The organism is Streptomyces sp. CB02400 (assembly GCF_001905725.1).
GTDB classification, from domain to species: Bacteria; Actinomycetota; Actinomycetes; order Streptomycetales; family Streptomycetaceae; genus Streptomyces; species Streptomyces atrovirens.
This window is the reverse complement of record NZ_LIWB01000001.1, coordinates 574683-803261: the sequence shown is the minus strand read 5'-3', so window position 1 is coordinate 803261 and position 228579 is coordinate 574683. Positions and strand designations below refer to the sequence as shown.

General features: G+C 72.3%; 202 protein-coding genes and 5 pseudogenes (1 of these 207 cut by a window edge). 99 read left to right on the top strand and 108 right to left on the bottom strand.

Going from position 1 to position 228579, the window contains the following annotated elements:
* Positions 1–79: 79 nt before the first annotated feature.
* A complete protein-coding gene (locus AMK33_RS03410) occupies positions 80–298 on the bottom strand; it encodes a hypothetical protein (RefSeq protein ID WP_073931158.1) in 219 nt (72 codons plus the stop codon).
* A gap of 685 nt (positions 299–983) precedes the next feature.
* On the opposite strand from AMK33_RS03410, the gene AMK33_RS03405 reads away from it, so the two are divergent.
* Both AMK33_RS03405 and AMK33_RS03400 read left to right on the top strand, forming a co-directional pair.
* The gene (locus tag AMK33_RS03405; protein ID WP_073931157.1) at positions 984–2321 is read left to right on the top strand and encodes a hemolysin family protein; all 1338 of its coding nucleotides are present in this window, start codon (positions 984–986) and stop codon (positions 2319–2321) included.
* Complete coding sequence (locus tag AMK33_RS03400) at positions 2318–3343, top strand: hemolysin family protein (protein WP_073931156.1); 1026 nt, start codon at positions 2318–2320, stop codon at positions 3341–3343. Before AMK33_RS03405 ends, AMK33_RS03400 begins: the two co-directional genes overlap by 4 nt.
* Before the next feature lie 344 nt (positions 3344–3687).
* On the opposite strand, the gene AMK33_RS03395 is transcribed toward AMK33_RS03400, so the two are convergent.
* Together AMK33_RS03395 and AMK33_RS03390 are read right to left on the bottom strand one after the other, a co-directional pair.
* The gene (locus AMK33_RS03395; protein WP_073931155.1) at positions 3688–4176 is read right to left on the bottom strand and encodes a GNAT family N-acetyltransferase; all 489 of its coding nucleotides are present in this window, start codon (positions 4174–4176) and stop codon (positions 3688–3690) included.
* Positions 4177–4656: 480 nt separating this feature from the next.
* Entirely contained in the window at positions 4657–5046 is a 390-nt protein-coding gene (locus tag AMK33_RS03390; RefSeq protein WP_073931504.1) for a nuclear transport factor 2 family protein, read from the bottom strand.
* A gap of 80 nt (positions 5047–5126) precedes the next feature.
* Between AMK33_RS03390 and AMK33_RS03385 the strand changes: the two genes are divergently transcribed.
* Positions 5127–5927: a helix-turn-helix domain-containing protein gene (locus tag AMK33_RS03385; protein WP_201262950.1), complete on the top strand. Its 801-nt coding sequence runs from the start codon at positions 5127–5129 to the stop codon at positions 5925–5927.
* Positions 5928–5994: 67 nt separating this feature from the next.
* Here AMK33_RS03385 and AMK33_RS43610 read toward each other — a convergent pair.
* Positions 5995–6314 (bottom strand): annotated as a pseudogene (locus AMK33_RS43610) (hypothetical protein); the annotation flags it as partial.
* Positions 6315–6950: 636 nt separating this feature from the next.
* Between AMK33_RS43610 and AMK33_RS44660 the strand changes: the two are divergent.
* The 4 genes from AMK33_RS44660 (at position 6951) to AMK33_RS03360 (ending at position 17300) form a co-directional block, all read left to right on the top strand.
* A complete protein-coding gene (locus AMK33_RS44660) occupies positions 6951–12104 on the top strand; it encodes a DUF6531 domain-containing protein (protein WP_268817356.1) in 5154 nt (1717 codons plus the stop codon).
* Between the two features lie 10 nt (positions 12105–12114).
* Entirely contained in the window at positions 12115–12534 is a 420-nt protein-coding gene (locus tag AMK33_RS03375; RefSeq protein WP_073931154.1) for a DUF7919 family protein, read from the top strand.
* Between the two features lie 1326 nt (positions 12535–13860).
* Complete coding sequence (locus AMK33_RS03365; protein WP_073931153.1) at positions 13861–15687, top strand: glycoside hydrolase family 3 protein; 1827 nt, start codon at positions 13861–13863, stop codon at positions 15685–15687.
* A gap of 449 nt (positions 15688–16136) precedes the next feature.
* Complete coding sequence (locus tag AMK33_RS03360; RefSeq protein WP_143203800.1) at positions 16137–17300, top strand: hypothetical protein; 1164 nt, start codon at positions 16137–16139, stop codon at positions 17298–17300.
* Between the two features lie 37 nt (positions 17301–17337).
* Here AMK33_RS03360 and AMK33_RS03355 read toward each other — a convergent pair whose 3' ends face one another.
* Together AMK33_RS03355 and AMK33_RS03350 are read right to left on the bottom strand one after the other, a co-directional pair.
* On the bottom strand, positions 17338–17943 hold the full coding sequence (locus AMK33_RS03355) for a hypothetical protein (protein WP_073931151.1): 606 nt from the start codon (positions 17941–17943) through the stop codon (positions 17338–17340).
* Between the two features lie 94 nt (positions 17944–18037).
* Positions 18038–18622: pseudogene (locus tag AMK33_RS03350) on the bottom strand (hypothetical protein); the annotation flags it as partial.
* A 338-nt stretch (positions 18623–18960) separates the two neighbouring features.
* On the opposite strand from AMK33_RS03350, the gene AMK33_RS03345 reads away from it, so the two are divergent.
* Together AMK33_RS03345 and AMK33_RS03340 are read left to right on the top strand one after the other, a co-directional pair.
* Positions 18961–19335, top strand: a complete 375-nt coding sequence (locus AMK33_RS03345) for a hypothetical protein (RefSeq protein WP_073931149.1) — start codon at positions 18961–18963, stop codon at positions 19333–19335.
* A gap of 204 nt (positions 19336–19539) precedes the next feature.
* A complete protein-coding gene (locus tag AMK33_RS03340; protein WP_073931148.1) occupies positions 19540–19905 on the top strand; it encodes an ArsR/SmtB family transcription factor in 366 nt (121 codons plus the stop codon).
* Positions 19906–19940: 35 nt separating this feature from the next.
* On the opposite strand, the gene AMK33_RS03335 is transcribed toward AMK33_RS03340, so the two are convergent.
* The 8 genes from AMK33_RS03335 to AMK33_RS03300 all read right to left on the bottom strand — a co-directional run bounded on the left by AMK33_RS03335 (position 19941) and on the right by AMK33_RS03300 (position 30727).
* Positions 19941–22052, bottom strand: a complete 2112-nt coding sequence (locus AMK33_RS03335) for an SWIM zinc finger family protein (RefSeq protein ID WP_073931147.1) — start codon at positions 22050–22052, stop codon at positions 19941–19943.
* Entirely contained in the window at positions 22049–24964 is a 2916-nt protein-coding gene (locus AMK33_RS03330; protein WP_073931146.1) for a DEAD/DEAH box helicase, read from the bottom strand. Before AMK33_RS03330 ends, AMK33_RS03335 begins: the two co-directional genes overlap by 4 nt.
* Positions 24965–25059: 95 nt before the next feature.
* Entirely contained in the window at positions 25060–25638 is a 579-nt protein-coding gene (locus AMK33_RS03325) for a sugar kinase (protein WP_073931145.1), read from the bottom strand.
* A complete protein-coding gene (locus tag AMK33_RS03320) occupies positions 25635–26783 on the bottom strand; it encodes an ROK family glucokinase (protein WP_073931144.1) in 1149 nt (382 codons plus the stop codon). Before AMK33_RS03320 ends, AMK33_RS03325 begins: the two co-directional genes overlap by 4 nt.
* 175 nt (positions 26784–26958) lie before the next feature.
* Positions 26959–27753, bottom strand: coding sequence for an ATP-binding cassette domain-containing protein (locus tag AMK33_RS03315; protein ID WP_073931143.1), 795 nt, complete (start codon positions 27751–27753; stop codon positions 26959–26961).
* Positions 27750–28805, bottom strand: a complete 1056-nt coding sequence (locus AMK33_RS03310; protein ID WP_073931142.1) for an ABC transporter permease — start codon at positions 28803–28805, stop codon at positions 27750–27752. Before AMK33_RS03310 ends, AMK33_RS03315 begins: the two co-directional genes overlap by 4 nt.
* Complete coding sequence (locus AMK33_RS03305; protein ID WP_073931141.1) at positions 28802–29806, bottom strand: sugar ABC transporter substrate-binding protein; 1005 nt, start codon at positions 29804–29806, stop codon at positions 28802–28804. The genes AMK33_RS03310 and AMK33_RS03305 overlap by 4 nt, the downstream gene beginning before the upstream one ends.
* Before the next feature lie 171 nt (positions 29807–29977).
* On the bottom strand, positions 29978–30727 hold the full coding sequence (locus AMK33_RS03300) for a GntR family transcriptional regulator (protein ID WP_073931140.1): 750 nt from the start codon (positions 30725–30727) through the stop codon (positions 29978–29980).
* A 116-nt stretch (positions 30728–30843) separates the two neighbouring features.
* Between AMK33_RS03300 and AMK33_RS03295 the strand changes: the two genes are divergently transcribed.
* The gene (locus AMK33_RS03295; RefSeq protein WP_073931139.1) at positions 30844–31866 is read left to right on the top strand and encodes a Gfo/Idh/MocA family protein; all 1023 of its coding nucleotides are present in this window, start codon (positions 30844–30846) and stop codon (positions 31864–31866) included.
* A 2-nt stretch (positions 31867–31868) separates the two neighbouring features.
* Here AMK33_RS03295 and AMK33_RS03290 read toward each other — a convergent pair whose 3' ends face one another.
* The gene (locus tag AMK33_RS03290; protein WP_073931138.1) at positions 31869–32543 is read right to left on the bottom strand and encodes a response regulator transcription factor; all 675 of its coding nucleotides are present in this window, start codon (positions 32541–32543) and stop codon (positions 31869–31871) included.
* Positions 32544–32601: 58 nt separating this feature from the next.
* The gene (locus tag AMK33_RS03285) at positions 32602–33861 is read right to left on the bottom strand and encodes a sensor histidine kinase (protein ID WP_073931137.1); all 1260 of its coding nucleotides are present in this window, start codon (positions 33859–33861) and stop codon (positions 32602–32604) included.
* A gap of 170 nt (positions 33862–34031) precedes the next feature.
* Between AMK33_RS03285 and AMK33_RS03280 the strand changes: the two genes are divergently transcribed.
* Complete coding sequence (locus AMK33_RS03280) at positions 34032–34232, top strand: hypothetical protein (protein ID WP_073931136.1); 201 nt, start codon at positions 34032–34034, stop codon at positions 34230–34232.
* A 41-nt stretch (positions 34233–34273) separates the two neighbouring features.
* On the opposite strand, the gene AMK33_RS03275 is transcribed toward AMK33_RS03280, so the two are convergent.
* On the bottom strand, positions 34274–34900 hold the full coding sequence (locus AMK33_RS03275; protein WP_073931135.1) for a dihydrofolate reductase family protein: 627 nt from the start codon (positions 34898–34900) through the stop codon (positions 34274–34276).
* Positions 34901–35043: 143 nt separating this feature from the next.
* Here AMK33_RS03275 and AMK33_RS03270 point away from each other — a divergent pair, with 143 nt between their 5' ends.
* Positions 35044–35796, top strand: coding sequence for an SDR family oxidoreductase (locus tag AMK33_RS03270; protein WP_073931134.1), 753 nt, complete (start codon positions 35044–35046; stop codon positions 35794–35796).
* A gap of 259 nt (positions 35797–36055) precedes the next feature.
* Here the strand turns inward: AMK33_RS03270 and alc are convergent, their stop codons facing one another.
* Both alc and allB read right to left on the bottom strand, forming a co-directional pair.
* Positions 36056–37135, bottom strand: coding sequence for an allantoicase (alc, locus tag AMK33_RS03265; RefSeq protein WP_073931133.1), 1080 nt, complete (start codon positions 37133–37135; stop codon positions 36056–36058).
* A gap of 32 nt (positions 37136–37167) precedes the next feature.
* Positions 37168–38508, bottom strand: a complete 1341-nt coding sequence (allB, locus tag AMK33_RS03260) for an allantoinase AllB (RefSeq protein WP_073931132.1) — start codon at positions 38506–38508, stop codon at positions 37168–37170.
* A gap of 243 nt (positions 38509–38751) precedes the next feature.
* Between allB and AMK33_RS03255 the strand changes: the two genes are divergently transcribed.
* Entirely contained in the window at positions 38752–39558 is an 807-nt protein-coding gene (locus AMK33_RS03255; RefSeq protein WP_073931131.1) for an IclR family transcriptional regulator, read from the top strand.
* Positions 39559–39580: 22 nt separating this feature from the next.
* Here the strand turns inward: AMK33_RS03255 and AMK33_RS03250 are convergent, their stop codons facing one another.
* Positions 39581–39853, bottom strand: coding sequence for a DUF5955 family protein (locus tag AMK33_RS03250; RefSeq protein WP_235617977.1), 273 nt, complete (start codon positions 39851–39853; stop codon positions 39581–39583).
* Between the two features lie 233 nt (positions 39854–40086).
* Between AMK33_RS03250 and AMK33_RS03245 the strand changes: the two genes are divergently transcribed.
* Complete coding sequence (locus AMK33_RS03245) at positions 40087–40704, top strand: nucleotidyltransferase family protein (RefSeq protein WP_073931129.1); 618 nt, start codon at positions 40087–40089, stop codon at positions 40702–40704.
* A 207-nt stretch (positions 40705–40911) separates the two neighbouring features.
* Positions 40912–42537 carry a malate synthase A gene (aceB, locus tag AMK33_RS03240; protein WP_073931128.1) on the top strand — a complete coding sequence of 542 codons (1626 nt, stop codon included), beginning with the start codon at positions 40912–40914 and terminating at the stop codon, positions 42535–42537.
* Positions 42538–42540: 3 nt separating this feature from the next.
* On the opposite strand, the gene AMK33_RS03235 is transcribed toward aceB, so the two are convergent.
* Both AMK33_RS03235 and AMK33_RS03230 read right to left on the bottom strand, forming a co-directional pair.
* Complete coding sequence (locus AMK33_RS03235; RefSeq protein WP_073931127.1) at positions 42541–43467, bottom strand: HipA family kinase; 927 nt, start codon at positions 43465–43467, stop codon at positions 42541–42543.
* Between the two features lie 42 nt (positions 43468–43509).
* Complete coding sequence (locus AMK33_RS03230) at positions 43510–45006, bottom strand: IucA/IucC family protein (protein ID WP_079194749.1); 1497 nt, start codon at positions 45004–45006, stop codon at positions 43510–43512.
* Positions 45007–45118: 112 nt separating this feature from the next.
* Here AMK33_RS03230 and AMK33_RS03225 point away from each other — a divergent pair, with 112 nt between their 5' ends.
* The 3 genes from AMK33_RS03225 to AMK33_RS03215 all read left to right on the top strand — a co-directional run bounded on the left by AMK33_RS03225 (position 45119) and on the right by AMK33_RS03215 (position 48808).
* On the top strand, positions 45119–46642 hold the full coding sequence (locus AMK33_RS03225; protein ID WP_073931125.1) for an IucA/IucC family protein: 1524 nt from the start codon (positions 45119–45121) through the stop codon (positions 46640–46642).
* Between the two features lie 91 nt (positions 46643–46733).
* Complete coding sequence (locus tag AMK33_RS03220; protein WP_107424998.1) at positions 46734–48008, top strand: VWA domain-containing protein; 1275 nt, start codon at positions 46734–46736, stop codon at positions 48006–48008.
* Positions 48008–48808: a hypothetical protein gene (locus tag AMK33_RS03215; protein WP_073931123.1), complete on the top strand. Its 801-nt coding sequence runs from the start codon at positions 48008–48010 to the stop codon at positions 48806–48808. Before AMK33_RS03220 ends, AMK33_RS03215 begins: the two co-directional genes overlap by 1 nt.
* A gap of 58 nt (positions 48809–48866) precedes the next feature.
* Here the strand turns inward: AMK33_RS03215 and AMK33_RS03210 are convergent, their stop codons facing one another.
* A complete protein-coding gene (locus AMK33_RS03210) occupies positions 48867–49493 on the bottom strand; it encodes a winged helix-turn-helix transcriptional regulator (protein ID WP_073931122.1) in 627 nt (208 codons plus the stop codon).
* 83 nt (positions 49494–49576) lie between these two features.
* Here AMK33_RS03210 and AMK33_RS03205 point away from each other — a divergent pair, with 83 nt between their 5' ends.
* Positions 49577–50785, top strand: coding sequence for a pyridoxal phosphate-dependent aminotransferase (locus AMK33_RS03205; RefSeq protein ID WP_073931121.1), 1209 nt, complete (start codon positions 49577–49579; stop codon positions 50783–50785).
* A gap of 43 nt (positions 50786–50828) precedes the next feature.
* Positions 50829–51155 (top strand): hypothetical protein, encoded by a 327-nt coding sequence (locus tag AMK33_RS03200; RefSeq protein WP_073931120.1) that lies wholly within the window; start codon positions 50829–50831, stop codon positions 51153–51155.
* 9 nt (positions 51156–51164) lie between these two features.
* Here AMK33_RS03200 and AMK33_RS03195 read toward each other — a convergent pair whose 3' ends face one another.
* A complete protein-coding gene (locus tag AMK33_RS03195) occupies positions 51165–51620 on the bottom strand; it encodes an ATP-binding protein (protein WP_073931119.1) in 456 nt (151 codons plus the stop codon).
* 157 nt (positions 51621–51777) lie between these two features.
* On the opposite strand from AMK33_RS03195, the gene AMK33_RS03190 reads away from it, so the two are divergent.
* The 6 genes from AMK33_RS03190 (at position 51778) to AMK33_RS03165 (ending at position 55782) form a co-directional block, all read left to right on the top strand.
* The gene (locus AMK33_RS03190) at positions 51778–52605 is read left to right on the top strand and encodes a helix-turn-helix domain-containing protein (protein WP_073931118.1); all 828 of its coding nucleotides are present in this window, start codon (positions 51778–51780) and stop codon (positions 52603–52605) included.
* Positions 52602–52811 (top strand): DUF397 domain-containing protein, encoded by a 210-nt coding sequence (locus tag AMK33_RS03185; protein ID WP_073931117.1) that lies wholly within the window; start codon positions 52602–52604, stop codon positions 52809–52811. The genes AMK33_RS03190 and AMK33_RS03185 overlap by 4 nt, the downstream gene beginning before the upstream one ends.
* The gene (locus AMK33_RS03180; RefSeq protein WP_073931116.1) at positions 52808–53440 is read left to right on the top strand and encodes a hypothetical protein; all 633 of its coding nucleotides are present in this window, start codon (positions 52808–52810) and stop codon (positions 53438–53440) included. The genes AMK33_RS03185 and AMK33_RS03180 overlap by 4 nt, the downstream gene beginning before the upstream one ends.
* Positions 53441–53501: 61 nt before the next feature.
* Entirely contained in the window at positions 53502–53924 is a 423-nt protein-coding gene (locus tag AMK33_RS03175; protein ID WP_073931115.1) for an acyl-CoA thioesterase, read from the top strand.
* Between the two features lie 228 nt (positions 53925–54152).
* Positions 54153–55037, top strand: a complete 885-nt coding sequence (locus tag AMK33_RS03170) for a lysozyme (RefSeq protein WP_073931114.1) — start codon at positions 54153–54155, stop codon at positions 55035–55037.
* Between the two features lie 85 nt (positions 55038–55122).
* The gene (locus tag AMK33_RS03165) at positions 55123–55782 is read left to right on the top strand and encodes a peptidoglycan recognition protein family protein (RefSeq protein ID WP_073931113.1); all 660 of its coding nucleotides are present in this window, start codon (positions 55123–55125) and stop codon (positions 55780–55782) included.
* A 661-nt stretch (positions 55783–56443) separates the two neighbouring features.
* Here the strand turns inward: AMK33_RS03165 and AMK33_RS03155 are convergent.
* From AMK33_RS03155 to AMK33_RS03120, 7 genes are all read right to left on the bottom strand, one after another.
* Positions 56444–57829 carry a nucleobase:cation symporter-2 family protein gene (locus tag AMK33_RS03155; protein WP_073931112.1) on the bottom strand — a complete coding sequence of 462 codons (1386 nt, stop codon included), beginning with the start codon at positions 57827–57829 and terminating at the stop codon, positions 56444–56446.
* Positions 57830–58035: 206 nt separating this feature from the next.
* On the bottom strand, positions 58036–59418 hold the full coding sequence (locus AMK33_RS03150; RefSeq protein ID WP_073931111.1) for an 8-oxoguanine deaminase: 1383 nt from the start codon (positions 59416–59418) through the stop codon (positions 58036–58038).
* A gap of 111 nt (positions 59419–59529) precedes the next feature.
* Positions 59530–60426, bottom strand: a complete 897-nt coding sequence (gene pucL, locus AMK33_RS03145; protein ID WP_073931110.1) for a factor-independent urate hydroxylase — start codon at positions 60424–60426, stop codon at positions 59530–59532.
* 7 nt (positions 60427–60433) lie between these two features.
* Positions 60434–60838 (bottom strand): hydroxyisourate hydrolase, encoded by a 405-nt coding sequence (uraH, locus tag AMK33_RS03140; protein WP_073931109.1) that lies wholly within the window; start codon positions 60836–60838, stop codon positions 60434–60436.
* A 5-nt stretch (positions 60839–60843) separates the two neighbouring features.
* Positions 60844–61431, bottom strand: coding sequence for a 2-oxo-4-hydroxy-4-carboxy-5-ureidoimidazoline decarboxylase (gene uraD / locus AMK33_RS03130; RefSeq protein WP_079194721.1), 588 nt, complete (start codon positions 61429–61431; stop codon positions 60844–60846).
* Positions 61432–61563: 132 nt separating this feature from the next.
* A complete protein-coding gene (locus AMK33_RS03125; protein ID WP_073931108.1) occupies positions 61564–61932 on the bottom strand; it encodes a helix-turn-helix domain-containing protein in 369 nt (122 codons plus the stop codon).
* Positions 61929–62180 (bottom strand): hypothetical protein, encoded by a 252-nt coding sequence (locus AMK33_RS03120; RefSeq protein WP_073931502.1) that lies wholly within the window; start codon positions 62178–62180, stop codon positions 61929–61931. Before AMK33_RS03120 ends, AMK33_RS03125 begins: the two co-directional genes overlap by 4 nt.
* A gap of 161 nt (positions 62181–62341) precedes the next feature.
* Between AMK33_RS03120 and AMK33_RS03115 the strand changes: the two genes are divergently transcribed.
* The 5 genes from AMK33_RS03115 to AMK33_RS03095 all read left to right on the top strand — a co-directional run bounded on the left by AMK33_RS03115 (position 62342) and on the right by AMK33_RS03095 (position 66279).
* Positions 62342–63163 (top strand): TIM barrel protein, encoded by an 822-nt coding sequence (locus AMK33_RS03115; protein WP_073931107.1) that lies wholly within the window; start codon positions 62342–62344, stop codon positions 63161–63163.
* Between the two features lie 32 nt (positions 63164–63195).
* Complete coding sequence (locus AMK33_RS03110; protein WP_073931106.1) at positions 63196–64086, top strand: 2-hydroxy-3-oxopropionate reductase; 891 nt, start codon at positions 63196–63198, stop codon at positions 64084–64086.
* A gap of 424 nt (positions 64087–64510) precedes the next feature.
* Positions 64511–64750, top strand: a complete 240-nt coding sequence (locus AMK33_RS03105) for a hypothetical protein (RefSeq protein WP_073931105.1) — start codon at positions 64511–64513, stop codon at positions 64748–64750.
* Between the two features lie 161 nt (positions 64751–64911).
* Positions 64912–65598, top strand: coding sequence for a hypothetical protein (locus AMK33_RS03100; RefSeq protein WP_073931104.1), 687 nt, complete (start codon positions 64912–64914; stop codon positions 65596–65598).
* 48 nt (positions 65599–65646) lie between these two features.
* Positions 65647–66279, top strand: a complete 633-nt coding sequence (locus tag AMK33_RS03095; protein ID WP_073931103.1) for an HAD family hydrolase — start codon at positions 65647–65649, stop codon at positions 66277–66279.
* 57 nt (positions 66280–66336) lie between these two features.
* Here AMK33_RS03095 and gcl read toward each other — a convergent pair whose 3' ends face one another.
* Positions 66337–68121 (bottom strand): glyoxylate carboligase, encoded by a 1785-nt coding sequence (gene gcl / locus AMK33_RS03090; RefSeq protein WP_073931102.1) that lies wholly within the window; start codon positions 68119–68121, stop codon positions 66337–66339.
* A gap of 202 nt (positions 68122–68323) precedes the next feature.
* Between gcl and AMK33_RS03085 the strand changes: the two genes are divergently transcribed.
* From AMK33_RS03085 to AMK33_RS03065, 7 genes and pseudogenes are all read left to right on the top strand, one after another.
* A complete protein-coding gene (locus AMK33_RS03085; RefSeq protein WP_073931101.1) occupies positions 68324–68992 on the top strand; it encodes a hypothetical protein in 669 nt (222 codons plus the stop codon).
* A gap of 43 nt (positions 68993–69035) precedes the next feature.
* Positions 69036–69452, top strand: a pseudogene (locus AMK33_RS43580) (GNAT family N-acetyltransferase); the annotation flags it as partial.
* Positions 69453–69575: 123 nt separating this feature from the next.
* Positions 69576–70040: a GNAT family N-acetyltransferase gene (locus AMK33_RS43575; RefSeq protein ID WP_235617976.1), complete on the top strand. Its 465-nt coding sequence runs from the start codon at positions 69576–69578 to the stop codon at positions 70038–70040.
* 316 nt (positions 70041–70356) lie between these two features.
* A pseudogene (locus AMK33_RS43570) lies at positions 70357–70467 on the top strand (IS5/IS1182 family transposase); the annotation flags it as partial.
* 433 nt (positions 70468–70900) lie between these two features.
* On the top strand, positions 70901–71449 hold the full coding sequence (locus tag AMK33_RS03075; RefSeq protein ID WP_158075108.1) for a DUF2690 domain-containing protein: 549 nt from the start codon (positions 70901–70903) through the stop codon (positions 71447–71449).
* A gap of 41 nt (positions 71450–71490) precedes the next feature.
* Entirely contained in the window at positions 71491–74454 is a 2964-nt protein-coding gene (locus tag AMK33_RS03070) for a hypothetical protein (protein ID WP_073931099.1), read from the top strand.
* On the top strand, positions 74454–75152 hold the full coding sequence (locus AMK33_RS03065; RefSeq protein WP_073931098.1) for a hypothetical protein: 699 nt from the start codon (positions 74454–74456) through the stop codon (positions 75150–75152). The genes AMK33_RS03070 and AMK33_RS03065 overlap by 1 nt, the downstream gene beginning before the upstream one ends.
* Positions 75153–75247: 95 nt before the next feature.
* Here AMK33_RS03065 and AMK33_RS43565 read toward each other — a convergent pair.
* The 4 genes and pseudogenes from AMK33_RS43565 to AMK33_RS03045 all read right to left on the bottom strand — a co-directional run.
* A pseudogene (locus AMK33_RS43565) lies at positions 75248–75373 on the bottom strand (IS5 family transposase); the annotation flags it as partial.
* Positions 75374–75589: 216 nt separating this feature from the next.
* The gene (locus AMK33_RS03055; protein WP_073931097.1) at positions 75590–75949 is read right to left on the bottom strand and encodes a hypothetical protein; all 360 of its coding nucleotides are present in this window, start codon (positions 75947–75949) and stop codon (positions 75590–75592) included.
* Between the two features lie 181 nt (positions 75950–76130).
* Entirely contained in the window at positions 76131–77741 is a 1611-nt protein-coding gene (locus tag AMK33_RS03050; RefSeq protein WP_073931096.1) for an AMP-binding protein, read from the bottom strand.
* Positions 77738–79411 (bottom strand): AMP-binding protein, encoded by a 1674-nt coding sequence (locus tag AMK33_RS03045; protein WP_073931095.1) that lies wholly within the window; start codon positions 79409–79411, stop codon positions 77738–77740. Before AMK33_RS03045 ends, AMK33_RS03050 begins: the two co-directional genes overlap by 4 nt.
* Positions 79412–79562: 151 nt before the next feature.
* On the opposite strand from AMK33_RS03045, the gene AMK33_RS03040 reads away from it, so the two are divergent.
* The 3 genes from AMK33_RS03040 to AMK33_RS03030 all read left to right on the top strand — a co-directional run bounded on the left by AMK33_RS03040 (position 79563) and on the right by AMK33_RS03030 (position 84352).
* Positions 79563–80396, top strand: a complete 834-nt coding sequence (locus AMK33_RS03040) for a helix-turn-helix transcriptional regulator (RefSeq protein WP_107424997.1) — start codon at positions 79563–79565, stop codon at positions 80394–80396.
* Between the two features lie 156 nt (positions 80397–80552).
* Positions 80553–83363, top strand: coding sequence for a helix-turn-helix transcriptional regulator (locus tag AMK33_RS03035; RefSeq protein WP_073931093.1), 2811 nt, complete (start codon positions 80553–80555; stop codon positions 83361–83363).
* A 194-nt stretch (positions 83364–83557) separates the two neighbouring features.
* Positions 83558–84352 carry a S1 family peptidase gene (locus AMK33_RS03030; protein WP_073931092.1) on the top strand — a complete coding sequence of 265 codons (795 nt, stop codon included), beginning with the start codon at positions 83558–83560 and terminating at the stop codon, positions 84350–84352.
* Between the two features lie 101 nt (positions 84353–84453).
* Here AMK33_RS03030 and AMK33_RS03025 read toward each other — a convergent pair whose 3' ends face one another.
* The gene (locus AMK33_RS03025) at positions 84454–85548 is read right to left on the bottom strand and encodes a winged helix DNA-binding domain-containing protein (protein WP_073931091.1); all 1095 of its coding nucleotides are present in this window, start codon (positions 85546–85548) and stop codon (positions 84454–84456) included.
* A 101-nt stretch (positions 85549–85649) separates the two neighbouring features.
* Here AMK33_RS03025 and AMK33_RS03020 point away from each other — a divergent pair, with 101 nt between their 5' ends.
* The 3 genes from AMK33_RS03020 to AMK33_RS03010 are packed head-to-tail and all read left to right on the top strand — an operon-like array spanning position 85650 to position 87212.
* On the top strand, positions 85650–86579 hold the full coding sequence (locus AMK33_RS03020) for a polysaccharide pyruvyl transferase family protein (RefSeq protein ID WP_073931090.1): 930 nt from the start codon (positions 85650–85652) through the stop codon (positions 86577–86579).
* A 59-nt stretch (positions 86580–86638) separates the two neighbouring features.
* The gene (locus AMK33_RS03015) at positions 86639–86959 is read left to right on the top strand and encodes a DUF3040 domain-containing protein (RefSeq protein WP_073931089.1); all 321 of its coding nucleotides are present in this window, start codon (positions 86639–86641) and stop codon (positions 86957–86959) included.
* A gap of 52 nt (positions 86960–87011) precedes the next feature.
* Positions 87012–87212 carry a hypothetical protein gene (locus AMK33_RS03010; protein WP_201262949.1) on the top strand — a complete coding sequence of 67 codons (201 nt, stop codon included), beginning with the start codon at positions 87012–87014 and terminating at the stop codon, positions 87210–87212.
* Positions 87213–87401: 189 nt separating this feature from the next.
* On the opposite strand, the gene AMK33_RS03005 is transcribed toward AMK33_RS03010, so the two are convergent.
* The 12 genes from AMK33_RS03005 to AMK33_RS02950 form a co-directional block, all read right to left on the bottom strand.
* Positions 87402–88298: a glycosyltransferase family 2 protein gene (locus tag AMK33_RS03005; protein ID WP_073931087.1), complete on the bottom strand. Its 897-nt coding sequence runs from the start codon at positions 88296–88298 to the stop codon at positions 87402–87404.
* Positions 88295–89170, bottom strand: coding sequence for a glycosyltransferase family 2 protein (locus AMK33_RS03000; protein WP_073931086.1), 876 nt, complete (start codon positions 89168–89170; stop codon positions 88295–88297). Before AMK33_RS03000 ends, AMK33_RS03005 begins: the two co-directional genes overlap by 4 nt.
* Positions 89171–89324: 154 nt before the next feature.
* The gene (locus AMK33_RS02995; protein ID WP_073931085.1) at positions 89325–90335 is read right to left on the bottom strand and encodes a glycosyltransferase family 9 protein; all 1011 of its coding nucleotides are present in this window, start codon (positions 90333–90335) and stop codon (positions 89325–89327) included.
* Positions 90332–91822: a D-glycero-beta-D-manno-heptose 1-phosphate adenylyltransferase gene (gene rfaE2 / locus AMK33_RS02990; RefSeq protein WP_073931500.1), complete on the bottom strand. Its 1491-nt coding sequence runs from the start codon at positions 91820–91822 to the stop codon at positions 90332–90334. Before rfaE2 ends, AMK33_RS02995 begins: the two co-directional genes overlap by 4 nt.
* Positions 91819–92430: a D-sedoheptulose-7-phosphate isomerase gene (locus tag AMK33_RS02985; RefSeq protein WP_073931084.1), complete on the bottom strand. Its 612-nt coding sequence runs from the start codon at positions 92428–92430 to the stop codon at positions 91819–91821. Before AMK33_RS02985 ends, rfaE2 begins: the two co-directional genes overlap by 4 nt.
* Positions 92430–93647: a glycosyltransferase gene (locus AMK33_RS02980; protein WP_073931083.1), complete on the bottom strand. Its 1218-nt coding sequence runs from the start codon at positions 93645–93647 to the stop codon at positions 92430–92432. Before AMK33_RS02980 ends, AMK33_RS02985 begins: the two co-directional genes overlap by 1 nt.
* Positions 93644–94594 (bottom strand): glycosyltransferase, encoded by a 951-nt coding sequence (locus tag AMK33_RS02975; RefSeq protein ID WP_073931082.1) that lies wholly within the window; start codon positions 94592–94594, stop codon positions 93644–93646. The genes AMK33_RS02980 and AMK33_RS02975 overlap by 4 nt, the downstream gene beginning before the upstream one ends.
* On the bottom strand, positions 94591–95586 hold the full coding sequence (locus tag AMK33_RS02970; protein WP_073931081.1) for a glycosyltransferase family 9 protein: 996 nt from the start codon (positions 95584–95586) through the stop codon (positions 94591–94593). The genes AMK33_RS02975 and AMK33_RS02970 overlap by 4 nt, the downstream gene beginning before the upstream one ends.
* The gene (locus AMK33_RS02965; protein WP_073931080.1) at positions 95583–96308 is read right to left on the bottom strand and encodes a D-glycero-alpha-D-manno-heptose-1,7-bisphosphate 7-phosphatase; all 726 of its coding nucleotides are present in this window, start codon (positions 96306–96308) and stop codon (positions 95583–95585) included. The genes AMK33_RS02970 and AMK33_RS02965 overlap by 4 nt, the downstream gene beginning before the upstream one ends.
* Positions 96305–97309 carry a glycosyltransferase family 2 protein gene (locus tag AMK33_RS02960; protein WP_073931079.1) on the bottom strand — a complete coding sequence of 335 codons (1005 nt, stop codon included), beginning with the start codon at positions 97307–97309 and terminating at the stop codon, positions 96305–96307. The genes AMK33_RS02965 and AMK33_RS02960 overlap by 4 nt, the downstream gene beginning before the upstream one ends.
* Positions 97306–98943, bottom strand: a complete 1638-nt coding sequence (locus AMK33_RS02955; RefSeq protein ID WP_073931078.1) for a carbamoyltransferase family protein — start codon at positions 98941–98943, stop codon at positions 97306–97308. The genes AMK33_RS02960 and AMK33_RS02955 overlap by 4 nt, the downstream gene beginning before the upstream one ends.
* 171 nt (positions 98944–99114) lie before the next feature.
* Positions 99115–100077 carry an NAD-dependent epimerase/dehydratase family protein gene (locus tag AMK33_RS02950; RefSeq protein WP_073931077.1) on the bottom strand — a complete coding sequence of 321 codons (963 nt, stop codon included), beginning with the start codon at positions 100075–100077 and terminating at the stop codon, positions 99115–99117.
* Positions 100078–100213: 136 nt separating this feature from the next.
* Between AMK33_RS02950 and AMK33_RS02945 the strand changes: the two genes are divergently transcribed.
* Both AMK33_RS02945 and AMK33_RS02940 read left to right on the top strand, forming a co-directional pair.
* Positions 100214–100990, top strand: coding sequence for a polysaccharide deacetylase family protein (locus AMK33_RS02945; RefSeq protein WP_079194717.1), 777 nt, complete (start codon positions 100214–100216; stop codon positions 100988–100990).
* Positions 100991–101074: 84 nt separating this feature from the next.
* Positions 101075–101515 carry an SRPBCC family protein gene (locus AMK33_RS02940; protein WP_073931075.1) on the top strand — a complete coding sequence of 147 codons (441 nt, stop codon included), beginning with the start codon at positions 101075–101077 and terminating at the stop codon, positions 101513–101515.
* 14 nt (positions 101516–101529) lie between these two features.
* Here the strand turns inward: AMK33_RS02940 and AMK33_RS02935 are convergent, their stop codons facing one another.
* The 5 genes from AMK33_RS02935 to AMK33_RS02915 form a co-directional block, all read right to left on the bottom strand.
* Positions 101530–102681: an XdhC family protein gene (locus AMK33_RS02935; protein WP_073931074.1), complete on the bottom strand. Its 1152-nt coding sequence runs from the start codon at positions 102679–102681 to the stop codon at positions 101530–101532.
* A 50-nt stretch (positions 102682–102731) separates the two neighbouring features.
* A complete protein-coding gene (locus AMK33_RS02930; RefSeq protein WP_073931073.1) occupies positions 102732–104189 on the bottom strand; it encodes an NCS2 family permease in 1458 nt (485 codons plus the stop codon).
* A gap of 413 nt (positions 104190–104602) precedes the next feature.
* Positions 104603–106987 (bottom strand): xanthine dehydrogenase family protein molybdopterin-binding subunit, encoded by a 2385-nt coding sequence (locus AMK33_RS02925; protein ID WP_073931072.1) that lies wholly within the window; start codon positions 106985–106987, stop codon positions 104603–104605.
* 2 nt (positions 106988–106989) lie between these two features.
* A complete protein-coding gene (locus tag AMK33_RS02920; RefSeq protein WP_073931071.1) occupies positions 106990–107562 on the bottom strand; it encodes a (2Fe-2S)-binding protein in 573 nt (190 codons plus the stop codon).
* Entirely contained in the window at positions 107562–108452 is an 891-nt protein-coding gene (locus AMK33_RS02915) for an FAD binding domain-containing protein (RefSeq protein WP_073931070.1), read from the bottom strand. Before AMK33_RS02915 ends, AMK33_RS02920 begins: the two co-directional genes overlap by 1 nt.
* A gap of 344 nt (positions 108453–108796) precedes the next feature.
* Here AMK33_RS02915 and AMK33_RS02910 point away from each other — a divergent pair, with 344 nt between their 5' ends.
* Positions 108797–110485 (top strand): PucR family transcriptional regulator, encoded by a 1689-nt coding sequence (locus AMK33_RS02910; RefSeq protein ID WP_073931069.1) that lies wholly within the window; start codon positions 108797–108799, stop codon positions 110483–110485.
* A 145-nt stretch (positions 110486–110630) separates the two neighbouring features.
* Positions 110631–111407, top strand: a complete 777-nt coding sequence (locus AMK33_RS02905) for a hypothetical protein (protein ID WP_073931499.1) — start codon at positions 110631–110633, stop codon at positions 111405–111407.
* Positions 111408–111608: 201 nt separating this feature from the next.
* On the opposite strand, the gene AMK33_RS02900 is transcribed toward AMK33_RS02905, so the two are convergent.
* Positions 111609–112451 (bottom strand): GntR family transcriptional regulator, encoded by an 843-nt coding sequence (locus AMK33_RS02900; RefSeq protein WP_073931068.1) that lies wholly within the window; start codon positions 112449–112451, stop codon positions 111609–111611.
* Between the two features lie 167 nt (positions 112452–112618).
* Here AMK33_RS02900 and AMK33_RS02895 point away from each other — a divergent pair, with 167 nt between their 5' ends.
* Both AMK33_RS02895 and AMK33_RS02890 read left to right on the top strand, forming a co-directional pair.
* Positions 112619–113479 (top strand): (2Fe-2S)-binding protein, encoded by an 861-nt coding sequence (locus tag AMK33_RS02895; RefSeq protein ID WP_073931067.1) that lies wholly within the window; start codon positions 112619–112621, stop codon positions 113477–113479.
* 307 nt (positions 113480–113786) lie between these two features.
* On the top strand, positions 113787–114830 hold the full coding sequence (locus AMK33_RS02890) for a DUF2637 domain-containing protein (RefSeq protein WP_073931066.1): 1044 nt from the start codon (positions 113787–113789) through the stop codon (positions 114828–114830).
* A gap of 36 nt (positions 114831–114866) precedes the next feature.
* Here the strand turns inward: AMK33_RS02890 and AMK33_RS02885 are convergent, their stop codons facing one another.
* The gene (locus AMK33_RS02885; protein ID WP_073931065.1) at positions 114867–115274 is read right to left on the bottom strand and encodes an ATP-binding protein; all 408 of its coding nucleotides are present in this window, start codon (positions 115272–115274) and stop codon (positions 114867–114869) included.
* Positions 115275–115501: 227 nt separating this feature from the next.
* Positions 115502–116122, bottom strand: a complete 621-nt coding sequence (locus tag AMK33_RS02880; RefSeq protein ID WP_073931064.1) for a hypothetical protein — start codon at positions 116120–116122, stop codon at positions 115502–115504.
* 215 nt (positions 116123–116337) lie between these two features.
* On the opposite strand from AMK33_RS02880, the gene AMK33_RS02875 reads away from it, so the two are divergent.
* Positions 116338–117888, top strand: coding sequence for a helix-turn-helix domain-containing protein (locus AMK33_RS02875; RefSeq protein ID WP_443030901.1), 1551 nt, complete (start codon positions 116338–116340; stop codon positions 117886–117888).
* A gap of 6 nt (positions 117889–117894) precedes the next feature.
* Here the strand turns inward: AMK33_RS02875 and AMK33_RS02870 are convergent, their stop codons facing one another.
* Both AMK33_RS02870 and AMK33_RS02865 read right to left on the bottom strand, forming a co-directional pair.
* A complete protein-coding gene (locus tag AMK33_RS02870; protein WP_073931063.1) occupies positions 117895–119637 on the bottom strand; it encodes a pyruvate dehydrogenase in 1743 nt (580 codons plus the stop codon).
* 66 nt (positions 119638–119703) lie between these two features.
* Entirely contained in the window at positions 119704–121350 is a 1647-nt protein-coding gene (locus AMK33_RS02865; protein WP_073931062.1) for a protein phosphatase 2C domain-containing protein, read from the bottom strand.
* A gap of 150 nt (positions 121351–121500) precedes the next feature.
* Here AMK33_RS02865 and AMK33_RS02860 point away from each other — a divergent pair, with 150 nt between their 5' ends.
* Complete coding sequence (locus tag AMK33_RS02860) at positions 121501–121983, top strand: DUF456 domain-containing protein (protein ID WP_073931061.1); 483 nt, start codon at positions 121501–121503, stop codon at positions 121981–121983.
* A gap of 18 nt (positions 121984–122001) precedes the next feature.
* Here the strand turns inward: AMK33_RS02860 and AMK33_RS02855 are convergent, their stop codons facing one another.
* From AMK33_RS02855 to AMK33_RS02835, 5 genes are all read right to left on the bottom strand, one after another.
* Complete coding sequence (locus AMK33_RS02855) at positions 122002–122505, bottom strand: methylated-DNA--[protein]-cysteine S-methyltransferase (protein ID WP_073931060.1); 504 nt, start codon at positions 122503–122505, stop codon at positions 122002–122004.
* Positions 122506–122507: 2 nt separating this feature from the next.
* Positions 122508–123944, bottom strand: a complete 1437-nt coding sequence (locus AMK33_RS02850) for a bifunctional transcriptional activator/DNA repair enzyme AdaA (RefSeq protein ID WP_073931059.1) — start codon at positions 123942–123944, stop codon at positions 122508–122510.
* A 10-nt stretch (positions 123945–123954) separates the two neighbouring features.
* Positions 123955–125052 (bottom strand): ribosome small subunit-dependent GTPase A, encoded by a 1098-nt coding sequence (gene rsgA / locus AMK33_RS02845; RefSeq protein ID WP_073931058.1) that lies wholly within the window; start codon positions 125050–125052, stop codon positions 123955–123957.
* Positions 125053–125319: 267 nt separating this feature from the next.
* Positions 125320–126804, bottom strand: coding sequence for a cellulose-binding domain-containing protein (locus AMK33_RS02840; protein ID WP_073931057.1), 1485 nt, complete (start codon positions 126802–126804; stop codon positions 125320–125322).
* Positions 126805–127032: 228 nt separating this feature from the next.
* Positions 127033–128355: a radical SAM protein gene (locus AMK33_RS02835; RefSeq protein ID WP_073931056.1), complete on the bottom strand. Its 1323-nt coding sequence runs from the start codon at positions 128353–128355 to the stop codon at positions 127033–127035.
* A 155-nt stretch (positions 128356–128510) separates the two neighbouring features.
* Between AMK33_RS02835 and AMK33_RS02830 the strand changes: the two genes are divergently transcribed.
* The 6 genes from AMK33_RS02830 (at position 128511) to AMK33_RS02805 (ending at position 137278) form a co-directional block, all read left to right on the top strand.
* A complete protein-coding gene (locus AMK33_RS02830; protein WP_073931055.1) occupies positions 128511–129767 on the top strand; it encodes a D-arabinono-1,4-lactone oxidase in 1257 nt (418 codons plus the stop codon).
* 127 nt (positions 129768–129894) lie between these two features.
* On the top strand, positions 129895–131121 hold the full coding sequence (locus AMK33_RS02825; RefSeq protein WP_073931054.1) for an ROK family transcriptional regulator: 1227 nt from the start codon (positions 129895–129897) through the stop codon (positions 131119–131121).
* Between the two features lie 172 nt (positions 131122–131293).
* Positions 131294–132562 (top strand): ABC transporter substrate-binding protein, encoded by a 1269-nt coding sequence (locus AMK33_RS02820; protein WP_073931053.1) that lies wholly within the window; start codon positions 131294–131296, stop codon positions 132560–132562.
* 23 nt (positions 132563–132585) lie between these two features.
* The gene (locus AMK33_RS02815) at positions 132586–133536 is read left to right on the top strand and encodes a carbohydrate ABC transporter permease (RefSeq protein WP_073931052.1); all 951 of its coding nucleotides are present in this window, start codon (positions 132586–132588) and stop codon (positions 133534–133536) included.
* Positions 133533–134390 (top strand): carbohydrate ABC transporter permease, encoded by an 858-nt coding sequence (locus tag AMK33_RS02810; RefSeq protein WP_073931051.1) that lies wholly within the window; start codon positions 133533–133535, stop codon positions 134388–134390. The genes AMK33_RS02815 and AMK33_RS02810 overlap by 4 nt, the downstream gene beginning before the upstream one ends.
* Positions 134391–134413: 23 nt before the next feature.
* Entirely contained in the window at positions 134414–137278 is a 2865-nt protein-coding gene (locus AMK33_RS02805) for a glycoside hydrolase family 2 TIM barrel-domain containing protein (RefSeq protein ID WP_073931050.1), read from the top strand.
* Positions 137279–137284: 6 nt separating this feature from the next.
* Here AMK33_RS02805 and AMK33_RS02800 read toward each other — a convergent pair whose 3' ends face one another.
* Together AMK33_RS02800 and AMK33_RS02795 are read right to left on the bottom strand one after the other, a co-directional pair.
* Positions 137285–137794 (bottom strand): hypothetical protein, encoded by a 510-nt coding sequence (locus AMK33_RS02800; RefSeq protein ID WP_073931049.1) that lies wholly within the window; start codon positions 137792–137794, stop codon positions 137285–137287.
* Positions 137791–139518 carry a PHP domain-containing protein gene (locus tag AMK33_RS02795; RefSeq protein WP_073931048.1) on the bottom strand — a complete coding sequence of 576 codons (1728 nt, stop codon included), beginning with the start codon at positions 139516–139518 and terminating at the stop codon, positions 137791–137793. The genes AMK33_RS02800 and AMK33_RS02795 overlap by 4 nt, the downstream gene beginning before the upstream one ends.
* 170 nt (positions 139519–139688) lie before the next feature.
* Between AMK33_RS02795 and AMK33_RS02790 the strand changes: the two genes are divergently transcribed.
* Entirely contained in the window at positions 139689–140267 is a 579-nt protein-coding gene (locus AMK33_RS02790; RefSeq protein ID WP_073931047.1) for a TetR/AcrR family transcriptional regulator, read from the top strand.
* A gap of 51 nt (positions 140268–140318) precedes the next feature.
* Here AMK33_RS02790 and AMK33_RS02785 read toward each other — a convergent pair whose 3' ends face one another.
* The 9 genes from AMK33_RS02785 to AMK33_RS02745 form a co-directional block, all read right to left on the bottom strand.
* A complete protein-coding gene (locus AMK33_RS02785; RefSeq protein ID WP_073931046.1) occupies positions 140319–141071 on the bottom strand; it encodes an isocitrate lyase/PEP mutase family protein in 753 nt (250 codons plus the stop codon).
* Positions 141068–141529, bottom strand: a complete 462-nt coding sequence (locus AMK33_RS02780) for a hypothetical protein (RefSeq protein WP_073931045.1) — start codon at positions 141527–141529, stop codon at positions 141068–141070. The genes AMK33_RS02785 and AMK33_RS02780 overlap by 4 nt, the downstream gene beginning before the upstream one ends.
* 100 nt (positions 141530–141629) lie before the next feature.
* Positions 141630–142694, bottom strand: a complete 1065-nt coding sequence (locus AMK33_RS02775) for a rhamnogalacturonan acetylesterase (RefSeq protein ID WP_073931497.1) — start codon at positions 142692–142694, stop codon at positions 141630–141632.
* Positions 142691–144103 carry an RICIN domain-containing protein gene (locus AMK33_RS02770; protein WP_073931044.1) on the bottom strand — a complete coding sequence of 471 codons (1413 nt, stop codon included), beginning with the start codon at positions 144101–144103 and terminating at the stop codon, positions 142691–142693. Before AMK33_RS02770 ends, AMK33_RS02775 begins: the two co-directional genes overlap by 4 nt.
* A gap of 1 nt (position 144104) precedes the next feature.
* A complete protein-coding gene (locus AMK33_RS02765) occupies positions 144105–145199 on the bottom strand; it encodes a glycoside hydrolase family 43 protein (protein WP_073931043.1) in 1095 nt (364 codons plus the stop codon).
* 132 nt (positions 145200–145331) lie between these two features.
* Positions 145332–145880, bottom strand: coding sequence for an AAA family ATPase (locus AMK33_RS02760; RefSeq protein WP_073931042.1), 549 nt, complete (start codon positions 145878–145880; stop codon positions 145332–145334).
* Positions 145881–145963: 83 nt separating this feature from the next.
* Complete coding sequence (locus AMK33_RS02755; protein WP_073931041.1) at positions 145964–147790, bottom strand: PhoX family protein; 1827 nt, start codon at positions 147788–147790, stop codon at positions 145964–145966.
* Positions 147790–149910, bottom strand: a complete 2121-nt coding sequence (locus AMK33_RS02750) for a peptidoglycan-binding protein (protein WP_073931040.1) — start codon at positions 149908–149910, stop codon at positions 147790–147792. Before AMK33_RS02750 ends, AMK33_RS02755 begins: the two co-directional genes overlap by 1 nt.
* Positions 149911–150086: 176 nt before the next feature.
* The gene (locus tag AMK33_RS02745) at positions 150087–150482 is read right to left on the bottom strand and encodes a RidA family protein (protein ID WP_073931039.1); all 396 of its coding nucleotides are present in this window, start codon (positions 150480–150482) and stop codon (positions 150087–150089) included.
* 142 nt (positions 150483–150624) lie between these two features.
* Between AMK33_RS02745 and AMK33_RS02740 the strand changes: the two genes are divergently transcribed.
* Positions 150625–151599, top strand: a complete 975-nt coding sequence (locus tag AMK33_RS02740; RefSeq protein WP_073931038.1) for a helix-turn-helix transcriptional regulator — start codon at positions 150625–150627, stop codon at positions 151597–151599.
* 58 nt (positions 151600–151657) lie between these two features.
* On the opposite strand, the gene AMK33_RS02735 is transcribed toward AMK33_RS02740, so the two are convergent.
* Complete coding sequence (locus tag AMK33_RS02735) at positions 151658–152485, bottom strand: class II glutamine amidotransferase (RefSeq protein ID WP_073931037.1); 828 nt, start codon at positions 152483–152485, stop codon at positions 151658–151660.
* Positions 152486–153076: 591 nt separating this feature from the next.
* Here AMK33_RS02735 and AMK33_RS02725 point away from each other — a divergent pair.
* From AMK33_RS02725 to mmuM, 3 genes are read left to right on the top strand one after another with little or no spacing between them, the layout of a single operon-like run.
* Positions 153077–153967 (top strand): septum formation family protein, encoded by an 891-nt coding sequence (locus AMK33_RS02725; protein ID WP_073931036.1) that lies wholly within the window; start codon positions 153077–153079, stop codon positions 153965–153967.
* 56 nt (positions 153968–154023) lie between these two features.
* Positions 154024–154425, top strand: coding sequence for a hypothetical protein (locus tag AMK33_RS02720; RefSeq protein ID WP_201262961.1), 402 nt, complete (start codon positions 154024–154026; stop codon positions 154423–154425).
* A 21-nt stretch (positions 154426–154446) separates the two neighbouring features.
* On the top strand, positions 154447–155358 hold the full coding sequence (mmuM, locus tag AMK33_RS02715; RefSeq protein WP_073931035.1) for a homocysteine S-methyltransferase: 912 nt from the start codon (positions 154447–154449) through the stop codon (positions 155356–155358).
* On the opposite strand, the gene AMK33_RS02710 is transcribed toward mmuM, so the two are convergent.
* Entirely contained in the window at positions 155243–155788 is a 546-nt protein-coding gene (locus AMK33_RS02710; protein WP_201262948.1) for an ATP-binding protein, read from the bottom strand. The genes mmuM and AMK33_RS02710 overlap by 116 nt on opposite strands.
* An 82-nt stretch (positions 155789–155870) precedes the next feature.
* Here AMK33_RS02710 and AMK33_RS02705 point away from each other — a divergent pair, with 82 nt between their 5' ends.
* Positions 155871–156686, top strand: coding sequence for a helix-turn-helix domain-containing protein (locus AMK33_RS02705; protein ID WP_073931494.1), 816 nt, complete (start codon positions 155871–155873; stop codon positions 156684–156686).
* Complete coding sequence (locus tag AMK33_RS02700) at positions 156683–156889, top strand: DUF397 domain-containing protein (RefSeq protein ID WP_327378245.1); 207 nt, start codon at positions 156683–156685, stop codon at positions 156887–156889. Before AMK33_RS02705 ends, AMK33_RS02700 begins: the two co-directional genes overlap by 4 nt.
* A 35-nt stretch (positions 156890–156924) precedes the next feature.
* Here AMK33_RS02700 and AMK33_RS02695 read toward each other — a convergent pair whose 3' ends face one another.
* The 4 genes from AMK33_RS02695 to AMK33_RS02680 all read right to left on the bottom strand — a co-directional run bounded on the left by AMK33_RS02695 (position 156925) and on the right by AMK33_RS02680 (position 160977).
* On the bottom strand, positions 156925–157527 hold the full coding sequence (locus AMK33_RS02695) for an SMI1/KNR4 family protein (RefSeq protein WP_073931034.1): 603 nt from the start codon (positions 157525–157527) through the stop codon (positions 156925–156927).
* 2 nt (positions 157528–157529) lie between these two features.
* The gene (locus tag AMK33_RS42095) at positions 157530–158054 is read right to left on the bottom strand and encodes a hypothetical protein (protein WP_143203798.1); all 525 of its coding nucleotides are present in this window, start codon (positions 158052–158054) and stop codon (positions 157530–157532) included.
* A gap of 136 nt (positions 158055–158190) precedes the next feature.
* Complete coding sequence (locus AMK33_RS02685) at positions 158191–158814, bottom strand: hypothetical protein (RefSeq protein ID WP_235617952.1); 624 nt, start codon at positions 158812–158814, stop codon at positions 158191–158193.
* A 534-nt stretch (positions 158815–159348) separates the two neighbouring features.
* The gene (locus AMK33_RS02680; protein WP_073931032.1) at positions 159349–160977 is read right to left on the bottom strand and encodes an IS200/IS605 family element transposase accessory protein TnpB; all 1629 of its coding nucleotides are present in this window, start codon (positions 160975–160977) and stop codon (positions 159349–159351) included.
* Between the two features lie 142 nt (positions 160978–161119).
* On the opposite strand from AMK33_RS02680, the gene AMK33_RS02675 reads away from it, so the two are divergent.
* Positions 161120–161977 carry an MOSC domain-containing protein gene (locus tag AMK33_RS02675; protein WP_073931031.1) on the top strand — a complete coding sequence of 286 codons (858 nt, stop codon included), beginning with the start codon at positions 161120–161122 and terminating at the stop codon, positions 161975–161977.
* Positions 161978–161983: 6 nt separating this feature from the next.
* Here AMK33_RS02675 and AMK33_RS02670 read toward each other — a convergent pair whose 3' ends face one another.
* The 4 genes from AMK33_RS02670 to AMK33_RS02655 form a co-directional block, all read right to left on the bottom strand.
* Positions 161984–162361: a hypothetical protein gene (locus AMK33_RS02670; protein WP_073931030.1), complete on the bottom strand. Its 378-nt coding sequence runs from the start codon at positions 162359–162361 to the stop codon at positions 161984–161986.
* 293 nt (positions 162362–162654) lie between these two features.
* On the bottom strand, positions 162655–163026 hold the full coding sequence (locus AMK33_RS02665; protein ID WP_073931492.1) for a MerR family transcriptional regulator: 372 nt from the start codon (positions 163024–163026) through the stop codon (positions 162655–162657).
* A 28-nt stretch (positions 163027–163054) separates the two neighbouring features.
* On the bottom strand, positions 163055–163822 hold the full coding sequence (locus AMK33_RS02660; RefSeq protein ID WP_073931029.1) for an SDR family NAD(P)-dependent oxidoreductase: 768 nt from the start codon (positions 163820–163822) through the stop codon (positions 163055–163057).
* A gap of 142 nt (positions 163823–163964) precedes the next feature.
* Entirely contained in the window at positions 163965–165512 is a 1548-nt protein-coding gene (locus AMK33_RS02655; protein ID WP_073931028.1) for a carboxylesterase/lipase family protein, read from the bottom strand.
* A 170-nt stretch (positions 165513–165682) separates the two neighbouring features.
* Between AMK33_RS02655 and AMK33_RS02650 the strand changes: the two genes are divergently transcribed.
* The 3 genes from AMK33_RS02650 to AMK33_RS02640 all read left to right on the top strand — a co-directional run bounded on the left by AMK33_RS02650 (position 165683) and on the right by AMK33_RS02640 (position 168523).
* Positions 165683–166753 (top strand): LacI family DNA-binding transcriptional regulator, encoded by a 1071-nt coding sequence (locus AMK33_RS02650; RefSeq protein WP_073931027.1) that lies wholly within the window; start codon positions 165683–165685, stop codon positions 166751–166753.
* A gap of 96 nt (positions 166754–166849) precedes the next feature.
* Positions 166850–167605 carry a hypothetical protein gene (locus AMK33_RS02645; protein WP_073931026.1) on the top strand — a complete coding sequence of 252 codons (756 nt, stop codon included), beginning with the start codon at positions 166850–166852 and terminating at the stop codon, positions 167603–167605.
* 12 nt (positions 167606–167617) lie between these two features.
* Positions 167618–168523 carry a transporter substrate-binding domain-containing protein gene (locus AMK33_RS02640; RefSeq protein ID WP_073931025.1) on the top strand — a complete coding sequence of 302 codons (906 nt, stop codon included), beginning with the start codon at positions 167618–167620 and terminating at the stop codon, positions 168521–168523.
* Here the strand turns inward: AMK33_RS02640 and AMK33_RS02635 are convergent, their stop codons facing one another.
* Positions 168524–169180, bottom strand: coding sequence for a ThuA domain-containing protein (locus AMK33_RS02635; protein ID WP_073931024.1), 657 nt, complete (start codon positions 169178–169180; stop codon positions 168524–168526).
* A gap of 72 nt (positions 169181–169252) precedes the next feature.
* Here AMK33_RS02635 and AMK33_RS02630 point away from each other — a divergent pair, with 72 nt between their 5' ends.
* Together AMK33_RS02630 and AMK33_RS02625 are read left to right on the top strand one after the other, a co-directional pair.
* Positions 169253–170368 (top strand): NADAR family protein, encoded by a 1116-nt coding sequence (locus AMK33_RS02630; RefSeq protein WP_073931023.1) that lies wholly within the window; start codon positions 169253–169255, stop codon positions 170366–170368.
* Between the two features lie 24 nt (positions 170369–170392).
* Positions 170393–170797 (top strand): VOC family protein, encoded by a 405-nt coding sequence (locus tag AMK33_RS02625; RefSeq protein ID WP_073931022.1) that lies wholly within the window; start codon positions 170393–170395, stop codon positions 170795–170797.
* On the opposite strand, the gene AMK33_RS02620 is transcribed toward AMK33_RS02625, so the two are convergent.
* Entirely contained in the window at positions 170777–171466 is a 690-nt protein-coding gene (locus tag AMK33_RS02620; RefSeq protein WP_073931021.1) for a helix-turn-helix transcriptional regulator, read from the bottom strand. The two genes, AMK33_RS02625 and AMK33_RS02620, sit on opposite strands and share 21 nt — an antisense overlap.
* A 9-nt stretch (positions 171467–171475) precedes the next feature.
* A complete protein-coding gene (locus AMK33_RS02615; protein WP_073931020.1) occupies positions 171476–172411 on the bottom strand; it encodes an AraC family transcriptional regulator in 936 nt (311 codons plus the stop codon).
* A gap of 81 nt (positions 172412–172492) precedes the next feature.
* Between AMK33_RS02615 and AMK33_RS02610 the strand changes: the two genes are divergently transcribed.
* Entirely contained in the window at positions 172493–173326 is an 834-nt protein-coding gene (locus AMK33_RS02610; RefSeq protein WP_073931019.1) for an NmrA family NAD(P)-binding protein, read from the top strand.
* Between the two features lie 135 nt (positions 173327–173461).
* Here the strand turns inward: AMK33_RS02610 and AMK33_RS02605 are convergent, their stop codons facing one another.
* Entirely contained in the window at positions 173462–174601 is a 1140-nt protein-coding gene (locus tag AMK33_RS02605) for a YihY/virulence factor BrkB family protein (RefSeq protein WP_073931018.1), read from the bottom strand.
* Between the two features lie 89 nt (positions 174602–174690).
* Here AMK33_RS02605 and AMK33_RS02600 point away from each other — a divergent pair, with 89 nt between their 5' ends.
* The 15 genes from AMK33_RS02600 to AMK33_RS02530 all read left to right on the top strand — a co-directional run bounded on the left by AMK33_RS02600 (position 174691) and on the right by AMK33_RS02530 (position 189860).
* Positions 174691–176325, top strand: a complete 1635-nt coding sequence (locus AMK33_RS02600) for an acyl-CoA dehydrogenase family protein (RefSeq protein WP_073931017.1) — start codon at positions 174691–174693, stop codon at positions 176323–176325.
* 380 nt (positions 176326–176705) lie between these two features.
* Positions 176706–177995 carry a helix-turn-helix domain-containing protein gene (locus tag AMK33_RS02595; RefSeq protein ID WP_073931016.1) on the top strand — a complete coding sequence of 430 codons (1290 nt, stop codon included), beginning with the start codon at positions 176706–176708 and terminating at the stop codon, positions 177993–177995.
* A gap of 198 nt (positions 177996–178193) precedes the next feature.
* The gene (locus AMK33_RS02590) at positions 178194–179465 is read left to right on the top strand and encodes a hypothetical protein (RefSeq protein ID WP_073931015.1); all 1272 of its coding nucleotides are present in this window, start codon (positions 178194–178196) and stop codon (positions 179463–179465) included.
* Between the two features lie 95 nt (positions 179466–179560).
* On the top strand, positions 179561–180133 hold the full coding sequence (locus AMK33_RS02585) for a GNAT family N-acetyltransferase (protein ID WP_073931014.1): 573 nt from the start codon (positions 179561–179563) through the stop codon (positions 180131–180133).
* A 127-nt stretch (positions 180134–180260) separates the two neighbouring features.
* Positions 180261–180344: a putative leader peptide gene (locus AMK33_RS44855; RefSeq protein ID WP_310887545.1), complete on the top strand. Its 84-nt coding sequence runs from the start codon at positions 180261–180263 to the stop codon at positions 180342–180344.
* A 128-nt stretch (positions 180345–180472) separates the two neighbouring features.
* Entirely contained in the window at positions 180473–182188 is a 1716-nt protein-coding gene (gene sirA, locus AMK33_RS02580) for a sulfite reductase SirA (protein WP_073931013.1), read from the top strand.
* Positions 182185–182364, top strand: coding sequence for a hypothetical protein (locus AMK33_RS02575; RefSeq protein WP_006136538.1), 180 nt, complete (start codon positions 182185–182187; stop codon positions 182362–182364). Before sirA ends, AMK33_RS02575 begins: the two co-directional genes overlap by 4 nt.
* Positions 182361–183071 carry a phosphoadenylyl-sulfate reductase gene (locus tag AMK33_RS02570; RefSeq protein ID WP_073931012.1) on the top strand — a complete coding sequence of 237 codons (711 nt, stop codon included), beginning with the start codon at positions 182361–182363 and terminating at the stop codon, positions 183069–183071. The genes AMK33_RS02575 and AMK33_RS02570 overlap by 4 nt, the downstream gene beginning before the upstream one ends.
* A gap of 34 nt (positions 183072–183105) precedes the next feature.
* On the top strand, positions 183106–183642 hold the full coding sequence (gene cysC / locus AMK33_RS02565) for an adenylyl-sulfate kinase (protein ID WP_383454785.1): 537 nt from the start codon (positions 183106–183108) through the stop codon (positions 183640–183642).
* Positions 183639–184574, top strand: a complete 936-nt coding sequence (gene cysD / locus AMK33_RS02560) for a sulfate adenylyltransferase subunit CysD (protein WP_073931010.1) — start codon at positions 183639–183641, stop codon at positions 184572–184574. Before cysC ends, cysD begins: the two co-directional genes overlap by 4 nt.
* 172 nt (positions 184575–184746) lie before the next feature.
* A complete protein-coding gene (locus tag AMK33_RS02555) occupies positions 184747–186075 on the top strand; it encodes a sulfate adenylyltransferase subunit 1 (protein ID WP_073931009.1) in 1329 nt (442 codons plus the stop codon).
* 227 nt (positions 186076–186302) lie between these two features.
* Positions 186303–187406, top strand: a complete 1104-nt coding sequence (locus tag AMK33_RS02545; RefSeq protein WP_073931007.1) for an aliphatic sulfonate ABC transporter substrate-binding protein — start codon at positions 186303–186305, stop codon at positions 187404–187406.
* Positions 187407–187442: 36 nt separating this feature from the next.
* On the top strand, positions 187443–188231 hold the full coding sequence (locus AMK33_RS02540; protein ID WP_073931006.1) for an ABC transporter ATP-binding protein: 789 nt from the start codon (positions 187443–187445) through the stop codon (positions 188229–188231).
* Positions 188218–189114, top strand: a complete 897-nt coding sequence (locus tag AMK33_RS02535; protein ID WP_073931005.1) for an ABC transporter permease — start codon at positions 188218–188220, stop codon at positions 189112–189114. The genes AMK33_RS02540 and AMK33_RS02535 overlap by 14 nt, the downstream gene beginning before the upstream one ends.
* Before the next feature lie 8 nt (positions 189115–189122).
* Entirely contained in the window at positions 189123–189860 is a 738-nt protein-coding gene (locus tag AMK33_RS02530; protein ID WP_073931004.1) for a sirohydrochlorin chelatase, read from the top strand.
* Between the two features lie 2 nt (positions 189861–189862).
* On the opposite strand, the gene AMK33_RS02525 is transcribed toward AMK33_RS02530, so the two are convergent.
* A complete protein-coding gene (locus AMK33_RS02525) occupies positions 189863–190414 on the bottom strand; it encodes a DUF1697 domain-containing protein (RefSeq protein WP_073931003.1) in 552 nt (183 codons plus the stop codon).
* 270 nt (positions 190415–190684) lie between these two features.
* Between AMK33_RS02525 and AMK33_RS02520 the strand changes: the two genes are divergently transcribed.
* Positions 190685–192940, top strand: a complete 2256-nt coding sequence (locus AMK33_RS02520) for an MMPL family transporter (protein ID WP_073931002.1) — start codon at positions 190685–190687, stop codon at positions 192938–192940.
* 99 nt (positions 192941–193039) lie between these two features.
* Here the strand turns inward: AMK33_RS02520 and mgt are convergent, their stop codons facing one another.
* Positions 193040–194230: a macrolide-inactivating glycosyltransferase gene (gene mgt / locus AMK33_RS02515; protein ID WP_079194716.1), complete on the bottom strand. Its 1191-nt coding sequence runs from the start codon at positions 194228–194230 to the stop codon at positions 193040–193042.
* A 472-nt stretch (positions 194231–194702) separates the two neighbouring features.
* Positions 194703–195443, bottom strand: coding sequence for an NADPH-dependent F420 reductase (locus AMK33_RS02510; protein ID WP_268817347.1), 741 nt, complete (start codon positions 195441–195443; stop codon positions 194703–194705).
* Between the two features lie 148 nt (positions 195444–195591).
* Between AMK33_RS02510 and AMK33_RS02505 the strand changes: the two genes are divergently transcribed.
* Positions 195592–196440, top strand: a complete 849-nt coding sequence (locus AMK33_RS02505) for a LysR family transcriptional regulator (protein ID WP_073931000.1) — start codon at positions 195592–195594, stop codon at positions 196438–196440.
* Between the two features lie 199 nt (positions 196441–196639).
* Here the strand turns inward: AMK33_RS02505 and AMK33_RS02500 are convergent, their stop codons facing one another.
* From AMK33_RS02500 to AMK33_RS02490, 3 genes are read right to left on the bottom strand one after another with little or no spacing between them, the layout of a single operon-like run.
* Positions 196640–197920 (bottom strand): ABC transporter substrate-binding protein, encoded by a 1281-nt coding sequence (locus AMK33_RS02500; protein ID WP_073930999.1) that lies wholly within the window; start codon positions 197918–197920, stop codon positions 196640–196642.
* Complete coding sequence (locus tag AMK33_RS02495; RefSeq protein ID WP_073930998.1) at positions 197920–198753, bottom strand: carbohydrate ABC transporter permease; 834 nt, start codon at positions 198751–198753, stop codon at positions 197920–197922. Before AMK33_RS02495 ends, AMK33_RS02500 begins: the two co-directional genes overlap by 1 nt.
* Positions 198750–199688, bottom strand: a complete 939-nt coding sequence (locus AMK33_RS02490) for a carbohydrate ABC transporter permease (protein ID WP_073930997.1) — start codon at positions 199686–199688, stop codon at positions 198750–198752. Before AMK33_RS02490 ends, AMK33_RS02495 begins: the two co-directional genes overlap by 4 nt.
* A gap of 182 nt (positions 199689–199870) precedes the next feature.
* Here AMK33_RS02490 and AMK33_RS02485 point away from each other — a divergent pair, with 182 nt between their 5' ends.
* Positions 199871–200734 carry an aminoglycoside phosphotransferase family protein gene (locus tag AMK33_RS02485; RefSeq protein WP_073930996.1) on the top strand — a complete coding sequence of 288 codons (864 nt, stop codon included), beginning with the start codon at positions 199871–199873 and terminating at the stop codon, positions 200732–200734.
* Positions 200735–200756: 22 nt separating this feature from the next.
* Here AMK33_RS02485 and AMK33_RS02480 read toward each other — a convergent pair whose 3' ends face one another.
* Positions 200757–201479 (bottom strand): 3'-5' exonuclease, encoded by a 723-nt coding sequence (locus tag AMK33_RS02480; RefSeq protein ID WP_073930995.1) that lies wholly within the window; start codon positions 201477–201479, stop codon positions 200757–200759.
* A 108-nt stretch (positions 201480–201587) separates the two neighbouring features.
* A complete protein-coding gene (locus AMK33_RS02475; RefSeq protein ID WP_073930994.1) occupies positions 201588–202829 on the bottom strand; it encodes an SAV2148 family HEPN domain-containing protein in 1242 nt (413 codons plus the stop codon).
* 301 nt (positions 202830–203130) lie between these two features.
* Here AMK33_RS02475 and glgX point away from each other — a divergent pair, with 301 nt between their 5' ends.
* From glgX to AMK33_RS02460, 3 genes are all read left to right on the top strand, one after another.
* Positions 203131–205269, top strand: a complete 2139-nt coding sequence (gene glgX / locus AMK33_RS02470; RefSeq protein WP_073930993.1) for a glycogen debranching protein GlgX — start codon at positions 203131–203133, stop codon at positions 205267–205269.
* Between the two features lie 84 nt (positions 205270–205353).
* Positions 205354–207711: a malto-oligosyltrehalose synthase gene (gene treY / locus AMK33_RS02465; RefSeq protein WP_073930992.1), complete on the top strand. Its 2358-nt coding sequence runs from the start codon at positions 205354–205356 to the stop codon at positions 207709–207711.
* A 67-nt stretch (positions 207712–207778) separates the two neighbouring features.
* Positions 207779–209023 (top strand): M14 family zinc carboxypeptidase, encoded by a 1245-nt coding sequence (locus tag AMK33_RS02460; protein WP_073930991.1) that lies wholly within the window; start codon positions 207779–207781, stop codon positions 209021–209023.
* 309 nt (positions 209024–209332) lie between these two features.
* On the opposite strand, the gene AMK33_RS02455 is transcribed toward AMK33_RS02460, so the two are convergent.
* The 3 genes from AMK33_RS02455 to AMK33_RS02445 all read right to left on the bottom strand — a co-directional run bounded on the left by AMK33_RS02455 (position 209333) and on the right by AMK33_RS02445 (position 211765).
* Positions 209333–209746, bottom strand: a complete 414-nt coding sequence (locus AMK33_RS02455) for an SSI family serine proteinase inhibitor (RefSeq protein ID WP_073930990.1) — start codon at positions 209744–209746, stop codon at positions 209333–209335.
* Positions 209743–211086, bottom strand: a complete 1344-nt coding sequence (locus AMK33_RS02450; protein ID WP_073930989.1) for a M14 family zinc carboxypeptidase — start codon at positions 211084–211086, stop codon at positions 209743–209745. The genes AMK33_RS02455 and AMK33_RS02450 overlap by 4 nt, the downstream gene beginning before the upstream one ends.
* Before the next feature lie 127 nt (positions 211087–211213).
* Entirely contained in the window at positions 211214–211765 is a 552-nt protein-coding gene (locus AMK33_RS02445; RefSeq protein ID WP_073930988.1) for a DUF1707 and FHA domain-containing protein, read from the bottom strand.
* 174 nt (positions 211766–211939) lie between these two features.
* Between AMK33_RS02445 and treZ the strand changes: the two genes are divergently transcribed.
* The gene (gene treZ / locus AMK33_RS02440; RefSeq protein ID WP_073930987.1) at positions 211940–213685 is read left to right on the top strand and encodes a malto-oligosyltrehalose trehalohydrolase; all 1746 of its coding nucleotides are present in this window, start codon (positions 211940–211942) and stop codon (positions 213683–213685) included.
* Between the two features lie 91 nt (positions 213686–213776).
* Here the strand turns inward: treZ and AMK33_RS02435 are convergent, their stop codons facing one another.
* Positions 213777–215069 (bottom strand): MFS transporter, encoded by a 1293-nt coding sequence (locus AMK33_RS02435; protein ID WP_235617951.1) that lies wholly within the window; start codon positions 215067–215069, stop codon positions 213777–213779.
* Positions 215070–215928: 859 nt separating this feature from the next.
* On the opposite strand from AMK33_RS02435, the gene AMK33_RS02430 reads away from it, so the two are divergent.
* Positions 215929–216501, top strand: a complete 573-nt coding sequence (locus AMK33_RS02430) for a GNAT family N-acetyltransferase (RefSeq protein WP_073930985.1) — start codon at positions 215929–215931, stop codon at positions 216499–216501.
* Between the two features lie 8 nt (positions 216502–216509).
* Here AMK33_RS02430 and AMK33_RS02425 read toward each other — a convergent pair whose 3' ends face one another.
* Positions 216510–217469 (bottom strand): aminoglycoside phosphotransferase family protein, encoded by a 960-nt coding sequence (locus AMK33_RS02425; RefSeq protein ID WP_073931490.1) that lies wholly within the window; start codon positions 217467–217469, stop codon positions 216510–216512.
* Between the two features lie 50 nt (positions 217470–217519).
* The gene (locus AMK33_RS02420) at positions 217520–218647 is read right to left on the bottom strand and encodes an aminopeptidase P family protein (RefSeq protein ID WP_073930984.1); all 1128 of its coding nucleotides are present in this window, start codon (positions 218645–218647) and stop codon (positions 217520–217522) included.
* A gap of 189 nt (positions 218648–218836) precedes the next feature.
* On the opposite strand from AMK33_RS02420, the gene AMK33_RS02415 reads away from it, so the two are divergent.
* Positions 218837–219592, top strand: coding sequence for a metallophosphoesterase (locus AMK33_RS02415; RefSeq protein WP_107424993.1), 756 nt, complete (start codon positions 218837–218839; stop codon positions 219590–219592).
* Here AMK33_RS02415 and AMK33_RS02410 read toward each other — a convergent pair.
* The 5 genes from AMK33_RS02410 to AMK33_RS02390 all read right to left on the bottom strand — a co-directional run bounded on the left by AMK33_RS02410 (position 219585) and on the right by AMK33_RS02390 (position 226408).
* Positions 219585–220169, bottom strand: a complete 585-nt coding sequence (locus tag AMK33_RS02410; protein ID WP_073930982.1) for a PDZ domain-containing protein — start codon at positions 220167–220169, stop codon at positions 219585–219587. The genes AMK33_RS02415 and AMK33_RS02410 overlap by 8 nt on opposite strands.
* Positions 220170–220219: 50 nt before the next feature.
* Complete coding sequence (gene cyc2, locus AMK33_RS02405) at positions 220220–222379, bottom strand: germacradienol/geosmin synthase Cyc2 (protein WP_073930981.1); 2160 nt, start codon at positions 222377–222379, stop codon at positions 220220–220222.
* A 95-nt stretch (positions 222380–222474) separates the two neighbouring features.
* The gene (locus AMK33_RS02400) at positions 222475–223653 is read right to left on the bottom strand and encodes a damage-control phosphatase ARMT1 family protein (RefSeq protein ID WP_073930980.1); all 1179 of its coding nucleotides are present in this window, start codon (positions 223651–223653) and stop codon (positions 222475–222477) included.
* Positions 223654–223694: 41 nt separating this feature from the next.
* Positions 223695–224342, bottom strand: coding sequence for a ScbR family autoregulator-binding transcription factor (locus tag AMK33_RS02395; protein ID WP_073930979.1), 648 nt, complete (start codon positions 224340–224342; stop codon positions 223695–223697).
* Between the two features lie 254 nt (positions 224343–224596).
* Positions 224597–226408, bottom strand: coding sequence for a S8 family peptidase (locus tag AMK33_RS02390; RefSeq protein WP_073930978.1), 1812 nt, complete (start codon positions 226406–226408; stop codon positions 224597–224599).
* 370 nt (positions 226409–226778) lie between these two features.
* Between AMK33_RS02390 and AMK33_RS41080 the strand changes: the two genes are divergently transcribed.
* The 3 genes from AMK33_RS41080 to AMK33_RS02380 all read left to right on the top strand — a co-directional run.
* Positions 226779–226919 (top strand): hypothetical protein, encoded by a 141-nt coding sequence (locus AMK33_RS41080; protein WP_268817346.1) that lies wholly within the window; start codon positions 226779–226781, stop codon positions 226917–226919.
* Between the two features lie 263 nt (positions 226920–227182).
* A complete protein-coding gene (locus tag AMK33_RS02385) occupies positions 227183–228193 on the top strand; it encodes a substrate-binding domain-containing protein (protein WP_073930977.1) in 1011 nt (336 codons plus the stop codon).
* Between the two features lie 51 nt (positions 228194–228244).
* Positions 228245–228579, top strand: the start of a protein-coding gene (locus AMK33_RS02380) for a sensor histidine kinase (RefSeq protein WP_073930976.1). Its footprint extends 2038 nt past the window's final position; 335 of the gene's 2373 nt are visible here — the first part of the coding sequence; it begins with the start codon at positions 228245–228247; the stop codon falls past the right edge of the window.

The following is a 228579-nucleotide window of genomic DNA, read 5'->3' as shown; positions in this document are numbered from 1 at the left end:
TCCTTAAACGTGCGTGTGTTCCATGAGGGTGGTGCCGCCCAGCCGAAGGTGTGCGGCACCACGGTGGTTCGCGGGCCGGTTACCTGGCGGTGTCGAGTGCGGCGAGTGCCTGGGCCCAGCGGGCGTACTTCAACTCGGCCAGATCCGCTATGGTCTCGACCCCGAACGCCTCCTGCAGCAGTTCGCCGTCGCGGTCGGAGACCCCTTTCAGTGCCGCCACCGGGGCGGCCAGGATGTCGGGCAGGGGCTTGTCCGCCCATGCCTTGTCCAGCACCTTGTCCAGGTCGATCGAAGCCATGTGTGTCGTCTCCAAAGGCGCGGGCCCGGCTCACGCGGGCCTTCTACAAGCGAGTAGAAGCATAGGGCGGTCGGAACGGAGGAGGGGCCCGGTCCGGGCGGACGCGTCGGGAAAGGCTGAAAACGGGTTCTTGCGCCGGCAGGTGTCGCCGGTCCGGTCCTGGGCGCCTTCGGCATGGAGCCACAGGCGACGCGGGCGCCGGTGCAGCAGGCGCGGGCGTCCGGCGAGCAGGCGTCGCAGGAGCTGCGGCTCGTCGTTCCAGGGGTACCCGTCACCACGTGGCCGCCGACGAGGGCGGGGCGGGAGTTCTCGGCCTGCCCGGCCTCGAACCGATCCTCGACGCCTCCCGGCCGGGAGGACCCGGAGCATCCCCGCTGATGGCGTGATCTTGCTGATCGAGAGGCTGACGTACAGGTGAGCGCGTATTTCCACACCCGCACTCGCACCCCGGCGTAGTGGTGCCGGGAGCTGGACCGCGCCCTTCCCGTGCCGCTCAGGACACTGGGGCTGTGAGGTTTTTTGCTCCTCCTTTACAGTTGGTGTAGAGGCAGGCGATCCTGTTTCCACCCACTGTCTGCATATGTGTTTCGAGAAGGAGCGACGTTCCCCCGATGGGTGAGCCTCCCAGTACCAGCCGTGCCGTTCCCCGCCGGACTCATGCGATCGAGGGAGCGGGGGTGGCACGGTGACCGAGGTCCTGCTGCTCCTGCTGGCCCTCCTCCTCACACTGGCCTGCGCGGTGTTCGTCGCGGCCGAGTTCTCCCTGACCACCGTCGAGCGCGCCGACCTGGAGCGTGCCGCCGAGGCCGGTGAGCGCGGCGCGGACGGTGCGCTGAAGGCCGTACGGCGTCTCACGCTGCAACTCTCCGGCGCCCAACTGGGCATCACCGTCACCTCGCTGGTGATCGGCATGCTCGCCGAGCCGTCCCTCGCCGCGCTGCTGCGCGGCCCGCTGCGGGCGATCGGCCTGGGCGGTGCCGCCCTGGCGGTGGCGACCGTGCTGGGCGTGGTCGTCTCCACCGTCGTGCTGATGGTGGTCGGTGAGCTGGTGCCGAAGAACTGGGCGATTTCGCGTCCGGTGGCGGTCGCCAAGGTGGTCGCCGGTCCGCAGCGCGCGTTCACTGCCGCGTTCGGCCCGTTCATCGGGCACCTGAACGGCACCGCGAACCGTTTCGTGCGCCGCTTCGGGCTGGAGCCCGCCGAGGAGCTGGCCTCCGCGCGCACCGCCGAGGAGCTGGGCGCGCTGGCCCGTCACTCGGCTGCGGAGGGTGCTCTGGAAGCGGACTCGGCGGAGTTGTTCGTACGGACCCTTCATCTGAGCGAGCTGACCGCCGAGAACGTGATGACCCCGCGGGTCGACGTCAAGGCCCTGGAAATGCACGCCACTGCCGCAGACGCGGCCAACCTCTCCCACGCGACCGGCCTGTCCCGCTTCCCCGTCTACCGCGACAGCCTGGACGAGGTGGTGGGCACCGTCCACATCCGGGACGTGCTCGCCCTGGAGCCGGAGAAGCGGGCCGCCACGCCGGTCACGGAGCTGACCACGGAGCCCCTGCTGGTCCCCGACAGCCTCACCGCCGACCGGCTGCTGGAGCGGATGCGCGCGCACCGCACCATGGCCGTGGTCATCGACGAGTACGGCGGTACGGCGGGCGTGGCGACCGTGGAGGACATCGTCGAGGAGGTCGTCGGCGAGGTCCGCGACGAGCACGACCCCTTCGAGACACCCGACCTGATCCCCGCCCCGGCCACGCGGGACGGGCGCGCGGCGTGGGAGGCGGACGGCAGTGTCCGCCTCGACCAGCTCACGGACATCGGACTCACCGCGCCGGAAGGACCGTACGAGACCGTGGCCGGGCTGGTCGCCACCCGTCTCGCCCGCATCCCCGGCAAGGGGGACGTCGTGGACCTCGACGGCTGGCGGCTCGAGGTGCTGGAGGTCGAGCACCACCGCGCCGACCGGGTACGCATCACCGAACCGGCCGTCGCGATGACCGTCCGGCTCGTGGAGGAGGTCCGATGACCGCGCTGCAACTGGTCATCGGCGCCCTGACGCTGCTGACCAACGCGTTCTTCGTCGGCGCCGAGTTCGCCCTGGTCTCGGTTCGCCGCAGCCAGATCGAACCGCGCGCCCAGGCGGGCGACAAGCGCGCCCGGATGACGCTGTGGGCACTGGAACACCTCTCGGCGATGATGGCCACCGCTCAGCTCGGCATCACCGTCTCCTCGCTGGTGCTGGGCGCGGTCGCCGAGCCCGCCATCGCGCACCTGATGGAGCCCGGCTTCGAGGCGGTGCACCTCCCGCACGGTCTGGTGCACCCGGTCGCGTTCGTCATCGCGCTCACCCTCGCCACGTATCTGCACATGCTGGTCGGCGAGATGGTGCCGAAGAACATCGCGCTGGCCGCGCCCGTGCCCAGCGCGCTGCTGCTGGGCCCGCCGCTGGTGGCGCTCACCCGGGCTCTGCGGCCGTTCGTGTTCGGGATCAACGCCTTCGCCAACGTCCTGCTGAAGCTGCTGCGCGTGGATCCGAAGGACGAGGTCGAGTCGGTCTTCACCGACGACCAGCTCGCCCGGATGGTCATCGACTCCAGCGAGGCCGGCCTGCTCGGTCCCGCCGACGGCGAGCGGCTGCGCGACGCGCTGGAGCTGGGCACCCGCCCGGTGGGCGAGATCGCGGTCCCGGCGCAGCGGATGCGCACCGTCGACCACACGATCACCCCCGCCCGGCTGGAGCGGACGGCCTCCGAGGCGGGCTTCTCCCGCTTCCCGGTCACCGGCCCGGACGGCACAGTCCTGGGCTACCTGCACATCAAGGACACCCTCGGCCTGACCGACCGCGACCGGCCCTTCCCGCCCACCGCGCTGCACAAGGTCACTCGGGTCCGCATCGACACCCCGCTGGACGACACCCTCACCGCCCTGCGCGCCGAGGGCAGCCATCTGGCCGCCGTCGTGGGGGAGAGCGGCACGGTCATCGGCTTCGTGACCATGGAGGACGTATTGTCCGAACTGGTCGGACCGGCGGCTCCGGCCACCGCGTGACCGCCGGGCCGCCCCGTGCGCGCCCCCGCGCGGGGCGGCCCGGTTTGTGTGGCCCAACCGGCGTGGTGAAGCGGTGGCACAGAGATGTTTTCCAGGGTGCTGACGCGCGCTGCTCCACCACGCCCTGGAGTTCTCCGAACGGAAAACCTTCACTGACATCGTCCCCGGGCTGCCGCTTCGCTCGTCCACCGGATAGGCCGTACTCCGACTCCCCCGACCCGCCGGCGCAGGCGTCCCCCCGCCAGGGCAGAGGCGACGGCACGCATGGAGCGCGGCATCCAGCGGCTCTGCGTGCCGGTCACCATGTAAGCGAAGGCGGGTGCCCCGCCGACCGGCACACCGCGTCATTCCGAAGAAACGCGAAACTCGAATTCGGGACGGTCCCACGGCACGGCGGGCGGGTTCGCGAGCACGGTCCCGATCCGCACCGCACCGGCGCGGTGGTAGAAGCCCTCGGCGGGAAGGTGCGACACGACCTTGACACGGTCGAGCCCGGCGGCACGGGCCTCGGACTGCATGTGCGCGACGAGCAGCCGTCCGATACCCCGTCCTTGCGCTTCGTCGGCGACGAACAGCAGGTCGAGCTCCGGTGGAGCGAGGACGAGCGAGTAGAACCCGAGGACCCGGCCTCCATGCTCGTCGGCGCCGACGGCCACAAAGGCGCGGTGGGCCTCGATGTAATCAGGCCCGACCCGGTAGCCCGCGACTGCGGCTGCGTACTTACCCGTGTAGGCGCCTGAGCCACGCACGAGCCGCGTGAGCCGTTTGGCATCCCGCGCGACGGCCCTCCGTATCGTGATCGGCTGGCTGATCGGGGAAGTGCGTGAACCCATCGGGAGAGTATTTCGCACCGGGGCGTGCCGCCGTGCGGCGGGCCGGCTGCTCGGGCAGGATTCCTGCACCGCTCCCGGGAACCGCCTGCCCAGGCCCCGAGCGTCCAAGTCGCTGCCGCCGCATCGGCCGACCGTTGACAGCGACTGGGACGCCCGAACCGCTGCGGAGGAGCCGGAGAACGGGGTGGTCTACCGGTGCTCCCCCTGAGCCTGCCGCAGCGGGGGTTTGCCTGTGCGGGACGACTTCAGGCTGGCCTCGTGAGCCGCATCAGGAAACACTGCTCTTTGTGTCAGCAAACGGACGTGTCCTGGTTGGTCGCACCAAATCCCCGGGGCGTGTGTTGCGCATCGGCCGTATAACGCGTGCCAGGGTGCGGCTCTTCTGGAGGGACCTGATGAGTCGGGCGGACACGTGTCCTCCTTGAGGAGGAATCGCACCCTCGCCCGCTTGTCGTTCGACGGCGGAAGCGATAGCACCGGTCAGTGCTCAGCGGGCTCCCACCACACCAGATTGGCGGCCGCCTGGGCCACCGGCTCGATGATCTCCCAACCCTCGGCGATCAGCCCCTCGTCGATCCGCCAGATATCGACGACCGCGATCTCCGGCCCGGCATCGGGGAGCCGTCGCCGCGAGTGCATCACTACGTGATCGCCGTCGGCCAGCAGGTGGTGGACCTCGACCCGCATACCGGCGAGCGGGGTGAGTGCCGCCTGTACGGCGGCGAGCCATTCCGCTCTGGTCGAGGAAGTCGAGTCCGGCCTGTGATGGACGAAGTCATCGCTCAGCAACGGTTCGAGCGCGTCGACGCCGCCCGTCTCGATCAGTTCCGCCAGTGCCCGTTGAACGATGCTCCTGTTGTCTGTGGTCATGGACGCAGTGTTTCCGCGGTCGCAACGGTTGTCGATGAAGTCGGATTTCATGGCGTGCGGCTCCACGATGAGTACTCTCGATGACCGTGCATACGGTCGGGGAGCTCTTGCGGCAGTGGCGGCATCGCCGACGGCTCAGCCAACTCGATCTTGCGATCGCGGCCAGCGTCTCGGCTCGTCACGTCAGCCTGGTCGAGACGGGCAAGTCCAATCCGAGCGCCGACATGGTGCTGCGGCTCGCGGACCAGCTCGATGTGCCGTTGCGTGATCGCAACCGGCTGTTGCTCGCGGCCGGCTTCGCACCCCGGTACGCCGAGCGGCCACTCGATGACGGTGCGCTGTCGGCGGCCCGGGACGCGGTCGAGAGGGTGCTGCGCGCGCATGAGCCGTACCCGGCGGTGGCCTTCGATCGCCGGTGGAACATCGTGATGACCAACCGCGCGGTCGAGCCGTTCTTCGCGGACGTCGATCCCGACCTGCTACAGCCGCCGATCAACCTGGTGCGGCTGGGGCTGGACCCGCGTGGGTTCGCCCCTCTGGTCGTCAACCTGGCCGACGTGCGTGTGGTGTTCCGCTCCCGAATCAGGCGTCAGCTCGCCGTTGCTCCCGACGCTGAGCTCACCGCGCTCTACGAGGAACTGCTGGAGCCCGACTCCGAGGACGTGCCGAGCCGACCGGTCGAATCCGATGTCCTGATCCCGATGATCCTTCGCTTCAACGGACGAGAGCTGCGGCTGTTCTCGACCATCACCACGTTCGGTACCCCGATGGACATCACGCTGGACGAGGTCGCGATCGAGTCCTACTACCCGGCGGACGCGGAGAGCGCCGCCTACTTCGAGGAGTCCAACGGTGACGTTCGAGCAGCCGCCTGCCCCTGATCGGCGAGGATCGGGTGGCCACTGCCCCGGTCGGATCCGCAAGGCTGCCCCGTCCTCGCTCTCGGCCTCAGCCGCGCCCCTGTCGTCGAACGTACTGGCAGGGACCGGTCCTTCCAGGAAGGGTGTGGATCGCTTCGAGGGACGGTCCTGATAGGGGCCGGGCGTGTATTCGCCCCCGGCCAGGGGCCAGATAGACCCGTTCGTGCTCGCGGGCGAGGTGGAAGCGCCAGTAGCTCTCGAAATCGCCGCTGCTCATGACGGCACGGAGCTTGAGGACGGCCTCGGCTCCGGCGAGCCCCAACGAGCCCCGGAAATATCCGGCCGGTCGGCGATCAGATGGCGGCACGCACCCTCGATCACTCCGGTCGCGATCGGCCGGCCTGCCTCCCTCGACGGAACCGTCCTGCACAAGGCCACCGGAACCGACCAGGGCCTGGTCGTAGCGCAGGAACTCGCTCTTGCCGCGTAGACGTCGGGGCGACGGCTGTGAACGTCCAGCGGGCCGGCCATCAATCCCTCAGGTGCGGCAGACAGGTGTATCGCCTGCCCGAGGCCGGAGAAAGGCCCCGCTCAAGCAGCCTGTTCTTCCGTTTCCGGCCCGCTGCCTTCCCTTGGCTCTCTGTCGAGGGTCCGTTCACCCGCACCACCTCGCGCTCTGGATCACCTTCGCGCCAAAACGAGCGGCCGAGCGGAGCCCTTCGTCCACTCAGCCAGCACACTCATGGCCAGGGCGAGTGGGGACCCCGTCGCGTTTCGGCCCCGCTTCCCGTAGCGCGTTAGTTCGAGGTTCTCCTGATCATGCATCACCGCGACCTCTCTTCACCCCTGACCCACAGGTGATGCACTGTGCGCACACAAGCGCGAAGACTCGTCACGGCCTTTCTGGTCCTGGCTCTGCTGACCACAGCGGGTGTCGCCCCCTCCTGGGCGTCGCCCGGGAACCGGCCCCGCTCCACGGCCACCGCGGCCGTCACACAGGCGCAGGCCCGGACAGCCGCCGACCTGCCCAAGCCCCCCAAGGCCATGACACTGGCCGAGCGGCGCCAGCAGGTCGACGAGGACCGGCACGAACGGTCGCCGATGCGCGACTACATGGACGCGCCGGAGCGGAGGCCCAAGGGCGGGCCCCACAGCCGGCCGGACAAGAACCGCGTCGAACGCGGCCCCGCCGCCGAGTCGGGAGTAGCTTTGCAGCCCCTCACGGCGGCGGCCGAGAACCCGACCTGGGTGTCGTCCTGGGCCACCGCGTATCCCGGGATGCTGTCGATCGGCGGGCAGGTGAAGCTGCCCAAGCGGGGAGATTCGTATACCGGGATGTGGCTGTACGTCCTGGACGAGAGCGGCTACCCCGTCGTCCAGCAGGAGATCAAGAAGTCCACGGACGACCCCAGCGGCGACACCCCGGACACCGGGGCCTGGTGCTACGACTGGTGGTCGAGCAACTCCTACCCCACCGACCAGTGTTTCTGGTGGGCCGGCAGCGCCCTGGGCGGAATCCTCGAGGACGGCAAGGAGTACTACGCCTGGGTCTTCCTCAACAGCGCCGACGGGACGTCGAGTCCGGGCGGGACCACCTCACCGCTGGTGGAGGCGTTCTACACCCCGGTGATCCCCGGTGCGCAGGCGGGCATCTGCACCTGCTACGCACAGGCGCACCGCGCCGACCCGGTCAACACGGCCACCGGCATGTTCTTCGAACAGCTCACCGACGCCTCCTTGGTGAGCCCCGGCGTGCCTCTGACCCTGGAGCGCACCTACCGCTCCGACTCGAGTGCCGTCGGCCTGTTGGGGCGCGGCTGGGCCACCCCGTTCGACGCGAAGCTGACACTCACGACGGGGAAGGTGACCCACCGGACGGACGACGGGGCGTCGTTCGTCTTCACACAGAACAGTGACGGCACATACACCGCCCCGGCCGGGTCGGCGGCCAAACTGGTCAAGGGCGCGAGTACCTACACGATCACCACGCCGGACCACACCAGGCGGACCTTCGACAGCAGCGGCCGACTCACATCCGTGGTCGGCAGAGCCGGCAAGGGGCTGAGCCTGACGTACGCGTCCGGCACGCTCGCCTCCGTCAAGGACGCCGCCGGCCGCACCACCACGTTCACACCCGGCGCCGACGGACTGCTGTCCGAGGTGGGCCTGCCGGACGGCGCTTCGGTCTCGTACGGCTATACCGGCGGTCTGCTGACCTCGGTGACCGACCCGGCCGGCCGGACGTCGTCGTACGCCTACGACGCGAACAAGCGGCTGTCCTCCTACACCGACCCGGCGGGCGGCAAGGTCACCAACGTCTACGACACCGCGGGCCGCATCAAGTCCCAGACCGACCAGAACGACAAGACCACCACGTTCGCCTGGGACGGCAAGAGCGAGTCGCACACCACAGCACCGGACGGCGGCGTGTGGACCGACGTGTACGCCGGCAACGTCCTGATGGAGACGATCGACCCGTACGGCAAGAGCATCACCTACGACTACGACCGTCACCTGCGCCCCGTCGCCATCACCGACCAGCGCGGCAACACCACGGAGATGACGTACGACGGCGCCGGGCGGATGCTCACCCGCAGCGCCCCGTCGGTCCTCGGTCACTCGGAGAGCTGGACCTACGACGACGCGGGCAACATCACCAGTCACACCGACGGCCGCAAGAACAAGACGACGTACACCTACGACACGTCGAACCAGCTGACGTCCACCACGGACCCGCTGGGCGGCAAGACCGCCTACACGTACACCGCGCTCGGTTCGCTGGAGACCGTGACGACGCCGCGCGGCAAGGTCACCACCTACGGCTACGACACGGCCGGCAACCGGACGTCGGTCACCACGCCGCTGGGTGAGAAGACGACGTTCACCTACGACAAGGCCGGCCGGATCCTGACGAAGACGGACCCACGCGGCAACGTCTCCGGCGCCGACCCGGCCGACCACACCACGACGTACGCCTACGACGGCCGCGGGCTGCTCGACTCGGCCACCGATCCGCTGGGCCGCACCACGACCTACGAGTACAACGGCGCCGAGCAACTGACGTCGGCCAAGAACCCGGCGGGCGACACCACCACGTTCGCCTACGACGACGCCGGGCACCTGACCCGGACCACCGACCCGTCCGGCAACTCCGTCACCCGCGCCTACGACGCGAGCGGACGCCTGGCCTCCGAGACCGACGCCACCGGCGGCAGGACCACCTACACCTACGACAAGGTGGGCCGCCTGCTGAGCAGCGTCTCGCCGCGCGGCAACGTCTCCGGCGCCGACCCGGCCGCCCACACCACGAGTTACGCCTACGACGCGGCCGGCAACACCATCGAGGTCACCGGCCCGACCGGCGCGTCCACCACCACGACCTACGACGCGATCAACCGGCCCCTCGTGGTCACCGACCCGCTGGGCCACACCACCGGCTACACCTACGACGCCAACGACAACGTCACCAGGGTCACCGACGCCGCAGGCGAGACGGTCGCCTCGATCTACGACAAGAACAACCGGCTGACCAGCAGCACCAATCAGCTGGGCAAGACCACCTCCTACGCCTACGACGCCGACGGCAACCTGCTCAGCCGCACCTCCCCGCTCGGCCACAAGGAGAGCTGGACCTACGACGCCGACGGCCGCCGGGCCACCTCGGTGGACCCGCGCGGCAACACCACCGGCGCCGACCCGGCCCCGTACACGACCACGTACGGCTACGACCCGGCAGGCAACCCGACCACGGTCACGGACCCGCTGGGCGGTGTGACCACCACCGCCTACGACGCGGTGAACAACGTCGTCAAGCAGACGGACGCCGACAAGCGCGCCACCGCCTACGGCTACGACAAGCTGGACCGGCTGACCGAGGTCACCGCTCCGGGCGGCGCGGTCACCACGTACGGCTATGACAAGTCCGGCAACCTCACCGAGCGCACCGACGCCAACGGGCACGTCACCACGTACGGCTACGACGCGGCCCGCCGCCTCACCTCGGTCACCGACCCGCTGAAGCGGGAGACCACCTACGCGTTCGACGCCGCCGGCAACCTCACCGAGAAGACCACGCCCCGCGGATCCACCGGCTACACCTACGACCCGCGCGGCCTGCTCACCAAGGTCGACTACTCCGACGCCACCCCCGACGCGACGTTCGGCTACGACGACGCCGGACAGCTGACCGCCCGCGCCAACTCCAGGATCTCCGAGGACTTCGTCCACGACGCGGTCGGCAACCTCACCAGGACCCGCGGCTTCGCCTACACCTACGACGCCGCCGGGCAGATGCTCACCCGCAAGTACTCCGACGGCAACACGATCACCTACACCTACGACGACGACGGCCGCACCGCCACCATGCTGGCCGACGGCAAGACCACCGCGTACACCTGGGACCCGGCCGGCAACCTCACCAAGTCCGCGCTGCCCAACACCGAGTCCGAGGACCGCGCCTACGACCGGGCCGGCCGCCTCACCGCCGTCACCTCCGCCAAGGCCGGCACCACGGTCACCAAGACCGCCCTCACCCTCTCCCCCGCGGGCCTGCCCACCCACGTCGACGTCACCCGCGCGAGTGTCGGCACCGGCGGCTACGACCTGACCTACGACACCGCCGGCCGCCTCACCTCCGGCTGCTTCCCGCAGCCCTGGGTCACCGGCTGCGCCGCGAGCCGCACCACGTCCTACACCTACGACAAGGTCGGCAACCGCCTGACCTCCACCCTCGGCACCACCTCCACCGACTACGCCTACGACGCGGCCGATCAGCTCACCTCCACCACCACCGGCACCACGACCACCGCCTACGGCTACGACGCCGAAGGCAACCGGACCAAGAAGGGCGCCGACACCTACACCTACGACCTGGCCGGACAGATCTCCGCCGCCACCGTCGGCGGCAGCAGTTACACCTACGACCACGACGCCGGCGGCAACCAGGTCGTCGCCGCCAAGGACGGCACGGTCACCAGCCGTACCCAGTGGGATCCCAACGCTCCCCTGCCGATCCTGGCCACCGAATACGACAGTGCCTGGACCGTCAAGCAGTCCTACCGCTACGACCCCCTCGGCCAGCCCACCGCCACCGAGACCGGTGCCGGGACGCTCTTCTACTACCACCACGACACCCAGGGCTCACCGGTCGACGTCACCGGCAGCACCGGCACCCTCCACCAGCGCTGGGCCTACGACCCGTTCGGCACCCGCGTCCTGAACACCACCACCGGCGGCGCGCCCGCGAGCACCCCGTCGTACACCGGCGCCCGCTACGAGACCACCACCGGCAACCTCGACCTCCACGCCCGCCAGTACGACACCGTCACCGGCCGCTTCACCCGGCCCGACCCGGCCACCCGCGCCCGGACGACCCCGTACATCTCCCCCTACGCCTACGCCGACAACGTCCCCACCCTCCTGACCGACCCCAGCGGCCTGACCCCCGACGACCCGAACGACGACCGCGTCGACAGCCTCGGTGAGGCGGCGGGCATCTTCGGGGACGCGTTCGTCGACGTCCTCAAGTCGCCCTTCGTCCTCGCCGGGGACCTGCACGACGCGTTCACCGGCGAGAACGGCGGCGCCGGCGCCTTCGTCGACAAGTACCTCCCCGTCCGCCCCGCCTACCGCCTCTACCGCGCCGAGTACATGCTCCGCCAGCAGGGCTGCGACGCCCTCGCCGACCTGTACGCCGAAGCCGCCGAGGAACTGACCCAACAGATCGCCCTCGTGGGGATCGGCGGCCTCACAGGGTGGCGGCGGGCGGCCGTGGCACCCGAGGTGCGCGGACACGACATCCCCACGCACGGCAAGGGTGTCGGCCCGGCCGCCGAGCGACTCCCCGGTGGACGCCCTGACGGCCAAGCCGTCATCGCAGGTCACGGCTGGTACGTCCGTGGCACCGGCGACATGCAGATGCCGAGCGGCACCTGGGGCTACTTCTACGTGGAGGACGGCATAGGTCTTCGCCAGTCCGTCGGGCTCGCAGTCGAACAGGGAAAGAAAATCAAGCCCACAGAGATCGTCGGTCCCGGTAAGACGCTTCCCGACTACACCGTGGCTCCGGGCCACGACCTCAGGATGATGAACGGCTCGATCACGGTGAGCAAGGACACGCTGCTCAGTGAGATCCTCAAACCCAACATGGGCCCGGTACACCTGGCGATCTGCCGGAAGCACTGCGACCCCCGTCGTTGAGGAGCGACGCATGACCTACTACCCCGACCTGACCCGTTACTCCTACGACGAGTCGGACCAGGAGATGCTCAACGTCGGCTGGCTGGCGCCGGAGCACGACTACCGCACAGGAGTCGTGGATGAGCGCGTGGTGGACGCGTTGAAGGTCCTCAGCGCCGCCTACGACAACCAGATGCGCGGCGTCCACCACTGTGAGTTCTGCGACATCGACCGCCCCGTCGTCCTCGGCGGCCCCGCCAGGGACACCGAGGTGTGGCTCGGATCGGCGGAGATCCGGGTGCGGGGAGCCGACGGCACGCTCTACGCGGCGCCGAACCTGGTGATCCACTACATGACGGCGCACCATTACTGCCCACCCGAGAAGTTCTGCCGCGCGGCAGCACGGACGGCGGGGATCGAAACGGCTGGAGAACTGACCCTGGCCGACTGATCCGCGTCGGATCGTGGCCTCCGGCACCTGCGGAAAGGCCACGATCCGACGGCGGGCCCTGTGCAGCCTTCCGGGCACGGCGGCAGTACTACGGACCGGGCCCAGGACGCCGGGGCGATCGCGACCACGCGATCCGCGGCTGCAAGACGCGCGTCGTCGTCGCGTCCTGGCCTCCGTACTCGGAAGAGGAGAACCCGAGCGGATGGCGTCCCGCCGTGTGATGCAGGGGATCTTCGCGGTTGAGCGCACGGGTCCTGCTCCCGCGAGTGCGCCGTCTGCCGGTGACCGCTCCCTGCCCAACCGGCAGGCCACCGTGCAACTGTCCGGGGTGAACGGGCAGTTCGATCCCAGGGGATGCACGGTGGCCTTGTCCCGGCATGACCCGCTCCGTCTGCGGCCAGAACGGTCCCGGCTGTGTCCGCGCCACCAGGTCGAGCATCTCGGGCACGTCGTCCGCGGTGAGCTCGACCACTCCGGTGCCGGGCCGGACAGGAGGGTGTTCGAGCCGGCCCGCACCGCGCCAGAGCATCTGACGGCCCTCGAGTCGGAAGACCGGTTCCCAGCCGGACGGCGGAGTGGCCGGGCAGCTGAACATGCCGGCGAGTTCGCCCGGAGCGAGCAACTCGGCCGGGTCGTCCCACTCCGACGCGTCCGCGTCGGCGGACACCACGGAGAAGGTCGCCACCTCCGGCAGGTAGGTGACAACCCGGCCGAGTCGCCGGGCGAAACGTGCGTGCGGGCCACGGAGTGATCGGCCCACGGAGTGATCGGCCCACCGGGTCGTCGAGTGCCGAAGTGCCGTGAGTCACCGCCGTGTCGCACCTCCCGAGGCGTGCTCCGGAGCCCGGCACCACGGCACTCGGCGGCGGGGGGACCCGGCTTCCGCGGCGCAGCGGGCTCTCGTCGACCCGACCGTCTCCCGTGGGCCGGTGAGGCTTGCGATCACAAACGTGTGTCCCGCGGGAGACACGAGGCGGGCGCGACGGCACCTGCGCCGGACGCCGCGGCCCGCCGGCCCGGAAACCCCGCCGGCCCGCACCTGCGGGACCTCTCGTCGAACGCCGCCGTCACACGCCTGCCACCGAGATCACGGACTACGGCTGGAGCACCAGACGCCTCAAGGGTCACGGAAAGCGGCGAGGTTCACGTATCGGCCCAGCTCAGAGCACTCACGCATGCGACAGGAGAGCCCTCACTTTGTCTAGACCTTTTTTGTCTAGACCTCTTGCCCCGCCCGTGATCCGCGGGCTACGTTTCGCGCTGTTCGGAGTCCTTCACGTTTCCCCCAATTCCCTTGATGGGCAAGGCTGGAAGGAGCATGTCCGCATGCAGGACCGGAGTCTGTCCAGACGAACCGTGCTCGCCTCCGCGACCGTGGTCGCCGCGAGCGCGACGGGCGTCGTGGGCGTGGCGGCCACCCCCGCGGTCGCGCACAGACGCGACCACCGCCTCAAGAGGATCATCTCCAGGATGAGCGTCGAGGCGAAGATCGGCCAGTTGTTCGTGCCGTACTTCTACGGTACGTCGGCGACCTCTCCCAGCCAGTTCGACCAGGACCGCAACCTCAGGGAACTCGGCGTCCGCACCGTGGCCGAGCTCATCGCCAAGTACCACATCGGCGGTGTCATCTACTTCCACGGCTGGACGAACAATATCCAGGACCCCCGTCAGGTGGCGGACTTGACGAACGGTGTGCAGCGGGCCTCGCTCGCCCTGCCCACCCCCGTCCCGTCCCTGATCTCCATCGACCAGGAGCACGGGGTCAACGTCCGCATCGGCAGCGGCGCCACCCAGCTGCCGGGCGCGATGGCGCTCGGCGCGGGCCGCTCGCTCTCCGACGCGCGCACCGCCGGACGGATCTCGGGCACCGAACTCGCCGCCCTGGGCATCCATCAGAACTTCGCCCCGGTCGCCGACGTCAACGTCAATCCGGCCAACCCCATCATCAACGTCCGCTCCTTCGGCGCCGACGCCCGCGAGGTCGGCCGCATGGTGGCGGCCCAGGTGACGGGTTATCAGCACGCCGGCGTCGCGGCCTGTGCCAAGCACTTCCCGGGCCACGGGGACACCGGACAGGACAGCCACACCGGACTGCCCGTGATCACCCACACCCGCGAGGAGTGGGAGCGCATCGACGCCCCGCCCTTCAAGGCCGCGATCGCCGCCGGCGTCGACTCGATCATGACCGCGCACCTCCAGGTCCCCGCGCTCGACCCCAGCAACGAACCGGCCACCCTGTCGCCCGCGATCCTCCAGGGCGTGCTGCGCGGCGAACTCGGCTTCGACGGCGTGATCGTCACCGACGCCCTCAACATGCAGGGCGTGCGCACCAAGTACGGCGACGACCGCGTGCCCGTCCTCGCCCTCAAGGCCGGCGCCGACCAGTTGCTGTTCCCGCCGAACATCGACGTCGCCTACAACGGCGTCCTGGCCGCCGTCCGCAGCGGAGAGATCACCGAGGACCGGCTCGACGAGTCGGTCCTGCGCATCCTGCGGGTCAAGGACAAGGTCGGCCTGCTCAGCGGCAGCCCCTACGTCTCCCGGAGGGAGGTCGACCGGGTCGTCGGCGCCCGCAGCCACCGGCGCGCCGCCGCCCGGATCGCCGAGCGCACCACCACCCTGCTGGTCAACGAGGACGAGGCGCTCCCGCTGCGCCGCGGGCAGAGGAAGCTGCTCGTGGTCGGCGCCAGCCCGGCCTTCCCGACCGACGGCACCCGCACCACGGTGCCCGAGCTGGCCAAGGTGTTCGACGAACTGGGCTACAGCACCACCCACCTCGCCACCGGCCGGGCACCCGACGCGGCGAAGATCGACGAGGCCGTGGCCGCCGCACAGGGACGGGACGCGGTGGTGGTCACCACCGACAACGTCGGCGCCACCAGCGCCCAGCGCACCCTGGTGTCCCGGCTGCTCGCGACGGGCGTCCCCGTCGTCCACCTCGCGGTGCGCAACCCCTACGACATCGCCCACCTCGGCGACGTCCCGGCCTCACTGGTCTCCTACTGCTGGACCGAGGTCGAACTGCGCGCCGCCGCCCGGGTGATCGCCGGCCGGGTCGAGCCGCGCGGCAAGCTGCCCGTGCCCGTCCAGCGGGCCGACGACCCGGCCGAGGTCCTCTTCCGCTCCGGACACGGCCTGTCGTACGACGACTGACGCCCGCGTCCCCACACGGCCTTCGGCCCCGGTGCCCGCTCCCGTCGAGGGGAAGCACCGGGGCCGAGAGCGTCACCGCCGCTGAATTCGCCGCCCCGTCGCCGCCGCGGTCGGATCCGGGCCCGACGTCGGCGTGGGGCAAGAGGACCGACTTCGAGATGCCGCCGGCACCACGTCCTGGCCGGCGAGGTGCCGCACGACCGGACGGGCGACCTCCTTCCGGGTCCGGTCGTGGTCGAACGCCGCCCGTGACAGCAGGTGCCGCAGCCGGTGCGGCCCCGGAGCGGTTCAGCCACTCGCCGACCGCGCCCGGAGGGTTACCGGCGGACGTTCTGATGGGTATATGCCAGGTCCGGACGGGACTCCTGTCGAGTGACCGGACGTGATGCGGGGATTGGTGACGGCGGTTGTGCGTGGGGAGGGGGACGTCTCAGGTGGATACGCCAGACTTGGTCTCGGAAGTCCTGCACATCTTGGCCCAGGGGGCCGGCGGTGCCGCGTCGGCAGCGGGTGGCACGGCGGCGGAGACATTGATCGCGGCGCTCCGGGAACGGCTGAGAGGCACAGAGGACGAACTTGCCGCGCTGGACACGTTTCTGGGGAACCCGGGCGATGCGGCGGGCGCGGCGGCGGTGCGGGCGGTCCTGGAGCGGGAGGTGGCCGCCGACCCCGGTTTCGGCCGGCGTCTGAAAGCCCTTGCCGGGGCGGCCGCCGAGCAGCCGCCGCAGACGATCACGGGCAGTGTGGTGATCGGTGGCGGGGCCAGGGTCAGCCGCAACCAGATTTCACTGGGGCCACTGACCATCAACAACAACCGGCAGGGCCGATGGCTCCTCGCCGTGCTCGCCGTCGCTCTCATGTTCCTGGTCGCCCTGGCTGGATACGGCGGCGCCCGAGTGTTCATCGACGGGGGCGAGGGAGCGGGGCCGGGCACCTCGGGCCATGAGGGTTCGAAGCCGCCCGTCGCCACACCCGTCGCCGATCCGTTGCCCCCCACCCAGAAAACAGTCGACGCGATCCTCCCCGACCGGGCAGCCCTGGAAGGAACGCCCTTCGAGAGCTCCCCCGGCGATGCCTTCCCCGACGGCGAGCGGAGCGGCTACGAGGGCACGATCTGCGGCGACCACCCCGAACCCTGCGGGAATCGCGTCCGAGCCGGGGCCATAGCGGGCTACGCCCCCAACGATCTCTCGGAAGAGACGGGGTGGCATGCCGAGCTCCAGGTGCTGGCCCACGCGTCCGAGGGCGACGCCGAGCGAACCTTTGACGCGCTGGTGGACACCTTCGGGAACGACACCTCGACCGACATCAGGCCCGACCCTTCGGCGTACACCCCACCGGAAGATGCGCGACTCGGCGACGAACTCGCCAGCTACAGGACCTTCTGGGAGGGGCACGACATCGGGATCATGTGCGTGATACGCCGTGGACCGTACATCGCCCTGATCACACAAGAGAAGGACGGCTGGGAAGCGGTCCTGGACAACGGCACGCAAACACAGCTCAACACCCTGTTGCTGCGCCGTATGAATGAGGCGTCGTCCGGTGATACGCCGCACGCGGCGTTGCGCGACATCCGGAGCGCCTGGGCAGGTACGGGGCCGACGCGGTGACTGCCGTGACTAGACAGACCCCGGGGCGGGCTTCCGCTTACGTCGCGGAAAGACTTCGGCGTTCGGACCAACTTTCCACAAGAGCACGGTAGTCGGCGAAACGAGGGCCGGGAACCGTGTCCTGGACCGGCTGACCGTTCAGCCAGCATAGGTGGAAGGTGTCGCTCTCGGTGTCGAGCAGACAGCACACTCCGCCGCTGGCGGCGGTGAGGTCGGTGAACACGGCTCTGACGCTTGCGGATCGCTCGAACAGCCTGCTCATCCCCGACGTGGCCGCCATGAAGTCCAGCGACGCGAAGCGCGGGTGACGCTCAGGCGCGAACCGCACCGTGAGGTAGATGTACCCGATCTGGACTCTCCCGAGCTCGTCGGGTTCGGCGTCACTGTCATAGAATTCGCGCACCGCTTCGTCGACGCCGAACATGATCGAGGTGTCGAGTTCGAGGCTGCCGCTCGTGGAGCAGTCCACCGGTTCGCTCTTGAAATGGGATGTGAACGGGACGACGACCCGGTCACCGCCGGGCATGGTGACCGTAAGCGGCGTCACTCGACGGGTCGGCGGCGCCAGCTTGGTGAGCTCGTGCAGCGCCCTGGTGACGTTCTGGGCAGGCACAAAGATCTGGTAACTGTAGTCAAGCCCCATACGCATCATCCTTTTCCGTCGGACCGGAACTTCCCATGACATGCCCGTACGTGTTCGGGGCCTGAGCATCTTCTCGGAGACATGCGGGCTCCGGCTAGCAATTTTCCTTCCTGGCGCTCAGTCGAAGTCGTTCACGTCCTGGTGCGGCGGGCTCGGACAGGGCGCGGAAGAGGAGCCTGCTCAGGGCGGGCATGGCGATCAGGGGAGTCAAAGCCGTCTGCAGGGAGGTGGCGTCGGCCAGGCGTCCCAGCAGGGGGCTGATCAGGCCGCCGACGCTGACGGTGAGGCCGAGGGTCACGCCGGCGGCGGTGCCGACGGGCGCGGGCAGAACCAGCAGCGGGGTCCGGCGCAGCGAGCCGTGCCCGATGACGGCCGAGACCATGATCGGTGCCAGGGCGAAGCCGAGGGCGCCGCCCAGGGAGAACCAGCTCATGGCGCTGTGGCTGCCCCCGACCGGCACGTCTGGCGACGCGGGCGGACTCGGGGTGATAGGCGGCCACACCGGTCCCCCCGAGATCGCGACGAACGTCAGTGCGAACCCGCACGAGCCGCCCAGGCCGCTCAGCGCGATGCCCACGCCGTCCAGCAGCCTGCCGGCCGGCAGCAGCCACGGCATCGACCGCCGGTCGGTCAGCACACCGAAGACCGGCTGGGCGACCGACGACAGCAGCGAAGCCGCCCGCCCCGACCGCCACCGCCACTGCCTGCAACCCGACGCCGGCCTCCGTCGCCCTCGCCGTCCGAGGCGCCCGCTCGCTCGTGGACCACCTGCGCTCGGCCGCCGGGCACGGCGGAGCAGGCCGTCGGGCGGCTGCCGACACCGCGGTAACTTCTCGGACCGATCCCGGCCAAACAGCGGTTCCCTGACGCAAGCGTTCGGTCATTAGGGGTCACCACCGGAAACCCGTTCCCCCGGACCGGTGACACCTGCCTACGGTGCCACCGCGGCCGGGGCGGGAACCCACCGCCCCGTCGAGGCCGACGCAACCCGTGGAACAACAGATGAGGGAGACGTCCATGGCAACTGTCGAAGTGTCGCTGAAGGACATCATGACCGCCGTCGAAGGGTCGCTCGGAGCGGCCGTCGTCGACTACTCCAGCGGCATGGCCCTGGGGACGCTGGGCGGGGGCAAGGACCTGGATCTCACCGTCGCGGCCGCCGGCAACACGGATGTCATCCGGGCCAAGCTGCGCACCATGGAACTGCTGGGCCTGACCGGCCAGATCGAGGACATCCTCATCACGCTCGAAAGCCAGTACCACGTCATCCGGCCGGTCAGCGGGCGGAACGGCAACGGGCTGTTCCTGTACCTCGTGCTCGACAAGTCCCGGTCGAACCTGGCGATGGCCCGCCACCAGCTCAAGCGGATCGAAGAACAGCTGGAGGTGTGAACGACCCGGGAACCGGGCCGACGCGCGCCCATGATGTGAAGACTTCTTCAAGTCACCACATCAACATGGTCCCAATCCGTGGATGCGCGCCACGCCGAGCAAGAAGGATCGGCTCCGAAGGACAGCACATCGTGCGGCGGCGCGTCCGTGAGGGCGCCGCCGCACCGTGGAGAACATCCCCGATGCGGCAGGGAGTGCGCGCCCATGCAAGTCCCCCTCTACCAGGCCAAGGCGGAGTTCTTCCGCATGCTGGGGCACCCTGTGCGCATCAGGGTCCTGGAACTGCTGCAGCACGGACCCGTGCCGGTGCGGGACCTGCTCGCCGACATCGACATCGAGCCGTCCAGCCTCTCGCAGCAGCTCGCCGTGCTCAGGAGGTCCGGCATCGTCGTCTCGGTGCGGGAGGGCTCCACCGTCCGGTACGCCCTCGCCGGCGGCGACGTCGCCGAGCTCCTCCGCGCGGCCCGCCGGATCCTCACCGAACTGCTGGCCGGCCAGAGCGAGCTCCTGGCCGAACTCCGGCAGACCGACGTGCCCGTGGCGTCGGCCCCCACGAGCAGGCGGGGCTGAGAAGACCGCCGGACCCGTCGCCTCGCTCGTGTCCGTCACAGGTCGGCCGGTGTGTCCAGACCGGTCAGGGCACCCACGGGGTCCGGGTCGGGGGTGCCGCGGGGCCACCAGTCGTCGTGGTCCGGCTCGGACTCGTAGGCGTACCACAGGTGGTCGCGGCCGAGGCGGAGCTGGACGTGGCCCCGTGGGTGGGTGAGGCGGTTGCGCCAGGGGCGGAAGGAGGGGAGGTCGGCGGCGAGGAGGAGCGGGCGGGCACGGTCGAAGCGGCCGGCCGGCGGGTCCCAGGGCTCCTCGAGGACGGCGAGGCCCGCCGGGCCGCCCTGGCGCCAGGCGGCGACCGCGCGCGCCAGCTCGGCGGGGGTGCGGCCGGCGGCTCTGGCGAGGGAGGAGTACAGCGCGCGCGTCGCCGCGGTCAGGCCGGAGCCGGGGCGGGCGGCGGCGAGCCGCACCGCGTCCTGCCAGAGGGTGAGCCGGCCGACCGGGTCGCGGCCGGCCGTGAGCAGGGCGTGCGCGCGGGCGGCGGCGTCGGTGGCCAGCTGGTCCAGCGCGAACGGGTCGGGACCGCCCGGGGCCGCGGGATACACGGGCGGCTGCCCGGGATGCGGCGGCGGGGGCGACGGGGCCGGGAGCGGGGGGAGTTCGCGGTCGCTTCGGGCGAGGACATCGGCTGCCCGGATGCCGGGCAGCGGTTCCGGTTCCTTCCCCTGGGCGGCGCGGGCCGCGCGGGTGGCGCTGAGCCGGGACAGCGCGTCGATCACCTGGCGCTCACCGCGTCCGCGCAGCAGGAGCAGCACGAACGGGTCGGCGTCGAGCAGCCGGGCCGTCTGGTAGCAGAGGGCCGCGGCGTGCTTGCAGGGGTGGCCGGAGTCGGGGCAGCTGCACTGCGGGGCGAGGTCGCCGGGGCCGGGCAGCAGCGCTGCTCCGCAGTCGGCGAGGGACTGGGGCATCTCCTTGTCCAACAGCGCCGCGATGTGGCCGGGGCGGTCGGCGGCGGCGTCCAGGAACCGCTCCCAGTCGGCGTCCGTGAACGTCCGCAGCCGCAGCTGCACGCGGTACGGCCGCGGGCGGCTGCCCTGCACGTACGCGAGGACCAGTCCCGGCGTGACGGTGATGGCGTCCACATGGCCCCGCTCCGCGTATCCGCGTCCGCGGGCGAGTCGGGCGGCGTCCAGCGCGCCTTCCTCCAGCGCCGTGACCCATGCGTCACCCCACCAGGTCTCGGCGAAGCCCTCACTGTCCGAGGCCCGGGGCGGGAACGCCGGGAAGGTACGGCGCAGGTCACCGTCGCGGGAGGGGGCTGCCATGGAGCGGGGGGCGGCGGGTGCGGGCGGTGCGGTGTTCCCCGGCATGTCGAGGGGAGCCGAAACGCCGCTGCGGGAGCGCGAATTGCCGGATGACGCCGGCATGTCGAAGGGAGCCGAAACACCGCTGCGGGAGCGCGAATTGCCGGGTGGCGTCAGGGTGCCGCTCGGGCCGGGGGTGTCGTCGGTCTCCGCATCCGGTCCGGGCATGCGGAAGGCGTCCGTGAGCGACTCCCGTACCTCGCGGGCCCGGGCGTCGGCGGCGCGGTCGCCGCGGGTCGTGCGCGGGACGCGGGGTGACGGGGCACGCCGTTCACGGGGCTCGGCGCCCGCCGTACGGCCGTCCGGTGCCGGACGCGCCCGAGGCGCTTCCCCGCGCGCGGAGCGCAGCGCCTCCCGCGCGATGTCCCCGGGGCGCGGGACCGCGCGGTGTCCGGTGCCACCGCCGGCTACGGCCGCCGGGTCCCCGGACGATGTCTCGGCGGTGGGCGGCCCGTCGCCGTGGGGCCGCTCTTCACGGCGTGTCCTGTCCTCCGCGGGAGGGTGCGCCGACGGTGCGCCGGTGTCCTCACGGTCCGGGTCCGCCGCGTCGGCGGGCCCCGCCGTACCGCGCCGGGCCCGCACCGCCTGCCGCAGTGCCTCGCGGGCCACGTCGCCGGGGCGGTGCTCCCGGGTTTCGGGCCGAGCGGGCCAATGGGGGCGGTCGGGCTGTCCGGCGGCCGGGGCCGGGGCGGCCGGCTGGTCGGGAGCGGGCCGGTGTTCCGGTGTGGCCGTCGGCTCGCGGGTCGCCCGTGCGCGGGCCACGCGCAGGGCCTCGCGGGCCTCGTCGGAGGGGCGGGGAGTCATGCCGGCCTCCGCAGGGACACCAGGTCGGACAGGTCACGGTCGGACAGCTCCGTGAGGGCCGCCTCGCCGGAGCCGAGGATCGCGTCGGCGAGGGCGCGCTTGGACTCCAGCATCTCGGCGATACGGTCCTCGACCGTGCCCTCGGTGACCAGGCGGTGGACCTGGACGGGCTGGGTCTGGCCGATGCGGTACGCGCGGTCGGTGGCCTGCTCCTCCACCGCGGGGTTCCACCAGCGGTCGAAGTGGACGACGTGGCCCGCGCGGGTGAGGTTGAGGCCGGTGCCTGCGGCCTTGAGGGAGAGCACCAGGACCGGGGTCGCGCCGCTCTGGAAGCGGTCCACCATGTACTCCCGCTCCGCCACCGGCGTACCGCCGTGGAGGAGTTCGACCGGGACCGCGCGCTCGGCGAGGTGCGCGGTGATCAGGCGGGCCATCCCGACGTACTGCGTGAAGACCAGGGCGGAGCCGTCCTCGGCGAGCAGGGTGTCCAGCAGCTCGTCAAGCAGGGCCAGTTTGCCGGAGCGGGCCACGAGCCGGTCGCCTCCGGCGCGCGTGTGCTCCTCCTTCAGATAGAGCGCCGGGTGGTCGCAGATCTGCTTGAGCGAGGTCAGCAGCTTCAGCACCAGTCCGCGCCGGCCCATGCCCTGCGCGGTCTCGATGGCGTGCATCGACTCCCGCACCACCGCCTCGTACAGTGCGGCCTGTTCGCGGGTGAGCGGTACGGGGTGGTCCGTCTCGGTCTTGGGCGGCAGTTCGGGGACGATGCCGGGGTCGGACTTCTTGCGCCGCAGCAGGAAGGGGCGGACCAGGCGGGCGAGGCGCTCGACGGCCTCCTCGTCCTCGCCGGTCTCCACCGCGCGCGCGTGCCGGGCGCGGAAGGACTTCAGCGGGCCGAGGAGTCCGGGGGTCGTCCAGTCGAGGAGGGCCCACAGCTCGGAGAGGTTGTTCTCCACGGGGGTGCCGGTGAGCGCCACCCGCGCGGGGGCCGGGATCGTGCGCAGTGCCTTCGCGGTCGCGGAGTGGGGGTTCTTGACGTGCTGTGCCTCGTCGGCGACGACCATGCCCCACGTCTGCCCGGCCAGCTCCGGTGCGGCGGAGCGCATGGTGCCGTAGGTGGTGAGGACGAAGCCGCCGTCGAGGCCGTCCAGGGTGCGGTCGGGGCCGTGGAAGCGGCGCACGGGGACGCCGGGCGCGAACCGGGTGATCTCCCGCTGCCAGTTGCCGAGCAGCGAGGCCGGGCAGACCACCAGGGTCGGCTCGGTGCGGGCCCGCTTCAGATGCAGCGCGATGAGGGTGATGGTCTTGCCCAGGCCCATGTCGTCGGCGAGGCAGCCGCCGAGGCCGAGGGAGGTCATGAGGTCCAGCCAGGCCAGGCCCCGCAGCTGGTAGTCGCGCAGGGTGGCGTCGAGGCCGGGCGGCGGCTCGGCGGGCCGTACCCCGGCGGTCAGGCGGTCGCGGAGGGCGGCGAGGGCGCCGGCCGGGACCGCCTCGACCGTTTCCCCGTCGACCTCCGCGTGGCCGGTGAGGGCGACGGCCAGCGCGTCGACCGGGTCGAGCAGCCCCAGGTCCCGTTTGCGGGCCTTGCGGACGAGGGCGGGGTCGACCAGCACCCACTGGTCGCGCAGCCGTACGACGGGACGGTGGGCCTCGGCCAGGGCGTCCATCTCGGCCTCGGTGAGCGGGTCGCCGCCGAGGGCGAGCTGCCAGCCGAACCGCAGCAGGTCCTCGCTCTCGAAGAAGCCGGTGCCGTCCTTCGCCGAGCCGGGGGCGGGGCGGACCACCGCCGTGACGGTCAGGTCCTGGGCGAGGTCCCGGGGCCAGTGCACGGCGACGCCGGCGGCGGCGAGCCGGGTGGCCGCCATGCCCAGCAGGTCGTTCAGCTCTTCCTCGGAGAGGGCCAGCACATCGGGCACGTCCTGGTCGGAGAGCCGGTCCAGCGGCGGCCAGACCCGGGCCGCGCGGCGCACCGCGAGGGCGGCGTCCACCCGCGCGCGGGGGCCGAAGGCGCTGTCCGCCGCGCCCGCCCACAGGGCCGCCGCGTCGGCCACCAGGGTCGGGTCGGCGAGGCTGTGCACCTGGACGATCGCCGCGCCCGCGCCACGCGCGCCGCTTCCGTCCCCGCCGGCTCCCCCGCCGACGCCCTCGCCGGCGTCGAAGAGGTCGTAGGCGGACAGGTCGAGGCGGAGCGAGATCCGTACGCCGGCGTCCATGCCGGCGGCGACCTCGGCGGCCCAGTCGTGGGCGTCGGGCAGCCGCTGCGCCTTCCGCGCGGCGAACGGCAGCCCCGAGGCGTACGGCGCGGCCGGGGTGCGGGGCAGGGTGTCGGCGACCGCGTCCAGGAAGGCGCGCACCAGTGCCTCCGGCCGGGGCAGCCGGAGGGGGCCGGGGCCGGGCAGTGGGACGGCGTGGCCCTCGTGGGGCAGGGCGGCGGCCACCGCGCGCAGGTGCGCCACGTCGTCGGGGTCGAGCGGGCCGGCGCGCCAGGCGTCGTGGCCGGTGGCGGTCAGGCCGGGCAGCAGCCGGCCGCGGGCGGTGAGCCGCAGGGCGTGCAGGGCGGCGGCGCCCCAGCAGGCGGTGGCGGGGTGGGCCGCGGGGTCGTGCCGGGCGCGGACCAGCAGCGGCAGGGCCTCGTCGACGGGGAGGGAGAGCGCCGGGGCCGTCCGCCGCCGCACCCCCGTGCCGTGCGGGCGGACGACGGTGAGGTCGGTGCGTGACGCGGGCGCGGAGGCGTCGGGTGGTCCGGGCAGGCCTTCGCCGTCGGGGCCGCCCTCGGGGTCGTAGAAGGCGACGCGTCCCTCGCGCGGGAGGGGCGCCGGGAGGAAGACGGCCGCGAGCCGGACGGGGACGTCCGTCCCGCCCTCGCCGCCGGTCCCGGCGGTGTCCCGCCCGGCCGTCACGGTCCGCTCGCTCATACGTCCTGCCACCTCCCGCCCGCCTGTCGGACCAGTCGTCCCCGACTCTACGGGCGGGGTCTGACAATCGGCCCCGGCGGCCGGTGGGGGCGGGGTCAGGGCACGGTGCGGGAGACGACGTACACCCTCGGGTAGCCCGGCTTGTCGTGGTTGACGACGACGTCGTGGGTGGGCGCCGGGTCCTTCTGCTCGTGGACGAGGCCGGACCAGGTGCCGGGTCCGTCGAACGTCCAGCCGGTGATGTCCCGGTCGCGCTCGCTGATGGTGATGTCGTCCTGCTTCAGGCCGCTCTCCCGCACACCCATGCTGGTGAGGAAGGCGCTCAGGCCCGCGTCGGTGGTCTCGAACTCGACGTAGAGGCGGCTGGTCTTCCAGTTGTTGGTCTCGTAGGAGGCCACCCACCACGCGGGGTGCGGGATGGGCACCTGGTAGAGGCGGCGCTGGACCTTCGACGGCCAGCCCTCGGTGAGGCCGGTCGCGGAGTACTTCGCCTCCTTGTCCTTGCCGCTGGCCCGGCTCTGGTTCGCGGAGATCACCAGATACCCGGCCGGGACGCCGATGAGCAGCACGATGATCAGCAGGGTGAGTGCCCTGCGGCGGATCATGTGCCGCCGGTCCTCGGCCGGGCGGGGCGCGCCCGGGAGAGCCGGCTGCTGGGGGAACTCGTCGCTCACAGCGACTCCTGGGTGGTACGGCGGGCCTCCGCGTACCGCTCGTAGCGTTCGTAGCGCTCGACCCGGCGGCGCTTGGCGCGGCGGAAGCGGCGGGCGACCAGCCGGGCGAGGTCGGCGGCGCCGACCATGCCGGCCTCGGGGCCGAGCTGGGCGCGGACGATGTGGGCCTCGGGACGGTAGCCGCGACCGGTGAGGTGCCGCTTGAAGGCGTCCCGCGCGGGGCCGATCAGCAGGTCGTCGGCGGCGGAGACGCCACCGCCGATGACGAAGCAGGAGGGGTCGAGGGCGGCGGCGAGGTTGGCGATGCCGACGCCGAGCCACTGCCCGATGTCCTGGAGCAGCTCGATGCACATGGCGTCGCCCTCGCGGGCCAGCTCGGTGATCATCGGGCCGCTGATGTCGGCGATGTTGCCCTTGACGTGCTCGATGATCCCGTAGGCGACCGGTGAGTCGGCGGCGGCCAGCTCGCGGGCCTCGCGGACCAGCGCGTTGCCGGAGCTGTACTGCTCCCAGCAGCCGCGGTTGCCGCAGGGGCAGCGGTGGCCGCCGGGGACGACCTGCATGTGGCCGAACTCGCCGGCCACCCCGTACTTGCCGCGCTTGACCTGCCCGTCCTCCAGGATCGCGCCGCCGATGCCGGTGCCGAGCGTGATCATGACGAGGTGGTCCTCGCCGCGGCCGGCGCCGAAGCGCCACTCGGCCCAGGCGGCGGAGTTGGCGTCGTTGTCCACCAGGACGGGGACGGCGAGACGGTCGGCGAGGCGGTCGCGCAGCGGTTCGTTGCGCCAGGACAGATGGGGGGCGAACAGCACGCGGTTGCGGTCGGCGTCGACCCAGCCGGCCGCGCCGATGCCGACCGCGTGCACGTCGTGCCGGTCGGACAGGTCCAGCACCAGTTCGACGATGGTGTCCTCGACGACCCTGGGACTCTTGGACTTGTCCGGGGTCTCCGTGCGCAGCCGCTCCAGGATGTTGCCGTCGGCGTCGACGACGCCCGCCATCACTTTGGTGCCGCCGATGTCGATGCCGACCGTCGGGACACGGGGCGCCGTCAGGTGGGAGCGGCGCTCACGTGTGCCGACGGTTCTCAGGACCGGGGCGCGGCGGGAGCCGATGGGGGCGGTGAAGTCGCGGTAGGTGCTCATCGTGTGCGATTGTGCCGCACCGGTGCGGTGATTGTGGTGCGGGGCGGGTGGGGGGTGGTGCGGATCATGGCCGGGTGCGGGTGCGTCGGGGTTGATCGCGCAGTTCCCCGCGCCCCTGGGTTGTGGCTGGTCGCGCCCACGCGGCGGAGCCGCAAATCAACACAGACCCGCGCTCCTAAGAGGGGCGTTGCAGCTCATGGCGTAGGTCGTCCAGCTCTGTGCCGCCGGCCATTTGCCTTGTCAGCTCGTCCAGCGTGATGGAGTCACGTGTGTGGCTTCCCGCCATCGTGCCGCGTTTCAGCAGGACGAATCTGTCGCCCACCAGGTAGGCGTGGTGTGGGTTGTGGGTGATGAAGACGACGCCCAGGCCCTCGTCGCGTGCTGCCGACACGTACTTCAGGACCACGCCCGACTGCTTCACGCCCAGGGCCGCCGTCGGTTCGTCCAGGACGAGGACCTTCGCTCCGAAGTGCACCGCGCGGGCGATGGCCACGCACTGGCGTTCGCCGCCGGAGAGGGTGCCGATGGGCTGGTCCACGTCGCGGAGGTCGATGCCCATGCGGAGGAGTTCCGCGCGGGTGGTGCGGCGCATGTGGTCGACGTCCATGCGCTTGAAGGGACCGATGCCCTTGCGCGGCTCGGAGCCGAGGAAGAAGTTCCGCCAGACCGGCATCAGCGGGACGACGGCGAGGTCCTGGTGGACGGTGGCGATGCCCCGGTCCAGGGCCTCGCGCGGGGAGGCCAGGCGGGTCTCCTCGCCGTCGAGGGCGAGGGTGCCGCCGTCGTGGCGGTGCAGTCCCGCGATGATCTTGATCAGGGTGGACTTGCCGGCGCCGTTGTCGCCCAGCACACAGGTGATCTCGCCCGCGTGCACCTCCAGCGAGACGCCTTCGAGGGCACGGACGTTGCCGTAGTGCTTGCTGACGCCGGACAGCTCCACGAGGGCCGTACGGGAGTCGGTCCGTGTCATTTCGAGGCCTCCGCGCGGCGGCGTACCCAGGTGTTGAGCAGGGTGGCGAGGAGCAGCATCGCTCCGAGGAAGAACTTGAACCAGTCGGGGTTCCACTCGGCGAAGACGATGCCCTTGCTGGTCATGCCGAAGAGCAGCGCGCCGACCGCCGAGCCGACGGCGCTGCCGTGGCCGCCGGTGATCAGACAGCCGCCGATGACGGCCGCGATGATGTAGATCAGCTCGTTGCCGACGCCCTCGCCGGACTGGACGACGTCGTAGGAGAAGAGCAGGTGCTGGCCGCAGATCCAGGCTCCGAAGGCGACGCCCGTGTAGAGGGCGGTCTTGGTCCGGGTCACGGGGACGCCCACCGCGCGGGCGGCGTTCTCGTTGCCGCCGACCGCGAAGATCCAGTTGCCGGCGCGGGTGCGCAGCAGGATCCAGCTGCCGAGGGCGACCAGGGCGAGCCACCACAGGACGGTGACCTTGATGTGCGTGCCGCCGACGGTGAGGGTCGACGCGAACAGGGCCCGCGCGGTGGTGAAGCCCTCCATGTCGGCGATGGTCTTGGTGGAGACGGTGCCACTGACCAGCTTGGTGAGGCCGAGGTTCAGGCCGGTCAGCATCAGGAAGGTGCCGAGCGTGACGATGAAGCTCGGCAGCTTCGTGCGGGCCAGCATGATCCCGTTGAAGGCGCCGACGGCGAGCGTGACCAGCAGGGACACGCCGACGCCGACCCAGACGTTGGCGGTCATCTGGTAGCTGAACATCGACGACACCAGTGCCGACGACGTGACCAGGACACCGGCCGACAGGTCGAACTCGCCGCCGATCATCAGCAGCGCCACCGGGACGGCCATGATGCCGATGGTGGAGGACGCGTAGAGCACGGTGCCGAGGCTGGAGGCGCGCAGGAAGCCGTCGGCGGCGAGGGCGAAGCAGCAGAAGACGGCGATCGCGCCGACGAGGGAGCCGAGCTCGGGTCTGGTCAGCATCCGCTGGAGCGGCGAAGAGCTGCGCAGAAACCTTTCATCAGATGCACCGGGAGATACGCCGGGAGTCGTCGCGCTCATCGGGTGCCCCGCTGCGTGTAGTCCTCGAGCGCGGCGGCGTCGTCCTTGGTGACGACCTGCGGTCCGGTGAGCACGGGCCGGCCGCCGCCGAGGACGTCGGCGTTGTACCGGTACAGCCACAGCAGGTCGACCGCCTCGTAGCCCTGGAGGTAGGGCTGCTGGTCGACGGCGAAGCCGAGGCTGCCGTCCTTCAGGCCGGCGGCGACCTTGGCGTTGAGGTCGAAGGTGTCGATCTCGGCGTCGCTGCCCGCGCCCTCGCGGGCCTTCACGGCGGTGTCGGCGTAGGGGGCGCCGAGGGTGACGACGGCGTCCACGGCGGCGTCGGACTGGAGCCGGGCCTCGATCGCCGACTGCACGTCGGGCATGCTCGTGCCGTTGACGTGGAGGCGGACCAGCGTGCCGTCGAAGGTCTTCTCCACACCGTCGCAGCGCTGCTCGTGGCCGACGTTGCCCTGCTCGTGCAGGACGCAGAGGACCTTCTTGCGGCCCCGCTCGTTCAGCTCCTCGCCGACCGCCTCGCCGGCGATCGTCTCGTCCTGGCCGATGTGGGTGAGCGCGCCGAACTCCTTGGACTCGGCCGAGCCGCTGTTCACGGTGACGACCGGGATGCCGGCCTCGCGGGCGCGGGCGAGGGACGCCTTCATCGCGTCCGGCTTGGCGAGGGTGACGATGATGCCGTCCACCTTCTTGTCGACGGCCGCGTCCACGAGCTGCGCCTGCTGCTGGGCCTCGTCGTCGTGCGAGTAGAGGAAGTGGATGTTGTCCTTCACCGCGGCCTGCTCGGCGCCGCTGCGGACGATGTCCCAGAAGGTGTCGCCGTCTCCCGCGTGGGTGACCATCGCGAAGGTCCAGCGGGGGGTGTCCACCGCCGCCCGCCCCTGGGCCGCCGCGGCCGCGCGGGCGTCCTCCGCCCGTTTGCCGCCGGTACTGCTGCATCCGGCGAGCGAGAGACTCAACGCCCCCGCCAGCGCGATGCCCACCCAGGTCGAAAACCGTGACACGAGGACTTGCCCTTCTTGCTGTGCTCTTGCGTGTGCAAGGGGCTGATGACCGCACCGGCCCCAAACGCCCCATTCTCGAACACGGGCATCGGGCGTCCCCGCGCGGGGACCGAAAACCGGTCACATTGTCCTGACATTAAGACGGCACAGTGCGCGCGTCGCGTCGGATTGTCAGGACCGTACAAGCAGTTGGAACTCGAACGAGTAGCGGGAGGGCCGGTAGGTGTGGGTGCCGAACTCCACCGCGCGGCCGGTGTCGTCGAAGGTCACGCGCTGCATGGTGAGCAGCGGGGCGCCGGTCTGCTCGCCGAGGCGCTCGGCCTCGTCGGCTGTGGCGGCGCGGGCGCCGATGGTCTGGCGGGCGCTGTGCAGGGTGATCCCGGCGGCCCGCATCAGCCGGTACAGACCGGTGGCCTCCAGCCGGTCGGTGTCCAGGTCGAGCAGGCCGGGCGGCAGGTAGTTGCACAGGTACGCCATCGGCTCCCCGTGGGTGAGCCGCAGTCGTTCGATCCGGTGCACCTCGCTGCCCTCGGCCGCCCCGAGCGCGGCCGCGACCTCGGCGGACGCCGCCACGACGGTGTTGATCAGCACCTTGGTGGCGGGGCGCTGGCCGGCCGCCTCCAGGTCGTCGTAGAGGCTGCTGAGCTCCAGCGGACGTTTGACCTGGCTGTGCACCACCTGGGTGCCGACCCCGCGGCGGCGCACCAGCAGGCCCTTGTCGACGAGGGCCTGGATGGCCTGGCGGACGGTCGGCCGGGACAGGCCGAGCCGCGCGGCGAGTTCGATCTCGTTGCCCAGCAGGGTGCCGGGGGTCAGCACGCCGTGCTCGATGGCGGACTCCAGCTGCTGGGACAGCTGGAAGTACAACGGCACGGGGGAGCCGCGGTCCACGCTCAGCTCCAGCTGTACGGTCAGGTCCACTTCTGGTTTCGGCACGGGCCGAGCGTAGCCCCGTGCGCTGTTGACGGGAAGTTGTGTAGTTCGGTTGTCCGGACATACGCATTGACAGGGGGCGGCGCGGGCCCCACTTTGTTTCCATGCGCATCGGGGTCATCGGTACGGGCCGTCTCGGCACCATTCACGCCCACACACTCAGCAGGCACCGCGACGTCGGCTCCCTGATCCTCACGGACGTCGATCCGGCGCGGGCGCAGGCCCTCGCCCACCGGCTCGGCGAGACGGCGGCACCCGGGGTGGACGAGATCTACACCTGGGGAGTGGACGCCGTGGTCATCACGGCGGCCACGTCCGCCCACGCCGATCTGATCGGCCGGGCGGCCCGCGCGGGGCTGCCGGTGTTCTGTGAGAAGCCCATCGCCCTGGACCTGGCGGGCACCTTACAGGCGATCACGGAGGTCGAGACGGCCGGGACCGTCCTGCAGATGGGGTTCCAGCGCCGCTTCGACACCGGGTACACGGGCGCGCGGGAGGCGGTGCGCTCGGGCAGGCTCGGGCGGCTGCACACCGTACGGGCGATGGCCGGCGACGCGGAGCCGCCGCCGGCCGGGTATCTGCCGCAGTCCGGCGGGCTGTACCGGGACACCCTGATCCACGACTTCGACATGCTGCGCTGGGTGACCGGCCGGGAGGTCACGGAGGTCTACGCGGCCGGGTCCGACGCCGGGCCCGCGATGTTCCGCGAGGCGGGCGACGTGGACACCGGCGCGGCGCTCCTCACCCTCGACGACGGCACGCTCGCCACGGTCACCGCGACCCGGCTGAACGGCGCCGGCTACGACGTACGCATGGAGCTCGCCGGGGAGCGGGACCAGATCGCCGTCGGCCTGGACGACCGTACGCCGATCGCGTCCACCGAGCCGACCGGGCCGCCGGCCGCGGACAAGCCGTGGACCGGGTTCCTGGAGCGGTTCGGGCCCGCGTACGAGGCCGAGCTGATCGCGTTCGTCGAGGTGGTGCGGGGCGAGCGGGCCAACCCGTGCGACGGGCGGGAAGCCCTCCAGGCGCTGCTGATCGCGGAGGCGTGCGAGCTGTCCCGGCGGGAGCGCAGACCGGTCCGGCCGACGGAGCTGGTGAGCGGGGCGACGGCGGCGTACACCTGAGCTCAGCGGTCCCCGGGCTCCTCCAGGAGGCCTGCGTCGTGGGCGAGCAGGGCGATCTGCACGCGGTTGTTGAGGCCCAGCTTGGCCAGGATCCGGGAGACGTGGGTCTTGACGGTGGCCACGCTCATGTACAGCTCGGTGGCGATGTCGGCGTTGGCCAGGCCCCGGCCGACCGCGACTGCCACCTCGCGTTCGCGGTCGTTGAGACCGGCGACGCGCGCACGCGCGCGTGCGCGCCGTGTGTCGGCGGCGGTGCCGACCGCGTGTGCCATCAACTGCCGGGTGACGGTCGGCGACAGCACCGGGTCGCCGGCCGCGACCCGGCGCACCGCGGCGACGATCTCGGCGGGCGGGGTGTCCTTGAGGACGAACCCGGCGGCGCCCGCGCGGAGCGCGCGCAGCACCTGCTCGTCGGCGTGGAAGGTGGTGAGCACCACGACCTGCGGGGCGTCCTCGCGGCGGCGCAGCGACTCGGTGGCGGTGAGACCGTCCACCGTCGGCATCCGGATGTCCATGAGGACGACGTGCGGCCGGGTGCGGTCGACGAGCGCCTCGACCTCGCCGCCGTCGGCGGCCTCACCGACGATCTCGATGTCGTCGGCCCCGCCCATCATGAAGGACAGCCCGGCCCGCACCAGCGGGTCGTCGTCGACGAGGAGCACTCTGATAGCGGTCATGGCCCGTAGGTAATCACGGCCGGGCGGGGCGGGGACACACGCACCGGCCGCTCCCGGTTCACCCCCACGGCAGCCGGGCCCGTACCTCGAACCCGCCGTCGGGGGCGGGCCCGTGCTCCAGGGTGCCGCCCGCCAGGGTCGCCCGTTCGGTGAGGCCGATCAGGCCCTGCCCGGCACCGGGCACGTGCGGTACCTCCCCCTCCGGCGCGGGGTTGCGCACGGTCACGGTGAGGCCCTCCCCCGGGCCGCCGGTGACCGACACCGTGACCTCCGTGCCGGGGGCGTGCTTGCGGGCGTTGGTCAGGCCCTCCTGGGCGATGCGGTAGGCGGTGCGGCCCACGGAGGCGGGGACGGCGGCCGGGTCGGTGACCCGCTGGTCCAGGGTGATCTTCATGCCGGCCTGCCGGGACTCGGCGGCCAGGGTGTCGAGCGCCGCGAGCGTCGGCTGCGGCCGGCCCGCGTCGTCGGAGTCGCCGGCCCGCAGCACGCCGATGATCTCCCGCAGGTCCTGCAGCGCCTCGTGCGCGCTCTCCCGGATGACCCCGGCCGCCCGCGCGACCTCCTCGCGCGGGGCGTCGGGTCGGAACTCCAGGGCGCCCGCGTGCACGCTCAGCAGCGTCAGCCGGTGCGCGAGCACGTCGTGCATCTCCCGCGCGATGGCCTCCCTCGCGAGCCGCTGCGCCTGCTCGGCCCGCAGCCGCGCCTCGGTCTCGGCCCGCCGCGCGCGGTCCCGCAGGCTCAGCATGAGCTGCCGTTTGGACCGTACGAACATGCCCCAGCCGACGGTCGCGGCCGTCAGCACGACGAAGAGGACGAGCACGGCGAGATACGGCAGGTCGGGGTCGGGGCGCCACCAGAAGTAGAACGGCACCAGCAGCGCTTGCACACCGCCCACCCAGGCCACGTACCGGAAGGGCCGGTGCACGGCGAGCGTGAACAGGGAGATGATCGCCACGCCGCCGGAGGTCTCCGAGACGAAGCTGACCGGGATCATCACGGCGGCCAGCGCGAGCGGCCACCGCCGGCGCAGCCAGACCGCGGCGCACGACAGCGCGCCGAGCACCTGGTCGGCGACGGCCAGCGCGTGCGGGATGTCGTGGTTGTCGCGGAGCGTCTCGGCGCCCGCCAGGCCCACGAGCACGGCCAGCAGGAAGCAGGCGAAGTCGACGATCCAGTCGCGGGCGGTGCGCCGGGGCCGTCGCCCGGAGCGGGCCGCGTCGGGGTCGAGTTCGTGGATGAGGGCGGACGGGAAGAACCATCGGCGCCCCGTGAACACCGGGGCGGTCCGCGCCGCCTTGTCACCAGTCACGGTCGACAAATCTACGCAGGGGGCGGTCCCGGCACAGCCTCGCCGGCGGGATCGGCTACCGAAGTCGCGGCACCGCAGACTTTCGGCGCTCCGGGCGGCGCGGAGCGCCCCCTTCCGTCGGGACGGGCTCGCCCCGCGGCCGATGCGGGTGGGAGGTCCGCGGGGCGAGAGTCGGTGTTATGAAGCAATTGCTGGAGGTTCTGGGTTTCCTCGCCTTGGTGCAGGGGGTGGCGGGTCTGGTGAGCGAGCTCGCCGGCTGGGACTGGGGGCTCGTCCACCGGTTCTCGTTCCTCGACGGTTACGAACTCTTCGCGAGCATCGCCCTGCTGGTGCTGAGCGGCGCCCTGATCGCCGCCGCGGAGAGCCGGAAGCCCGGCTGACATCGCCGTCCGGGCGGCGGCGTCCACCGGTGCGGCCGGTGTCAGGCGTTCTCCGGGAGCTCGTACGAGCCGTACTCGGGGCGGCCGGAGAAGTCGTAGGTCTGGATGGACACGCCCGCGGCGGTGATCTCTCCGCCGGTGTGCCGGAAGGCGCTCGGCATCGAGCCCTCCGGGAACAGGCGGCGCCCGGCGCCGAGGACGACCGGGAAGGTCAGCAGGTGCAGGGTGTCCACGAGGTCGAGCGCGAACAGGGACCGGGCGAGGGCACCGCTGCCGTGCAGCTGGAGCTCGCCGTCGGTGCGCTCCTTGAGGGCGGTGACCTCCTTGGCGAGGTCGCCGCGGATCACGGTGGTGCCGGCCCATTCGGGGTCGGTGAGGCCGGCGGAGGCGACGTACTTCGGCAGCGCGTTCAGTTTGCCGGCGACCGGGTCGGCGGGGTCGGTCATCTTCGGCCAGTACGAGGCGAAGATGTCGTACGTACGACGGCCGAGGAGGAAGGCGCCCACGCGGGAGAAGACCCCGTTGACGAACCGGCCGAAGTCCTCGTCGCCGTAGGGGACGCTCCAGCCTCCCTGGTCGAAGCCGTCCCTGGTGTCCTCCTGGGGACCGCCGGGGGCCTGGTAGACGCCGTCGAGGGTGACGAAGGTGGTGACTACGAGCTTGCCCATGACGGGTTCCTGCCTTCCGGTGCGAGGGGGGGCGTGCCGTCATCAGCTCAGACCCCGGCGGGGCCCGCAACTCATCGGTGGTGCGTCAGGTCGACGTCCGTTCGCCGCCAGCGGCCGGGCGGCGGGGGCGCTGGGATGGGTGCATGACGACAGACACTTCTGTGAAGAACCTGCTCGGCAGGGTGGCGTTGGTGACCGGCGGCAGCCGTGGGATCGGCGCGGCGACGGCGCTGCGGCTGGCGCGGGAGGGCGCGGACGTCGCGGTGACGTACGTGAACGGCAAGGAGGCGGCCGAGGAGGTCGTACGGGCCGTGGAGGCGCTGGGGCGCCGCGCGGTGGCCCTGCGGGCGGACGCCGGTGACCCGGAGGAGGCGGCCGGGGCGGTGAGCGCCGCCGCGCGGGAGCTGGGGCGGCTGGACGTGCTGGTGAACAACGCGGGGGTCGGCGTGCTCGGGCCGGTGGAGACGCTGCCCCTCGCGGATGTCGACCGGGTGCTCGCGGTGAACGTGCGCGGGGTCTTCCTCGCCTCCCGCGCGGCGGTCGCCTTCATGCCGCGCGGGGGGCGGATCATCACCGTCGGTACGTGTATGACGCAGCGGGTGCCCGGGCCGGGCGGGACGCTGTACGCGATGAGCAAGTCGGCGTTGGTGGGGCTGACGAAGGCGCTGGCTCGGGAGCTGGGTGAGCGGGGGATCACGGCGAACATCGTTCATCCGGGGCCGATCGACACGGATATGAATCCGGCGGGTGGTCCTTATGCGGACGGGCAGGTGGCGATGACCGCGGTGGGGCGGTTCGGGAGGGTGGAGGAGGTCGCGGAGACGATTGCTCATCTGGCGGGGGCGGCGTATGTCACCGGGGCGGAGTTCTCGGTGGACGGGGGGCATGCGGCGTGATGTCTGCCTGGGCGTGGCGGCTGGGGCGACAGTCGCCACACCCGGGGGTTGCTCTGCCGGCGGTTGTGGGGTGCTGTGCGTAAGGGGTTGCCCTGCCGACGGCTGCCAAGTGCTGTGCGTAAGGGGTTGCCCTGCCGGCGGCTGCCGGGTGCCGCTGCGCCCACCCGTGCCGCCCCAGCGGCACGGGTGGGCGCAGTTACGGCGGCACGACTGCCCGCGGCTGCGGCGGTCTCGGCATGACCGCCGCAGCCGGGTAGGGCTAGCTGTTCTGTTCGGTCAGGGAGCCGAAGAGGTGGAGGCGGGAGATGCCTCCGTCGGGGTGGATGTCCACGCGGGCGTGGGTGGCGGTCGCCGGGGTGGGGAGGACGAAGCGGTGGTTGGTGTCGGGCTGGAGGCGGGTGCGGGGGAGGATCTCCCGCCAGTCGCCGTCGTCGCCGTCCTTCACCGAGACCGACGCCCAGCCGGCGCTGTTGCCCTTCAGGTACGCGGTGTCGATCTCCAGGGCGCGGATCTGCGACCGGCCGACCAGGCGGTAGCGGATCCAGTCGTGGCCCCGGTCGCGGCGGCGGCGGGTCTCCCAGCCGTCGTCCATCTTCTGCGAGCGGCCGGGCCGGATGGTGTTGGCGGCCGGTGAGTAGAAGCGGTCCGAGGCGTCCTCGACCCGGCCGCCGTTCTCCAGCGCGACGACGTCGAAGGTGCCGAGCGCCGCCAGCCAGGCCGGATCGGGCACGACCTCGCCGTACACGCGCAGCCGGGCGATGCCCCCGTCGGGGTGCTGCTTGAGGCGGAGGTGGGTGAAGCGCTGTTCGTCCGTGACGGCGAAGCCGTTGGCCGCATGGCCGCCGACCGGGGTGCGCGGGACCAGCGTCGTCCACTTCACGTCGTCCGAGAGCAGTTCCTCCGGGGACGGGGAGCCCGCCACCGACGTGCCCTCGACGGAGACGGCCTGCGGGTGGTTGCCGCGGAAGTGGGCGGTGTCCACGACGATCCCGCGGACGACTCCGGGGGCGCCGAGCCGGATCAGCGCCCAGTCGTGGTCCTCGTCCGTCGGCCAGGGGTGTTCGGCGGAGGTGCCGCGCCGGCGCCGGGTCTCCCAGCCGTCCATGATCTTGCCCTTGTGCCCGAAGTGCTCGGGGTCGAACTCGGCGCGCCCGGGCAGCAGGAGGTTCTCGCGCTGGGCGAAGAACTCGTCGTTGGCGGCGATGACACCGGCGCCGAGCCGGCGGTCGGCGAGGTCGACGTGGTGGGTGAAGGGGAAGTCGGCGGTGCGGTAGTCCGCGTACGGGTCGCCGCCGCTGTAGGGGTGCGCGTCGCCGGTGAAGCTCTCGATCGCCGTCACGGTGATCTGGTCCTGCCTTTCGGGAGTCGGTGTCAGTGGGAACGGGTGAGCAGTCGGCCCTTCGGTTCGGTGAACGCGCCGTCGGCGACGACGCGCCTGCCGCGTAGCCAGGTGGACTTCACGACGCCGTACAGGGTCCTGCCCGCGTACGCCGTCACCCGGTTGCGGTGCTGGAGCGCCGCCGGGTCGACGGTGAAGGTCTCGTCGGGGGCGAGGACCGCGAAGTCGGCGTCGTGACCGGGCGCGATGGCGCCCTTGCGCGCGTCGAGTCCGACGAGCGCCGCCGTGCGCGTCGACATCCAGCGCACCACGTCCTCCAGGCCGTGGCCGCGTCTGCGGGCCTCGGTCCAGACGGCCGGCAGGCTGAGCTGGAGGCCGGAGATGCCGCCCCAGGCGGTCGAGAAGTCGTCCGTCTTGAGGTCGGCGGTGGACGGGGAGTGGTCGGTGACGACGCAGTCGATGGTGCCGTCCGCCAGGGCCTGCCAGAGCAGGTCCTGGTTGGCGGCCTCGCGGATGGGCGGGCAGCACTTGAACTCGCTGGCGCCGTCCGGGACCTCCTCCGCGGTGAGGGTGAGGTAGTGGGGGCAGGTCTCGACGGTGACGCGTACGCCGTCCGCCTTGGCCGCGGCGATCACGGGGAGCGCGTCGCCGGAGGAGAGGTGGAGTACGTGCACACGTGCGCCGAAACGTTTCGCCTGATCGACGAGGTGCGCGATGGCGGTGTCCTCGGCGTCGCGCGGGCGGGAGGCGAGGAAGTCGGCGTACTTCGGGCCGCCGTGCTGCGGGGCGGCGGCCAGGTGGTGCGGGTCCTCGGCGTGCACGATCAGCAGGCCGTCGAAGGCGGCGATCTCCGCCAGGGACCGGGCCAGTCGCTCCTGGTCGAGGTGCGGGAACTCGTCGACGCCCGACGGTGACAGGAACGCCTTGAAGCCGAAGACGCCGGCCTCGTGCAGCGGGCGCAGGTCCTTGACGTTGTCCGGCAGGGCGCCGCCCCAGAAGCCGACGTCGATGTGGGCCTTGTCGGCGGCGACCCGCTGTTTGGTGCGCAGGTGGTCGACGGTGGTGGTGGGCGGGAGGGAGTTGAGCGGCATGTCGATCAGCGTGGTGATGCCGCCGGCCGCCGCCGCGCGGGTGGCGGTCCAGAAGCCCTCCCACTCGGTGCGGCCGGGGTCGTTGACGTGCACGTGGGTGTCGACCAGGCCGGGCAGCAGGACGTCGTCGCCGAGGTCCTCCAGGCGGGCGCCTTCCGGGACGGGTGCGTCGTACGGCAGGACGGCCGTGATCGTGCCGTCGGCGACCGTGACGGACGCGGCGCGCGTTCCCTCGGGAGTGATGACGCGCGTGGAGCGCAGCACCTGTTCGGCGTCGGACACCCGGATCCTCCTGACCTTCCGCCGGGATGGAATTCAACGTTCTGTTGAAGGAGTCTTCACCCGCGCTTCCGGCCCGTCAAGGGCCTGCCTCCCGTACGACCCCGGCCGGCGGCCAACTCTGGACGATTCCACAAAGTGAAATTAGACTTTCGTCAGGCAGAACGTGGCTACGCACAAGCGGGCGATCGACCGGCTGCCGGGTAGGCTTCTGCCCTTCCTGCCAGGCCTCGAAAGGAACGCGCCGTGCCGACGTCCAGCGCCAGCACCAACGACTCCGCCCGGTCCGCCGCCAGTGGTGGCGTGCAGTCCCTCGAGCGCGCCTTCGATCTGCTCGAACGGATGGCGGACGCGGGCGGCGAGGTCGGCCTGAGCGAGCTGTCCGCGAGCAGCGGGCTGCCCCTGCCGACCATCCACCGCCTGATGCGCACGCTGGTCGCCTGCGGCTACGTACGCCAGCAGCCCAACCGCCGTTACGCGCTGGGCCCGCGGCTGATCCGGCTCGGCGAGTCCGCCGCCCGGCTCCTCGGCACCTGGGCGCGGCCGTACCTGGCCCGTCTGGTGGAGGAGACCGGCGAGACGGCGAACATGGCGCTGCTCGACGGGGACGAGATCGTGTACGTGGCGCAGGTGCCGTCGAAGCACTCCATGCGGATGTTCACCGAGGTCGGCCGGCGCGTCCTGCCGCACTCCACCGGTGTGGGCAAGGCCCTGCTGGCCGGTTTCCCGCCGGAGGAGGTGCGGGCCCTGCTCGGCCGTACCGGCATGCCCGCCGCGACGGACAAGACCATCACCACGCCGGACGGCTTCCTCGCGGCCCTGGAGGACGTGCGCCGCCTGGGCTACGCGATGGACGACAACGAGCAGGAGATCGGCGTCCGCTGCCTCGCCGTGCCGGTGCCGGACTCCCCCACGGCGGCGGCGATCTCCATCTCGGGCCCGGCGGGGCGGGTCACGGAGTCGGCGACGGAGAAGATCGTGCCGGTGCTCCAGCAGGTCGCTGCGGAACTCTCCGAGGCGCTCGCCACGCCGGGCACCGCCCCGACCGCCTGATCACACCGGCACGGGCGTGCGTTCAGCCGCGTGGCGACGGGCCGAACAGGTCCACCGCCTCGCGCAGTTCCCGCACGCCCTGCCCCAGCGCGCTCACCGAGCCGATCGCGCCCGCGATCAGCAGCAGGGAGCGGCGCAGCCGGGGGATCTCGGGGTCGCCCGCGGCGGCCATCCCGGCCAGCGCGGCGAGTTCCTCCTCCGCGATGCTCCGGTCCCGGAAGTCCCCGGGATGGGCGGCGAGTTGACGGCGTAACCGGGACACGGCGGAGCGCAGCTCCGTCACTCGTGGGTCCATCTGACTGCCGGGCACACGCCTCTGCTCCACGCTGCGCAACACAGTCCTCCCCCTGGCACGTCGTTGTGCGCCTCCCCGACCGGCCGCGGCACCCCGCAGACCGGTCGCGCCAGTAAACGCCACCCCGGCCCCCTCGCGCCAGTCCGCTGCGTCATCGAGTTGCTCCGCAGCGTGACAAGGTGGCCCCGGGCATCCGTCCCGCTCCCCTACGACGGGTGCGGTATGCAGGACGTATGACGACACATCACAGGGGCGGGGACACCACCACGGAGGTCGTGGGACTGCTGCTCGCCGCGGGCGGCGGGCGGCGGCTCGGCGGGCGGCCCAAGGCGCTGCTCACGCACCGGGGCCGGCCGCTGGTGGAGCACGCGGCGGGGGTTCTCCGCGCGGGCGGCTGCGCACGGGTGCACGTGGTGCTCGGCGCGCGGGCGGACGAGGTGCGCGCCCGCGCCCTCCTGCCGGACTGCGCCCTCGTCGACAACCCCGCGTGGGAGCGGGGCATGGGCACCTCCCTGCGGGCCGGCCTCGACTCCCTGGCCGGGACGGGCGCGCGGGCCGCGCTGGTCTCGCTGGTCGACCAGCCCGGGATCGGTCCGGAGGCGGTCGCGCGGGTGCTCGGCGCCTACGACTCCCCCGAGTCGCTCGTCTCGGCCGCCTATGACGGCGTGCGCGGCCACCCGGTGCTGTTCGGCGCCGCGCACTGGGCCGGGATCGCCGCGACTGCGACCGGCGACCAAGGGGCACGCGCCTATCTGAAGGAGCACGCGGAACGGCTCGCGCTCGTCGAGTGCGGTGATGTGGCCGAGGCGTACGACATCGACACCGAGGCGGATCTGGCGCACCTTGAATGAACCGGGATGGCTGTGGGTGAGCGGGGTGGCACCGAGCGCCACCTTCCCTCGACCCGGAGAATCTCGACATCAACAAAACATTGAACTTCCACCATGAGGAAACTACTATCCACTGCTCAGAAGCGCCCGGCCTCCGTACGGGCGTCCCCAGCCGTACCCGGGTCGACCGGCACCCGGTGCCATGCACGCCGAAGGAAGTGACAGCTGATGTCCGCACCAGCGCCGTCCCCGCTGGCCATCGTCGACGCCGAGCCCCTGCCCCGGCAGGAGGAGGTCCTCACCGAGGCGGCGCTCGCCTTCGTGGCCGAGCTGCACCGGCGGTTCACGCCCCGGCGTGACGAGCTGCTCGCCCGCCGCGCGGAGCGCCGCGACGCGATCGCCCGTACGTCCACGCTCGACTTCCTGCCGGAGACGGCCGCGATCCGCGCGGACGACTCCTGGCGGGTGGCCCCGGCCCCCGAGGCCCTGAACGACCGCCGGGTCGAGATCACCGGACCCACCGACCGCAAGATGACCATCAACGCCCTCAACTCGGGCGCGAAGGTCTGGCTCGCGGACTTCGAGGACGCCTCCGCGCCCACCTGGGAGAACGTGGTCCTCGGCCAGCTCAGCCTGATCGACGCCTACACCCGGAACATCGACTTCACCGACCCGGCCTCCGGCAAGTCGTACGCCCTGCGCCCGGACGCGGAGCTGGCGACGGTCGTCATGCGCCCGCGCGGGTGGCACCTGGACGAGCGTCACCTCACCGACCCGGACGGCACCCCGGTGCCCGGCGCGCTGGTCGACTTCGGCCTGTACTTCTTCCACAACGCCAAGCGGCTGATCGAGCTCGGCAAGGGCCCGTACTTCTACCTCCCCAAGACGGAGTCCCACCTGGAGGCCCGGCTGTGGAACGAGGTGTTCGTCTTCGCGCAGGAGTACACGGGCGTGGAGCAGGGCACGGTCCGCGCCACCGTCCTGATCGAGACGATCACGGCCGCGTACGAGATGGAGGAGATCCTCTACGAACTGCGCGACCACGCCTCCGGGCTGAACGCCGGCCGCTGGGACTACCTCTTCTCCATCGTCAAGAACTTCCGTGACGGCGGGGCGAAGTTCGTCCTCCCGGACCGCAACGCGGTGACGATGACCGCCCCGTTCATGCGCGCGTACACCGAGCTCCTCGTCCGCACCTGCCACAAGCGGGGCGCGCACGCGATCGGCGGCATGGCGGCGTTCATCCCGTCCCGCCGGGACGCGGAGGTCAACAAGGTGGCCTTCGAGAAGGTGCGCGCCGACAAGGACCGTGAGGCGAACGACGGTTTCGACGGCTCCTGGGTCGCCCACCCCGACCTGGTCCCCATCGCGATGGAGTCCTTCGACCGGGTGCTCGGCGACAGGCCCAACCAGAAGGACCGCCTGCGTGAGGACGTGGACGTGAAGGCGGCCGACCTCATCGCCATCGACTCCCTGGACGCCAAGCCGACGTACGCGGGTCTGGTCAACGCCGTTCAGGTGGGCATCCGTTACATCGAGGCCTGGCTGCGCGGGCTCGGCGCGGTCGCCATCTTCAACCTGATGGAGGACGCCGCCACCGCCGAGATCTCCCGCTCCCAGATCTGGCAGTGGATCAACGCGGAGGTCGTCCTCGACAACGGCGAGCAGGTCACCGCGGAGCTGGCCCGCAAGGTCGCCGCCGAGGAACTGGCGAGCATCCGCGCCGAGATCGGCGAGGAGGCCTTCACGGCCGGCAACTGGCAGCAGGCACACGACCTGCTGCTGAAGGTCTCCCTCGACGAGGACTACGCCGACTTCCTCACCCTGCCGGCGTACGAGCAGCTCAAGGGCTGAGCCCTACGTGTCCGAGCGGCCCAGGTGCACCGACCAGTCCTGGGCCGCCGCCGGTTTGCCGTGCAGGTCGGGAACCCGCTTCAGCCAGTCCGGTCGGCCCCGCCGGGTCTTCGCCGCCCGCCGGGCGTTCTCCTCGGCGAGCTCGTCCGGGCCGGGGAAGTCGGTGGGCAGCCAGGCGCGGGAGGACCGCACGCGCGCGTGGAGGTACGTCACGTACGCCTCGCGGACCTCGTCGGGCGTGGCGAAGTGGGGGTCGTCGGCCAGCCAGGCGTCGGGGACCTCGGCGGTGATGGACCGCAGCAGCTCCTCGGTCACCTTCGGCGCGAGTTCGGCGTCCGCCGCCGGTACGTCGGGGCCGTAGTGGCCGAGGGCGTGGTGGCGGAAGTCGTACGCCTTGGCCGGGTCGGAGCCCTCCCAGCGGTGGTGGAAGACGAGCGCGGCCCCGTGGTCGATGAGCCACAGCCGCGGGGGCGCGACCCCGAGCGTCGGCCACACCACCAGGTTGGAACTGTGGACGGTGCGGTCCACGTTCACGGTGAGGGCGTCGAGCCAGACGATCCGCCCGGCCTCCAGCGGATCGACGGGGAAGACCTCGGCGACCTCGGGGGTGAAGTCCCGCGCGCCCGACAGGTAGTCCATGCCGAGATTCACCCCGGCGCTGGCGGCGTGCAGCTCCCGCACCTCCTGGTGCGGCTCGCTGTCCGCAACCGCCGGATCGAAGTGCGCCAGCACCAGCTCGGGAAACCGCAGTCCGAGGGCCCGCGCCAGCTCCCCCACGATCACCTCGGCGACCAGCGCCTTGCGCCCCTGCGCGGACCCGGTGAACTTGACGACGTACGTCCCGAGGTCGTCGGCCTCGAAGACGCCGGGGACGGACCCGCCCGACCTCAGCGGGGTCACATAGCGAACAGCCTTCACATCGCGCAGCACACCGGCCAGCGTACGGCAGGGCTCCCGCAGGCTCACCTGCCTTTATGGGCCGACCAGCGGATTGGGCAGCGGCCGGTAGCGGGCGTCGGCGCCGTCCGCGCCGGTCCAGCGGAGCAGGAGGTTGGTCTTGGCCGGGAGGGTCGGGGCGGTGAGCAGGGCGGGGATCTCGGGGAGGTCGTGGCGGGCCAGTTCGCGGCGGACCGCGGGCCAGGGGTCGAGGCCGGGGTGGTGGTCGGCGAGGGCGGCGGCGATCTCGGAGAGGTGGTTGACGAACAGGCAGTACACCAGGCGTTCCCAGCCCGCCTCCCTGGAGACCGCGGACAGGAGCTTCACGCCCTCCGCGTCCCGGTACAGGGCCCGTACCGGCATGCCGTCGGGGTCCATGGCGACGAGCGTGTTCTGCAGGTGCGCCTCCAGGACGACCCCGTGTCCGCCGAAGGCCGTCAGGGCCGGGGGGACCACCCGCGACAGGTAGGCCTCCCACCAGGCCACCGGATCGGGGGTGGTGGCCAGGGGGCTGCCGTCGAAGCCCTCCACCAGGGCGGCGGCCAGGTAGGGGGTCGCGCCGGGCGGGAGGTGGTCGCGCAGGCCGTCGCGTACGACCACGGCCAGTTGTTCGTAGGCGAAGTCCGCGGTGCGGTGGCCCCGGTCGCTCTGCCAGGCCGCGTCGGACCCGGCGAAGGCGTCGCGTACGGCCGTGTCGGTCGTACGGAGTCTCAGCAGGTCGTGGCGCCACAGGCGGCGGATGTCGTTGGTGATGCGCACGTCCAGGCTGAACTTCAGGAACAGGTCGCGCTCGGGCGCGTACACGGTGCGGATCGCCGCCGTGGGCCACACCGGGGAGGGGGTCGTGCCCAGCCGGATCAGGCGGCCGTCGGCGAAGGCGGGGGCGAGGTCACGGGCCGCGAGGTCCAGTTGCCAGGGGTGGGCGGGCAGCAGACGGTAGCCGGAGGGTGCGGTGCCCAGGCGGTCGAGGGCCGCGGTGTCGCCCTCGTCCACGACCGTGTCCTCGCGCAGCCCCAGCAGCGTCAGCGGGAAGCGGGCGTGCGCCTCGGGCGCGTACGGCAGCCAGGCCGCCGCGGGGCCGCCGCCGCGTGCCTTGGGGGCGGGGTGGTGGGTGTGGCCGGTGACGAGGGCCTGCTCGGAGCGCAGATACGGGTCGTCGGGCGGGGTGGACCGGGCGCGGGCGGCGAGCAGCGCGGCCACCGCCTCCCGGCTGTCGAGCATCTCGGCGGGCAGTTCGTGGTTGGGCAGGCCGGTGTGCCGGCGCAGCTCCTCGGCGACGAGTTTCACCAGCTCCGTGTGACCGAGGCGGTGCCAGGTGCCCGCCGCGTGGACCTCGGGTGCGGCGGGACGCCGGGTGCCGCGCACCCGCAGCAGACGGTCCGTACCGGGCAGGCGGTACGTCGAGTGCGCCCCCGCCCCCGATCCCGTCCCCGTCCCCGTTCCCGGTACGGGCTGGGCCACTTCGCGCAGCAGGCAGTTCAGCAGCGGCACCGCCGCGTACGCGTCGGCGTCGTCGTCCGCGGGCGGGGGCATGAGATCCACGCGTTCCTCTGGTTCCTTACGGTCTGTCCGGGCGGAGACGATCAGTATGTCTGTCATCGTCCAGCCATACGTCCCACCCCGTGCGTACCCGAGGAGCCCGCCCGTGCACCGTCCCCCCACCGCCGAGGCCGAGGCCGCCGACGAGTTGGCCGTCGTACGGCCCTCTCTCGTGCCCCGGTACACCGACGCGCTGCCCGGCGCCCGCGCGGCCGTGCTGACCCGGCTGTGGCGTGGCCTCGCGCACGATCCGCTGCCGTGGGTCGTCCGGCGGGAGACGCGGCGCGACGGGCTCGGCCTGCGGCTCGCGGACGGGCGGTGGCTGCGCGGCCCGCGGGCGGATCCGTATGCGACCGCCGCGTACGTCACGGCCGTACGGCTGGACGAGGCGGTGTACGACGATCCGGCGCGGCTGATGACGGAGCTGGCCGTACCGCACTCGGAGGTGTTCGCCGCCGAACTCGCTCACAGTGTCGCGTCGTTGGCGCTGTCGCGGGCGGGGCGGCGGGATCATCCGCGGGAGTGGCCCGCGCGGGACTGGGAGTGGGAGCGGAGGGTGGTCGACGGGCATCCGTTCCACCCCAACTGCCGTTCCCGGCCCGGTTTCTCGGTGGCCGAGCAGCTCGCCTACGGGCCCGAGCACGGGCCGGTGGTGGAGCTGGGGCTGCTGCCCGTGCCGGAGGCCGAGTGCCTGGTGTCGGGGGTGTGGCCGGGGTGGTTGCGAGAGGCGGGGCGGGTGGTGGTCCCGGTGCATCCGTGGCAGGCGGCGCATGTGCTGAAGCGGACGGGTGAGCGGCGGCTGGCGGCACATCCGCTGACGGCACATCCGCTGATGACGCTGCGCACCCTCGCCCTGCCGGACGGGCCGCACGTCAAGACGGCGCTGAGCGCCCGGCTGACGTCCTCGGTGCGGGACATCTCGCTCGGCTCGGTGGCCGCGTCGGCGGCGCTGTCGGACTTCGGGGAGGTGGTGGCGGCGCGCACGGACGGGCTGCTGCACACCACCCGCACGCTGGGCGCGGTGGCGGCCGGGTCGCCCGATCTGGCGGCGGTGCTGCGCGAGTCGCCGGAGGAGTACGCGGCGACCGGGGAGCGGGTCGTCCCGGTGGCGGCGCTGGCGACCACCGAACTGCCGCACTCCCCCGCCTGGTCGGTCCGGTTCGCGCGGCTCGCGCTCACGGTCGGGCTGCGGCTGCTGGAGCTGGGGGTGGCCCTTGAGGCGCACGGCCAGAACCTGCTCGTGGTGCTGTCGCCGGAGGGGGATCCGGTACGGCTGGTCTACCGCGACCTGGCCGATCTGCGGATCGGTCCCGCCCGCCTCGCCCGGCACGGCGTCCCGCTCCCCGAGGAGCTGCCCGCGCGCATGGTCACGGACGACGAACGCACGCTGCGGCGCAAGCTGTTCGGTTCGCTGGTGGCCGGCGCGCTGGCGGGGACGGCGGGGTCGGGACCGGCGCTGCGGACGGCCCTGGAGGGCGCCGTACGGGATCTGCCGCGCACCCCGGACCTGACCGCCCTGCTCGACGAGCCGCTGCCGGCGAAGGCGCTGACACTGATGCGGCTGTCACCGCGGACGTCGGGGGACCAATGGGCGGAACTACCCAATCCGCTCCGGTACGAGTCCTTGTGACATCCCGTTGCAAGTCCCTGTGACATCCCGTTACGAGCCCCTGTGGCACCTCGTTTTGGAGCGCGGCGCTCCTGATCAATAGGATCCGCCGATGATCAGAAGAAAACGGCCGGTGGCAGGCGCCTGTGCCCTGCTCGCCGCACTGACGGCCGGGCTCGCCTTCCCGGCCGGGGCGGCCGCCGGTGAACCCACGGGTCAGGACGCCCCCAAGGTGAACCTGGTCCTCGATGTGAGCGGCTCGATGCGGGCCAAGGACATCGACGGCCAGTCCCGGATGGCGGCGGCGAAGCAGGCGTTCAACGAGGTGCTGGACGCCACGCCGGAGGAGGTGGAGCTGGGCATCCGCACGCTCGGCGCGAACTACCCCGGCGACGACCGCAAGGAGGGCTGCAAGGACACCGCGCAGCTCTACCCGGTCGGCCCGCTGGACCGCACCGAGGCGAAGACGGCGGTGGCCACCCTCGCCCCGACCGGCTGGACCCCGATCGGCCCCGCCCTGCTGAAGGCGGCCGACGACCTCGAGGGCGGCGACGGCTCCAAGCGGATCGTGCTGATCAGCGACGGCGAGGACACCTGCGCCCCGCTCGACCCGTGCGAGGTGGCCCGGGAGATCGCGGCCAGGGGCATCGGCCTGACCATCGACACGCTGGGCCTGGTGCCGAACGCCAAACTGAGCCGGCAGCTCAGCTGCATCGCCGAGGCGACCGGCGGAACGTACACCTCGGTCGAGCACCAGGACGAGCTCACCGACCGGGTGAACGAGCTGGTGGACCGCGCGGCCGAGCCGGTGGTGACGCCGGTGGCCACCGAGGGCGCCGGCTCGTGCGCCAAGGCTCCGACGCTCGAGTCCGGCCTCTACACCGACCGTGAGGAGTTCGGCCAGCAGCGCTGGTACCGCGTGGAACTGCTCGCCGGCCAGGAGCTGCGCGCCTCGGTGAGCGTGGCGGCGGACCGCGCCGTGCGTCCGGACTACGGCGTGCTGCTGCGGGCCGTCACGGTGCACGACCGGGAGATCGTGCGCGGCGAGGCGACCGGCAACGGCCGTACGGACGCACTGTCCACCGGGCTGCGCTACCCGAAGCCCGAGCGGGACGACGACGACAGCGACAAGCCCGCGGCCGAGGTCGTGTGCCTGGCGGTGACCAACTCCTTCTCGGCGGACTCCGGGGTGAAGACCACGCCCGGTCTTCCGCTGGAGCTGACGGTCGACGTCGTGGACGGTCCGGACGGCGCGGACGACGTGGCCTCCTTCGGTCTCGGCCGGGGCTGGTGGCTGCTCGGCGCGCTGATCCTCACCGGCTTCCTCGCCGGTCTCGTCTGGGGCTGGCTGTCACGCTGGCGGGTCGCCGTCTGGAGGACCAACTGATGCGCGCCGTACGGGTACTGAGTGCCGCCCTCCTGACCCTCGGACTGGCCGCCGCCCCCGCCGCGGCCGACTCCTCCCCCTCCCCCGGCGCGTCCGACGACGACGGGGCGCCCACCCGCGCGGGCACCTCGTTCCGTACGGCGACGGAGGTCGAGCAGGGGCAGACCGCCACCGCACGTGCCTCCACGGGCGACTACCTGTACTGGTCGTTCCCGGCGGACGCCGGGCAGCGCCCCACCGTCCGCGCGACGGTGAAGCTGCCGGAGAGCCACGCGGCCGAGACCTGGCAGATCGACGTGTACGACGGTCTGCGCCGCCGCCAGGCCTGCCAGTACGGCGCGCAGACCCGCACCGCCGGGACGGACACGCCCTCCGTGGAGCTGGAGTGCGTGCTGCGCACGGTCCGCGCCTGGTCGGAGCCGTGGGCCAACGACCCGCTGCCGGGCACGTACTACGTCCGCCTCACGGCGCTGCGGCTGTCCACGGCCGACCTGGGCCAGCCGGTGAACGCCGAACTGCGGGTCGGGTCCAAGGACATGGGCGGTGCGGCGGCCGTGGACGGCGCGCTGTCCGAACCGCTGGTGCCGGGCATCGCGACGCGTGACGGGTCGGAGGAGGAGGACGACGACCCGGCGGTGCTGGCCGGTCTGGAGCCCGAGGACGGCTGGACCTCCGGCTGGTGGTCCGACCGCTGGACATGGACGGCGGCGGGCGGTGTGCTGGCCGCCCTGGCGGGTGTCGCCGGCTACCGGCTGACGCGGGGGTCCGGGCGTCCGCCCGGGGTACCACCGACCGCGTGACGTGACGTCCTTCCGGAAGGCCCGCCCCGTGCGGGCCTTCCGCCTTTCGTCTCACGTTTCACGTCTCCCGCAGGGTCTTGGCGAGCGTGCCCTCGCCCGTCACCTCGACCCGTCCCGCGCGGACCGCGTCGGCCAGGGTCAGTCCGCCGCGGCTGATCTCCGTACAGGTGGCGGTGTCCAGGGAGAGCAGGGCGTCGGGTTCCCCGGGGGCGGGTCCGTCACCGTACACGGGACCGTCCTCGGTACCGACGTGCAGGTGGAACCTGCCTTCCTCCAGGCGGACTTCGACGAGGCCCTCACCCTCCAGGGCGCGCAGCAGGGGCAGCGCGAACCAGTGGGCGCGGACCGCGTCCGTGGGGCGCCGCTCGCCCAGTTCGGCTTCGCCCCAGGTACCGAGGGACTGGAGCACGGGCAGCAACGCGCTCCCGCGCTGGGTGAGTTCGTACACGTACGCCGCTCCGGGCGGGGGCAGCCGGCGGCGGGTGGTGAGGCCGTCGCGCTCCATGTCCTTGAGCCGGGAGGCCAGTACGTCCGTGCTGACGCCGGGCAGGTCCGCGTGCAGGTCGGTGTAACGACGCGGTCCTGCGAGGAGTTCCCGGACGATCAGCAGGGTCCAGCGGTCGCCGACGACGTCGAGCGCGCGGGCGGCGGAACAGTACTGGTCGTAGCTTCGGCGAGGTGACATGCGACGCAGTCTAGACATGTCGTTGGACTTTCCAAGCTCCCACTTGGTAAAACCAAGCAACACCACGTGAGGGGAAGCGGCGCATGGAGTTCCGGCAGTCGAGCAAGCTCAGCGAGGTCTGCTACGAGATCCGCGGTCCGGTGATCGAGCACGCCAACGCGCTGGAGGAGGCGGGGCACAGCGTGCTGCGCCTGAACACCGGCAACCCGGCCCTGTTCGGTTTCGAGGCGCCGGAGGAGATCGTCCAGGACATGATCCGGATGCTCCCCCGGGCACACGGCTACACCGACTCACGGGGCATCCTCTCCGCCCGCCGCGCGGTGGCCCAGCGCTACCAGACCCTGGGCCTGGAGGTCGACGTCGACGACGTCTTCCTCGGCAACGGCGTCTCCGAGCTGATCTCGATGGCCGTACAGGCCCTGCTGGAGGACGGCGACGAAGTCCTGATCCCCGCCCCGGACTTCCCCCTCTGGACCGCGGTGACGAACCTCGCGGGCGGCAAGGCGGTCCACTACCTGTGCGACGAACAGGCCGACTGGTACCCGGACCTGGACGACATGGCGGCGAAGATCACGGACCGCACCAAGGCCGTGGTCATCATCAACCCCAACAACCCGACCGGCGCGGTGTACCCGAAGGAGATCGTCGAGGGCATCCTCGACCTGGCCCGCCGCCACGGCCTGATGGTCCTCGCCGACGAGATCTACGACCAGATCCTCTACGACGACGCCGTGCACCACTCGGCCGCCGCGCTCGCCCCCGACCTGGTCGTCCTCACCTTCTGCGGCCTGTCCAAGACCTACCGCGTGGCGGGCTTCCGCTCCGGCTGGCTGGTGGTCACCGGCCCCAAGCAGCACGCGAAGGACTACCTGGAGGGCCTGACCATGCTGGCCTCCATGCGGCTGTGCGCCAACGCGCCCGCCCAGTACGCCATCCAGGCCGCCCTCGGCGGCCGGCAGTCCATCCGCGAACTGACCGCACCGGGCGGCCGGCTGCGCGAACAGCGGGACGTGGCCTGGGAGAAGCTGAACGAGATCCCCGGCGTGAGCTGCGTGAAGCCGAAGGGCGCGCTGTACGCGTTCCCGCGCATCGATCCATCCGTGCACAAGATCCACGACGACGAGAAGTTCGTCCTCGACCTGCTCCTGCGGGAGAAGATCCAGGTCGTCCAGGGCACCGGCTTCAACTGGCCCTCCCCCGACCACTTCCGCATCCTCACCCTCCCCCGCGTGGAGGACCTGGAGGCGGCGATCGGCCGGATCGGACGCTTCCTGAGCGGATACCGGCAGTAAGGGACCAGGAACCGCCGACGGAACGATCGCATCCGATCAAGGTATGCAAGAAGAGAAACAGGGCTGTGCGGGCATCCTCCTGGCGGCCGTGGGGGCCGTCGCGGCGGTGCTCGCCTGGGCGCCGAAGGCGCGGGTCAGCATCCACGGCGGCTTCGAGGGCATGCACCGGGACCTGAGCGTCCTCTACGTCGACCTCCCCCTCATCGCCGCGGGCGGCGCGCTCGTCCCGCTCACCGCCTGGCTGCTCGTCCTGCGCACATCGCACCGCCCGTGGCTCGCGGCCGCGTTCGCCGTGGGCGCGCTCGGGCTCGGCATATGGGGGCTGCTGAGCTGGTGGACGCCCTACCAGCAGCCGGAGTTCATGGGCTAGCGGCACCGCTCAGCACAGGGCGACCTCGCACCACACCGTCTTGGTGTACGGGTCGCCGGCGGTTGTCCCCCAGTGGGACGCCAGCGCCTCGACGAGGAGGAGGCCGCGACCGGATTCCGTGTCGGATGCGGCGGGTCGCAGTGTGCCGGGTGCCGGTGGGCGGCGGTCGGGGCGGGCGTCGGTGAGTTCGATACGGAGCGTGGCGTCCTCCGGGTGGAGCGTCAGGCGGAGCCTGAAGTCACGGCCCGCCACCCGCCCGTGCACCGCCGCGTTCGCGGCGAGTTCGGCCACCAGCAGGGACACCGTGCGGTTGGCCTCGCTGTCGTACGGCCAGCCCCAGGAAGCGAGTTGCTCGGCCGACAGGTGACGGGCCAGGCGTGCGCCCCGGGCGGTGGCCGAGAGCCGGATGCCGAAGTGGCGGGCGGGGCCCGTGTGTCCGGCGGTCGGGGCGATATCGACGTTCATGTCACTCAGCGTGGCCGGTCGACCTTACTCTGCACAGTGACGACGCCAGTACGCAGGGTGACCGTGCGGATGCTGTCCGGGTCTGTCCGGGTCGCGACGCGTGACGCCCCGCACCGGCGGCGAGTTGGGCACGGGTGGCACATGGAGGTGTGGGGACATGAGTGTGGAACCTTACGGCGCGGACGAGGAGTCGGCGGCCGTCCTGCGGACCGTCGGCAGGGTGATCAAGATGTGCCGGGAGCGGGAGGGCATGACCCAGGCCGGTCTCGCCACGGCCATCAGGTACAGCGAGGAACAGGTGTCGTCCGTCGAACGCGGGCGCAGGGCTCCGGCGGAGGAGTTCCTGGAAGCGGCGGACCGGGCGCTCGAAGCGGGCGGGCTGATCTCGGGGCTGAAGAACGATGTGGCGAAGGCCCGGTTCCCCAAGAAGGTACGGGACTTGGCCAAGCTGGAGGAAGAAGCGGTCGAGCTGTGCGCCTACGCGAATCACGTCGTGCACGGCCTGCTTCAGACGCCGGAGTACACGCGGGCCATCTACGGCATGCGACGGCCTCCGTACACCGAGGAGCAGGTGGACGAGCTCGTCGAGGCCCGCTTGGCGCGCCAGAAGATCTTCGACCAGCAGCCCGCGCCGGTCTTCAACTTCGTCCAGGAAGAGGTGACGTTGCGCCGTCCGCTCGGGGGCAGAATGGTGATGCGCAAACAGCTCGAACACCTGTTGGCGGTCGGTCACCGGCGGAACGTGGAGATCCAGGTGCTGCCCACGGATCGCGAAGACCACGCGGGACTCGCGGGGGCACTTCAACTGCTGCGGCTGAAGGAGGGGGCCACCGTAGGCCACATCGAAGTACAGCTGATCAGTCGGCTGCTCTCCGATCCCAAGGAGATCCAGATCCTCGAGATCCGCTATGGCATCATCCGAGCCCAAGCCCTCACCCCCCGTGAGTCGCTGGCCTTCATCGAGAAACTGCTGGGAGAGACATGACGACCAACCGCCCGACCGGGAACGGTCCCGCGCTGGAGTGGTTCAAGAGCAGCTACAGCACGAACGACGGCCCCGAGTGCGTCGAGGTCGCCTCCACCCCCGAAACCATCCACGTCCGCGACTCGAAGCACATACAGGGCCCCCGCCTCACCTTCGCCCCCCAGCAGTGGGCCGCCTTCCTCCCGTACGCCTCCGGACGCCGATGACCCGACCGCTCACCGCCGCACAGCGCCGCATCGTCGACGCCGCCGATCCTGACACGGGACGACTGAGGGGTACGCCGGCACAGCTCGCCGCGCTGGTGAAGCGCGGGCTCGCCTTCCGGCACCCGAGGCCGCCGCACGATCACTTCCTGACCCCGGCGGGGCACCGGGCGCGCGAGGCGGAGGCGGAGGCGGCGCCCGAGCCGGTGAAGGCACCGACCGCGACCGGGGTGTTCGCCGCGCGCGTCGGCGGCGGCGAGCATCCCGCGCCGGAGTCGGGCCCCGCCCGGCTCCGGGAGGTGCGCGGCGCCTGGCAGGGCATGCTGGAGCTGCGCCGGATGACCAATCCCGACGGTGCGACGGACCGGCCGTGCGGCTGGGAGCGTTCGCATCTGGTGCAGGCCGCCGCGCTGGCCCTGGAGGCCGCCGGACATCGCCCGGCCACCGACGGAGAGAGCGGTTACCGCGTGCGGGAGACCCCCCAGCCGGAGGCGGTCGCCGTGTACGAGCCGGACGGCGCGGCGCTGCGGGCCTGCGCGGCCACGCTGGAGGAGGCAGGCTGGCAGGTCGGGGAGTACACGGAGCCGAGGACGCGGGCACGCTATCTGCTGGCCTCCCCGCGCCGGGTGTGAGGGGCATGCCAAGATCGGTGGGTCGAACAGCCTACCGAGCAGGCGTGAAGGGGACAGCGCAGTGAGCGAGCCGTTTTCCGTCCGTGTGACCGTGCGCGGATACGAGACCGACGTCCAGGGCCACCTCAACCAGGCCGTCTACCTCAACTACGCGGAGCACGCGCGCTGGTCGCTGCTCCAGGAGGCTGGGATCACCCAGTCCGGTCTCATCTCCCAGGGCGTGGGACCGGTCGCCCTGGAGACGACCATCCGCTACAAGCGTGAGCTCCTCGCCGGCGACGAAGCCGACGTGAGCTGCGCCTTCACCTGGAGCGGCGGCAAGGTCTTCACCATCGAGCAGACGATCACCAAGGCCGACGGCACCGTGGCCGCCGAGATCACGGCGGTCGGCGGGCTGATGGACCTCAAGCGGCGCAAGCTCGTGCCGAATCCGCAGGACGTCTTCCGGGACCTGGCGAAGGACCCGGGCCTGTTCGGGCTGTAGCCGAGGTTTCACGTTCTGAAAGTTTCCGCCGCCCGGTTACCAAGTTTCCAGGCCATCCGCTCCTACAGTGGACCAGACCACCAGAGAGGAACGAAGGCTCTTTACAGGCCCGGAATCTACGTGCGTAACTAATGACGCGCGCACGTCAATCAGTACGGATCTGCCCAGGTGGCAGCGGCCGACGTCACCTCCTTCGCTCATCCCCACATGTGTCAGGAGGCAGCCCCCATGTTCTCTGTCCCCCGCCCCTTAACCGGCCCCCGCAGACGGATCGCCACGGCGCTCGGCGTCCTCGGCGCCGCCCTCGCGCTGACGGCCACCACCGCGGGCGGCGCGACCGCCGCACCCCGGCCCGACCGGGACCGTGTCCACGTGGAACCCGGCGAGGCGTACATGGGTGTGGGCACCCGCGTCCACGGGGGCGGCCCGGCCGGGGCCCCGTCGCTGGGCGCCCTCGCCCCCACCGGCGGCGTCCAGGGCATCGACGTCTCGCACTGGCAGGGCTCCATCAACTGGACCTCGGTGCGGGGCGCCGGCATCCAGTTCGCCTGGATGAAGGCGACCGAGGGCACCACCTACAAGGACCCGAGCTTCAACACCAACTATCCCGCCGCCTACCGCGCCGGCGTGATCCGGGGCGCGTACCACTTCGCGCGCCCCAATGTCTCCAGCGGCGCCACCCAGGCGAACTACTTCGTCAACAACGGCGGCGGCTGGTCGCGCGACAACCTGACCCTGCCCGGCGTCCTGGACATCGAGCACAATCCGTACGGGGCCATGTGCTACGGCCTGTCCACCACGCAGATGCGCAGCTGGATCAACGACTTCTACAACACGTACAAGTCGCGCACGAGCCGTGATGTCGTCATCTACACGACGGCGAGCTGGTGGAACACCTGCACCGGCAACTGGACCGGCATGTACAGCAAGAGCCCGCTGTGGGTGGCGCACTGGACCTCGGCGTCGTCGCCGACCGTCCCGAGCGGATTCCCCACCTGGACGGTGTGGCAGTACACCAGCACCGGTTCGGTCAGCGGTGTCTCCGGCAACGTGGACCGCAACCAGTTCAACGGCTCCCGCGACCGGCTGCTGGCGCTCGCCAACAACACCTGACGCGCGATCACGCGGTGGAGCCGGCGGCCGTCCGTCGCCGGCTCCTGCGCCTCCCCCACCCCGCCTCCGTCCCCGAGGAGTGATCGTGCATCCCGAGAACGCCCTCCGGCGCCGTCTCCTGCTCGCCGGTGCGGCCGGACTGGCCGCCGCCACCGCCGTGCCGGGCACCGCGCAGGCGCGCGACACCGAGGCCATCGAGCCGGACATCGACTCCACCGGCACCTGGGACGCCCGTTCCCCGCAGGGGAACATCAGCGTCCTGCAGTACCGGCCGAGCAGGATCGTCGTCCACCACACGGTGAGCGGCAACACCTCCGACTTCTCCCGCGCCCAGGCGCACGCGCACGCCCACTGGGTGCAGGACCTGCACCTGGACAAGAACGGCTGGGTCGACACCGGCTACCACTTCCTGGTCAGCCGGGGCGGCTGGATCACCGAGGGCCGGCACGGCAGCCTCCAGGCACTCACCGGAGGCCGGAACTTCGTCCTCGGCTCCCACACCTCCGGGCAGAACGGCCAGGCCATCGGCATCGCGTGCGAGGGCGCGTACCACGCGGGTGCGGTACCGCCCGACGCGCAGTGGGAGGTCCTGGTGGTCCTGTGCGCGTACGTGTGCGCGCGGTACGGCATCCCCTCCGCACAGCTCTACGGCCACAAGGACTACGGCGAGACGCTGTGCCCGGGGGTGTACCACGACATGCTGCCCCGGCTGCGGGAGGAGGTGGCGGCGGCGCGGGCGGCCTGACCGGCGGCGGATTCCGGATGCGGGAGCGCGCCCCGGCCTGCGATCCTTGCGTCCCATGGCTCCACGACGCGTCAGACCCAGCCTCTACATCTCCGTCGACATCGAGGCCGACGGGCCCATCCCCGGGCCGTACTCCATGCTGAGCCTGGGCGCCTCGGTGGCCGGGACGCAGGATGCCGAGGGATTCCGGGCGGCCGATCCCGAGGAGCGGACGTTCTACCGGGAACTGCGGCCGATCAGCGAGGAGTTCGTGCCCGAGGCACTGGCGGTGAGCGGTCTCGACCGGGACCGGCTCGGTGCCGAGGGCGCCGAACCGGTCCGGGCGATGCGGGAGTTCACCGACTGGGTGCGTGAGGCGGCGGCCGGCGCCCAACCGGTGATGTGCGGTTACCCGGCGTCGTACGACTGGACGTTCCTGTACTGGTACCTGATCCGCTTCACCGGTTCCAGTCCCTTCGGGCACTCGGGCTGTCTGGACATGAAGACCCTGTACGCCACCAAGGCGGGGCTGCCGCTGCGGGCGGTGGCGAAGGGCACCATGCCGCGTGAGCTGCTGTCACGGCGCCGGCACACACTCCCCCAGTTCTCGGCTTCGCTCGAACCGGGGGCACCCCCATCGCCCTCGACGACGCGATCGAGCAGGCCGAGCTGTTCGCCAACCTCATGGTGTGGCCGGGGCCTTCACGCCCGTGAGTTCCCCGCCCGCCTCCATCGGGTGGGTGACGTCGGTGGCCTCGCGGCGGCCGTTGCCGAGGTGGTTGAAGACGAAGTTCAGGAGGACCGCCACCACGCAGCCCGTGGAGATGCCGGAGTCCAGGATGATCCGGGCCGTCTCCGGGGCGGAGTGGTAGAACTCCGGTGCGCTGATCGGGATGATGCCGACGGCCAGTGAGACGGCCACGATCAGGACGTTGTTGTCCTTCTCCAGGCCGGCCCGGACCAGGGTCTGGATGCCGCTCGCCGCGACCGAGCCGAACAGGACCACGCCCGCGCCGCCGAGCACCGGGCGCGGTACGACGGCGATCAGCGAGGCGGCCATCGGGCACAGCCCCATCAGGATGAGGAAGCCTCCGCCGGTGGCGACGACGTACCGGCTGCGGATCCGCGTCATCGCGACCAGGCCGATGTTCTGGGCGAAGGCGCTGCACATGAAGCCGTTGAACAGCGGGCTGAGGGCGGAGCCGAGGGTGTCGGCGCGCAGGCCGGCCGCGATGGTCCTCTCGTCGGCCGGGCGGTCGACGATCTCGCCCAGCGCCAGCATGTCGGCGGTCGACTCGGTCATCGACACCACCATCACCACGCACAGCGAGACGATCGCGGCGAGCTGGAACTGCGGTGCGCCGAAGTGGAACGGGGTCGGGAAACCGACGATGTCCGCGTCCGCCACCGGAGAGAAGTCGGTGACCCCGAACGGGATCGCGAGGAGGGTGCCGGCCACCAGGCCGAGCAGGACGGCTATCTGCTTGACGAAGCCGCGGGTGAAGCGGCGCAGGAGGAGGACGATCACGAGGGTGGCGGCGGCCAGGCCCAGATTGGTCGCCGAACCGAAGTCGTCGGCCGAAGGGCTGGGTCCCTGGGCCCAGCCGAAGGCCACGGGCAGCAGCGAGACGCCTATGAGCGTGATGACCGTGCCGGTGACGACCGGTGGGAAGAAGCGGACCGCCTTGCTGAAGAACGGTGCCGCGAGGAAGCCGAGGAGGCCGGCGACGATCACCGCGCCGAAGATGATCGGCAGGGCGTCGTTCCTGTCGTCGGTGGAGACGACGATCGCGGTCATCGGGGCGACACCGGCGAAGGTGACGCCGTTGACGAAGGGCAGCCGGGCGCCGATCCTCCAGACGCCGAGGGTCTGCAGGAGGGTGGCGAGGCCCGCGGTGAACAGACAGGCGCCGGTGAGGAAGGTGAGTTCGGTGCCGGTGAGACCGATGGCCGCGCCGACGATCAGGGGTGGGGCGACGACGCCCGCGTACATGGCGGCCACGTGCTGCAGGCCGGTCGTCGCCATCTTGAGTGCGGGGAGTTTCTCGTCAACGGGGTGGTCGGCCACTGCGGCTCTCCTCCGGTCGGGTACACGTCGGCTCTGACGCGGGTGTCAAGGAGGTGGTGCGGGTGGTCGTGCGGGACCGGGGACGGGGGAGGTGGGTGGCCGTCTCCGGGACGTACACGCCCCGGAGACGGCCGTCGCGGACCCCGATGGGCATCCGCGGACACCGGCCGGGAGCCGTCCCTCCCGGCCGGAGACTTCGACGGGGCTCAGCCCTGCGCGGTGATCCGCGCCAGCCGCTGCGCCTCCGCACGGGTGGAGCGGGCGATCTCGTCCTCGTCGGCCGTGAGCAGGCGGCCGTTCTCCACGATCTGCCGGCCGTTCACGAAGGACGCGGTGACCGGGGCCGCCGCGCCGAGGACCAGCGCGGTCACCGGGTCGGCGATGGAGGCGTGCGCGAGGGTGTCCATCCGCCACAGCACCAGGTCGGCGAGCTTGCCCGGCTCCAGGGAGCCGATCTCCCCCGCGCGACCCAGCACTCGGGCTCCGCCGTACGTGCCGAGGCGCAGCGCCTGCCGGGCGTTCAGGGCGGCCTCGCGGTGGGCGCCGAGGCGGTTGACGAGGAGGGCGTTGCGCAGTTCGGTGTGGAGTTCGCCGGACTCGTTGGAGGCGGTGCCGTCCACGCCGAGGCCGACCGGGACGCCGGCCGCGAGCATGTCGGGGACGCGGGCGATGCCGGCCGCGAGACGGGCGTTGGAGGAGGGGCAGTGGGCGACGCCCGTCCTCGTACGGGCGAAGGCGGCGATGTCGGAGTCGTTCATGTGGACGCAGTGCGCCATCCAGACGTCCTCGCCGAGCCAGCCGGTGGACTCGAAGTAGTCGGTCGGGCCCATGCCGAACAGCTCGTGGCAGAACTTCTCCTCCTCCACGGTCTCCGAGCCGTGCGTGTGCAGGCGTACGCCGAGCCGTCGGGCCGACTCGGCTCCGTCCCGCATCAGTTCGGTGGAGACGGAGAAGGGGGAGCAGGGGGCGACGGCGACCTGGGTCATGGCGTCGAAGGAGGCGTCGTGGTGTCGTCGTACCGTCTCCTCGGTGGCGGCGAGCGCGTCGTCGAGGGTCTCGACGGCGAAGTCCGGGGGCAGTCCGCCGTCCTTCTCGCCGCGGTCCATGGAGCCGCGGGCGAGGGTGAAGCGCACGCCCATGTCACGGGCGGCCCCGATGATGGCGCCGGACAGGTCGCCGGTGCCCCGCGGGAAGACGTAGTGGTGGTCCATGGCGGTGGTGACGCCGCCGCGGGCCATCATCGCGAGCGAGCCCCGGGCCGCCGCACGCACCATCGGCTCGTCGATGCGCGCCCAGGTCGGGTAGAGGGCGACGAGCCAGTCGAAGAGGTTGTGGTCGGTGGCCAGGCCCCGGGTGATCCACTGGTAGAAGTGGTGGTGGGTGTTGACCAGGCCGGGAGTCACGAGGTGCCCGGTGGCGTCGATCCGCCGTACGACGTTCTCCAGGCCCTCGGGGGCCGCGCCCGTGCCGAGCGACTCGATACGGTTGCCGACGAGGACGAGGTGACCGGAGGCGTACTCCGTGTCCTTCGCGTCGACGGTCGCGATCGCGCAGTTCTCGATGACGGTACGCCGGTGGTCTGCTGCCATGGTTCGTCCTTTTCGCGTACGTGGAGAGGGCACGGCAGGACCCTGGAGGTTTGAGTGCCGCGGCCGGTCGGCGGGCCGTCCGGCCGCGGGTGCCGAAAGGGAGTTGTGGGCTTACAGGTTGGTGAGGTCCACCGGTATCCGCGCCTCGCAGCCTTCCCGCAGGACGGTGGCCTCGATCAGGCCGTAGGGGCGGTCGGCGGCGAAGTACACCTCGTTGTCGTTCTTGAGGCCGAACGGCTCCATGTCCACCAGGAAGTGGTGGCTGTTGGGGAGGGAGAAGCGGACCTCGTCGATCTCGCCGCGGTGGTCGATGATCCGCGTGCCCATCTGGTACATCGTCTGCTGCAGGGACAGGGAGTAGGTCTCGGCGAAGGCCTGGAGCATGTGCTTCCTGGTCTCCTCGTACGACGTCTCCCAGTCGGGCATCTCCTGCTCGTCGTCGGTCCAGTTGAACCGCCAGCGGCCGGAGACCGAGGTGGCGAGGATACGGTCGTAGGCCTCCTTGAGCGTCGTGTACCTGTCCTTGACGTAGCCCCAGAACTCGGAGTCGGTGGAGTTGAGCACCGTCAGGTCCTTCAGGCCGGAGACGACCTCCCACTTCTCCCCGTCGAAGGTGATCTGGGCGAGCCGGGTCTCCTGACCCTTGCGGACGAAGGAGTGCTCGCCCTCACCGGCCGCCTCGATCCGCTCCCAGGAGTACTCCTCGATGCGGATGCGCGCCCGGTGTATGGGCTCCTGCGAGGTGACGAAGTGGCGGGCGAGGTGGATGCCGAACTGCTCGGCGGACTCGATGCCGTGCTCCTTGGCGAACGCGTACACCGTGTTCTTGGTGGTGTCGGTCGGCAGGACGTTGGCGTTGGAGCCGGAGTAGTGGACCTCGTCCATGTCGCCGGACAGGGCGACGGAGACGTTCAGGTCCTTGATGTGGTGGGTGGTGCCGTCCCGCGTGATCCTGACGACTCGGTTCTCTGCTTTGCCGTACTGGTTCTGGCCCAGAATCGTAGGCATGTGTCTGCTAGCTCCCTCGGTAAACGGAGTAGCCGAACGGGTTGAGCAGCAGCGGTACGTGGTAGTGCTCGCCCGGTACGACGGCGAACGTGATCGCCACCTCCGGGAAGAACACTCCGGTGCCGCTGTCCCGATGCGCGGGGGCGTCCTGCTGTGCCTCGGCTTGGTTCCTCGCTGATGGTGCGAAGTACGCCTCGACCTCGAAGTCGAGCCGTACGTGGGTGGTTCCCTCCGGCAGGGCCGGCAGGTCCTTGCACCGCCCGTCCGCGTCGGTCGCGGAGCCGCCGAGCGCCCGCCAGTCCGCGTCCCGGCCCGAGCGGGCGGCGAGGCGGACGGCGACACCCTCGGCGGGGCGGCCGGCGCTGGTGTCCAGGATGTGCGTGGACACGGAGGCGGTGGTGTCGGTGCTCATGTGGGTCAGTCCTCTTCGGCTTCGGCTTCGAATCCGGCTTCGGCTTTGCCTTCGGCTTCGGCTTCGTCTTCGGCTTCGGCTTTGCCTTCGGCTTCGACGAGACGGGCCAGCCGGATGCGGTTGATCTTCCCCAGTTCGGTGCGGACGATCTCGCGCTCCCGCTCCGGCGCGTTGCCGAGGCGTTCCCGGAGGGCGTCGCGCATCTGCTCGCCGGTCCGGCCGGTGGCGCAGATGAGGAAGACATGGCCGAACCTCTCCTGGTAGGCCAGGTTCAGTTCGAGCATCTCGGCCTTCAGCGCCTCCGGGGCGCCGGCCATGCCGCTCTGTTCCCGGGTGGAGGTCGGGTCCCCCGGTTTCGGGCGGCCGATCGGCGGGTGCCCGGCCATCGCCTCTTCCAGGTCGGCCGTGGTCAGGCCGGCCGTGGCGGCGTCACTGGCGGTGTACAGGTCGTCGGCGGTGGGGTACGGGCGGGCGGCGAGCAGTCGCCGGGCCCATGCCCTGGAGGCGCAGGCCTCGTGGAGTGCGGCGAGGGCCGCGTGCTCCTCCAGGGCGTTGAAACGGGCCAGGCCCGGAGGTGGGAAAGTCGACGTCACGGAAGCCTCCGTGGCCGCGAGCGGCCTTCGTGTCGAACGGGCGTGCCGACAGTGAACGCCGTCACGAACAACACGTCAACAGTTTGTTGAAAATTCGGCGTGAGAAAGAGGAGCGCCCGTCGTCCGGGAGGTTCAGGTGCCCTTCTCGCGGTTGAGGTAGTTGTAGACGGTGAAGCGGCTGACCCCCAGCGCGCTCGCCACGGTCTCCACACCGTGCCGCACGGCGAAGGCGCCGCGCGCCTCCAGACCGCGTACGATCTCCTGCTTCGTCCTGCGGTCCAGGTCCGCGAGCGGCCTGCCCTTCCCGCGCTCCAGCGCCGCGAGGATGTGGTCGAGGGAGTCCGCGAGCTGCGGCAGGCGTACGGCGACGACTGCGGCGTCCTCCCAGGAGAGCACCACGTCGTCGGTTCCGGCCTCGTCCGGCGGGACCATCTCGCCGCCCATGGCGTCGACCAGCGGTTTCACCGCCGCGATGAAGGCCTCGTCACCGGTGCCGGTCACCGGCCGTCCTCCTCGACGACGTTGACCTGGAGCGAGATCCGGGTGGCGCCGGCGGCCAGCGCCCTGCGCAGCATCGTGTCCACGGCGCCGAGCACCGCGTCGGCGCCGCCCTCGGCGGTGTTGCCGAACGGTCCGACGTCCACCGCGTCCAGCTCGGCCGCCTCGACGACCTCCCGCGCGACCACCGCGTGCGCGGGCGCCTCGTCGAGGTCGAAGGGCTCGGTCGTGAACTCCACTCTCAATCGCACGCGCACAACTTAACGCGCGGCGCGGTTCTCGGGACCGCCGGGAAGCCGGGCGGAGACTTCCGGCGGTCCGGCCCTCTTGACAAGTCCGAAGAGTCGACGGCAGTCTTCCATTAAGCAGAAAGAGACTTCCACTATACGGAATTTCAGGAAGGGCGCCTCCGATGGGATTCGCAGACCAGCGCTTCAACGTCAACCTGTCGATCCTCTTCACGGAACTCCCGCTCCTGGAGCGCCCCGCGGCCGCCGCCGCGGCCGGCTTCACCGCGGTCGAGCTGTGGTGGCCCTGGGTCGACTCCCCCGTCCCCGAGCGGTCCGAACTGGACGCGCTGCGGAAGGCGGTCCAGGACGCGGGCGTACGGCTCACGGGCCTGAACTTCTACGCCGGGCGGCTGCCCGGACCGGACCGGGGCGCGCTGTCCGTGCCCGGCGAGGAGTCGGAGCGGTTCCGTGCCAACGTCGACGTGGCCGCCGATTTCGCCGGGTCCCTGGGCTGTACGGCCCTGAACGCGCTGTACGGCAACCGGGTCGACGGCGTGGACCCGGCCGAGCAGGACGCGCTCGCCCTGGAGAACCTCGTCCTGGCGGCCCGGGCCGCCGACCGGATCGGCGCGGTCCTGCTGATCGAGGCGCTGAACAAGCCCGAGTCGCCGCTGTACCCGCTGGTGTCGGCGCCGGCCGCCGTGGGGGTCGTCGACAAGGTCAACGCGGCCACGGGACTGGGCAACGCCCGCTTCCTGATGGACCTGTACCACCTGGCGATGAACGGCGAGGACCTGCCGGCGGTGATCGACCGGTACGCCGAGAAGACCGGTCATGTGCAGATCGCCGACAACCCCGGCCGCGGCGCCCCCGGCACCGGCTCGCTCCCGCTGGAGGACCTGCTGGACCGGCTACGCAAGGCCGGTTACGACGGCTGGGTCGGCCTGGAGTACAAGCCCGGCGAGCGTCCGAGCGCGGAGGCCTTCGGCTGGCTGCCCCGCTGACCACATCCCCTTGCACCGAAAGGCACCCTCACATGAGCAACCTTCCCAAGGTCACATGGATCGGCCTCGGCATCATGGGCTCCCCCATGTCCGAGAACCTGATCAAGGCGGGCTACGACGTCACCGGCCACACCCTGGAGCAGGCGAAGCTGGACCGGCTGGCCGCCGCCGGCGGCACCGCCGCCTCCTCCATCGCCGAGGCGGTGCGGGACGCCGATGTGATCATCACCATGGTTCCCGCTTCCCCGCAGGTCGAGGCCATCGCGTACGGCCCCGACGGCATCCTGGAGAACGCCCGGCCCGGCGCCCTGCTGATCGACATGTCCTCGATCACCCCGGGGACCTCCATCGACCTGGCCGCCGCCGCGAAGGACAAGGGCATCCGGGTGCTGGACGCCCCCGTGTCGGGCGGTGAGGCGGGTGCCGTCGAGGCGGTGCTGTCCATCATGGTCGGCGGCGAGCGGGCCGACTTCGAGGAGGCGAAGCCGGTCTTCGAGGCGCTGGGCAAGACCATCGTGCTGTGCGGCCCGCACGGCTCGGGGCAGACCGTGAAGGCCGCCAACCAGCTCATCGTCGCCGTCAACATCCAGGCGTGCGCCGAGGCCGTGGTCTTCCTGGAGAAGTCGGGCGTGGACCTGACGGCGGCGCTCGACGTCCTGGGCGGCGGACTGGCCGGCTCGACCGTGCTGACCCGCAAGAAGGACAACTTCCTGAACCGGGACTTCGCGCCGGGCTTCCGTATCGACCTGCACCACAAGGACATGGGCATCGTCACCGACGCCGCCCGCGCCGTCGGCGCGGCTCTGCCCGTCGGTGCCGTGGTCGCCCAGCTGGTGGCGAGCCTGCGCGCACAGGGCGACGGCGGACTGGACCACTCCGCGCTGCTGCGGGCGGTCGAGCGGCTGTCCGGCGCGCGGGTCTGACCGGCCCGCTCCACTCACAGACCTCCGGGCGGCGCCGGCGCCGACACCTGTCCTGTCGCGCCCAAGGCGTCGGCGCCGCCCGGAACCCAGCGCGATGAGGCACAGCGACTCGCGTACGGCCCCTGACGGGAGGTCGGGGCCGTACGCGCGGCCCGCGGAGAGCTCGTACGGCCCGGATGAGGGGTGACCGTACGGGACACCGCGGGCGGGGCGAGGGCGCCGCGGCGGCGTGCGAGCCAGTGCGGTGGTGAAGGCCGCGGGACTCCTTCTTCGACCTGAGGGGAGGAGTCCCGGAGCCGTCGCAGCCGCCGCGGTCCCTGGCCCGTACCTCCTTGCAGCGCCCGGATGCGGACGGTCCCGCGTCCGGGCGCTTCTCGTCCGCATCCGGGGTGCGGATCCGTCCGGTGCGCAGCAGCCTGGGGGCATGGCACATCCAACGGAGCATCCGCACATCGTGGTGCACTCCCCGGCCCTGGACGGCTCCCGGCGGGTCACCTCCGGCGACGACACGCTGGGCATCGCCACGCACGTCGACGACGTGGGCGAGATCCTGCGGCTGGCCGATCTGTACGTCACCGATGTCGAGGAGACGGACCTGATCGAGTGGCAGGGCGGCGGCCCCGACGACTGGCCGGGACTGTCGGAGCACCACGAGACGACCTGAGCGCCGCTACAGCATCGGCTGTACGCCGGGTACGCCACCCTCAAATGAACCTCTGAAGGCGGCCCGAAAGGCTTGGACCACCACCGCGGGCGGGCACACTCCTGGCACACGGGGCCCGCCGGCACGGGGGCGGCGGGCCCCGGCCGAGGGGGTGTCATGCCATGACCGGCACCGGAGGCGTCCGGGGGACGCCGCACGAACTCGCCCTGCTGGCCGGCGGCCCGCGCGCCGCGGTCACGGTGGCCGTCGTCGCCCTGCATCTGCGGGGCGCGGTCGAGGCGGGCGCGCCGGGTACGGTACGGGCGGTCGACGGGGAGGCGGGGCGGGCCCTGCCCCCGCTGCCGCCGCCCGGGGTTCCGCTGGAGGACGTCCAGGGGCGGACCGAGCCCGTCACGGGCGCGATGCGGGCGTCGTACCTGGAGAGCGCGGTCCACCACTGCCTGGCCGAGCCCTCCGAGACACGGGAGCTGGTCCGGCACCCGGATGTCCGCTGGGCGGTGGCCGAGCTGCGGGTCGGGCTGGCGGAGGCGGGGATGCTGCGGTACCCGCTGCTGCTCGGACCGACCAGGGCCGCCCGCCGGCGGCTGAAGGTCCTGCGGAAGGCGTACCCGCTGCCGACGAGCCGGCACGGCCGGCCGGACCACGAGAAACTGCTCGCCGTCGCCCTGCACGGCAAGGACGCCCTGACCGTCCTCGTCCCACGCTTCGCCCTCCGGGCGGGCCTGACCGAGCGGATCGACCTCAGGGAGAAGGGCCTCCGCCACTCCCCGGGCGGCGGCACCTACGGGGGCGGCGGCGGCCACACCTACTGCGGCGGCGGAGGCGGCTGCGGAGGCGGCTCGAACTGAGCCCGCCTTCCCTCCGACGGTGGTCCGGCGCTGTGCTATTCAGGGGCGGTGACGGTTACCGACATATCCAGCAGACCCTTCGACGCGGTGCTGTGCGACCTCGACAACGTGATCCGCTTCTACGACATCGCTCCAGTGGCCGAGCTGGAGCGTGCCGCGGGACTGGCCGAGGGCACCACGGCGGAAGCGGCCTACGCCCCTGAAGTGGACCTGCCGCTCCTCCTCGGCAGGATCACCACGGAGGAGTGGGTGGATTCCATCGCGTCGGCGCTCTCCGACCGGGTGCCGCCGGCGTGCGCCCGCGAGCTGGGGAAGGCGCTCGCCGACGCCCCGTTCCGCGCCGATGACGTGGTGGTGGACCTGCTGCGTCAGGTGCGGGGGCACATGCCCTTGGTCCTGGTGACGAACGCGACCTTGGAACTGGAGCGCGACCTCGCGTCGATGGGGCTGGCGGATCTCGCGGACCACGTGGTCAGCAGCGCTCGGGTGGGAGTGGCCAAGCCCGACCGGGCGATCTACGAGATCGCAGCCGAGCGGGCGGGGGCAGCCGCCCACCGGTGCCTGTTCGTGGACGACCGGCTGGAGAACGTCGAGGCCGCCATCGCGCTCGGGATGACCGGTGTGCACTACCGCACGCCCGCCGACCTCCGGAAGGTGCTGAGCTTCCTGCCCGGCGCCTGACGGCGAGAGGGGCGGCTCCGTCACCGGGACGGGCCGCCCCCGGGCGGGTGCGGGTGGTCAGCTCTTCAGGGGCGTGATCGATGTCGGGGCGTGGGCCGGTTCCGTCGCGAGGGGCTCGAACTCGACGACGTTGCCGATGTCGTTGGTCGTCGACATGGAGATGTTGGTGACGCGTTCCAGGATCGCCTCGACGACGACCGGGACCCGGAACTCCGACGCGAGCTTCTTGGCCTGTTCCAGGGCCGCGCCCAGTTCGTTCGGGTCGGTCACCCGGATCGCCTTGCAGCCCAGGCCCTCGGCGACCTTGACGTGGTCGACGCCGTAGACGCCCAGCTCGGGGGCGTTGACGTTCTCGAACTCCAGCTTGACCTGGAAGTCGATGTCGAACGCCCGCTGCGCCTGCCGGATCAGGCCCAGGTAGGCGTTGTTCACCAGGACGTGGACGTACGGGATCCTGTGCTGCGCCCCGACCGCCAGTTCCTCGATCATGAACTGGAAGTCGTAGTCGCCGGACAGGGCGACGACCTGCGCCTCGGGGTCGGCCTTCGCCACGCCGAGCGCGGCGGGGACGGTCCAGCCGAGCGGGCCCGCCTGGCCGCAGTTGATCCAGTGCCGGGGCCGGTAGACGTGCAGCATCTGCGCGCCGGCGATCTGCGAGAGGCCGATGGTGGAGACGTACCGGGTCTCGGGGCCGAAGGCCTTGTTCATCTCCTCGTAGACGCGCTGCGGTTTGATCGGGACGTCGTCGAAGTGCGTACGGCGCTGGAGGGTGGCGCGCTTCTCCTGCGCGGCGGCCGCCCAGGCGGAGCGGTCGGGCAGCCGGCCCTCGGCCTTCAGTTCCTTCGCCACCTCGACGAACAGCTCCAGCGCGGCGCGCGCGTCGGAGGCGATGCCGTAGTCGGGGGCGAAGATCCGGCCGATCTGGGTGGGTTCGACGTCGACGTGCACGAAGGTGCGGCCGGCCGTGTAGACGTCGAGTTTCCCGGTGTGGCGGTTGGCCCAGCGGTTGCCGATGCCGAGGACGAAGTCGGACTCCAGGAAGGTCGCGTTGCCGTAGCGGTGCGAGGTCTGCAGGCCGACCATGCCGGCGTTGAGTTCGTGGTCGTCTGGGATGACGCCCCAGCCCATCAGGGTCGGCACGACCGGGGTGCCGGTCAACTCGGCGAACTGGACGAGCAGTTCGGCCGCGTCGGCGTTGATGACTCCGCCGCCCGCGACGATCAGCGGGCGTTCGGCGGCGTTCAGCATGCCGATCGCCTTCTCGATCTGGGCGCGGGACGCGGCGGGCTTGTAGACCGGGAGCGGCTCGTAGGTGTCCGGGTCGAACTCGATCTCCGTCAGCTGCACGTCGATCGGCAGGTCGATCAGGACGGGGCCGGGCCGTCCTGAGCGCATCAGGTGGAAGGCCTGCTGGAAGACGCCGGGGACCTGCGCGGCCTCCAGGACGGTCACCGCCATCTTGGTGACCGGCTTGGCTATGGAGGCGATGTCGACGGCCTGGAAGTCCTCCTTGTGGATCACGGCGGTCGGCGCCTGGCCGGTGATGCACAGGATCGGGATGGAGTCGCCGGTCGCGGAGTACAGGCCGGTGATCATGTCGGTGCCGGCCGGTCCGGAGGTGCCGATGCAGACGCCGATGTTGCCGGGGTGGGTGCGGGTGTAGCCCTCGGCCATGTGCGAGGCGCCCTCGACGTGGCGGGCGAGGGTGTGGGTGATGCCGCCGGAGGCCTTGAGCGCCGCGTAGAAGGGGTTGATCGCCGCGCCCGGGACACCGAACGCGTCGGTGACGCCCTCACGCCTGAGGATCTCAACTGCCGCGCGGGCAGCGGTCATGCGAGCCATCGAGTACTCCTGCTTCGGCTGTCGGATACGTACTCCCGTCGCGCCCCGCGGCGAGTACTTCCGTATGGTGGAAATTAATTTCTACTATCTGGAATGAATGTAGGGTGGGTGGCCGAGGCCGTCAAGAGAGGGGCAAGTGCCGGACACACGGCGGACCGGTGGAGGACGATGGGCACCGCCTCGAGAACACGGGAGTGGGACCATGCCCGAGAGCGTGCCGGTGCGCTGTCCTGCCTGTCGGCGCTCGCACCGCTACACGGCACCGTCGTATCCCTGCGCGTGCGGCGCGCCCGTCACACCGCCGCTGGACCTGGACGGGGTGGCCAGCCCGGTCGGACACCGCGCCTGGGACGAGGAGTGGGTCGCCGTGCGGTGCGGGCGCTGCGGACTCCGTGGCGAGTGGCCGCGGCCGGAACTGGGGTGCCCGTGCGGGACGGTGCTGCTGATCCCGGTGGCCGGGCCACGGGCGTCCGTCCCGGCGGTGCGGCCCGAGGCCTCCGCCGTCCGTTCCGCGCGGGACGCGGTCCGGGACGCGGTCACGGCCGCCGTGCTGCATCTGCGCCGGCTCGGCCACGAGGACGTCCGCCGCACCGACCGGCGCTCCCCGTCCGGTGTCGAACTGGCGGGCCGTGGCGTCCTCGCCCAGGTCGACCCGTCGGCACGTCCGGCGACCCCGCGGGACGTGGAGTGCCTGTGGCTGACGGCGATGACCGAGTCCGCCGTCTGCCTGTACTTCACCGTCGCCGGTTACACCGAGGAGGCGCGGGCCCGCGCCGACGCGCTGGACGTCCCGCTGTTCCTGCTCGGCCCCACCGGCACCCCGCAGCCGGTGAACGGCCCCGCCGAAGCGCTGGACGCCGACGGGGCCTGAAATCCCGGCGACGAGCCCGCCACCGGCATCCGATACTCGGCGGATGCGCATCCGTCCCGCCGAACCCGGTGAACTGCCCGCCCTCCAGGACATCGAACGGGCCGCCGGCACCCCGTTCCGCGACCTCGGCATGCCGGAGATCGCCGACGACGACCCGCCCGCACCGGACGTGCTGGAGCGCTACCGCCGGGCGGGCCGCTGCTGGGTGGCGGCCGACGAACGAGGCCGGCCCGTGGCGTACTTGACCGCCGAACCCGTGGACGACGCCCTCCACGTGGAGCAGGTCTCCGTCCACCCGGACGCCGCCCGCCGGGGAGTGGGCCGGGCGCTGCTCGACCACGCCGCCGCCCACGCCCGTGGACGGGGCCTGACCGCGCTGACGCTGACCACGTTCGCCGATGTCCCGTGGAACGCCCCGTACTACGCGCGCCTCGGCTTCCGCACGCTGAACGAGCCCGAACTCACACCGGGCCTGCGGCGGATCCGCGCCGAGGAGGCCGGACACGGACTCGACCGGTGGCCGCGCGTGTGCATGCGCCGGGACGTCCCCCCGCACCCGCGGCAGGAGAGCCGGACTGCCCGGATGACGATCAGACTGGCGCGTGAGCAGGACCTTCCCGGCTTCCTCGGCCTGGCGGCCCAGGTCGAGCAGTGGTTCGGCCCGATGGTCGAGGAGCCGGGCTTCCACGACGCGGTGCGGGAGCACATCGCCGGCTCCCTGGCGCTCGTCGCCGACTCCTCGGGGCCGGACCTCCTCGGCGGACTGCTGTTCGGTGGCGAGGCGCCGACGTATCACGTGCACTGGCTCGTCGTCTCGCACCAGGCCCGGGGAACGGGCGTCGGCGGCGCGCTGATGGCGGAGGCGACGCGCCGGTGGGTGCGCGGGCCGGGTGACATCGAGGTGGTCACCTTCGGGGCCGACCACCCCGGTGCCGTCGTCAGCGGCGCCCGTGTCTTCTACGAGCGGCTCGGCTTCACCCCCGCCGAGGCCGCCGCTCCGGGTCCGGAGGGCGGCTCACGGCAGGTCTTCCGGCGGGCCGTCGCCTGACACGACGTCACGAGACGCCCTCTCCGGGAAATACCGGAGAGGGCGTCGACAGTGAACTGATCCCGGCCTGAAGGCGATGTACGTCGGTCGGGCGACTCCGCAGCGCGACGAAGCTCCCGGCAGGAGCTGTCACGGCCAAGTTCCACCGTGTCCCGCCAGGAGCTCCACGCGTCCGCCCGCCGGCGGCGGCCGACCGCAGGGCGTCGAGCCCCGCTCGCCCCGGCCCGCCTGCGGTGCGGTGACACCTGTGCGCAGCTCGCGGCCGGGTTCGGTCTCGGGGTCGCCGCGGACCCGGCCCTGTTCCTCCGGCTGGAAGCGGCACCACGGCGTGAACGTCCGGGTCCTGGACGGCCCGCTCGGCAGACTGCTGCGGGCATCGCCCGCGCTGCCCGGCACGACGCACGACCTGACGGGGACGCAACACCGCTCACGCCAGGATCCGGCGCGCCGGTGGGCAGGTCACGGCCACGCTCAAAGGCCGGCGACTCCGCGCGGGCTCCGCTGCGGCACCAACAGGACCACGGGCACGGTGAAGGCGGCCCTCGCCCTTCACCCCGCTCCGGCGCGAGAGGGCAAAAGGCTCAACGGGCCATCCCTGTCGCAGGACCACTGAAATCACCTCCGACTACGGGAAACAGAGCCATCACGTCGGGAAATGCAACAACCTCCCGCCGTCCGCGAATAACTTGATCAACCCTTTACCGGCTTGGGTTTTCTTACGGGATCTTGATGGGCAACCTGTGGGCGGCGTGCGACCGAGTGCACCATGCATCGATCAACTCGGCGTCACATCAATACACAAACGGCAGGACATGCTGCGCTCGATGCGGCACGGAGAAGAAAAATCTGAGGTGATATGTGTGCAAGGCATACGTAAATGGGGGCTGTCGGCGGCTGCCCTGACGCTGCTGGCCGGAGCCTTCCAGGGAATCCAGGCGTCACCGGCAGCCGCAGCCGACTGCTGGCGGGCCACCTGTTCGGGCAAGGACCCCGTTCAGATGGGGTGTGACGACGACGCCGAGATTCTTCAGCAGGTGGCCGAGCCGGATGCGTCGGTCGTGGTGCGGCTGATGTGGTCACCGCAATGTCAGGGCGTATGGGCGAAGGTCTCACGCGATCTCGACACGTCGCCCGACTACGTGTACCTGACGCTGTGGTCGACACGTGATCCTGACGGCGGCATTCAGCGGTCCACCGCGTCGGGCCCGCTGCCCGACGGCGTGGCGGGCGACTACACCGTGATGCAGAACTGGAAGACCACGACAGCGAAGGCGTGCTGGAACGACGTCCACACGCAATACGACCCCGAGCCGCTGAAGTACATCATCAACAACCCCACCGCCACATCGGACAAACCGGTCGACGCGAGCCTCCCGACCACCCACGGCAGTTGTACGGATTGGCTGTGAGGAAGATTATGCGTATAAGAGGTCTCAGGAGATATTTCTCCATGAACCCGCTGATGGCTCTGAGCTTGGTGGCGGCGTCCGCGGTCGCGGTCCCGCTGGTTTCCTCGGACACCACGGTGCAGACGGCCCCTGCCGCCGCGGACGACACGGCGCCCAGTCTGTTCTCCACACCCGGCAAGGAACTGGGATCCGGTTACACCTCTTCGTCGGACGCCATCGTGCAGGCCACCGGCGACGCCGAGGGACTGCACATCCTCGCGGCGAGGGAGAGCGACGCGTTCTCCTTCTATGAGATCGCCCGCCTCAACCGCAAGGAGCTGTCGGACGTCGGCCCGTGGACGGGCTACGTCTGTACCACGGGGTCGGGGAACTACGCGGCAGCGGTGTACGCCCCGTCGATGTGGTCCAACGAGCCCGGCGCGTACGCGAGAGGCGCGTTCGCCGCGGTGATCCGTCTCTCCGACGGCAAGGTCACCGAGGTTCCCGAGCGGGTACAGCTGGCGTACTTCACGCCGGGCTGTGGAGCGGGCGACGAGGTGGCGTTCACCTCCAGTTCGGCCACCGACGAGTCCGTCGGCTCGACGACGGTCATATCGGTCGACGCGGCCACCGGAGCGGTGTCCTCCCGCCGCACGGTCAAGGGTTTCCTGACCCATGTCACGCCCACTCGGAAGGGCACGTTCGGCGTGCTCGACGGCAACCTCGTCGACCTCAAGGGCGACGGCAAGAAGCTGTCCGCCCGCAAGCTCGCCGCGGTGCCCGGCCCGATGTTCGCGCTGACCGCCTCGAAGAACGGGACCGTGGACATCGGCACGGTCGACGGCAAGAGCAGCGTCATCTCCCGCTTCAACGGCAAGGACTTCACCGAACTGGGCCGAGCCCCCAAGGGGAAGGTCGAACTCCTCCCCGTGGCCGACGGCGCCGCGGTCGTCGGGCAGGTGAAGGGAATCGACACCAGCGACGCCCCGGGGCTCTTCAAGCACGCCGTGGACGGACGCGTGACCGGAATCTCCCGCCACCGTCACCTGGTGACCCACTCGGTGTTCTCCGAGCAGATGAAGGGCCTCACCACCCGCATCGGCTCCGCCTCGAAGCAGGGCGCCGGAACACTGACCGTCAAGGCGACCGCGCTCAAGACCGGCGCGAAGGCCACCACGCTCGTCGACGCCGACCGCAGGCGGCCGAAGCCGGACACCTCGCTGCCGATGGACCCGGCCGCGTTCGTCACGGCCGATGACGACGATCCTCCCACCTGCGGCGAGGGCGGGCCGGAATCACAGTGCCTGTCCGGATCCGGTGTGGACCACTACGGCTTGATCGGGCAGATGGAAACCCCCTGCATCGTCAAGCGCAACGACCCCAAGCGCCAGGCTCTCCAGGCCAGCGCGAACCAGGTCGAGTGGGCGGTCGACCAGGCCGTTCACGGCACTCTGACAATCACCCGCCCGCAGAACTGGCACGACACCGGGCTTGCCGCCTACACCCCGCAGGGCCTGTTCCCCAAGCCGAAACTGACCGGCGGAGGCGAGATTCCCGCACAGGTCATGCTGGGCATCCTCGCCCAGGAGTCCAACTTCAAGCAGGCCTCCTGGCACTCCATGAACGGTGACTCGGGCAACGTCACCAGGTCGGACTGGTTCGGCAACGAGAACGGCATCCACTACTACCCCGACCGGTCCAAGGCCGACTGCGGCTACGGCATCGCCCAGGTGACGACCGGCATGTCCTGGGAGCACTCCACGCAGTACGACGCCCTGCGCGCCGGCGCCATCACCACCGACTACGCGGCGAACATCGCCGCCGGTCTGGAGATCCTGGCCGAGAAGTGGAACCAGCTCAAGGCGCTGGGCATGAACACCAACAACGGCAGCCCGGCCTACCTCGAGAACTGGTACACGGCGCTGTGGGGCTACAACTCCGGCGTCTACACCTCCGGCTCCGTCGGTCTGGGCTTCTTCAACAACCCGGTCAACCCGAGCTACCCCGCCGACCGGCACCTGTTCCTGCGCGACAGCTATGAGGACGCCTCCACCCCCAGCGAATGGAGTTACCAGGAAAAGGTCCTCGGCTGGGCCGAGACCCCGCAGCTGACCTGGAACGGGGAAGAGTCGTACTCCGAGCCGAACATGCCGCTCGGCCGCATCACGGACGCCCCGCACGACCTGTTCTGCGACCCCGGCATCAACGCGTGCGACCCGGACGCGGCCGACCCGTGCCCGAGCTGGGACGAGCAGTGCCGCTGGGACGGCTCGGTGAACTGGATGGGCAGCTCGCAGAGCACCAGTAACTCCACCACCGAGAAGCTCAGCTACTCGCTCGGCTCGGGAGAGCCCGCACTCCAGAGCAAGTACGGTCACGGCCCGTGCATCGACCACCCGAGCGTCTACACCGGTGCCATCATCGTCGACAACCTCGGAGAGCACGAGGACACCTACGGGTGCGGGGACTTCGAGGCAGCCGACGACGGCAAGTTCACCCTCCAGGTCGGCGACAACTTCACCATGCAGAGGGACGACGGCTCGTTCCGTGCGACCCCCTACATCGCCGGCATCGACCTCCACCAGCTCGGCGCCGGGTACGACCACCACGTCTACTTCACGCACAGCTACGAATACACCGAGCCCTTCCACAGGGTCACCGGCCGGTGGCAGGTCAACCAGGCCAAGCTCCCCTCCGGAGACCAGCCCGGCCAGCGCTACAAGGTCTACGTCCACCTGCCCGCCCACGGAGCGGAAGCGGTCGTCCGCTACGACTTCATCCCGGGTGACAACACGGCGGGCGCCAAACCCGACTACTGCAATGTCAACCAGGGAACCCGCAGCGCGGGGAAGGACACCTGGTTCGAGATGGGCACCTTCACCTTCTGGAAGGGTGGCCGGATCGAGATGGACAACATCCACAAGGGCGGCACCGGAGACGACAACGTGGTGTTCGACGCGATCGCCTTCGTTCCGTTCAACTACGCGGATCCCGGCCCGTGCGCCCTTGTCGACGGTGGCCTGTGATGCGCGCCGCCGTCCGTGTTCCCGCCGTGCTGATGACTGTCGTCATCGGCGCGGCGGGAGCCGCCTCCTGCGGCCAGAGCAACTCCACGACGGCAGCGTCCGACCGTTCGAAGGCCGCAGCGCCTCATCCCGAGGCATCCAGGACGCGGACCGCACCACGTGCCGCCGATCTGCCGAAGCACGCGGTGACCAGCGACAAGCAGCCCAGCTTCGGCGCGGCGGACACGATGGCCGCCGGATACACCGGTAAGGACTTCCTCACCGGGCTCTCGAAGGACTGGAAGCTGAAGCTGGACAAACCCGTCGAACAGGAGATGCCCGACGGAAAAGAAAGAACCTACGTCCACGGACGCGGCGGGAACGGGATGACGGTTTCGGCCGGATACGCCGATCACGAGAACATGTCGTCCCTTCTGTGCAGAGTCGGCGCGAACCGATCCGATGGTTTCGACTTCCTCGCCGCCTGTACCGGACTCGATGTGGCGGGAGTCGACCACAGCAAGGCGTCCTCGTGGCTCGAGCAGGCGAAGAAGGAGACCGATTCGCTGTATGCGAAAAGGGTCGCCGAGACGGGAAACAAGAAGGAGTACGTTGTCAGCGGGGTGTTCACCTCGGGGCCGGTGACGATGGTTCTGCACCGGGCGTATGACAAGTACTCGCTGAGAGTCCTCGGGGGCGCGGTGACGCAGAGCGAGTAACCGGCTTTCGGACGTGGAGGTCCCTGCTGTCCCCGGCAGGGACCTCCACCCCGCGAAAGGGCGTTCTGTCCCGGCAGGGTTGTCCGGTTCGAGGTTCAGGTGTCGCGCCGGTTCGGGGTGGATTCCCGGGTGAGCCGGCCGAATGTCCGCTCGACCACCCAACGCCGGGGAATCACTTTGAAGCCTTTGGCTCCTGGTTCACGCTGGACGACTTCGACGTCGATGCCGGGGCGGGCGCCGTGGTCGATGGCTTTGGTGCGGTAGCCGATGTCGAGGCCCTTGCCTCCGCGTTCCGCCCGCCAGGCGGTGAGCGCGGGTCCGATCAGCTCCCAGCCCGCAGCGGACAGGTCGCCGGGATACGGGCGCTGTCGCCTCAACAGCCTCACAGCGACCCGCCACCGAAGCGTCGCCGGACAGCCCCGCCCGGACAAGACGCTCTACAGGGGCGAGCAGATGAGTTCTTCGGTCTTCTGCTTGTACTCCTGCATTTCGCCTGCCTCGTAGCCCGCTTCCTTCAGGCTCTGCATCAGTGACGCCGTGTCGCCGCACAGGCGAGGACGCTGCTGATCAAGGTAGGATTTGACGCCTTCGGCGGTCAGTTCTCCCCACGCCTGTTTGATCTCGTCGTCCTTCTCGTGCGCATAGGAAAACTCGACCCATTCCTTTTCCCGGTCCGTCAGGCGGGACGTGTCGACAGACGTATCACTTCCGCTGCACGAGGCGGCCATGAGAGTGGCCGCCACCACCACGAGACATATGCGCGCTTTCTTCACAATGCCCTCTTCTGTGTAGATCACCAGAAGCGTATTGTATCCACCCGACCCCACTGACCGGTGACCGGAAGGGGGAGGGCCTGACGCACAGAAGTGCCTGCCGAGCTGGAATACGAGGGTTTCCGCACTTCTCTCGGCCCCGACCGGCAAGGCACCTCGTAAGTGAAACACCCCCGTAATTCAGAAGTACGAGTCCGTCCCGGCCTCACCTGCCGTACCGCTCCCGCAGCTCCACCTTGCGCACCTTCCCGGACACCGTCATCGGGAAGGTGTCGAGGAGCTGGAGCCGGCTCGGGATCTTGTAGTGGGCGAGGCGGTCCGCGCAGAAGGCGCGCAGTTCCTCCAGGGTGAGCGGGTCGGCCGGATCGCGCGGGATGACACAGGCGAGCACCTCCTCGCCGTACCGCTCGTGCGCGATCCCGACGACCTGGACGTCCGCGATCTTCGGGTGGGCGTAGAGGAACTCCTCGACCTCGCGCGGGTAGATGTTCTCCCCGCCCCGGATGATCATGTCCTTGATGCGGCCGACGATCTCCACGTAGCCGTCCTCGCGCATCACCGCGAGGTCCCCGGTGTGCATCCAGCGGCCCGCGTCGACGGCCTCGGCGGTCTTCTCCGGCTCGTTCCAGTAGCCGAGCATCACGCTGTAGCCGCGGGTGCACAACTCCCCTGCGGTGCCGCGCGGTCGGGTCACCCCGGTGGCCGGGTCGACGACCTTGACCTCGATGTGCGGCAGCACCCGGCCGACGGTGCCGGTGCGGTGTTCCAGGTCGTCGTCCATGCGGGTCTGGAGCGACACGGGAGACGTCTCGGTCATGCCGTAGCAGATGGAGACCTCCTCCATGTGCATCTCCGCGACCACCCGCTTCATCACCTCCACCGGGCACGGCGAACCCGCCATGATGCCGGTGCGCAGCGAGGTGAGGTCGTACGACGCGAAGTCGGGCAGGTTCAGTTCGGCGATGAACATGGTGGGCACGCCGTAGAGCGAGGTGCAGCGCTCCCGCTGGACGGCCTCCAGGGTGGCCTTCGGCTCGAAGGAGGGGGCCGGGATGACGATGCAGGCGCCGTGGGAGGTGGCGCCCAGGTTGCCCATGACCATGCCGAAGCAGTGGTAGAACGGCACCGGCAGGCAGACGCGGTCCTGCTCGGTGTAGCCGACGGTACGGCCCACCCAGTAGCCGTTGTTGAGGATGTTGTGGTGGGAGAGCGTGGCGCCCTTCGGGAAGCCCGTCGTGCCCGAGGTGTACTGGATGTTGACCGGGTCTTCGCAGCTCACCCCGGCGGCGATCGCGTCGAGTCGCTCGGCCGGTACGGCGGACGCGCCCTCGGTCAGCGCGTCCCAGGACGGGTCGCCGATGTAGACGGTCTCCCGCAGGTCGGGGCAGGCTCCGCGCACTTGGTCCACCAGTGCCCGGTAGTCGCTGCCCTTGTGGGCGAGCGAGGAGACCAGCAGCGAGATACCGGACTGCTTGAGCACGTACTCCAACTCGTGTGCCCGGTAGGCCGGGTTGATGTTCACCATGATGACGCCGATGCGGGCGGTGGCGTACTGCACCAGGACCCACTCGGGACAGTTGATGGCCCAGATGCCGACCCGGTCGCCCGTCTCGATGCCCTTCGCCAGCAGTCCGCGCGCCACCTCGTCGACGGCGGCGCCGAACTCGGCGTAGGTCCAGCGCCGTCCGGACTCCACGTCGACGAGGGCCTCGCGGTCGGGCCACGCGGTGACGGCCCGGCCGAGGTTGGCGCCGATGGTGTCGCCGAGCAGTGGGGTCGTACTGGTGCCGTGGCTGTACGACAGGGGTGCGGTCACCGGAAGTCCTCCTCGCGGTACTCGTCGGTGGAGCCGGCGGCCGTGGCCTCGCGCAGCTCGATGCGGCGGATCTTGCCGGAGACCGTCTTGGGCAGTTCGCCGAACTCCAGGCGGCGGATCCGCTTGTACGGGGCGAGCGCCTCGCGGGAGTGCTCGAAGAGCACCTTCGCGGTGTCCGGGCCGGGCTCCCAGCCCTCCGCGAGCACGATGTACGCCTTGGGCACGGCCAGCCGCAGCGCGTCCGGGGCGGGCACGACGGCCGCCTCGGCGACCGCCTCGTGCTCCAGCAGGGCGCTCTCCAGCTCGAAGGGGCTGATCTTGTAGTCGCTCGCCTTGAAGACGTCGTCCGCGCGACCGACGTAGGTGATGTATCCGTCCTCGTCGCGGGAGCCGATGTCCCCCGTCCGGTAGTAGCCGCCGGCCATCGCCTCGGCCGTACGGTCCGGGTCGCCGTGGTAGCCGGTCATCAGGCCCACCGGACGGTCGGAGAGGTCGAGCGCGATCTCGCCCTCGGTGGCGCCGGGCGCGCCGGAGACCGGGTCGAGGAGTTCGACGCGGTAGCCGGGGCTGGGGCGGCCCATGGAGCCGGTCTTGAGGACCTGGCCGGGGCTGTTGGAGACCTGGACGGCGGTCTCGGTCTGGCCGAAGCCGTCCCGGATGGTGACGTTCCAGGCCCGCCGGACCTGCTCGATGACCTCGGGGTTGAGCGGCTCACCGGCGGCTACGACCTCGCGGGGCGGGGTGCGCAGCCGGCCCAGGTCGGACTGGATGAGCATGCGCCACACGGTCGGCGGGGCGCAGAACGTGGTGACGCCGGCCTTGTCCATCTCGGCCATCAGGCGGGGCGCGTCGAAGCGGGTGTAGTTGTGCAGGAAGACGGTCGCCTCGGCGTTCCACGGGGCGAACAGATTGGACCAGGCGTGCTTGGCCCAGCCGGGCGAGGAGATGTTGAGGTGCACGTCACCGGGGCGCAGGCCGATCCAGTACATGGTCGCCAGATGGCCGACCGGGTACGAGGTGTGGGTGTGCTCGACCAGCTTGGGGCGGGCGGTGGTGCCGGAGGTGAAGTACAGCATCAGGGGGTCGTCGGAGAGGGTGGGCCCGTCGGGCGCGAAGTGCTCGGCGGCGCCGTAGGCGTCCGTGTACGGCTGCCAGCTCTCACCGGCCCCCTCCCCCACCGCGATCCGGGTGTAGTCGCCGGGCACCTCGTCGAACTTCGCGGTGTCGGCGGCGCGCGCGATCACATGGCGGACGCGGCCCCGGTCGACGCGGTCGCGCAGGTCGGCGGGGCCGAGCAGCGGGGTGGCCGGGATGACCACGGCGCGCAGCTTCATCGCGGCCAGGGCGGTCTCCCACAGCTCGGCCTGGTTGCCGAGCATCACCAGCACCCGGTCCTCGGCGGCCACGCCCCGCTGCCGCAGCCAGTTGGCGACCTGGTCGGAGCGGCGGGCCAGGTCGGCGAAGGACAGCCGGGTCTCGTCGCCGTCCTCCTCGACGAGGTGCAGGGCGGTGCGGTCGTTGCCGTCCGCGATCACGTCGAACCAGTCGAGCGCCCAGTTGAACCGGTCGGGCCGGGGCCAGGCGAAGTCCCGGTGGGCGGTGGCGTAGTCCTCGCGGTGTTCCAGCAGGAAGTCCCGGGCCCTGCGGAACGCCTCCGTCGCCGTCGTCATCTGCTCCTCCTCGTGCCGGACCGTGCCGGACCATTGCCGCGCGGCTCTTCCCCATCGTGTAATCCGTGATGCGTGTCTCACTACCCCCGAACGGGGGTGTGCGCCCGCGCGGAGGTCGTGGTGAAGGGGTGAACAGGTGACAGCTGACCCGATGAGGGCGGGCGACGCGGTGGAGATCCGCGGGGCGCTGGCCCGGCTGCGGCGCGCGACCGGGCTGCCGGTCGCCTTCGGCGGACTGGTGGAGCCCGGCCGGCGGCAGGTGCGCATCAGCGAGCTGAGCGGCACCGCGACGCCCGCGCTGAGCGCGCTCGCGGTGACCTCGGGCAACGGTCTGGGCGGCAAGGCGGTGGCGCTGGCCCGGCCGTGCGCGGTGACGGACTACTCCGTCTCGCGGCAGATCAGCCACGAGTACGACCTCCCGGTCGCCGCCGAGGGCCTGCGCGCCGTCGTCGCCGTGCCCGTGGTCGTACGGCGTCGGGTGCGGGCCGTGCTCTACGGCGCCCTGCGCGCGGCGCACCCGCTGGGCGACCGCACGCTCGGCGCGGCCGTTCAGGCGGCGCGGGACGTGGAGCAGGCGCTGGTGGTACGGGAGGAGGCGGCGACGCTGGTGGCGGCGGCCGGTCCGGGGGCGGGGCGGCCCGATCCGGTGGCCGGGGCGGCCCGGGAGCAGGTGCGGGAGGCGCACGCGGCGCTGCGGGCGCTGGCGCCGCGGATCGCGGATCCCGTGCTGCGGGCCGAGCTGCTCGACGCGTGCGCCCTGCTCACCGCGGGCACCGCCCCGTCCCCGGCGGTGCGGCTCGCGCCCCGGGAGGTGGACGTGCTCGCCTGTGTGGCGGCGGGGGCGACCAACGGGGCGGCGGCGGAGCGGCTGGGGGTGACGGCCGAGACCGTCAAGGCGTATCTGCGGTCGGCGATGCGGAAGCTGGGGGTGCGGACCCGGGGGCAGGCCGTGGTCGCGGCCCGCCGGGCGGGGTGGTTGCCGTAGGTTTGCGGTGTTTTCCCGAGGCGGGTATTACCAGCGGTACAACTTTGGATTTCACCGTCGCCCGGTCCGCTGTAATTTGCCTCACTACACGGTCCGTCCGGAATTAAGGAGCCTGTTGCCTAATATTGGCCAGGACACGCCACACGGAGGGGAGCGGTGACCGTGCGACGGGACTTCAAGGAGCCTGCCAGGAGCCGCCCCGACCTGGTCATAGGCCGGGAGGAGCTGTACTCCGAGGCACGGGAGCAGCTCGCCCGTGGGGGCAGCGTGCTGTTGCACGGCCCCGCGGGAATAGGAAAGTCGACCGTGCTGCGGGCACTCGCGGCGGAAAACGCCGGTGCGACGGGGACGGTGTTGCGCTGCTCCGCCACGGAGTCCGAATCCCATCTTCCGTTCCTGGCGCTGGCCGATCTGTTCGGTCTGGTCCTCGACAAGGTGTCCGCCCGGCTGCCCGCCGCCCAGCGCACCGCCCTGGAGTCGGCCCTCACCGGGCGCGGCGAGTCCAGCCTCCAGCGGGACGGCCTCGCGCTGCGTCTCGCGGTGCTGTCCATGCTGCGGGCGCTGGCCGCCGAGGGTCCGGTCCTCATCGTCGCCGACGACCTCCAGTGGCTGGATTCCGCCAGTGCCGAACTCCTCGGCTTCGCCGCCCGGCGGCTCGGCGACAGTCCGGTGCGGATGCTGTGCGCGGTGCGCACGGACGGCGAGGAGTACGACCGTCATCTGCGCGCCTGCCCGCCGGACACGCTCGCGGTGCGGCTGGGCCCGTTCTCCCGGACCCAGGTGTCCGCGCTCCTCGACCACCGCGGCTACACCGCTCTGTCCCGCTCCACGGCCCGTGACATCCACCGCACCAGCGGCGGCAACCCGCTGTTCGCCCTCGAACTGGGCCGCGCCCTCGCCGAGAGCCCCACCCGGCCCAGACCGGGCGAGCCGCTGCCGGTGCCGACCTCGCTGCGGGCCCTGGTGCTGAGCCGCCTGGAGATGCTGTCGGACGAGGCGCGCCGCACCCTGCTGGTGGCCAGCGCGGGCGCCCGCCCCACCCTGGCGCTGCTGCACGCGGCCGGCCGGGAGAACGCCGAGGCGGAGACGGCGCAGGCCGCCGCGCTGGGCCTGCTGGCGACGGACCACGAGGAGCCGGCGCTGCGGTTCGCGCATCCGCTGATCTCGGCCGCCCTGTACGCGGAGGCCCCGGCGCGGGAGCGGCGGGCCGTGCACACGGCGCTGTCCACGGCGGCCTCCGACCCCATCGAGCGGGCCCGGCACCTGGCGCTGGCCGCCACCGGCCCCGACCCGGAGGTGGCGGCCCGGCTCGCGGAGGCCGCCGCGCTGGCCCGGGACCGGGGGGCGCCCTCGGTCGCGGCCTCGCTCGGGCTGCTCGCCGCCCGGCACACCCCGGCCGACGGCGCTCCCGGCCCCGACGAGCGGCGGCTCCAGGCCGCCGAGGACGCGATCACCGCCGGCGAGGTCGACCTGGCCCGGGACATAGCGCGCGAGGTGCTGACCCGGGCGACGGTGCCGGCCGAGCGGGTGCGGGCGTGGATGGTGGTCATCGAGGCGGCCGGGCAGGCGCTCGGCGAGGTCGACGCCGTGTTCCCGCAGGTGCTGGCCGACGCCGGCGACGACCCCCGGCTGCTGGCCCTGGTCCACTACCAGCTCGCCTGGCGGGAGGTGGTGGTGGACGGCGACTTCGCCAAGTCCCGTCAGGAGGCCGCGCACGCCGCGGAGCTGGCCGCACGGGGCGGCGACCGGCGCACCGAGCTGATGGCGCTGGCCTTCCAGTCGTCCACCGAGACTTTGATGGGCCACCCCGACGCCCCCTCGACCATCCAGCGGGCGCTCCAGGAGCCCCAGGACCCCGATGTGGCCTGCCACCACAACGGCGCCGCGATGGCGAGGTTCCGCTGGCTGCTGATGAGCGACCAGTTGCCGGAGGCCCGTACGGCCGTCACGGCGCTGCTGCGGGAGGCGCGGCGGCGCGGCATGGTGGAGAGCGAGGTGCACTTCTCGCGGCTGCTCGCCGACACCGAACTGCGTTTCGGGCACTGCGGCCGGGCCCTGGACCTGGCCCGCGAGAGCCTGCGGCTGGCCCGGGACTCCGGGATCGGCGAGAGCGCCTCGGCCACGCTCGCCTCGCTCGCGGAGGCGTCGGGCGGGGACGTGGAGCGGGCGCTGGCACTGGCTCGCGAGGCGTCGGACCACGCCGAGGTGGACGGCGACCAGTTGTACCTCTCCCTCGCCCTGGCCGCCCTCGGGTACGCCCAGTTGGTGGCGGGGGACGCGCAGGCCGCGGTCCGTTCGCTGCGCCGGGTGCGGGAGCTGGAGCACGGCATGGGCGTCAGCGACCCGGCGCGGGGCCGCTGGCAGGGCGACCTCGCCGAGGCACTGGTGCGGATCGGTGAGCCCGGCGAGGCGCAGGAACTCATCGACGTCACCCGTGTGCACGCGCTGCGCCTGAACCGCGCGAGTGTCCTCGCGGTGCTCGACCGCGCCGAGGCGCTGGTGCGCGCGGCACGCGGTGAACACCAGGCGGCGCACGAGCAGTTGGCGTCGGCGCAGGAGCGGCTCGCCGGGCTGGGGTACGGCCTGGAGGAGGCGCGGGCCGCCTTCGCGCTGGCCCGGCTGCGCGGGCGGGGCCCGGCGCCGGCGGTGTACGACGAGGCCGCCCGGCTGTTCCGGCGCTGCCGTGCGCTGCCGTGGCTGCGCCAGGTGGAGCGGGCCGTGGCCGCCGGCCCCACGGAGGCGGAGACCGTGCCCGCCGCCACGCCGGGCGCCCTGGACGGGCTGGCCGCGATGGAACGGCAGGTCGCCGCGCTGGTGATGGAGGGCGCCACCAACCGGGAGATCGCCGGGCGTCTGTTCATCAGCGTCAAGACCGTCGAGGCGACCCTCACCCGGGTCTACCGCAAGCTGGGGATCCGTTCACGGGTCGACATCGTCCGGCTGGCGGCGGGCCGTCGCACGAAGTAGCGCCGGACCCGCCGGGCAACCGAGGGTTTTCCCTGCCCCAACTCCCTTAGGGGGTTCCCTCATTGGGACGATCGCGCTCCGGGCCGTAGCGTAACGGCGTGCCGCTCGCCGGGCACACGGGGGCCTGTCCCGAGGCCCTCGTGCTCGACCCCCACCCCGCGCGATCCCCCACCGGCCGTCCCGTGAGGAGACCCATGTCCGGGCTCACCCGTGCCAAGAAGGCCGCCGCCGTCTGCGCGGCCACCGCTGCCGCCGCCGCGACGGCGCTGATCGCCGCCCCCTCCTCCGCCGTCGCCGCCCCGCAGCCGATCGTCGGTGGTACGACGACCACGACGTCCGCGTACCCGTTCATGATGCAGATCACCGACGCCTCGCAGAACCAGTTCTGCGGCGGCACCCTCGTCTCGCCCACCAAGGTGGTCACGGCCGCGCACTGCATGGCCGGCGAGACCACGCGCAGCGTGCGGGTGGTCGGCGGGCGCACCTACCTCAACGGCACCAACGGCACGGTCGCCAGGGTCAGCGGGATATGGATCCACCCCGACTACAGAACCGTCACCCGGGGCGACGACGTGGCCGTGCTGACCCTGTCGACGCCGATGCCGTACGCCACGGCGCCCTACGTGTCCTCCTCCGACACCTCGGTGTACGCGGCCGGCACGACCACCCGCATCATCGGCTGGGGCACCACCTCCTCCGGCGGCAGCTCCTCGAACCAGCTGCGCACCGCGACCGTGCCGACCGTCTCCGACACGAGCTGCCGCGGCTCCTACGGCGGCCGGTACGTGCGGAGCGACATGGTGTGCGCCGGCTACTCCTCGGGCGGGGTGGACACCTGTCAGGGCGACAGCGGCGGACCGCTGCTGATCGGTGGCCGGCTGGCGGGGATCACCTCCTGGGGCGACGGCTGCGCGGCGGCCGGCTACCCGGGCGTCTACACCCGGCTGACCACGTTCTCCGCGGACGTGACGGCACAGGTCGGCGGGTGAGGGACACCCCCATGGATTCCTGAGTACCCCTCAGGTGGCAAACCAGGGGGCGTTGCGGGCTTCCACGAGCAGCCCGCAACGCCCCCTCTCCATGCCCGCGTTCACTCCCGTACGGTCCCGAAGCGGATGTCGTACGCCGTCCCCGGGTGCATCACGTGGAGCATCCGCTCCCCCTCCGCGACGACCTCTTCCCGCCGTTGCCCGTCGAGCCGGCCGAACGGCTCGATGACGAGGGCGTGTTCGTCCAGCCGCCACAGCCCCGCCAGGAACCCGTCGACGAGGAGGGTGCGGTAGGCGATGTTGCCCTGCCAGTGGCGGCCCCGGTACTCGGACGGTACGACGCGGGTGCGGTCGGCGTGGGAGAGGAGCAGGTTGTCGAACTCGGGCAGGAAGCGGGGCGGGGCGGGGGTGTCCGGGCCTGGGCGGGGCGCGTCCGGGAGGTCGAAGAGCTCGACGCCGGCTTCGTCGCGGAAGGTGACGAGGTCCGGGCGGAGGCGTTCGAAGGCCTCGCGCAGCCTGGTCAGTCCGGCCCAGGTCTGCATGTCCTTCACGGAGGCCGGTCCGAAGGCGGCGAGGTAGCGCAGCACTGTGGCGTCCGGCGCCGGCGCCGGCTCGGCGGGCCTGCCCAGCCAGTGCTCGGCGGTGGTGAGCGTGACCTGGCCGCTGCGGCCCCACAGTCCGCGCGGGGTGATCTGCACGAGGGGGAGCTTGCAGCGGGCGGCGACGGAGAGGGACTGCGGGTCGGCGTCGGGCCACTCCTTCAGCAGGGCCTCGCGCAACTGCTTCATGGTGCGCGGTTCGGCCTCGACGAGTTCCCGGGCGAGGGCGGCGAGCCGGTCCAGGTCGACGCCCGTGAGCCCCTTGCGGAACTGGTTCAGCTCGCGGTCGCGGGCGGGCTGCACCAGGGGCCGCAGGGTGAGGCAGTCGCGGGCGGTGTGGGTGTGGATGGTCGAGCGCATGGTGACGATGCGGGCGACCGCGCGGCCGGCCATCGGCCGGGACAGCGCCTCGGGCGTGAAGCCGTCGAGGCGGGCGGCGAGCGCGTAGTAGGGCGGCTTGACGTTCTGCGCCTGGAGACCGACGAGATGCCCGACCGCGTCCTCGGCGGACTTCGGTGAGCGGCGCAGCAGCAGTTGCCGTGCGAGGGTGGCCCGGTTCAGCGCCCGTGTGCCGAGCACCTGCTTCGTCGTCGTCATACCCGCACGCTAGCGGCCATCGCGGTCAGATTCTGTCCCCGATGGCCGCCGGCGTGCGGTGCTGATTGCCTCCCGCCGGAGCGGGGCACTCGGTGCGCACTGTGTACGGACGAGAGCGATCAGGACCGCGAAGGATCCTGCTGACCGGGTGGTTCAGCTTCCGCGACGGGGAGGCGACCGCCGGGGACGTGCTGGCGCTGCGCCGCGTGGAGGAGGTGCTGCGGGGCGCCGGGATGGCGTACGACGTCGTATGGAGCCCCGGGTTCCGGCCGGAGGCGCCGCACTTCGACGACGTACGGCCCGGCGACTACTCGCACCTGGTGTTCGTGTGCGGGCCGCTGCACGGGCCGCAGGTCGAGGAGCTGCACCGGCGCTTCGCGCACTGTGTGCGGATCGCCGTGGGGACGTCGGTGATCGACCCGGGCGACGCGGCCGTGACCGGCTTCCACCGCGTGCTGGCGCGGGACGCCCCCGGCAGCGAGCCGTCCGAGGACCTGGCGGCCCGCGCCCCGGCGGTGCCCGCGCGGCCCGTGGTCGGGGTGGTCCTCACCCACGGGCAGCAGGAGTACGGGGAGCAGCGGCGGCACGGGCAGGTCGCGGAGCAGGTGACGCGCTGGCTGGCCGGGAAGGACTGTGCCCGGCTGGAGTTGGAGACCCGGCTGGACACCCGTGACTGGCATCTGAGCGCGACGCCGGCGCAGGTGCAGTCGGTGCTGGCCCGGCTCGACCTGGTCGTCACCGACCGGCTGCACGGGCTGGTGCTGGCGCTGCGGGTCGGCACGCCGGTGCTGGCGGTGGACCCGGTGGCCGGCGGCGCGAAGGTGACCGCGCAGGCCAGGGCCTGCGGCTGGCCCGCGCTGCTCGCCGCCGAGCAGGTGGACGCGCGCCGGCTGGAGCGGTGGTGGGACTGGTGTCTGACCTCGGGCCGGGTGGCCGCCCGGCAGATGCGCGACGCGTTCCGCGAGGGGCGGGTGCCGGACGGGGCGGACCGGCTGGTGGCGGTGCTGGCGTCGCGCGCCGGCGCCGGTTAGGCCGGACGGCTCCCGGGCACCCGGACGTCCTTGCCCTCGCGGTCGTTGGAGGAGAGACGGTGTCCATCGGTCGGCTCCCTGATCACGAACAGCACATCCTCGACGAGATCGAGCGGTCGCTCAGCCGCGACCGTCGTCTGGCCCGGCGGCTGCGCACGCTCCGGGTCCGCCGGGGACCCGACGTGACGCGTCTGCTGGCGCGGATCACGTCCTACCGTCCACGCGGCCGGACCGTGGCGTTCCTGCTCGCGGTGTCCGTCGCGCTGATGGTGACCGGCATCGTCACCTCGGCGCCGTGGGCGATCTGGGCGTTCGCGGCGGTGTGGCCGCCCACGCTCTTCGCGGTGTTCCGGCTGCTGTGCCGGTGGTCCGGCGGCTGAGCGTTTGCCCTCCGAGGGCGGCGGGGACCCGGCGCGGCAGGAGGTGATGGTCGTGCCCGAACCCGGAAGCAAGAAGTACGACACCCGCCGGGCCCGGCTCCGCAAGGACGCCGAGGACTCCGGAGTCTCCGACCAGGACGCCAACACGGCCGCCAACGAGGAACTGCAGGAGGGCGAGGGCCTGCGCAGCCGCGGCCCCCGCACGGACCGCGGCCGCGGCCCCAAGGGCGAACGCCCGGGGAGCACGGACTGAGCCCACGCACACCGGGGCCCGCCCACCTTTGGTGGTGGGCGGGCCCCGGTGTGCGCGGCGCGGCTCGGCGCCGGCGGTGCGTGTGCCGCCCGGTGCGCGTGGCGCCTCTCGGCGCTGGTGTGGCGTTGAGCCCCGGTGGTGCGCATCGGTAGCGCCGGTGCGGCGCGAGCCCGGTGCGCGCGGCGCGGCTCAGCCGGTGTAGCGGCGGGCCGTGGAGGTGCGTTGGGTGGGTTCCAGGAGGCGTAGGCGGGACTCGACCTCGTACGGCAGGACCCGGCGTTCGCGCAGGACCCAGGGCAGGGCGGAGGCGGCTTCGGCGAAGGCGCGCAGGGAGGCGGTGTCGCGGGGGACGGTACGGGCCAGGTTCAGGGTGCGGCGCAGGGCGGGGCGGACCGGGCGGCGCAGCCAGGTGAACCACAGGGTGTTGCGGATGCCGTGCATCCGGCGCAGGGTGGCGTCCCGCGCGGCCGACGCCTGGTGGTGGATCGTCAGGTGATCGGCGTAGGTGAGCCACCAGCCGTCGGCCGCCAGGTCGGCGGCCAGCAGCTCCTCCTCGCCGCCGAGCCAGAGGCGCGGGTTGAAGCCGCCCGCGGTGCGGAAGGCATCGGTGCGCAGGACGGTCGCGGCGGCCAGGAAGGAGCCGAGGGCCGGGCCGGGCAGCCAGGGCGGGCCGGGGACGGGCGATTCGCGCAGTTCGCGGACGATCGGGTCGTCGGTGCCGTCCGGTTCGACGATGATCCGCGCCGTGACCGAGCCGAGCGCGGGGTGCCGGTCGAGCAGGTCGGCGGCACCGGCGAGGGAGCCGGGCGACCACCAGGAGTCGTCGTCGCAGAAGGCGACGTACGGCGTGCGGACGTCCCGTACGGCGAGATTGCGGCCGACGGCGCCGAGGTTGCGGCCGGGGCGCAGCAGGCGGACGTCCGGGTGGCGGCGGGCGACGGCCTCCGCGGTGCCGTCGGTGGAGCCGTTGTCGGTGACGGTCACCGGCGGCTCCTCGGGAAGGGCGGCGAGTTCGGCGAGGGTGCGCAGCAGTTCGGGGCGCCGGTTGTGGGTGATGACGACGACGGTCGTACGGGGGTCGGTCATGCGGTCGTCCTCTCCGGCTCCAGCAGACGGGCGGCCCGTTCCACGTGCGGGGGCAGCGGCCTGCGCTCGCGCAGGGCCGCCGGCAGGCGGGTGAGGGCCTCCCGCAGGGCGCGCCGGGCCTGGTCGTCGCCGCGCGCCTCGGCCGCGAGGGCCCCGGTGCGGGCGAGGGCGTACGGGACGGGGCGGCGCAGCCAGGCGGTCAGGACCGCGTTGCGGCGCTGGAGCGCCGGGCGGCGGGGGCGGGCCGCGGGGGCCGGGTGGTGGTGGGCGACGACGTCGGGGCAGTGGGTGACGCCCCAGCCGCGTGCGGCCAGGTCGTAGGCGAGCAGGGTCTCCTCGCCGCCGAAGAACAGCAGCCGGTGGAAGCCGCCCGCGTCGAGGTAGGCGTGCCGGCGGACGACGGCGCCGCAGGCGAGGAAGCCGAGCACCTGGGTGCCGGGGAGATCGGAGGCCGGGCCGAGGGGGGAGCCGGCGAGGACGTCGTTGAGCGGGTCGGGGGCGGCGGCCGGGCCGACGAGGGTGCGGGCGGCGATCAGGCCGAGCCGTGGGTGGGCGTCGAACAGCTCGGCCGCCCGGCCGAGGGCACCGGGCGCCCACCAGGAGTCGTCGTCGCTGAACGCCACGTACGGGGTGTCGAGGGCGCGGGCCCCGTGGTTGCGGGCGAGAGCGCCGTGGTTGACGGGCAGCGCCAGCACCCGCACCTCGGGAAAGTCCCGGGCGATCATGGCGCGGGTGCCGTCGGTGGAGGCGTTGTCGGCGACGAGGATCTCGGGCCGCTCGGGCAGGGAGCGCAACTGCCGGAGGGTGACGGCGAGCCGCTCGCAGCGGTCACGGGTGGCGATGACGACGCCGAGCCGCGGGTGATCGGTCATGGTGCGTACTCCCTTCCGCCGGCCGGCCCTGCACCGGGGACGGTCCCCGGCAACACCCGTCCGCAGTCTGCGGACGGGACGGTCAACGCGCGAACCCCTCCCAGAAGCAGGCCGCCGACCGGCCGCACACATCCGCGACCCGCGGGCGGGACGGTCATGGTGTGGCCCCTCGTGTCGAGGGCCGGTTGTCGGGGAGTCGGTCGAGGGCGTGCAGGACCTCGGCGGGGGTGATGCGGAGGAGGGCCGGGTCGGGGTGCCGGCCGTGGGGGTCGCCCTTCGGGCCGTGCCACAGGGGGAGGTGGCGGGGGTGTTCGGGCGGGCCCCACTGGGTGGGCGGGACGGGGCCGAAGAGGGTGACCGTCGGGGTGGCGTGGGCGACCGCCAGGTGGGCGATGCCGGTGTCGCCGCTGACGACGGCGCGGGCGCCGGCGACGAGCGCGGAGAGCCGGTCGAAGGGCAGGCCGCCGGCGAAGACGTCGGTGTCGGGCAGCCGGGCCTCCTTGGCGAGCCGCGCCACCAGGTCGTCCTCGTCCGCTCCCCCGGTGACCACCACCCGCAGCCCGCGCTCGTGCAGGGCCCCGGCGACGGTCGCGTACCGCTCCACGGGCCAGCACCGCGCGGGCGCTCCCGCGCCGGGGTGCAGGACGACCGCGCCGGGGGCGGGGGACGCGGCGTGCGGGCGGGGCAGCAGCAGGTCGGCGGGGTCGGCGTCGATGCCGTACGAGCGGAGCAGCCGGCACCAGCGGTCCCGTTCGTGTTCGTCCGCGTACCAGGGCGGGCCCTCGATCTCCGGGGCCTCCGGGTGCGCGAACGCGAGCAGCCGCAGGGGGCGCAGTTCCTGCAGCAGGCGGTGGCTGGGCGGCCCGTTGCCGTGCAGGTCCACGGCGACGTCCGGGGGCGGGCCGGTCCAGTCGAGGGCGCGGGGTACGGCCCGTCCGGGCGCGGCGGCGGGCAGCAGCCGGTCCACCGCTCCCGTGGCCTCGGCGACCGGGGCGAGTGCGGCGGGCGCCGCCAGTACGAGTTCGTGCCCGGGGAACCCCCGCCGCAGCGCCCGCAGCGCGGGAACCCCGGCGAGCAGGTCGCCGAGCCCGAGGGCCCGCAGGGCCAGGACCCGTGGCCGCTGTGTGTGCGTCTGTGTGTGCGTCTGTGCACGCGTCCCCTTCATCGCGGGGCCTCCGCGGCGCGGGTCAGCAGGCCGGTGGAGGAGCGGCCGTTCAGGTACGGCAGGAGGACCGCCTGGCCGCCCCACTCCTCCAGGAGGGGCGCCTCGGGCAGGTCGGTGGCGGCGTAGTCGCCGCCCTTGACCCAGACGTCGGGGCGCAGGCCGGACAGGAGGCGTTCGGGAGTGTCCTCGTCGAAGACGGCGACGGCGTCGACGCAGGCGAGGGCGCGCAGCACGCGGACGCGGTCGGTGAGCGGGTTGACCGGACGGCCCGCGCCCTTGCGACGCCGTACGGAGGCGTCGGAGTTGACGCAGACGACGAGGCAGTCGCCCAGCTCGCGGGCGGCCTGGAGCAGGCCGACGTGCCCGGCGTGCAGCAGGTCGAAGCAGCCGCCCGCCGCGACGACGGTGCCGTGGGCGGAGCGGACGCGGTCCGCGAGGGCGAACGGGTCGTCGCCGTCGGCCGGTCGTGGGGGCGGGGTGTCGGGCCGGGGCACGGCGCCCGCGCCGCCCGCCGCGACGAAGCCGGTCGCGGCGGCGACGGCGCCCTCGACGGCCTCCCCCACCAACGCCCCGTCGGCGAGCAGCCCGGCCGCGGTGGCGGCGAACCGGTCGCCGGCGCCGCAGCTGTCGTTGTGGTGGACGGACGCGGCCGGGACGAGCAGCGGGTGCTCGCCGTAGGAGAGGAGGGCGCCGCGCGCGCCGAGGGTGACCGCGACGGCTCCGGCCCGCCACTGCCGTACGAGCGTGGCGGCGCTGCGGGTGACGGCGGCGAGGTCCCTCCGTGGGGCGCCGTCCGCAGAGGTGACAGCGGCGGAATCACGACGCGGGATGCCGTCCGAAGGGGCGACGGCGGCGAAATCCCCGCGCGGGGCGCCGTCCGCAAGGGCGACGGCGGCGAGATCACGACGCGGGATGCCGTCCGCGGAGACGACGGCGTGTGCCTCCTTCTCGGCCGGGGTGACCAGGCGGGTGCCGGGCACCGGGGGGCCGCCGCGCGGGTGCGGGTCCCAGACCAGCGGGGGCCGGGCGGCCAGCACGTCGCGCAGCCGGTCGGCGGTGCCCCGGCCGTAGTCGGAGACCAGGACGTGGGGCGCGGCGAGAACGGCCTCGCGGGCCTCCTCGGTGGCCTCGCGGGCCCGCCCGTCCCCGCGGTCGAGGCGGGCCACGGGCCGGTCCGCCGCCAGTACCCGGGTCTTCTCCGGCAGCGGGCCGCTCAGCGGCAGTGGGATCAGCGTGACCCAGGGCGCCAGGAGCCGTTTCAGTTCCCGGCTCGCGGGGTCGTCGCCCGCACCGGCCACCAGGGTGACCTCGCGGCCGTCGCGGGCGGCGAGGTACGCGGTGAGGGCGGCGCCGCCGGGCCGGGTCGCCTCGCCGTAGTCGTCGACCACCGGCACGGGCGCGTCGGGCGCGAGCCGGGCGGCGTGGCCGGTCAGGTCGCGGTCGAGGAGGGCGTCGCCGACGACGAGCAGGGGTGCCTTGCCGCTCATGAGGCCTCCCGCCGGTCGGCCGGTGCGCGCCACCTTCCGCTCTCCAGCGCCGCGTCGAACGCCGCGCACACCATGTGCACCGCCACCAGGTGGAGTTCCTGGACGGTGGCCGACGTGGGCGCCTCCACGCACAGGGCCTCGTCGCTGCCCGCCGTCAGCGGGTTGGGGGCGGGTCCGGTGAGGGCCCACACGCGCACCCCGGCCGCGCGGGCGGCGTCGGCGGCGGACAGCAGGTTGGCGCTGGCGCCGCTGGTGGACAGCAGCATCAGGACGTCGCCGGGCCGGCCGTGGGCGCGGACCTGGCGGGCGAACACCGCGTCCACGCCGTAGTCGTTGGCGATGGCGGTGGTGCTGGAGGTGTCGGCGTGCAGGGCGATCGCGGAGAACGCGGGCCGGTCGTCGCGGTAGCGGCCGACGAGTTCCGCGGTCAGGTGCTGCGCCTGGGCCGCGCTGCCGCCGTTGCCCGCGGCCAGCAGCCGGCCGCCGCCGGCGAGCACGTCCACGAGCCGCTCGCCCCACCGCTCGGTGATGTGTGCGGAGTCGCGGAACGCCCGCAGGGCGTCCTGGAGTTCGTCGCAGTGTCCGGTCACGGGCGGGTGCACGGTCATCAGGCCACCTCTTCCGGTGTCGTGTGTGCGGTGAGCACCTGCCGGTGGACGTCCTCGACGCCGTCGGCGACGCGGTCCCAGGTGTAGTGGGCGAGCACGCGTGCGCGTCCGGCGGTGCCGTGGCGGCGGCGGAGCGGCTCGTCGGCGAGGAGTTCCCGTACGGCGGTGGCGACCGCGTCGGGGTCCTGCGGCGGGACCAGCCGGCCGGTGGTGCCGTCGGCGACGCTGTCGCGGTGGCCGCCGACGTCGGTGGCGACGACGGGGACACCGCACGCCATCGCCTCCAGCGGCACGATGCCGAACGGCTCGTAGTCGGGGGTGCACAGCACCAGGTCGGCGCTGCCGATGAGGGCGGGCATGGCGTCCGGGTCGACCGCGCCGAGCAGCCGCACCCGGTCGGCGACGCCGGCGCGGTGCGCGAGGTGCCACAGCCGCCGGGCCTCCGGTTCGCGGGAGAGCTGTCCGGTGGCGGGGCCGCCGGCGATGACGAGTTCGGTGTCCGGGATCCTCGTCAGCGCGCGGACGGCCTGGTCGTAGCCCTTGCGGCGGACCAGCCGGCCGCAGGCGAGCAGCCGGTGCCGGGCGCGGCGCGGCGGTACGGCGGTGCCGTCGGCGCCGGGACGGAAGTGGCCGGCGTCCACACCGCACGGCACCACCGACACGTGCCGTCCGGGCACCCCCATGGCGGCGAGTTCGTTCACCTCGTCGGTGCAGGTGGCCAGGATGCGGGCGCAGGTGCGGCCGATGTGCCGTTCGATGCCGAGGCGTTCGGGCGGGCTGGTGTCCCGCCGGCCCTGGTGGCGGCGCTTGACGGTGCCGAGGGCGTGGTACGTCTGCACGACCGGGATGCCGTGCGGGCGCGCGCCGAGCTGGGCGGCCAGGCCGGACATCCAGAAGTGGGCGTGCACGACGTCCGGCCTCTCCCGGCGCCAGGCCCGCGCGAGGTACGCGCCGAACGCGGGCATGTGGGGCAGCAGTTCGTCCTTGGGCACGGACTCGGGCGGTCCGGCGGGCACGTGCTCGACGACCGCTCCGCCGGGCAGCGGCACCCGGTCGGGCGGGCCGGTGGCGTCCCGGCGGGTGTACACGGTGACGTGGTGGCCGCGCCGGGCCAACTCCTCGCTGAGCCTTGCCACATACACGTTCTGGCCGCCGGCGTCGACGTCGCCGGGTGCGGCGAGCGGGCTCGCGTGTTCGGACACCATGGCGATCCTCATCGGGTCACCTCCTTCAGCAGCCGCTCCCAGTCGTCCAGGAAGCGGGGCAGTCCGTAGCGGGCGAGCGCCGTCGCGCGGGCGCGCTCACCGGTGCGGCGGGCGTGCGCCGGGTCGGCGACGAAGTCCCGTACGGCGTCGGTCAGTACGTCGATACGGTTGGACACCACACCGGCGCCGGGCGGTACGGCCTCGGTGACCTCGGTGGTGGCGAGGGCGACGACGGGCATGCCGAGGTGCATCGCCTCCAGCAGGGACAGGCCGAGGGAGGTCCAGCGCACGGGGTGGACGTAGACCCGGCGGCGGGCCAGCGCCTCGTGCAGTTCCGCCTGCGTCAGTTCGTACGAGCGGCAGCGGTCGGGGGGCAGGCCGAGGTGGCCGGCGAGGCCCTCGGTCCGCATGCCGAACACGTCGAGGGGTGCGGCGTCTGCGAAGGCCGGCAGCAGGTCGGTGCCGGTGGTACGGCCGCGTCGCACCGGTTCGTTGACGACGACGGCGGCGTGCGGGAGTTCGCCGGTCCACAGCGGTCCGGGGTCGACGATGCCGTGTTCGACGACGGTGGCGGGGGTGCCCCGGTCGTCCCACATCAGGCGGTTGAAGTGGGTGACGTGGACGAGGGTGACGCCGGGGATGTCCGCGGCGGGGTGGAGGGTGTCGGGCACGTCGCCGTGCGGTGCGTTGTGTTCGAGGTAGATCAGCGGCGGTCGACGGCCCAACCACCGGTCCACGAGGGCGAGTTCGTGGGGCCGTTGCAGGACGACGACGTCGATGTCCTCCTCGCGCAGGCGCTCCGGGGGCACCTCGACGACCGAGTCGGGCCAGTCGAAGGTGCGGGCGCGGCCGAGTCCGTCGGGTCCGCGGTCCGGGGTGACGGGGACGACGTAGGTGTGCGGGCCCCGCACGAAGGCCGTGGTCCACGACCCGTGCACATGCCACAGCAGGATCCTCATGTCACCTCCACGAGCTTGTCGACCGCCGCGACGACGTCGAGCGCGGTCACGGTGTCCAGGCAGGGATGGCCGGGTACGGGGCAGCGCCGGGCGCGGGTCCCGGCGCAGGGTGCGTCCTGGTCGCCGAGCAGCACGTACGGCACCCCGTACGGCCGCCAGCGCTCGGCGGGGACGACCGGCGCGAACAGGGACACCACCGGGGTGTCGACGGCGGCGGCGAGATGGGCGGGGCCGGTGTTGCCGGTGACCACGCAGGCGGCCCCGGCGAGCACTCCGGCGAGTTCGGCGGCTCCGGTACGGCCGCCGAGGTCGACGGCCCGGTCGCCGGCGACGTACGCGGTCAGGTCCCGTTCCCCCGCGCCGCCGGTGACGACCACCCGGCGTCCGGCGGCGGCGAGTTCGCGCACCGCCTGCGCGCAGCGGTCGGGGCTCCAGGCGCGGGTGGGCACGCTGGCGCCCGGGTGGACGACGACGTACTCCCCTTCCTCGAAGCCGGTCAGCGCCCCGGTCGCGGGCGGCGGGAGCACCCGCAGCCGTCCGTCGTCGACCCGGGGGAAACCGGCGGCCTCGGCGAGTTCGAGGGCGGCCTCGGCCTCGTGGGCGTGGGGGGCGCGGTGGTGGCGTACGTCGAGGAGGGAGCCGGGGTAGTCCTCGCTGTCGGCGGCGATGAAGCGGACGCCGGCCAGCCGCAGCAGCAGGGCGGTGGGCAGCGGGGACTGGTGGAAGGAGGTGAGGACCAGCGCGCTGTCGGCGTCGACGGCGGCGACGATGCCGTCGATCTCCTCCCGGCTGACCTCGGGCGGCTGGAACCCGGTCCAGGGCGAGTCCCAGACGAGCACCTCGTCCACACCGGGCAACAGTCGCGCGGCGGGCGCCCCGTGCGGCCCGCACAGCAGGGTCACGCTGTCGGCCCGGGCGGCGACGGCCCGCACGGCGGGCCCGGCGAGCAGCACGTCGCCGAAGCTGTCGAGCCGGGTGACGAGGGCTTTCACACGGACCTCCCCCGCAGCGGGCACTCCGCGCCGGAAGCGGGATCGGCCGGGGTCGCCGGTACGTCGCGGGCGGGGCCGACCGGGTGGCCTTCGGCGCCCGCCCCGGCGGCAAAGGTGCCGGCCTCGTCCGGGCCCGTGCTCCCCGGCGACGCGTCCTCGGCCGGGCCGGTGGGTGGTGGGGAGGCCGCGGGTTCGTCCCACGGTGGGGCGTTCAGGAGCAGGTGGACCGCTGTCGTGAGGTCCGGGGCCGCGTGGGGGGCCGCGGAGGTTTCCTCGGGGCGGGTTTGCGGGGTGGGGACGAGGACGGCGTGGGCGCCGGCGCGGTGCGCGGCCTCCACGTCGGCGCCGATGTCGCCGATGACGACGCAGTCGGCCGGGTTCGTACAGATGCGGCCGGCGGCCCAGAGGATCATGCCCGGCCGGGGTTTGCGGCAGTGGCAGCCGTCGTCGGGGCCGTGCGGGCACATGGCCCAGACGTCGAAGGGGCCGAGGAGTTCCTCGACGTGCCGGTTGACGCGGCGGGCGTCGGCCTCGGTGAGCAGTCCGCGCGCGATGCCGGACTGGTTGGTGACGACGCCGGTGCGGATGCCGCGGGCACGGAGCGCGTCGAGCGCGGCACGGGCGCCGTCGACGGGCCGTACCAGGCCGGGGTCGGCGTTGTAGGGGACGTCGTGGACCAGCGTGCCGTCGCGGTCGAACAGCACCGCCTTCACCGGGCTCATCGGGCCACCTCCTGCCAGGCCGGGGCGTTGCGGTGGCGCCAGGCCCCGGCCAGCCGGTGCCAGGTCGCGGTGGGCGGGATGACGACGCTGGTGGCCAGCATGGTCGTCACCTCGTCGCGGGTGCGCGGCCCGGGCACGATGCGGGCGCGGGCGAACTCGGCGGTTCCGGCGGCCCAGCCGAGCGCGCAGGCGGTGGCCGCCCGGCGGTGTCCGGCGGCGGCGAGGGCGCAGGCGGCGGCACCGGCGGCGGTGATCGCGGCGTGCCGGCGGATCCGGCCGCGCGGCGCGACCGCCTTGTCCCACCAGTCGGGGCCGTGCAGGTGCCGCATCAGGGCGTCGTCGGCGTTGCCGCGCTGCTGCCCCACCGACGCCCAGCGGGAGGCGGAGCGCACCGGGTGCAGCGTGGTGCGGCGGCCCTTGCGGATGCGCCAGCCGGCGTCGAGGAGGCGCAGCGCGAGGTCGGCGTCCTCGCGGAAGGCGCGGGGGAAGCGTTCGTCGAAGCCGCCGACCTCCACGAGGGCCTCGGTGCGGTAGGCCATGTCGGCGGTGATCCAGCGGGCCCGGGTGAGTCCTGCGGTGCCGCGTTCCCAGTCGGTGGGGCGGCGTTCGCCGGGCAGCGGCACGGTGATGACGCCCTGGACGCCGGCGGTGTCGGGGGTCGCCTCCTCGAGGTCCTGGACGAGCTGCGCGCACCAGTGCGGCCCCACCTGGACGTCGTCGTCGAGGAAGGCGACCCAGGGCGTGGTGACGGCGCGCAGTCCGGTGTTGCGTGCGGCGGCGGGCCCCCGGCCGCCGGTGGCGACGGTGGTGGTGCGTTCGCGCAGGTCGCCGAGGACGGTCAGCGCGTGGGCCAGCGCGTCGGGCGCGGGGTCGGGGTCGGGCCGGTCGTCGACGAGGACGATCTCGTCGGGGCGCGGCCCGCGCGCCGCGGCCAGCGCGGCGAGGCAGTCGGCGAGGGTGTCCCGCAGCAGGGTGGGGACCACGACGGCGTACGACGTCATCCGAACGCCCTCCCCCTGCGCACCGCGTAGGGCCCGATCGCGAGCAGGTCGACGGGGGCGGAGCCGAAGCACTCCAGGGCGTCGCGCGGGTCGTCGGCCATGGGCCGGCCGGCGGTGTTGAGGCTGGTGTTGACGACGACGGGCAGTCCGGTGCGCCGTTCGAAGCCGCGCAGCATCCGCGCGACCAGGGGTTCCCGTCCCTCTTCGACGGTCTGGATGCGGGCGGTGCCGTCGACGTGGACGACGGCCGGGACGCGGTCGCGCCACTCCGTCGCCACGTCGTGCACGAAGAGCATGTACGGACTGGGCAGCGGGCCCCCGGAGAACAGTTCGGCGGCGCGGTCGGCGAGGACCATCGGGGCGACGGGCCGGAACTCCTCGCGGCCCTTGACGTGGTTGAGCCGTTCGAGGTTCTCGGCGCGGCCTGGGTGGGCCAGCAGGGAGCGGTGGCCGAGGGCCCGCGGACCGTACTCGCTGCGGCCCTGGAACCAGGCGACGATGCCGTCCCGGGCCAGTTCCTCCGCGACGGTCTCGGCGATGTCGTCGGGGGTCTCGTAGGGGATCGCGGCCCGCTCCAGCCAGGCGCGCAGTTCGTCGTCGCTCCAGCCGCGCCCGAGGGCGGCGCCGGGCATGGGCTCGGGGGTGCTCTCCTGCGCGGCCAGGTGCAGGGCGCCGCCGAGCGCGGTGCCGGCGTCTCCGGCGGCGGGCTGCACCCACACGTTCCGGTACGGGCCGCGCGCGGCGATCGCCGAGTTGGCGACGCAGTTGAGGGCGACGCCGCCCGCCATGGTGAGCGCCTCGCCGCCGGCCTCCCGGTGCAGCCAGTGCGCGAGCTCCAGCAGCACCTCCTCCAGGACGGCCTGGGCGCTCGCGGCGAGGTCGGCGTGGTCCCGGGTCCACGGTTCGTCCTTCGCGCGGGGCGGGGCGAGGGCGGACCAGTCGACGCCGTGGGCGCGGAAGCCGCCGTGGCCGGTGGGGTGGATGTCCTCGCGCAGCCGGGCGAGGTGGCGCGGGGTGCCGTAGGAGGCGAGGGCCATCACCTTGTACTCGTCGCTGCTGCGCAGGAAACCGAGGTGCGCGGTGAGCTCCTCGTAGACCAGGCCGAGGGAGTCGGGCAGCGCCTGGGTGGCGAGGGTGTCGAGTTTGCCGTCGCGGTAGCGGCCGGCCAGGTGGGAGGTGGCCTCCCCGCGGCCGTCGAGGACCAGGACGGCGCTGTCGGGGTGCGGGGAGGCGGGTCCGGCGGAGGCGGCGTGGGCGACGTGGTGCGGGACGAAGACGACCCGGGCGGGGTCGAGTCCGGGCAGCGCCTCGGCGAGGAACTCCGGGGCGCGGCGGGCGTATTCCAGGCGCAGCGGGTCCCAGGGGTCGTCGAGGCCCAGGTCGCGGGCGGGCCGGGCGAGCGACGGGTCGAAGGAGTAGGTGACGGCGTCCAGGTCCCCGGGGCTCAGCCCCGCCTGTTCCAGGCACCAGCGCGCGGACCGCTCGGGCAGTTCCCAGGCGGAGAAGGGCAGCGGGCGTTTGCCGTGTTTGCGCCGGCTGAAGCGCTCCTCCTCGGCCGCCGCCACCGTCCGGCCGTCGACGAGCAGCGCGGCGGCGGGGTCGTGGAACAGGGCGTTGATACCGAGGATGCGCATGTGGAGGGTGCTCCGTCCCTGCGAAAAGCGAGTACTGCGGGGGTGCGGGTGCCGCACTCGCAGTTGTCTCAAACACATGGAGACAACTCGAACCGTTTTGCATGAGTACGCACCTGTATGCACCGGCGCCGTGCGTAGGGCAACCGCGCAGGTCGGGACGGGTGAGGCGGATCAGGCGGCCACGGACCGCGAGAACCAGCCGACGGTGAGTCCGAGTCCTTCGTTCCAGCCGGTCCGGGGCCGCCAGCCCAGGCGTTCACGGGCCAGCCGGGTGTCGGGCCGGCGCCGGGCGGGGTCGTCCACGGGGCGGTCCACGAACCGGATCCGGGAGCCGGACCCGGTCAGCTCGATGATGCGGCGGGCGAGCTCCAGCACGGTGATCTCCTCGCCGCCGCCGATGTTCACGGGGCCGGTCTCGCGGGAGGCGGCCAGGGCGAGGACGCCGGTGACGGTGTCGTCGACGTAGCACAGGGAGCGGGTCTGGCCGCCGTCGCCGGCGACGGTGAGCGGCACCCCGTCCAGGGCCTGCGCGACGAAGGTGGGGACGGCGCGGCCGTCGCCGGTGCGCATGCGGGGGCCGTAGGTGTTGAAGACGCGCACGATGGCGGTGTCGGTGCCGTGCACCTGGCGGTGGGCGGTGACCAGGGCCTCGGCGAAGCGCTTGGACTCGTCGTAGACGCTGCGCGGCCCGATGGGATTGACGTTGCCCCAGTAGGTCTCGCGCTGCGGGTGCTCCAGCGGGTCGCCGTACACCTCGGAGGTGGAGGCGAGGACGAGGCGCGCGCCGTCGGTGCGGGCCCGTTCCAGGGCGTTGCGGGTGCCGGTGCTGCCGACGTCGAGGGTCTCCAGGGGCAGCCGCAGGTAGTCGGCGGGCGAGGCGGGGCAGGCGAAGTGCAGGACGAGGTCGAAGCGGCCGGGCAGGGCGGCGAGGGCCCCGGGGTCGGTGGCGTCGGCGCGGACGAAGCGGAAGCCGCGGTGCCGTTCCAGTTCGGCGATGTTGGTCCGGGCTCCGGTGGCCAGGTTGTCCAGGCACACGACCTCGGTACCGGCTCCGACCAGACGCGCGCACAGGTGGGATCCGACGAATCCCGCTCCGCCGGTCACCAGGGCCCGGCGCCAGGTGTGTTCGCTCACGGGGCTCTCCTCGCTCTCGTCGTCCGTGTCGGCGCGAGTAACCCGGTGACGACTCTCACACTCCCCCACCTCCCTGCGAGAGAGCACGCAAAACGGACTATACATACCGTGTATAGACAATGTGTACAGTCCGGCCATGCCTTCTCTGACCAGGAAGATGAAAAAAACGGGGACCGCGTTCCGGGCGACCGCGGCCGTGGTCGCGGCCACGGCTCTGACGTCGGCGCTGACCGGCTGTACGCGGCTGGAGACGACCGCCCCCAGCGCCGTCCGCGCCACCGACGTCCAGGCCCGTTTCGGCACCGTCGACTGCCGCGAGGTCAAGTGCATCGCGCTGACCTTCGACGCCGGGCCGAGCGAGCACTCCGCGCGGCTGCTGGACATCCTGAAGGAGGAACAGGTCCCGGCGACCTTCTTCCTGCTGGGCAGGCGGCACATCGAGCGGTACCCGGAGCTGGTCCGGCGGATGGCCGACGAGGGGCACGAGGTGGCCAACCACACCTGGACCCACCGCCGTCTGACGGAGCTGGAACCGGACGAGATACGTGAGGAACTCGAGCGCACCGACGAGGAGATAGAACGCCTCACGGGCCGCCGTCCCACCCTCATGCGTCCGCCGCAGGGCCGCACCGACGACACGGTGCACGACATCAGCCGCGAGCTGGGCCTGTCGGAGGTGCTGTGGAGCGTCACCGCGAAGGACTACACGACCACTGACTCCGACCTCATCACCCGCCGCGTCCTCGCCAAGGCCTCACGCGACGGCATCATCCTGCTCCACGACCTCTACGACGGCACGGTCCCGGCCGTCCCCGGCATCATCGCCGAGCTGAAGAAGCGGGGCTATGTGTTCGTCACGGTCCCTCAGCTCCTCGCCCCGGGGAAGGCGGAACCGGGCGAGGTGTACCGGTAGTACCGGAGCGCCGGGGACTGGGCCGGGCAGGTGACCCGTACCCGGACGCGTCGATGAGCGGGCCGGATTCCCTAGGATCCCCCCGTGGCCACCTTCCAGCTCCAGCGCACGGCGCCCCTGTCCCTCGACGAGGCCTGGCGCCGACTCACGACGTGGCCCCGCCACGGGGAGGCGGTCCCCCTGACCCGGATGACGGTGACCACTCCCCCGCCCACCGGCGAGGGCACGAGGATCGTCGCCCGCACGGGCCTCGGCCCGCTCTCCTTCGACGACCCGATGGACGTGACGGTGTGGCAGCCCCCGGCGGACGACTCCCCGGGGTTCTGCCGCCTGGAGAAGCGCGGCCGGGTCGTCACCGGCTGGGCGGAGATCGAGGTACGCCCCGGTCCGGGCGGCCGGGCGCGGGTGGTGTGGCGGGAGGACATCGGCGTCCGCTTCCTGCCCTCCGCCTTCGAGGCGGTCCTGGCACGGGCGGGCCGCCGGGTGTTCGGGCGGGCGGTGAACCGGCTGCTGCGGCAGGCCTGAGGGCTCCGGGGCGCTCAGGCCACCGACCCGATCCGGCCCGCCGGTCCGGGCCCGCTGTCGTGGTGGATCGGGGTGTGGGCCCCGGTGAGGGACACGCCGCTGCCGCCGCGCCGGTCGGCGACGATCTCCGCCGCGATGGACAGCGCCGTCTCCTCCGGGGTGCGGGCGCCCAGGTCCAGGCCGATCGGTGACCGGAGGCGGGCCAGTTCGAGGTCGGTCACGCCGACCTCGCGCAGGCGCGCGTCGCGGTCCAGGTGGGTGCGGCGGGAGCCCATGGCGCCGACGTACGCCACCGGCAGCCGCAGCGCCAGTTTCAGCAGCGGTACGTCGAACTTCGCGTCGTGGGTCAGCACGCACAGCACCGTGCGGGCGTCGACGGGCGTGCGCTCCAGGTACGTGTGCGGCCACTCGACGACGATCTCGTCGGCCTCGGGGAAGCGGGCCTTCGTGGCGAAGACGGGGCGTGCGTCGCACACCGTGACGTGGTGGCCGAGGAACTTGCCCACCCGGACCAGTGCCGCGGCGAAGTCGATCGCACCGAAGACGATCATCCGGGGCGGGGGCACCGAGGACTCGACCAGCAGGGTGAGCGGCGCTCCGCAACGCGAGCCCTGCTCTCCGATCTCCAGGGTGCCGGTGCGGCCGGCGTCCAGGAGGGCGCCCGCCTCGGCGGCCACCGTACGGTCCAGTTCCGGGTGAGCGCCGAAGCCGCCCTCGTACGAGCCGTCCGGGCGGACCGTCAGCGCGCGGCCCAGCAGCTCCGCCGGGCCGCTCACGATCCGCGCCACCGCCACCGCCTCCCCGCGCGCGGCGGCGGCCAGCGCGGACGCGAGCACCGGGCGGGCGGGGTCCGCCGCCCGCACCGGTGTGACCATGATGTCGATGACCCCGCCGCAGGTCAGACCCACGGCGAAGGCGTCCTCGTCGCTGTAGCCGAAGCGCTCCAGGACGGTGTCGCCGTCCCTCAGCGCCTGCTCGCACAGCTCGTACACCGCGCCCTCCACGCAACCGCCCGATACCGAGCCGATCGCCGTGCCGTCGGCGTCCACCGCGAGCGCGGCCCCAGGTTGGCGGGGCGCGCTGCCGCCGACCGCCACCACGGTGGCCACCGCGAAGTCACGGCCCTGCCCGGCCCACCGGTCCAGTTCCTCGGCGACGTCCAGCATCTCTCGCTCTCCTCGACTGCGGTTGCGTGACAGGTTCCCGCGAACGGCGGCTAGCGCACGCCCAGCCAGCTCTCGATCGGGGCGAGGGCGAAGTAGACGACGAAGATCAGCGTCAGGCCCCACATGAAGGCCCCGATCTCCCGCGCCTTGCCCTGGGCGGCCTTGATCGCGGCGTACGAGATGACCCCGGCTGCGACACCCGCCGTGATGGAGTACGTGAACGGCATGATCACCACCGTCAGGAACACCGGGATCGCGGTGGCGCGGTCGGCCCAGTCGACATGGCGGGCGTTCATCATCATCATCGCGCCGATCACCACCAGCGCGGCGGCGGCGACCTCGCCCGGCACGATCGCCGTCAGCGGGGTGAAGAACAGGCAGGCGGCGAAGAAGAGCCCGGTGACGACGGAGGACAGGCCGGTACGGGCCCCCTCGCCGACGCCGGTCGCCGACTCGACGAACACCGTCTGCCCGGAGGCCCCGGAGACACCGCCGATCGCGCCGCCGGCGCCGTCGATGAACAGCGCCTTGGACAGGCCCGGCATCCGGCCCTTGTCGTCGGCGAGCTTCGCCTCGGTGCCGACGCCGATGATCGTCGCCATCGCGTCGAAGAAGCCGGCGAGGACGAGCGTGAACACGATCATGCCGACCGTCATCGCGCCGACCTCGCCCCAGCCGCCGAACTCGACGTCCCCGAAGACCGAGAAGTCGGGCATCGAGACCGCGCTGCCGTGCAGTTCGGGGGCGCCGCTCGCCCACTGCTTCGGGTCGATGACCCCGAACGCGTTGAGCGCGACGGCGAGTACGGTGCCGCCGACGATTCCGATCAGGATGGCGCCGGGGATGCCGCGCGCCTGGAGCATGAAGACGGCGAGGAGGGTGACGGCGAACAGGAGCACCGGCCAGCCGGCCAGTTCGCCCGCCGGGCCGAGGACGACCGGGGTCGCCTCGCCCTGGTGCACGAAGCCGGCCTTGTAGAAGCCGATCAGGGCGACGAACAGGCCGATGCCCATGGTGATCGCGTGCTTGAGCGCGAGCGGGATCGCGTTCATGATCATCTCGCGTAGGCCGGTGACCACGAGCAGCATGATGACCACGCCGTACATCACGCACATGCCCATGGCCTGCGGCCAGGTCATCACGGGCGCGACCTGCGAGGCGAGCACGCCGGAGACCGAGAGGCCGGCGGCGAGGGCGAGCGGCACCTTGCCGAAGAAGCCCATCAGGAGCGTGGTGAGGGCGGCGGCGAAGGCGGTCGCCGTGATCAGGGCGGTGCGGCCGAGGGTGTCTCCGGCGGCGTCCTGGCCGGAGAGTATGAGGGGGTTGAGGAGGAGGATGTACGCCATCGCCATGAAGGTGGTGACGCCGCCGCGTACTTCACGGGCGACGGTGGATCCTCTGTGGGTGATGTGGAAGTACCGGTCGAGCCAGGAACGGCCGGCGGGGACGCGGGTTCCCGCGCCCGCGTCGTCGGCGGTCGTCACCGGCTCGAGTGACTGCTGGGTCATGTGGGCCTGCTCCCAAGGTTCATAGGGGCACCCGGACGCTGCCGCTTGGGGCAGGGTCGGGATTTGGGGAGGTGCACGACCCGGGGGACGGCCCGAGACGAACAGGTGTACGGCGCTGGGGGCGACCGGGGGTGGGGTCGCCTGCCCGGCGTCGGGGTGCCGCTGCGCCCACCCGTGCCGCCCCGGGGGCGCCTCCCAGGCCTTTAAGGCACTGGGGGGGGAGGCACGACTGCCCGCAGCGGCGGCGGGGGTGTGGCGGTGTGCCGCACGCTGACCGCGGCGGCGGTGGGGTTGTTGCGGGGTGCCGCACGCTGACCGCGGCGGCGGGTGGTGTTGCCACGTGCCGCTTGCTGCCCGCAGCGAGCGGCGGGGCTGTGCGGGGTGCCGCGCGATTGCCCGCGGCGGCACAGGGGTTACACGGTCCCGGTGAGGTGTTCCGGGCGTACCGGGGTTCTGTTGAGCTCCAGGCCCGTGGCGTTGCGGATGGCTGCCAGGACCGCGGGAGTCGAGGACAGGGTGGGGGCCTCGCCGATGCCTCGCAGGCCGTAGGGGGCGTGGTCGTCGGCGAGTTCCAGGACGTCGACGGGGATGGTCGGGGTGTCGAGGATGGTGGGGATGAGGTAGTCCGTGAAGGACGGGTTGCGTACCTTCGCGGTCTTCGGGTCGACGACGATCTCCTCCATGACCGCCACGCCCAGGCCCTGGGTGGTGCCACCCTGGATCTGGCCGATGACGGACAGCGGGTTGAGCGCCTTGCCGACGTCCTGCGCGCAGGCCAGTTCGATGACCTTCACCAGGCCGAGTTCGGTGTCGACCTCGACGACGGCGCGGTGCGCGGCGAAGGAGTACTGGACGTGGCCGTTGCCCTGGCCGGTGCGCAGGTCGAAGGGTTCGGTCGGCCGGTGCCGCCACTCCTCCTCGACCTCGACGGCCTCGTCACCGAGGACGTCCACCAGGTCGGCGAGCACCTCGCCGCCGTCGGTGACGACCTTGCCGCCCTCCAGCAGGAGTTCGGCACTCGCCCAGGCCGGGTGGTACGACCCGAACCTGCGCCGGCCGAGTTCCAGCACCTTCTCGCGGACCAGTTCGCAGGCGTTCTTGACCGCGCCGCCGGTGACGTACGTCTGCCTCGACGCGGAGGTCGAACCGGCCGAACCCACCTGTGTGTTGGCCGGGTGGATGGTCACCTGACCGACGCCCAGCTCGGTGCGGGCGATCTGCGCGTGGACGGTGACACCGCCCTGGCCGACCTCCGCCATCGCGGTGTGCACGGTGGCGATCGGCTCCCCGCCGACCACCTCCATCCGCACCCGCGCGGTGGAGTAGTCGTCGAAGCCCTCGGAGAAGCCGACGTTCTTGATGCCGACCGCGTAGCCGACACCGCGTACGACGCCTTCGCCGTGCGTGGTGTTGGACAGGCCGCCCGGGAGCTGGCGCACGTCGGCGCCCTCGCTGGACTCCCACTGGCGCTCCGGTGGCATGGGCATCGCCTTGACGCGGCGCAGGAGTTCGGCGACCGGTGCCGGGGAGTCGACGGGCTGCCCGGTGGGCATGAGCGTGCCCTGCTCCATGGCGTTGCGCTGCCTCAGCTCCACCGGGTCGATGCCGAGCCGCGCCGCCAGCTTGTCCATCTGCGCCTCGTACGCGAAACACGCCTGCACCGCGCCGAAGCCGCGCATGGCGCCGCAGGGCGGGTTGTTGGTGTAGAGGGCGACGGCCTCGATGTCGACGTCGTCGACGACGTACGGGCCGACGCCGAGCGAGGAGGCGTTGCCGACCACGGCCGGGGAGGCGGAGGCGTACGCGCCGCCGTCGAGGACGATGCGGCACTTGACGTGGGTCAGCTTGCCGTCCGCCGTGGCGCCGTGCTCGTAGAACAGCTTGGCCGGGTGGCGGTGGACGTGGCCGAAGAAGGACTCGAAACGGTTGTAGACGATCTTGACGGGCTTGCCGGTGCGCAGGGCCAGCAGGCAGGCGTGGATCTGCATCGACAGGTCCTCGCGTCCGCCGAACGCGCCGCCGACGCCGGCCAGGGTCATCCGTACCTTGTCCTCGGGCAGGCCGAGGACGGGCGCGATCTGGCGCAGGTCGGAGTGGAGCCACTGGGTGGCGATGTAGAGGTGGACGCCGCCGTCCTCCTCGGGCACGGCGAGGCCGGACTCGGGGCCGAGGAAGGCCTGGTCCTGCATGCCGAAGGTGTACTCGCCCTCGACGATCACGTCCGCGCGGCGCCGGGCCGCGTCCACGTCGCCGCGCACGATGGGCTGACGGTGGACGATGTTGGGGTGCGGGACGTGGCCGCTGTGGTGGTCGTCGCGGTTCTCGTGGACGAGGACCGCGTCGGGTGCGGTGGCGGAGGCCTCGTCGGTGATGACGGGGAGGTCTCGGTAGTCGACCTTGATCTTGGCGGCGGCGCGGCGGGCGGTCTCCGGGTGGTCGGCGGCGACGATCGCGACCGGTTCGCCGTGGTGGCGGACCTTGCCGTGCGCGAGGACGGGGGTGTCCTGGATCTCCAGACCGTAGTTCTTCACATCGGTCGGCAGGTCGTCGTACGTCATCACGGCGTAGACGCCGGGGGTGGCGAGGGCCTCACTGGTGTCGATCGACACGATCTCGGCGTGGGCGACGGTGGAGCGCAGGATGTGGCCCCACAACATGTCCTCGTGCCACATGTCGGAGGAGTACGCGAACTCGCCGGTGACCTTGAGGGTGCCGTCCGGGCGGAGGGTGGACTCGCCGATGCCGCCCCTGGTCCCCGAGCCCTGCGTGATCTTGGTGGGAACACCGTTCGTCGGCATGCTCAGACCCCCTCGGACTGGCGGGCGGCGGCCAGGCGGACCGCGTCCATGATCTTCTCGTAGCCGGTGCAGCGGCACAGGTTGCCCGACAGGGCCTCGCGGATGTCCGCGTCGGTCGGGTCGGGGTTGCGCTCCAGCATCTCGTCGGCGGCGACCAGCAGACCCGGCGTGCAGAAGCCGCACTGGACGGCGCCGGCGTCGATGAACGCCTGCTGGACCGGGGAGAGCTCGCCGCCCTCGCCGGTCTGCGAGTCGGTGCCCTCGGCCTGCCACCCCTTGGCCTCGTCCAGCGAGGTGCCGCGGGTGCCGGTGCCGCAGGAGCGCTGCTCGGCGAAGTCCGCCAGGCCCTCCACGGTGACGACCTCGCGGCCCTGGACCTGACCGGCGGCGACGAGACAGGAGCACACGGGCACGCCGTCGAGCCGGACGGTGCACGATCCGCACTCACCCTGCTCGCAGGCGTTCTTGGAACCGGGCAGGCCGAGCCGCTCGCGCAGCACGTACAGCAGGGACTCGCCCTCCCAGACGTCGTCGGCCTCCTGGGGGCGTCCGTTGACGGTGAAGTCGATGCGCATTACGCGGCTCCCTCCGTGATGCGGCGGGCGTCGCGGTACGACTCCCAGGTCCAGGTCAGGGTGCGGCGGGCCATGACACCGACCGCGTGACGGCGGTAGCTCGCGGTGCCGCGCACGTCGTCGATCGGGTTGCAGGCGCCGGCGCACAGGTCGGCGAACCGCTTCGCGACGGAGGGGGTGATGATCTTCCCGTTGTCCCAGAAGCCGCCCTCCTCCAGCGCCGCGTTCAGGAACTCCTCGGCGGCCTGCGCCCGGATGGGCGTGGGAGCGGCCGAACCGATCCCCGTACGCACCGTCCGCGTCCCGGGATGCAGGGCAAGGCCGAAGGCGCACACGGCGATGACCATGGCGTTGCGGGTGCCGACCTTGGAGTACTGCTGGGGTCCTTCGGCCTTCTTGATGTGGACGGCGCGGATCAGCTCGTCGGGCGCCAGCGCGTTGCGCTTCACGCCGGTGTAGAACGCGTCGATGGGGATGCGGCGCGACCCGCGCACCGACTCCACCTCGACCTCGGCGCCGGCGGCGAGCAGCGCCGGGTGGGCGTCGCCGGCCGGGGAGGCGGTGCCGAGGTTGCCGCCGACGCCGCCGCGGTTGCGGATCTGCGGGGAGGCGACCGTGTGGGAGGCGAGGGCGAGACCCGGCAGCTCGGCGCGCAGGTGCTCCATGATCTTCGAGTACGGGACGGAGGCACCGAGCCGTACGCTGTCCTCGCCGACCTCCCATTCGTACAGGTCGCCGACGCGGTTCAGGTCCATCAGGTACTCGGGCCGGCGGTGGTCGAAGTTGATCTCGACCATCACGTCGGTGCCACCCGCAATCGGCACAGCGGCGGGGTGCTCGGCCTTCGCGGCGAGCGCCTCCTCCCAGCTGGCGGGGCGAAGGAAGTCCATGACCGGCTCTCTTCTTCGTCTCGTGGGGCGTACGGATCAAGCCAATCCGTGTGCGGCGGGCCCGGCTCGTTCCTGTGCGGTTCACTCGGAGTGCGGCCAGTACACCGCCGTGCGCTCCGCTGGGGTCAGTCACGGAAACCATGAAGGAGTTGGCTGGCCAGCGAGGGCATCTTGTAGATTCGTATGAACGGAGGTCCTCTGTAGCCTCCCCACCTTCCTCCGGAAACAGGGGACACGGTCCAGGACACGGCCGACACCGCTGATCAGCCACCCGACGGGCCCTCTCCGGAAGACCCCTCCATGGTCCACCACAGCTATCGAGACAAGAAACGACGGAGACGAGAATGCGGCTGCGCGCACTGCTGGACACCGACGCGCTGGGCCTGAAGCTGCTCGGCGGCGAGGACGAGCTGGAACGCGGTGTGCGCGGGGTGATGACCACCGATCTGAGGGACCCCAGCCGCTATCTCTCCGGCGGGGAACTGGTGCTCACGGGCCTTGCCTGGCGCCGGGACGCGGCGGACTCCGAGCCGTTCGTACGGAGCCTGGCGCAGGCCGGGGTGGCCGCCGTCGCGGCCGGTACGGCGGAGTTCGGCTACGTCCCGGACGACCTGGTCGTGGCCTGTGCGCGGCACCGGCTGCCCTTGTTCGAGGTGCACGAGTCGGTGGCCTTCGCGACCATCACCGAGCACGTCGTACGGCAGGTGTCCGGCGAGCGCGCCGGGGACCTGGCGGCCGTGGTGGACCGGCATCGGCGGATGATGACCTCCGGTCCGGCGGGCGGCGGCCCCGATGTCGTACTGGACCTGCTCGGTTCCGACCTGGACCTGCGGGCCTGGCTGCTGTCGCCCACCGGCCGGCTGATCGCGGGCTCGAAGGCCGCCGGGTCGCGGGAGGCGGAACCGGCGCTGCCCGCCGACGTGTGCGCACGGCTCGCCGCGGAGCAGCTGGCGGCCGCCCGCACCGGCCGGCCCGGCCCGCACCGGGTCACGCTGGGCCAGACGACGTACAGCCTCTTCCCGGTGCGCGGCAGCGGGCGTTCCGCGCCGACGTCGCGCGACGTGCGCGAGACGGTGCTGTCGGACTGGGTGCTGGCGGTCGAGGCGGACGCCGGGGACTGGGCCGGGGAGCGGCTGGACCTGCTGCACGGCGTCACCCAGCTGATCGCCGTCGAGCGGGACCGCAGGGACGCGGCGCGCACGGTGCGGCGGCGGCTCGCGCAGGAGGTGCTGGAGCTGGTACAGACGGGCGCCGCGCCCGCCGAGATCGCGGCGCGGCTGCGGGTGGCCGCGCCGGTGCTGCTGCCCGGGCTGGGGACCGCGCCGCACTGGCAGGTCGTGGTGGCCCGCGTCGACTGGGACGGCGGGGAGGCCGACGGCGGGCCGGTGACCCAGGCGCTGCTGGAGGAGATCCTGGTCGACCCGGCGTCGACGGGACCCGAGCACTCCGACCGCATCGCGGTGGCCCACACCGGCGACGAGGCGATCGCCCTCGTACCGCTGCCCTCGGTGACCGGCGAGCACGACGGCTCCGGTACCGGCATCCTCGCCGACGCGCTCCTCGCGTCCGTGCGCGACCCGCTCACGGCCGGGCTCGACGGCGACGGCCGGCTCACCCTCGGCGTCTCCGCCGCCGTGCACTCGGCGGAGGGGCTGCGCGGGGCGCTGGAGGAGGCACGGCACGCCCGGCGCGTGGCCGCGGCCCGCCAGGGCCGGGTCTGCGCGGCCGGCCACCAGGAGCTGGCCTCGCACGTGCTGCTGCTGCCCTTCGTCCCCGACGACGTACGGCGTGCCTTCACCGCCCGTCTCCTCGATCCGCTGCGGGACTACGACCGCCGGCACCGCGCCGAGCTGATCCCCACCCTGGAGGCGTTCCTCGACTGCGACGGTTCCTGGACCCGCTGCGCGTCCCGTCTCCACCTGCACGTCAACACGCTGCGCTACCGCGTCGGCCGCATCGAACAGCTGACGGGCCGTGACCTGTCCCGGCTGGAGGACAAGCTGGACTTCTTCCTCGCGCTGCGGATGAGCTGAGCCCGTCCGGAGCCGGGCCCGCGATTCGGGCCCGTGATCCAGGACTTTGTGAAATCCTTCACCCACCCTCTTGGCCGGGCCCGGTGGTTCGTGCTGAGATGCGGCCACCACTCAACAGCTCGATGGCGTGCTCGGGGAGGGCAACGTGGCGCATACCGCCATGTCCGGTGACGGAACGACCGCCGATGACGATCCCCTCCAGACGGCGGTGTGGCGACTGCGCTCCCGTGCCTGCTGGGCCGACGCCGCCGCCCTGCTCGAACCCGTCGGCCCGGAGGCGGCGCTGCAGCGGGCGTCGCTGCTGGTGGAGCGGTGTCTGTACACCGAGGCGGGGTGGGGGGAGGCCGAGGACGCGCTGCGTACGGCCGAGGCACTGGCGCACACGGACGACGAGCGGGGGGCGGCCGCTTGTGAACGCGGGTACTTGGCCTACGCCGCCACCCTGTTCTCCGTACGCGACCGGGCGGATGAGGCGCGGGCCGCGCTCGGCCGGGCGGCGGCGCTGATCGCTCCGGGGGCGGTGGGGCGGGCCCTGCTGGACTTCCGGCGCGGGCTGATCGCCGAGAACCTCACCCGGTCGCCGCAGGCGGCACGGGCCGCGTACCGCCGCGCCCACGCGGGCGCCACCGCACACGCCGATCCGCTGCTGCTGTCGGCGACTTGGCGCCATCTGGCCGGACTGGCCCTGCGTGAGGGCGAGTTGGCGGAGGCCCGGCACGGATTCGCCGAATCCCTCCGCATCCGCGAGGAGTTGGGCTACCTCGTCGGCACGGCCCCGGCCCTGGTCTCCCTGGCCGACACGGAGACCGAACCGGAAGCCAGCCGTCTCCGCGAGGAGGCCCGCCGTCTCTTCCGCCTCCTGGGAGGCGTCCCTACGTGGCTCGCCCACCAGCTGGCACCGCCGGGGGCGGCGACGGCGTAGGGACGTCGCCCCCGCCGCCCCTTCCCGTCCCGACTCCGGGGGCGCTGCCCCCGGACCCCCGCTCCTCAAACGCCGGACGGGCTGAAATCAGCCCGTCCGGCGTTTGAGGAAGAGGCCCGTCCAGGGCCGAAAGGGGGTCTGGGGGCGCAGCCCCCAGGAACGGGAAGGGAAGGGGCGGCGGGGCGGAAAAACCCGGCACCCTCACACCGCCTCGTTGAAATGCTCCCCCACCAACGAGCGCACCACATCGAAATCCCCCGCGATCAACGCGTCCAGCAGCGCCGTGTGCTCATGGGCGTCAGCCACCAGCTCCGCCCGCCCGCGGCCACCGGAAGCACCCCCCACCAGCGGCCACTGCGCACGCCGGTGCAGATCCTCCGCGATACGGACCAGCTGCTCGTTGCCCGCGAGCCCGAGCACCGCCCGGTGAAAGGCCCGATCGGCCTCCGCGTACGTGGCCCGGCACCCGGAGGACGCCGCCCGGACCGTGGCCTCCGCGAGCGGCCGCAGCTCGGCCCACCGCTCGGCGGACACCGTCCGCGCCAACCGCATCATCACCGGCATCTCGATCAACGCCCGGATCTCGGCGAGCTCGGCCAGCTCCCGCGCCCCCCGCTCGACGACCCGGAACCCCCGGTTGGGCACGACCTCGACCGCACCCTCCAGCGTGAGCTGCTGCATTGCCTCCCGGACGGGCGTCGCGGAAACCCCGAACCGCTCCGCCAGCACAGGGGCCGAGTACACCTCACCGGGCCGCAGGTCACCCGTCACCAGCGCGGTGCGCAGGGCGTCGAGGACCTGCCCGCGCACGGAGGACCGCTGGACGGCGGCCCGGGGCCGCGGAAGGGCGGTCTCGCCGTGCGTGTGCTCACCGCGCACGGCACCCCCCTCGGCACAGCCCGGCCGGTCACGCCGGTCACCCCGATCACGCTCCGGCTCCGCACCCTGCGCCGCCGGCTGGACGGGAATCCGGAACCGCCCCACGGCGGCCGGCCCGGTCGCCGCGTCCCCCGTCACGGCGGACCCCTGCGTGCCCTGCTTCACAAGGTCCTCCTGCGGACGTTTCGGTACTTGAGGTCATTACGGCGGGTTGTCACCTGTCCGTCAAGCACCTTAAGCGCACAGGGGCGCCGGTTCACATCGCGACAATGTTCGGTAAGGTGAGCCTTACCTTTATTGCCCTGCTTCTCGAGACGTGAAGGGGTGGTCCCATGCCCGTGCCCGGTTCGGCCGTCGCGGACGCGTACGCCCGCCTGGCGGAGGCCCTCCCCGCCCTGGCCGTCACCGAACTCGGCACCGGCGAGGCCGCACCCACGGGCGGCGGCTGGGTCGCCGCGTCCGGTCTCGCCGAGGGCGGGTCCGAGCAGGAGCGTTTCCTCGCCTGGGACGACACCCAAGTGCTGCGGGACTACGGGCAGCGGGGCCGCCCGGACGTGATCGCCAGCTTCGGTCTGCACCGCTACGCCTGGCCCGCCTGCCTGCTGATCACCGTGCCGTGGTTCCTGCACCGCCGCGTGCCGTACTACCCCGTGACGCACGTCTCGTTCGACCGCACCGCCGCCGGCCTCGCCATCGGCCGCATGGCCGTACGGCCCGACGGCTTCGCCTGCCTGCCCGACGACCCCGCCGCCGCGCTGCCCGGCGCCCGCGTGGTGCCCGACGAGGAGGCACTGCGGGCGACGGTGCGCGAGGCGGTCGCCCAGCACCTCGAACCCGTGCTGGCCGGTTTCGGCCCCCGGATGCGGCGTCGCGGCCGGGCCCTGTGGGGCATGGCGACCGACGAGGTCGTCGAGAGCCTGCGGTACGTCTCCCAGCTGCTCGGTGAGGAGGAGCGGGGGCTGCGGGAGCTGGAGCTGCTGCTGCCGGGCGCGACCAAGCCGTACGTCGGCGCGGCGGCCTTCCGCCGGCCGACCGGGCCCGACGGGGAACCGGCGCCCGTCACCCGGGACCGGGTGAGCTGCTGCATGTTCTACACCCTGCGCCCCGCGGACATCTGCGCCACCTGCCCGCGCACCTGCGCCACCGGAGGGGCCGGGAGGCGGGCCACCGAGCTGGTCGCGCAGGCGAGTTGACGCCGCGTCGGACTCCGGCACCCCCGCCCGGCAGGTAAGATCATCCGGTCAGCGGGTCACAGAGGTCACAGGGGATTCACAATTCCCTCACCCGTCACGGGAACTATCCGTGGAACCACCCGTACGGGTAGTCTTCACTCGAACTCAACTCCCGCCCTTCGAGCGGCAGTTCGAGCAGAACGTCGCCCTGGGCACCCCCCTCGCACCTCCTTGGCGGCCTCTTGCCCCGAAACCCCCTGAGGGCCACTGGAGTTGGGCCACTATGGCGGGCGTTGCACGCCCTATCCCAATGCAAGGGACCCCTTAGATGAGACTGACCGACATATCGCTGAACTGGCTGCTTCCGGGCGCCGTGCTGCTCCTGGGCATGCTGACGGCGGTGGCGGTGCTGGCGCGCGGGAAGCGCTCCTCGGTCAAGAGCACGAGCGCGGACGACTCGTGGGAGCGCAGCGAGGAACGCCGCAGGCGCAAGGAGGCCCTCTACGGCACCGTCTCCTACGTCCTGCTGTTCTGCTGTGCGGCGGTGGCCGCCGCGCTCTCCTTCCACGGCCTGGTCGGCTTCGGCGAACAGAACCTCGGCCTGTCCGGCGGCTGGCAGTACCTCGTCCCCTTCGGCCTGGACGGCGCGGCGATGTTCTGCTCGGTGCTCGCCGTGCGCGAGGCCAGCCACGGTGACGCGGCCCTCGGCTCGCGGATACTGGTGTGGACGTTCGCCTTCGCCGCGGCCTGGTTCAACTGGGTGCACGCTCCCCGGGGCCTCGGACACGCGGGCGCCCCGCACTTCTTCGCGGGCATGTCCCTGTCGGCGGCGGTCCTGTTCGACCGCGCGCTGAAGCAGACCCGCCGGGCCGCCCTGCGCGAACAGGGCCTGGTACCGCGCCCGTTGCCGCAGATCCGGATCGTCCGCTGGCTGCGCGCCCCCCGGGAGACGTACGGGGCCTGGTCGCTGATGCTGCTGGAGAACGTGCGCAGCCTCGACGAGGCGGTCGAGGAAGTGCGCGAGGACAAGGCCCGCAAGGTGGCGGCGAAGCAGCGCAGGCGGGACCAGCAGCGTATGGAGCGGGCCCGGCTGAAGGCGATCAGCCGTGGCCACCGCGGTTTCGTGGGCCGGGGCGGCGGACGCGAGCTGGAGGCGCCGACGGTGGAGCGCGACTCCGACGTGGTCTCCGCGGAGCCTGCCATATCGGCGCCGGAGGCCCTGCCCGTCCGCGCGCGTCCCTCCCTGCAGCCGGTGCGCACCGGCGCTGACCCGAAGACCGTCGACCTCACCGCCGAGGACGACACCCAGGCCCTGCCGCGCCTGGACTCCCTGGAGCGCAAGCTCAAGGACCTGGAGCAGCAGTTCGGCTGACGCCTGTCGCGGCCTGAAGGGTGCGGTCCGCCCCCTTCAGGCCGCGTTCGCGTCCGCGTCGAGTTCGAACCAGACGGACTTGCCCACCCGGTGCTTCCTGACGCCCCATCCGTCGGCGAGGGACTCGACCAGCACCAGGCCCCTTCCGTGCGTGCCGTCGTCGACGCTCGGTGCCCGCGGCCGGGGCTCGCGGTCCACGAAGTCCCGTACCTCCACCCGTAATCCACGGGGCCGGACGGTGACCGTGAGGACCGCCTCACAGCCGGTGTGGACGAGCGCGTTGGTGACGAGCTCGCTGGTGAGCAGTTCCGCGACCTCGGAGCGTTCCGGTGTCCCCCAGTGTCTGAGCAGTTCCCGCAGTGCCCTGCGTGACTCGGGCACCGCCCGCAGATCCGCACGCCCCAGTGTGCGCCTCAGCCGATCCGCCGAAGCCTGACTCTTCATGGCCCCCGCCCGCGTGCCGATGTCGATTCCCCCTGTGCTCGAACACCTTCACGGGAATCCTTGCCCGGTCAACCACGCGCCAGTCATGCCGGACGGTCACGAACGGTAGTTGGCCGAAGTGCGATGGCCACGCAGATGGACACACGAACGCGCGGGGCCGTCCTCCCGACCCCCGTGGCGAGAGGACGACCCCGGCTTCCCATGGTGGTCGTGGCGGCCGTGCGGCCTCAGTACAGCTTGTCGACGGCCTTCTTCGTCGTCTTCTTGAACGCGCCCACCGGGGCGTCGTCGAAGTCGCCCAGCTGCCCCCAGCCGACGACGGTCACGGTCTTCCCGTCGCGTCCCACGGAGAGCAGGTGGATGTCCGTGGCACCCCAGGAGGTCTCGGTGTGCAGCCCGTGCACCTGCGCGCCCTCCTCGACCGGCAGCGAACCGTAGTACCGGCCCTCGGCCTCGACGTCCGGGGAGGACTGCTCGATCCGGTCGGCGCAGGAACGGATCTCCTTGTTCAGCAGGGCCGCCAGCGCCTTGCCCTTGGCGGCGGAGCCGGTGACGACGGTGGTCTGTACGGCGCCGGTGTCCAGATCGGTGTGGAAGACGCGGTGCCGGTAGTCGTACGCCGGCACGCCCTCGCCGAGACAGTAGGCGAGCTCCACCGGGAAGCCGTCGGTGACCGGGCCCGCGGTCCAGGTGGACGACGGGTGCGGGGGCAGCTCGGAGGCCGCGAGGAACCTGGGCGGTGCGGCGGTCTCCGGCGCGGCGCCGGCCGGCGCGGTGAGTGCCGTACCGACGGCGAGGGTGGCGACGGTGAGCGCCGCGAGGGTGGCGGCGCGGGTGCGCATGGGCATGGGTGTCCCCCGTGAGGTGTGCGTGATGGAAGGGCGAGGCGGTACGCCGTGTCGGGCGGTTCGCGGTACCAAGAGCATCGGCCGCCCCGGGAGGCGGGCGCAAGCGTCGTCGCCGGATCCGCCGGCATGGAACCATCCCAGCCCGTCCGACGTGCAGGTACATGGGGTGCCTGGGATGCCGTCCCGGGGCCCGGTCGGGTCCTGACGAGTGCGGGGTGACGGTGTCGGCACAGGACGATGTGGCGGAGTTCGCGGCGCTGCTGCGCGAGCTGAAGGAGCGCACGGACCGCAGTTACGGCTCGCTCGCCCGCCGGCTGGACATGAACACCTCGACGCTGCACCGCTACTGCGCGGGCGACGCGGTCCCCGTCGACTTCGCGCCGGTGGAGCGGTTCGCCGCCCTGTGCGGCGCGTCGAGGGCGGAACGTCTGGACCTCCACCACCGCTGGCTCCGCGCGGTGGAGACACGCCGGCGCCCACCCGGACCGGGCGCCCCGGCCACACCGAGGACACCCCCGGCCACGTCCCCACCCCCCGGCACCGGTCCGGCTCCTGGCTGCGCCCCGGGCTCAGACACCGGCGACCTGCACACCGTGGCGCGGGGACGGGTGGACGGCGTGGCCCCCGACGCCCCGGTCGCGGGTCACGACACCGCCGAGCAGACGGCTGCCGGGGGCGCTGCGCCGGACGGCCCGAGCGGGCCCGGCACCGGATCGGGCTCTTTCGACCGGAGCGGGCCGGGCCCCGGCGCAGGTGCCGGGGGGTCCGGGCACGCGAGCGGCCCGGTGGCCGGAAGCGGCGTGGTGAGCGGGCCCTCGGTCGGTGAGGTGCGCGCCCGGCGGCCGTGGTACCGGCGGCGTGAGCGGGTCGCCGTCGCGTTGGCCGCCGCCTGTGCGTTGCTGGCCACCGTGGGGAGCCTGTCCACGCTGCCGGACGACCGGCAGGCGTCCGGCAGCGGGCCCGTCGACGCGCCGCCCGTCACCTCCGCGGCGAGCGGTTCCGCCGAGGCCCCTCGGGGCCGCACCTCATCACCTTCCCCCTCCTCATCCCCCTCCGCGACCGCGAAGAGCGGCCCGTCCTCCCCCGAGGCGCGGCGCGAGACCGGTGCCCCCTCCGCCCCGGCCGAGTCGGACGCCCCCGTCGGAGCCCCGCCCCTCACCTGGTCCGCCGACTCCCATGTCTGGGCGTACGGCTGCGGCCACGACTACGTCGTCGCCGAACCGCCGGAGCGGGTCCCGCCGCCACCGGCCCCGCAGGACGCCGGGACCTGGGCGGCGACGCAGTCGGCCGTGCACGGGGGCGAGACGCTGGTGGAGCTGTCGGTGCAGGGGACCTCCGACACGGCCGTCGTCCTCACCGCGCTGCGGGTCCGTGTGGCCGGCCGCTCCGATCCCGCGCCGGGGAACGCGTACGCCATGGACCAGGGCTGCGGCGGCGCGCTCACCCCGCGCTCCTTCGACGTGGACCTGGACAAGGACCGGCCCATCGCCCGCGCGGTCGCCGGGAACGACGCCGGTACGCCGATCCCGGCCGTGCGCATGCCCTACCGGGTCTCCGCGACCGACCCGGAGGTGCTGCGGGTCACCGCCCGCACCGCGGACTGCGACTGCCGCTGGTACCTGGAGCTGGACTGGTCCTCGCAGGGCCGTACCGGCACGGTCCGCGTCGACGACCACGGCCGCCCGTTCCGCACCAGCGGCATCGGGGGCCTGCCCCACTACGAGTACGACACCTCGGCACGCGGCTGGAAGCCCCGTATCCAGTGAATCCCCTTACGGGCGGGGCACGTTGCGCAGGTTGGAACGGGCCATCTGCACCATCCGGCCGACCCCGCCGTCCAGCACGATCTTGGAGGCGGACAGGGCGAAACCGGTCACCATCTCCTTGCTGATCCTCGGCGGGATGGACAGCGCGTTGGGGTCGGTGACGATGTCGACGAGGGCCGGGCCCTTGTGCCGGAACGCGGACTTCAGCGCCCCGGCGAGCTCCTTCGGCTTCTCCACCCGCACCCCGTGGGCGCCGCACGCGCGGGCGACGGCGGCGAAGTCGGGGTTCTTCATGGCGGTGCCGTGCGAGGGCAGTCCGGCGACCAGCATCTCCAACTCGACCATGCTCAGCGAGGAGTTGTTGAACAGCACCACCTTCACCGGCAGGTCGTACTGCACCAGGGTGAGGAAGTCCCCCATCAGCATGGTGAATCCGCCGTCGCCGGACATCGACACGACCTGCCGGCCCCGGTCGGTGAACTGCGCCCCGATCGCCATCGGCAGCGCGTTCGCCATCGAGCCGTGGGAGAAGGAACCGATCACCCTGCGGCGGCCGTTGGGCGAGATGTAGCGGGCCGCCCAGACATTGCACATGCCGGTGTCGACGGTGAACACCGCGTCGTCGTCGGCCATCTCGTCCAGTACGGACGCCACGTACTCGGGGTGGATCGGCACGTGCTTGTCCACCTTCCGCGTGTACGCCTTCACCACCCCCTCCAGCGCGTCCGCGTGCTTCCTGAGCATCCGGTCGAGGAACTTCCGGTCGTCCTTGGCGCGGACCCGCGGCGTCAGACAGCGCAGCGTCTCCTTCACATCGCCCCACACCGCCAGGTCCAGCTTCGAGCGCCGGCCGAGGTTCTCGGGCCGCACGTCGACCTGGACGATCTTCACGTCGTCGGGCAGGAAGGCGTTGTACGGGAAGTCGGTGCCGAGCAGGATCAGCAGGTCGCACTCGTGGGTGGCCTCGTAGGCGGCGCCGTAGCCGAGCAGTCCGCTCATGCCGACGTCGTACGGGTTGTCGTACTGGATCCACTCCTTGCCGCGCAGGGCGTGCCCGACCGGGGACTTGACCTTGCTCGCGAACTCCATGACCTCGGCGTGCGCGCCCTTGGTGCCGGCACCGCAGAACAGGGTGACCTTCCCGGCCTCGTCGATCATGTCGACGAGCCGGTCGATCTCGGCGTCGCCGGGACGGACCGTGGGCCGGGAGGTGACGAGGGCGGTCTCGGCGGGCTTCTCGGGGGCGGCGTGGTCGGCGATGTCGCCCGGGAGGGTGACGACGCTGACGCCGGAGCGGCCGACGGCGTGCTGGATGGCGGTCTGCAGCAGCCGGGGCATCTGCTGCGGGCTGGAGATCATCTCGCTGTAGTGGCTGCACTCGCGGAACAGCTGGTCGGGATGGGTCTCCTGGAAGTAGCCGAGGCCGATCTCGCTGGACGGGATGTGGGAGGCGAGGGCGAGGACCGGGGCCATGGAACGGTGGGCGTCGTACAGGCCGTTGATGAGGTGGAGGTTGCCGGGCCCGCAGGAGCCGGCGCAGGCGCCCAGTCTGCCGGTGATCTGGGCCTCGGCGCCGGCGGCGAAGGCGGCGGTCTCCTCGTGCCGTACGTGGATCCAGTCGATGGCGGAGTTGCGGCGCACGGCGTCGACGACGGGGTTGAGACTGTCACCGACGACGCCGTAGAGGCGTTTGACCCCTGCGCGGGTGAGGATGTCGACGAACTGTTCCGCGACGTTCTGTTTGGCCATGGATTCCGTCTGCCCCTCGGATGTCGAAGTTGCCTGACGGGTTCCATGAATTCACACCGGGCGCGCTCACGCCTCCCAAACGGCGACGGCCGTACGGTCGTCCGCGTACCCCTTGACCCGTACCTGGGTGTCGGCGAGGAACGCGGCGAGGCCGGGCGGTCCGGGGCGGGACCACCGGTCGGCGAGGTGGGCGCGGAGCTCCCGCTCGCCGCGCAGGGGGTCGGCGAGACCGGTGCCGCACATCAGCAGGGTGTCACCCGGGCGGGCTATGGAGGTGCGGAAGCGGAAGGGCTCGCGGGGCGGTCCGGGAGCGGGCTCGTACGGGCTCGGGGGTGTGGGGATGCCCAGGTCCATGGTGAGGCGGTCGCCGTCGGGGGTCTCGGCGGGCGGCGAGCCGAAACCGACCACGGGTTCGCCCTTGGCCTCGGTGACCTCGGGTTCGATGTCCTGCCAGGCGCCACCCCGCAGCCGGAACAGTCCGCCGGGGCCGACGCCGAAGAAGACCCGGGTGCGGCACTCGGGGTCGGCGGGCAGGAGGAGGCAGCGCAGGGTGGCCGCGTAGGCGTCGGGTTCGAGGCCCTGCTCGGCCGCGGCGGCGCGGAGCCTGCCGAGGCTGCGGTCGGTGAGGCGGTGCAGGCCGGACTTGAGGTCGCCGCGCCGGGCGGCCCTGATGTCGTCGACGAGGCGGGCGTGGCTGCGGCCCACCGCCTCGCCGATCCACCGGCAGGCCTCGGCGGCGGCCCGGTGGGCGCCTGGCGCGCTCCGGGCGCCGGTCGCCAGCGCCACGAGGACGAGGGCCCGCTCCCCCGTTCCGAACCGGGCGGTCAGCAGCGCGTCGCGGCGCGGTTCGCCCCGGTAGCGCGCGGAGTCCCCGCGCACGGAGGCGGCGCGCAGGGTGCAGGCCCCGTAGCGGGCCCCGTCCAGCACGGTGTCCGGGACCAGGCCGTCCAGTTCGTCGGGGTCGGCCGGCGGGAGGGTGGTGGGCTCGGGGTCGTAGGTGGGCGGCCGGGATCCGACGTGGGTGCGGGACGGGAGCGGGTCCGGGAGTGGTTCGAGGCGGGAGGGGCGGGGGGCGGAGCCGTCCGCGGGCTCCGGGGCCGGTGGGGCCGTGGGCGGTGGCGGGGGCGCGGTGGCGGGGGTCCAGGGGCCGTAGGCCGTGCCGGAGGTGGGGGAGGCCGGGGGCGGCGACGGGTGCGGCTCGGGCGGAGGGAAGGTCACCGGGCCCGCGGACGCGGCGGACGGGGGTTCCCAGGGGGCACGGGGCGGGGCGCCGACGGGCCGCGGCGGGAAGCCCGCCGGTGCGTCGGGGGCCGGGCGGGGGTCCGGGACCGTCGGCGTGGAACGTAAGCCGTCCGGGGCGGGACTGTCCACCGGGGCAGGACCGCCCGCCGAGGCGGGACCGTCCACGTTCAGCGTGCCGCCCACCGGGGCAGGACCGCCCACCGGAGCGGGACCGCCCACCGGAGCGGGACCGCCCACCGGGGCAGGACCGTCCACCGGAGCGGGACCGCCCACCGGAGCGGGACCGCCCACCGGAGCGGGACCGCCCACCGGGGCAGGACCGTCCGCGTTCAGCGTGCCGGACGCCGAGGCGAAGCGGTCGTCCAGGGAATCGGGCGCCGGTACGGGGCCCGTGTCACCGGTGGTGTCGTCGTACAGCTGCCCCCACCAGTCGTCCTCCGGACCGGTGGGCCTTCCCCCCTGCTGGCTCATGTCACCGATTGTCCACCGCGCGGGCCGGATGGAAACGGGGCATCGGGAAAATCCCCCGTCCCGCGCCACACCCGGGACGGCTGTGCGACAGGGGGCGCCGCGGCCCGTTTCCGTCCTGCGCCGCTCACCGGACTCCCGCACCCTGGAAGGATGGGAGCGTGGGACCTCCTGATCGCCGGACTGGTGCTCCTGCTCGGACTGTGCGGAGTGCTGCTGCCAGGGGTGCCCGGGTCGTGGCTGGTGTGGGCCGGGGTCCTGTGGTGGGCGCTGAAGGACCCCCGGCCCGTCGCGTGGTGGGTGTGCGTGGGGGCGACCGTCGTGCTGTTCCTGTCCCAGGTGGTGCGCTGGGTGCTGCCGCCGCGCCGGCTGCGGGCGGGCGGGGACGACCGCCGGATGCTGGCGTACGCGGGCTGCGGCTCGTTCCTGGGTTTCGTGCTGCTGCCCGTGATCGGCGCGGTTCCGGGCTTCCTCGCCGGGATCTACGTCTTCGAGCGGCTGCGCCTCGGCCGCCACGGTGAGGCGGTCGCGGCGCTGCGCACGGCACTGCGCTCGGGCGGGTGGAGCGTGCTGACGGAGCTGTTCACCTGCCAGTTGATCACGGCGGCGTGGCTGGGCGCGGTGTTCTGGGGCTGAGCCCCTCGCCCCCTCGGCTCACGGCAGCGGCACGCCCTCGTGGGTGAGCAGCCGCACCTTGCGCTCCAGCCCGCCGGCGTATCCGGTCAGCGAACCGTCGGCGCCGATCACCCGGTGGCAGGGGCGGACGATGAGCAGCGGGTTCGCGCCGATCGCGCCGCCGACGGCCCGCACGGCGGCCCTCGGCGCGCCGATCCGGGCCGCGATCTCGCCGTAGGACACGGTCTCCCCGTAGGGGACGTCGTCGAGCGCGGCCCACACCTTCTCCCGGAACGGGGTGCCGGTGGCGCTCATGGCCAGCCGGAACTCCTTGAGGTCGCCGGCGAAGTACGCGGTGAGCTGCCGCTCGGCCTCGCGGAACGGTCCGGGGTCCCGCCGCCAGTCGTCCGCCGGCGTGCGCCCGCCCTTCTGTCCGGGCACGGACAGCGAGGTCAGCTCACCGGTCGGGGCGGCGGTGAGCAGCAGCGGTCCGACGGGGCTGTCCACACGCGTCCAGTACGTGGTCGTGACCGTGGGCGTCATGGTTACTCCAACTCCCCTGCGACGCGCAGGTGGTTCAGGGCGTACGAGCGCCAGGGGCGCCAGCTTTCGGGAAGGCCGGGTCCGGGCGGGGCCACGTCCGGGTCGCCGAGCGCGCGGGTGCGGATCTCGGCGATCGTACGGGCGTCGAGGCCGGGGACGGCGGCCAGGGCGGCCTCGGCCTCGTTCCGGTCCGCGCCGGGTCCGAGGCGTACGGTGCCGTCGGCGAGGGCGGCGGTGAGCGCGCCCAGGGTGCCGTCGGGCTCGGCCCCGGCGAGGACGGCGGCTTCGGGGAACAGGTGGGTGAGGGTGCCGCAGGGGGCGTCGAGCCGCTTGCCGTACCGCTGGACGAGCCGTGCGGCCTCGTCGCGGCCGGCCAGCGCCCGCACCGCCAGTTCGTCCGGGTCTGCGGCCCCCGGTGAGCGCAGTCCGGGCCGGGCGGCGACCAGCGGGGCGAGGCGGGCGTCGGCACCGAGTCGTTCGTCGACGGCGTACGGGTCGGCGTCCAGGTCGAACAGCCGTCGCAGGCGTTGTACGGCGGTGGTCAGATCGCGGGGGTCGGTGAGGTGGACGCGGGCGTCGAGCCAGCCGCCGGGGTGGGCGCCGGGACCGGTGTGCGGGCGTTCGTCGACGGCGGCGATGCCCGTGCCGTAGGGCAGGCGGAGCGTCCGCCGGTAGGTGCGGGTGCCCGGGGTGCCGCTCACGTCCTCGACGCCGGGGACGGCCTCGCGTTCCAGCAGGTCGAAGACGGGTCCCGCCCGGTAGGGGCCGCGGTGGGCGAGCCGCAGGGGGATTCCGGCGGACGGGGTGGCGGTGCGCGCCCGGCCCCGGTGGGGTGCGGAGGCGCGCAGCTCGCTGGGGGTGGTGGCGTACACGGCCCGTACGGTGTCGTTGAACTGCCGCACGCTGGCGAACCCGGCGGCGAAGGCGATCTCGGTGACCGGCAGCCCGGTGGTCTGCAGGAGGACGCGCGCGGCGTGCGCCCGCTGGGCGCGGGCGAGCGCGACGGGCCCGGCGCCGAGCTCGCCGGTGAGCTGGCGCTGCACCTGGCGGGCGCTGTAGCCGAGCCGTGCGGCGAGTCCGGCGACGCCCTCGCGGTCGACGACGCCGTCGGCGATCATCCGCATGGCCCGGCCGACGACGTCGGCCCGCACGTTCCACTCGGCGGAGCCGGGCACGGCGTCCGGGCGGCAGCGCCGGCAGGCGCGGAACCCGGAGCCCTGCGCGGCGGCGGCGGTCGCGAAGAACCGCACGTTGTGCCGCTTCGGGGTGACGGCGGGGCAGCTGGGCCGGCAGTAGATGCCGGTCGTCTCCACGGCGAAGAAGAACGCCCCGTCGAACCGGGCGTCCCGGCTGCGCACCGCCTCGTACCTGCTGTCCTCGTCCTTCACACCGTCCAGTCTCCGCCGGCCGGGGAGCCCCGGCTGGCGGAAATCGGACATGGAGGTGTCGCTACCGCAGGCGGCCCCGCTTGGCCTCCATCGCCGCCTTGCCGATGGCGCCCTTGCGCTTCCAGTCCTTGCGGATCTCCGCGCGGAGCCTGGCGTCGGTCTTGGCGACGATGTACTGGTTCTCCCGGAGCAGCTTGCGGTAGCTCTCCAGGCGGCGCTGCGGCAGGTCACCGGTCTCGATGGCGTCGAGGACGGCACAGCCCGGTTCGCTCTCGTGGGCGCAGTCCTGGAACCGGCAGCGCTCGGCGAGCTCCTCGATCTCGGCGAACACCTGGCCGACGCCGGCTCCGGCGTCCCACAGGCCGACGCCCCGCAGTCCCGGTGTGTCGATGAGGACTCCCCCGCCGGGCAGCGCCAGCAGGTTGCGGGTGGTCGTGGTGTGGCGGCCCTTGCCGTCGACGTCCCGGATGGCCTGGACGTCCATCACGTCCTCGCCGAGGAGCGCGTTGGCCAGGGTGGACTTGCCGGCGCCGGACTGCCCGAGCAGCACCGACGTACCGCCGGCGACGATCGCGGCGAGGACGTCGAGCCCGTCCCCGTCCCTGGCGCTGACGGTGAGCACCGGCACGCCCGGTGCGCTGGTCTCCACGTCCTGGACGAGGTGCGCCCGGGTCACCGCGTCCGGCACCAGGTCGGCCTTGGTGAGGACGACCACCGGCTGCGCCCCGGACTCCCAGGCGAGCGCGAGGAAGCGTTCGATCCGGGCCAGGTCGAGTTCGGCGGCGAGGGAGACGGCGACGACGGCGTGGTCGACGTTGGCGGCGAGGATCTGCCCCTCGGACCGCTTGGAGGAGGTGGAGCGCACGAAGGCGGTACGGCGTGGCAGGTACGCGCGTACGTAGCGGGGGTTCCCGCCGGGTTCGACGGCGACCCAGTCGCCCGTGCAGACGACCCGCAGGGGGTCGTGCGGGGTGACGAAGGCGGTGTCGGCGCGCAGGGTGCCGCCGGCGGTGACGACGTCGCACTGGCCGCGGTCGACCCGGATCACACGGCCGGGCAGCAGCCCTTCCGCGTCGTAGGGGGCGAACTCGTCCGCCCAGGCGTCGTCCCAGCCGTAGGGGGCGAGCGCGGAGGAGACGGAGGTGGAACTGGAACTCAAGGGGGTGACCCTTCAGGTGGGTGGCCCCGGCGGCCGCGCGTACGCATCCGTACGCGGACGGGAAAAGGGTGAGGTCAGCCGGTGGCCACGGAGGTGGACGTGATGGATTCCTGAATGCGGGCAGCGCCCAGCGCAATGACAGCCATCGGTCGACACCTCCTCACTCCACGAACGGTCCGGTACGGCGGCGCACGGCCACCGTGTGATCCGCGGTCACAGTAGCCCGTCGCCTCCCCGGCCCGTCAACTTGTTTTCCGGACTCCCGTGTCACACGGTCGCGCAGGTGCGGCCGTTGAGCGTGAAGCCGGACGGCGGGTGGTTCGTGCCGTCGCGGGACGCGAGGAAGCCGAAGGCGAGTTTCCCGCCGGCGGCGACCGACTTGTTGTAGTCGGCGGCGGTGGCGGTGACCCGGGAGCCGTCCTGGTCGAGCGAGGCGTCCCACATCTGGGTGATCCGCTGGCCGTCGGGGAAGGCGAAGCCGACGCGCCAGGAGTCGAGGGGGTCGCGTGTGGTGACGGTGACGGTGGCCTGGAAGCCGTCGGGCCACTGGTTGACCAGGTCGTAGTCGGCGTGGCAGGCGGCCGGTTCGCCGTCGGCGGTGGCGGAGGAGGTGCCCTGTGGTTCGGGGTCGGGGTTCTCCCGGTCCGGGGTGCGCTCGGGGGTGTGCCCGGCGGACGGCTCCGCGGATGGGGACGGGGACGCGGACGGGGACGGGGTGTCCGGGGAGGCCGTGGGGGCGGCGGGCAGGGAGGGGCCGGGGTCAGCCACCGGCTGCCGGTCGGCGTCGGGGCGTTCGGCGCTCTCGTCGGCCGTGTCGCCGAACGGCATCAGGGAGACCGCGAGCGCGAGGAGGGAGACCAGGAGGGCGGCGACCAGCAGACCGTGCCGGGCCACGCGCGCCCTGGCCGTGCCGTCCGCCGGGTCACCGCCGTCCGGGTCGGGCCGGTCCGGGCGTCCGGCCCCGAGCCGTACCTCGGCGGCGCGGCGGCGGCGTTCCAGATAGGCAAGGCCGCCCCAGCCGATCACCCCGCCGGCCAGCGCGCCGGGCAGTCCCCCGCCGTGCAGCCGCAGACAGGCGGCGGCCTCGGCGCACCGGTGGCAGGTGGCGAGGTGACGGGAGAGGTCGTCGGGGGTGTCCGCGGCGGGCGAGCGGGTGACGGCGTCGAGGAGCCGGGCGTAGCTGCGGCACTCGGCGTCCATGGGCGAGTCGAGGTGGTTGCGGTGGCAGCGGTCCCGGAACAGGCGGCCGACCTGGGCGAGTTCACCGGCGGCGGTGGCGGGGTCGAGGCCGAGCCTGCGGGCCACCAGGGGCAGCGGCAGGGCCTCCGCCTCGGCCAGCCAGAGCAGTTCGGCGTCCGCCGGCTGCAGATCGCGCAGTCCGCGCAGGGCGACCGGGCGTTCCAGTGGCGGGCCGGTGTAGCGGGCGGCCTGGTCGGAGTGGAGCCACAGCCGCAGGTCGGGGTCGAGCTTGTGGCCCTGTCCCGCGTCCTCCCAGGCGGCGGCCGTACTGCGGACCGCCGTCAGCAGCAGGGGTATCCGGGGCAGCCGGGTGGAGCGGCGGCCGTAGCCGCGGACGGTGCCCGACTCGGCCTCGCGCAGCTCCCGTATGCCCTGTTCGAAGGCCTCGCGGGCCAGTTCCGCCGCGGCGGCGGACCCGGCGGTGCACAGGTCGGCGTAGGAGAGCGCCGCGTCCCAGCACTCGGAGAACAGCGCCGCCTCGGTGGCGTCCTGGGGGCTCGGCAGGTCGGGCATGAGACTCCCGCATCACGAACGAGGTCAACTCGCCATAGGGGCGGTGGAGTTGGGGAAACCTCGCGGCAGTGGCCGAGCTTTTCACGTTCCCGCCACAACTGACAAGCGCTTCCCTCACTTTGTGTGGCGGCGCGGCCACCCCTCGCAGGGACCATACGCACGGAAGGCCGGAACGTCTCGGTTCCGGCCTTCCTGATCTCTCTGCGAGGGCCCTGCGTCCCCGGTGTCTCAGACCTTCTCGGCGGACTCCTGTGCCGGGAGGCTGTCCATGAAGGAGCTGACGGAGAACACCGCGTTGCCGGGTCCGGGCGGGCCGTAGCCGGGGGGCGAGGAGAGGCCGAAGTCCTCCATGGTCTGCCGGTACGCCTGGAGGAGACGGATGTGGTACTCCAGCGGGGCGCCCTGCGGGTTGGCCTTGCCGAGCGGGGTGGTCGGCTCCGGGCACCAGGTGGTGAAGCGGGGCGTGATGCCGTGCGACATGAAGAAGCGCAGGCCCTCGGTGGTGGAGTCGATGGCCTCGTCGACCGTCTTGAAGCCGAAGGGCTCGGCCATCTCCACACCGGCCACGAAGTTGGGGATCACGTTGCGCGCGCCGAAGATCTCCGCGGAGTCGAGGATGCGCCTGTGCCACTCGTCGCGGCCGACGTAGCGCTCCTTGCCGGGGCAGTACATCTTGAACAGGTACTCGTCCCACACCTCGTAGTTGGGGTGGTAGATCTGCACGCCGTAGTCCTTGAAGCGCTGCACGTCGTCCCTGGGCAGCGCCTGGGCGACGACCTTGCCGATCCAGCGGCCGGGGAAGCGCTCCTCGATGGCCTTGGCGTAGTGGCCGTAGAAGTCGGCCTCGTCGCGTCCGGAGACCGTCCTGGTGATGGCTCCGCCGGTGAGGGTGTAGGCGGTGGACGCCTTCGCGGTGTCGTACCGGTCGATGATCTCGAGGGCCTCCAGGACCTCCTCGACGTCCTTCACGCCGGTGTAGGGCCGCCCGGCCGCCTTGTGCTGGCGCCAGTTGTGATTGATGTCGCAGTACTGGCACTCCTCCTTGGCGCCGAAGTACTGGCAGACCCGGAAGACGGTCAGGTAGATCAGGTAGCCCCACTGGATGGTGGGGGCGACCTCCATGACCGACTTCCCGTTGGACAGGGTGTGCCGGTAGTACTCGGGCATGGGCGGCACGCCGACGTCCGAGATCCGCTTGCCGTCGAGGTAGAGGCCGAGCACGCCGTGCTCGTCGGCGGCGACGCGGTAGGGGGAGGCCGGGTTCACGCGCACCGACACGACCGTGCGGCGCAGGTCGTACGGGCCGCCGGTGAGGATGATCTCCTCCGGCGGGCGGCGCAGCGCGGCCTCGCCCAGCTCGGGCAGGGTGCCGTGGTCGAAGGAGAAGATGAAGTACGACTTCGGTTTGACCTCGCCGCTCTCGTTGTCGCTGAGCGCGGACGGGTCGAAGGCCACACCGCCGCGCAGCAGGTCCTCCTTGAAGACGGCTTCGCGCGGCACGTGCGGGAACCGCTCCATCAGATCCTCGACCAGCGCGGTACGGCTGCCCATCCCGTTGTTCTCCTCCCGGTTCGGACGTACGACTCCTCACGGTATGCCCCCGCTCGGACATCCGGGGCGCCGGGTCCCCCCACAGGCGTGGACCACGCGCGAGGTAGGTTCCGGCGGGGGACCTTTTCGGTCCCGCTGGTCAGGAAGGACGAGGGATGACCGAGAGCGTGACCAACTGGGCGGGCAACATCACGTACGCCGCCAAGGAGCTGCACCGCCCGCACAGCGCGAACGCGCTGCTGAACCTGGTCGCCGGGAGCTCGCGGGTGCGGGTCCTGGGCAGCGGGCACTCCTTCAACGAGATCGTCGAGCCCGGCGAGGACGGTGTCCTGATCTCCCTCGACGCGCTGCCCCCCGAGATCGACGTGGACACGACGGCCCGGACGGTACGGGTCGGGGGCGGCGTGCGCTACGCCGCGCTGGCCCGCGAGGTGCACCGGCACGGGCTGGCGCTGGGGAACATGGCGTCGCTGCCGCACATCTCGGTGGCCGGATCGGTCGCCACCGGCACCCATGGCTCCGGTGTCGGCAACGGGCCGCTGGCCTCGTCCGTGCGCGCGGTGGAGATCGTGGTGGCGGACGGTTCCAGGGGGCGGTTCACGCAAGGGGTGACGGACCTTTTCGACGCTGTGGTCACCTCGCTGGGCGCGTTCGGTGTCGTCACCGCGCTCACCCTGAGCCTGGAGCCGGCCTACGAGGTCGAGCAGCACGTGTTCACCGAGATGCCCCTGGAGGGGCTGGATCAGGCCACCTTCGAGAAGGTGATGTCGGCGGCGTACAGCGTGAGCCTGTTCACCGACTGGCGGGCGCCGGGATTCCGGCAGGTGTGGGTGAAGCGGCGCACCGACCAGCCGCTGCCGGACTTCCCCTGGGCGGCTCCGGCGACGGAGAAGATGCACCCGGTGCCGGGCATGCCGGCCGTGAACTGCACCGAGCAGTTCGGGGTGCCGGGGCCCTGGCACGAGCGGCTGCCGCACTTCCGGGCGGAGTTCACCCCGAGCAGCGGCGCGGAACTCCAGTCGGAGTACCTGATGCCGCGGGAGTCGGCGGTCGCCGCGCTGCACGCGCTGGACGGGATCCGGGAGACGGTCGCCCCCGTGCTGCAGACCTGCGAGGTGCGCACCGTCGCCGCCGACGACCAGTGGCTCAGCCCCTCCTACGGCCGGGACACGGTGGCCGTCCACTTCACCTGGATCGAGGACACGCGGGCGGTGCTGCCGGTGGTGCGGCGGGTGGAGGAGGCGCTGGCGCCGTTCGACGCGCGGCCCCACTGGGGGAAGGTGTTCACCACGCCGGCGGCGGAGCTGCGCGCCCGCTACCCGCGGATGGACGACTTCCGGAGCGCCGTCGACGCTCTGGACCCGCGGCGCAAGTTCACCAACGCCTTCGTGCGGGACGTCCTGGGCGGCTGATCCCGGGCCCTGTCCGGACTTCGTCAAGCCCCTTTCCAAACCCCTTGTCGAAAGTTCCGCTTCCCCCATAGCCTTGCCGCGCGCCGGTGCCCGGTCGGCCCGGCCCGGCAGGGATGGGGGCAGCTCGGTGAAGCGCACATCGCGGGACATCCGTACGGCCAACCGCTATCAGGTGCTGCGCCAGATCATCGCCGCGTCGCCGACCTCCCGGCAGGAGCTGGCGGCCGCCACGGGGCTCAGTCTCGCCACCGTCGCCACCCTGGTCGGGGAGCTGCTCGGCCTCGGCATGATCACCGAGGTGGGTTTCGAGGACTCGGCCGGCGGCCGTCCCCGGGGCCTGGTGGCCGTCAACGCGTCGGGGGGCGCGCTGATCGGTGTGGATCTCGCCGAGACCTATGTGCGGGTCGAGCTGTTCGACCTCGCGCTGAACGTGCTGGCCCGCGCCGAGGAGGGCATGCGCCCCGGCGAGAGCCGGCCCGAGCAGGTCGTGGGGCATGTGGCCACGGCGGTGGGGTCGGTGGTGGCGCAGGCCGGGGTGGCGGGCGCGCGGGTGCTCGGGGTCGGGGTGAGCGTGCCGGGTCAGGTGGACCGGGACACCGGGATCTCCGAGTACGCGCCGAACTGGGACTGGCACGACGTCCCGCTGCTCGACCTGCTCACGGAGCACATCGCCTATCCCCTGCACCTGGACAACCCGTTGCGGGCCTGCGCGGTGGCCGAGCTGTGGTTCGGGGCGGCGCGCGGTTGCGGGGACGCGGTGGTGGTGAACCTCGGGACCGGGGTGGGCGCCGGGCTGGTGCTGGGCGGCGGGGTGCACCGGGGGGTGAGCAACAGCGCCGGTGAGTGGGGGCACACCACCCTCGTCCTGGACGGCCGCCCCTGCCACTGCGGCAACCGCGGCTGTGTGGAGACGTACACCGGCGCGCCCGGGATCATGCTTAACCTGCGGGAGCTGAGCCCGGACAGCCCGCTGCTGCGGGCCGACGACCAGACGGCCACCATCGACGCGCTCGCCCGGGGCGTGAGCGCGGGCGATCCGGTGGCGGTGGAGGTGCTCGGGCACACCGCCCGCTACCTCGGCGCCGGGATCGCCGATCTGGTCAACCTCTTCAACCCGGAGGTGGTCGTGCTCAGCAGCTGGGTCGCGGCCGCGTTCGGTGAGCCGCTGCTCGACGAGGTCCGCGCGGCCGTCACCCGGCACGCGCTGCGCCGCCCGCTGGCCGCCACCCGGATCGTCCTCTCCCCGATCCCGACCGATCCGGTGTGCCTGGGAGCGGCGACGTTCGCGCTGGAGGGCGCGTTGCAGTCGGCCGGGAAGCGCGCCGGGAACCGTACCGCCGGCAGTCGCCGGTAACCCCCGTCCCGTTCGTCATCACGAACGAGTCGCAACGCTTCGCACAGGCTTTGTCCAACCCCTTGCCGAAGTATTGGCCGAAGGTTAACGTCCCGCGCACCGCAAGTCCTGCGCACCGCAAGTCCTTGAGCGCCATCCCGCCGACAGCCGCACTCGAGACAAGGACGTCGCCATGCCGGCATCGAGCAACAGCACGTGGGACCGTCGATCAGCACTCCGCGCCGCCCTGGGCCTCGCCGCCGCCGGCGGACTGGCCGCCTGCGGCGGCAACAACGGCCGCGGTGGCGGCGGCTCGGGATCGGGGAAGAGCCTGGTCCAGTACTTCCACGCCTACGGTGAGGCCGGCACCGAGCAGGCGATCAAGCGGTACGCGAAGGCGTACGAGGAGGCGGACGTGACCACGCAGTGGATCACGGGCTCCAACTTCGAGAGCAAGCTGTTCGCCTCGCTGCTCACCGACAAGGCGCCGGACGTCTTCGAGTTCCACCCCCAGATCCAGCTCGTCAAGAGCGGCCAGGTCGCCGATCTGACCGACCTGGTCGGCCCGGTGAAGGACGACTTCAACCCGGCCGACATCCAGTCGCACACCGTCGACGGGAAGATCTACGGCGTGCGGATGATCGACGACCCGCAGTTCTTCTTCTACCGCAAGTCGCTGTTCGACAAGGCGGGCGTCGGCATCCCCCGGACGCTCGACGAACTCCTCGCCACGGCAGCCGAGTTGACCACCGACAAGGTCAAGGGCATCTACCTCGGCAACACCCTGCACTCGATCGTCAACCCGATGATCTGGGCGTCCGGCGCCGACACCCTGGACGAGAACAACGAGATCGCGTACCACACCGACGGTGTCGTCGGCGGCTTCCGCACCCTGCGCAAGCTGTTCACCAGCGGTGATCTGCTGCTCGACGCGCCGACCGACTTCTGGGACCCCTCCGCGCTCAACCAGGGGCTCACCGCCGTCCAGTGGTGCGGCATGTGGGCGATGCCGCAGATGCAGGAGGCGCTCGGCGACGACCTCGGTGTCTTCCCCTTCCCCAAGGTCACCGACGCGGGCGAGCAGACCGTCTACAACGGCGGCTGGTCGATGTTCGTCAACGCCAAGGGAAAGAACGTGGAGGCGGCCAAGGAGTACGTGAAGTGGCTGTGGATCGACCAGAAGGAGTACCAGGAGGACTGGGCGCTCTCCTACGGCTTCCACATCCCGCCGCGCACGTCGCTCGCCGAGTCCGCCGACAAGCTCAAGTCGGGCCTGCCGGCCGAAGGCGTCAGGCTGTTCAACGAGTTCGGGCACTTCGACAACATCGGCTGGACCCAGGCGATGATCACGGCCCTGGAGGACGTCCTCGCCAACTGTGTCCGCAAGGGCGGTGACCCGGAGGCCGAACTCGACAAGGCCGACGGGAAGGTGAACCGCGAACTCGACAAGCTCTTCGGATAGCGCGGCGGACGGGCGGACACGTGATGTCGACCACCACCACACGCGAGGTCACCGGTCCCACCCCCGCCCGGCCGCGGCGGAGCCTGCGGGCCCACAGCACCCTCGCCTTCTGGCTGTTCACCGGGCCCTTCCTCATCGGCCTGCTGATCTTCGTCTACGTGCCGATCCTCTGGAGCGCGTGGCTGTCGTTCTTCGAGGCCCGCTTCACGGTCACGCCCAGCGAGTTCGTCGGCTTCGAGAACTACCGGACGATGCTGACGGACGACGAGTTCATGGGCTCCCTCGTCACCTTCACCGTCTTCGCCGTCATCATCGTCCCCACCACCTGGGCGCTGTCCCTGGCGCTCGCGCTGGCGGTGAACCGACTGCGGTTCATGCGGGCGTTCTTCCGGTCGGTGTTCTTCCTGCCGACGGCGGTGAGCTACGTCGCCGCCTCGCTCATCTGGAAGATGTCCATCTTCAACGGCGTGCGCTTCGGGCTCGCCAACACCGTCCTCGGCTGGTTCGGCGCCGACGACACCGCCTGGCTGGCCAGCCCCGACCCGCCCTGGTACTGGCTGGTCATCGTCACCGTACGACTGTGGCTCCAGGCCGGGTTCTACATGATTCTCTTCCTGGCGGCCCTGCAGAACATCCCGCCGGAGCTGTACGAGGCGGCGGCCATCGACGGGGCGAAGCCCGGCTGGCAGACGTTCCGCCACATCACGCTGCCGCAACTGCGCGCCACCTCGACCGCGGTGGTCCTGCTGCTGCTCGTGGCGGCGTACCAGGCCTTCGACGAGTTCTTCAACCTGCTGTCGAAGACCACCTGGGGACGCCCACCGCTGGTCGAGCTGTACTACAAGGCGCTCGGCGACAACCAGGACTACGGCGCGGGCAGCGCGGGCGCGCTGATCCTGACGCTGCTGATCTGTCTGGTGACGCTGCTCCAGGGCCGGATCATGGGCTTCGGCAGGTCGGAGGGAGCCAAGTGACCACCAGGACACCGCGCCGGGTCCGGCGCGGGAACGTCATCGGCTCGGCGGGCCTGTACGCCGCCACGGCCGTCGCCGCGCTGCTCTTCCTCGTCCCCTTCTACCTGATCGTGCGCAACGCCCTGTCCACCGATGCCGAGATCACGGGCGAGGAATGGAGGTTCTTCCCCACCGACGTCCAATGGGGCAACGTCACCGAGCCGTTCGACGATCCGACGGTCGACTTCGCCCGGTCGCTGTGGAACTCGGCGGTCGTCGGCGTGGCACACACCGTCGGCACGCTGCTGGTCTGCTCACTCGCCGGATACGGTCTCGCCCGCATCCCGTACCGGCACGCCGACAAGGTGTTCTACGCCGTCCTGGTGACCCTGATGGTGCCGACCGCCGTCACCTTCGTGCCCAGCTTCGTCCTGGTCTCCTCGCTCGGCTGGGTGGACAGCTACCGGGGTCTGATCATTCCGGGCCTCTTCAGTGGTTTCACCTGCTTCCTGTTCCGGCAGTACTTCCTGGGGTTCCCCAAGGAGCTGGAGGAGGCGGCGCGGGTGGACGGGCTCGGCCACTGGGGCGCGTACTGGCGGGTCGTCGTGCCGAACTCGCTGAACTTCTTCGCCGCCATCGCCACGATCACCTTCATCAGCGGCTGGAACTCCTTCCTGTGGCCGCTGGTCATCGGCCAGGACCCGAGCGCCTGGACGGTCCAGGTGGCCCTCTCCTCCTACATGACCAACCAGACCGTCAACTTCCATCTGATCTTCATGGCCACGGCCATATCCATCCTTCCCCTGGTGTGCGTGTTCCTGTTCCTCCAGCGCTGGCTGGTGCAGGGCATCGCGCAGACCGGTATCAAGGGCTGAGCCAGGACCGATCTAGGAGACCCATGTCATTGCGCACCCCGGCGACCGGCTATGTCGAGGACGTCTCCCCCGGCCGCGGGACCCTGCCCCCGCGCGCCTGGTACGCGTCCTCCGACGCGGCCTCCCTCTCCCTGAACGGCGGTTGGCGCCTTCGGGTGTCCCAGGCCGCCGACGCCGAGGACGACTCGTTCGCCGCGCCCGGGTACGACGCCGGGAGCTGGCCGGAGGTGACCGTGCCCGGCCACTGGGTGCTCCAGGGCCACGGCGCACCCATCTACACCAACCACCTGTACCCCTTCCCGGTCGATCCACCGCACGTCCCCACCGAGAACCCGACCGGCGACCATCTGCGCGTCTTCGACCTGCCCGGGGACTGGCCGGGCGAGGGTGAGGCCGTGCTCCGCTTCGACGGGGTGGAGTCCTGCGCCCGGGTCTGGCTGAACGGCACGGACATCGGGGAGTTCAAGGGTTCCCGGCTGCCGCACGAGTTCACGGTCGGGCACCTGCTGAAGCCGACCGGGAACGTCCTCGCGGTCCGGGTCCACCAGTGGTCGGCGGGGTCGTACCTGGAGGACCAGGACCAGTGGTGGTTGCCCGGCATCTTCCGCGACGTGACCCTGCTGCACCGTCCGGCGGGCAGCGTGGGCGACTTCTTCGTGCACGCCTCCTACGACCACGTCACCGGCGCGGGCACCCTGCGCGTCGACTCCGACGTCGAAGGCCGGGTGACCGTAACGGAGTTGGGCATCGACGTGGCGGCCGGCGAACCGGTCACCCTCCCGGTCGAGCCGTGGACGGCGGAGACGCCCCGGCTGTACGACGGGGTGCTGGCCACGGCGGGCGAACGCGTCCCGCTGCGCATCGGCTTCCGTACGGTCGTCGTCGAGGACGGCCTGATCAAGGTGAACGGAACACCCTTGCTGTTCAAGGGCGTCAACCGGCACGAGTGGCACCCGCGCAAGGGCCGCGCGCTGGACCTCGACACCATGCGCGAGGACGTGCTGCTGATGAAGCGGTTCAACGTCAACGCGGTCCGCACCTCCCACTACCCACCGCACCCGGCCTTCCTCGACCTGTGCGACGAGTACGGGCTGTGGGTGATCGACGAGTGCGACCTGGAGACCCACGGATTCGTCGAACAGGACTGGCGGGACAACCCCGTCGACGACGACCGCTGGACCCCGGCCCTGCTGGACCGGGCCGCGCGCATGGTCGAGCGGGACAAGAACCACCCGTCGGTGGTGATGTGGTCGCTCGGCAACGAGGCCGGCACCGGACGCGGACTCACCGCGATGGCCGACTGGATCCACGACCGGGACCCCTCCCGCCCGGTGCACTACGAGGGTGACACCGGCTGCCGCGACACGGACGTGTACTCGCGGATGTACCCGCCGCACGAGGAGGTCGAGCGGATCGCACGGGGCCTGGACGGCGGCACCCACCGCAGGCGGCGACTGCCGCTGATCCTCTGCGAGTACGGGCACGCCATGGGCAACGGTCCCGGCGGACTCACCGAGTACCAGGAGCTGTTCGAGCGGTACGACCGGCTCCAGGGCGGCTTCGTCTGGGAGTGGATCGACCACGGCGTCGAGCACCCGGAGCTGGGCTACGCCTACGGCGGTGACTTCGGGGAGGAGCTGCACGACGCCAACTTCGTCTGCGACGGGCTGCTGTTCCCGGACCGTACGCCGTCACCGGGGCTGATCGAGTACAAGAAGGTGATCGAGCCGGTCCGGATCGAGGCGGGCGACGCGGACGGCACCGTACGGGTGACCAACCGGTACGACTTCGCGGACCTGTCCCATCTGGAGTTCGAGTTCTGCCACCAGGTGGACGGCTGGCCGACGGGGGCGCACCCGCTCACCGTGCCGCCGCTCGCCCCCGGGGAGTCGGCGGAGGTCAAGCTGCCCGAGGCGCCGGACGGCAAGGGCGAGGAGGTGCAGTGGAGCGTGCGCGCGCTGCTCGCCGAGGACACGCCCTGGGCCGGAAGGAACCACGAGGTGGCCTGGGCCCAGGGAACGGTGACCCACCGCGCCCCGCTGCCCGCGGCGACCGGCGTACGGCCCGCCGTCGACGGTGACCGGATCACCCTGGGCCCGGCGGTCTTCGACGCCCGCACCGGCGCGCCGCGCACCCTCATCGGTGTGCCGGTGCGCGATCTGCGCCTGGACGTGTGGCGGGCGACCACCGACAACGACGACGGGGCGACCTGGCAGACGGACACCCAGTACGGGCCGCTCTGGCGAGAGTTGGGCCTGCACCGCATGCGGCACCGGCTGGACGCGGTCGAGACGGACGGTGACGCGCTGACCGTACGGACCCGGGTGGCGCCCGCCGGCCGGGAGGCGGGCCTGCGGACGGCGTACCGCTGGACCTCCGACGGCACGCATGTGCGGCTGACCGTCTCGGTCGTGCCGGAGGGCGAGTGGCGGGTGCCGCTGCCCCGGCTCGGCATCCGCTTCGGCCTCCCCGGGGCCACCCCCGAGGACGCCGTGTTCTGGTTCGGCGGCGGGAACGACTCGTACCCGGACACCCGGGCCGCGTCCAAGGACCTGCTGTGGGACGCGAGCGTCGGAGAGCTCCAGACGCCCTACGTCCGCCCGCAGGAGAACGGTGCCCACGCGAACACGCGCTGGGCGGAGATCGGCGGTCTGCGGGCCGACGGCGACCCGGAGTTCTGGTTCACGGCCCGGCCCTGGACCACCGAACACCTGGACGCCGCCCGGCACCGCACCGACCTCACCCCCGGCGACACGGTCTGGGTCCACCTGGACCACCGGCTGCACGGCATCGGCTCCCAGTCCTGCGGCCCGGGCCCGCTCCCCCAGTACTACCTGTGGCCCGAGCCCGCCGAGTTCTCCTTCGTCTTCTCGGAGCCGCACGACTGACGGAACTCAGTGGTCCGCGCAGCAGGGTGTGGGGTCCGGGGCCTCGAACGGCACGAGGGTGCCGCCCAGGGCCGGGGTGGCGGCGAGGACGAGTTCGTCCCGCTGCCACTGCGGCCGCACATGGTCACGGGTCACCAGGCGGGTCTCCGGGCCGGGTGGCTCGGGTGTGCCCAGGACCGTCACGCGGGCGATCGCGGAGCCGGCGAGCAGCTCCGCGACGGTCGTCGTGCCGGTGAGCGCGGAGACGCCCGGGTAGAGCACCGCGCGTCCCACCTCGTCGGGCAGGCCCGGGGAGACGGCACCGTACCCCGCGAGCCGCTCCCGGAGGGTGTCCGGGAGCGGCCGCGAGGGCAGGGACAGGGACACCGCGACGCGCGGACGGTCGTCGCGTACGAGGTGGGTGCAGCCGAACGTCTCCTCGGGGAGGGCGAGTTCGGCCGCCATCCGGTGCAGCAGGTGGTCGGCGTCGAGCAGATCCCTGATGCCCGCGTCCACGGTGAGGGCGTACGGCGTCACGACGGCAGGACCCACACCGGGTTGGAGTAGAACCACAGGTCGCGCCACGGGTCGGCGTCGCCCACGACGTCGATGGCGGGGCCCGCCGGGTCGACCTTCGCGCCCATCACGCCGACGGCGGACCGGTTGCCGTCGGTGCCGCGCAGCCGGACGTACACCGGGCGGTCGACGCGGCCGAGGTCGAAGGTGACGCGGACGGTGCCGGCCGACTTGTCGATGTCGTACGACCTGGCGACCTTCGCCGTGGGCGCGGTGAACGTGTCCTTGTCGGCGACCGGGCCGGTCACATCGCCCTGGATGACGTCCACGCGGGCGAGCTCGGGGGTGAACCCGGCCCAGTTGGGGCCGCCGGCGAGGGCGATGTCGGCGGTCAGCGTGACCTTGGTGCCCTTGCGGACGTGCAGGGCGCCGCCGAGGGTGGCCCAGCGGCTGCCGCCGGAGACGCGGACGTCGAGGCCGCTGACGAGCTGCCCGTGGTCGACCCAGACGCGGCCGGCGCGGATGCCGTCCATGACGGCGGCGTAGGAGAACCCGTCGGCGCCGACGTGGGTGCGGCTGTACTGGCCGGGCCAGTAGTCGCCCTGGCTGACGTCGATCTGCCCGCCGTAGACGGGGTCGGGGTACCGGCCGTCGGCGTTGAAGTCGCCGCCCGTGCCGCGTGCGGCGGTGTCGGCGTACACCTGGTGGGAGTCGGAGTTGGCGGTGATCCACCAGGGGCGTCCCTCCGCGAGGAGGCTGTCCCACAGGCCGCCGACGGTGGCGGTCATCCAGTCGAAGCCGCCCCAGGTGCGGTAGCTCTCCAGCGGGTAGCCGGGGAAGGAGTTGGCGCCGGGGCTGCCGTCGTAGATGCCGCGGGCGCGGCCCATGCCGAGCGGCTTGGGCAGGCCGGCGGCCTGGTGGCCGGGGGCGCCCTCGAAGCCGACGGCGATCTGCCGGTCGCCGGTGCCGGTGGCGTCGCGCCAGGCGCGGATCTCGTGCGGGGAGTCGATGCCCTTGCGCGCGGGGTGGTTGGCGAGCATCAGGGCGTCCTTGACCTTGCGCCGTCTGACCTGCTCGGCGAGGAAGTTCAGCCCGGCGACGGCGAGGGCCTCGTTGGCCGGGGTGGAGTCGGTGGCGCCCTTGACGCCGCCGTCGTAGTCGGTCTCGAACTGCTTGAGGACGGAGACCTCGTTGCGGCCGGGGTGGACGAAGACGGTGCCGTGCTCGGCGGCCGGGATGTTCCACTCCAGGCCCTGGAAGACGAGGGTGTCCTCGTAGGCGGCGCGGGCCTCCTTGATGTCCGGGTTGACCTTCTCGACACCGATCTTGGCGTGGGTGGTGCTGCCGTGGTCGGTGATGACCAGCCAGTCCATGCCGTGCCGGGCGCCCTGGCGGACCTGGTCGACGACCCGGTACTTGCCGTCGCTGCTGTACTGGGTGTGGATGTGGTGGTCACCGGCCAGCCACAGGAAGCCCTTGCCCCTGCCGGTGCCGCGGCGGCTGTCGCCCGCCGCGTGCGCGGGCGTGGCCGCGCCGGCGCCGGCGGAGAGCACGGTGCCGGCCGCGAGGCCCGCGCCGAGCAGCCCGGCCCGGCGCAGCAGCGTACGGCGGGACCTCTGCTCGGGGTTCAGCGCCTCGTCGGGCACGGAGGTGTCGAAGGCGGCGGGCAGCGGAGCCGTCGTTTCGTCATGGTGGTGATGGTGTCCGTGTCCGTGTCCGTGTCCGTGCGCGTGCCCGTGACCCATGGTGTGCCTCCTCGTTGCCGCGGCGCGATCACGCCGCGTGTGGAGGATCAAGGCAGCGTATGAACGTTGAACAACGTGCGGATGAGCGGCGCATGCCCTGGACACGGCGGCTCGCCCGCACCTGATCGGTAGGCTGGGCGCTTCCTGTCGGGTTTGCTTCGGAGGCCTCCATTCCCCGCGCCGGACTCACCACCGACCGTCTCGTCGCGGCCGCCGCCGACCTCGCCGACGAGGCGGGCTACGAGAACGTCACCCTGTCCGCGCTGGCCCGGCGTTTCGGCGTGCGGGACGCGAGCCTGTACGCGCATGTGCGCGGCCTGCGGGACCTGCGCACCCGGATGGCCCTGCTGGCGGGCGGGGAGATGATCGACCGGATCGCGGCGGCGGTCGCCGGGCGGACCGGCAAGGAGGCGCTGGCCGCCTTCGCGGGCGCCTACCGGGAGTACGCCCTCACCCACCCCGGCCGTTACACGGCCACCCAGATCCGCCTGGACCGGTCCCTGGTCACCGACTCCCCCGCGATGCGCCGCACCGCCGAGGTCACCTACGGCCTGCTCCGCGCCTACGGCCTGGACGAACCCGACCTCACCGACGCCGTACGCCTGCTGCGCAGCACCTTCCACGGCTACTGCGCCCTGGAGTCCTCCGGCGCCTTCGGCGACCCCCGCGACCACGAGGCATCCTGGAACAGGGCGATCGACGCCCTGCACGTCACCCTGGAGAACTGGCCCCGGGAGCCGGCTGGTTGACCGCAGGGAGTGCGTACGCCCCCTAGGTCCGCGGGCGTTTCGGCCTCGGCGCTACCGGCCGAGCGCCCCGATCTCCTCGTACGCCGGTGTCGTGCCCTCCGGGATCCGGTGGCCCGACCGGATCCCGGCTGCCGTGTCCACCGCGGCGCCGAGCGCCCGGCGGTACAGCAGCGAGCCGAGGCTGATGCGGCGGACGCCGAGGTCGGTGAGGTGGGGGACGGAGGGGCCGGTGGGTGAGTAGAGGATGTTGAGGGGGACGCCGTCCAGGCCGCGCACCAGGGCGGCGATCTCCCGGGGGCCGGTGAGGCCGGGCACGAACACGCCGTGCGCGCCCGCTCGGACGTAGGCGTCGAGGCGGCGGACGGTGTCCTCGCCGTCGCCGAGCCAGTACGTGTCGGTGCGGGCGTTGACGAAGAGGCCGGGGGCCGCCGCGCGGACGGCGGCGATCTTCGCGGCGTGCCGGTCGGCGGGACCCGGTCCGTCCTCCAGGTTGATGCCGGCGGCGCCCAGGGCGTACAGCTCCCGGGCGAACTCGGCCACCTCGTCCGGGTCGTCGCTGAAGCCGCCCTCCGCGTCCACCGAGAGCAGGAACGGTCCCGAGCCGAGGGTGAGGGCGAGCCGCAGTGTCTCCTCGCGGGTGGCCGCGGCCCCGTCGGGCAGTCCGGCCGCCGCGGCGACGCCCAGGCTCGTGGTACCGACGGCCCGGAAGCCGTGCGCGGCCAGGAGGTGCGCGGAGGCGTGGTCCCAGGCGTTGGGCAGCAGCAGGGGTTCGTCCGCGTGGTGGAGGTCGGCGAAGGCGGTCATGACAGGTCTCCGACGGCATCGGCGTAGTAGACGGACTCGGTGAGGTGGCGGGCGAGTTCGCGGAAGCTCCAGCCCTCGCCGGGCGAGTCGTCGAGCTGTTCGTCGGTGAGCGTGTCGAGGCGGTTGGCCCAGACGCGGGCGAGCCGGGTGAGGCGGCTGCGGGCCTCGTCGAGGTCCTGCGGGGTGAAGGGGGCGAGGTCGGCCCCGGTGGTGATCAGGGAGGCGTGCCAGTGGTCGGGCTGGGGCTCCTCGCCGACGAGCCGGGCCTCCATCTCCGCGAGGTGGTCGACGAGGTGGTCGGCGACGCGGCGGATCGCCTTGTGCGGGGTGTAGATGCGGCCGTCGACGTGTGCGGGTTCACCGTCCCAGCGGGTCCAGGTGGCGGCCAGCGCGAGGACGTGGTCGACCATGCCGGTGACGGCCGTGGAAGGGGTACCGGTCTGCGTGTTCTCGTTCATGCGGCAACGCTAGAAGCGGGACGCTTCGGTGCCGGCCGAACCGTCCGGGTGTGAGGGTGGGCCTGGGGCGCCCCGGTTCCGGTCGGAGCGCCCCAGGGGTTCATCCCACCCTGACCGCGCCCTCGGGCACCAGACGCAGGTTCAGCAGTTCCTGGCGGACCAGGTCCGCGTACACGGTGGCGCCGTGCACGGAGGTGTGCGTGTTGTCCCGTTTCTCGTTGTAGAGGTACAGCGCCTTGGAGCCCTCCGCGCCGAGGGACTCCACCAGTTCCTTGGTCCGGGCGGTGAGGTCGATCAGCGGGACGTCCCGGTCGGCGGCGACGGAGCGGATGACGGCCGGGTGGTCGACGCCGAGCCCGTTGACCAGCAGGGCCGTGCCGTTGTCCAGGGTGCCGTCGGTGTTGAACCAGCGTCGCACGACCGGGGTCACGAGGACCGGCTCGCCGCCCCGCTCCCGCACGCCCGCCACCAGGGACTCGAGGTTGGCCCGGTAGGTCGCCTCGTCGGTGGTCTTGTCGTTGTGGGCGAGCTGGATCAGGACGAGGTCGCCGCGCCGGATCAGTGGCCGGACGGTGTCCCAGAGGAGCGGGTTCCCGAGATAGCTGACCGTACTCTCCCCGGAGTCCGCGTAGTTGGCCACGGACAGCCCCTTGCGCAGGTACTGGGGCAGTTGCTGGCCCCACCCGGAGTACGGGTCGCCGGGCTGGTCGCAGACCGTGGAGTCGCCGACCAGGAGGATCTGCCGGGCGTGCCGGGCCGGGGTGACCCGGATGCCGGCGAGTGCGGGCGCGGTTCCGCCGACGGTGAGGTCGAGTCCGGGTGCGCCCTCGGCGCCGAGGGGTTCGCCCTCGGGTGTGCGGACGTTCACGGTGAAGCTCCGCACGACACGTTCCCCGGCCGGTGCGGCGGTCTCCGGGAGCAGGGCGCGCCGGGTCTCGCCGCCGAGGGCGGTGCTGGACGCCCGGTCGCCGCCGAGGGTGACCCGCACGTCGTAGGTGCCGGGCGGCAGGTCGAAGTGGCAGGCTGTGGCCGTGCAGTTCTCGATGCCGGGGGCGGGCGGACGCTCCTTGTGCTGCTGTGCCTGGGCCGGTACGGCCGACAGGCCGATGCCCAGGGCCACGGCCGTCGTCACGGCGGCCCGGACGGGTGCGCGACCCGGTCTCATGTCCCGCGTGTCCACTGCTGGTTGGTCCCTCCGTTGCAGGTGTATGTGATGATCGCGGCGGAGTCGGCGGTGGACGCGCCGTTCACGTCCAGGCACTCGCCGGTGGCGCGGGACCTGATGGTGACGTAGGAGCCCGTGGTGGTGACCGACCACTGCTGGCCGGTCGCGGAGGCGTCGCAGTTCTCCTGCGAGACGGTGCTCGCGTTCTCCCGCACGCACAGGCTGCTGTCGCGGACCACCAGTTGGTGGTAGCCGCCGCCGACGGACCTGAACCAGTACTTCTGGTTGCCGCCGCCGTTGCAGTCGTACTGCTTGATCCGGGTGCCCTGCCACAGCGACCGGCTGGTCACGTCGGCGCACTTGCCGCTGTGCCGGGCGATCAGCGTGTGGTACGTGGCAGCGGTGCCGTCGACCGTCCCGGCGGCCGTGTCGACGGTGACCTCGGGCGACCAGGACAGGGACATCGACGTGGACGACGGGAAGGTCAGCGGCAGCCACACGTACCGGGAGTCGTTGACGGTCCCGCCGAAGGAGTTGCCCCAGCGGTCGCCCAGGTAGAGGTACGAGGTGCCGGAGGAGCCCTGCACCGGCAGGACGTACGCGGTCTGCGAGCCGTAGGCGGTCGGGTCGCCGACGTCGCGCATGGCCGACCAGGGGCCGGAGAGGCTGGTGGCGGTGGCGTACCGCTGCTGGTTGGGGTTCCAGCCGGTGGCGCCCGAGGTCAGCATGAAGTAGACGCCGTTGCGCTTGAACAGGGCGGGGGCCTCGCGGTGGCCGCCGGGCCAGGGGTTGGCGACCAGGCTCGCGATGCCGGTGTGGTCGGCGGTGAGCCGGTAGATGTGCAGGTCGTAGTTCTCGCGGGCGGCGGAGACCATGTAGCCGGCGCCGTCGGTGTCCGTGAAGACGGTGATGTCGCGGGACATGTGCTGTCCCAGCGGCCGGAAGCTGCCCCGCCAGGTGTAGTCGCCGTCCACGGTGTCGGAGACGGCGACGGCGGCGCGGGCCTCGCTGTAGTCGCTGCCGTTCTCCTTGTGCATCCACATCACGAACTGGCTGGTGGCCGCGTTGTACATGACCTTGGGCCGCTCGATGTTGGCGGTGGCGAGCTCCGGGTGGCTGTCCTCGGTGAGGACGTGGTTGCGGAACTCCCAGTTCTTCAGGTCGGTGGAGCGGTAGGCGTCCACGTAGCGGAAGGTGTTGTCGGCGTTGCGGTGTTCGCCGAACCAGTAGTAGTACGCGCCGACCTTGAGGACGCCACCGCCGTGGGCGTGCACGGGGCTGCCCGAACCGTCGGTGAACTGCGTGCCGTTGGCGATCGTCTGCGGGGCGGCCTGCGCGGGCCCGGCGGTGGCCAGGGCGCCGGCGAGTGCGAGACAGAGGGCGAGCAGTACGGCGTACGCGCGTCTCATGTCACGCCCCCTCCCCCGTCGCGGTGTCGGCCACGGGGACGCCGAAGTCGGGGGTGCCGTCCGGCTTCCAGCCGAGCTTCTGGATCCTGGTGTGCCGGTTGGGGTCGTGCAGCGGGTCGCCGACGATCTCCTTGTACTGGCGGGCGTGGTAGACGAGCACGTCGGTACGGCCGTCCTCGGCGACGGTGAAGCAGTTGTGGCCGGGGCCGTACTGCCCGGTGGTGTCGTTGCTGGTGAAGACGGGGACGGGTGACTTGGTCCAGTTGGCGGGGTCCATGAGGTCGCTGTCCTCGTCGGCGGTCAGCAGTCCCACGCAGTAGTTGTGGTCGGTGGCGCTGGCCGAGTACGTCATGAAAAGCCGGCCGTTGCGGTGCAGCACGTAGGGTCCCTCGTTGACCGCGAAGCCGATGCGTTCCCAGTCGTACTCGGGGGTGGACAGCCGCACTTGAGGGCCGGTCAGGGTCCAGGGGTTCGCCATCTCGGAGAGCCAGACGGCGGTGTTGTTGTCCATGCCGGGTTCGTGCTGGGCCCAGGCGAGGTAGCGGGTGCCGCGGTGGGCGAAGGTGGTGGCGTCCAGGGAGAAGGTCTCCCACGCGGTTCTGATCCGCCCCTTCTCGGTCCAGGTGCCCTTGAAGGGGTTGGGGTGGGCGTTCTCCAGCACCCAGATGCGGATCGCCCACACGTCCTCGGCGGGCGCGGCGGCGAAGTAGATGTACCACTTGCCGGCGACGCGGTGCATCTCCGGCGCCCAGATGTGGGCGCCCATGTCCCCGGTGGGGTGCGCCCGCCAGATCACCGACTCGGCGGCACGGCCGAGCCCGCCCAGGGTGCGGGAGCGGCGCAGAATGATCCGGTCGTACTCGGGGGCGGTGGCGGTGAAGTAGTAGAAGCCGTCGGTGTGCCGGGTGATGTGCGGATCGGCGCGACGGGGGACGAGCGGGTTCACGTACGGGGCTGCCTTCGGGTGTGCGGCGGCGTCGGCCACGGCGGGTGTCGCGGCGGCCAGGGCGCCCGCGGCGAGGGCGCCCTTCAGCAGGAGTCTGCGGGCGGGGGGCGGGGACGGGTCGGGCAGGTGGTCGTCGGTGGCGCGGCTCATGCGGTCTGCCTCTCGTGGGGAAGATGACAAGCACTCGCTCTTTCGATATGTCGAACATCGTCTGAAACGACGAACGTCGAAAAGGTAAGGGCGTGTCACGGAGAGGTCAACGGGTCCGGCGGGACGTAACCGTCAGGGTTGCGCGGGCGGGACGGCCCAGCCGGTGGCGGCCACCACGTCCCGCGCGATGTCCACGACGGGCCGTCCGTCCGTCACCACCCGTACCGTCCCCTCCGGGGCACGCCGGTCCAGGAGCCGCGCCTTGCGGAGACTCCCTTCCAGCTCCCGCTCCAGTTCCGAACCGATCTCCCGGCCCGTCAGCCGCTCGCGGGCGGTGGCGTCGGAGGCGGTGAGCAGGACTCGTACGATCCTCACCCCGGCCCCCATGGCACGCTCGAACATGCCCGTCGCCTCGGGCAGCACGCTCACGGTGTTCGTGTAGACCAGGCGCCGGTAGCCCCGCTGGGCGAAGTTGGCCCACACGGCGGTCAGATTGCTCTCGGTGATCTCCGAGCGGTGGGGGTCCCCCTCCGGCGCCGGATGCACCTGCCCCATGAAGTCGCCCTCGACGATCGCGTGGGAGACCGCCGCGGCACGCAGCCGCGCCGAGACCTCCCACGCCACCGTCGTCTTGCCGACTCCGGCCCGTCCTCCGACGAGCAGTACCTCAGCCCGGTCCATACGGGCAGCGTGCCAGTCGGCGGCCACCTCCCGCGATCCGATATCGGTCCCGTCCCGGGCGGAGGCGTACGCGGGGCCCTGTCCTATCCGGCCGTGCGGCGCACGACGACCGTGGCGGAGCGCGGCCGGTCGCCCGGCCGCAGTCCCGGCCAGCCGCTCACCGCGCGGGGGTCGTTCGCGTCCGGGGCGCCCCAGCGGGCGGTCCGCTCGCCGGGGTGCTGGATGTTGACGAAGAGCGTCTGCCCGTCCGGGGTGGCGTCCACCCCGGTGACCTCGGCGCCGCGCGGGGCGGTGAGGAAGCGGCGGACGGTGCCGGTCGCGACGTCCGCGGCCAGGAGGGCGTTGTTGCCGGCCTCCCGGTACGCGGCGCCGGGGCCGTTCAGCGCGTGTCCGGAGATCCCCGTCGAGATCCACAGGGTGCCCCGCGCGTCGAACCACAGGCCCTTGGGCGCGAGGAAGGCCGCCTCGGGGGACCGCTGGTCCCCGGCCGACAGGAACTCCTCCCAGCGCAGCCCGTCACCGGCCGTCTCCCGCCACCGTACGACGCGCCCGTGGGGGTCGGCGTCCCCCAGCCGCGGCACCGCGCTCCCGGCGCCCGAGTCCGAGCACCGGGCCGTGCCGTTGCCGCCCGCGAGCGCCAGGTAGACGTGGCCGTCGACGGGGCTCACGGCGACCCGCTCCGGCCGGTTCAGCGCGGTGGCGCCCAGGGCGTCGGCGGCGAGCCGGGCGCGTACCAGCACGTCGCTCTGGTCACGCCACCCTGCCTTACGGGTCAGCGGGCCGTGCCCGTGCCGCAGCGGCAGCCAGGCCCCGGTGCCGTCGGCGCGCAGCCGCGCCACGTAGAGCGTGCCGTCGTCCAGCGGGCTCCGGCCCGGGGCGCGCCGGCCGTCCGCGCTCACGTACTTGTACAGGTGGCCGCCGTCCACGGCGTCGGTGCTGTAGACGACGGCACGGCCGGCGCTCCCGGTCACCGTCGCGCCGCCGTGCGTGAAGCGGCCGAGGGCGGTCCGCTTGACCGGCGCGGAGGACGGGTCGCGCGGGTCGAACTCCACGATCCAGCCGAAGTGCCGGGGGTCCGCCTCCGGGCGGGACAGGTCGAAGCGCGGGTCCGAGCGGTGCCACGGGTGGCCGAACCCGGTGGCGGACAGCCCGTAGCGGATGTCCTCCTCGGTGCGCCGCCAGGCCGGGTCGTCCGTGCCGAAGCAGGCATGGAAGTCCTCCTCCGCGGCCAGGCACGTCCCCCAGGGCGTGACGCCGACACCGCTGACGGCCGGCACGCCGCGCGATCCGCCGTCGACCGCGACCGGACCGGAGAACCGGGTCGGCGTGTCCGCCGTGATCCTGCGGCCCAGCGCCGAGCCCACGGTCCTCCAGGTCCCGCCGGACTCCCGCACCTCGACCACGGTGACACCCTGGGCGGCCATGGCCGTGCGGGAGTCGTCGCCCAGCAGCGCGGGGTCGGCGCCCTCGTGGCCGATGACCAGCAGACCGTGCCGGCTCGCCGCGGCGCCGTCCGCCAGGGGGACGTACCGGATGCCGTGATGGTGGCTGCCGACCTGCCGCGCCTGCGCGGTGGAGCCGTCCGCGTCCGCCCCGGACGTGCGTATCCGCTGCCCCCACGGGGCGATGACGTCCGCGCGGTACCCGGCGGGGACGGTGACGGCGTCCGCCTCGCTGGCCGCCACGGGTTCGAACTGTGACAACGGCGGGCGGCTGTCCCCGGCGGCCCGCCGCCGCGCGGAGCCGTCGGCCGCACCGGGACCGTCGGCCGCCGCGGCGCCGGGTGCCCCGACGGCCAGCAGTCCGGTGGCGGCCAGCGCGCCGTACGCGACCACACCGCGCCGCGACGGGCCCCCCGACGCCTCCCTCCCGTTGCTCAGCTCTTCGTTGCCCGACGCTCCGTCACGCATCAGAACCTCCCCTGGTTGAGAGCCGTCTGCAGGGCCCGGGTGGTGCCCGCTCCCCAGTCACCGTCGACGACCAGACCGGCACCGGTCATCTTGTTGAGGTGCTGCTGCATCGCCTTCACGGTGGCCTGACCGATGTCGCCGTCGACGACGAGGTCGGCCCCCGCCCAGGTGTTGAGGTGCTGCTGAAGCGCACGCTTGGAAGCCGGCCCCCATTCCCCGTCGGCGGTGACCCCGATCGCACGCTGTGTCGCGGCGATCGTCGCGGGGCCGAACTCCCCGTCGACCGTCAGGCGTTCCCCGTCGGTGTAGGCGGTGTACGCCGCCTCGGTGGCGGGTCCCCACATTCCGTCCGCCGCCGCACCGACCTTGGTCTGCAGCCACTTCACCCCGGCCTCGGTGAGCGGGCCGAAGACGCCGTCCACGTCCAGCGCCGGGGTGTGGCCCAGGCCGTTGACCGCGCTCTGCTGGGACCGCACGGAGCGGATCGTGGTGACTCCGCCACCGCCGAAGTTCGGTGACCCGGTGTACGTCGCGTAGGCCTGCTCGGTGTCGGGTCCCCACAGGCCGTCCGGCGCGGTGCCGACCTTGGTCTGCAGCCACTTCACCCCCGCCTCGGTGAGCGGGCCGAAGCTGCCGTCCACATCGAGTGGCGGGGTGTGGCCCAGGCCGTTGACCGCGATCTGCTGCGCGGCGATGGAGCGGATCGCGGCGTACCCGCCCCCGCCGCCGCCCTTGCCGATGTACGCCACGTACGCCGCCTCGGTGAGCGGACCCCACAGCCCGTCGGGATCCGTACCGACCTTGGTCTGCAGCCACTTGACCCCGGCGCTGGTGAGCGGGCCGAAGCTGCCGTCCACGTCCAGGGGCGGCGAGTAGCCGAGGCTGTTGACGGCCCGCTGCTGGGCGGAGACCGAGCGGACGCTGACCAGTCCCGTTCCGGGAGTGCCCGGATCACTGCCTCCGATGGGCAGGGTCGACCCGCTCATCCCGTTGATCACCCACAGCCGCAGCGCCGAGCCGGGGCACTGGGTGGAGGCCAGTGCCCCGTGGTAGGTGGCGTCGAGGACCTTGTTCGTCCGTTCGTTGGCGGCGTGGTAGAGGCTGCGGATCGCGTTCTTGGCCGCCGCCGTGGCATCGCCGTCCACGCCGATGAAGCACACCCCGAAGTGGGTGGTGTTGTGCCCGGCGATGTGCGCGCCCAGGTTGTCCCAGCCCCGCCCCTCGTAGATCCGCCCCTGCCAGTCGACGAGGAAGTTGTAGCCGATGTCGTCCCAGCCGTTGGAGTCCATGTGGTAGTTCTGGATCGCCCGCACGGTCTGGTACTTGTTCGCGGCGGAGTAGTGCACGGCGAAGCCGATGCGCTGCCCGTACGCCACCTTGACGACGTCGCGGGGCGGGCGTGCTCCCCACTCCGAGCGGGAGATGACGTCGAGCTGGGCGGGGGCCGACTGGCTCGGCATGCCCGGGTCGATGGCCGACCCCGACTTCGCGTACTCCGTGAGGTTGCCGGGGCAGTCGGTGTCCGGGTTGTTCTTGGAGTGGGGGTAGATCGCGTCGCCGGCCTTGCGGTTGTCCGGGACGGCGGTGCGCAGGTGCCGGATCAGGTCCTTGATCGCGTTCTTCATCGCGGACGTCGGCTGCTGGTACTTCCAGAGCAGGCCGCAGATGGAGTAGTAGCCGGTGTTGCGTCCGACGTCCCCGTAGCCCTCTTCCCGGATGTACCCGGGCGAGTTCGCCTCCCCCCGTTGAAGGCCGCGCCCTTCGTAGACGTGTCCGTGCGGGCACACCAGGAAGTTGTACTCGATGTCCTCGAAGTCCTCGGCGTACTCCTTCGCCCACACCTCGGCGATGTCGCGGCGGCAGTCGTCCTCGGAGTTCAGGACGGGAGGGACGAGCCCGCGGTGGTGGATGAACACGCCGCCCTTCCACGGGGTCCACGCGCGGCCGGTGTTCAGCGGACCCATGCCGGCCTGCGCGACGATGGCCTCCTCCGCCGCCCGGTAGGGGAACTCGTAGTTCCAGTAGACCGTCGCGGCTCTGTCCGCGATGAGTTCCGCTCCCGTCGACGTGTCAGGGACATGGGCGGCCCAGGTGGACCGGCGCAGGATGGTGACGGCCATGGCGGCTCTCTCCAGTGAACGGTGGGCACAGGGGCGTTCCCGGCCAACATTCGCCGCAACTCCACCACCACGCCACGCCTTTGACGCTGGACGCAAAAGCCCGGCTCGGTTCGGCACTCCGGCGGACGGGCCGCCGCCGCGGACGACCCGCCACCGTGAGTCTCCCGATGGGCGTGTTACGCGACGGCGGTCCCCTCGAGCTCGACCAGTTGGCCGGGGATCGCCAGTCGCGTCACCCCGAGCATCGTGGTGGCCGGTGCCACCCCGGCGGCGCCCAGCCGCGCCGCCAGCACGCCGTAGTGGGGGAACAGCAGATCGACGTCGGTGGTGTAGACGTTGAGCCGGACGAGGTTCGCGAGGGACATGCCGGCCTCGCCGAGCACGGCCTCCAGGTTGTCGAGGCTCAGCGCCAACTGCGCCGCCATGTCGCCCTCGTGCCGGGGCCTGCCGTCGGCGCCCGTCGCGGTCTGCCCCGAGACGTACAGGGTCCGGGTGTGCCCGGAGACGACCTCGCCCTGGTTGAACCCCATCTCCACCGACCACGTCACCGGGTTGACCGCCGTTCGTTCCATCGCCACGTCAGCTCCGTTCGCATCAGAATCACGGGAAGTACGTACGTCCGTCGGCTCGGTGACCACCGGCCCCGACGTCGCGGCAACGAGCCTCCCAACCCATCACGACACCCTCTGTCACGTATTCCGATAAAGTTCTCGTATGCGCGCCGACCGGTTGGTCTCGCTGGTGCTGCTGCTGCGTCAGCGCGGTCGGCTGACGGCGGACACACTCGCCCGCGAGCTGGAGGTGTCCACCCGCACCGTGCTGCGCGACATCGAGGCGCTGTCCGCGGCCGGCGTCCCGGTCTACTCCGAACGCGGCAGGCACGGCGGTTTCGCGCTGGCGCCCGGTTTCCGGACCGAGCTCACCGGGCTGAACCACGACGAGGCCCTCGCCCTGCTGGCCGCCGGATCGGGGCGCGGCGAGCAGGTGTTCGGCCTCGGATCGGCGCTCGCCTCGGCCATGCGGAAGGTGGTCGACGCGCTGCCCGAGAGCCACCGGGCCTCCGCGAGCGACGCGGCCCGGCGATTCCTCGTCGACCCGGAGACCGACCTGCTCTCACGCCGGCCGGCCGCCGAGGAGGTGCCCGGCACCACGATGATCGAGGTCAGGCGCGCGGTGCTCGCCGGACACAAGCTGCGCATCCACTACGCGGCCACGGGCCGGACCCCGCAGTGGCGCACGGTGGACCCGATCGGCCTGGTCACCGTACGCGACCGGGGCTACCTGCTGGCCACGAGATCGGGCGCGGACCGCACCTACCGGCTGTCGCGGGTGCTGGCCGCCGAGGAACTCCCCGAACCGGCACAGCGGCCGGACCGGGTCGATCTGGACCGGATCTGGCGGGAGCGCTCCGCGCGGTTCCTCTCCGGCGGCGACCACATCACCGTGCTGGTACGGGTGGACCCGGCGCGGCGGGAGGACCTGCTGGACACCGCGCTGGCCGTCCGCGCGGAAGAACCCGACGCGGACGGCCGGCTGCGGCTGGAGGTGACCTTCCAGGACGCACGGCACGCCGAATGGGCGCTGTGGCAGCTCGGTACGGACGCGGAAGCCCTCTCCCCGCGGTCGTTGCGCGCCTCCCTGCGCGACCGCGCCGCCGCGATGGTCGCCCGCTACGGAGACCTGTCCTGAACCACGGAGGACGACGGCACTCCTGCGGCTCGCGGTCGTCCGCGGGGGCGGTCATGGATCACTGGGGTGTGAAGGTCCCCATCCGGTCCCCTTCCGGCTGGACGACGCCGTACGTCCCCTCCGGGACCGCGTTCCAGGCGCCGGGCAGGTCGCCCAGGGGTTCGGAGACGATGAGGCGGGCGTCGTCGGACATCTCGCGCAGGAAGGCCAGGTCCGGGTGGAGGGAGCGCAGGGTGTCCACGCGGGTGCTGTAGAAGAGCGAGCGCGACTCCTTCTGGCTGGAGTAGCGGAACGACCACAGGCGCACGCCGTCGGTCACCGCGACCGTCATCTGCATCGGGAACTCCACGCCGTGCTCATGGCCGACGCGTTCCACCAGGCCGGTCATCCGGGCGACGGCACCGGGCGGGTCCTCCTCCAGGCCGAGGGTCAGCGAGAGGTAGAACATCATCTCCGAGTCCGTGGAGCCCTCGACGTACGGGAACAGCTCCGGCTCGACGGCCAGCGCGAGGTCGCGCCTGACCAGGTGGAACTCGGCGATCGCCCCGTTGTGCATCCACATCCAGCGGCCGTGCCGGAACGGATGGCAGTTGGTCTGCTGCACCGCCGTGCCGGTCGAGGCCCGGATGTGGGCGAAGAAGAGCGGGGAGACGACGTGCCCGGCGATCTCCCGCAGGTTGCGGTCGCTCCAGGCCGGTCCGATGTCCCGGACGACCGCGGGGCTGTCCTTGTCCGGCACGTACCAGCCCACGCCGAACCCGTCACCATTGGTCGTCTCGACGCCCATCTTGGCGTGCAGGCTCTGGTCGATCAGTGAGTGGGCCGGCCTGTAGAGGATGCTGTCGAGCAGGACGGGAGTGCCCGAATAGGCGAGCCAACGGCACATCGTCCACCGCCTTCCCGGTCAACGGCCGAAACCGCCGTTCCAGGGGCCGTCGTCGCGGCGGCCCAGCGCGAGCCTCGTCACCCGCGGCCAGTCGGGTGCCCCGTTCCCCGGCCGCCTACCCACCGCACCCCTCGGGACGCGCACCCGCAGCGCTCCGGGCACGATCCGGCACACCACGGGAACCGGCAGCAGCACGTGCTCCCCGTCCACGCCGGCCGGGACGGACCGGCGGGCACCTCCGGTTCCACCGCCTTCAGCGCGGGCTTGACGTGCGTACTTGCCGACGGGCTGCGGGCGTGCCCCAGGTCGCCCGCGAGGGGGACCGCCTGATCGGCCGCGTGCTGTCGGAGCCGGACGCGGAGACGCAGGCATATGCCCTGCGGCAGGGCTCGAACGTCCGGTACCGCCTCACGGGCGGCCTGGGCTTCGTCGGTCGGCATCCGGTCCGCGGGCGGCCCGGATACAACCATCGCGGTCCGTGGCGAGTCGGAGACGCCACGATGAGGTGAGGGCCCGCGCGCACCCGGGCCACAGAGATGACATACGATGCGCGCGACCCTCATGAAGATCAAATAAGAGGATGTACACGTCATGGCAATCCGTGCCCCGCGTCGTTCCCTTCGCGGCATATCCGCCGTTGTCGCCCTGCTCGCGATCGGCGCGGTGGGATGCTCGGACGTCTCCGACGCCGTCGACAGCGCCAAGGACGGCGCGAAGAAGGTGGCCCGCCAGCGCTCGGTGTTCTCGCTGGACACCGGCGACTGCTACAACCCGAACGGCAAGGCCGAGGGGGAGGCGTTCTCCGTCGAGATCGTGCCCTGCGACGAGGCGCACGAGGGCCAGGTCGTCGGCGAGTTCGCGATCCAGAAGAAGGGCACGGAGTACCCCGGCGACGACGAGATCTCGGCGATCGCGGACGAGCGCTGCCCGGTCGAGGCGCAGAAGTACGCCCCGGACACCTGGGCGCTCCCCAAGGGCGCCGCCCTCTTCTACTACACCCCGACCAAGGAGAGCTGGGCGACCGGCGACCGCTCGGTGAGCTGCACCTACACCGCGGAGGGAGGCAAGCTCAACGGCTCGCTGGACACCGCGAAGTCCCTCGAGCCCGAGCAGACCACGTACCTCACGGGTTCGAACGCGGTCTACAACGCCCTGTGGGCGAACCAGTCCGAGAAGGACACCATCGAGGACGACCTGGCCGGCTACAAGGCACAGGCCAAGGCCGTCGCCGCCGCCCTCGACACCCACCTCAAGGGCCTGGACGGCATCGAGGGCACCGAGGTCGGCAAGCTCCGCACGACGCTGACGAAGGCGGCCGGGAACTGGGAGAAGGCCGCGAACGCCGCCGACGCCGACGCGTTCTACGTGGCCTACGACCCGGCGTTCACCGACATCGACCCGAACAAGTCGGTCGCCGCCCGCAAGGAACTGGGCCTGGCCACCACCGTCCCGGCCGACGACGCGGAGATCTGGGCGGGCTGACACCCCGCCCCCGTCGGCGAAGAGCCGGTCGCCACCCTGTGTCAGTGCCCTGCGGCATGATGACCGCCGTGAACACCGAGACACTGATAGACGTCTGGCAGCGGCTCCTCGCCGACCCCCGCAAGTCGTGGGTGCTGTTCGAGCACGGCACCTGTGTCGTGCTGACAGCTCCGGAGGGAGAGCCGGCCGAACAGGCCACCGGGATCCTGCGGGGGTTCGGCCCGGCGCACGCCGGGTCCGCGGCAGGGGACTTCGGAGTGATCGACCTCAAGGACGCCGAGGGATGGGTCGTCACCGGGCACCACGCCGACGTCCTCACCTACGTCGGCCCCGATGAGCCCCAGGACCGGTCGGAAATCGCCGTCGGACTGCTCGGACGTTCCAAACGCCACCGGGACGGCACCGAACTCCACGTCGTCCACGTCGAGGACAGGCGGGGCTCGGCGGACCCGGCGTGAGCGCCCTCTAGCCTCGTCGGTATGAGCACCCCTCCCGCCCTCGCCGAGGCACTCGCGGACGGCACGGTCGTACTCGACGGTGGCATGTCCAACCAGCTCGCGGCGGCCGGGCACGACCTGAGCGACGAGCTGTGGTCGGCCCGGCTGCTCGCCGAGGACCCCGAGGCGGTGACGGCGGCCCACCTCGCGTATTTCGAGGCGGGCGCGGATGTCGCCATCACGGCGAGCTACCAGGCCACGTTCGAGGGGTTCGCGCGGCGCGGGATCGGCCGGGAGGGGGCGGCCGAACTGCTCGCTCTGAGTGTGGAGTGTGCCCGTACGGCGGCCCGACGGGCCAGGGTGACGCGCCCGCTGTGGGTGGCGGCCTCGGTCGGCCCGTACGGCGCGATGCTCGCGGACGGCTCGGAGTACCGGGGCCGGTACGGGCTGAGCGTGGCGGAACTGGAGCGTTTCCACCGCCCGCGCATGGAGGTCCTGGCGGGGGCCGCCCCGGACGTACTCGCCCTGGAGACGATCCCCGACACGGACGAGGCCCAGGCCCTGCTGCGTGCGCTGCGCGGCCTGGGCGTACCCGCCTGGCTGTCGTACTCGGCGTCCGGCGACCGCACCCGCGCCGGCCAGCCGCTGGAGGAGGCCTTCGCGCTGGCGGCACGGGCGGACGAGGTGATCGCGGTCGGCGTGAACTGCTGCACCCCGGAGGACGCCGACCGCGCGGTGACCCTCGCGGCGCGGGTCACCGGCAAACCGGTCGTGGTCTACCCCAACAGCGGCGAGACGTGGGACGCCGGGGCGCGGGCGTGGACGGGCCGGTCGACGTTCAGTGCCGGGCAGGTGAAGGGCTGGCGTGAGTCGGGGGCCCGGCTGATCGGAGGGTGTTGCCGGGTGGGACCGGAGACGATCGCGTCGGTGGCGTCGGCGCTGCGGACCCCGTAGCGAACTCGCACCAGACGACCTTGCCGGGGGTCCGCTCCCCCACACCCCACTTGTCCGCCAGCCCGGCCACTAGCAGCAGCCCGCGCCCGCTCTCGTCGGGCTCGTCCTGCGGTACGGCGGGCACACCGCCCCCGCTGTCGTGCACCTCGACGCGGACGCCGTCGGCGTACGGCAGGAGGCGGAGGAGGAATCCACGGCCGGGCGGCACGCCGTGCAGCAGCGCATTGGTCGCCAATTCACTGACGCACAGCAGCACATCGTCCGTGCGCCCGCGCACACCCCAGTCCTCCAGCGCCCGGCGCGCGAACGTCCGTGCACCGGGCACGGAACGACGCTCACGTCCGAAGAAACGCTCACGTGGGGAGGGGGCCGGGGTCGGGGGTGAAGTTTCCTGATTCACGGGACGAGAGTGACGCTCCGTACCCACCATGGAACAGTCCGCGCACCCGTACGGCCCGACCGTACGCGTACGCGACGGCGAACGTACGCGCACGGGTGGGGAGTTCGACCTCATGAGCACCACGACACGGCGGAACGCCTCCGCGATGAAGATGGTGGGCGCGCTGCTCGCCCTGTACCGCCAGGCCGCCGGCCACACGCAGAGGTCACTGGGCGAGCGGTTCGTCATCAGTGAACAGCAGATCGCGTCGATCGAACAGGGCAGACGGCCGCTGAAGCCGGACCTCGCCGAGCAGCTCGACGAATTGCTGTGCACCAAGGGGGCGTTGTCGGTCGCCCTGAGCCGGATGCCGGAGGTGGACCTGATTCCGCTGTGGGCGGAGGAGTATCTGGACCGGGAGCGGGAGGCAATTGCGATCTCCTGGTACGAGAGCTTGCTGGTTCCGGGCCTGTTGCAGACCGAGGCATACGCACAGGCGGTGTTCCGCAGCCGGGTCCCGGTCTACGACGAGGACGAGATCGCGCATCTGGTCGAGGCACGCATCGCACGGCGGGAAATTCTGCACCGCCGCATGTCGCCCACGGCAAGTTTCATCATCTGGGAGGCCGCGCTACGGGATCGTCTGGGCGGAGCAGACGTGTACGCGGAGCAAGTACAGCATCTACGAGAGTGCGCCAACGTACCCGGAATCACGCTTCAGATCCTGCCGTTGGGCCGCACTTCACACGCTGGACTCAACGGTCCGTTCATCCTGCTGGAGACACCAGAGCACCAAAGGCTCGCCTACACCGAGACCCAGCGGGGCAGCCACCTGGTGGCCGCCCCCGACGAGGTAGGGATCCTCACGCAGAAGTATGCGATGCTGCGAACTCAGGCTCTCAACACGGAAGATACGAGAGCGATGCTGGACCGTCTCCTGGGAGAATGATGAGTGGCACCGCACTTCGGTGGTTCAAGTCGAGCTACAGCGGGGATGAAGGCGGCGCCTGCCTCGAAGTCGCCGCACACCCCACCGCCGTCCACATCCGCGACTCCAAGACCCCGGAAGCCCCCCACCTCACCGTGACCCCGGGGGCCTGGACCGCCTTCCTGTCCGTCCCGTCAGAGGACACCAGCGCGGCAACGGCGTAGAGCGCTCCTGAACGGCGCCACCCTGTCGCCCGTCATCACACGCCAGGCGCGGGCCCGTACCGCATCTCCGGCCTCTCGTCCGCAGTCATGGGAAGGTTCCGGAGCGCCACGGGGCCGGGGTAACAGGCGGAACCGCCCGGCCCCGTGACCTCCTCGCCATTGAGCCAGTGCCACAGCCACTCGGCGAACCCCATGGAGTACTCGAAGAACTCGCCCTCCCCGTTCTCGACGAACAGGGTTCCCGCCCCCTGCCCGCCCTTGGGCGCATAGAAGATCGTCTCTCCTCGATTGGTGGAGGCGATCGGAATCAAGCCGTCCGCATCACCGAAGCGCAACTCGAACACTCCAAGAGACTCACGGGGGTCCCCTTCGGGTTCGTCCTCGTCCCATTCGACCTGAGACCAAGCCTCCGACGTGCTGCGGATCTTCTCCGCGAGGTTCCATCGCCTCGTCGCCGGGTGCATCAGATGCAGGTGTCCGTTGATCTCCACAGGCGCATAGCCGTCGACGATCTCCTTGTACTCCGTCGGAAGGCTCACCCTGAGATCGCGCTCCAACCGACGCCAGGCCACCGCATCGCGGTAGCGCATGGGCGGCTCGCCCAGCACCGTCGAGAGGCGTGCCGTATAACCAGTCATGTTCACAGTTCCACGGAGCCGAGGGACTCGAACGAGGGGGCGCCCTCGATCACGGGCAGGAACAGTTCACCGTTCAACGCCTGCCGGAGGAATTCCGTGAACTGCATGTCCAGCACGAACCACTGGCCCATCTCCACCACGACCCGCCACTCCGGCACACCGTCCGACGGCGGCATGAGGAACACATGATTGCCCGAGATCGATCGCGCAACGGCGACACATCCCCCGGGCGCGGGATGAACCGGATACGGGTACATCTCCGGGTGACTCCTGGAAAGCTCACCATAGGCGAGCGCGGCCTGCCCCCACAGGGATTCGAGCCGCAGGCCGTCGTCTCCCCACGCCGCACGCGGGTGGAAGATATGGAGCTGTTCGCTGATGCATCCGGGCCCGTACGCTGAGACGAACTGTTTGTAGTCCGTGGGCAGTACGGACCCGTAGATACGCTCCGTTTCCTCCCAGTCACGGTTCACATCACCGTTGACCGACGGTGCCCCCAGAAATTCACCGATTCGAGAGAGATCCACCGGACGTCCTTTCCGCACAACTGTATCCACCGGTCGGCCGATTACAGATTGATCCTCTCTTGCATGCCGTCCAGGACGACAGCCTCGGCCTGACATGCGGCACAGCCCTTGGCCGGCCCGCCAGTGCCGTGCCGGGTCAGCTGCAGTCGGACATGAACCGGCCCTCGAGGTGGTCGGGGCTGAGGAAGACGAAGCCGCTGCCGTAACCGAAGTTGATGAAGAACGGGTCGCCCGGGCACTCGCCCCGATCGGTGAACTGGCAGAGGAACTGCCAGGAGCCGTCATCGAGGTCCCTGACCGAGTTGTTGGGCAGCACCGGGGCACCGCCCAGAAAGTCACGAGGGCCTGGCCCGGACGGCAGGTCCACTTCCGGGCCCTCATGACGCATGTACCGCGACCATGCGGCGTGACCATCCGCCTCCGCGTCCAGTTCCGGCGACACGGGAGCCAGGTCGACGAGCCACTCGGCGGGGATTTCCTCCTCGTCCTCATTCCAGCGCCACAGTGAGGGCCCCTGGGTGTCCGGCGGCCCGATCACCGCGAAGGAAGGGACCCTTCCACCAGGCTGGACGAGCACGACCGCATCCCCGCGGTTCGGATCCAGACCGCCTTCCTCCACGTCCAGGAACAGGTAGGCCAGACGTACTTCTTCCCCCGGCACCCGGAATTGGCCCACGAACATCAGCGGCTCTCCCGTCCGCGGCTCCACCGGCCACGTCGGCTCCCCGAGCCACACCGGTTGCCCGCCGAACTTGGTCACAGGCTGCGTTACCGGCCCCTCGGGCTCCCGGAAGACCATCTGCAGCCGTGGCAGAAAAGCAGCATCGTAAGGGCCCACAGCTTGCCTCGTAGGTCGCGACATCACGACGTGACCGTACGACACCGCTGCTGACACGCCCTCCGGGGACGCTCACGAGCGCCGACGGCTGCCCTCCGGGCACGGGTGTCGTGATCCCGCATCGCCGTGGGCACGTCTCGGAACGCGCGTTCGGGTACGCGCCGGACACCCCGTGACTGCCGTTCACGGGCAGCGTCCGCATGCCCTCGTCACCGATGAGCGGTATGCGGTGCCATCTGTCGTCCGTGACGGCCTGCTTGGACAGCGGGCTCTGCCCCGTGCCCCGGAACCGATCGCGCGGTTTCCCGTCGTGGTCGATCAGCGGCGTCCAGGATGTGACCGTAGGAGGTCACTTCGCCCATCCGGCCCGTGTAGCGGTACTCGCCGCTCCCGGCCGGCGGAACAGGACGGAAACGCCACCATGGCCAGCGTCGTCGAGCTGACGTACTACCGTTCCTAGTCAGTGAGCAGGAGTGAGTCTTGGACCCAGACCTGCGCATCTGGCGCATCCCGAACGGTTGTGGATGCACTGGTCGCCCGCGTTCGCTCCACGTCCGGCGGCACGGATCGTGTCCGTGGTCCGGGAACGCGGCGGCGGGGTCCCTCACGCCCGGGAGCATCCGGTCCGGCCTGGGCGGTCCGATGCCCGTGCACATCGCTCCGGTGTGCACGGGGCGGTGCCGCCCGACGCCGGACCGAATAGCCCTGGGCGCGTCGTCCGATCGCGATGCTCGCCGCATCGTGCCGGGTGGTGATGCGGGTTGTGCTGGTCAAGGGCTTCTGCCAGTGCTGCGCGCCCCATCGCGAGGTGTAGGCGGGGTCGACGGCGATGACCGCGATCCCCGTCTGGTCGGCCATGGAGGTCAGGCGGGCGCGGAGCCGGCCGGTGGGCAGGCCGGAGACCAGCTGCCGGAACCGCTTGCGCCCCCCGTGTTTCTCACGGGTCTTCTCGCCCGTGAAGTCCAGGTCCTCCACGGCGATCGCCTGCACGCCGCGGGCCTTCGCCCAGTGCAGCAGCCGGGTCAGGGCGTGGCGCACCTGGGCGTCCCGGTGAGTGGCGGTGCCGGTCAGGTCGTAGCAGAAGCGGCGCGGGCTGCCGGTGGGGTTGCCGTGGACATCGAGGCGCCAGGCGGCCAGGTGGTCGGCGTTCATGTCGACCCCGATCACCCCGTGCGTGAGCGCCGCCGCCATCGGGATCGTCCGGAACACCGGGATCTGCCAGGAGGCCGTCACATACCAGCGGCCCCGGGCCACGTCGTAGTGGATGCGGTAGGCGACCGCCCGATCCGCCTCGACGCGGTCGGCCCACTCCTGTCCGCGGTGCGCGAAGGTGATCCGGCCGGCCAGCACATACCGGCCGTGCGGGGCGTTGGCCAGCTCTTTCAGTGGGCTGGGCAGCCGGATGCTCACCTCACCGTCCGGCGCGATGCGGAGGGTCTCGTTGCCGTACCGCTTCCCCGACTCCCCGTCCGCCTGCACAAACCAGCGCTGCGCCTCCCACTGCTGACGCCACCGCGATTCGGTGAGCCGGGCGGCGGGCAGGTGGTGCCGGGTGCGGGCCAGGCGCTTGCCGCCCCGCACCACGCGCACTCTTCCGGCCGCACAGTCGGCGCGCTCCCGCGCCAGCCGGTCCTCCAGCACGCGCAGGCGGCGGGCCTTGGCATGCCATTCGCGCCTGCTGCGGTAACCCCCCGGAGTCTTCTTCGCCCCTTTGGACCCGACCGGCAGGGACAGCCGGTGGGCGATCATGCGGACCCCCGCCTCCAGCGACCGGATGCGGGCGAACTGACCACGGCGGGCCAGTGCCCACTGGTCGTGCGTGGCCTTGGTGACCGACCCCGCCCAGCGGGCCGACGAGTGGGGCGTCAACTCCCGCTTCCGGACCGCCCACGCTTCGGCATCGTGCGCCAGACCGTCCCGGCAGCGCGCCTTCAGGTCACGGCCGGCCAGCGCGCCCAGATGCACGCCCACCCGCCGCAGCACCTCCTCATCACTGACCGTGAGCTGTCCCAGCCGGGTGCGGACCGCCACCCCCGACGGGCCGGGAACAACGAACGGCACCGCGACCTCCCGCAGACCACCCACTGCCCCACCCCGCCCACGGCCCAGCCCAGAAAAACCCGATCACCACACCCAACGAGCACCCTCCGCAAAGGTCACGCATTCGACAGGCGAACCTCTCTTCCCTTCGCCGGACTACGGCGCGGCAGCTCCGGCCGCCGCTCCTGTGCTCCCTCGTACACGCCAGAACACACCCGCGCTCAGCAAAGTCCCAGCAGCTCACCACCCCGTCAAAGGCTGCGCCGGGACATCGGCGGGCGAGGCACCGCTGACGCCTGCCGGGCTCGCGCACGACCGCAGTTTCATGGTCGTGAGCGAGGAGGGGGTGGGGCGGACCCAGCGTCGGGACCCCCGGCTGGCCTTGGTCCGGCCCACGGTGGACGACGGCGGCGAGCGGCTCACGGTGCACGCGCCGGGCGTCGAGGCGCTGGACCTGCGCGTGGACACGGCCGGCGACCGGCGGAAGGTGGAGGTGCTCGGGAAGGCCTACCGGGGCATCGACCAGGGTGACACGGCCGCCGACTGGTTCACGGAGGTGCTCGGCGTGCCGAGCCGGCTCGTGCGCGTGCCGCCGGAGCACGACCGGGTGACCGACGGCAGGACTCCCGGCACCTCCGCCTACGCCGACAGCTGTGCCCTGCACGTCGTCTCACGCGCCACGCTCGGCCTGCTCAACCGCAAGCTGGCCGAACGCGGCGTCCCGCCGCTGCCGATGAACCGCTTCCGGCCCAACATCGTGGTCGACGGCTGGGACGAACCGCACACCGAGGACCGTGCCCACCGCATCCGCGTCGGCGACACCGAACTGGGCTACGCCAAGCTGGCCATCCGCTGCGCGGTCACCATGGTCGAACAGGGCACGGGGGCGAAGGCGGGCCCGGAGCCGCTCCGCACCCTCGCCGGCTACCGCTGCGCCGCCGAGGGCGGCGTCGCCTACGGGACCAAGTACGCCGTGCTCCGCACCGGCACCCTGTCCGTCGGCGACACCGTGAACGTCGTCTCGTGGGGCGACAGCGAACTGTAGGACGGTTCAGTCGTCCAGCCCGGCGCAGAGGGTGTTCACCTTCTCGTGGGCGGCGACCGCCTCGGCGCCCTTCACGTCGAAGGTCCGCATGCGGTTTGTGGCGTTCTGCAGCGCCTTGTCCAGAGCGTCGTAGCGACCGTCGAGCCGAGCCGCGGAGTGGGCCAGGGCCGCGGCACCGCCGGTGCGGTTGAAGTAGGCCTCGGATGCCTTGTCGTCGTCGCCGAACACCTTGTCCAGCGCCGGAACCCTCTCCCACGCCTGGCAGGCGCCCGCCGCGTCGGCCGCCGCGTCGTCGAGGCCGGTCCCGGAGGCCGCGCTGTCCGGGCCGGACCACAGCAGCCAGCCCACGCCGATGCCCGCACCGGCGGCGACGACGGCGGCCACCGACGGCACGATCCACCGGGAAGGAGCGCGGCCCCCGGCGGAAGGAACCGGCGGGGTGGAGGGGGGAGGCGGTATGGGGGCGGGGGCAGTCATCGGAACGGCTTCCTTCGGCATACGGGCGGGCGGCCTTGACGGCCGGGGATCGACGGCAAGTGAATCACTTCCCTCACCGGCCATGGGACCGGAGCCGGATGCCGGTCTCCTTGCCGTCGGTGAACTCCGCCCGCAGGTCGTGGGTACGGCGGTTGTCTCCGCACAAGGCCGCGCAGGTACGTTCCGTCGGGCTCCTGTGGTCAGGCCACCGGGCGGATCCGGTCGCCGGTCCGCTCCCGGAGCGCGGCCTCCAGACGGTCGCGGGCCTCGGTCTGGGCGGCGATGCGTGCGTTGAGGACCGCCAGCCGTTCCAGCGCGACCTTCAGACCCTTGTCCGAGGGCGGTGCGGCGGCCACGTCGCCGTCCAGGCAGGGCAGGAACACGCGTACGTCGTCCAGGGTGAGTCCGGCGGCCAGCAGGTACCGGATGTTGCGGACCCGTACGACGGCCCGCTCCTCGTAGACGCGGTAGCCGTTGGCGGCCCGTTCGGAGGAGATCAGCCCGGCCTGCTCGTAGTGCCGCAGCGCACGGGCGGTCGCCCCGGTCGCCTCGGCCAGTTCACCGATCCGCACCCGCCCCACCCCCTCCGGGCTACTCCTATCACGCCACGACGGCCCCGCCGTCGACCGGGAGCACCACTCCGGTGACGAACGAGGCGGCCGGTGCGGCGAGTCGGGTGATCGCCCAGGCCACCTCCTCGGGGCGGCCGACGCGGGCCAGCGGGGTGTGCGCCAACTGCCACTCCCGCACCGCGGCCATCCGCTCCGGCGTCAGGCCCTGGTGCTCGCCGATGGGGGTGTCGATCGCTCCGGGTGCGACCGCCACGACCCGGATGCCGCGGGGTGCCAGCTCGACCGCCCAGCTGCGGGTGAGCAGTTCCAGGGCGGTCTTGGTCGCCGCGTAGACCGCACTGCCCGGCCAGGCCCGCTGGCCCACCGAGGTGCTGACGTTGACGATCACCCCGCCCGACGCCTCCAGGTACGGCAGCGCGGCCTGTGCCAGCAGGACGGGGGCGACGAGGTTGGTGTCGAGCTGAGCCGTGATCGCCTCCGGCGTCAGTGTGCCGAGGGCGCCGCTGCGCACGATGCCGGCGTTGTTGACCAGCACGTCCAGTCGGCCGTGTGTCTCCACCACGGCCCGGACGATCCGTTCGGGCCCGCCCTCGGTGGTGATGTCGGCGGACAGGGGTGTGATCCGGTCGTGCCCGGCCGCGGTCTCCTCGAGTGGTTCGCTTCGCCGTCCGATGGCGACCACGTGCGCCCCTTCGGCGGCGAAGGCGCGGGCGGTGGCCCGGCCGATGCCGGTGCCGGCTCCGGTGACGGCGACGACCCTGCTGCTGTGCTGTGCGGTGCTGTTCATGCCGGCCATCGTGCGACCTTGCCGCCAGCGTCAAGGTCAACGTCTCCCCGAGGGGCCGGGACGAGCCGGCCCGTTCTTCACTTCTCTCGGACAGGCGGCGCCCCGGCGTCTCGTACCCCGCGGGTTCGACCTGCCCGGCCGAACGCCCGTGTCAGTTCCGGCGGAGTGCGCCGCTGCGGCGCAGGCGGCGTACGACCGAGCGGAGTTCGGGGGGCGTGGCGGGCGCGGGGGCCTCGGGGGCGGGTGTGGTCCACAGGGCGAGTTCGCGGTCCCGGGGGCCGTGTTCGACGTGCGGGTCGCCGTCGCCGTACACCTGCACCGGGTGGTGCGCGTCCCAGCGCTCCCAGCCCGGTGAGCCGTCGGTGACGAACCGTACCCACGCTCCGTGCATCGCGTCGGCGAGGTCCTGCGGGGCGCCCTCGCCGGCGAGTTTGCGGGCGTCCGGCTCGTCCCCGCTGTCGAAGACGAAGCCGAGTTCCAGGGCGTGGCAGGCGCCCATGCCGGGGCGGTGGGAGGGCCAGGCGAACTCGTAGACGTAGGAAGGGTCCTGACGGCCGTCGGCGAGGCGGTGCAGGGGGACGCGGAGCAGGTGGTCGGTGACCAGTTGGCCGACGAGTTCCGCCGTACCGGCGTCGGGGCGCAGGGCGCGGTAGCCGCGCGGGACCTCGCTGCCGCAGCGGCAGCGGGCCATCGCGTCGGCCAGGGCGACCGCGCCGAGGCGGTCGACGCGTTCCACCAGGCCGCCGGGGACCAGCCAGAGGCGGTACTCGTCGCGGGTCCAGCCGGTCAGCAGCTCCACGCCGGGGGCCGCGCCGTCGGTGAGCGCCTCCAGGGGGTCGCGCGGGACCAGGTCGCCGTCGGTGACGATGCCGAAGGCGGGGCCGCCGAGTATCGGGCTGCTGAGGCGGCCGATGTCGGCCTGGGCGCGGAGGAGTTGGTCGCGGTCGACGGCGGCGAAGGCCTCGGCGGTGGCGGGGACCTTGAGGCGGTTCGCCATGCGGCGGACCATGCGGCGCACCTTGTCGCGGTCGGTGGTCTCGGGCGGGCCGCTCTGCAGGACGGCCCGGCGGACCAGGCCCTGCGCCTGCGGGGCGGCGACGATCGCGCCCGTGCTGATCGCTCCGGCGGACTGGCCGCCGAGGGTGATGCGGTCCGGGTCGCCGCCGAAGGCCCCGATCGACTCGTGGACCCAGTGCAGCGCGGCGAGCTGGTCGCGCAGGCCGGGGTTGGCGGGGGCGTCCGGGAAGAGGCCGTAGCCCTCGACGCCGAGGCGGTAGTTGACCGACACGAACACCACGCCGTCGCGGGCGAAGGTGCGGCCGTCGTAGACGGGGACCGCCGAGGAGCCCCTGGTCAGGGCGCCGCCGTGGAGCCATACGAGGACGGGGAGGCGGGCGCCGGGGGCGGGGTCGGGGGTCCAGACGTTGAGGTTGAGGCAGTCGTCGCCGGGGACGGCCGGGTCGGACAGGTACTGCGCGAAGGCCTCCGAGTACGGGGGTTTCGGGGCCGTCGGGCCGAAGGCGGCGGCCTCGCGTACGCCGTCCCAGGGTTCGGGCGGAGTGGGCGGGCGGAAGCGGCGGGGGCCGAAGGGGGGTGCCGCGTAGGGGATGCCCCGGAAGACGGCCACGCCCTGCTCCCAGCGGCCGCGGACGGCTCCGTACGGGGTTCTGGTCACGGGGTTCACTCGGTCTGCCGTCATGTGCCCACCAGCCCTTCACCGCGCCGCGTCACGCACCCGCCGGACCCACCGGTAACACGAGAGCACCGCGCCGCCCATCGGTATTCCCGGGTACGCGTGAGAGTTCTTCCCGCCCCGGCGCACCGGATCTACAGTAGGAAGCGCTTTCTATTCGAAGAGGTGGGTGCTCGATGGTCCGTGCGGGGAGTGCCGGCGTGACGGCCGGGCCGACGCTGGCGGTGGTGGCCCGTGAGGCGGGGGTGTCCGTGCCGACCGCGTCCAAGGTGGTCAACGGCCGCGAGGACGTGGCTCCCGAGACCCGCCGCCGCGTCACCGAGGCACTGGACCGGCTCGGGTACATCAGGAGACCCCGGTTCGACGGCGGGAGGGCACCGCGTCTGGTGGACCTCGTGGTGCACTCGCTGGAGACCTCCGGGTCGGGCGCGGTGCTGCACGGCGCGGAGGAGGCGGCGGACGACGCGGGTCTCGAGCTCGTCGTCTCGGCGGCCCTGACGCGGAGCCGTGCGGAGCGGCCGGAGCGGGGGTGGCTGGACAAACTCGTCCTGCGGGGATCGTCGGGGGTGCTGTTCCACCTGGCCGAGCTGAGCGAGCCGCAGTACGCGTGGCTCCAGCAGCACCGCATCCCGTTCGTGATGATCGACCCGGTGCTCGAACCACCTGCGGGCGTGGTCTCGGTGGGCGCGGCGAACTGGCGGGGCGGGGTGACGGCGACCGAGCACCTGCTGGCCCTGGGGCACGAGCGCATCGCTGTCGTGGCCGGCCACCGGCACACGCTGTGCGCCGACGCGCGGATCGCCGGTTACCGCTCGGCCCTCGCCGCGGCGGGTGTGCGGCACCGCCCCGAGTACGTCCGGCACGCCGGTTCCGGTGAGGGCGCGGCCGGCCGCCACGTGCGCGAGCTCCTCGATCTGCCCGAGCCGCCCACGGCCGTCTTCGTCTGTTCGGACCGGATGGCGCTGGACGTCTACGAGGCCCTGGCCGAGCGGGGTCTGCGCGTACCGGACGACATGAGCGTGGTCGGCTACGACGACCTGCCCGAGGCCCGCTGGCTCACCCCGGCCCTGACCACGGTCCGCCAGCCCCTGTCCGAGATGGCGGCGACGGCCCTGCGGCTGCTGCTGCGCATGATGGACGGCCACCGCCCGGAGAGCACCCGCACGGAACTGTCGACCCGCCTGGTGGAACGCGCCAGCACGGCACGGCCACGGGACCCGTCCGACGGTTCGGGGGACGTTCGGTAGCACAACCAAGCGCCGTTACGGGCCACTTCGTACCGTAGTCAGCCGCCCGGGTGACATCCTCCAGTTTGTCACCCCGTGCGCCCCTATGCTGCGCGCGTGACCAACGACGTGACGAGCGCGACACCGAGCGCCTCGACAGGTGCCGATCCCCCGGATTCCCCGGGCGACGACGGTCCGCGTCCCTCGTGGCTGCGGCGTGCGGCGCTGCGGGTCCGCGACGCCGCCGCGGGCGCGTGGGTGATCACCCTCCTGCTCCTGGCCGATCTCGTGACCGTCCTCGGGGCGGGTGCCATCTGGCTGACGCTCGGCGGGGACGCCGCGGTGGTCGGCGTGACGGCGGCGGCGCTGCTGGCGTTCGCCGCCGCCATGCTGCCGCTGATCGGGCGCCGGGGCCCCGACGGGCAGCCGCCGCTGTGGCCGCCGTTCGTCCTCGTGGTGATCCCGCTGGCCGTCCTGGCCGTGGGACTGCCGGCCTGGGGCACCTGGGCGTTCCTGGACAGCCGCCCCGTGGACGTGACGCACCGCGTGGAGCTCGACGTCGCCCCTCCCCTGGTGAACGGCGACACCGTCCACGCCTCCCTGCACACCGACGACCCGAAGCCGCGGCTCACCATCACCTTCGACATCGCCCCGCACGACCCCGCCGCCCCGGTGTGCGTGCCCGGCACCGGGCTGACCGTGACCTCCACGGCGGGCGCCGGGAAGGACCAGGTGCGGACGGGTGCCCCCGGCACGGAGTTCACCTTCGCCCTGGGGCGAGGGGTGACCGATATCGAGCTGTCCGTCCTGCTCGACGCCGAGCAGGGCTGCGAAGTGGACCTGTCCGTCGCCTCCGCGCACCTGGACGACTAGGGAAAGAAGCCAGTGACAGCCAACACGCATTCGCCGCGCCGCCCGTACTCCCTCCGCTCCCCCGGTCACCGGTGCGCGCGGGTCGCGGTGGCCGCCGCCCTGCTGTTCACCGTCGCGGCCTGCGGGTGGACGGCGGACGGGGCGGACCAGGAGACCTCCCTCACCGGCACCGTCTACATCGGCGGCAAGACCGACCAGCCGGGGTTCAACCTGCACAGCGAGCACACCGACCGCGGCTTCGAGCCGGACCTGGCCGCCTACCTCGGCAAGCGGATCGGCTTCACCCCGAGGTGGCACGACGTGGTGTCCGCCAAGCGCGAGCAGGAGCTCGTCGAGAAGTCGTCGACGCTGGTCATCGGTACGTACTCGATCACCCCGCGACGGGACGAGCAGGTCGACTTCGTGGGGCCCTATTTCGTCACCAAGCAGGCGTTCCTGGTCCGCGAGGACTACGACGGCATCAAGACCGAGAAGGACGTCGAGGACAAGGTGATCTGCACGGTCGAGGGCTCGACGGCGGCCATCGCCGCGCTGCCAGGCGGCGCGACACCGCACACGGAGAGCGACTACTCGACGTGTGTGCGCAAGGTCCAACAGGGCGACGTCGACGCCGTGTTCACCGACGAGGCACTGCTCTACGGATACGTGGAGCAGCAGAAGAACAGCGCCACGCCCGTCAAGGTCGTGCCCGACGTCTCGTTCGGCAACATCAACAGGTACGGCATCGCGCTGCCGGAGGGCCGCCGGGGCGACTGCGACAAGCTGCGGGACGCCCTGCGCCGCTACATCACCGACGAGTGGGCCAGCGATGTGAAGGCCCAACTGCCCGCCCTGGTCGCCGCCTACCCCGGTGACTGGGAGAACCGCTTCCGTCCCGAGCCGCAGGACGTGAACACGTACTCCTCCTGCAAGGAGTGATCAGCGGGCGGTGGCCCAGGTGATGCCGCCGAGCAGATGGGCGCGGAAGTCCGGGTCGTCGTAGGCCTCGGCGGCGTGGCCGAGGGCGGTGTAGAAGACGCGGCCCGCGCCCTGTTCGCGGCACCAGGCCAGCGGGTGGTCGGTGCCCATGCCGCCGCCGTCGTACGACGACTCGTCGGCGGTGACGAGGACCCGTACCGCACCACGGGGGTTGGTGCGGAAGTCGTACCACTCGTCGGTGAACTCCCATACGGCGGGCAGGTGTCGGGTCGCCGGATGGTCGTGGTCCTCGGTCAGGGCGCGGCCCGGCTGGAAGGCGGGGTGCCTGTCGAAGCGGGCGCCGAGGAGTTCGCCGTAGTACGGCCAGTCGTACTCCGTACAGGCGGCGGCGTGCACGCCCACGAACCCCCCGCCCGCCTCGACGTACGCCGCGAGTCGCTGCCGCCCGGCCGGGGTGAGCACCTCGCCGCTGGTGGAGAGGAAGACGACGGCGGCGTACCGGTCCAGCGGTCCCTCGAGGGCGGCCGGGTCCTCGGTGGCGTCGACGGTGAAGTCGCCGAGGGTGCGCAGGGCGGCGACGCCGGCGGGGATGGAGTCGTGCCGGTAGTCGGTGGTGCGGGTGTACACGAGGAGGGCGGGGCGTGCGGAGGCGGGCATGGGCGGGAGCCTATGCGGCGGGCGCCGGAAACTCGATGTCGGGCAGCCGTCGTGGTCCCCCAGAATGTGCGGATGATCGGCAACCGGATCACCTACCGCATGGCGGACGGCGTACGCGTCCCCGGAACCTGGCGGCACGCCTTCATCCGTAACCTCGACTACCACCTGACCGACCTGTTCATCTACGCGGACGGGCTCATCGACTGCTGGGGACTGGTCACCCTGGAGGAGTTCGAGGAGAAGCTGCGCAGCGGCTGGGTCGCGACCGAACTCCCCGAGGGTGCCGAGGCGTCCGCCTTCGACCTGGCCCGGTGGAAGTTCGCCGAGCCGCAGACCTGGCTCACTCCCGAGGTCCTGGTCGCCGAGATACGGGACACGATCGACCAGCTCAACAGGCGCCCGGACTCGACGGGCCGCTGTCTGGCGGCGGTCGACGTGTTCCTGGCCGACCGCTCCGAGGAGAACCGGGAGGCGGCACGCGACCTGTACTTCGCCATTCCCGAGACGCAGCGGCACTACGCGCTGGGCGACATGGACCACAAGGACCGGCCGTTGCAGGTGCTGGTGGCCGGCCCCGGCGGGACCACCGACCGCCGGCCCGACGAGGAGGTCACGCAGGACCAGTACGACTGGGCGCTCTCCTACTTCGAGGAGCGGGCCGAGTGGATGGCGAAGGCGCGTGCGCGCGTTCCGGCCGACGGTCCCGCGACCGCCGTCGCCCCCGCGGTCCACCTGTACGAGAGTTATCCGCTCAAGCCGTCCGACGACCCGGGCACGAAGGCGCTGCGCAACGAGTACCCGGCGCCCGTCGAGGCCGACGGCGTCACCTACCCCACCGTCACCCACGCCTACTGGGCCCTCTCCGTCGCCGACCCCGCCCTGCGGGAGGCGGTCGCCGCCGCGGACAGCACGTTCAGCGCCCGGAACCTGGCCGCCGACGCCGAGCGGAGCGAGGGCTGGGAACGGCGGCGGACCGCCGTCATGACGGCACTGCTGCGCGCCAAGTTCACCCGGCATCCGGAACTGGCCCGCGTCCTCCTCGGCACCGAGGACGCGACGATCGTCTACGGCGACTCCGACTCCGCGTTCTGGGGCGACGACAGCGGCAGGGGCCGCAACTGGACCGGCCGCCTCCTCGAACTGGTCCGGTCCGAACTCGCGTGTCCGATTCCTTCAAGACCGTCGTAGGGGCACGGTCCTACGGTGGGCCGCATGAGTGCACGATTCGATGCCATCGGGATGGTCGTCTCGGACATGGCCGCCTCCGTCGCCTTCTACCGGCGTCTCGGGTTCGCCTTCCCCGAGGGGGCCGAGGCGCAGGGACACGTGGAGGCCGGGCTGCCGGGAGGGCTGCGGTTGCTGCTCGACACGGAGGAGGTGGTCCGGTCCTTCCACACGGAATGGGAGCCGCCGTCGGGCGGGGGCAGGACCTCCCTGGCGCTGCGGTGCGACAGTCCCGCGGAGGTCGACACGCTTTTCACGGAGATGGTGGACGCCGGGAGCGGTTTCGAGCTCAAGCCGTGGGACGCCGTGTGGGGGCAGCGGTACGCCGTCCTCCTCGACCCGGACGGGAACGGGGTGGACCTGTTCGCGCCGCTAGCCGTGAGCGGTCAGTAGCTCGCCCAGCGGCAGGCCCGTCAAGTCCCGTATCTCGCGGGAGAGATGGGCCTGGTCCGCGTAGCCGGTCCGGGTGGCCGTCTCCGCGAAGGGGACGCCCGTCCGGGCCAGGGCGAGGGCACGGCGCATCCGGAGGATGCGGGCCAGGGTCTTCGGGCCGTAGCCGAACGCGGCCAGCGAGCGGCGGTGCAACTGGCGGGCGCCCACGCCCAGTTCGTCGGCGGTGGTGGCCACCGGGCGGCCCGCGTCGAGGGCGGTGACCAGGCGTCCGAGCAGGGGGTCGGGCGGGGGCGTCCGTGCCGCCCGGCGCAGGGCCAGGTCCTCCAGGGCGTGCGCCGGATCGTCCGCCGCGTTCACCCGGGCGGTCATGCGGCGTACGTCGGCCGCCGGCCACAGGTCGGACAGGGCGACGCGGAGGTCGCGCAGCTCGTGGGCGGGTACGCCGAGCAGGGCGGGCGCGGTGCCGGGACGGAAGCGGACGCCCGCCCATGTGCTCGGCCGGCCTTCGGTGAGGTGGGCGTGGGTGTCGGGGCCGGCGACCAGCAGGCGGCCCTCGTTCCAGAGCAGGTCCATGCAGCCGTCGGGGAGCACCCGGCCCTGCCCGCTCGTGGACGGGGTGTTGGTCCACACGACCGCGCCCGTCAGCCGTGACGCCCGCTCCCTGTACACGCCCCCAGGCTACGCCGCCCGCGTCCGCCACTCCTGCGGGCTGACCTCGTAGGCCCGTTTGAAGGCCGTGGACAGGGCGAACGCGCTGCCGTAGCCGACCTGGCGGGCGATCGCGCCGATGGTGTCGTCGGTGTCGCGGAGGCGGTCCGCGGCGAGGGCGAGGCGCCAGCCGGTGAGGTAGGTCATCGGGGGTTCGCCGACGAGTTCGGTGAAGCGGCGGGCGAGGGCGGCGCGGGAGACCCCGGCCTTCGCGGCGAGCGTGGCGACCGTCCACGGGTGGGCGGGGTCGTCCTGGAGCAGCCGGACGACCGGGCCCACGACCGGGTCGGCCTGGGCGCGGTACCAGGCGGGCGGTTCCGCCTCCGGGCGGGCGAACCAGGCGCGCAGCGCGGCGATGACCAGCAGGTCGAGCAGCCTGTCCAGGACGACCTCCTGACCGGGGGCGTCGCGCACGATCTCCTCGCTGAGGAACGGCGTGAGCGGGCAGTCCCACACGTCGGTGGTGAGGGAGAGCAGCGGCGGCAGCGCGTCCAGGAGCCGGCCGCCGATCTCGCCCCGCATCTGGTAGGTGCCGATCAGCACCACCGTCCCGCCGTCCGGCCGGTGGCCCCAGGTGCGGACGCCCAGGTCCATGACGCCGTTCAGGGGGCGCCCGTCGGGGTAGGAGCACTCGCCGCCGGGCAGGATCAGCGCCTGCGGGGCCGTGGCCGGGTCGTCGGCGCAGGTGTACGGGTCGGGGCCGCGCGCGATGGCGAGGTCGCCGGGGCGCAGCCGGAGGCGCTCTCCCCCGTCCGGCACGATCCACGCCTCGCCGCGGACGAGCAGCATCAGCGTCAGGGGGGCGCGGTCCTCCACGCGGATCGCCCACGGCGGGTCGAGACAGGCCCTGATCATGAACGCGCCCCGCGCGCGGGGGCCCTCGAGCAGGCCGGTGAGTGCGTCCATGGGAGCAGCGTAGACGCGGGCTTATGGGAACGAGCCGTTCAGCGATGGTTCCGTGCGGCGTGCGGGAGTTGACTCGTCGGCATGACACAGGACACCAAGAACATGACGATCGTGGTGACGGGCGCGACGGGGCGTACGGGAAGCCGGGTGGCGCGGGCCGCCGGGGCGGCGGGGCTGACGGTGCGGGCGGCGTCGCGGGCGACCGGGTTCGACTGGGCGGACCGGTCGACGTGGGCGGAGACCCTGCGGGGTGCCGGCGCGGCGTACCTCGTCCACCCGGCGGACGTCGGCGCCCCGGGGACCGCGGAGGCGGTCGGTGAGCTGGCCGGGACGGCGGTCGGTCTGGGGGTACGGCGGCTGGTGCTGCTGTCGGCGCGGGGCGAGGACCAGGCGCTGCCCACCGAGGAGGCGCTGCGCGCTTCGGGCGCGGACTGGACGGTCGTACGGGCCGCGTGGTTCGCGCAGAACTTCAGCGAGGGGCCGCTGGTGGCGGAGGTGCGGGGCGGGGAGCTGGTGTTCCCGGCGGGTGAGGTGGCCGAGCCGTTCGTGGACGTGCGGGACATCGCGGAGGTGGTGGTGGCCGCGGTGACGGGCGGGGAGCGGTATGTCGGGCGGACGCTCTCCGTGACCGGACCCCGGCTGCTGACCTGGGGGGAGGCGGTGGCGGAGATCGCGGCGACGACGGGGCGGTCGCTGGCGTACCGGGCGGTGCCGGCGCGGGACTACGGCGAGGCGCTGGTCGGTCTCGGGGTGCCGTCGGAGGAGGCCGCCTTCCTCACCGGGCTGTTCGAGACGTTGCTCGACGGTCGGAACGCGCGGGTGGAGGACGGGGTGCGGCAGGTGCTGGGGCGGGGGCCGCGGGACTTCGCCGACTTCGTGGCGGAGGAGGCGGGGGCCGGTACCTGGAAGGCGTGAGCCTGATTTTTTCTCGCCCCCGCCGCCCTTACCCGTCCCATCCCGGGGGCGCTGTCCCCGGGCCCCCGCTCCTCAAACGCCGGAGGGGCTGGAAATCAGCCCCTCCGGCGTTTGAGGAGCGGGGTGGGAAACGGCTCATTTCTCCTCGTGCCCCGGCCCCTCCCCGTTCCTCGGGTGCGTGGACTTCACGTGTGTGCGCAGGCGCGCCGTGACGTCCTCCGGGGGAAGGAAGCGGGACCAGCGTTCGGGGAACTCGGAGGGCATGTCGGGGTCCGCCTCCCCGGCCGCGGTGGTGCGGGCGACGTACTCGGCGACCTGCGCCTGCCGCAGCCGCTCGTTCGCCTCACGGGCCGCGGCCGTCGCGGCGGCCGGCCAGACCCGGTCGATGGCCGCGTTGACCGCGGCCCCGACGAGCACGGCGAACGCGGACACACCGATCCACAGCAGTACGGCGACGGGGGCCGCGAGGGAGCCGTAGATCGTGGGTCCCTCGACGGTGTTCGTCAGGTAGAGCCGCAGCAGGAAGCTGCCGAGCACCCACATGGCGAGGGCGACCAGCGCGCCGGGCACGTCCTCGATCCACGGGGAGCGCACGGGCACGGAGACGTGGTACAGCGTGGTCAGGAAGGCGACGGAGAGCAGGATGACGACCGGCCAGTAGAGGATCTGGACGAGCGTCGTCGACCAGGGCACCACCCGGACGACCGCGTCCGGTCCCGCCACCATCAGCGGCAGCGCGATCGAGCCGATCAGCAGGGCCACGATGAACAGCAGGAAGGCCAGCAGCCGGGTCTTCACGATGCCCCGGACGCCGTCGAGGCCGTACATGACGGTGATGGTCTCGATGAAGACGTTCACCGCGCGGGAGCCCGACCACACGGCGATCAGGAAGCCGAGGGAGATCACGTCGGGCCGGCCGCCCTTGGTGACGTCCCGCAGGATCGGCTCCGCGATCTCCTTCACGCCCCGGTCGGAGAGCACCGTCTGCGAGGCGTCCAGGAGGTTGCGCTGCAGGCTCTGGATGGTGTCGGCGCCGGTCCAGGCGTCGACGTAGCCGAGGAGGCCGATCATGCTGAGCAGCAGCGGGGGCACCGACAGCAGCGTGAAGAACGCCGCCTCGGCCGCCAGGCCCAGGATGCGGTACTCCATGCACGAGTTGACGGTGTCCTTCAGCAGCAGCCAGGCGGTCCTGCGCTTGGAGACGTTCCGGTAGAGGGCCCGGGCCCGGTGGAGGCGGCCGGAGGGCTCGTCGGGGGATTCACTTGCTGGCTGCACGACCTAAAGGTATCCGTCGTACCAGGTCGCACTCACCCGAGGCCGGATCGGCGGGTGAGGCCGGCGTACCGCGGGGTAGGTTCGTGGGCATGGCAGGCACCACGCACACCGTGTCCAATCAGGCTCCCCCGCTGGTGCAGTACGACGTGTTCGGCGCCGACCGGGCTCTGGTGGAGGCGGTCGAGCGGCATCTGGCGCCGGACGTGCTGGACGAGGGCCGCTCCGAGCTGTCGGGGCTGGGGCGGACCGCCGGGTCCGCGCAGGTGCAGGAGTGGGGGGTGCTGGCGAACGAGAATCCGCCGCGGCTGCGCACCCACGACCGCTACGGTCACCGGATCGACGAGGTCGACTTCCATCCGTCCTGGCACCGGCTGCTCGGCAAGGGCGTCTCGGCGGGGCTGACGGCGGCGTGGGGGCGGCCGGGCGGGCATGTGCGGCGGGCGGCGGCGTTCCTGGTGTGGACGCAGGTCGAGGCCGGCAACGGCTGTCCGCTGTCGATGACCCACGCGGCGGTTCCCGCGTTGCGCGCCGATCCGGCGCTGGCGGCGGCGTGGGAGCCCCGGCTGACGTCGACGGTCTACGACCGTGCCCTGCGGCCGCCGGGGCAGAAGCCCGGTGCCCTGTTCGGGATGGGCATGACGGAGAAGCAGGGCGGCAGCGACGTACGGGCGAACACGACGGCGGCGCGGCCGCTGGCCGAGGACGGCGCGTACGAGCTGACCGGGCACAAGTGGTTCTGCTCGGCGCCGATGTCGGACGCCTTCCTGGTGCTGGCGCAGGCGCCCGGCGGGCTCACGTGTTTCCTCGTGCCGCGCGTGCTGGAGGACGGTGCGCGCAACGTGTTCCTGATCCAGCGGCTGAAGGACAAGCTGGGCAACCGGTCCAACGCGTCGGCCGAGGTCGAGTTCGCCGGGACGTGGGCGCGCCGGGTCGGGGAGGAAGGGCGCGGGGTGCACACCATCATCGGGATGGTGGCGGCGACCCGGCTGGACTGTGTGCTGGGCTCGGCGGGGCTGATGCGGCAGGCCGTGGCGCAGGCGGTGCACCACTGCGCGTACCGGGAGGCGTTCGGCGGGAAGCTCGTCGACAAGCCGCTGATGCGCAATGTGCTGGCCGATCTGGCGCTGGAGTCGGAGGCGGCCACCACGCTGGCGCTGCGGCTGGCGGCGGCGTACGACGACGGCGGTGAGCAGGAGCGGGCGCTGCTGCGGATCGCGGTGCCGGCGGCGAAGTACTGGGTGACCAAGCGGTGCGCGCCGCTCGCGGTGGAGGCGGCGGAGTGCCTGGGCGGCAACGGGTACGTGGAGGAGTCGGGGATGCCCCGGCTGGTGCGGGAGTCGCCGCTGAACTCGATCTGGGAGGGCGCGGGGAACGTCCAGGCGCTGGACGTGCTGCGGGCGCTGCGCCGGGAGCCGGCGGCGCTGGACGCCTGTCTGCGGGAGGTGGGGCGGGCGCGCGGGGCGGATCACCGGCTGGACGCGGCGATCAAGGACCTGCTGACCGAACTGGCGGACCTGGAGGGCGTCGAGGGGCGGGCGCGGCGGCTGGTGGAGCGCCTGGCGCTGGTGCTCCAGGGGTCGCTGCTGGTGCGGTACGCGCCGCCGCAGGTGGCGGACGCGTTCTGCGCGGCGCGGCTGGGCGGCGACGGGGGCGCGGCGTTCGGGACGCTGCCGCACACGCTGGACCTGGCGTCGGTGGTGGAGCGGGCCCGACCGGTGTCCTGAGGGGGCCCGGCCCAGGGCCCCGCCAGATCCCGGCCAAGGACGCCCACCCAAGGGGCGCGGGGAACTGCGCGACCGGCCACCCACGGCCCGACAGCCGCCGACGCGCATCAAGCCGCACCCCGTGCCGCGCACACCGTCCGGCTGCCGCAGGCATGACGCGGGGGTGGTGCTGCGCCGACACGGCACCACCCCCGCCGCACAGGCCCCTTACGAGCCGTGGACGCCGCTCGGGACGGCGTCGGTCAAGTTTCAAACAGTCGGGGGCTCTCCACCAGGGTTGCAAGGGGTTGCAACTTGTTGTTGTCGTGGCCGTACTGGGCGTCCGTGCCGGGGGCAGGCGGCAGTATGAGTCCTGACAGGCTTTCTTCCCGGGAGGACCGGTGGCGCTCTCGCCGATGGACGTGACGCGGCTGGCCGCCGTCGACACCGCGCGTGCCGCGCGGGTGCTCGACGAGGTCCGCTCCGCCGCGCTCTCCGGGCAGCGTACGCCCGTGGCCCCCCGCCCGGTGATCGGGCAGTCCTGGGAGCGGATGCTGCGCAGTGGTGTGGACCCGGACCACGACTTCCGCAGCGGTCTGCTGTCCTGGGAGGAGGTGCAGCGGCGGCGGGAGTCGTCGACGCTGCGGCAGGTGCTGCCGGTGCTGCGGGAGGGGCTGCTGTCGGTCGCTGACGTCGCCCATCACATCATGGTGGTGGCCGACGAGGAGGGCCGGGTGCTGTGGCGGGAGGGCAGCCCGCGGGTGCTGCGCAAGGCCGACGGGCTGGGCTTCGAGATCGGCGCGGACTGGCGCGAGGAGGTCGTCGGCACCAACGGGGTGGGGACGCCGGCGGTGACGCGGCGCCCCGTGCAGGTGTTCGCCGCCGAGCACTTCGTACGGTCGCACGCCACCTGGACGTGTGCCGGGGCGCCGATCACCGATCCCCGCGACGGACGGCTGATCGGCGTGGTGGATGTGAGCGGGCCGCTGGAGACGATGCACCCGGCCACGCTGGCGTGGGTGGACTCGGTGGCCAAGCTCGCCGAGGCGCGGCTGCGGGAGACGCATCTGCGGTCGCTGGAGCGGCTGCGCGCGGTGGCGGCTCCGGTGCTGGCCCGGATCGACGGGCGGGCGCTGGTCGTGGACCGGCAGGGGTGGACGGCGGCGGTGACGGGGATGCCGTACACGGAGCGGCTGGCGTTGCCCAAGTCGGTGTCGGCGGGCATGCGGTGGCTGTCCGCGCTGGGCCGCTGCTCGCTGGAGCCGCTGGCCGGGGGCTGGCTGGTGCGGGCGGCGGACGAACCGGTGGCACGTTCCTCGTCCCGGATCGTGCTGGACCTGAGGGGGCCGCGCCGCTGGTCGGTGGAGGTGTCCGGCGGGGCGGGCTCGTGGACCCGGGAACTGAGCCCCCGGCACGCCGAGTTGCTGTATCTGCTGGCCGTGCACCGCGCGGGGCGCAGCGCCGCGGACCTCGCCCGGGACGTCTTCGGCGACCCGGCCCGTACGGTGACGGTCCGCGCGGAGATGTCCCGTGTACGCCGCTATCTGGGCCCCCTCCTGGACCACCGCCCCTACCGCTTCACGGAGACCGTCGAGGTGAGGACCGTCCTCCCTGACGACCCGCGCGACCTGTTCCCCCACTCGACGGCCCCGGCGCTGGGCCGGCGGCGGCGGCCGGGGCGGGAAGCCTGACCCCCGTCCGTCAAGACCGCGCGGGGTCGTACAGGTGTGCTCGGGGGCACGCTCGGAAGGTCGCTGTTTCGCATATTTGCAGGGTCTTCGGCTCCCGGGTCGTTCGGCTGCCGTAGCATCCGGGTACGGGCCACCCCAACTGCTCCACGGTCAACCCTCGGACCACCGGACGCAGTTGGCTCGTCTCGGGAGGACGTCATGAAGCATCGCGGCAGACACCGCCGACGCAGGCAGGGCAGGGCGCTGCGGGCGGCGCTGGCCGGGACCGCCCTCGCGCTGACCGCGGCCGCCACCATGATCAGCGCCTCCCAGGCCACCGACGCCGACGACCCCGGGGCGCTGAAGCCGCTCACCGCGTCCGCCGAGACCGCGCCGCTGCGGCTGACCGAGCACCACGTGCCGCGCGAGGCGCTGGACCGGCTCTCCGACGGGATGGGCCGGCCGGTCGGTGTCGGTTCCGTGCTCGCCGATCCCGACGGCTCCCTGGGCGACGCGGAGGACTGTACGGACGACGACCGGCGGGCCCTGCCGGTCGAGCCCGCCGCGACCCACGCGTACTGCTGGCCGGGCGCCGACACCGACGGCTGGCGGTCCGGCGCGGTCACCACCTCCGGGGACGCGGACGACGACGGCCGCTGGGGCGAGCACCGGGTGATCCTCTCCGGATGGAGCCGCAGCACCGGCACCCCGGCCGAGGACGGTCTCGCCCGCGTCGCCTTCGTGGACGCCGGCGACCCGGACGACCTCCGCTACACCTGGGCCCTGCTGACCGTCCCGGTGGACGGCGGCCGCGACTACCGCGGGCTGGGCTCCGCCGTGTCCGGCATGGTCTGGTACCAGGACAAACTGCTGGTCACCGCGGGCCCGGCGGACGACAGCGCGCTGTACGTGTACGACCTGGGCCGGGTCCAGCGGGCCACCGTGGACGGCACGTCGGTCGGGCGGGTGCCCGGCGGCTGGTCGGCGGCGGGGGCGCGGTACGTGCTGCCGGCCGTCGCCTCCTACCGGACGAACGGGGCCGACGCGCCCCGGCCGGACGGCATCTCCCTGGACCGCAGCACCGCACCCGACAGCCTGGTCACCCGCGAGGCGGTGCCCGCGGACGAGGACGGGCCGACCCGGCTGTGGCGGTACGCCTTCAGCACCGAACCGGAGCGCACGGGACTGCTCGACGCGGACCCGGTCGGGGCGTACGAGACGGAACTGACCGATGTGCGCAGTGTGCTGTCGTACCGGTCGGGCTGGTACCTGGGCCGGATGACCGGGACACCGGACGAGCGCGGCACGCTGTGGCGGCAGGACACGGACGGGGCCCGCCCCACCCGCTGCGGCGCGGACGAGACCCACCGCTGCTGGAGCGGCCCGGCGGCGTCCCTTTCCTACTGGGAGGAGACCGGCGACGTGTGGTCCCAGTCCGGCCGGATGCTGTTCGCGCTGCCGCTGACGTCCGTGGACCGGTCCCTGGACTAGGACACCTGCCGGACGAGGACCTGCCGGACCAGGACCTGTCCGCACCCCGATCAGGCGTTCGACAGAAGCTCGTGCCGGATGGTTCCCTTTCCGGCATGACGACCATCTCCGTGACCACCTGGTCCCTGGAGCAGACCGCGCCCACCGACCTCCTTCCGGCCGCCGTGCCCGAGGGGGACGTGCGGGTCGTCCGCTCCGAGGTGCCCTCCCCCGAGTTCAGCCGTTTCCTGTACGCCTCGGTCGGCGGTGACATCCGCTGGACCGACCGGCTGGGCTGGACGTACGCGCGGTGGCTGGAGCACCTGGACCGGCCCGAGGTGGAGACCTGGGTCGCCTACGACCGGGGGACGCCGGCCGGGTACGTGGAGCTGGAGGCCCAGGCGGACGGGGTCGTCGAGATCGTCTACTTCGGGCTGCTGCCCGCCTTCCGGGGGCGGCGCATCGGCGGGCACCTGCTGTCGTACGGCACGGCCCGCGCCTGGGACCTGGCGGACCGCCGGCCGGAGCTGAAGCCGACCACGCGGGTGTGGCTGCACACCTGCAGCAAGGACGGCGAGCACGCCATGGACAACTACCGGCGCCGGGGCTTCACCCTGTTCGACACCAAGGTCGAGGAGGAGCCGGAGGCGCCGACGCCGGGTCCGTGGGCCGGGGCCTACCCTGCCTGACCAGCGCGGACAAGACCGCCTGCGGCGCTTGTGACCAAGCACACCCTTGTCTCTCATTCCGAGACAAGGGTGTCCGAATTTTGGACGAAGCTGGACTGTGTCCAGAACGCCATGACACGCTTCCGCCATGCCTGGAACTGGAATCGCCTTGGTGAGTCGGCGGCACGTCGACCTCGGCCGCATGTCCAGCGCCATCTGTCCGGCGCGCTGAGAGCACCCAGCACCGCCCGACATCCCTTCTTCGCCTCACTCCCCGCGCAATGACGCGCACTTGGATCCGTGCGCACGTATGCGCAGGTCAGAGCCGCATTCCCGCCTGTCCCGAAGGACGTATCAACCATGGCCGCCACCCCGCAGAACCCTGCCGCCGCGCAGAAGCCTGCCGCCGCGACTCCCCGCCGCAAGGTGAGCCGTCACCGCGGAGAGGGACAGTGGGCCGCGGGTCACTTCACCCCGCTCAACGGCAACGAGCAGGTGAAGAAGGACGACGACGGTCTCAATGTGCGGACACGCATTGAGACGATCTACTCCAAGCGCGGTTTCGACTCGATCGACCCCAGCGACCTGCGCGGACGCATGCGCTGGTGGGGGCTGTACACCCAGCGCAAGCAGGGCATCGACGGCGGGAAGACGGCCGTCCTGGAGCCGGAGGAGCTGGACGACAGCTACTTCATGCTGCGCGTCCGTATCGACGGCGGTGCGCTGACCACCGCGCAGTTGCGGGTCATCGGCGAGATCTCGCAGGAATTCGCGCGCGGCACGGCCGACATCACCGACCGGCAGAACGTCCAGTACCACTGGATCCGCATCGAGGACGTCCCCGAGATCTGGAATCGCCTGGAGGCCGTCGGCCTGTCCACGGTCACCGCCTGCGGCGACACGCCCCGCGTGATGATCGGCTCCCCCGTCGCGGGCATCGCCGAGGACGAGATCATCGACGGCACGCCGGCGCTGGAGGAGATGAAGCGCCGGGTCCTGAACAACCCGGCGTACTCGAACCTGCCGCGGAAGTTCAAGACCGCGATCTCCGGGTCGCCGGTGCTGGACGTGGTGCACGAGATCAACGACGTGGCCTTCGTCGGCGTCGAGCACCCCGAGCACGGGCCGGGCTTCGACCTGTGGGTCGGCGGCGGCCTGTCCACCAACCCCAAGCTGGGCGTGCGCCTGGGCGCCTGGGTGCCGGTCGACGACGTGCCCGACGTCTACGAGGGCGTCATCTCGATCTTCCGTGACTACGGCTACCGGCGGCTGCGCAACCGCGCCCGCCTGAAGTTCCTGGTCGCCGACTGGGGAGCGGAGAAGTTCCGCCAGGTGCTGGAGGACGAGTACCTGAAGCGCAAGCTGACCGACGGCCCCGCACCCGCCGAGCCGACCAGCCGCTGGCGCGACCACATCGGCGTGCACCGGCAGAAGGACGGCCGCTACTACGTCGGCTTCGCCCCGCGCGTCGGCCGCGTCGACGGCACGGTCCTGACCAAGATCGCCGACCTGGCGGAGACGCACGGCTCGGGCCGGGTGCGCACCACGGTCGAGCAGAAGATGATCGTCCTCGACGTCGAGGAGGGGCAGGTCGACTCCCTCGTCGAGTCCCTGGAGGCGCTGGACCTCACCGCCCGGCCCTCCACCTTCCGGCGCGGCACGATGGCCTGCACCGGCATCGAGTTCTGCAAGCTCGCCATCGTCGAGACCAAGGCGCGCGGCGCCTCGCTCATCGACGAGCTGGAGCGGCGCCTCCCGGAGTTCGACGAGCCCCTCACCATCAACCTCAACGGCTGCCCGAACGCCTGTGCCCGCATCCAGACCGCGGACATCGGCCTCAAGGGCCAACTGGTGCTGAACGCCGAGGGCGAGCAGGTCGAGGGCTACCAGGTGCACCTGGGCGGCGCTCTCGGCCTGGAGCCCGGCTTCGGCCGCAAGGTGCGCGGCCTGAAGGTCACGGCCGAGGAGCTGCCGGACTACGTGGAGCGCGTCCTCAAGCGCTACCAGGCCGAGCGCGAGGACGGCGAGCGCTTCGCCCGTTGGGCGGCCCGCGCCTCCGAGGAGGCCCTGTCGTGAGCGAGCGTGCGGCGCCGTTCTACTGCCCCTACTGCGGGGACGAGGACCTGCGTCCGGCCGAACAGGGCCACGGCGCCTGGGAATGCGGCGCGTGCAACCGAGCCTTTCAGCTGAAGTTCCTCGGGCTGCTCGCCCGGGGGCTTGAGCGATCCGACACGGGAGGGGACCGGACATGACTGCTGTTCAGGAAGAGCGCACCACCGAGGACCTGAAGGCACTGGCCGAGCAGGCGGGCCGGGACCTGGAGGACGCCTCCGCCCTGGAGATCCTCCGGTGGGCCGCCGAGACCTTCGGCAAGCGGTTCTGCGTGACCTCCTCGATGGAGGACGCGGTCGTCGCCCACCTCGCCTCCCGCGCGATGCCCGGAGTGGACGTGGTGTTCCTCGACACCGGCTACCACTTCCCGGAGACCATCGGCACCCGGGACGCGGTGGAGGCCGTGATGGACGTGAACGTCATCACGCTCACCCCGCGGCAGACGGTCGCCGAGCAGGACGCGGAGTACGGCCCGAAGCTGCACGACCGCGACCCCGACCTGTGCTGCAAGCTGCGCAAGGTCCGGCCGCTGGAGGAGGGCCTGAAGGGCTATGTGGCCTGGGCGACCGGCCTGCGCCGCGACGAGTCCCCGACCCGGGCGAACACCCCGGTCGTCGGCTGGGACGAGAAGCGGCGGAAGGTGAAGATCTCCCCCATCGCGAAGTGGTCACAGGAAGATGTGCAAACGTACGTCGACGAGCACGGCGTCCTCACGAATCCGCTGCTGATGGACGGCTATGCCTCCGTGGGCTGCGCGCCCTGCACCCGTCGGGTGCTGGAGGGCGAGGACGCACGCGCCGGCCGCTGGGCGGGCCGCGCCAAGACCGAGTGCGGGCTGCACGGCTGACATGACGACGACCACCGAGACCCAGGAGAACCACGTGACGACCGGAGCCACCGTCTGGCTCACGGGTCTGCCGAGCGCAGGCAAGACCACCATCGCCCACGAGCTGGCGGGCCGGCTGCGCGAGCAGGGCCGCCGGGTCGAGGTGCTCGACGGCGACGAGATCCGCGAGTTCCTCTCCGCGGGCCTCGGCTTCACCCGCGAGGACCGGCACACCAACGTGCAGCGCATCGGCTTCGTCGCCGAACTGCTCGCCCGCAACGGCGTCACCGCGCTCGTCCCGGTCATCGCGCCGTACGCGGACAGCCGGGACGCGGTCCGGGGGCGGCACGAGACGAACGGCACGCCGTACGTCGAGGTGCATGTGGCGACCCCGGTCGAGGTGTGCTCCGTACGCGATGTGAAGGGCCTGTACGCCAAGCAGGCCGCGGGTGAACTGACCGGGCTGACCGGAGTGGACGACCCGTACGAGGAGCCCGAGACACCCGATCTGCGGATCGAGTCCCAGAACCAGACCGTGCAGGAGTCCGCGGCGTCGGTGTACGCCGCGCTCAGCGAAAGGGGACTGGCATGACGACCGTCGCCACCGTGAAGGAGGGCACGGACAGCCCGTACGCCCTCTCCCACCTGGACGCCCTCGAGTCCGAGGCGGTGCACATCTTCCGCGAGGTGGCGGGTGAGTTCGAGAAGCCGGTGATCCTGTTCTCCGGCGGCAAGGACTCCATCCTCATGCTGCACCTGGCGCTGAAGGCGTTCACCCCGGCGCCGGTCCCGTTCTCGCTGCTGCACGTCGACACCGGGCACAACTTCCCCGAGGTCCTCGACTACCGCGACCGCACGGTCGCCAGGCACGGGCTGCGGCTGCACGTCGCCTCCGTGCAGGACTACATCGACCGCGGGGTGCTCAAGGAGCGCCCGGACGGCACCCGCAACCCGCTGCAGACCGTACCGCTCACCGAGAAGATCCAGAGCGAGAAGTTCGACGCCGTGTTCGGCGGCGGGCGCCGCGACGAGGAGAAGGCCCGCGCGAAGGAGCGGGTGTTCTCGCTGCGCGACGAGTTCTCCCAGTGGGACCCGCGCCGCCAGCGCCCCGAGCTGTGGAACCTCTACAACGGCCGGCACGCCCCCGGTGAGCACGTCCGCGTGTTCCCGCTGTCCAACTGGACCGAGCTGGACGTGTGGCAGTACATCGCCCGCGAGGGCATCGAACTGCCGGAGATCTACTACGCGCACGAGCGCGAGGTGTTCGCCCGCGGCGGCATGTGGCTGACCGCCGGTGAGTGGGGCGGCCCGAAGGACGGCGAGACCGTCGAGAAGCGGCTGGTGCGCTACCGGACGGTGGGCGACATGTCCTGCACCGGCGCGGTGGACTCCGACGCCGACACCATCGAGAAGGTGATCACCGAGATCGCCGCCTCGCGCCTCACCGAACGCGGTGCGACGCGAGCCGACGACAAGCTCTCCGAGGCGGCCATGGAAGACCGCAAACGAGAGGGGTACTTCTAGACTTGGCCTCTTCTGTCGCCCGCAGGCCACAGAATCCGGCGATCGCTCACCGGGCTTCCTGCTTCACAGCCAATTGCCCCCGGGACGAACCCGAGCCGAGGTCTTACACCAGCTCCACAGGCCGAAACCGCCGACCCGGCGGCCGCCACGGAATGTAGCAAAGGGATTACGCATGACGCCAGTCGAGCAGTTGGCGACAACGACGCTGCTGCGGTTCGCCACCGCCGGTTCCGTCGACGACGGCAAGTCCACCCTGGTGGGCCGGCTGCTGCACGACTCCAAGTCGGTCCTCACCGACCAACTGGAGGCCGTGGAGCGGGCGTCGGCGAGCCGGGGCCAGGAGGCGCCCGACCTCGCGCTGCTCACCGACGGCCTGCGGGCCGAGCGGGAGCAGGGCATCACCATCGACGTGGCCTACCGCTACTTCGCCACGCCCCGGCGCCGGTTCATCCTCGCCGACACGCCGGGTCATGTGCAGTACACGCGGAACATGGTCACCGGCGCCTCCACGGCCGAGCTGACGGTGATCCTGGTCGACGCCCGCAACGGTGTCGTCGAGCAGACCCGCCGGCACGCCGCCATCGCCGCCCTGCTGCGCGTCCCGCACGTCGTCCTCGCCGTCAACAAGATGGACCTGGTCGACTACCAGGAGTCCGTGTTCGCCGCGATCGCCGAGGAGTTCACGGCGTACGCGACCGAGCTGGGCGTCCCCGAGGTCACCGCGATCCCGATCTCGGCGCTGGTCGGCGACAACGTGGTGGAGCCGTCCGCGCACATGGACTGGTACGGCGGCCCCACCGTGCTGGAGCACCTGGAGACCGTCCCGGTCAGCCACGACCTGGCGCACTGCCACGCCCGGCTGCCCGTGCAGTACGTGATCCGGCCGCAGAGCGCCGAGCACCCCGACTACCGGGGCTACGCGGGCCAGATCGCCGCCGGCACGTTCCGGGTGGGCGACCCGGTGACCGTGCTGCCGTCCGGGCGGACGACGACGGTCACGGGGATCGACCTGCTGGGCGAGCCGGTCGACGTCGCCTGGACGCCGCAGTCGGTGACGCTGCTGCTGGCCGACGACATCGACATCTCCCGCGGTGACCTGCTCGTCCCCAGCAAGGACGCGCCGGCCACCTCGCAGGACGTCGAGGCCACCGTGTGCCACGTCGCCGACCAGCCGCTGACCGTCGGCCACCGGGTGCTGCTCAAGCACGGCACCCGCACCGTCAAGGCGATCGTGAAGGACATCCCGTCCCGGCTGACGCTGGACGATCTGTCGCTGCACCCGCACCCCGGCACCCTCAACGCCAACGACATCGGCCGGGTGAAGATCCGTACCGCCGAACCGCTGCCCGCCGACTCCTACGCGGACTCCCGGCGCACCGGTTCGTTCATCCTCATCGACCCCAGCGACGGCACCACGCTCACCGCCGGCATGGTCGGTGAGTCCTTCGCCGCACCGGAGCCCGTCAAGGACGAGGCCGAGGACGACGGGTGGGACTTCTGAGCATGAACCCCACCGATTTCTACTCCGAGTTCGCGAAGGAGGGCGGCCGCGTCGGCAGCGGCGCTCTCGGCAGCGGGCAGGGCGGGGTGGACCGATGTGCGCGATGACGTACGCGCACCGCTCGCGCGCCCTCACTCCCCACCGCCGTAGACGAAAACCTGCCGACTTCCCGGCCACGGCCTGAGACCAGGACCGTGACCGCCGGGCCTCCGAGAGGAACACCTCCCGTGCCTGCCACAACCGCCCTGCGCCGTACCCTCGCGGTCATAGCCGCGCTCCCGCTGCTCACCCTGGCCGCCTGCGGCTACGGCTCCCAGGCCAAGGACGACGGCGCCGCGAAGGTCGCCGCCGGGGCGAAGAAGATCGACGGTCTCGACTCCGTCAGGATCGGCTACTTCGGCAACCTCACCCACGGCACCGCCCTGGTGGGCAACAACAAGGGTCTGTTCCAGAAGGAACTCGGCGCCACGGAGGCGAAGTACGCCGTCTTCAACGCGGGGCCGTCGGAGATCGAGGCGCTCAACTCCGGTTCCATCGACATCGGGTTCATCGGCCCGTCCCCCGCCATCAACGGCTACACCAAGTCCGGCGGCAAGAACCTGCGGATCATCGGCGGTTCGGCGTCCGGCGGGGTGAAGCTCGTGGTGAACCCGGACAAGGTGAAGTCGCTGGAGGACGTCGAGGGCAAGCGGATCGCGACCCCGCAGCTCGGCAACACCCAGGACGTGGCGTTCCTCAACTGGGCGGCCGAGCAGGGCTGGAAGGTCGACGCCCAGAGCGGCAAGGGCGACGTCACGGTCGTCCGCAGCGACAACAAGGTCACCCCGGACGCGTTCAAGGCCGGTTCGGTCGACGGCGCCTGGGTGCCGGAGCCGACCGCGTCGAAGCTGGTCGCGCAGGGCGGCAAGGTGCTGCTGGACGAGGCGTCGCTGTGGCCGGACGAGAAGTTCGTGATCACGAACATCATCGTGCGCCAGGAGTTCCTCGAGGAGCACCCGAAGGCCGTCGAGGCGGTGCTGAAGGCGTCCGTCGAGGCCAACCGGTGGATCAACGCCAACCCGGACGAGGCGAAGACCGCCGCCAACGAGCAGTTGGAGAAGGACTCCGGCAAGGCGCTGCCCGCCGAGGTGCTGGACCCGGCGTGGGAGTCGATCGAGTTCACCGACGACCCGCTGGCCGCCACCCTCGACGCGCAGGCGGAGCACGCCGTCAAGGCGGGCCTGCTGGACCAGCCCGACCTGGACGGCATCTACGACCTCACGCTGCTCGACAAGGTCCTGAAGGCCGCCGGCGAACCGGCCGTCGACGACGCCGGACTCGGCGTCAAGTAAGCCCGGATCACGAAGATTTCCCAGGAGGTGACGACCATGGCCACGACCCTCGCCAAGGCCGCCGACGGCACCGAGGCGGCCACCCACGCCGCCCGCATCGAGCATGTCTCGAAGTCGTTCGCGGGCCCCGCCGGACAGCAGCTCGTGCTGGACGACATCAGCCTCGATGTCGCGCCCGGTGAGTTCGTCACCCTCCTGGGTGCCTCGGGCTGCGGCAAGTCCACGCTGCTCAACCTGGTCGCGGGGCTCGACCGCCCCACGGCCGGCACGATCAGCACGGACGGGCGGCCGGCCCTGATGTTCCAGGAGCACGCCCTCTTCCCGTGGCTGACCGCGGGCAAGAACATCGAACTCGCGCTGAAGCTGCGGGGCGTTCAGAAGAACGAGCGCCGCGAACGGGCCGAGGAACTCCTTGAGCTCGTCCGGCTGAAGGGCGCGCACGGCAAGCGGGTGCACGAGCTGTCCGGCGGTATGCGGCAGCGCGTGGCGCTGGCGCGGGCGATCGCCCAGGACAGCCGGCTGCTGCTGATGGACGAGCCGTTCGCGGCGCTGGACGCCATCACGCGGGACGTGCTGCACGACGAGCTGACCAGGATCTGGCGCGAGACGCGGCTGTCCGTGCTGTTCGTCACACACAACGTGCGCGAGGCCGTACGGCTCGCGCAGCGAGTGGTGCTGCTGTCCTCCCGTCCGGGCCGGATCGCCCGCGAGTGGACGGTGGGCATCCCGCATCCGCGCCGTATCGAGGACACCGCCGTGGCGGAACTGTCCGTCGAGATCACCGAAGAACTCCGTGGGGAGATCCGCCGTCATGGCCAGCACTGAGACGACCGCCAAGGACAAGGACGGGGGCGACCTCGCCGGTCTGGAGGCGGGCCTCGACGCACTGGAGACGGTGCAGACCGGGCGCAAGCCGCTGCGGCAGACCTTCGTGGAGAAGATCCTGCCGCCGGTCGTCGCCATCGCCCTGGTGCTGGCGGTGTGGCAGGCCCTGGTGTCGTTCAAGATCGTCGACGATCCGACCAAGCTGCCCTCGCCGGGCGCCGTGTGGGACGTCCTCCGGCAGGCGTGGCTCCAGGGCGAGTTGCTCGGCTACATCTGGACCAGCGTCTCGCGCGGCCTGCTCGGCTTCTTCTTCGCGCTGCTGATCGGCACCCCGCTGGGGCTGCTGGTGGCGCGGGTGAAGTTCGTGCGCGCGGCGATCGGGCCGATCCTGTCCGGTCTGCAGTCGCTGCCGTCGGTGGCGTGGGTGCCGCCGGCGGTGATCTGGCTGGGGCTCAACAACCAGATGATGTACGCCGTCATCCTGCTCGGCGCGGTCCCCTCGATCGCCAACGGCCTGGTGTCCGGCGTCGACCAGGTGCCCCCGCTGTTCCTGCGGGCCGGCCGGACGCTGGGCGCGACGGGCCTGAAGGGCACCTGGCACATCGTGCTGCCGGCCGCGCTGCCGGGCTATGTGGCGGGTCTGAAGCAGGGCTGGGCGTTCTCCTGGCGTTCGCTGATGGCCGCGGAGATCATCGCGTCCTTCCCGGACCTCGGCGTGGGCCTCGGCCAGCTCCTGGAGAACGGCCGCAACGCCAGCGACATGGCCATGGTCTTCGAGGCCATTCTGCTGATCCTGACCGTCGGTATCGCCATCGACCTGCTGATCTTCAGCCCGCTGGAGCGGTGGGTGCTGCGCAGCCGCGGTCTGCTGGTGAAGGGCTGAGGGACACCATGTGCCGTCCGGTACTTCTCGTCGTCGCCCACGGCAGCCGCGATCCGCGGCACGCCGCGACCGTGCACGCCCTGGTGCGGCGGGTGCGGTCGCTGCGGCCGGGGCTGCGCGTGGAGACCGGGTTCCTGGACTTCAACATCCCGTCCGTCAAAGGGGTGCTGGAGTCCCTGGACGCGGAGGGCGTCCGCGATGTGGTCGCCCTCCCGCTGCTGCTGACCCGCGCCTTCCACGCCAAGGCGGACATCCCGGCGGTGCTGGCCCAGGCCCCGTCGCGGCTGCGGATCCGCCAGGCCGAGGTGCTGGGCCCCTCACCGCTGCTGATGTCGGCGCTGGAGCGCCGGCTGTACGAGGCGGGCCTCACGCCCGCCGACAAGTCCTCGACCGGGGTCGTACTGGCCTCGGCGGGGTCCTCCGACCCGGAGGCGATCGCAGTGATCGCAGAAATCGCGCGGGAGTGGCGGCACACCGGTTGGTGCGCCGTGCGGCCTGCGTTCGCCTCCGCATCCCTCCCCCGCACCGAGCAGGCGGTACGCGAACTGCGCGCCCTCGGCTGCGCACGCGTCGCCGTCGCCCCGTACGTCCTGGCCCCCGGCTTCCTCCCGGACCGGATCGCCCGGGGCGCGGCGGAGGCGGACGTCCTCGCGGATGTGCTGGGCCCGGCGCCGGAGGTGGCGCGGGTGCTGCTGGAGCGGTACGACGCGGCGCGGGTGCCGCTGCTCGCGGCGGTCGGTGCCTGAACTCAGCCCTCGGTGAGCTCCACCAGTCTGCGCACCGTGTTCCAGTTGCGGCTGGTGGCGACGACGCCCTTGTTGATACGGGGCTTGGCCAGGTGTTCGGCGAGTCCGGAGCGGCCCAGGCCGTTCGGGGCGTACAGGTAGAGCGCGCGGTCGCCGAGACGGAACTCCTCGGGGAGATACGCCTGTCGGTCGATCTCGGCGAAGCGTCCGGGAGTGACGGGCGCGGAGAAGTAGGTGACGTGGAGCTGCTTGGGCTCCAGCTCGCCGGCCGGGAACGGGCAGGCGTCGACGATCCCCTTCAGATAGGCGTGGTCGCGCACGATCACGTCCACGGCGAAGCCGAAGTGCCGCTCGATCGCCGCCGACAACTCCGCGGCCAGTGACTCCTCGTCGCCGTGCGTGGCGGTGAACACCGCCTGGCCGCTCTGCAGATGGGTGCGCACCCCGTCGTGACCGAGCCCGTCCATGAGGGCGCGCAGTTCGGCCATCGGGACTTTTCTGCTACCGCCCACGTTGATCCCGCGCAGCAGCGCCGCGTATCTCGTCGTCGCCATGCGTACACCCTAGGACGGCCGTCGTACCCCGCGGGGGTGTGTCCGACGGCGGCGGCGCACCGGAACCCTGATCACCGGCCCCGACATGGCCGGATACGTGTAGGGGGCCGCTGTCCTCCCCAGTGGGGAGGAGGCGGGCGCCGATGGGATGACCTGGGGTTTCCCAGCTTCACCGGACAGCACGACGAGACGGGCTTATCCGGCCCATACCTTCGAAAGCGTCAGGTGGCGGCAGGGGGTCGCTGCCGAACACGAGGGAGCGAGCCCGTCATGGGGAACGGAGAATCACGGGTGCGGGGCCTCGCCGCACGGGCCGGCGGCTGGAGCGCCCGGCACCGCTGGGCGGCCGTCGGCATCTGGGTGCTGTTCGTCGTGCTGGCGATGGGACTCGGTTCGGCCGCGGGCCGGGTCGACGTCGGCGACAGCGATCAGCTCAAGGGAGAGACCAGTACCGCCGCCCGCATCATCGAGGACGCCGGCATCGAGGAGCCGGCCAGTGAGACCGTGCTCGTCCAGGCGAAGGACGAGGGCCTCACGGCCACGGACGCCGAGTTCCGGTCGGCGGTCACCGCGGTCGTCACGGCCGTGGAGAAGACCGGCGAGGCCACGGACGTCACCTCGCCGTACGAGAGCGACACCATCTCGAAGGACGGGCGCAGCGCGCTGGTCCAGTTCGACATACGGGGTGACTCGGACACCGCCGGTGAGCGGGTCGAGCCGGTGCTGAACGCCGTGGAGGAGGTTCAGAAGGACCACGAGTCGCTGCGGATCGAGGAGATCGGCGGCGCCAGCATGATGAAGACGTTCGACGACGCGTTCGGCGACGACTTCAAGAAGGCCGAGTACTCCGCGGTGCCGGTGGCCCTCGGCATCCTGCTGATCGCGTTCGGCGCGCTGGTGGCGGCGCTGCTGCCGGTGGCGCTGGCGATCACCGCGATCATGGCGACGATGGGTCTGATGGGCCTGGTCAGCCATCTGCAGCCGATGAGCGAGACCGCGAACTCGGTGATGCTGCTGGTCGGCCTGGCCGTCGGGGTCGACTACTGCCTGTTCTACCTGCGCCGCGAGCGTGAGGAGCGGGCGGCCGGCCGGGACGCGCAGACCGCGCTGCGGATCGCCGCCGCCACCAGTGGCCGCGCGATCGTCGTCTCCGGTGTCACGGTGTGTGTCGCCATGGCGGGCATGCTGTTCACCGGGCTCGCCGAGTTCGAGGCGATGGGCCTGGCCTCGCTGATGGTCGTGGCGGTCGCCATGGTCGGCTCCGTCACCGTCCTGCCCGCGCTCCTCTCGCTGCTGGGCGAGCGGGTCGAGAAGGGCCGCGTGCCGTTCCTGCGCCGGCGCCGCACCGGCGGCAGCGGTGACAGCCGGTTCTGGTCGGCCGTACTGAAGCGGGTGCTCGCCAAGCCGGTGCTGTCGGTCGTGGTGGCGACCGGTGCGCTGCTGGCCGTGGCCGCTCCGGCGGTCGGGATGAAGACGCAGAACCTCACGCTGGACCAGGAGTTCGGCGACTCGCTGCCGATCGTGCAGACGTACAACCGGGTCAACGCCGCCTTCCCGGGCGGCTCCGAGCCGGCCGAGGTGGTCGTCAAGGCGGACGACATCAACGCGCCCGAGGTGAAGACCGCGCTCGCCGAGTTCCGTGAGCGGGCGATCAGTTCGGGGGCCTCGCGCGGCCCGGTCGAGATCAAGCTGCACGACCAGCAGAACGTCGCGTTCGTCTACGTCCCGCTGGTGGGCGGCTCCGACCAGGACAAGGCGGCCGAGAGCCTGGACACGCTGCGCGACGAGGTACGGCCCGCCACACTCGGTGAGGTCGACGGCGTCGAGGCGCCGATCACCGGGCAGGTCGCCGGGAACAAGGACTTCAACGACCAGCTGGTCGGCTCCGTGGTCCCGGTCTTCGCCTTCGTGGTGGTCTTCGCCTTCCTGGTGATGCTGCTGTCGTTCCGCTCGCTGACGGTCGCGATCACCTCGATCGTGCTGAACCTGCTGTCGGTGGGTGCCGCGTACGGCATCCTCGTGGCGGTCTTCCAGCACGGCTGGGGCGCGTCCCTGGTGGGCGCGGAGGGTGTCGGCGCGATCATCACATGGCTGCCGCTGTTCCTCTTCGTGATCCTGTTCGGCCTGTCGACGGACTACCACGTGTTCGTGGTCTCCCGGATCCGCGAGGCCCGGCTGCGGGGCCGTACGACGCGGGACGCGGTCCAGCACGGTGTGGTCACCACGGCCGGCGTGGTCACCAGTGCCGCGATCATCATGGTCGCCGTGTTCGGAATCTTCGGGACACTGTCCATGCAGTCCATGAAGCAGATGGGTGTCGGCCTCGCGGCGGCGGTGCTGATCGACGCGACGATCATCCGGGGCGTGCTGCTGCCCGCGGTGATGACGCTGCTCGGCGAGCGCAACTGGTACCTGCCGAAGTGGCTGCACCGGATGCCCGACCTCACCCATGACGAGTCGCCGGAGGCGGCGGCGGTGACACCGCCGACGTCACGGGACGACGAGGGCGACCGCGTACCGGTGTGATCGGCTAGCTGCGACAAGGGCCCGGCGGTTCTCCGCCGGGCCCTTGTCGTGACTGCGGGCAGTCGTGCCGCTGGGGCGGCACGGGTGGGCGCGGTCGCGCTAGGGCAGCTCCGCCTCGATGAGGTCGGCCGCCCGGCGAGTGCCGCCCTCCTGGGCCATCTCGGCCTGGATGTCCTTCAGCCGCCGTGCGACCTCCGGGTCGTCGACCAGGGCGAGGGCCGCCGCCCTCAGCACCTCGGCCTTCGCCTCGTCGGCCGGAACGTGCCGGGCCACTCCGAGCCCATGGAGCATGTCCGCGTTGCCGAACTGGTCCACGGCCTGCGGTACGGCGATCATCGGGGTGGCCGTGGCCAGCCCCTCCTGGCTGCCGCCGGCCCCCGCGTGGGTGACGAACAGGTCGGCCTGCTTCAGGATCGCGAGCTGCGGCACCCAGGACCGCACCTCGACGTTCTCCGGTACGTCCCCCAGCTCGGCGGGGTCGACGTGCTTGCCGACCTGGAGCACCAGGTGCCAGCCGGGCAGATCCGCGAACGCCTTGACGCACTCCCGGTAGAAGGCCGGCTGCTTGGTGAAGGACGACCCGAGTGATACGAGCACGACCTTCTCCGCACCGGCGGGCCGCTGCCAGTCGCCCTCGGCACTCCGGTCGCCCTGGCAGGCCCCGACGAAGGAGTGCACGCCCTCGTCGACCCGGTCGGCGTTCGGCTGGAGCGCCTTGGGGATCAGGACGATCGAGCGGGCGGGGCGGCCCCCGAAGTCGTCGGGGCTCATGGTGATCCCGTTCTCCTCCAGCCAGGCGTGGAAGCGGGCGTAGTAGGCCTGCCCCCGCTCGGTCTTCTTCGGCTCCTCCCACATCGGCTCGGCGACCTCCTTCTCGTACCCGTCCCAGGCGACGAGGTTCGGCGAGAGGGAGATGACGGGCACGCCCCAGCGGTGGCCGAGCACGCGCGCCGGGTAGGAGGTGATGTCGTGCAGGACGAGGTCGGGGGTGTCGCCCTCGTAGGCCTCGATGAGCTGCGGGAGCGCCTGGACGGCGTCGGCGAGGAACGGTTCCACGTTGTCGAGCAGCGTGCTGCCCCAGGCCTCCGGGTCGTCGTCGGGGCCCGGCAGCGTGCTGTTCCACAGTTTGGGTTCGGCTCCCGTCTCCACGACCTTCTCGGCGAACAGCGGCGGGATCGCGTACGTGACCCGGTGACCGCGCGCCACGAGTTCGCGGACCACCTCGAGGCTCGGGTTCACGTGGCCGTGGGCGGCGATGGAGAACATGGCGATGTGAGCGGGAGTGGTCATGCCGGAACCATAGACGAGACGATACGTCTCGTGCAACCTCTTCGATCTCGTGCCGTCGGCTCCGGAGGATCCCGGCTCGACCAGGTGCCGCCGGCTCCGGTGGGCGTCGGGGTCGGGGTCGGGGTCGGGCAGTGAGGAGGACCGGACCGGATTCCGGCGGCAGCCCGGCGGGGTCGACGACGGCTCGGTGGCGGCGGGCGCGCGGCCCCCGGAGCCGGAGCGGCCGCCTACGCGCGTGGGCGCCGCCCCGAGCAGGCCGAGCCCGCCCGCCGGAGAGTCATCCGCGACACGGTGTCCATCACCGCCCACCCCGGCTGCGGCGGACGCCCCTACGGGACCGGGGCCGGGAAACGGCCGCTGCCCGGTAAGCCCCCGGGCGGAGGTCCCGGGGATCCCCGTGCCGCAGCACCCGGATGACGTTCGCGGTGACGGTGAGCGGACGCTCGGCCGTACCCTCGGGGCGGATCGCCCTCTACTCCATCCGGAAACCCGCGGGCCCCCGCACCGCGGCGGCGGCGAGCTCCTCGACCCGGGCGGCGGGTGCGGGCACACCGGGCGCCTGCTGGACCCATGCCACGAACTCCTTGGCGGTGAGGCCGGACGGCGGCTGTCCCACGTACGGGAGGGCGTACAACGGGGTGTTGGGTTCGCTGCGCCAGCTGTCGGCCAGTGCGCCGAGGTCTACCGCGTCGAAGCCGAGGAGGCCCAGCAGGTCGGCCACCTCCTTCCTGGCGTCCGGGTCGTCGCCGGAAAGCGGCAGCGCGGTGCGGTCGGGGGCTCCGGTCGGGCGGAACAGCTCCAGCAACTGCTTGGGGCCGATGTTGTGCAATGCCTTCACCACCTGGGCATCCGCGAGGTGGCGCTGCACCAGTTCGCTGGAGGTCAGTTCGTTGCTGTCGAGTTCCGGCACTTCGAAGTCGGAATTCGGCGCGTAGTTCATCGGGTCGATCACGGTCTTGCCGGCGAGCTCCGCCCGGGGCAGCCGCTCGTGGGCGGCCAGCGGCACGGCCGCGATGACCAGATCACCGGCGCTCGCCGCTTCGGCCGGGGTGGCCGCGCGGGCCCGCTCGCCGAGCTCCGCGACGAGGTCGGCCAGCGTCTCGGGGCCGCGTGAGTTGCTCAGGACGACGCTCAGGCCGGCGTCGACGGCGCGGCGGGCGGCCCCGAGGCCGACCATGCCGGTGCCGATGACGCCGAGGGTTGTTGTGCTCACTCTGTTCTCCGTTCGCGTTTCCCCGCGTCGCGGCATCCGGCGGACAGGACCGCTCCGGCGGGTTCGTACCCATCACAGCCGGAGTGACCTGCGCGAACAATGGTCAGAAACGCTCGGCAGCAATCACATCATGTGATAGATCAGGCGGATGGAACTGAGAGCGCTGCAGTACTTCGTGACCGTCGCCGAGGAGCTGCACTTCGGGCGCGCGGCGCAACGGCTGGGCATAGTGCAGCCGGCGGTGAGCCAGCAGATCGCCCGACTCGAACGCGAGCTCGGCGTGCGCCTGCTCGACCGCACCTCACGCCGGGTACGGCTCACCCCGGTCGGCGAGCGAGTGCTCGCTGCGGCCCGTAGGACCCTCGCTGCGGCGGCCCGGGTGCGGGTGGTCGCCGGAGAACCGGCGGCCGTCCTGCGGATCGGGGTCGCGTCCTGCGTCACCCGACGGCTCGACCGGGCGGTGGGCCGCCTGAGCGCCGGCGAACGCCCCGCCGAGCCGAAACTGGTCGACCTGCCGGTGACCGCGCGACTCGACGCCGTCCGCGACGGCGAGCTGGACCTGGCGCTGGTGCGGGGCGCGCTCACCTCCGCGACGGTGACGGTGGTGCGCGCCTGGTCCGAGCCGCTGCACGCAGTGCTCGCGCGTGAACACCCCGCCGCCCGCAGGTCCTCGGTCGGCCTGCACGACCTCGATCCGTGCGGTCTGCGGCTTCCCGCCCGCGACAGTGACCCGCCGATGCATGACGCGATCCTCGCCGCCCTGCCCGTGGCCCCGCTGCGGCCGCCTGCCGGGGACATGCTCAGCGTGCTGTTCGAGGTGGGCCGGGACCCCGAGGGCTGGACGCTGGTGCCGGCCGAACAGCTCGACGGGTCCCGCTCCGAGCGGCTGCTCCGGCTGCCGCTCGACCCGCCGGTGACCGTCGACGGCCATGTCGTCACCTCCCTGGCCACCCCGGAGCCGTGCGTGGCGTCGTACGTGGCCGCGTTCGCGGATTGAACCTCCGCCTCGGGCAGGCAGGTCTTCCTGGGAAGGAACACCTCGTCCCGCCCCGCACCAACGGCAATGCGCCGGGCTTGGTCACCGAACTCGGCCGACGGCGACGATGCGGATCGGTTCTCCGCGCTCCCGCCGGGCCAGGACGGCGGCGCGCTCGCCGTCATCGACCACCGGGCACCGCCCTCCGACCCGGCCGCGCTCAGCGCTGGTAGCGGGCCAGGACCAGGTTGCCGTCCTCCTCCAGCCGCTCGCGCAGCTCGTCGAGACCGATCGCGCCGCTGTAGTACTCCTGGAGCGCCGGGGTGGCGACCTTGTCCTTCCATTCGGGGTAGCCCCGTACCGTCTGCGCGGGGGCCGGGCGCAGGTGCGCGGCGAGGGCCGTGCCGGTGGCCCAGCCGTGTTCGGCGGTGCGCAGGGCGGGGTCGGCGAGGGCCCGGCTGCCGGTGGGCAGCATCCAGTCCCCGAGGGCGAGCCGGACCATGTTCTCCGGCCGGAGCAGGAAGTCGAGGAAGGCCACGGCCTCCTCCTTGTGCGGGCAGTCCTCGGCGACGGAGAGGGTCTGCGGGCTGACGCCCTGGGTGAGTCCGCCGGCTCCGGCCGGGGCGGGCAGCACCTGCCAGTCGAAGCCTTCCGGCGCCTGCTGGACGATCTGCTGGCGGTAGGAGAAGCCGAGCGGCACCATCGCGTACTTGCCGGCGAAGAAACCGGGCAGGGTGTCGGAGCCGCCGCTGCCGAGCGTGGTGGGCGAGGCGCTGCGGTCGGTGTTCACCTGCTCGTGGACGGTGCGCGGGACGACCTCGTCGCCCTCCTCGAACCGCACGGTCACCTTGCCGTCGTCGCCCCGGTGGAAGAGCCGGCCGCCGGCCGAGAGGGACAGGTTGAGCGTGGCGGACACCGGCTCCTTGAGCGGCCAGGCGACGCCGTACCTCCCGTCGCCGCCGAGCCGCTTCGTCACCCGGCGGAACTCGTCCCAGCTCCATGGGGCTTCGGGCGTCGGGACGCGGACGCCGGACTCCTTCAGCCAGGTGGCGTTGGCGATGAGCACGCGCGGTTCCTGGAGGAAGGGCACGCCGTAGACGCCGTCGTCGAAGGTGACGGTCTCCCAGCCGCGGGGCGGGATGTCGGACTTCAGCCGCCCGGGCAGCAGCTCCGTCAGATCGGCCAGGTAGCCGCCGTAGGCGAAGTCGGCGAGGTCGTCGGAGGCGTCGTGGATGATGTCGGGGGCCTCGCCGCCCTCGAAGGAGGTGAGGAGCTGGTCGTGGACGCTGTCCCAGCTGCCCTGGACGTACTCCACCCGGATGTCCGGGTGGGCCGCGTTCCACTCCTCGACGAGTTCCTTGTTGGCCTCGACGGACTCCTCCTGCCAGGCCAGGGACTGGAACCGCAGGGTGATCCGGCCGTCGTCGCGGGTGCCGCCGGAGGAGCAGCCCGCGAGGAGCAGGGCGACGGCGAGCGCCGTCACGAGGATTCTGGTCCGCATCAGCTCTTCACCGCCCCGGCGAGCACGCCGCCCGTGATCCGCCGCTGGATGATCGCGAAGACGACCAGGGAGGGCAGCGTCGCGAGGAACGCGGCGGCCGCCAGCGGGCCGAGGTCGGCGACTCCCTCGGCACCGATGAAGTGGGTGAGGACGACCGGCAGGGTCTGTTTCTCCGGGGTCTTGAGCAGGACGAGGGCGAAGAAGAACTCGTTCCACGCGGTGACGAAGGCGAACAGCGCGGTCGCCACGATCCCCGGCGCGAGCAGCGGCACGGTCACCGACACCAAGGTCCGCAGCCGCCCGGCCCCGTCGACGGCCGCCGCCTCCTCCAGCTCGGCCGGTACGGCGCGGACGTATCCGGTGAGCATCCACAGGGCGAAGGGCAGCGCCCAGACCACGTAGACCAGCACCAGGCCGGGCACGGAGTCGATCAGCCGCAGGTTCTTCAGCACCAGGAAGAGCGGGATGATCAGCAGCACGAACGGGAACGCCTGGCTGACCACCACCCAGCCGGTGGCGGCCCGGGCGAGCGCGGTGCGGTGACGGGCCATCACATACGCCGTCGGGGTGGCGACGACGACGGCGACGACGGCCGACGCGAGCGCGGCGAGCAGGGAGTTGAGGGCGGCCCGCAGCAGCGGCTGTTCGTCGAAGGCCTGGCGGAAGTTGGCGAGGGTGGGGTCCTGGGGGATCCAGGTCGGATGCAGACTGGCCAGCTCGGTCGGCGGCTTGAAGGCGGTGGAGAGCAGCCAGAGGAACGGGAAGGCGAGGAAGACGAGATACGCGAGCAGCGCGGCGTACTGGCCGACGCGGGCGCCGGTGGAGGTCCTCATGCCGTGTCACCTCCCCGGAGCCGGCCGGCGAGGAAGACGGCCAGCGCGATCGAGACGGCGGCGACCATGACGCAGCCCATCGCCGCCGCGTAGCCGAACTGCCCGTAGCGGAAGGCCTCTTCGTAGGCGAAGAGCATGGGCAGCCGGGTGCGTCCGCCGGGGCCGCCGTTGGTCAGCACGTAGACCAGGGCGAAGGAGTTGAAGTTCCAGATCAGGTTGAGCGCCGTGATGGCGAGGGCGACGGGGCGGATGGCGGGCCAGGTGACCGTCCGGAAGCGGCGCCAGGCGCCGGCGCCGTCCACCGCCGCCGCCTCGTGCAGCTCGCGCGGGGTGTTCTGGAGCCCGGCGAGCAGCGCGACCGTGGTCTGGGGCATTCCGGCCCACACGCCGACGACGATCACCGCGGGCAGGGCGGTGGCGAGCCCGCTGAGCCAGTCCCGGCCGTCCCCCAGGCCGAGGTCGCGCAGTGTCTCGTTGAGGATGCCGGCGTCCGGGTTGTAGACGATCCGCCACATGATGCCGACGACGACCTCGGGCATCGCCCAGGGGACGATCGCCAGGGCGCGGGCGAGCCAGCGCAGCCTCAGGTCCTGGTTGAGCAGCAGGGCCAGGCCGAGCGCCAGCAGGAACTGCGGCACCGTCACCCCGACGGCCCACACCAGGCCGATGCGGAACGACTCCCAGAACAGCGTGTCGTGCAGCAGGTCCTGGAAGTTGAGGGTGCCGATCCACCGGGTCGGCTCGGTGCGCCCGGACTGGGCGTCGGTGAAGGCCAGCAGGACGCCGTAGAGCAGCGGGCCGACGCTGAGGACGAGGATCGGGATCAGCGCGGGCAGCACCAGGAACCAGGGGCCGTGGTCGACGGCCCGCCCGGTTCCGCGGCTCGGGTCGGGCGCGCGGGGTGCCGGTCTCCTCACCTCGGTCACTGACGTCACGGAATCAGCCCCTTTGCGCGGCGCGGGTGGGCCAGGTCATGGTCGTGAAGGCGTCCTGCCTCGTCAAGGCACCGCGCACACCGCCGCCACCTGTGCGAATGCGACACTGGCCGACGGATGGCCGGATCCCGGCGGTCGGACGGGGCCGGTGATCGGGCGTGGACGGACATGGAGGCGGACGGATGGACGAGGCACGGGCGCGGGACGTACTGGCGGCGGCGGGAGTGCTGCCCGGTGCGGCGGCGGACGCGCGGCTGCTCGCCCTCGGGGAGAACGCGGTGTTCGCCGCCGGTGACCTGGCCGTCAAGGTGGGCCGAGACGCCGAGCTGCTGGAGCGGGCCCGCCGGGAGCTGGCCGTCGCGGGGTGGCTGGCGGAGGAGGGCGTGCCGGCGGTGCGGGCGGCCGAGCCGGAGGCGCTGCTGGTCGACGGGCACCCGGTGACCGTGTGGCACCGGCTGCCGGAGGCGGTGCGGCCCGCCGGGCCACGGGATCTGGCCGAACTGCTGCGGCTGGTGCACGCGCTGCCCGCTCCTGGCTTCTCCCTGCCGCCCCGCGAGCTGCTGGGCGGGGTGGAGCGCTGGCTGCGGCTCGCGGGCGACGCGATCGACCCCGCGGACGCGTCGTATCTGCGCGAGCGGCGCGACGGTTTCGCCTCTGCCGCCGCGGCACTGACCCCTCACCTGCCGCCGGGCCCCGTCCACGGGGACGCGCTGCCCCGCAATGTGCACATCGGGCCGGACGGGCCGGTCCTGGTCGACCTGGAGACCTTCTCGGCCGATCTGCGCGAGCACGATCTGGTGGTGATGGCCCTCTCGCACGACCGCTACGGGCTGCCGGACGAGGCGTACGCGTCCTTCACCGGCGTCTACGGCTGGGACGTGCGCGCCTGGGAGGGCTGCTCGGTGCTGCGCGGCGCGCGGGAGACCGCAAGCTGTGCCTGGGTCGCCCAGCACGCGCCGGGCAACCCCAAGGCGCTGGCCGAGTTCCGGCGCCGGGTGGCGTCGCTGCGGGACGGGGACGAGACCGTGCGCTGGTATCCCTTCTGATCCGGACGGCCCCTCCGGCGCGTCAGACCCGCTCGCCCGCCGGCTCCCGCAGCGGCCAGGTGCCGTCGATCACCGCGGTGGTGTCGCCCTTGCGGCGCAGGAAGTCCTGGAAGTCCGCCGCCCATGCGGCGTACCACTCGATCTGGCGGCGGTGCAGCTCCGCCGGGTCGAGGGCCGCGACCGCGGGGTGGCGGCCGGCTATCGCACAGGCCAGCCGGGCCGCGGCGAGGGCGTCGGCGGTCGCGTCGTGCGCCGCGTCGAGGACGACGCCGTACTCCGCGCAGACCGCTTCGAGGTTGCGCTTGCCGCGCCGGTAGCGGTCGACGGAACGGTCGATGGTGTACGGGTCGATGACCGGGCCGGGATCGGCGCCGCCCAGGCGGTCGCGCAGGGACGGCAGTCCGTACCGCCGCAGTTCGGCGGAGAGCAGGGACAGGTCGAAGGCGGCGTTGTAGGCGACGACCGGGACGCCCGCTCTCCAGTGGGCGGTGAGGACGTCGGCGATGGCGTCGGCGACCCGGTCGGCGGGGCTGCCCTCGGCGGTCGCCCGCTCGTTGCTGATGCCGTGGACGGCCACCGCGTCCTCCGGGATCGGTACGCCCGGGTCGGCCAGCCACTCCCGGCGGCCGACCGGCTCCCCCGCCCTGACCTCGATCACGGCCCCCGTGACGATCCGTGCCTCGCGCGGGTCGGTACCCGTCGTCTCCAGGTCGAAGCCGATCAGCGGCTCCCGGTGCCAGCCCATGGGCTGTCCCCCTTCTGTGTGGTGCGTTCCCCCAGTGGTTCCCACCTTCGCACGCACCACTGACAATCAGAGGATCGCGTTCCGCTTACCGGCCCCGACCCGGGGCGTTCACGACACCGGGCGCGAATCCGTCCACATCAGCTCGAATTCCTCGCGGTAGGTGGGGAACAGCCCGCCTTCCTCGGCTTCTCCCGGCTTGACCACTTTGGTCCCGTTGCGCAGGACCAGCACCGGTGCCTCCATGCCCCGGGCCCGGCGCAGATGGTTCTGCACGACCGCGATGCCGTCCGACCCGTCCCCGTCCACGAGGTAGGCGGTGCAGCGGGGCGTCTCGTCGTAGACCTGGATCTCGAAGGCGCCGGGGTCGCGCAGCCGGGAGCGGACCCGGCGCATGTGCAGGATGTTCATCTCGACGCTGCGGCCGAGCTCGCCGCGCTTGAGGCCGAGTTCACGCTCGCGGCGCTTGACCGCGCTGGAGGCCGGGTTCAGGAACAGCAGCCGCACCCGGCAGCCGGACTCCGCCAGCCGCACCAGACGGCGCCCGGAGAAGTTCTGCACCAGCAGGTTGAGGCCGATGCCGAGGGCGTCGAGCCGACGGGCCCCGCCGAAGATGTCCTCGGCCGGGAACTGGCGCAGCAGCCGCACCCGGTCCGGGTGGACGGCGACCACGTCGGCGTACCGGTCGCCGACCAGGTCCTCGACCGCGTCGACGGGCAGCCGGCGCGCGGACGGCACGTCGCCGCCGGCGCCGAGCATCTCCAGCAGCCGCGCGGAGGCCCGCTCGGCCTGGCTGAGGACCGCCTCGGACAGCGCGCGGTTGCGGGAGACGACGTTGCGGGTGACCTCCAGCTCGTCCAGGGCGAGTTCGACGTCCCGGCGGTCGTCGAAGTACGGCTCGAAGCAGGGCCAGTGCGCCACCATCAGCTCGCGCAGCTGCGGCAGCGTGAGGAAGGACAGGACGTTGTCGTCGGCCGGGTCGAGCAGATAGCCCTTGCGGCGGCTGACCTCGCGCACCGCGACCGCGCGCTGCACCCACTCCTGTCCGGCGGGCCCGGCGGCGGCGACCACCCAGTCGTCGCCGTGCACGGGCTCGTAGACGGGCCGCAGCACGGCCGCCACGACCGCGCGCAGCCGCTGCTCGACGAGGTTCAGCCAGATGTAGGCGCGGCCGGCCCGCTGGGCGCGGGTGCGCACCTCGCGCCAGGCGTCGGCGCCCCAGTCCAGCTCCGGCCCGATCGAGCCCGCGTCCATCGGCCGTGCCAGGGACACCGCACCGGGCGGGACGTCCGTGGAACTGCTCCCCTCGTGACCGTCGTCACCAGGGGGGAGTTCCAGCCCTCCCGCGCCCACCCGCTTACCGCCTTCCGCTCCCCCGAGTACTCCCGTCCTGACGATCAAGGAGAGTACTCCGCCAGCGGCGCACGGTGCAGCCCGATGGACAGGGTCGTTTCCCAACTTCCCGCAATCACGGGACCGTTCCGCCCGGAGCGCCCCCGGGAGTGAGCTGATTCATAGCGGGATGAGCGGCGGGCACGGGTCATCGGACCCGGTGGGCCTGGGTAGAAGGTTGTTCCCGTCCGTTCGGGGAGACACGGAAACACTCGGAGCCAAGGCGCCCCACCGGCGCCGTACACCTGAAAGAGTCGTATCCATGCAGGTCTGGCCTGGCGAGGCGTATCCGCTCGGTGCCACGTACGACGGCGCCGGAACGAACTTCGCGGTCTTCACGGAGGCCGCGGACCGAGTGGAGCTGTGTCTGCTGCACGACGACGGCTCCGAGACCGCGATCGAACTGCGCGAGAGCGACGCGTTCGTGCGGCACGCGTACCTGCCCGGGGTCATGCCCGGGCAGCGGTACGGCTTCCGTGTGCACGGGCCGTACGCCCCCGAGCGGGGGCTGCGCTGCAACTCGGCGAAGCTGCTGCTCGACCCGTACGCGCGTGCGATCAGCGGGGAGATCGACTGGGGCGAGGAGGTGTACGGCTACCACTTCGACGACCGCGACCGGCGCAACGACCTCGACTCCGCGCCGCACACGATGACGTCGGTCGTGGTCAATCCGTACTTCGACTGGGGCGACGACCGGCGCCCCCGTACGGAGTACCACCACACGGTGATCTACGAGGCCCACGTCAAGGGTCTCACCATGCGTCACCCGGGGCTGCCGGAGGAACTGCGCGGCACCTACGCGGCCCTCGCACACCCGGCGGTGATCGAGCACCTGACCGAGCTGGGGGTGACGGCGCTGGAGCTGATGCCGGTGCACCAGTTCGTCAACGACCACCGCCTGGTGGACATGGGCCTGAACAACTACTGGGGCTACAACACGATCGGTTTCTTCGCCCCGCACAACGCCTACGCGTCCTGGGGCGACCGGGGCCAGCAGGTGCTGGAGTTCAAGTCGGCGGTGAAGGCGCTGCACGAGGCCGGGATCGAGGTGATCCTGGACGTGGTCTACAACCACACCGCCGAGGGCAACCACCTGGGCCCCACGCTGTCCCTCAAGGGCATCGACAACCCGTCGTACTACCGGCTGACCGACGACCCCCGGTACTACATGGACACGACGGGCACGGGGAACTCCCTGCTCATGCGGTCCCCGCACGTACTACAAATGATCATGGACTCGCTGCGGTACTGGGTCACCGAGATGCACGTCGACGGGTTCCGCTTCGACCTGGCGGCGACCCTCGCGCGGCAGTTCCACGAGGTGGACCGGCTGTCGTCGTTCTTCGACCTGGTGCAGCAGGACCCGATCGTCTCCCAGGTGAAGCTGATCGCCGAGCCGTGGGACGTGGGCGAGGGCGGCTACCAGGTGGGCAACTTCCCGCCGCTGTGGACCGAGTGGAACGGCAAGTACCGCGACACCGTGCGGGACCTGTGGCGGGGCGAGCCGCGCACGCTCGCGGAGTTCGCCTCCCGGCTGACCGGCTCCTCCGACCTGTACCAGGACGACGGGCGCCGCCCGCTGGCCTCGATCAACTTCGTCACCTGCCACGACGGCTTCACGCTGCACGACCTCGTGTCGTACAACGACAAGCACAACGCGGCCAACGGCGAGGACAACCGGGACGGCGAGAGCCACAACCGGTCCTGGAACTGCGGCGCCGAGGGCGAGACCGACGACCCGGACGTGCTGCGGCTGCGGGCCCGGCAGATGCGCAACTTCATCGCCACGCTGATGCTGTCCCAGGGCGTGCCGATGATCAGCCACGGCGACGAGGTGGCCCGCACCCAGCGCGGCAACAACAACGCCTACTGCCAGGACAACGAGCTGGCCTGGCTGGACTGGCCCGCGCCCGGCGAGGGGGAGGACGGCGGGGAGGACCCGCGCCGGCGGCTGCTGGAGTTCACCCGCGCGATGGTGTGGCTGCGCAAGGACCACCCGGTGTTCCGGCGGCGCCGCTTCTTCCACGGCCGGCCGGTGGAGGGCACCCACGACGACCTCTCCGACATCGCCTGGTTCACTCCCGAGGGCGCGGAGATGACCCAGCGGGACTGGGACTCCGCGCGGGCGTCGGCGCTGACGGTGTTCCTCAACGGCAACGCGATCTCCGAGCCCGGACAGCGCGGGGAGCGCATCACCGACGACTCGTTCCTGCTGATGTTCAACGCCTCGCCGAAGCCGCTGGACTTCGTGGTGCCGGTCGACCACGGCCGGCAGTGGCAGGTGGTCGTCGACACCGCCCGCGCGGACGGCGTCCCGCCAGGGACCGGACCGAAGGTGACGGCCGGCACCCGGCTGACCCTGACCGACCGCAGCATGACGGTGCTGCAACGGCCGACGTAGGCGGGCGCGCGGCCCCTTACGTTTTCCGCCACCGAACGGAGGAGCGATGACACGAGAAGCGGCCACGCGGGTACGTAGGTTCCCATGACCCCTGAGCGACCTGACCCGGCGGTGCCCACGGCCACCTACCGGCTGCAGCTGCAGCCCGGCTTCCCGTTCCAGGCGGCGGCGGACGCCGTACCGTACGTGGCCTCGCTCGGCGCGTCCCACCTGCACCTGTCGCCCGTCCTGGAGGCCGTGCCCGGCTCGCAGCACGGCTACGACGTGGTGGACCACACGCGCGTGCGCGAGGAGCTGGGCGGTGAGGAGGGCCTGCGGGAGCTGGCGCGCACCGCACGGGAGCACGGGCTCGGCCTGGTCGTGGACATCGTCCCGAACCACATGGCGATGTCCCCGCGCCACAACCCCGCCCTGTGGGAGGTGCTGCGCGACGGCCCCGCGTCGCGCCACGCGCGGTGGTTCGACATCGACTGGGAGGCGCAGGGCGGCCAGGTGCTGCTGCCGGTGCTCGGGGGTCCGCTCGGTCAGGAGGCCGAGCACCTGAAGACCGACGGCGACGTGCTGCGCTACTACGACCACGCGTTCCCGCTCCGCGAGGGGACGGCCGGACTGCCGCTGCCGGAACTGCTGGACGCGCAGTGGTACCGCCCCGTGTGGTGGCGCCTGGCGCGGACCGAGCTGAACTACCGGCGGTTCTTCAGCATCTCCGAGCTGATCGGGGTGCGGGTGGAGGATCCGGAGGTGTTCGAGGCCACGCACGCCAAGATCCTGGAGCTGCTCCGGGAGGGCGTGTTCGACGGGCTGCGCGTCGACCACCCCGACGGGCTGGCCGACCCCGACGGCTATCTGCGGCGGCTGCACGAGGCCACGGGCGGCCGCTGGACGGTGGTGGAGAAGATCCTCTCCGACGGGGAGCCGCTGCCGGCCTCCTGGCCGGTCGCCGGCACCACCGGCTACGACGCCCTGCGGCACGTGGACGGGCTGTTCACGGACCCGGCGGGGTTCGGGGAACTGCTCGGCCGGTACCGGCGGTTCGCGGCCCCGCAGACGGACCGGGGCGGCGACTGGGACGCCACGGTGCGCCGGGCCGCGTACAAGGTGCTCACGCACGAGCTGGCCACCGAGATGGACCGGCTGACCCGGGTGGCGGGCCGGCTGTGCGCGACCGCCCCGGAGACCGGGCTGCGCGACCGCGCGCCCTGGGCGCTGCGCACCGCCCTCCGGGAGCTGCTGGTACGGCTGGAGGTGTACCGCCCCTACGCCTCCGTGGACGCGGCCGGTGTCGTCACCGAGGAGGCCGCCGCCGAGGCCCGGCTCGCCTTCGCCGTCCCCGAGGAGGCCGGGGCGGTGGACGTCGTACGGGACCTGGTGCTCGGGCGGTACGGGGACGGCGCGCAGTACGTGGAGTTCCGTACGCGGTTCGCGCAGACCGCGTCGGCGCTGCGGGCCAAGTCCGTGGAGGACACGGCGTTCTACCGCTACGTGCCGCTGCTGTCGGCGACGGAGGTGGGCGGGAACCCCGGTGACCCGGCGGTGTCCCCGGAGCGGTTCCACGCGTACTGCGCGCGCGTGCAGCGCGACTGGCCGTCGACCGGGACGGTCGTCTCCACGCACGACACCAAGCGCAGTGCCGATGTGCGGGCGGCGCTGCAGGTGCTCACCGAGTGCCCGGAGCGCTGGGCGGACGTCCTGGCGGAGGTCACCCGCGCGGGCGAGGGCGTGCCGGACGCGCAGTTGGCGTGGGCGGCCTGGCAGACGGTGTTCGGGCTCGGTCCTGCGGAGGAGGAGCGGGTGCGCGGGGCGCTGCTGAAGCATGTGCGGGAGGCGGGCCTGTACACGAGCTGGACGGAGCAGGAGCCGCCGTACGAGGAGGCGGTGGCGCGGTTCGTGGCGGCGGGGCCGTGCGGGGTGCCGGGCGAGCGGGTGGCGGCGTTCCGCGCCTCGCTGGAGGCGCACATCCGGGCGAACGTACTGGGTACGGCGCTGGTGCAGCTGACGATGCCGGGGGTGCCCGACCTCTACCAGGGCACGGAGCACGAGTACCGGGCGCTGGTCGACCCGGACAACCGGCGGCCCGTCCGGTTCATGGACGACGGGAGCGACGGGAGCGGCAAGGAGGCGGTGACGCGGGCGGCGCTGCGGCTGCGGGCGCGGCGGCCGGACGTCTTCGGTGACACGGCCTCGTACGAACCGCTGTCCGCCGAGGGGCCCGCGGCGGCGCACTGCCTGGCCTTCGTGCGCTCCGGCGAGGTGCTCACTGCCGTGACCCGGCTGTCGCTGCGGCTGGCGGAGGCGGGCGGCTGGCGCGACACCCGCCTGCCCCTGCCACCGGGACGGTGGGCCGACGTGCTGGAGACGGGACGGGAGTTCGGCGGGCACGCGCGCGTGGCGGAACTGCTCGGGCGCTCACCCGTGGTGCTGCTGGAGCGGCTCCCGGACTGAGCGCCCTTGACACCGCCTCCCCGCCGTGGGGTACTGCGCAATGCGGATTCGGGTGGTGTGACGGGGGGTGGGTCCGCTGCTGGAGCTGCGCTATCCGACGGTGGCCGAACTGGTCTCCGCCGCCCGCGCGCTGGCGGCCGGGTCGCCCGGTCTGTGCGTCCTGCGGCAGGTGGGGGTCTCCCGCGCGGGCCGGCCGTTGCACCTGCTGTCCGTCGGACACGCGCGGCAGGCCGTGCTGGTGGTCGCCGGCGCCCACGCCAACGAACCGGCCGGCGGGGCCACGCTCCTCGCGCTGGCCCGGCGGACGGTTCAGGAACGGGAGCTGCGCGACGGCACGTCGTGGCACTTCCTGCTGTGCGCGGACCCCGACGGGGCGAGCCTCCATGTGACGCCTGCGCCGCGCAGTCTGTACGACTACCACCTGGGGTTCTTCCGTCCCTCGGGGCCGGAGCAGCCGGAGTGGGCGCCGTCGGTGCTGCCGCCCGGCCGGCTGCCGCCCGAGACCCGGGCGCTGACCGGGGTCATCGACGAGGTGCGGCCCTATCTGCAGGTGTCCCTGCACGGCACCGATCTGGGCGGTAGCTGGGTGCAGTTGACGAGGGACGTACCCGGGCTCGCGGAACCGTTCGCCAAGTCGGCGGCGCAGCTGCACATTCCGGTGGAGACGAGCGCCTCGGACGCGGCGGGCTGGCCGGCGTCCGGTCCCGGGGTGCATGTGATGCCGGCGGCGGGGGCCGTGCCGGCCTATCCGAGCCTGACCGACGACGCGCGGCACAGCACCTGGCACCACGCCCACCGGTACGGCGGTCTGACGGCGGTGATCGAGGTGCCGATGTGGGCCGGCGACCTGGTGGACGACACGGCGCCGCATCCGGACCCGGACGCGGCGCTGCGCCGTCTCGCGGACCGGCTGCTGCGGGACGCGGATGAGGTGCGGCGGGTGCTGGAGGAAGCACGGCGGGTGGAGGGAGACAGTCCGCTGCTGCGGGCGGCCACCTGGGGGCTGGAGCTGGTGCCGGGGCTGGCCGCCGACCTGGTCCGCACGCCGCCCGTGGACGGTACGCGGGCGTATGTGGGGAGCGTGGACGCGTTCGTGCGGCGGGTGCCGTTGAGGGCGGCGGCGATGTTGCGGCGGGCGCTGCGGGAGAGTGACGCGGGGGCGGCGGCTCGGCTGGAGGGGCTGGTCGCGCGCTGGAGCGACGCGTTCGCCGGGCGCTTTCGGGCTCGGTGGGTGCCGGTGGAGCATCAGGTCGAGCACCAGTGCCGTACGGTGCTGGTGACTGCGCGCCAGGCGCGCGAACAGACCCCCTGACGTAGCTGCTGGGCAGCCGTGCCTCCCCCAGTGCCTCAAGGGCCTGGGAGGTGCCCCCGGGGCGATGGGGGTGCCCCCGCTCGTGCGAAGCCGAGAGTGGGGGAGGGTGGGCGCAGCGGCACCCCGCCAGCGCCGGGGCGCGTACCTTCCAGACGGACCGCGAAGCAGCGCGCCGGCCCAGGTGCTCGCGTGTGTCGGTGCTGGGCGGGGGCACTACGCAGCCCGGCGATGGCGGGGTGCCGTCGCGCCCACCCGTGCCGCCCCGGCGGCACGGCTGCCCGCGGGAGCGGTGGGAGCAGGGGCCCGCGGCTAGGCGATTGCGAAGACCGAGCCTGTTCGGGCTGTCATCGTGCAGGTGTTCGGGAAGGTTTCCGTGTAGTCGATGGAGCGGCCTCGCCACATTCCGTCGGCGTGGGCGGTGACCGGTGCGTAGATCATCGGACAGACGGCACCCTCCCTCGGCGGGATGTCGGCGATGTGGCCGTCCGCCGCCGCCAGTTCCGCGCAGGCGTCGGTGGCGTGCCGGTGGCCCCGGGGCGGGTCGCACCGCAGCATGGTGCCGTTCTCCCCGGTGGACGGCGTCTCTCCGGGAGTGACCGTGAGCATCAGCCAGTTGTCCTCGCCCGCGTGCCCGTCCCCCGCCCGCGCGGGGGCCGCGCACGCGAGCAGGACGAGGGCGGCGAGCAGTCCCGCCCGTACCGTTTTCCATGAGATGTGCGTCATTCCCGATGCATCGGCACGACGGTGTCCGGACCCCACCCCGGCTCACCCGAACGGAAGGTTCCGCGGCCGGCCAGCTCGAACGCGGCGAGGACGACCCGCGCCTGGTACTCGGCCTGGCGCGCGACCGCGATCCAGCGTGCCCCGGACACCTCCCGGAAGTCGGCGCACCGCGCGTCGATGAGCCGGTCCAGCTCCGGCAGCGCCCCGGCCGGGTCGTGCCCGGCGCGCGTCACCAGTTGGTGCAGCAGGCCGGCGGTGCGCAGGGCCAGCCGCCGCCCGGAGAGGCGCAGCGCGGCGAGGCGGGCCGTGGTCATGGGTGGCAGCGGATGAGCAGAATCGTTCCCGCAGTCGGGGTCCCACGCGTCGGCGAGCCCCGGGCAGACCAGGAGGTAGTCGTCGACCGGGGCGAGCAGCCGCGCCGCGTCGGGGACGCCGGTGAGGTACGGCCGTATGCGGGCCGTCAGGCCGGCCAGCAGCCGGGTGTCCTGGCGCAGGGTGCGGCTGACGGACCGCAGCTCCGCCTCCACGCCGGCGTGCGGGGAGCCGTCCCCGACGGCCGCCACGCCCCACATGGGTGCCTCGACGACCGCGGTGACGGTGCCGTGCCGGTGCGGGTGGAACCACGTCGACTCGACGGCGGCCTCGGTGATGGCGGCGGCGAGGTCGCGGCGGTGCGGGGGCGGGATGCGGTAGACGGCGGGGCCGAGTCCGGGCCAGTACAGGGCGTCGTAGGCGCCGAGCTCGCGCGGGACGCCGAGGCGGGCGGCGATGCCCGCGACCCGCCGGTCGAGGCCGGGCAGGTCACGGGTGAGCTCGACGAAGCCGCCGCCGACGTCGACGCCGTGCAGGGAGCACTGGAGGAAGGGCCGCAGTTCGTCCTGGAGGGCGAGCAGGGCGCGGGTCTCGGGCAGCGCCGCTGCGGCGGCGCCGTCGGGCAGCCATTCGGGTTGTTCCAGGAAGCCGGGGCGGAAGAAGTTCCGGAAGTGGTGGCCCAGGGTGTACGGGCCGGTCAGCCAGCGCTCGTTGCGGCGCAGCCCGTCGGGGTCGAGGCAGAGCAGCAGGTTCCAGGTGGCGTCGGCGCCCTCGGTGAGCCGGGGCTCGGCCAGGGCGCGCTCGGCCAGACGCAGCACGGTGGCGCCGCCCACGGGCTCGTTGGCGTGCGGCCCGGCGACGACGAGGGCCTGGCGGCTGCCGTGGCCGACGCTGAGCAGCCACAGGGGGATGCCCGCGCGGGAGGCGCCGACGCGGCGCAGCCGGGCGTCGCGGGGATGCCGGGCGACGAGGGCGGCGGCCCGCGCGCCCAGTTCGTCGACGGTCGGGTAGTGCGGGAGGGGCGGCAGGGCACACCTCCACGAAGTGGCGCCGTCGTTTCACCAGGAGTGCATGGCGTACGCACAGTCAGTCACGACTTCGGGGGCACGTCAACACCGCGACGATCGCGGGGATTTCGCCGGGGACCCGCCGGGGTCAGTGCGCCGCGAGCCGGTAGGTGATCTGCCCGAAGCCGATCTGGTCGCCCTCGCGGACGACGGCCGCGCCGACCACCCGACGCCCGTTCACCGTGGTGCCGTTGGTGGAGCCGAGGTCCCGCAGCACCCAGAGGCCGCCCTGGTGGCGGAGTTCGGCGTGCACGCGGGAGACCGTCTCATGGCTGAGCCGCAGCCCGCTGCCGGGATCGCGGCCTATGCGCAGGGGGTGGCCGCTCGTCGGGTGCGGCAGCAGCAGCTTGGGGAGTTTCTCGGCCTGCCAGGCCCGGCGCAGCCGCACGGTGAACCCGGAGACCGCCTCCACGCTGCCGAACACCAGGCGGGAGAAGCGGCTTTCCCGCGGGAGGTCGGCGATGAGCGCGGCGAGTTCGTCGGAACGGCGTGCCACGAGCGCGAGTTCCATGCGCCGGACGAACGTGTCGTGGGACAGGCGGCCCATGGCGACGCCGTCCCGCAGCGCGCTCAGCGCCTTGTCGCGCTCCGCGTCGGAGAGCCGCGCGGGGTACGTGTGGAACTCGAAGGACGACGTCACGCCGCCGATTGTCGGTCAGTGACGGCCGGGCTGTCCAGAAAGCGGGGAAGCGGCCGCCCCGCGCGCGTGCCCGGCGACACCCGCCGCAAAAGGGCGGATCCCCCGGCGAATTGATCTCCCATGGCGCACGATGGACGGACTACCTCACAGTGAGCAGACGAAGGGGAACCGTCCGTGCAGTTCGAGGTGTGGGCACCACAGGCCGGCCGCGTGACGCTCGAGTGCGACGGCGTCACGCGCGCGTTGGAGCGCGATCCGGAACGGGAGGGGTGGTGGCGGGGGGAGGCCGAGGCGCACGACGGCTCCCGGTACGGCTTCGCGCCGGACGACGGCCCCGTCCTGCCCGATCCGCGCTCGCGCCGGCAGCCGGACGGCCCTGACGGCCTGAGCGCCGTCGTCGACCACGACCGGTTCGGCTGGCGTACGGAGTGGGCGGGGCGCCCGCTGCCCGGCGCGGTGCTGTACGAACTGCACGTGGGCACGTACACGCGCGAGGGCACCTTCGACGCCGCCGCCGAGCGGCTCGGCCATCTCGCGGAGCTGGGCGTGACGCATGTGGAGCTGATGCCGGTGTGCCCGTTCCCGGGCCGGCACGGATGGGGGTACGAGGGGGTCTCGCTGTGGGCGGTGCACGAGCCGTACGGCGGACCCGAGGGGCTGAAACGGTTCGTCGACCGGGCCCACGCCCTCGGCCTGGGCGTCGTACTGGACGTCGTGCACAACCACCTGGGGCCGTCCGGGAACTACCTGCCGCGGTTCGGACCGTACTTCACGGACACCCATCACACCCCGTGGGGCGCGGCGGTCAACCTGGACGCGCCCGGCTCCGACGAGGTGCGCGCGTTCCTCGTGGACAGCGCGCTGGCCTGGCTGCGGGACTACCGGATCGACGGGCTCCGCCTTGACGCGGTGCACGCGCTGGTGGACACGCGCGCGTGCCACTTCCTGGAGGAGCTGTCCGGGGCCGTGGACGCCCTCGCCGCCGACACCGGCCGGCCCCTGTTCCTGATCGCCGAGTCGGATCTGAACGATCCCAGGATCATCAGGCCCCGCGCGGAGGGCGGCCTCGGGCTGCACGCACAGTGGAACGACGACTTCCACCACTCCCTGCACACCGCGCTGACCGGTGAGGCGCAGGGCTACTACGCCGACTTCGCGCGTGCCCCGTTCGCGGCCCTCGCCAAGACGCTCACCGGTGGCTTCTTCCACGACGGCACGTACTCCGGTTTCCGGGGCAGGCACCACGGCCGCCCCCTGGACCGCAACCGGGTGGCCGGGCACCGGCTCCTCGGCTACGGCCAGACCCACGACCAGGTCGGCAACCGCGCCCAGGGGGACCGGCTGGCCGCGCTCCTCTCCCCCGGGCTGCTGGCCTGCGCGGCGGCCCTCACGCTGACCGCTCCCTTCACGCCCATGCTGTTCATGGGCGAGGAGTGGGCGGCGGGCACGCCCTGGCAGTTCTTCACCGACCACACCGACCCGGAGCTCGCCAAGGCGGTGAGCGCGGGCAGACGGCGGGAGTTCGCGGCGCACGGCTGGGCCGAGCAGGACGTGCCGGACCCGCAGGACCCCGCCACCCGCGACCGCTCCTGCCTGGACTGGTCGGAGCCGGAACGCGAGCCCCACGCGCGCGTGCTGTCCTGGTACCGGCTCCTTCTCGCCCTGCGCCACGAACAGCCGGACCTCACCGACCCCGACCTCGGCGACACCAAGGTGGCCTACGACGAGGAGCAGCGCTGGCTGGCCTTCCGGCGGGGGGACGTCCGGGTCGCGGTGAACCTCGGCACCGAGCCGGCGGCGATCCCCCTGGGCGTCCCCGACGCGCGCGTCCTCGCGGCATGGGAGCCGGTGGAGACGCCGGGCCCGGACGGGGTGCTGCGGCTGCCCGCGGAGTCGGCGGTGGTTCTGGCGCAGGAGTAGCGCCCCGGCTCCGGGCAGGCGCCCGGCCATGACCGTCCCCACCCGTACGGCGCTGGTGCGGGGTGCCCGTACCCCGCACCAGCGCCGGCGCTCATCCGCTCTCCTCCGGAGTGACCGCGGCGTTCTCGGGCAGTTCCCGGACGTGCCGCACTCCGGACGGGACGACCCACAGCACGCTCAGCACGGCACACACGGTGCCGATCCACAGGGTGGGCCGCAGGCCCAGGGCGGTGCCCAGCGTGCCGGCCAGCACCGCGCCGATCGGGCGCACTCCGAAGTTGGCCGTCTGGACCACGCCCATCACGCGGGAGCGCAGCGTCTCCGGGATGACGGCGATCAGGTAGCTGTTGGCCGAGATGTCCAGGACCGCGACCCCGCAGCCGGCGCCGAGCTGAGCGGCGACCAGCGCCGCGGTCACCAACGGCTCCGGGCCGTCGGCCGACGGTATCAGCAGCAGGGGCACGCTGAACCCCGTGAAGCCGGTGACGACGGCCGGTCCGATGCCGATCCGCCGCACCACGCGCGGCGCGGCGTACGCGCCGGCCAGCCCGCCGAGCCCGGCCATGGCGACCACCACCCCCAACACCCCGGGAACCAGCCCCAGCTCGGTGGCCCCGTACAGCACGAACAGGGTCATCAGGAACGTGTGGCACAGACTCAGCGTGGAGATCCCTGCCAGCAGCAGGCCCGGCGCGCGGTTCGCCGTCACCCACCGCAGCCCGGCCGTCAGCCCGCCCGCACCACGCGGTGCGGGCGGCGCCTCCCGCGTCCTGATACGGCCCAGGCACACCGCCGACACCAGATAGGTCAGGGCGTCCACCAGCAGTGCGAACGGCGCCGACAGCGCCTGGACCAACGCCCCGCCCGTGCCGGGTCCGGCGACCGCGGCCACCGACCTGCTTCCGGAGAGCAGCGCGTTGCCGTCCACGTACCTGTCCGCGGCGACCACGGACGCGTACACGTGGTGGTTGCAGACCCGGAACAGGACGGTCAGCGCCCCGACGACGAACTCGGTGACGTACAGGTGGGCCATCGTCAGTGCCCCGCACGCATACGCCAGCGGGAGGGAGGCGACCGCGGCGAACCGGCCGATGTCCGCGACGATCATCGCCCTGCGCCGGTCCGTCCGCCGGTCCGCCCACGCCCCGCCGGGTACCGACAGCAGCAACGAGGGCAGCAACGCCACCGCCGTCAGCCACCCCATCTCGGTCGCGCCCGCGTCCAGCAACAGCACGGCGGCCAGCGGGATCGCCAGGAAATTGATCTCGTCCCCGACCAGTGACACGCTCTGCGCGCTCCAGTACAGCCGGAACCCCCGCTCCCGCAGCAGCCCCGCCCGGGGCGGCGCGTCGCCGGCCCTCCCACGGCTTCCGGCCGTCCTCACACCCGCCTTGCTCATCGGGCGGCCCGCACGGTGCTGTCGGACCCTCCGCGGCCGGACCCCGCCGACGCCGGCACGGCCCGTCTCCTCCTCCTCGGCGTCCTCAACGGAATGCAACCCCGATCCCCAGCTCGCCCGCCCGGAACGTCCGCTGATCACCGGTGAGGGCCGCGCCCGGACACACCGGTGCCCGGTGGCTACTCTGACGCGCTCGCGGCTGGCGGTGTCCCTATAACTTTCCAGGTTCCCGGCGCCGTGCCGTCAGCGGACGATGAGCGAGCCGGCACCGAGGAGGCTGACGCGGGGAACGAGGCAGAAGGTCACCCGTGACGTGCCGGTGCCCGCTTCGACGTCGAAAGGACGGCACACATGATCACGCTCATGGACCGTGAGGCGGATATCCAGGCCCCCGCCACCGCGAAGACCGGCGGCCCAAGTATCGGTACCCGCAGGACGGTCCACCGACCCGCCACCGCGAAGGGCGGCCCGGGCGTCGGCGGCCGCCGCAAGAGCGGCCCGGGCGTCGGTACCCGCAGGACGGTCCACCGACCCGCCACCGCGAAGAGCGGCTCTGGCATCGGCGGCCGCCGCAAGAGCGGCCCGGGCGTCGGTACCCGCAGGACGGTCCACCGACCCGCCACATTGAAGGGCGGCCCGAGCATCGGCACTCGCCGGGCTGTCCGCCACCCCGCCACCGCCAAAGGAGGCATCGGCGTCGGTACCCGCAGGTCGGCCCGTTGTTCCGTCGCCCCGAGGGGTGGCGTCAGCGTGGGTGAACGGTCCCGCAGGTCCGTCCCCGTGGGTCCGCGCGGGTTCTAGCCGGCGCCGGCTCCGGGCGGTGGCGGCAGACGGGAGGGGACGGATGGGGAACCCGCCGATCACGGTGGAGCGGTGGGAGGGGCTGGAGTGCGCCGTGCAGCTCGACGTCGTGCTGCCGATGTACAAGGAGGTCTGGGTCGAACCGCCGTACCGCGAAGGGACGAAGGAGATCGCGGACTTCGTGGACCGCTTCGCGCAGGAGATCAGGCTTCCCCGCGCCCGTCTCGTCGTGGCCCGCTGCGGCGACCTGCCCGTCGGTTACGCCTTCGGCTACCCCCTGCCGCCCGACACCGGCTGGTGGAAGGCGATGGACGAGGAGACGACCGCCCGGTTCGCCGCCGAGAACGGTGGGCGCACGCTGGGCATCGTCGAACTCGCGGTAAGCGCCGGGTGGCGGCGGCAAGGCGTGGCGGCCCGGATGCACACCCATCTTCTGGAAGGCCTGGGCGTCGAGCGCGTCACGCTGGCGATGCGGCCCGATCCGGAGGCGGCACCGGCCCACGCCGCCTACGCCGCGTGGGGCTACCGTCAGGTCGGCCGCTGGCGGCCGGCGGAGGACGAGCCCGTGTCCCACATCATGCTGCTGACCCTGCCGGCCGCCGCGCACGGGGGCTAGCCGGTTCGTCAGGGCGTGTCACCGCCGCCGAGGTCCGTCACGCGTTCCAGCATGATCGGCTCCCAGGCGCGGCGCAGCCGGGCGCGCAGGACGGGCGGCGGGGCGGTGCGGCCGGTGAGGGCCTCGGCGAGGTGGTGGACGGAGTCGCAGCGGGCCAGCCACAGGCCGCGCAGGCAGGGGCGGGCGCCGTAGCCGGCGAGGGTGGCGGCGCGTACGGCGGCCGGGGCGCCGACGGCGAGGGCGAGGCCCGCGATGTCCTCGGCGGGGTCGCCGACCACCGCCGCGTCCCAGCCCAGGACGCCCCGTACGCGGCCGTCGGCGCTCACCACGAGGTGCCCGCCGGTGAGGGCGTGGTGGACGAGGACGGCCGTGCCGGGCTGGGCGGCGAGCTGGACCGCGGCGGGCGGGGTGAGCCGGCTCAGCCGGTCCGGGTCGAACTCGTCGGCCTCGGCGAGCCGTCCGGCGGCCTCCGCGGCGGCCCGGCGCAGTGCTTCCAGGGAGCGCGGGGGGACGCGCGGCACGCCGAGCGTCTCCGCCTGCCGCACCGGCACCTCCCGCAGCCCCGTGAGCAGCCCGGCCAGGTCGGCCTCGCCGACGGCGGAGACGCGGTGCTCCTCCGCCGTCCCGCCGGCCAGCCGGGTGTCCAGGACGCAGAGCAGGCCGGGTGCCCACTCGCCGTGCGCCACGGCGGACGGCAGCGCGACCGGGACGTGCGGGCGGACGAGGTCGCGCAGCCGCAGTTCGCGGCGGCGGCGCACGCTCGCCTCACGGTCCGGGGCGAGGCGCAGCACATGGCGGGTGCCGACCCACCAGGTGGCGGGCTCGGCGCCCGCGGCGACGGGCCGGACGTCGGGGCCGGCGACGGACTGCGCGCCGCCGCCGGCCCCGCCGCCCTTCCCGCTGTCCTTCAGCAGGGAGCGGGCCAGTCGGCGGACGGTGTCCGCGGTGGGTGTCGGTGCCTGGGTCATGATCGCGCCGTTGCCGTTCGGGGAGGCAGGGAGGGGACGGTTGGAGCCGTTCATTCCACTATGACCATCTCCCGCGCGGTGTTGTTCAGCCGCCGTCCGCCGTCCTCGGTCACGGTCACGATGTCCTCGATGCGCACGCCGAACCGGCCGGGCAGGTAGACGCCGGGTTCGACGGAGAAGCACATGCCGGGGACCAGGGGCTGCTCCTCGCCCTCGATCATGTAGGGCGGTTCGTGCGTGGTGACGCCGATGCCGTGCCCGGTGCGGTGGATGAAGTACTCCCCGTACCCGGCACCGGCGACGACCGCGCGGGCGGCGCGGTCGACGTCCTGGCAGGCGGCCCCGGGCCGCACCGCGCGGAAGCCCGCCTCCTGTGCCTCGCGCACGAGGTCGTGCACCCGGCGCTCCTCGTCGGTGGGTTCCCCGACGTGGACGGTGCGGGAGGTGTCGGAGCCGTAGCCGTCCTTGAGGCCGCCGAAGTCGAGGACGACCATGTCGCCGCGTTCGATGACGCGGTCGCCGATCTCGTGGTGCGGGTTGGCGCCGTTGGGTCCGGAGGCGACGATCGTGAAGTCGACCTGGGAGTGTCCGAACCGGCGCAGCAGGGCGGCCAGATCGGCCGCGACGTCGGTCTCCCTGCGGCCGGCGAAGGCGACCTGCCTGATCTCCTCGAAGGCCGCGTCCGCGGCGGCCCCGGCGGCGGCCAGGAGCTCCAGCTCCGCCGCGTCCTTGACGGCGCGGAGCATCGGCAGGGCCTCGGTGAGGGAGGCGTACGAGGTGCCGGGCAGCGTCTTCTGCAGGCCGAGCAGGTGCATGGCCCAGGCGTTGTCGCTGATGCCGAACCTCCCGTCCGCGTCCAGCAGGGCGGCGGTGGCGGCGTAGGGGTCCTTGCCGTCGGTCCAGTCGCGCAGGGTGAGGGCGGAGGCGCCGGGGGCGTGCTCGGCGTCCGGGGCCTCCAGGGTGGGGACGACGAGCACGGGGTCCCGGCCGGCCGCCAGGACCAGCAGGGTGAGCCTCTCGGTGACCGCGGTGGGGGTGTAGCCGGTGAGCCACACCAGGTCGGGGCCGGGTGCCACGAGCAGTCCGGCGAGCCCGGCGTCGGCGGCCTGCCGCGCCGCGCGCTCCATGCGGGCCTCGTAGTCGTCGGCGGTGAAGGACACGGGCACGGCGCCGGTCATTCGGGGTCCTCCCAGGGCGACAGCAGGTTACGGGCAGCATCCTGCCCGGCGGGCGGGGGTGACGCGAGCCGGTTCGCGGTGTTCACCCCGCGACCCGCCACGACTAATGGCTGAGCATTGCCCTCCCGTTACATCTAATGGTTTGATCACATCGAACCGTTAGCAGACACATCGGGGAGGCATACGACCGTGCTCGTACTCGCGCACATCAGCGATCTGCATCTGGACGGAACCGCGCGGGCGACGGAGCGCGCCCGGCGGGTGCGGGACCGGCTGTGGGAGCTTCCGGTCCCGCCGGACGCGCTGCTGGTGACCGGGGACATCGCGGACCACGGCACCGAGGCCGAGTACGAGGAGGCCGCCCGCCTGCTGGGGCTGCGCGACGGGACCGCCCCGTTCCCGGTGCTGACCTGCCCGGGCAACCACGACAGCCGGGCGCCGTACCGCAAGGCCCTGCTGGGCCGGCCGGCCGCCGACGGGCCGGTCAACAGCGCGCATGTGCTGGACGGCGGCGCGGTGCTGATGTGCGACTCGAGCATCCCGGGCCGTGACGACGGGGAACTGGACGCGGAGACCTGCGCCTGGATCGAGTCGGCGCTCGACGGACTCGACGACGGTCTCCCGGCCCTGCTCGCCTTCCACCACCCTCCGGTGCCGCTGCATCATCCCCTGCCCGACTCCTACCCGTTGCGCGACCCCGAGCGGCTGGCCGCCCTGCTGGCACGCCGCCCCCAGGTCGCCGGGCTGATCACCGGTCACGCCCACACCCCGGCCGCCACGACGTTCGCGGGCCGCCCGGTGCTGGTGGGGCCGGGCGTGACCTGGACGCTGCGGCTGCCCTGGGAGGGGGAGCAGATCGCGGACCGGAACGCCCCGGTCGGGCTCGCCTTCCATGTGTTGGACGACGAGGGCCGGCTCACCAGCCACTTCCGCGTGGTCATGTGACGATGCCGGGGACGGCCGTCAGCTGCTGGTAGCCGCCGCCCCGGCGGCGCACCGTCAGTTTCACCTCGTCGCCCGGGCGGGCTCGGGCGACGGCGCGTGCCAGGCCGGCGGCCGAGTCGACACGGGTGGCGCCGAAGGCGAGGAGGACGTCGCCGCGTACGAGACCGGCCGAGGACCCCGGTCCTGGCACGTGCACGGCGACGACCAGCGCCCCGGGTCTCCTGTCGTCGGCCACCTCCACGCCGAGCCTGGTGACCACGGGCACGGACGGGGCGGACCGCGGTGCCGCGGACGGGGCCGGAGCCGGGGTCGGGGCCACCCCGGTCTGCCGCTTCAGCTCGGCGAGCCCGCCCGCGCCGACGACCGTGGCCCCCACCGCCCCCAGCCCGGCCCCGGACAGCACCAGGACCACCCCCGCCAGCACCCCGAGCAGCACGGTCATCAGCCGCCGCCCGCGCCGCCGTTCGGGCCGCCGGGCGGGCGGGCCGGAGTCCGGCCCGCCCCCGGATTCTCCCCCGCCCCCGCCCCCGCCCCCGTCGCCGGGCATCGGCCTGGGCCGCAACGCGGTCTGTTCCATGGTTCGCCTCCGGCGGCAGTGCAGGCTGGGAGGATGGGCTGGGCTGGGTGTCAGACGAGGACCGGTGGTGCCGGTGAGCGGTCCGGAAGGAAGCCGTGGACCCGGCCGGACAGGTACTCGTCCTTGTAGCGATCGACGCTGCGGTGCCAGTTGAGGATGCCCGCCATCCAGTTCCGCAGGTCCGTCACATAGCCCCGCATGATCGCCCGCGCCTCGTCCGACAGCCGGAAGTCGTCGTAGACGACGGGCAGTTCGTGCTCCACGACGTGCTCGAACTGGCGCATGCGCTGGTTCATCAGGTCCTGCACCACGGGCAGCGCGGTCGGATAGTCGACGCCGAAGAAGTTCTGCACCACGAGGACCGCGTTGTGCATCTCCCCCTCGAACTCGATCTCCTTCTGGTAGGAGAAGATGTCGTTGAGGAGGCACGCGTAGTCGATCGCCGCGTTCTCCAGGGAGCGGACGGGGCCGCTGCGGTAGACCTCCGGCGGCACCGCCGGTCCGTGTCCGGCGCGGCAGAGCCCCAGGGTGAGGTCGGAACCGAAGGTGGCACGCCGCATCTCCAGGTAGTCCACGGGGTCCGGGACGCGGTTCTGGATCTGGTTGGACAGCTCCCACACCCAGGCCTCGGTCATCGTGTCGACGGCCGCCCTCAGGGGGCGGCGCTCGTCGGGCGTCATGCCGGCCGTGGTGCGTGCCCACAGGTCGATCAGGGACCGTTCCATGGCGTTGACGGGCGGCGGCGGGACCTCCCCGGCGTCGAGGGGCATGCAGGCCGACAGGCGGGCCGTGGTCAGCCGGGCGGCGGCCAGATCGCGGCGGTGGCCGTAGACGAGCGGGTAGTAGTCGTCGCCGTAGGTGCCGAAGGCCAGCCAGCCGGAGGCGAGATCGAGCTGCTCCTGGGTGGCGTCCGGGTCGAGGCCCGCCGCGCACAGGGGCAGGTCGCAGCTCTCCAGCTTGTCCTCGTCCCAGACGCCCTCACCGAGGATGCCCATCCGCCGCGACCACTCCAGCAGGTGCCGCCGCGCGCCGTCGAGGGCGGGGCTGAGCTCCAGCGGGAACGGCATGCGGATGTCGGGGATGATCGACGGGCCGACCTTCCGGAACGGCACGTGCGTGTGGGCGCGCAGCCTCTCGGCCCCCGCGCCGGCGAGCAGCGCGCCGACGTCGGCGGCGGACGTCCCGGGGCCGGACAGGGACTGCCAGGGGGCGGCGGACCGCGCGCCCTCGTTCATGTAGCGGCTGGAGCGCAGATGCCATTCGTGGCCGCCCGACTGCCAGTCCTGCAGGCCCTTGGTGTACGCCCCGACGGCCGCGGTCTCGGCCGGGGTGAGCCCGTTCTCCAGGGCCACGGCGGGGACTTCGGTGAACGCGGTGTGCTCGAACTGGTGGAGCCGTGAGGTGAGGACGTCGTTGACGATGTCGGCGGCCTCCTGGGTGGTGCAGCCGAAGAAGGTCTCCAGGACGAGTACGCCGTTGCTGAGTTCGCCCTCGTCCTCGACCTCCCGCTGGTAGGAGAACAGGTCGTTGCGCAGGTGCACGGCGTCGGAGAAGGTCTCCATCAGCACCCTCAGCGGCCTGGTCCCGGCGACGGCGGCGGGCACTTCGGCGGTCGCGTACTCCACGAGCCCGGCGGACCAGGGGGCGCCGCCCACCTTGCGGCGCATCTCGATGTATTCGACGGGGTTGGCGATCCGCCCCTCGTTGATGTTGGACAGCTCCCACATCGACTCGTTGAGGAGGTGTTCGGTGGCGAGGGCGAACCGGCGGCGCCAGTCGGCGGACATCGCCGGCACGGTGCGCGCCCACAGGTCGGCGAGGCCCGCCTCGACCGGGTTCTCCGGTTCGGGCACGGGGGCCGCCGGGTCGAGCGGCATGAACAGCGGCAGCCGGTCCAGGTGGGCCTTGCCCGCGGCGCGGTCCTGGGTGCGTTTGAACTTCTCCAGGAAGTGGTCGTCGAAGAAGAAGACCCACACGTACCAGTCGGTGATGAGCGACAGGGCGGGCCCGTCGCAGTCGGGATGGGTGTAGGCGCAGAGCAGGCCGTAGTCGTGCGCGTCGAGGTCGGCCTGCTCCCAGACCCCGCTGCCCTCCAGCATGCCCATCTCGCGCGCCCACCCGGTCGAATGGGCGCGGGCCTCCTCGACATGCGGGTTGAGCCGCGCGGGATGCGGCATGTAGAAGTGCGGGAGTTCGAACGGCTGCGTCATGGCCGGGGGCTACCCGCGGCCCGGTGGCGGCATCCATCGGGCCGGACATGATCACACCATCGCGTGAACCGTGCCCCGTACGGGAGTCGCGGACCCTATGTCCGGACCTGGATCAGCGCGTGGGTGCCGCCGGTGCGCCAGCGCTGTTCCTCCGCCGCGACCAGTGCCGCCTCGGTGTCGGCGGTCAGTCCGGTGATCACGTCGGACTTCAGGGTGCGCAGGGCGGCGACCGGGCCCGGGAAGTAGGCCGTGACCTCCGCGAAGGGGGTGGTCGGGGGCCAGTACCGGTCGCCCACGAGGCGACGGTAGTTGAGGTCGCCCTTGACGACGGTGAGCGCGGCGGCGGCGAAGTCCGCGCGGAGGTCGTCCGGCATGTCCTCGTACGGCAGCGGTGAGCAGGAGAACGGGTGGGCGCGGAGGGTGAGCCGGCCGTCGGTGAGCGCGGCCCACAGGCCGCGGCCGTACTCGGCCGCCGCGCCCTTGGCGTCGGTGAGCCGGCGCACCGCGTCGATCACGTCGGCGGTGGTGGCGTCGGAGACGTAGTACGGGTACGGCTTGACGTGCAGCACCGCCCGGCCGATCCGGCCGCAGGCCAGCAGGTGGGCGACGAGCAGCAGGTCCGGGACGAGTTCACGGCCCGCGTTGTCGGCGACCAGGCACAGCGTGCCCGCGGGGGAGGTGCCGAGCAGCGGCCACAGCCGTTCGCTGTCGTCGGCCACCAGGGCGGGGACGGCGGCCGTCTCCTCGGCGCCCTCGGCGGACAGCCGGAAGCCGAGGTCGGCGCGGTTGCCCCACAGGGAGCCGTGCAGCAGGGCGCGGGCCCGCTCCTCCTCCGGGCGGCCGGCGAGGTCGTCGAGCGCGGCCAGTTCCTCGTCCGTGGCGGGCGAGTCGAGTTCGGCGAGCTTGGAGGGGCGGAACGGGTCGATGCCCTGCCAGGGGCCGGGGGCGAAGTAGCCCACCGCGTGCAGCAGTCGGCGGTAGAACCAGCTCTCGGACCACAGCCACGGCACGTCGTACCAGGAGCGGCCGGCGTGGGTGTCCATCCCCCAGGTCTCCCAGTGCCGCCGGTCGTGCGCGTCGGCGGGGAGGGGTTCGATCCTGCCCCGGGTGCAGTCGGCGAGCAGGGTGTCGAGCGCACGGTGCTGCCAGGGCTCGTACGGGAAGGCCTCGCGCACCTGCCGGATGATCGCCGGGTGCCGCTCGGCCAGCACACTGTGGGGGAAGGTGCCGGGTTCGTCGGCGACGATCACGGGTGCGGTGGGGTGGTCGGACATGCGGCTCACCGTAACGCGCGCCGGTCGTCGCGCGCCGCAGGTCACACCGGAGCGATCTCCCGTTCCAGCCGTGCGGCCAGGCTGAGATAGCGGGCGCGCCGGGTGACGGGGACCAGGCCCCGGATGAGGATCTGCCACATCTCGGCCGTACGGCGGGGCTGCCGGGTGACGGATTCGCGGGAGCGGCCGACGACGCGGGTGCCGACGAAGAAGCAGACCAGGGAGTGCGCCACGACGTCGATGTCGACGTCCGGGTGGACGTCGGACTCCTTGACGGCGCCGAGGAGCCGGGCCGTGACGATGTCCAGCCACTCGGTGAAGGGGTGGCTCAGCGGGGGGCGTGGCCGGGTGCCGCCGGTGGCGAGCCGCAGTCCGGCCCGCAGGACGGGGTCCTCTGCCGACATCCTGGCTATGCCGAAGGTGAGGCGCATCAGCGCCTCCAGGGAGGTGTGCCCCCGGGCCTCGGTGTCCCTGGCCAGCCGGCGGCTGGTCGCGGACTGCAGTTCCAGGATGGCGTGGGCGAGGTCCTCCTTCGCGGCGAAGTGGAAGTAGAGGGCCCCCTTGGTGACTTGGGCGTGCTCGACGATGTCGCTGAGACTGGTCGATTCATAGCCCTGCCGGTCGAACAGCTCGGCGGCGGCCGTGATGATCGTCGCGCGGGTCTGCTCGGCGCGTACCTGCCTCGCCATCGCCTGAACTCCTGAGCCGGAAAGGAACGGGTCATGCTGTTTGTTTTTACGCCGGGTACACGATATCTCACCCTGCGCCCATGTTCACCATGCGGGTATCACAGCGGACTTGGACACATCAGGCAAAACAAACGCGATCTCTGAAAGAAAACGGCGCGTCCGGTATCTAAGTGTGTCAGGTGCGGGGGCAAAAGAGAACGGCGGACCGACCGGTGCCCCATCCGCACCGGCCGGCCCGCCTGTTTCGGGGTGGCTCAGAAGGTCAGTTGCCAGCCGTTGAGCCGGCCGGTGTCGTAGGAGGCCGTGTCCCGCACCCGCAGCTTCCAGGTGCCGTCGGCGGTCTCGCCGGAGGCGTTCACCGTGTAGGTGGTGTTGACGTCGTCCGCGGAGTCCGAGCCGCTGGCGGACTTCAGCCGGTACACCGAACCGTCCGGTGCCACCAGGTCGACGACCAGGTCACCGCGGTAGGTGTGGGTGATGTCCACGCCCACCTGGAGGTCGGACGGCGCGTTGCCGCCGCGGCCGCTCACGGTGATCGGGGACTCGACCGCCGAGCCGTTGTCCGGGATGGCGACGGCGGTGCTGCTGGAGTACGTGGAGCCGGTGGACGTACCGCCCTTGACGGCCTGGACGGTCTTCGCGGCGTCCGCGAGGCCGGCGCCGCAGCCGCCGGAGCAGGTGCCGGGCAGCGCGCGGGCGTTGGACTTGATCGCCGACTCGATCCGGTCCGGGGTGAGGGCGGGGTTCGCCGACTTCATCAGCGCGGCGAGGCCCGCGATGTGCGGGGTGGCCATGCTGGTGCCCTGGTAGTAGGCGTAGTTCTCGGTGGACGGGGTGCGGGTGCCGGAGTTCAGCGTGGACAGGATGCCGTCGGACGCGGTCGTGGTCTCGCCGCCGGGCGCGGAGATGTCCACGATGGATCCGTAGTTGGAGTAGTAGGCGCGGTTGCCGGAGCGGTCGGTGGCGGCGACGGTGATGACGTTGCCGCAGTTCGCCGGGGAGGAGTTGGCTGCGTTCTGGTTCTCGTTGCCGGCCGCGACGACCACCGTGGTGCCCCTGCTGACGGCGCCGTTGATGGCGCTCTGGGTGGCGGTGGAGCAGGCGCCGCCCCCGCCGAGGCTCATGTTGATGACCTTGGCGACATTGGAGTTGGCGGGCACTCCGGAGACGGTGCCGCCGGACGCCCAGGTGATGGCGTCGATGATGTCGGAGTCGTAGCCGCCGCACTTGCCGAGCACGCGCACCGGGGAGATCTTCGCGCCGTACGCGATGCCGGCGACGCCCTTGCCGTTGTTCGTGGCCGCGGCGATGGTGCCCGCCACGTGGGTGCCGTGCCAGGAGGAGCTGCCGCCGGTGGCCTGGCCGCACTCGCCGGCCGCGTACCAGTCACCGGGGTCGGCCGGGTTGCTGTCGCGGCCGTTGCCGTCGACGGAGACGGCGGTGTCGGAGATGAAGTCGTAGCCGCCGACGATGTTCGCGGCGAGGTCGGAGTGGGTGACGTACCCGGTGTCGATGACGGCGACGGTGACACCGCTGCCGGTGGTGAGGTCCCAGGCGCCCGGCACGCGCATGCCGGCGGTGGACTCGAACAGGTCCCACTGCTTGCCGTACTCGGTGTCGTTCGGGGTGGCCAGCGGCCTGTTGAGCCGGTCCGGTACGACGTAGGCGACCTGCGGGTCGGCCCGGTACTCGGCGACGACGTCGGCGACGTCCGCCGTGGTGGGCTTCGCGCCCAGGTCGACGAGGGCGGCGCCGGTGCCGAGGCGGCGACGGAAGCCGACGTCCTCGCCGGCCTTCTCGCCCTTGGCCGCGGCGTCCGCGGCGGCGGCCTTGTCCGACTTCGCCTCGGCGGCACCGGACTTGTAGCCGACGATGAGCCGCTCGGCCGGGGTGCCCGGGGCGGCCTCGGTGCGGGCCGTGGGGACGGCCGGCGCGTCGGAGGGGGCGTCCTGGGCGACCGCGACCTGGGCGGAAGCGGCCGTCAGCAGGGCGACGGAGAGGGCGGCGACGGATATCAGCTTCCGTCTCGGGGAGGAGCCGTGGGGAGAGTTCGGGGAGGTGCGCAAGGGGGTGCCTTTCGTGCCGGGACTCCGGGCAACGCGGAGCGTGGGGAGGAGAATCGATTCGCTTCGTCGTCTCGTCGTCGAAGCAACGTGGGGTGAATCGAGGTGCGGCAAATCGGCCGGCCGGGCGCGAACAGCGGCCCGTCCAGGGTTACCGGCGGGTCGACTGCGGTGGAACGATAGGCAGCGCGCGGGCCGCCCGGATACGGGGGAAACCCTCGATCCGGCCGGGAAACCACCCTCGCCGAAAGGCGGTTGACCAGGAACGGACCGCTATGCCCGCATCGCCGCGGAGATGAGCGCGCCAGGCTTTTCCTCCGTACTGCACGGAAGAGTTCCCCGCGTTCCCCGCCCGCCGGAGGAGGCGGTCCGGATGCCCCGGACGACCGCACACCGCACCGCGCCCGCGGCCACCCCCTCCGGCCCCTCCGCCCCGCTGCTCGCGGGCGGTGCCGCCGCCGTCCTGGTGCTCGCCGGTGGCGTCGCGCTGGCCCTGCGGCTGCGCCGGCGCTGAACGGCGGGCGCCCGCAGAGGGGTCGGAGCCGCTCCGTACCGTCCATTCGGTTCGGCGGCGGGCAACAGCCGCACCGTACTCACGGTTCATCACAATGCGGCAGCATCGCCTCACTTCACGTGGCTGTTCACTTGACGACCAGTGGTTCCACAGGGTTGGCTCCGGGCCAGCGAGAGTCACCCGGTCGGAGTACGCACCCCGCGCGGTTCCGTCCGTGCTCTCCCCTGCTCTTGCTCGGCCGCACAGCGAGGTCCGCACTCTCCATGAACACTCGTCCCCCGTCCCACCGCCTCACGAGACGTCGTCTGGCCGCCCTGGCAGCCGCCGTCGGTCTGCTGGCGACCGGCTGTTCCGCCTTCGGCTCGGCCGACGACTCCTCGGACTCCGACGGTGCGGGCGCCTCCGGCGCCGGACGGATCAAGGTCGCGATGGTCACCCACGGCAGCGAGGACGACGCGTTCTGGGACCGGGTGAGGAAGGGTGCCGAGGCGGCGGCCGCCAAGGACGGCATCGAGCTGACGTATGTGAGCGACCCGGACCCGGCGGGGCAGGCCGAGCTGGTCCGCGAGGCGGTCCGCGACGGTGTCGACGGCATCGCGCTGACGCTGGCCAAGCCGGCGGCCATGAAGGGCCCGGTCAACGAGGCGCGGGCCGCGGACATCCCCGTGGTCGGGCTCAACTCCGGTATCGACGCCTGGAAGTCGGCGGGGCTGCTGGAGTTCTTCGGCCAGGACGAGAGCGTGGCGGGCCGGGCCGTCGGCGACAAGCTGGACGAGCTGAAGTCCAAGCACGCCCTGTGCGTCGTCCACGAGCGTGGCAACGTTGCCCTGGAGGCCCGCTGCGCCGGCGTGAAGAAGACGTTCGGCGGGATCACCGAGAACCTCTACGTGGACGGCACCGACATGCGCGCCGTCTCCGGCATCATCACCGCCCGGCTGCGACAGGACCCGACCATCGACGAGGTCGTCACCAACGGGGCGGACTTCGCGCTCGCCGCGGTCGACGCCGCCGCGGAGGCGGACAGCGACGCCGACATCGCCACCTTCGACCTCAACAACGACCTGGTGGACGCCGTGCGCGGCGGCAACGTCCAGTTCGCCGTCGACCAGCAGCCCTATCTTCAGGGCTATCTCGCCGTGGACGCGCTGTGGCTGTACCGGACCAACGGCAACATCAGCGGCGGCGGGGTCGCGCCCGTGCTCACCGGGCCCGCGTTCGTCACGAAGGCCAACGCCGCCTCGGTCGCCGGGTTCGCCGCCGACGGAACCCGCTGACGGGCCGGCCTGTGCGTACTTCCCCCAACATCCGACCGCTCTAGGACCACGATGTCTCCACGGACAGGTGCCCGGCGCCGTCTCGGCTCCATACGTCTCTCGCTGTTCCTCCTCGCACTGGTGCCCAGCGTCACCCTCGCCGGTATGTGGGGACTGACGACGATCCAGATGTTCTCCGAGGGCCTGCAACTGCGGTCCCAGACGGAACTGAGCCGGTCCACCGGCGCGATGGGCACCCACGCCACGATCGCGCTGCAGCAGGAGCGGAGGCTGACCGCCGCCTGGCTGGCCGAGCCGGACGGCTCCCGGACCGCCCTCGAGGTCCAGCGCAGGAAGACCGACCAGGCGGTGGCGAAGCTGGTCGGTCAGGCGGACGCGATCGCCGA

What these genes read in the sequence shown, in the direction of transcription:
- AMK33_RS03410 (WP_073931158.1), bottom strand. Translation starts at nt 298, where the DNA reads ATGGCTTCGATCGACCTGGACAAGGTGCTGGACAAGGCATGGGCGGAC.
- AMK33_RS03400 (WP_073931156.1), top strand. Translation starts at nt 2,318, where the DNA reads ATGACCGCGCTGCAACTGGTCATCGGCGCCCTGACGCTGCTGACCAAC.
- AMK33_RS03395 (WP_073931155.1), bottom strand. Translation starts at nt 4,176, where the DNA reads ATGGGTTCACGCACTTCCCCGATCAGCCAGCCGATCACGATACGGAGG.
- AMK33_RS03390 (WP_073931504.1), bottom strand. Translation starts at nt 5,046, where the DNA reads ATGACCACAGACAACAGGAGCATCGTTCAACGGGCACTGGCGGAACTG.
- AMK33_RS03385 (WP_201262950.1), top strand. Translation starts at nt 5,127, where the DNA reads ATGACCGTGCATACGGTCGGGGAGCTCTTGCGGCAGTGGCGGCATCGC.
- AMK33_RS44660 (WP_268817356.1), top strand. Translation starts at nt 6,951, where the DNA reads ATGACACTGGCCGAGCGGCGCCAGCAGGTCGACGAGGACCGGCACGAA.
- AMK33_RS03375 (WP_073931154.1), top strand. Translation starts at nt 12,115, where the DNA reads ATGACCTACTACCCCGACCTGACCCGTTACTCCTACGACGAGTCGGAC.
- AMK33_RS03365 (WP_073931153.1), top strand. Translation starts at nt 13,861, where the DNA reads ATGCAGGACCGGAGTCTGTCCAGACGAACCGTGCTCGCCTCCGCGACC.
- AMK33_RS03355 (WP_073931151.1), bottom strand. Translation starts at nt 17,943, where the DNA reads ATGGGGCTTGACTACAGTTACCAGATCTTTGTGCCTGCCCAGAACGTC.
- AMK33_RS03345 (WP_073931149.1), top strand. Translation starts at nt 18,961, where the DNA reads ATGGCAACTGTCGAAGTGTCGCTGAAGGACATCATGACCGCCGTCGAA.
- AMK33_RS03340 (WP_073931148.1), top strand. Translation starts at nt 19,540, where the DNA reads ATGCAAGTCCCCCTCTACCAGGCCAAGGCGGAGTTCTTCCGCATGCTG.
- AMK33_RS03335 (WP_073931147.1), bottom strand. Translation starts at nt 22,052, where the DNA reads ATGACTCCCCGCCCCTCCGACGAGGCCCGCGAGGCCCTGCGCGTGGCC.
- AMK33_RS03330 (WP_073931146.1), bottom strand. Translation starts at nt 24,964, where the DNA reads ATGAGCGAGCGGACCGTGACGGCCGGGCGGGACACCGCCGGGACCGGC.
- AMK33_RS03320 (WP_073931144.1), bottom strand. Translation starts at nt 26,783, where the DNA reads ATGAGCACCTACCGCGACTTCACCGCCCCCATCGGCTCCCGCCGCGCC.
- AMK33_RS03315 (WP_073931143.1), bottom strand. Translation starts at nt 27,753, where the DNA reads ATGACACGGACCGACTCCCGTACGGCCCTCGTGGAGCTGTCCGGCGTC.
- AMK33_RS03310 (WP_073931142.1), bottom strand. Translation starts at nt 28,805, where the DNA reads ATGAGCGCGACGACTCCCGGCGTATCTCCCGGTGCATCTGATGAAAGG.
- AMK33_RS03295 (WP_073931139.1), top strand. Translation starts at nt 30,844, where the DNA reads ATGCGCATCGGGGTCATCGGTACGGGCCGTCTCGGCACCATTCACGCC.
- AMK33_RS03290 (WP_073931138.1), bottom strand. Translation starts at nt 32,543, where the DNA reads ATGACCGCTATCAGAGTGCTCCTCGTCGACGACGACCCGCTGGTGCGG.
- AMK33_RS03280 (WP_073931136.1), top strand. Translation starts at nt 34,032, where the DNA reads ATGAAGCAATTGCTGGAGGTTCTGGGTTTCCTCGCCTTGGTGCAGGGG.
- AMK33_RS03275 (WP_073931135.1), bottom strand. Translation starts at nt 34,900, where the DNA reads ATGGGCAAGCTCGTAGTCACCACCTTCGTCACCCTCGACGGCGTCTAC.
- AMK33_RS03270 (WP_073931134.1), top strand. Translation starts at nt 35,044, where the DNA reads ATGACGACAGACACTTCTGTGAAGAACCTGCTCGGCAGGGTGGCGTTG.
- AMK33_RS03250 (WP_235617977.1), bottom strand. Translation starts at nt 39,853, where the DNA reads ATGGACCCACGAGTGACGGAGCTGCGCTCCGCCGTGTCCCGGTTACGC.
- AMK33_RS03245 (WP_073931129.1), top strand. Translation starts at nt 40,087, where the DNA reads ATGACGACACATCACAGGGGCGGGGACACCACCACGGAGGTCGTGGGA.
- aceB (WP_073931128.1), top strand. Translation starts at nt 40,912, where the DNA reads ATGTCCGCACCAGCGCCGTCCCCGCTGGCCATCGTCGACGCCGAGCCC.
- AMK33_RS03230 (WP_079194749.1), bottom strand. Translation starts at nt 45,006, where the DNA reads ATGCCCCCGCCCGCGGACGACGACGCCGACGCGTACGCGGCGGTGCCG.
- AMK33_RS03220 (WP_107424998.1), top strand. Translation starts at nt 46,734, where the DNA reads ATGATCAGAAGAAAACGGCCGGTGGCAGGCGCCTGTGCCCTGCTCGCC.
- AMK33_RS03215 (WP_073931123.1), top strand. Translation starts at nt 48,008, where the DNA reads ATGCGCGCCGTACGGGTACTGAGTGCCGCCCTCCTGACCCTCGGACTG.
- AMK33_RS03210 (WP_073931122.1), bottom strand. Translation starts at nt 49,493, where the DNA reads ATGTCACCTCGCCGAAGCTACGACCAGTACTGTTCCGCCGCCCGCGCG.
- AMK33_RS03205 (WP_073931121.1), top strand. Translation starts at nt 49,577, where the DNA reads ATGGAGTTCCGGCAGTCGAGCAAGCTCAGCGAGGTCTGCTACGAGATC.
- AMK33_RS03200 (WP_073931120.1), top strand. Translation starts at nt 50,829, where the DNA reads ATGCAAGAAGAGAAACAGGGCTGTGCGGGCATCCTCCTGGCGGCCGTG.
- AMK33_RS03195 (WP_073931119.1), bottom strand. Translation starts at nt 51,620, where the DNA reads ATGAACGTCGATATCGCCCCGACCGCCGGACACACGGGCCCCGCCCGC.
- AMK33_RS03190 (WP_073931118.1), top strand. Translation starts at nt 51,778, where the DNA reads ATGAGTGTGGAACCTTACGGCGCGGACGAGGAGTCGGCGGCCGTCCTG.
- AMK33_RS03185 (WP_073931117.1), top strand. Translation starts at nt 52,602, where the DNA reads ATGACGACCAACCGCCCGACCGGGAACGGTCCCGCGCTGGAGTGGTTC.
- AMK33_RS03180 (WP_073931116.1), top strand. Translation starts at nt 52,808, where the DNA reads ATGACCCGACCGCTCACCGCCGCACAGCGCCGCATCGTCGACGCCGCC.
- AMK33_RS03170 (WP_073931114.1), top strand. Translation starts at nt 54,153, where the DNA reads ATGTTCTCTGTCCCCCGCCCCTTAACCGGCCCCCGCAGACGGATCGCC.
- AMK33_RS03150 (WP_073931111.1), bottom strand. Translation starts at nt 59,418, where the DNA reads ATGGCAGCAGACCACCGGCGTACCGTCATCGAGAACTGCGCGATCGCG.
- pucL (WP_073931110.1), bottom strand. Translation starts at nt 60,426, where the DNA reads ATGCCTACGATTCTGGGCCAGAACCAGTACGGCAAAGCAGAGAACCGA.
- uraH (WP_073931109.1), bottom strand. Translation starts at nt 60,838, where the DNA reads ATGAGCACCGACACCACCGCCTCCGTGTCCACGCACATCCTGGACACC.
- AMK33_RS03115 (WP_073931107.1), top strand. Translation starts at nt 62,342, where the DNA reads ATGGGATTCGCAGACCAGCGCTTCAACGTCAACCTGTCGATCCTCTTC.
- AMK33_RS03110 (WP_073931106.1), top strand. Translation starts at nt 63,196, where the DNA reads ATGAGCAACCTTCCCAAGGTCACATGGATCGGCCTCGGCATCATGGGC.
- AMK33_RS03105 (WP_073931105.1), top strand. Translation starts at nt 64,511, where the DNA reads ATGGCACATCCAACGGAGCATCCGCACATCGTGGTGCACTCCCCGGCC.
- AMK33_RS03100 (WP_073931104.1), top strand. Translation starts at nt 64,912, where the DNA reads ATGACCGGCACCGGAGGCGTCCGGGGGACGCCGCACGAACTCGCCCTG.
- gcl (WP_073931102.1), bottom strand. Translation starts at nt 68,121, where the DNA reads ATGGCTCGCATGACCGCTGCCCGCGCGGCAGTTGAGATCCTCAGGCGT.
- AMK33_RS03085 (WP_073931101.1), top strand. Translation starts at nt 68,324, where the DNA reads ATGCCCGAGAGCGTGCCGGTGCGCTGTCCTGCCTGTCGGCGCTCGCAC.
- AMK33_RS43575 (WP_235617976.1), top strand. Translation starts at nt 69,576, where the DNA reads ATGACGATCAGACTGGCGCGTGAGCAGGACCTTCCCGGCTTCCTCGGC.
- AMK33_RS03070 (WP_073931099.1), top strand. Translation starts at nt 71,491, where the DNA reads ATGAACCCGCTGATGGCTCTGAGCTTGGTGGCGGCGTCCGCGGTCGCG.
- AMK33_RS03065 (WP_073931098.1), top strand. Translation starts at nt 74,454, where the DNA reads ATGCGCGCCGCCGTCCGTGTTCCCGCCGTGCTGATGACTGTCGTCATC.
- AMK33_RS03045 (WP_073931095.1), bottom strand. Translation starts at nt 79,411, where the DNA reads ATGACGACGGCGACGGAGGCGTTCCGCAGGGCCCGGGACTTCCTGCTG.
- AMK33_RS03040 (WP_107424997.1), top strand. Translation starts at nt 79,563, where the DNA reads ATGAGGGCGGGCGACGCGGTGGAGATCCGCGGGGCGCTGGCCCGGCTG.
- AMK33_RS03030 (WP_073931092.1), top strand. Translation starts at nt 83,558, where the DNA reads ATGTCCGGGCTCACCCGTGCCAAGAAGGCCGCCGCCGTCTGCGCGGCC.
- AMK33_RS03025 (WP_073931091.1), bottom strand. Translation starts at nt 85,548, where the DNA reads ATGACGACGACGAAGCAGGTGCTCGGCACACGGGCGCTGAACCGGGCC.
- AMK33_RS03005 (WP_073931087.1), bottom strand. Translation starts at nt 88,298, where the DNA reads ATGACCGACCCCCGTACGACCGTCGTCGTCATCACCCACAACCGGCGC.
- AMK33_RS03000 (WP_073931086.1), bottom strand. Translation starts at nt 89,170, where the DNA reads ATGACCGATCACCCGCGGCTCGGCGTCGTCATCGCCACCCGTGACCGC.
- AMK33_RS02995 (WP_073931085.1), bottom strand. Translation starts at nt 90,335, where the DNA reads ATGAAGGGGACGCGTGCACAGACGCACACACAGACGCACACACAGCGG.
- rfaE2 (WP_073931500.1), bottom strand. Translation starts at nt 91,822, where the DNA reads ATGAGCGGCAAGGCACCCCTGCTCGTCGTCGGCGACGCCCTCCTCGAC.
- AMK33_RS02985 (WP_073931084.1), bottom strand. Translation starts at nt 92,430, where the DNA reads ATGACCGTGCACCCGCCCGTGACCGGACACTGCGACGAACTCCAGGAC.
- AMK33_RS02980 (WP_073931083.1), bottom strand. Translation starts at nt 93,647, where the DNA reads ATGAGGATCGCCATGGTGTCCGAACACGCGAGCCCGCTCGCCGCACCC.
- AMK33_RS02975 (WP_073931082.1), bottom strand. Translation starts at nt 94,594, where the DNA reads ATGAGGATCCTGCTGTGGCATGTGCACGGGTCGTGGACCACGGCCTTC.
- AMK33_RS02965 (WP_073931080.1), bottom strand. Translation starts at nt 96,308, where the DNA reads ATGAGCCCGGTGAAGGCGGTGCTGTTCGACCGCGACGGCACGCTGGTC.
- AMK33_RS02960 (WP_073931079.1), bottom strand. Translation starts at nt 97,309, where the DNA reads ATGACGTCGTACGCCGTCGTGGTCCCCACCCTGCTGCGGGACACCCTC.
- AMK33_RS02955 (WP_073931078.1), bottom strand. Translation starts at nt 98,943, where the DNA reads ATGCGCATCCTCGGTATCAACGCCCTGTTCCACGACCCCGCCGCCGCG.
- AMK33_RS02945 (WP_079194717.1), top strand. Translation starts at nt 100,214, where the DNA reads ATGCCTTCTCTGACCAGGAAGATGAAAAAAACGGGGACCGCGTTCCGG.
- AMK33_RS02935 (WP_073931074.1), bottom strand. Translation starts at nt 102,681, where the DNA reads ATGCTGGACGTCGCCGAGGAACTGGACCGGTGGGCCGGGCAGGGCCGT.
- AMK33_RS02930 (WP_073931073.1), bottom strand. Translation starts at nt 104,189, where the DNA reads ATGACCCAGCAGTCACTCGAGCCGGTGACGACCGCCGACGACGCGGGC.
- AMK33_RS02925 (WP_073931072.1), bottom strand. Translation starts at nt 106,987, where the DNA reads ATGCCGACGAACGGTGTTCCCACCAAGATCACGCAGGGCTCGGGGACC.
- AMK33_RS02920 (WP_073931071.1), bottom strand. Translation starts at nt 107,562, where the DNA reads ATGCGCATCGACTTCACCGTCAACGGACGCCCCCAGGAGGCCGACGAC.
- AMK33_RS02915 (WP_073931070.1), bottom strand. Translation starts at nt 108,452, where the DNA reads ATGGACTTCCTTCGCCCCGCCAGCTGGGAGGAGGCGCTCGCCGCGAAG.
- AMK33_RS02910 (WP_073931069.1), top strand. Translation starts at nt 108,797, where the DNA reads ATGCGGCTGCGCGCACTGCTGGACACCGACGCGCTGGGCCTGAAGCTG.
- AMK33_RS02895 (WP_073931067.1), top strand. Translation starts at nt 112,619, where the DNA reads ATGCCCGTGCCCGGTTCGGCCGTCGCGGACGCGTACGCCCGCCTGGCG.
- AMK33_RS02890 (WP_073931066.1), top strand. Translation starts at nt 113,787, where the DNA reads ATGAGACTGACCGACATATCGCTGAACTGGCTGCTTCCGGGCGCCGTG.
- AMK33_RS02885 (WP_073931065.1), bottom strand. Translation starts at nt 115,274, where the DNA reads ATGAAGAGTCAGGCTTCGGCGGATCGGCTGAGGCGCACACTGGGGCGT.
- AMK33_RS02880 (WP_073931064.1), bottom strand. Translation starts at nt 116,122, where the DNA reads ATGCCCATGCGCACCCGCGCCGCCACCCTCGCGGCGCTCACCGTCGCC.
- AMK33_RS02870 (WP_073931063.1), bottom strand. Translation starts at nt 119,637, where the DNA reads ATGGCCAAACAGAACGTCGCGGAACAGTTCGTCGACATCCTCACCCGC.
- AMK33_RS02865 (WP_073931062.1), bottom strand. Translation starts at nt 121,350, where the DNA reads ATGAGCCAGCAGGGGGGAAGGCCCACCGGTCCGGAGGACGACTGGTGG.
- AMK33_RS02860 (WP_073931061.1), top strand. Translation starts at nt 121,501, where the DNA reads ATGGGAGCGTGGGACCTCCTGATCGCCGGACTGGTGCTCCTGCTCGGA.
- AMK33_RS02855 (WP_073931060.1), bottom strand. Translation starts at nt 122,505, where the DNA reads ATGACGCCCACGGTCACGACCACGTACTGGACGCGTGTGGACAGCCCC.
- AMK33_RS02850 (WP_073931059.1), bottom strand. Translation starts at nt 123,944, where the DNA reads ATGTCCGATTTCCGCCAGCCGGGGCTCCCCGGCCGGCGGAGACTGGAC.
- AMK33_RS02840 (WP_073931057.1), bottom strand. Translation starts at nt 126,804, where the DNA reads ATGCCCGACCTGCCGAGCCCCCAGGACGCCACCGAGGCGGCGCTGTTC.
- AMK33_RS02835 (WP_073931056.1), bottom strand. Translation starts at nt 128,355, where the DNA reads ATGGGCAGCCGTACCGCGCTGGTCGAGGATCTGATGGAGCGGTTCCCG.
- AMK33_RS02830 (WP_073931055.1), top strand. Translation starts at nt 128,511, where the DNA reads ATGACCGAGAGCGTGACCAACTGGGCGGGCAACATCACGTACGCCGCC.
- AMK33_RS02820 (WP_073931053.1), top strand. Translation starts at nt 131,294, where the DNA reads ATGCCGGCATCGAGCAACAGCACGTGGGACCGTCGATCAGCACTCCGC.
- AMK33_RS02815 (WP_073931052.1), top strand. Translation starts at nt 132,586, where the DNA reads ATGTCGACCACCACCACACGCGAGGTCACCGGTCCCACCCCCGCCCGG.
- AMK33_RS02805 (WP_073931050.1), top strand. Translation starts at nt 134,414, where the DNA reads ATGTCATTGCGCACCCCGGCGACCGGCTATGTCGAGGACGTCTCCCCC.
- AMK33_RS02795 (WP_073931048.1), bottom strand. Translation starts at nt 139,518, where the DNA reads ATGGGTCACGGGCACGCGCACGGACACGGACACGGACACGGACACCAT.
- AMK33_RS02785 (WP_073931046.1), bottom strand. Translation starts at nt 141,071, where the DNA reads ATGACCGCCTTCGCCGACCTCCACCACGCGGACGAACCCCTGCTGCTG.
- AMK33_RS02780 (WP_073931045.1), bottom strand. Translation starts at nt 141,529, where the DNA reads ATGAACGAGAACACGCAGACCGGTACCCCTTCCACGGCCGTCACCGGC.
- AMK33_RS02775 (WP_073931497.1), bottom strand. Translation starts at nt 142,694, where the DNA reads ATGAGACCGGGTCGCGCACCCGTCCGGGCCGCCGTGACGACGGCCGTG.
- AMK33_RS02770 (WP_073931044.1), bottom strand. Translation starts at nt 144,103, where the DNA reads ATGAGACGCGCGTACGCCGTACTGCTCGCCCTCTGTCTCGCACTCGCC.
- AMK33_RS02765 (WP_073931043.1), bottom strand. Translation starts at nt 145,199, where the DNA reads ATGAGCCGCGCCACCGACGACCACCTGCCCGACCCGTCCCCGCCCCCC.
- AMK33_RS02760 (WP_073931042.1), bottom strand. Translation starts at nt 145,880, where the DNA reads ATGGACCGGGCTGAGGTACTGCTCGTCGGAGGACGGGCCGGAGTCGGC.
- AMK33_RS02755 (WP_073931041.1), bottom strand. Translation starts at nt 147,790, where the DNA reads ATGCGTGACGGAGCGTCGGGCAACGAAGAGCTGAGCAACGGGAGGGAG.
- AMK33_RS02750 (WP_073931040.1), bottom strand. Translation starts at nt 149,910, where the DNA reads ATGGCCGTCACCATCCTGCGCCGGTCCACCTGGGCCGCCCATGTCCCT.
- AMK33_RS02745 (WP_073931039.1), bottom strand. Translation starts at nt 150,482, where the DNA reads ATGGAACGAACGGCGGTCAACCCGGTGACGTGGTCGGTGGAGATGGGG.
- AMK33_RS02740 (WP_073931038.1), top strand. Translation starts at nt 150,625, where the DNA reads ATGCGCGCCGACCGGTTGGTCTCGCTGGTGCTGCTGCTGCGTCAGCGC.
- AMK33_RS02735 (WP_073931037.1), bottom strand. Translation starts at nt 152,485, where the DNA reads ATGTGCCGTTGGCTCGCCTATTCGGGCACTCCCGTCCTGCTCGACAGC.
- AMK33_RS02725 (WP_073931036.1), top strand. Translation starts at nt 153,077, where the DNA reads ATGGCAATCCGTGCCCCGCGTCGTTCCCTTCGCGGCATATCCGCCGTT.
- AMK33_RS02720 (WP_201262961.1), top strand. Translation starts at nt 154,024, where the DNA reads ATGATGACCGCCGTGAACACCGAGACACTGATAGACGTCTGGCAGCGG.
- mmuM (WP_073931035.1), top strand. Translation starts at nt 154,447, where the DNA reads ATGAGCACCCCTCCCGCCCTCGCCGAGGCACTCGCGGACGGCACGGTC.
- AMK33_RS02710 (WP_201262948.1), bottom strand. Translation starts at nt 155,788, where the DNA reads ATGGTGGGTACGGAGCGTCACTCTCGTCCCGTGAATCAGGAAACTTCA.
- AMK33_RS02705 (WP_073931494.1), top strand. Translation starts at nt 155,871, where the DNA reads ATGAGCACCACGACACGGCGGAACGCCTCCGCGATGAAGATGGTGGGC.
- AMK33_RS02700 (WP_327378245.1), top strand. Translation starts at nt 156,683, where the DNA reads ATGATGAGTGGCACCGCACTTCGGTGGTTCAAGTCGAGCTACAGCGGG.
- AMK33_RS02695 (WP_073931034.1), bottom strand. Translation starts at nt 157,527, where the DNA reads ATGACTGGTTATACGGCACGCCTCTCGACGGTGCTGGGCGAGCCGCCC.
- AMK33_RS02660 (WP_073931029.1), bottom strand. Translation starts at nt 163,822, where the DNA reads ATGGCCGGCATGAACAGCACCGCACAGCACAGCAGCAGGGTCGTCGCC.
- AMK33_RS02655 (WP_073931028.1), bottom strand. Translation starts at nt 165,512, where the DNA reads ATGACGGCAGACCGAGTGAACCCCGTGACCAGAACCCCGTACGGAGCC.
- AMK33_RS02650 (WP_073931027.1), top strand. Translation starts at nt 165,683, where the DNA reads ATGGTCCGTGCGGGGAGTGCCGGCGTGACGGCCGGGCCGACGCTGGCG.
- AMK33_RS02635 (WP_073931024.1), bottom strand. Translation starts at nt 169,180, where the DNA reads ATGCCCGCCTCCGCACGCCCCGCCCTCCTCGTGTACACCCGCACCACC.
- AMK33_RS02630 (WP_073931023.1), top strand. Translation starts at nt 169,253, where the DNA reads ATGATCGGCAACCGGATCACCTACCGCATGGCGGACGGCGTACGCGTC.
- AMK33_RS02625 (WP_073931022.1), top strand. Translation starts at nt 170,393, where the DNA reads ATGAGTGCACGATTCGATGCCATCGGGATGGTCGTCTCGGACATGGCC.
- AMK33_RS02615 (WP_073931020.1), bottom strand. Translation starts at nt 172,411, where the DNA reads ATGGACGCACTCACCGGCCTGCTCGAGGGCCCCCGCGCGCGGGGCGCG.
- AMK33_RS02610 (WP_073931019.1), top strand. Translation starts at nt 172,493, where the DNA reads ATGACACAGGACACCAAGAACATGACGATCGTGGTGACGGGCGCGACG.
- AMK33_RS02600 (WP_073931017.1), top strand. Translation starts at nt 174,691, where the DNA reads ATGGCAGGCACCACGCACACCGTGTCCAATCAGGCTCCCCCGCTGGTG.
- AMK33_RS02590 (WP_073931015.1), top strand. Translation starts at nt 178,194, where the DNA reads ATGAAGCATCGCGGCAGACACCGCCGACGCAGGCAGGGCAGGGCGCTG.
- AMK33_RS02585 (WP_073931014.1), top strand. Translation starts at nt 179,561, where the DNA reads ATGACGACCATCTCCGTGACCACCTGGTCCCTGGAGCAGACCGCGCCC.
- AMK33_RS44855 (WP_310887545.1), top strand. Translation starts at nt 180,261, where the DNA reads ATGCCTGGAACTGGAATCGCCTTGGTGAGTCGGCGGCACGTCGACCTC.
- sirA (WP_073931013.1), top strand. Translation starts at nt 180,473, where the DNA reads ATGGCCGCCACCCCGCAGAACCCTGCCGCCGCGCAGAAGCCTGCCGCC.
- AMK33_RS02570 (WP_073931012.1), top strand. Translation starts at nt 182,361, where the DNA reads ATGACTGCTGTTCAGGAAGAGCGCACCACCGAGGACCTGAAGGCACTG.
- cysD (WP_073931010.1), top strand. Translation starts at nt 183,639, where the DNA reads ATGACGACCGTCGCCACCGTGAAGGAGGGCACGGACAGCCCGTACGCC.
- AMK33_RS02555 (WP_073931009.1), top strand. Translation starts at nt 184,747, where the DNA reads ATGACGCCAGTCGAGCAGTTGGCGACAACGACGCTGCTGCGGTTCGCC.
- AMK33_RS02540 (WP_073931006.1), top strand. Translation starts at nt 187,443, where the DNA reads ATGGCCACGACCCTCGCCAAGGCCGCCGACGGCACCGAGGCGGCCACC.
- AMK33_RS02535 (WP_073931005.1), top strand. Translation starts at nt 188,218, where the DNA reads ATGGCCAGCACTGAGACGACCGCCAAGGACAAGGACGGGGGCGACCTC.
- AMK33_RS02530 (WP_073931004.1), top strand. Translation starts at nt 189,123, where the DNA reads ATGTGCCGTCCGGTACTTCTCGTCGTCGCCCACGGCAGCCGCGATCCG.
- AMK33_RS02525 (WP_073931003.1), bottom strand. Translation starts at nt 190,414, where the DNA reads ATGGCGACGACGAGATACGCGGCGCTGCTGCGCGGGATCAACGTGGGC.
- AMK33_RS02520 (WP_073931002.1), top strand. Translation starts at nt 190,685, where the DNA reads ATGGGGAACGGAGAATCACGGGTGCGGGGCCTCGCCGCACGGGCCGGC.
- mgt (WP_079194716.1), bottom strand. Translation starts at nt 194,230, where the DNA reads ATGACCACTCCCGCTCACATCGCCATGTTCTCCATCGCCGCCCACGGC.
- AMK33_RS02505 (WP_073931000.1), top strand. Translation starts at nt 195,592, where the DNA reads ATGGAACTGAGAGCGCTGCAGTACTTCGTGACCGTCGCCGAGGAGCTG.
- AMK33_RS02500 (WP_073930999.1), bottom strand. Translation starts at nt 197,920, where the DNA reads ATGCGGACCAGAATCCTCGTGACGGCGCTCGCCGTCGCCCTGCTCCTC.
- AMK33_RS02495 (WP_073930998.1), bottom strand. Translation starts at nt 198,753, where the DNA reads ATGAGGACCTCCACCGGCGCCCGCGTCGGCCAGTACGCCGCGCTGCTC.
- AMK33_RS02485 (WP_073930996.1), top strand. Translation starts at nt 199,871, where the DNA reads ATGGACGAGGCACGGGCGCGGGACGTACTGGCGGCGGCGGGAGTGCTG.
- AMK33_RS02480 (WP_073930995.1), bottom strand. Translation starts at nt 201,479, where the DNA reads ATGGGCTGGCACCGGGAGCCGCTGATCGGCTTCGACCTGGAGACGACG.
- glgX (WP_073930993.1), top strand. Translation starts at nt 203,131, where the DNA reads ATGCAGGTCTGGCCTGGCGAGGCGTATCCGCTCGGTGCCACGTACGAC.
- treY (WP_073930992.1), top strand. Translation starts at nt 205,354, where the DNA reads ATGACCCCTGAGCGACCTGACCCGGCGGTGCCCACGGCCACCTACCGG.
- AMK33_RS02455 (WP_073930990.1), bottom strand. Translation starts at nt 209,746, where the DNA reads ATGACGCACATCTCATGGAAAACGGTACGGGCGGGACTGCTCGCCGCC.
- AMK33_RS02430 (WP_073930985.1), top strand. Translation starts at nt 215,929, where the DNA reads ATGGGGAACCCGCCGATCACGGTGGAGCGGTGGGAGGGGCTGGAGTGC.
- AMK33_RS02425 (WP_073931490.1), bottom strand. Translation starts at nt 217,469, where the DNA reads ATGACCCAGGCACCGACACCCACCGCGGACACCGTCCGCCGACTGGCC.
- AMK33_RS02420 (WP_073930984.1), bottom strand. Translation starts at nt 218,647, where the DNA reads ATGACCGGCGCCGTGCCCGTGTCCTTCACCGCCGACGACTACGAGGCC.
- AMK33_RS02410 (WP_073930982.1), bottom strand. Translation starts at nt 220,169, where the DNA reads ATGGAACAGACCGCGTTGCGGCCCAGGCCGATGCCCGGCGACGGGGGC.
- cyc2 (WP_073930981.1), bottom strand. Translation starts at nt 222,379, where the DNA reads ATGACGCAGCCGTTCGAACTCCCGCACTTCTACATGCCGCATCCCGCG.
- AMK33_RS02400 (WP_073930980.1), bottom strand. Translation starts at nt 223,653, where the DNA reads ATGTCCGACCACCCCACCGCACCCGTGATCGTCGCCGACGAACCCGGC.
- AMK33_RS02395 (WP_073930979.1), bottom strand. Translation starts at nt 224,342, where the DNA reads ATGGCGAGGCAGGTACGCGCCGAGCAGACCCGCGCGACGATCATCACG.
- AMK33_RS41080 (WP_268817346.1), top strand. Translation starts at nt 226,779, where the DNA reads ATGCCCCGGACGACCGCACACCGCACCGCGCCCGCGGCCACCCCCTCC.
- AMK33_RS02385 (WP_073930977.1), top strand. Translation starts at nt 227,183, where the DNA reads ATGAACACTCGTCCCCCGTCCCACCGCCTCACGAGACGTCGTCTGGCC.